Genomic DNA, 189,152 nt, shown 5'->3' with positions numbered 1-189,152 from the left:
TTTTAGAAAATGAAAACCATCAGGAAATTTGTTTTGGGCAAATGCAACCACATAGTGATGCAATGCATAAAGATTATCTGAAAGTCAAAGCGCGATTTAAAGAAACTGGTGAAATGATTTCTTCATCACATTTAAAATTTGACCTAGAATTTCGTAAACAACATCCCAATATCCTGTTAAATTGGATTGGTGGCGAATTTAGCGTAAGTAATTATATTTCACCGCTTGATCAGTACTTTAATCTTCAATTTATCAACCGCCGTACCGATGATGAAGAAGTACATGTCTATGATAAACAAGATAGACGTTACTATTTCATAGCTTGCGCATCAGGATGGCAATACTGCACAAGTGGTGCAGATGATATTTTGATGTATTACCAACCTGAAACGAAAAGAGTTTTATTCACTTTTGATTGGACTTAATACATTCATTATAAAAAAGGTCAGCTTAAATACTGACCTTTTCCCTTGTGATAACAACTACGCCACATCCTTCTGTAATCTTCTCTCATGCAAACTGACCAAATATTCATCCAATGCTTGAACTGCATTTTCATCAAATTTTAAATAAAGTTTTGTTCGGCGTTTTAAAATATCTAGACTGTTCATCGCCCATTCTTGATCGACTAAATAGTCCACTTCTTGCGCATACAAACCATGTCCAAAATCTTGACCCAATTCATGGATCGAAGTTGTATGACCTAAAAACTTCCAAACTCTCGTGCCAAAAGCATGCGCCCAGCGTTGCGTTGTTTCAGTATCAATCCCTTTAATTTTACTCTCAATTTCGACGATAAGACTTTCAACTGACTCTAAATTTTCAGCACCAGGTAATAATGCTTTTTCTGTCCAAGGCTTTCCAAGTTCTGGGAAAAACTTTTTAATCTGATCGAGTGCAGATTCAGCCAACTTTCGATAGGTCGTTAATTTTCCACCGAAAACTGACAAAATCGGTGCTTCATTTTCATGATCTTGAGAAACTGCCAAAGTATAATCACGGGTAATTGCTGCAGGATTATCCGATTCATCATCACATAAAGGACGTACACCTGAGAAAGTGCTAATAATATCCTCTTGCTTCAATTGCACTTTAAAATGATCATTTGACACATCCAATAAATAATCAATTTCATCTTGGCTAATTTCAACTTGATTTGGATCACCTGTGTATTCACGATCCGTCGTACCAATCATGGTATATTGATTTAAATAAGGAATTGCAAAAACAATACGCTGATCATCATTTTGCATAATAAAGGCTTTATCACCTTCATAAATTTTCGGCACGATGATATGACTACCTTGAATCAAGCGGATGCCATATTGTGATTTCAACTGCAAATCTTGCTTAATAAATTTAGCAACCCATGGCCCTGCGGCATTCACTAAAACCTTGGCTTGAATTTGATATTGACCATGTTCATTTTCAAGCTGAACAGTCCATACACCATTTTCACGCTGTGCAGAAATACAACGTGTTTGCGTTACGATTTGGGCACCTTGCTCACGTGCTTGCATCGCATTGAGAATAACCAGTCGAGAATCATCCACAGCACAGTCTGAATATTCAAAACCACGGGTAATTTCATCTTTTAATGGACTTGTTTCAGGTACAAATTGAACCAAATTCGAACCCGCAAGCTTCTCTCGTTTTCCCAAATGATCATAAAAGAACAGACCTGTTCGAATGAGCCATGCAGGTCGTAAATGTGGCTGATGTGGCATGATAAAACGCATTGGCCGTATGATATGTGGCGCTTTTGACAATAATACTTCACGCTCTGCTAAGGCTTCTCGAACCAAACGAAATTCTTTATGTTCTAAATAACGTAAACCACCATGAATTAACTTACTACTGGCAGAAGATGTATGACTGGCTAAATCATCTTTTTCACAAAGAAACACAGATAAACCACGTCCCACTGCATCATTTGCAATGCCTACACCATTAATTCCACCGCCAATTACAGCAATGTCATAACAATTTTGTTGTTCATTATTTTGTGTCATAAACATCACCATGTTCTATTATTCAGCCGAGAATGATCTAAAATATGAAAATATATTTTCGTTTATTTTCACTTTAGAAAAATAATAGAGTGTATTTTAGACAAAGTCTATTAAAAAGTGATCAATTTTACATTTTCAGAAAAGCATCCCTATCAGCATTAGTCATCCTTCTAACTTAAACAATAACTAACTTCAATTCCGACTCTTGGATTTGCTTTAAATATTGATCAGCTGGCTTTTGATCAGTATAAAGTCGATGTATTTCATTCAAATGACCTAAACGCATCATGGCATGACGACCAAATTTACTGGCATCTGCTGCCAAATATACGTGTCTTGCACCTTCCATAATTTCTTGAGAAACCGCAACTTCCTGAAAATCAAAATCTAAAAGTGTACCTTCCTCATCAATGCCACTAATTCCAATCAAGGCATAATCGACTTTAAACTGTTTAAAAAAATCAGAAGTCGCTTGCCCTATCACCCCACCATCTGGACGAACTTTTCCACTTGCAATCAATACTTCAAAATCATTTTTAACACTCAAAATTTTAGCAACATTCAAGTTGTTGGTAATCACCTTAAGACCATGATGATTCAATAATGCATGTGCAATTGCTTCTGTGGTCGTCCCGATATTGATAAAGATAGATGCATGATCTGGAATATCTTGAGCAATAGCTGTTGCAATTTTTTGTTTTGCTTCAGAATTATGGCTAACACGCATACTATATTCAGTATTTGCTACACTCGAATCAACAGCAGCGCCCCCATGATAACGGCGCAATAATCCCGCATCTGCCAATTGATTAATGTCACGGCGAACCGTTTGCGGAGTGACGGAAAAGGTCTGTGCAATTTCATCAATACTGATATAGCCTCGCTCTTTGACCAATTCTAGAATTTGTTGCTGTCGAATCACTAGACTCATCAATGTTGATCCTTATTGTTTTATTTTCGAAAATGAACATTTGTCCAATATTAATATCATGACTCATGATCATTCAACAAAATTAATTTGTGATACGCAATCAATCCAAGGAATAAATTTGTGTAATTTTCACACATTCAAACATTTTCAATCGTTCGTAAAATTGAATATCCACATTAGAAAATATCATTAAGTTTAAATTAAGCTATTGTTTTAAAAAAATTATTATATTTATCATAAAACTTGGCTTAATGTGATGAAAAACACACAACCCAATCTTACGACCAAAGTCTAATAAGTTCAGCACTTCGACAAGTGTATAACGGTCTCCGTAATTATTTGTATCTCCCCACAGCACTTGCTGAAATTCTCTCTGTTTGATTTTTCTGCTTAGATTTTCATCAAAAATGAAAATTAAATAGACCGTATTTGCATATTCTTTTGGAGAATTGTCTTGTCCAATTCATCTCCTCAGGCTGCGCCGTCGCAACTTGATAGAAAAACTCGTTTCAAATCTATCCTTGGTGGCTCTGCGGGTAACTTAGTCGAATGGTACGACTGGTATGTCTACGCGGCTTTCACGCTTTATTTTGCACCACAATTTTTCCCAGATGGTGATGACACTGTAAAACTCCTCCAAGCTGCTGCTGTGTTTGCTTTAGGTTTCTTAATGCGCCCGATTGGCGCATGGATCATGGGGATATACGCAGACCGTAAAGGTCGTAAATCAGGCTTAACCCTCTCTGTTTCACTCATGTGTGCAGGTTCGCTCATTATTGCCTGTGCGCCAACTTATGCAAGTGTTGGTATGCTTGCACCCGCATTGCTTTTATTTGCACGTTTATTGCAAGGTTTAAGTGTTGGCGGTGAGTATGGCGCAAGTGCGACTTACCTAACTGAAATGGCGGGTAAAAACCATCGTGGTTTCTTCTCTAGCTTCCAATATGTGACCTTGATTTCAGGTCAGTTACTTGCACTGTGTGTACTGATTATTTTGCAACGTACTTTAAGTGACGGTCAGCTTTCTGAATGGGGATGGCGTGTACCATTCTTCATCGGTGCATTATTAGCAGTAGTCGTGTTCTGGATTCGTCGCGGTTTGGTTGAAACTGAGTCTTCAAAACAAGCTCAAGAGCAAGTAAAGAATGGTGGTGAAAAATCAGGTGCTTTGGCTTTATTTACCAAATATCCTAAGCAAGCTTTCACAGTCATCATGCTGACTGCGGGTGGTACTTTAGCCTTCAATACATTTACCACTTATTTACAAAAATATTTGGTGAATACCTCTGGATTTGAGAAAACAACAGCGACTGAGATTACCACTGCTGCAATTTTCGTATTCATGTTATTGCAGCCAGCTGTTGGTGCGCTTTCTGATAAAATTGGTCGTAAACCAATCATGATTACCTTTGGTATTTTGGGCGTTCTTTTCACCATTCCAATTTTTAATGGACTTGGTTCAACGACTAGCCCGACTACGGCATTCATGTTATGTATGAGTGGGATGGTGATTGTGACTGGCTATACTGCAATTAATGCTGTAGTAAAAGCTGAATTATTCCCGCCACATATTCGTGCCTTAGGTGTCGCATTACCTTATGCAATCGCAAATACTTTATTTGGTGGGACCGCTGAACTTGTAGCATTAAGTTTTAAAAATGCAGGTCATGAAAATTACTTTTTCTACTACATCACCTTTATGATTGGTCTTTCACTGATTACTTATGTATTTATGAAAGACACGAAAAAGCATAGTTTAATCACTGATAATTAAGTGTGTTAAAACTCACTTAGAATGACTAAGTTTCGTATTTCACGTCTAGTATCAGCTAAAAAATATACAAAGTCGCAAACATAGACGAATTATCAACAGACCCTAGTCTCATTCATGAAAAGGCTTTTTCTACAGGTTTAGAAAAAGCCTTTTTTATTGAACAATTCAAGCATCGTTTAAAACTCAAAGCTGTGGCATACTAAAAAGTATTCAAAAAGCGAGGACTTTAAAAGATGAAAAAGATCACATTAGCAAGCTTTAGTTTAGTTGTTTTAGCACTTTCAGCATGTCAAACAACACCTCGCCAATATAACGGTGTAACAGGTTATCAAATAGAAAATCAAACAACCGATAGTGCAACGCTTGCGTATACTTTATCCGGTCGCGCCAATTCTGATTTAGATGTCAATAAGTTACAGCGCGCGTGTAAAAAAGTACTCGGTGAAACTAAAACTTATAAACTTAATGTACTGAGTGTAAACGAGATTATTAACCCTCAGGTTGCTGAGAGTAAAACTGGTGTGCAACTTGGACATAGCCGTACTTCATTTGGACTTTCAAATACTCAAACAGCGAATAGCAGTGAAAACTATGCGACTCGTCAAGCTTTAGATACTCGTCCAAGCACTTTGCATGTTGTACGTTATACTTGTTCTTAATTTTTGAATAAATCGTTGATCAGCCCAATAAATAAGACGCGATCATAGCGTCTTATAAAAACTCACATTTCTAAACTCTTTGGCTTCATCCAAATCTGGCCATGTCGTTGCACTGCGTTCATCTAATTTTTGATAATGTGGATGACTAAAGTTTTTCACACGACTATCTGCTACCCACACTTCTGGGGCAAATTTTAAAAATTCATCTAAGAAGAAACGATTGCATTGATCATAGAGCACATCGGCAGCAAGCAGGACATCAACCTGTTCTGCCTTATACAGATCATCCAGATATTCAAGTTCAACATCATTCAGCAAGGCATTTTCACGACATGCATCTAAGCTGACTTGATCTATATCACAACAAATGACACGCTTCGCACCCGCCATTTTCGCGGCAATTGCAACCACACCTGAACCTGCACCAAAGTCCAACACCACCTTATCTTTGACATGATGGGGTTCAGCCAACAACCATTGCGCCATAGCTAAACCAGAAGCCCAACAGAAAATCCAATACGGCGTATCATTCCAAATACGACGAATCACTTCATCATCTAGACGATCTGTTGAAAATACTGGTGGAATTAACCACAAGGAAATAGGCGTTTCTGGCAACTGTTGCGCCATCAGTTCGCAATGCGGAATAACATCATGCAAAGCATCAAGTAAATGTTGCGGGGCTTTTTGCAATTGGAATGTACAGCTCATATTTTCTGTTTATTTAATTGTGGAATATTCATAATCTCCCCCTCTTACGCAACAATGCTGTTAATCTTTAAAAGAGCGGGAACTCACGAGAACTCAAATATTTTTTTAATGAAAGCACCCTCCTTTGAAAAAGGAGGGTTGGGGAGATTCTATTAACCCAATTCTTTCTCAGCAGCTTCTACAGTCTGACGAATCAAAGTCGTAATCGTCATTGGACCTACACCACCTGGAACAGGTGTATATGCAGAAGCAATGTCTTCGATACCAACCAATTGAATATCACCCACACCACCGCCATCACGAGGATGGAAACCAGCATCTACAACTACTGCACCTTGTTTAATCCAATCTTTTTGGATGAGTTCAGCTTTACCTACTGCGCCAACAATGATGTCTGCTTGTTTGACAAAGCTTGCTAAATCTTGAGTACGGCTGTGGCAAATCGTCACTGTCGCATTCGCTTCAAGCAACATTGCCGCCATTGGTTTACCCAAAATCGCAGAACGACCAACAACAACAGCATGCTTACCTGCAATTTCAATGTTGTTTTCTTTAAGAATGGTCATGATACCCGCTGGAGTTGCTGAACCATAAGCAGCTTCGCCCATCGCCATACGACCAAAACCAAGACAAGTCACGCCATCTACGTCTTTAGCCAATGAAATCGCATCAAAACAAGCACGCTCATCAATTTGCGCAGGAACTGGATGCTGTAAAAGAATACCGTGAACATCAGGATTGGCATTTAATTTTTCAATTTCAGCCAATAACTGTTCAGTTGTCGTTTCAGTTGGTAATTCTACTTTTAAAGAATCCATCCCAACACGACGGCAAGCATTGCCTTTCATACGCACATAAGTCGCAGATGCACCATCATCACCGACCAAAATAGTCGCTAAAATTGGGGTACGACCTGTTTTTGCTTTTAAAGCTTCAACACGAGTCAACAAGTCTGCTTCAATTTGTTTCGCTAATGCGCGACCATCTAATACCAATGCCACGGCACATCTCCAAAGTAGATATGAATCAATTTTGCAAATAATACATGATTATTTAGACAATTTTCTTCTGTATGCCGAATTTATGTGCATCCGTATGAAAACTAGTATTGTTTTTTTTTCAAAGGTTGCTAATATACGCATCAACAAGACGCGGCGGGGTGGCAGAGTGGTCATGCAGCGGACTGCAACTCCGTGGACGCCGGTTCGATTCCGACCTCCGCCTCCATCTTGTTAAAATGCCCGAGTGGTGAAATCGGTAGACACAGGGGATTTAAAATCCCCCGCCCACAAAGCGTGCCAGTTCGAGTCTGGCCTCGGGCACCATTTTAATACTTCTTAAAGTGGTGCAATAAAGAATCCTGCTAAATGCAGGTTTTTTTATGCCTAAACTTTTATGCTTAAGCCTATAGAGCTTCCATATCGGTTTTTTATGTTAATATTACAACGATGTGACAACTCAAGTTAAAATTTAGATAAGCGAAGCCAATATGATTCAAAACAAGCAAGTTTCTCTCTATTTAAATCAACTTCAACAACAATATCCACAAGCCTTTAAGCGTAACTTTTTATTTTATAGCCAAATTAAAACCAAAGGCATCTTGGATGAAGCGAAGGAGTTTATTCCTTGGGTGCTTGCTGTCATGATTTTTTGCAGTATTTATTTTAGCTTAGGCAAATATATTGCGAGTCATTTTCATCAATTTAATGAATTTCAAGCCAATAGTATCTCAGCATTAAGCATCATGCTGTTTTTTATGATCATTGTGCCGTTAATTATCAATCAAATAAAACATAGTTCTACTCATCTTTATCATCAACTTAACAACACCCCATTCAAACTCGCTGTGCTCATTATTGTTCAAGCGCTCAATATTTATTTTTTTGAGAGTATACTTTTACAAGGTGTTTTATTTTTCTTCGCCATGAACTTTGGTTTTGTTCAGTTTTATAAAGAAAATTTATTTCGGGATAGCACCAAAGATACAGAATATTATCAATTACAACAGATTCGTCGGTCATGTTTCTGGGCGTATAAACAAGCCAAGAAAGCAAAATTTAAAATGTACTGGGTAAAAAAGGATTCTGATAAACACCAAGTCTTACAAAAACAATTGGCGACTTATTTAGAACTGCATTTACAACTTTTAAAGTATGAAAATGAAATGTCTAAGTCTTATAAATTTATCGACTTAGACGAATATATGGACAGCATTACATAATGCGCCACTATAAAATTTTTAATTTAATTTTCAAATACTTATCCTAATTTCCCTCAAGACACTTTCATTGGAGATTATTCTTAACATTGATGCTTTTATATTGATTGAGTTTTAATTATAGTTCATTAAATCTTAAGCTTATTCCGATCATCTTCTATATAAGACATCGTGATGTCAATTAAACAATCAATTAATTCCTCATAAGTAAAACCCGTATTTTTACTTGAGAAGAAATTCATAGTTAACGCAATACTCGATGTAATCAAAATATAAACCATCAATTTGAGATTTTTTATACGTAATACCTCTGGATGTTTTACTGCATATTCTATTGCCATAATATTCACCGTTTTTACAGCTTTAACTTGGCTTTCCTCAGTATTGTATTTACCGCATACACTCAACCAATAAAAATATAAATTCTCATTTTGTGCTAAAAACTCACCTATGCGAACAAAGATCATTCTGATCGCATCAGGAATGTCCAAATTAAATATTTCAGGCCCAATTCTGAATAATAAATCAGACATTTCCGAAATAAAATATTGATGCATTTCAATAAATAGAGCGTCTTTGTTTTTAAAATACTCATAAAAACTACCAGAACCTACTCCTGCAATTTCACAAACCTTCAGTACACTTACATCATCAATTCCAAATTTTTTTACCGATATAAATCCTGCACCAAGGATAGAATTATAGGTGTTCTTTGATCTATTTTGTTTTGGTTTTCTTATAGTTACCATCACCACAACTTCCTCTTATAATCCGTATTTTTTCCGTTTAAATTCATTGATAGATTGTAGTTATAGTTTTCATTTTTACAAATATAGCCGATAAAGGTCAAAACAATGAATATAATTTATAATCCTATAGAGAAAATGGTACGAAGGAATGTCATTCTTTCTCATCGAAAAGAAGAAAGATTTTCTTTTTATTATGAAGATAATACCGTTGTTTCCTCATTATTCGTTATTTTATCTGCAATGTTTCCACCTGGTGAAATGTTCTTTATCGAAAGTATACGTAATGTGCGTCATCAAATTTCCGATGAACAACTATGCAAAGATATTCAAACATTTATTGCACAAGAAGCGTTTCATAGTCGAGAACATCAGTCTTTAAACAAGCATTTATTAGATTCACAATTTTCCGAAGTTTTAGAGATTGAAGCTCAAACTAAACGTGTCCTCGATCAATTTAGAAAGTTAAATAAAATAGACCAGTTGGCTACGACAGTAGTCATGGAGCACTTTACTGCAACCCTTGCGCGATTATTATTAACAGATGGTTTAATTCAGCAAAAAACCACGCAAGCAAAGCGTGATCTTTGGGAGTGGCATGCACTAGAAGAGCTTGAGCATAAATCTGTGGCTTATGATGTTTTAACCGCAGTGGGTGGTAATACGCCACGGAATAGAAGTATTGCCCTATTACGGATTACGAAGCATCTTACCCCTGTTCTATTTGGACACTGGTATAAAATTTTAAAACGTAAAGATATTAAGTTCTCTTTACGCGATTTAAATGATTGTTTTTATCTAGGTTTTGGTGGTGTTAATCGACTAGGAATTTTGACTCAAGCAGCCTTAGGTATGTTTGAAGTAACACAATACGATTTTAATCCGCGTAATATGCAAACAGAACAACTTGAAGCTGAGTATCGTAAAAAATTATTTGGTGATAATGGCTCTTTAGCACAGCATTTAAAAACTTAGTCGCTAAAATAATGTATTCCTATCAAAGCGCAAAACAAAATAGCGTAAACGAAAAAGCCAAGATTTAAATTAAATCTTGGCTGTGTAATGATTGCTTGTGTTATAAATTATTGTGCTATAAAAATTGACTAAGCACTCTTTTGAACAGTACTTACATCCTGCAAAACATTATTCAATATCACTTGATGTTTACGATTAGCGTCGATGGTATAGGTTTTTTCTTTAATACTGTCCACAAAAATCCAATCAGCTTGAACCTGTTGTGCCGTAAAACCTACTTTCAAATAACCGCGTTGATTTAAATTGGTATAATTTAATTCATCAATCAAAGTTGTGAATGCAAACTCAAACTGCTGTAGCTGTGCCAAAGGAATATTAAGATACTTTTCCATCCCAGGTGAAGACACCGAACTGGTTGCCAACTCTACACCAACAAAATCCCCTGTTTGCGTATGCAAATTAGAAGCCCATGCATTATGAGTATCCCCTGCTAAAACGACCACTTTTTTGTTCAAGGTCTTAAGCGTGCCATACAAAATTTCACGCTCCGCATAATAACCATCCCACGCATCTAAATTATAAGGTGCTACCGTCATAATACGTGCTTTCTCAGTTGCAGTTAAAGTAGGATCACCCTTTTGCAATCGCACTTTTAATGTCACCAATTCAGTAATTTGCTGATTCATTTTTGTTAATGTTTCAGTCGTGACATTTCCACTGGTAATTGCAGCTAAAGACATGAGCAATTCAGCAGGAATCAACATTTTTGACATCAACACTTGCTGACCCAACACATTCCAAGTTGCAGTAGATTGCGCTAATTTCTTTTGCAACCATTCACGTTGTGTATACCCCATGAGTGTACGAGTGGTACTGGTCAAATCTGCTTGAAATTTTGCAATATCTAAGCCAGTCGCTGTCATATAGTTGGCGTATTCCAACTGTTGATCACGCGCTAAAATACGCGTATCAAGCATGGTGAGTTGAACCAATGTACCGTAGTCAAATTGACGATAAATATTTAAGTGATCAGTGGCTGAAACTGGACGAATCGGCATCCACTCAAAATAAGCCTGTAACGCTGCTAATTTTCGATCTAAGAAACTTCCTTCGGTTGCAGGCTGATGATTTTCAGCACCTTCTTTCCATGCATCATTTGCCAACTCATGGTCATCCCAAATCACGATGAATGGGTGGCGTGCGTGCGCTGCCTGTAAATCTAAATCGGTATGATATAAAGCATAGCGTTTACGATAATCGTCTAATTTAATAATTTCTTTATCATTATCAGTAGCTAACGTACGTCCTAATTTAGCTGCATCTTCTGTGGCATAACCATCTTTGCCATATTCATAAATATAGTCACCCAAATGAATGATTGCATCCACTTCTTGCTTTGCCATTTCTCTATAAACATAGAAATAGCCGGCTGGATAATTTGAACATGAACATACCGCAAATTGTACCGAACTGGTCGTTTCAGGCAAAGTTTTAGTCCGTCCAACTGTTGAAATCACTGAACCAAATTTAAAACGATAATAATAAGCTTGCCCAGATTTAAGCTTGTCGGCATCCACTTTGACTGTAAAATCTTGCGCTTTTGTCGTTTGAACTTTGCCAGTATTGATGATTTGGTTAAATTTGTCATCAGTCGCAATTTCCCAAACCACTTCTAAACGTAAAGATGTGTCTTGTGGTGTAATACGTGTCCATAGGATCACGCGATCTTTGAGTGGATCTCCACTGGCAACCCCATGTAAAAATTCCACTTTTGTTTCAGATGTAGAATCGTCATCACTACCACAAGCAGTGAGTGAAACAGGTAAAGATAAAGCACCGAAACTGGCTAATGATTTTTGAATTAATTCACGGCGCGATATTGAATTTGGCATGATCTAAGATTTCCCCAAGGTTTTTTCTCAATCAATGTAGTTGGGGAATATTTCGTTTTAATCTCAAAACCATGAAGAAAACATGACAAATTATGATAAGTTCTACTTAAATTGTTTTATTTTCAAACATAAACACATGAATTGATTGAAAAGAAAGCAAATCGCTTCAAATACGCTTGCCAAGTAAAAAACTGTCCTATATTATTGCGCACATGCCCGAGTGGTGAAATCGGTAGACACAGGGGATTTAAAATCCCCCGCCCACAAAGCGTGCCAGTTCGAGTCTGGCCTCGGGCACCATTTTAATACTTCTTAAAATGGTGCAATAAAGAATCCTGCAATATGCAGGTTTTTTTATGTCTGGAACTGATGTGTAATAAGAAGAATTAAAGTTTTCAATGATTCACAGCATATGCATTTTTGAACAATCTTTCAAATTAGCTCATTTTCTAGCAATTTCTCATTAAAATATTTAGAATAGAAGAACTAAATTATTATATAAATTTTCATAAACTTAATTAGAATGAACAACAATGACTGATTTAATATCCAATTCAAAAGTAAGCATTCCAAGATTTCCACGAATTTTTGCGTTTATCATTGACTGTATTGTCCTCGGTGTGACGGGCATGGTCGTTGGTAAATCTCTATACCCTTATCTTGAAAATTCACCTTTTATTTTTCAATGTATCGGCACATTGATTTGCTTATTTTATTTCGCTGCATTGAATAGTAGTATTGGTCAAGGCAAAACGATTGGGAAAATGATCTGCCGAATTAGAGTTTCTGATCTTACAGACAAATCAATTCAACCACTGCATTCATTATTTCGATCAAGCATTGTTATTATTCCACTTTGTTTTATCGGATATTTACAACAAAAATCGAGTAATCAACTGAGTATAACTCTGCTTGTAGCCCTCTTTCAAAGTATCGTATTCGCCTGTTTCTATCTAGCTATTTTCAATAGAAACAGTCAACAATCCTTACATGATGTATTCAGTAAAACTCAGATCTTAAGAAACTCACAATCAACTATTCCATATCACGCAGTATGGTCAGTTCACTATTACATCATGAGTGCACTGACCGTAATAATCTTTGCTGCCAACCTATGGACTTACCAACAAAATGCACCACTTTCAAATGACCTAAAAACTCAATTTTCAGGTGATATCACAAACATTCAAGTAGTCAACCAAAGTACTTCAATCGGTCAAGCAATATCAAATAATCAAATTCTTGTTTTAACTCTATCCACGCCAAAATATTTAAATCAACAAGAAACTGCTGAAACATTACTACAAGATATTCATGAACAACATCCAGATTTATTTTCCTCTTATAAAATCAACAAAGTAAATTTAAACTTTACTTATCAATTTGGTGCGACAAAGATTTCACGCTCAAAAACCTATGATCTTCGCTTCAACCAAAATCACCCTCAACTCGAATTTAATGGTGAAAATTCTGCAACTTCGTTTGGATTCTAATTTTTCAACAACCAACTCATTAAACAAAATCTACAGATAAAAAAAGACCATGCTTTTGGAAGCATGGTCTATAAAAATGGTGGCTATGACGGGACTTGAACCTGTGACCCCCGCATTATGAGTGCGGTGCTCTAACCAACTGAGCTACATAGCCTAAAACTGTGCGCGCATTATCTGCTGTAAACACGCATACGTCAAGCATTAATTATAATAAAATTCATTGAAGTGAGCCGATAAGCCGGGTTCTGTCGAGAACGATCATTCCTCTAGGCGCACAATCACTCATACGCTCAAGCGACCTACCCGGATCCAGCATGGGCCATGCCTATAGGATCCCTATTTGGTCTTGCTTCCGGTGGGGTTTACCATGCCATGAACTGTTACCAGCCATGCGGTGCGCTCTTACCGCACCCTTTCACCCTTACCTTCCATTTCTCCGAAGAGAAACGATAATGAAGGCGGTCTACTCTCTGCTGCACTTTCCGTCGGTTCACACCGCCCAGGCGTTACCTGGCACCTTGCCCTATGAAGCCCGGACTTTCCTCCCCTGCTTCAATCACGGAGATCTCCACAGCAGCGATCGTCTGGCTCACTTCGGGGCGTATCCTAACAAATTTTAGACTTAATTGCTTGCGCTTTTTTGAGCAATCAGTTTTTTATACTTTTCCATCAAGTCATCTTGGCTTTCGACATGATTTGGATCAAGCGGAATACAATCGACTGGACAGAACAAAGCACACTGCGGTTTGTCATGATGCCCAACACATTCTGTACATAGATTTGGATTGATTTCATAAATCAATTCACCCATGAAAATTGCTTCATTTGGACATACAGGTTCACACACATCACAATTGATGCATTCATCTGTGATAATTAAAGACACACTACCAACCTTGTTGATGTTTACGATTAAAAGCTTCTACGACACATTGTGGTACAAACTTAGTCACATCACCTTTTAATCGTGCAATTTCTCGAACCATGGTCGAAGAAATAAAAGAAAATTGTTCTGACGGCGTTAAAAATACCGTTTCGAAATGATGATCAAGCTGACGGTTCATATTGGCAAGCTGAAACTCATACTCGAAGTCTGAAACTGCGCGTAAACCACGCAATACAGCAGTCGCATTCTGCTCACGAGAGAAATTTACCAATAAACCATCAAAACCAACGAATTCAACATTAGGTAAATGTTTAAGTGATTCTTTGGCTAACTCAACACGTTCTTCCAAACTGAATACTGGGTTTTTATGATGTCCTATTGCAATTGCAACCACAACTTCATCGAACATACGTGAAGCGCGTGCAACTAAATCAACATGCCCATTGGTAATTGGATCGAAAGTCCCCGGATAAATGACACGAGTTTTAGACATCCATTTGTACTCAAGTTTGTTATGAAGAGCTATAGTTTAACAAAAACTCAATTATTAGCGAATAACCTCAAGCAATTTACAGGTAGGTTTTAATTGTGAAATGACTTCACCTTAAGCCAAGTTTGAGGCAAAATAAGGCTATTCTTGGAATATTTGTATTATGTCGAATAAGATTGTCGTTAAAAAAAATAATGGTGGTACGATTGCGCAAAATAAACGTGCGCGCCACGATTATTTTATTGAAGAAAAATTTGAAGCCGGACTTTCCTTACAAGGCTGGGAAGTAAAGTCATTACGTGCTGGACGTATGACCATTACTGAAAGCTATATTACGTTTAAGAATAATGAAGCTTTCCTGTTTGGTGCTCAAATTCAACCGCTCCTTTCAGCTTCTACTCATGTCGTACCTGAAGCAACTCGTACGCGTAAATTGTTATTGTCACGTCGCGAGCTTGAAAAGCTCATGGGTGCGGTTAATCAAAAAGGTTATACCTGTGTACCACTTGCGTGTTACTGGAAAGGTCATTTGGCAAAACTTGAAATTGCTTTAGTAAAAGGTAAGCAATTGCATGATAAACGTGCCACTGAAAAAGACCGTGATTGGCAACGTGATAAAGCACGAATTATGCATAAGTAATCCGCAATAAAAAACCTCCAAATTTGGAGGTTTTTTCAAAAAGGACATATTTGTCAATACTATGTCAAACGATTCAACATCAACCCAATGTACTCACCGAACCATATCGCAGTTTCCAAATCACCTGCTGGCGGAGTGACTTCTACTGGTGCATTATCAGACTGAGTCATTAAACCTAGAAAGCTCGACATACGATTTAGATCGTGAGTACTACGCCCAGTCGGCATCAACGGTAAACCTGTCCAAAGCATGCCATGTTGCATCGCGAACAAATTGATTTGTTGCAGAACAGCCAGTTTGTCGCCACTCAACCCACCACCATTGGTAAAACCTGCTGCAAGTTTGCCCTGCCATGCTCGCGCCAACCAACGCTTCGATGACTGCTCCATAAACAATTTCAATCCAGAGGTTAAATTGCCCATGTAGGTTGGACAACCGAAAACAATTGCATCTGCTCGATCTAAAGCATCCCAATCAATATGTTCAATATCCATTTCAGATACGTGCGCGCCTACTTTCATTGCACCTTGAGCAATACAGTTAGCAACTTTTGCCGTATGCCCATAAGGGCTGTGATAAACAATCGCGATAGATTTGGACAAAGACATATCAATTAAAAACAAACAGATTTAGTCAAGTTTAGCATTAATTCAGTTTTAAACAATTCTTGTAAAATTGATAAAATTCGATACAAGACAATTTAAAATGAATATAAGCATTTTAAATCACGCATTTGCATTTTTCATAAATACAAATGTTGCCATACGTCCTGTTTTGGCATGACGGCGGTAAGAGTAAAAATCTTGTTCTTGTAAATACGAGCACTGATCGCCGCCCATTACATTTTCTACACCATGCAATTTGAGAATAAAACGTGCGATCGCATATAAGTCTGCAAAATATTTACCTGACTTTTCCCCTGCTTTAAATGCAGTTTCAAGTTCAGGATATTTTTCACAAAAAGCTTGTTTCACTTCTGCACCAATTTCAAAACATGGTTGGCTGATGGCAGCGCCTAACCATGCCCAAGTCGGTATGCTCTTCATTTCGGTAATGGTATTTTCAACAATACCGCCAGCAAGACCGCGCCAACCTGCATGTAAATTGGCAATTTCTGCACCATCTGCATTTCCAAGCACGATTGGTAAACAATCCGCAGTCATCATCATCAAGGCATGACCTCGAGTTTGCGTGACCAAGCCATCGCCCTCTAATGCTTCAAAGGTCATTTCATCATTAATGGTATGACAAATGGTGCTATGAGTTTGCGTCATCCATGTGATTTTATTGACACCAAATTCAGCAAATTCATCCAATAAAATCATACGATGTTGTTGGACGCGTTTTGGATCATCATTGACATGCAACGCCAAATTAAAACCTTCAAGCTCAGGCTGTGCCGAGGGCAAAGCTTGATCATGTTGAATATGGGTTTGTCCCACGTACACACCATCAGGTAATCCTTGAACAAATTGCATGTCAATCTCCAGTCCCTTATTTCAAACTCATTTAAATGATTAATACGCTTTATTTTCAGAACGTAGTACTTCAACCAATGCGGTAAAATCTTCCGCCCACGGCGCTTCAAACATCATTTCTTCTTTAGTTCGTGGATGAATCAAACCTAATTTTGATGCATGTAATGCCTGACGTTTAAATGCTCTTAAAGTTGTTGTTAACTTTTCAGATGCACCTGCAGGAACTTTAACACGGCTCATATACACAGGATCACCCACTAGTGGATAACCGATATAAGTGAAATGGATACGAATCTGATGAGTACGACCCGTTTCAAGTTGAGCTTGAACACGGGTGAAATGCTGGAAGCGTTCTTTCACATTATAATGTGTCACTGCATCACGCCCACCAGGAAGAATCGCCATTTTGACACGATCGACTGGATGACGTTTAATCGGTTCATCAATTGTTCCGCCTGCAATGATATTGCCATAGCAAATCAGGTCATAAACACGATAGACCGATTTCTTTGCCAACTGCTTGCTTAATGAAAATTGTGCTTCAAGGTTTTTGGCTACCACCAATAGACCACTGGTATCTTTATCGATACGATGAACTAAGCCTGCACGTGTTAATTCCGCAGATTTAGGGAAATGGTAAAGTAATGCATTTACAAGCGTACCATTTGGATTTCCTGCACCCGGATGAACGACCATTCCAACAGGTTTATTAATCACGATAATGTCATCGTCTTCATAAACAATATTTAACGGAATATTTTCAGGCTGTGCAGAAGTTTGTGCTTCTAGCTCAACCTCTAAAGTAAGTAGCTCATTTCCTTCGCATTTATACTTAGGTTTAACAATGTTACCATTTACCAACAAATGACCTTCTTTCAACCATTGTTTGAGTTTTTCACGTGAAAATTCACTCCAAACGGTTGCTGCTACTTGGTCGATACGCAGTCCTAAATAGCTTTCATCCAGTTGAAATTGCAACGATAAACGTGTTGCAGTCGGCGCAGAATTATGATTATCTGCATCCTCAGAATCTTCAAGTAGATTGAAATCATTTTCTGAGAAATTAGAATTAGAAGAGTGTGCTGAAGTCATTTGCTCATTCGGACAAAAGTGGTTTAATAGCGCAATTGTAGCCTATTGCCCGTATAAACAGAGGAATTTTTATGTCGCTACCACGTTATAAAGTCACAATGCTTGCTTTAACTGTAGGCTTAGCAACTGCATTTGTAGGCTGTAGCAGCAATCCGAAGAAGGATGTTGTTGATACGGGTCCTAAATCAAATGAGCAGACTTATTTCAATAATGCGATGAAGTCCCTCGATAAAGGACAATATGGCGATGCTGCAAAAGCCTTAGAGGCAATGGATACTTATTTTCCAACAGGACAATATGCACAACAAGCTCAATTGGAATTGCTTTATACAAAATTTAAGCAAAAAGATTATGAAGGCACAATCGCACTTGCAGATCGCTTTATTCGCTTGAATCCTCAACATCCGAATTTAGACTATGCATATTATGTACGTGGTGTGGCAAATATGGAGCAAAACTATGACAGCTTGCTTCGTTATACTTCACTGAAACAAGCACATCGTGACTTAGGCTATTTAAAAGTTGCTTATCAAAACTTTGTTGATTTGATTCGTCGCTATCCATCAAGCCAATACTCAGTTGATGCAGCGCAACGTATGAAATTTATTGGTCAAGAGTTAGCTGAAAGCGAAATGAATGCGGCTCGTTTTAATATTCAACGTAAAGCGTATCTTGCTGCTGTTGAACGTTCACAATGGGTGGTTGAGCATTATCCGCAAACGCCTCAAGTACCTGAAGCTTTAGCAACCATGGCGTATGGTTACAACAAACTTGGGGATAAAGCGACAGCTCAACAATATGTCGAAGTTTTAAAACTGAATTATCCAAACTTGGTCAAATCCAATGGTGAAGTGAATCTACGTGCTGCCCGTAAAGAGGGAAGTTGGTGGAACCGAGCTACGCTGGGTATTTTAGGACGTGGTGATAAAGCCGAAGTTTCTAAAGAAGAAAGTGCTGAAACACCAAAAAATACCGAAGAAAAATCAAGTCTATTAAACAAAATGACTTTTGGTTTATTAGATCGTCCAAATCGTGAAGTATCGGCTGAACCTGCACGTGCAGATGAAAGCTTATATGATGGTCAACGTAAATAAGCTTCTTTAAGATATTTTAAGCGACATCATCAGACGGGTTTTTACCCGTCTTTTTTATGCTTAGATATTTTTAAATTTCAAACTAAGGTACACTTTGCCTTACTCGTAATACAGAATACTGTTTGGCTTTTCTATGGCAATTCCTCAGCACACTATTGATCAAATCTTAGATCGTACCGATATCGTCGATCTAATCGGTCAACGTGTGAAATTGAAAAAGACAGGTCGCACCTACTCAGGTTGCTGTCCTTTTCATCAGGAAAAATCTCCCTCTTTTCACGTTTATCGTGACAAACAGTATTATCACTGCTTTGGTTGCCAAGCGAACGGAAATGCGATTCGCTTCTTGATGGACATTGATAATCGTAATTTTATCGATGTCATGAAAGAGCTTTCGAGTCATGCAGGTGTAGAACTTCCCAAAGATAATTTTGATAATAAAAAAATTTCTTATAAGCGTGAAGCAGTTAAACCGCAACCTAAAGCGGAGCCTAAGTCTGTTGAGCAAAAGCCAAAAGACTTTGAACAAACTAAAGAGCAGATAAATAACCAATCTTTTGAAATTGACCCATTTGAAGCATTTAGCCAATATCCTGATCCAGAGGATTTTGATCCTACGCAATTTAATCAAGCCTTTGAGCAAATTCCACAAGATGGCAACCTGTATGATCTGCTTGAAAACATTACCCAATTTTATGAAAAACAACTACCAAGCAGTAAAGTTGCTCAGAACTATTTTAAACATCGTGGTTTAAGTGTTGACACCATCCAATATTGGCGTTTAGGTTATGCACCTGAAGATTGGCAACATTTAGAAAAAGCCTTTCCTCAAGATATTGAAGGTTTAAAGCTTTTAGGGCTAATTCGTACCAGTGATAGCGGTCGTGACTTTGACTTGCTCCGTGATCGAGTCATTTTTCCAATTCGAGACAGCAAAGGTCGTGTGGTTGGTTTTGGTGGTCGTGCGCTGAATGATGAAATCAAACCAAAATATATCAACTCGCCTGACTCCGAAGTGTTTCATAAAAACCAACTGCTTTATGGTTTATATGAGGGTCGTAAAGACCGTGCGCAAAATTGGCTCATGGTTGAAGGCTATATGGATGTCATTGCGCTACAGCAAAATGGCATTTCAGGTGCGACTGCAACTCTCGGTACAGCCAGTAATGCTGACCATCTCAATATTTTATTTAAGCAAAATAGCCAAATTACCATCGCATTTGATGGTGATGCCGCTGGTCAAAAAGCTGCAAGACGTACTTTAGAAATTGCTCTACCCTTACTCAATGATGGTCGTGAGCTGAAATTCTTTGTCTTACCCAAAGAACACGATCCTGACTCATTGATTCGTAAAGAAGGTTTAGAAACTTTCCATCGTATTTGGCAACAATCGCCTTTACTATCAGATTTTGTCTTTGCTTTATTGAGTCAAAACTATGATGTGACTACACCAGAAGGTAAAAGTCAGGTCATGGCTGAACTCAATCAACTGACTGAACTGTTACCGAAACAAGGTTCTTATCGTTATTTGCTTCGTCAATTCTTTAAAGAAAAACTCGGCTTTAACCGTAAATGGCAACCTCAAGTCAGTGTAGATGCCTCGCTGTCTTTTAATATTCGTACCAAAGATGAAGACTTTGCTGTTGCAATTTTAATGCAACATCCATTTCTCTATATTCACTTTGAAGTTTTACGCGCAATCATTCCAAATGATGAGTTATTGGCACAGATTTTAGCGGTATTTGATGCTGTTTTTGACGAGTTACCTGATGATCAAGACTTAGCAACTTATTATATTTTAGGCGCTTGTGGTGCATATCATTTGGAACTTGCTGAAATTATGCAACGTACCAATATTCAAGCTTTAACAGAAGCACCAGAACTGGCGGATAAATTGGCTTCGGAATACTCTCTCTCACTTCAAGAAAAGTATTTAAAACAAAAACTCAAAGCCCCAACGTCTTTGAGTGAATCACGTAATCTGCGTAAACAATTGAACGAATTGACCAAGAAAATTAGTTTAAAATTAGTACATAGCTAGCAAAGGATGTAAATTTAAAATGCCCCAACCGCTTATTTCAATTGATTTAGACGATGTTTTTCTAGAAGGCTGTGATTTTAAAATTGATATTTCACAACAGCAAGAACATTTAAAAATCACACTGGATGGTGGTTATCAGGGTTCAGAAAATATTGTCTATTTTGAGCTGAATTTTAAACATGTCGCATGTTTTTATTATGAAAATAATGAGATGTGGGCAGAAGCACTTGAGCAAAAATATGATTTATTAACTGTCATCGAAAATGGTTATCGTGGAGTTTTTAGATGCGATCAGAGTGATCTCGATAAAATGAAAGATTATGACCCACTCAACCGCCTTGATCTCACTCGTTTTTTAATCATCGGGCAACATTGCTTCTGTGAGTTTATTGCGCAGAAACAATTTGCAATTCACGAAACGTATTCAAGAGATGAGTAATACTTTTTATTTTGCCTTTGGCTTTCTTTCTTGCTCAAAAATATCCTGAATATTTTCTTTCATCCATTCAAAATGTGATGGATCTTCATGTTGAGCCGCTTCACGCAATAAAATAGACGTAGGATGTAAAAGCTTTTGCGTTAAACGATGCGCAAAATCCGCCATCACATGTTGCGTATCCTCACCTGCTTGAATCCGTTCCATCGCGCTTGCTAATTCAATCTGACACTGATCTTCACCATGCTCACGAAACAGTTGAATAGTACTACCAGCTTCTTTGACTTTCTGCTGCGTAATCATCTGCGTAACCAGCTGATTGACCATCACTTCTGCCTCAACAGCAGCTTGGCGACGTTGCGCAAGGTTTTCGTCAATCACTGTCTGCAAGTCATCTACACCGTATAGATACACCCCATCCAAACTTTCAACTTTTGGATCTATATCACGGGGAACAGCTAAATCGACCATGAGCATTTGCTTATAACGACGTTTTTTCAGCGCCGCCTTCACATCTGCAAATGCAATCACTTGGTGCAGACTCCCCGTACAGCTTGAAATGACATCGGCACGATATAAATTTTCAGCCAATTCATCAAAAGGAATAATTTCAACTTCAACACGATGTGCGATTTCTTGGGCTAATTTTTCAGCACGCTCACGACTACGGTTGCAAATCAGAATTTTTGCAACGCCCATTTCAGCTAAGTGTTTTGCCACTAGGCTATTCATTTCCCCTGCAGCGACCACCATAATCGTCAACTTTTCAGGCTTACTAAAGACTTGCAATGCCAACTGAGCTACAGCATAACCCATTGAAACAGCATGACTTCCTACAGCAGTCTCAGAACGTACACGTTTTGCTGCATAGAAAGCATATTCAAAAATTTGATTGAGGTTTTGTGAAACAATTTCAGCATCTTTGGCTAAAGATAATGCAGTTTTAACTTGACCGAGAATTTGAGGTTCACCGAGCATCAAAGAGTCTAAACCACTTGCAACGCGCATCAAATGAGAAACCGCATCAGTATTTTCATAACGATATACATGATTTGACAATTGCTTTACATCAATACCATTGGTTTGGGCGAGCCAACTCAATACCATATCGGCATTTTCAGCCATGGCATAGACTTCAGTACGGTTACATGTTGAAACCACGACCATATCATTTAAATTTGATTGGTGACTTTGCGTAACAAGTAGATCTTTTAATCGTTCTGGATTAAAAGCGATTTGTTCACGTAGCTCAACAGAAGCAGTTTGATGGTTGACACCCAATGCAAAGAAAGACATATCAGATCATCATTTCGCTAAATTTATGTTATTGTGCAATAACGGTGTCATAAAAAGCATACTTGGATTCGAAAAAATTGCGTCAAACAAACAGCCGTTTCAACGGCATGACAATTAAGCAATATTCTACCACATTCTTACTGGTTGGTAGCATGGCTTCTAGTGCTCATATTAGAGCATCTGGAGAATTTTATCATGCAAAATATAATACTGACGCATTAAAGCAAAGCATTATTGCTGAATTTTCGTTGGCTTATCACGATACAGCAACAGCACTGCACAACTATACTGTACTTGCGATTCGCAGTAACTCGACGACAATCAAACAACGTGCTTTAAACATTGCCATTGAGCAAAATGATTTACAAGCGGCTTTAGACATTGCAACGCATTGGGTTGTACAAGAACCTGATGACGTTCCTGCAAAATTTTATTTAGCACATATTGCCTTAAAATCTCATGAGTATGAGCTTGCTGCACAAACATTGGATAGTATTTTAAATATTGATTCCAATGCGGATTTAGAAAGAATCCTAGAAGGGATTGCACCAGACTCCGAAACCGATCGAATTGACTTACTCAATACGCTCAATGCCAGTAAAGAAAAGAATAATCCCTCGGTACTCATTTTGATTGCAGGCTTAGAAGCCCAAAATGACAATATTGAACAAGCTTTAGTGACCGTCAACAAAGCACTCAAAAAGCGTCCGAAAGTCGCTGGTTTTATTTTGATGAAAGCCAATTTACTGGAAGCTTTAGGTGACCAAGAAGCAACTGCGGACTGGTATGATCGTAGTAGCCGAAAGAATAAATTTAACTATGATATTCGACTTGCTGAAGTTAAATATCTGATTAAAATTCATCAATCTGAGCTAGCACTTGAAAAGTTAGAAAAGATGATAAAAACTTGGCCAGATGCAGAAGAAGCTTTATTTATTGCGGGTTTAACTGCGATTGATTTAAAAAAACTGGATCAAGCTGAACAATATTTAGTCGAACTTCGTTACTCATCACGCTACCAAAATGAAGCCTATTATTATTTAGCAGTCAATGCTGAACGTAAGCAAAATGATGAAACAGCCAAAGCTTATTATCGTTTGGTCGATGGAAACTTATATACAGTTTCTAGGCGTAACCTAATTTCAATTTATGATCGCCAAAACAAAATGAATGATGCTTTGCGTTTTCTCACTCAAGAACGTGTGAATTATCCGCAACATGCGAGTTTTTTATACCAAGCTCAGGCTGAAATTTTAAAGCGCATGGACAATAAAAAAGCCGCATTGCGTCTACTCAAAGAAGCAGTTAAAAATCTTCCCGATGATCCAGAACTACTTTACTCAGAAGTATTATTGCTTGATCCTTTTGAAGATCGTGATCAACTCGATAAAGCATTGAAACAGCTATTAAATATTGAACCAAACAATCCTGCTTACCTCAATGCCTACGCCTATACATTGGCTTTACAGAACAGACGCTTAGGTGAGGCACGAAGCTATGCAGAACATGCTTTGGAGTACGCACCAGACCAAGCTTCGATCTTAGATACGCTTGGTTATATTACCTTCTTACAAAATGACTTTGATGCAGCATCAAATATTCTGAGTAAAGCTTACAGCTTGAGTCACAGCGTCAATATTGGCGTGCGCTATGCAAAAGCACTGTATATGCAAGGTGCATTGCCAGAATTTAATGAAGTGTTACAACAACTCAAACAAAATCATCCAAATGATCCGCAATTAAATCAATTAGATTCATTAATATTACCGCCACAGATTAAAAAGAGTTAATTACGGGTATGCGTCATATTCAAAAGCTTATTTTCATCCTGACAGCGACAGCAACACTGAGTTTCGCAGGCTGCCAACAAGTTGTTAAACCTACTCAAACGACAACGACTGTTGAAGCACCAACAGAAAGCACACCATCACTTCAAAAACCAAGTAATCAATTTGATTTACAAGGTAAAATTGGAGTGAAAACCCCCAAACAATCGGGCAGCGCATTCTATACATGGTCTCAAGACCAAGAGAGTTTCAATATTCAACTGAACGGTATCCTCGGAATTGGAAAAACCATCATCGAAGGAAAATCTGGTGAGGTCACGCTAAATAGTGCCAAAACAGGTTTAATTAGCGCTGAAAATCCAGAAGAATTACTTGAAAAAGCCACAGGTTGGGTTGCACCCATTACTCATATTATCAATTGGGTACAGGCATTCCCTGCAACTGAAAATGCCCAAATTCAACGTGATACTTCACAACGGATTGCACAATTGGTTGAAGATGGTTGGGTGGTAGATTTCAGCTATAACGATAAGGCAACACTCCCCAATAAATTGATTTTGAAACAAACATTGGAAAATAATCAAGAAAATCGTATTACAATGGTGATTCAAAATCGTTAAGTATTGAATTCAATTTAGACAATGAAAGCTATGATTCGTGTACCCTCGCCTGCAAAACTTAATCTGTTTTTGCACATTACTGGTCGTCGTGACAATGGTTATCACGAGTTGCAAAGCATTTTCCAACTGATCGATTTGTATGATTGGTTGGAGTTTACGCAAACAGAAGATCATCAGTTTTCAATTGATGGATTGAATAGTGTCGATATTGAACAAAACTTAATCTATAAAGCCACACAAATTTTAAAACCTTTTGCCAAAGCAATAACGGGCTTAAAAATTAGAATCGAAAAAACCATTCCAATGGGTGCAGGTTTAGGCGGTGGCTCATCCAATGCTGCGACCACGTTGATCGTGGTCAATCAACTTTGGCAGTGTGGTTTAACAATTGATCAATTGGCAGAACTCGGTGTTCAATTAGGTGCAGATGTTCCAATCTTTGTGCATGGTCGAAATGCTTGGGCGGAAGGCATTGGCGAACACTTAACATTCATAGACTTAGATCAAAAACAATACATTGTGTTAAAACCTGACTGTTTTATCAGCACTCAGCTACTATTTTCACAAAAAACATTGACAAGAGATACGAAGCCTACTAAATTTTGCGCCTATCAGCTAAAGCCATCTGATTTTGGAAATAACTTTGAGCCTCTGGCAAGAAGCCTATATCCTGAAGTCGATGAAGCCATGCAGTATTTAGATCAGTTCGGTACAGCAAAGCTTACAGGTACAGGTGCTTGTGTTTTTGTTGAAATCACTGAACAAATGAATGTAGATGAAATTTTAAAACATTCACCGTGTAAAGCTTACATTGTGAACAGTTTAAATGAATCACCTTTAGTTCATTTTAAAGTGTAATGATAGGGGCGTCGCCAAGTGGTAAGGCACCGGGTTTTGATCTCGGCATCCGTTGGTTCGAATCCAGCCGCCCCTGCCATCATTTTCATCTGTAAGATGTTTGTTCATCTAAGTAATAGGGGCGTCGCCAAGTGGTAAGGCACCGGGTTTTGATCTCGGCATCCGTTGGTTCGAATCCAGCCGCCCCTGCCATTACTTATACATCGAACAACACATCGTTTTAGGGGCGTCGCCAAGTGGTAAGGCACCGGGTTTTGATCTCGGCATCCGTTGGTTCGAATCCAGCCGCCCCTGCCATCTATTTTCAAAAAAGACAGAACATGGTAATTTACATTTTCAGTCAATTTACCTTGACATAAACATGTAAAAATACTAAAATTCTGCCGCATTAGGGGCGTCGCCAAGTGGTAAGGCACCGGGTTTTGATCTCGGCATCCGTTGGTTCGAATCCAGCCGCCCCTGCCATCTATTTTTAAATCTGCCAACCGCCAAGGGTGCTTCATGCCCAATCTTGTCGTTTTTAGTGGAACTGCGCATCCACAATTCGCCCAAAAAGTCGTTAGCCATTTGCATATCCCTCTGGGTGCTGCCGCTGTAGGTAAATTTTCTGACGGTGAAATCACTGTTGAAATTACTGAAAACGTACGTGGTAAAGACGTATTTATCGTACAACCTACTTGTGCCCCTACCAATGATAACCTCATGGAAATCTTAGTAATGGCTGACGCTTTGCGTCGTGCAAGTGCTGGTCGTATTACTGCTGTGATTCCTTACTTCGGTTATGCACGTCAAGACCGTCGTCCTCGTTCAACTCGTGTTCCAATTACTGCTAAAGTTGTTGCAGATATGCTAACAACTGTAGGAATTGACCGTGTTGTGATGATCGACTTGCACGCTGACCAAATCCAAGGTTTCTTCGATATCCCTGTAGACAACATCTACGGTACTCCTGCATTACTTGCTGACTTACGTCAACAATCACATGACAACTTGATGGTGGTTTCACCTGACGTTGGTGGTGTAGTTCGTGCACGTGCTGTTGCTAAACAAATGGGTGATATTGACCTTGCAATCATTGATAAACGTCGTCAAAAAGCGAATGAATCACAAGTGATGCATTTGATTGGTGATGTGAAAGATCGTGATTGTGTCATCGTCGATGATATGGTTGATACAGCTGGTACATTGTGTAAAGCTGCTGATGCATTGAAAAAATTCGGTGCGCGTAAAGTTGTCGCTTATGCAACACACCCAGTACTTTCAGGTAAAGCACTAGAAAATTTAAGCAACTCTGTGATTGATGAATTGGTTGTTACTGACACCATTCCACTTTCAGATGAAGCATTAAAACTTGGTAAGATTCGCCAAGTTTCAGTAGCAAGTATGGTTGCTGAAACAATTCGTCGTATTAACAACGAAGAATCTATTAGCGCAATGTTCGATTCTTATCTATAATATAGCGCTGAATTTCAAAGCCCTGCCTTTTGGTGGGGTTTTCTATCACTAGACTGGTCGAAGGTCTAGTCAATTAAACTTAAATTAGGAATGTCTATCATGGCAAACTTCGTATTAAATGCAGTAGCACGTGAAGAAGCAGTTCAAGGGAAAGGTTCGAGCCGCCGCCTTCGTCTTCAAAACAAAGTACCAGCGATCATCTACGGTGGTGAAGCTGCTCCTGTTGCTGTAACTTTAGAACTTCGTGAGCTTGTTAAAGCTTTAGAAAGCAATGCTTTCTTTGAAGAAGTTGTTGAAATCAACATCGAAGGTAAAGTTGAAAGCGTTAAAATCCAAGCTTTACAACGTCACCCTTCTAAAAACACACCTATGCACGCTGACTTCAAACGCGCATAAGTGTTCAATGGTGTAAATGAGTGAGTAAACTTTCACTGATTGTTGGTTTGGGTAATCCAGGTTCTGAATATGCCCAAACCCGCCATAATGCAGGCTTCTGGTTCGTAGAACGCCTTGCAGAACAATATGGCATCCATTTAAAAACTGATTCTAAATACAAAGGAATTAGTGGTCGTGGTAATATCGAAGGTCAAGACGTTCGTCTTTTATTACCGACAACCTTTATGAACCTTTCTGGTCAAAGTGTTGTTCCTTTCGCAAAATTCTATCAAATTAAGCCTGAAGAAATTCTGATTGCTCATGATGAACTGGATATGGATCCTGGCGTCATTCGTTTAAAAACAGGCGGTGGTCATGGTGGTCACAACGGTCTACGCGACATTGTTCCACATATCGGCGCTAATTTTCATCGTTTACGCATTGGTATTGGTCATCCTGGTTCTAAAGAAAAAGTTTCTGGACATGTTTTGGGCAAAGCGCCAAGCAGTGAACAGACTTTGATGGATGATGCAATTCATCATGCTTTAGGGCGAACTAAATTATTGGTTAATGGTGAGATTCAACAAGCGATGAATCAAATCAATGCTTATAAACCATAATTTCCAATAATAATTTATATTCCTTGTTAAACAATTTTTCTTGCCATGATTCATTTTTAAGAGCAAAATGCGCTTTCAAATGTATCCCGCCTATTGAAAATTGTTGATTCATCACAAGATAACAATCGTAAGGGCTATTTCTGGAGACGCAAATCATGCTATCTCGTTTATTAAAAGCAAAAATCCACCGTTGTGTGGTTACACAAGCAGAACTCCATTATGAAGGTTCTTGTGCAATCGACGGTATCCTTTTAGATTTAGCAGGTATCCGCGAATACGAAGAAATTCACATGTGGAATGTGACCAATGGCAAGCGCTTCACAACTTATGCGATTCGTGGTGAAGAAGGTTCAGGCATCATTTCTGTCAATGGTGGCGCTGCACTTCAAGCGGATGTTGGTGATCTGATGATTATTGCAACATTTGGTGACTTTACCAATGCTGAAGCAGATGCACATAAACCACGTCTTGTGTATGCAAATCCAGACAATACTGTGAATCACACAGCGAACTGTATTCCTGTTCAAGTGGCTTAATTAGCACAGTACTCAAAGATTCTAAAAAAACCCGCTAATGCGGGTTTTTTTATTTAAATTCGCTCTAAAACTGATATCTCTCATGTTTACTGCATTTGAATTTCACGATCAATATTCTGTTTTTTCCAAATAATTTCTGGTTCAACCTCTTGATTTTGATTAGTGAACTTACATTTTAACTGTTTTCCCCGCACAATTTCTTGACACTCATAATTCAGCACATAAGTTTCATTTCGATCAGTAAAATTTGCCATTGTAAAAGTTAATTTACTGCCATTTCGTTTTACTTGTCCAACAGCAAAATCAGGATAATTCACGGCATTAATCAACAATTTATCTCTAAATTTTGAAATATAAAAAATATCTTTTGTATCCTCATCATACTCATGATCAAGTACTGTTTCCTCCCATAAACCATTAAGATCGGAGTCTGTCGCAGCAAGAACAGGATGAGCACTTGCCCCCACTCCAACTAAAAGCAATGTAAAAATAAAATATTTAATATTTTTTCTCATGTAGGCTCATTTTTATAAAAGAATCACAGTGCAATACTGCTTTGAATTACGGGGTTAAAAAATTTATATCATTTTTAAAATAATAGGGGCTCATTTAAAAAATTAAAACTCAACGCCACCATTTTTTGCGATCTTCACAGGCTAGATCTTTTAAATCTTCCCCACGCAATGAAGCAAGTAAAGGATTGCCCTTTTCATCGACTTTAAATTCAGCATATTGTGCAGCTTGATAGCACTCAGCCAATCCCTCGGCGAATAAAAAGCTATTCGATGCAGGATACAAAGCATTTAAACGATTATCTGGATTTTTTAGCACGATACGATGACTAAACTTGGGATACATGTCCAATAACCGTGGATCAAAGCCAGTTTTCACCACACGTCGCTGATCATCCAATACTACATAAGCCATCAACTTAGGCTTATTTTGAATCACAGTATCACTCGTGGGAATATCAATCTGACTATTTTGCACAGGAAGCCCAGCAAAACTTAAATCGTAATTGAGTACCATATAATCCCCTTGAATCAGAGAACGTGGATCTACAGGTGCAAGTCGAATAAAAATACTGTCACTGTGTCTTAAATGTTGCTCATTTTTCAGGATCAATCCGAGAAAAAATACCACACTCAACATGGCGAGAACGATAGGGATATTTTTTTTCATTGTGCTATCCCCGCTTTATTTTTAAAACGCATTAAACATAGACTCAGCAAGAGCAAGCTTGTACCCGAAATAAAAATACTTAGGCTTTTAACGAGGAATGTAAGGTCTAATGAATAATATAAACACCACAAAATGATGATGAATGCCAATAAAGCAAAAGCATAAGTCACTTTATCCTTTTTCATCAAAGCCCATGAAAATACAGCTAAAACAATGAATATTTCAAAATAACCATAATAAATAAGCACAGCGCCGAAAACTGCCAGAACGCCTTGCGCTAAAAGATTAAATTGATTGTGAATATGTAGAAATATAAAGCAGACACACCATACAATCGGCAGACCATACGTGAGTACAGGAATGGGATGAATATCAACGAATTCACTTTTCCCTAAAAAAGCATAAAAACCGACAACGAAAATGGTCATTGCCAAATTCGAAAGCATTAAACTTCTTTGATATTGTTGCGGTTGAATCTTTTGAATCCACAACAGCCCCATATAAAAAACATAAGTCAGCAGCGTCAGATAAGCAAAATTTTCAACATTTCCTACCCAGAAATGTACTGCGTTGTCCTGCCAGATCATGGCAACACCTAAAGCATAGAGTGCCAATAACTGAACAAAAACAAAGAACCAGTGAGTTCTGACCCAATATGCCAAGACTAAAGCAATAATTTGAATCAATAATAGTGGATAGACTTCTTCTATTAAATCATAAGTATGAAACAGGATCGCGACCAGCCCTGCAACAAATAAGCAGTAAGCCAGTTGTCTTAAAAAGAGATTTTGCTTTATTTTCAATATATAGGCAGCAAAAGCGACAAAAACAATGCCCATAATTAAGGAGAAATTATCCCAAAATGTCAGCATCAATGAAGACAGCACAATCCCAGAAATCCACGCACCAACAGCCAAAGGAATATTATTAAAACGGCTGTTTGGAATTAACTTAATCAGTAAAAAAGTGATCAATGCAAACCATGCGAAAATAATCACCGCAATGATCAACAAGCCCATAATTTCAGATTGTCTAAACAACGTATCGAGCCATTTCACAATGATTAAGGTGAATGTAATGCCTAAAGCAACAGCGGATAATACACTGCACAATTGATCATTTTTCTTATAAAAATAAACGAATGCGATACTGAGTAAGCTCAATGAGCAAATAAAGTAGACCCAGCCTTTATCCATATATAAGAACGTCAGCATGCTCCACACGGAAAGTACGGCAAAATACGTGATAAATAAATATTTTAATTTTGGATAATATCGAATACAGAATAAAAACTGTAATAAGGCATAGAAGTGAATGCACAGTAGAAAAACTGTAGGATATTCATCTCCCCAAAAGGTTTGTTTAAAAAACAAAAATAAAGCAATCTGACTGACAATACACAGCATCAAAAAGATGCCAATATTGGAACGATATAACCAAGGCAGCAGTAAGACTGACCAGATCAAGAACAACAAATAACTGTCTGCACCTGTTTGATAAATTTGTCCAATGACAGCCAAACTTAGCCCGATCATCAAGCCACAAATCGCATGTAAACACTGGATTAATGAATCATTTTTGACTAGAAAAACACTAGATAGCGCGCTCAATAGTAATAAAAGTTGCGGAGTCACCAACTGTATGAACTGCGGTAACATAAACCAATTTGCAGCAACCAGATATAAAATGCTAATTGCAATTAAACTAAAACCAAAAATTTGTAAATGCTGAACAAATTTTTGATCCTGCCATGAGAATACTTCCTGTTGAATCCTGATCAATACCTATACCTCACCTTTATTCTTGATTATTCAACATTTTTATACACTGCGCTTTAGCATAGATTGTTCTATCTATAGTACTGATCATTCTAAATAAAAATGCATTATTTTTAAAAAATGTGTCTATAATGATCCTACATCGCTTCAGGGCGGGGTGCAATTCCCCACCGGTGGTAATTTGAAATGATCATTCAACCTTGGTCTTTCAATAGCCCACGAGCCTATCACTGCTACAGTGATTCGCAGATTTGGTGAGATTCCAAAGCCGACGGTATAGTCCGGATGAAAGAAGACGACGTCACAGTAAAAATTCCAATGCTATGTATTGGAACATGTTTTGTAACGCCACTATTTCACATGTCCTGAAATGTTCAACCGTATTTAATTTTTACGAGAGCGTTTCAATGTCTAGTTTAATTCAACCAGAAATTTTCTTTTCCGCACTTTCCCCTGCAGAACAACGTATTCAACAAGCTTTAGAAGATATGCGCCAAGGCAAACCAGTCTTGGTCATGGACGATTTTGATCGTGAAAATGAAGCAGATTTGATCGTTGCAGCAGAAACCCTCAATGTCGAAACCATGGCACGTATGATCCGTGATGGTTCTGGGATTGTGTGTTTAACCTTGACTGACGAGCTTGCTGATCACCTTGCTTTACCTCCGATGGTTCAAGATAACTCAAGTCAATTTAAAACCGCATTTACCATCACCATTGAGGCAGCTGAAGGTGTAACCACTGGTGTTTCAGCCAAAGACCGTACTACAACGATTCATGCTGCAATCAAAGATGGCGCTGTTGCCAGTAATCTAAATCGTCCAGGACATGTGTTCCCTTTACGTGGTCGTAGTGGCGGTGTGCTCAACCGCCGTGGTCATACTGAAGGTTCGATTGATCTTGCTCGTTTAGCAGGTTTAAAACCCGCTGGTGTACTGTGTGAAGTCACCAATCCTGACGGGACAATGGCTTCAGGTATTCAAGTCCTTTCTTATGCGCAAACTCATAATTTGACTTTAATTACCATTGAAGAACTGGTTCAGTACCGTTTAACACATAATGTTTAAACCATAATTTTAAAATCAATGTTTTGAATCGCTACAAAGTAGTTTATATCCTGGAAGTTCCTTCTCCCTTTGGGAGAAGGTTAGGATGAGGGAAGTTTTTAGCCTTATAAAACCCTTTAATTCTTACTACCGAAAATAGCCAAACCATAACTCGGCCATTTTTGCGTAGATTTAAAATTATTTACAACATAAGCAACGATGACTAAAGCAATTGCACCAGTAAGCACGGGAAAGAGTAAAAACGACCATTCATAATGAATCGTTTGAGCTGTTAATAAAATCACCAATGGATTCGCCCCTGCAGGCGGATGTACACAGCGAAAATACATCATTAAAGCAATTGCCACACCGACTGAAAAGGCAATGCTTAAATCATGAACACCAAACCATTTCAAAAAGCATAAACCTACCAGTGCTGAGATGAAATGCCCAAAAATCACATTGCGTGGTTGTGCCAAAGGCGACTGAGAAACAGCATAGAGAATGACGCAACTTGCTCCAAACGGTGCCATAATCCATGGATTATGTGAGAGCTTACTCAGTACCAATAAAATAAATATACTAACTGCACCACCAACAAGAGCACGTATAATCTCCAAATTTCTGGGTCGTGGAGCTAATTTTTCTTTACCAAATAAGATCGACATGAGTAATTCCTACATCTGAATGAATAGATTGATTTATGCGAATTAGCGCGCTAAAATAAAAATAGTACAGGTCTGTACTATTTGCAATATTTTTTTAAATCCATTTATGTATTTCATTTATGTCAAAATCAGCCCATAAAATTTTAACCACCGCGGAAATGCTTTTTAACCAATATAGTTTTACTGGTGTTGGTGTCGATCTCATCCGCGATCAATCTGGTTGTTCGAAAACGACCATGTACACCTATTTTAAAAATAAGCAACAATTGATCAATGAAGTCTTAAAACAACGTGACCAAAATTTTAGAGAGAGTCTGACCGAATATGTCGGAACATCGCAGGATATTGAAGCCATCAAGAAAATTTTTGATTGGCATATAAATTGGTTTCAAACTGATGATTTTAAAGGCTGTTTATTTGTACGTGCGGTTGCTGAATCAAATACAGAAGATCTAGATATTAAAAATATATCTATTGAGCATAAGATATGGTTAAGAGGATTAATCCATCACTATGCAGATTCAATCAGCTCAAATCCAGCCATTGGTGAACTAATTTATCTTTTGATTGAAGGTCTTATGAGCCGTTTTTTAGTTGAAGGCTTTAACCCAGACATTGCATCGCAACAACGTGCATTTATTATTCGAAGCCTTGAGTGATATGAATAGGAATAACCCCTTATTCAACATCTTCCAAATGTAAAATACTTTGACGAATACCATCGGCACGTAACCAAGCAAAATCGTAACTTGCTTTTGCCAATGCCAGAACACGGCGTTCAAATTCATTCCACAATGGTTTAACTTGCTTAGGTTGAATGCCTAAACCACTTTCATCTGCTAAATTTTTATTCTTTTCACAAATTTTTAAAGCATGATACAACTTACGTCCTTTCGAGGCTGTGTCTAAAACACGAACACGTTTACCTTGAATAAAACCTTCGATATGTTTTAAATCTGCAAATGGTAATAATGGCACTAAGATTTGATCAAGCTGTGCATCCAAACGCTTCCAAACCGCTAGTCGCTGCTCCGCATTATAGGTATTCCATTGAATCACTTCATGGTTAAAACGACGACAACCACGACATACAGCATCACCAAATACCGTTGAACAACGACCAGCGCATGGTGTTAACGTAGGTATTCGACGTTCGTTGCTCAAAATAAACTCCTTAAATAAACAGATTTTACCATTTTCTATGGCATCGTAATGTGTGTATCACACTATATATTGTATGTATGATATTTTAAAGCACTATATTTAGTATAAAAATCCATAATTTTCACATGGAATAAAAAAACACTACACAATATATGGATTTCTCGCTTATTCAACTAAATCACGTTAAAATATGCGCCTTAAATTTTATCCTATATTTACACATTTGGAGTACTCCATGAACGCTACTGTAGAACAGCTTGCACCTGTAGAACAGCAAGCGACCTCTGGTTGGGTTGTTGCCGCACTTTATCAATTCAAAGAAGTTCAAGATTCTGCCGATCTTCAACAACGTCTTTTAGACTTGGTAAAAACCATCAACCTATGTGGTACTCTAATTGTTGCAGATGAAGGTATTAACGGAACAGTTGCAGGTGATCGTAAAGCGATTGATGTGATTCATCAATTCCTTTTAGACGAAGGCTTCACAGCGATGGAATATAAAGAATCGCACAGTGAAGAAAAACCGTTCCGTAAAATGAAGATTAAACATAAAAAAGAAATCGTCACTTTAGGTGTTGAAGTTAAACCACGTGACTTGGTTGGACACTATCTTGATCCTAAAGAATGGAATGAGTTAATCGCACGTGATGATGTAATCTTGATCGATACACGTAATGATTATGAATATAAAGCAGGTACGTTTAAGGGTGCAATTGATCCTAAAACTGAAACTTTCCGTGAATTTCCAGATTACGTGAAAAAAGAGTTAGAACAGCATAAAGATAAGAAAATTGCGATGTTCTGTACTGGTGGTATCCGTTGTGAAAAATCAACTTCATTACTTCTTCAAGAAGGTTTCAATGAGGTTTATCACTTGAAAGGCGGTATTTTAAAATACCTCGAAGAAACTCCTGCTGATGAAAGCATGTGGGAAGGTGAATGTTTCGTCTTTGATGGTCGTACTGCGGTGACTCATGGGATGGAAGAAGGCGAAAATACCAAATGTCACGCATGTGGCTGGCCTTTAGTTCCTGAAGAAGTGGCTTTACCAAGCTATGAGCATGGCGTGTCTTGTAAATACTGCATCGATAAAACTTCTGAAAAGCAAAAAGAAGGTTTCCGTATGCGTCAGTCACAAATTACAGCGGCTAAACGTAAGCGTCTATAATCTGGCTGAATACAAAATACTCATAAAAACCGTAGAATAAATCTGCGGTTTTTTTAACTCTACAAATTGCTACTATCTTTTTAAGTCTATAAAAAATAATATTTATTCTTTCAATTATATCGACACAGCAATGAGTGAATGGATTATTAACATCATGGAGCAATTAGGCTACCTCGGTATTGCCTTACTCATGTTTCTTGATAATGTTTTTCCGCCTATTCCCTCAGAAGTGATCATGCCCTCTGCTGGTTTTACCGCTGCACAAGGACAACTCAGTCTAATCGGTGTCATCGTTGCAGGTAGTCTTGGTTCTTTGATTGCAGCAGCTACACTGTATTGGATCGGGCGTAAAATATCTCATGATGCCTTGTTCCGTTGGGTTAATCAGTACGGAAAATATCTCTTTATAAAAACAGATGACGTTAAAAAAGCCCTAGATTGGTTTGAAAAATATGGGCACCGTGTGGTTTTCTTTGGACGGATGATTCCCGCCGTTCGATCGTTGATTAGTATTCCTGCGGGAATGAGCCATATGCCTTTTTGGAAATTCATGACTTATAGTACGCTTGGCACGGTGATTTGGACGACTTTTTTAGCAACCGTCGGGTATTACTTTGGGAACAATACTGCACTGATGCAGCAAATTTTTAGCAATGTTGGCTATGTGATTGTTGCAATCGTTACCTTATTTTTGATTTATCTTTGGTTTAAAAAAAGAAAAAATGGCTAAAGCATCATGAATACTCATTACCCAAAACCTAACATTTTGAAACTTATAAAAATTAAATCAGAGTTAATCATTAAAAAATAAATCAAGTATTGTTCTTGAAACAGCATAGCCCCACTTGCTTTACAAAGTTTAATTAATTTGCGTAGGCGATGCCTCCCTTTTGAAGGATGAGGAATATATTCCGTAAGAGGGACAAAAATCCTTTGTCGGGTAATGAGAAGCAAGGCTTCGCAAGTGACCTGAACCCGACCCAACGGCGACATCCATGTCGCCAAACGTGATAGCACCAACAATATTGAAATCACTAACAGCGCTCGTTATTGATATCGTTCATCCAGTTTGTATATTTACATGACTATTAAATCCAAGTGAATTAACTCAATTCCCTCAAACTTTGCAAAGGTGGAATATCAGATAAATAACTCAAACGATAACGCCCAATCAATGCACATAGCACCGCCATAACCAACGGTAAAATCAACCAAATTTCCCAATGCAATTGCACCACCATATCCATCCGATAACTCGCAATCGCACTAATCACTTCCGCAAAAATACATGACACAATCCCTGCCAATAATCCAATAAAACCGATTTCAAGCATCATCATATTTTTGAGTTGACGCTTCGAACTGCCCAAAGAACGTAATAACGCCACTTCACGTTTCCGTTCATCCATCAGTAAATTGATACATGCAATCAACACAAGAAAACCAGACAAACTCACTAATACAGCAAGCACCGTAATGATTTGTACGAGGACACTCACAAGACGTTTAATCTCATCAAAAATCAAAGACACATCAATAAATACAGTATTGGAAAATTGCTGAATCAAACTGACCATTTTGGTTTTTTCAGTCGCTGGCACGTAAAAACTACCGAGATAACTCCCTGCATTTTCATCCAAAGTCTTTGGGGTAAAAATAAAGAAAAAATTCGGACTAAAACTTTGCCATTCAACAGTACGTAAATTAACAACTTCAGCTTTTAATTGTCCCTCTGGCAAACTAAACGTCAGTTGATCACCAATTTTGATACCTAATTCATCCGCAAGTTTTGCTTCAACTGAAACTTGCCCAACTTTAGTTAGTTTAGCTTGACCCGATACAATCACATTATCTTGCGGATAGTGATCTGTTTGAGTCAAATTTAATTCACGGCGTAAAGAATTATTTTCCTTTAACAATTGCGCTGAAAAAGGCTGATCATTTTTCGCAATTAAGCGCCCTTTGATATTTGGATATAAAGGCGTACTTTTCCAATGTCGTTGCGCCAACTGTTGCTTAAAAGCTTCTAACTCAAATGGAGGTAAACCATAAATGAATTGATTCGGTGTTCCCTTAGGCAATTGCTGTTGCCAACGCTCCAGCAAATCAGTACGTAACACGGCTAAAACCGTAATCAAACTTAGACCCAATGCCAATGCAGTAATTTGCAATGCTGTTTGTGAAGGCGAGCGTACATAACTAGACAATTGATTGCGCAGGGATTTAAGCAATTTCAAAATCGACCAAACCAGTGCATAAAGCACTGCCGTGAGTACAATGACCGCACCCATGACCAATCCAGTCAGTACAATATTTTCAGTCAATACCAAACTAAAAATGATCAGACTTAATATGCCAAAAGACATCATCCACACCATTGAACGGGCAGATTTCTGTTGTTGACGAATCACACGAATTGGAGGCGTATTTAACAATTGCCACAAACTCGGCAGAATAAAACCGATCAAAACAATGGCACTGGTAAAAATGGCAATTGGTAAAGGGCCAAGCAACATTTCAAACATTGAGAATTGCAGTTCTAGATTCGGGATCATCTGTAACATCAGTTGCAAAAGCGCATAGCCCAATATCATGCCCAAACCACTACCGATCACAATCGCAATCACGCTCACGACAGCCAATAGTGCTAAATAGGTTTGCAGAATCTGAGATTTACTTGCCCCCATACAACGCATCAAAGCAATATGATCTTGGTTTTGTTGCACATAACGCTGACTGGTCAAGGCTATCGCTAAACCACACAGTAAAATCGTCAAAATATTGGCAAGTTGTAGAAAAGTATCTAAATTTTCTATCGGCTTAATTAAACGCGAATTGCCCTCATCGGCACTGCGTAGCTTTAAATTGCTTTGTTGATCGAAGCTTTGCTCTTCATTCGACATGGCTTGAACAGATTGATCTGTAGCTGAATCCTGATCAGATTTTTGGTCATTTGCTTTGGCATATTTTTGCTTTTCAGTTTCAATCTCTATCTTATAAATTTGCTGAAATTTTTCAATAGATTGAGGCTCTCCTGCCAAAAGCAGACGGTAATCAATACGACTTCCCACTTGAATTGCATTGGTTTTAGCCACATCCGCTTGCGAAATGATAACGGTTGGAGAAAATGCCGAAAATCCTAATTCTTGATTGGAATCATGTTCGATAATTCCAGTGACTTTGAATTGACCATCAGCCAGTTGTACATTATCACCGATATTTAATTTGAGTAATTCTTGCGCACGTCTGCTTAACCAAATTCCACCACTTTGCAATTTTTGCGTAGGCTGAATTTTTAAATCACCGCGCAGTGGAAATAATGTATCAATCGCTTTGACATTCACCATGACAAATTGATCATGCGTTGATGCCATTGAACCAAACATGGTGACATGGGACTGTTTGAGCTTTAATTCATTTGCAGATTGAATCCATTTTGAATCAATGGAATTGGTATCACTCAGAACTAAATCAGCAGCTTGCATCTTGGCAGCTTGCAAGGTCACAGCTTGCTGCACTTGGTCATTGCTAAATTTCAATGCAGTCGTAGCACTGATCGCTAAACACATGGCTACAATCAGTAAATAAATCCCTGAATTGGCAAAACTTTGCCTCAATAATGGTTTGAATAAATTGAACATTACACACCCTCTGGCTGAGTTTGATGTAAATGTTCAATGAGTTGCCCTTCTTTTAACTCATAATGGCGTTGGCATTGTGCTGCCAAAGCAGGATCATGTGTCACGAGTACAAGTGTTGTGCCCATTTCACGATTTAAGTCGAATAATAGCTGTTCAATTTCATGTGCGGTATGACTGTCTAAATTCCCTGTTGGTTCATCAGCAAAAATAATTTTTGGATCAGAAATCAATGCACGCGCAATCGCAACACGTTGCTGTTCACCCCCTGATAATACTTTTGGGGTCTGTTGACTTTGGCGCTCTAGACCTACTTTAGCGAGCAGAGCCAATGCTTTTTGTTCAGCAACAGCATAGTTAAAATCTTTTTGTAAGCGTAAAGGCAGCATGACATTTTCAAGTGCAGATAAATGTGTCAACAATTGAAAAGACTGAAATACAAAACCAATATGTTTTAACCGAACCAACGCTCTTTGCTCTTCATTTAAATGTTCAACAGACTCACCACATACCGTTAACTTCCCTGCACTGGCTTGATCCAAAGTCGCTAGGATGCCTAATAATGTTGATTTTCCTGAGCCTGAACGTCCTGTAATCGCAACCTGTTCCCCTGCCTGAATTTCTAAATTTAGATTTTCAAAAATTGTAAGTGTTTGATGTGGGAGTTCAATCTTTTGTGTCAGTTGCTGTGCAGAAATTATCACTTGTGGCATGATGGGAGAAACCGAATCATTCTGAACCTTAGACATCATAAAGTACCCTATATGCAAATCAAAAAATCGTTAAATTTTAAAATGATGAAAAAACTCCCTCATTGTTTATTCTTTAGCACGATCTGTCTATTGCCGATTAGTAGTTTTGCAAAAACCATCATGATCGTGGGCGATAGTTTAAGTGCAGGTTATGGCATCACACCACAACAGGGTTGGGTGAATTTATTACAATTACGACTCAATCAAGACTTTCCCAAACAACATAAAGTCGTGAATGCCAGTGTGAGTGGAGAAACCACCAGTGGTGCTTTGGCACGTTTACCTAAATTATTGCAGACCCATAAGCCGAATGTCGTTGTCATCGAACTGGGCGGAAATGATGGCTTACGTGGTCAGCCACCACAAATGATTCAAAAGAATTTGGCGCAATTGATCCAACAAAGTCAGAAAAGTAAGGCAACGGTAGTTTTACTGGGAATGAAGATTCCACCAAACTACGGCACAGCCTATAGCACGGCTTTTGAAAATAATTACAAGATTTTAAGTCAGCAATATAAAGTGAAAATGCATCCATTTTTTATGGAAGGCGTGGCAGGTCATAAAAACCTGATGCAAAAAGATTTAGTCCATCCCAATGCAACAGCACAGAAAATTTTACTGAATAATGCTTATCCTTTAATTAAAGGGGCGTTGTAAGATAATTATTCGCTAATTTTCATCATTCAAGGCTTCACATAATAAATTCAAATACTCTATCGTCCAAAAGTGTCAATTCTTTAAATCTAGCTGAATAACTGTCAAGAAACTATTACTGATAGGAATTTTAAAACCAGCGGTGCTATCGCGTCAGGCGACATGGATGTCGCCGTTGGGTCGGGGTTCAGAACACTTGCGAAGCCTTGCTTCTCATTACCCAACAAAGGATTTTTGTCACTTTTGATCCCTCAAAAGGGAGGCATCGCCTACACAAATGAATCTAAATTTAAAAAGGCAAGCGAGGCTGTGCCAATTTAAAATATATTTACTGTTTCAGAAATATTAACAACATAAAAAAAGACGCCTCAGCGCCTTTTTCATCCAACAAATTTCAGCAAGTAAAATTAAGCTGGAATATCACGTACAGAAGCATTACGGATCGCTTCTTTCAACTCTGCATAACCATGAATCGGTGGGAATTGAGGGAATTCACGAATCACATTTTCAGGTGCATCAAACAAGAAACCTTTGTCAGCTTCACCCAACATTGTTGTATCGTTATACGAATCACCTGCTGCAATCACGCGATAATTCAAACCATGAAGTGCTTTCACAGCTTCACGCTTTTGATCAGGCTGACGCAATTTATACGCAGTAATCATGCCATTTTCATCAGTTTCTAACTTGTGACAGAAAATGGTTGGCCAACCCAGTTGTTGCATCAAAGGATGAGCAAACTCATAGAAAGTGTCAGAAAGAATAATCAATTGGAAATGCGTACGTACCCATTCCACAAACTCTTTTGCACCTTCAAAAGGCCCCATGTCTGCAATCACAGCTTGAATATCGTTTAAACCTAAACCATGTTGTTTTAGGATATTTAAACGTTGAGTCATCAACACATCGTAGTCAGGAATATCACGAGTTGTTGCTTCTAATTCTTTGATCCCTGTTTTTTTAGCAAAATTGATCCAGATTTCTGGAACCAAAACACCCTCAAGATCAAGACATACGATTTCCATGGGTTCTCCCAAATGTTAGTTGTAAATTTTGGCGTATCATAGCATTAAAGTTTAAAAAAAATGCTGAAAGATTTTGATACTTCAGCAAATGAAAACTTATCAATGCAGATTTCGATTCTGCTTAAATCTTTTTAATTCATAAGTATTTTCATAAATCTGCTAAGAAGCATATTTTATTTACTTTAAAATAGCATGACATTCAAAAGCATTTATACATACAAAGTCGTATTGGCTTATTTTTCGCCAAAATGCTTAAATTTACAGATCTTTTGAGAACTAATTTTTTAAATACTTTTTAAGTGTTAACGACTTTTAAGTAAACCTAGCTTCAAGCTATAGCCAGAGGCAACAAATGACTGTTATTCCTACAATTGATCAAGTAGATGCACTTGCAGCAGAATATGCTGATAAATCCCCTTCTGAAATTTTAGAGCTAGCACTTTCTCAACAAGGTGAAATTGCGATTTCATTTTCTGGTGCAGAAGATGTGGTGCTAATCGATATGGCACACAATCTCGGTAAGCCCTTTCGAGTATTCAGTTTGGATACAGGGCGTTTGCATGCAGAAACTTATCAGTTTCTTGAAACTGTACGTAAACATTATGGTATTCAGATTGAGATTTGTTTTCCAGAACCCGATGCCGTACAAAAGTTAGTGAATGAAAAAGGCTTGTTTAGCTTTTATCAAGATGACCATAAAGAATGTTGTGGTATTCGTAAAGTTCAGCCCTTACGTAAAAAGTTAGCCACTTTAGATGGTTGGATTACGGGTCAACGTAAAGATCAAAGTCCAGGCACACGTACTGAAATTCCAGTGGTTCAAGCTGATGTTGGTTTTTCAGGTGAAGGCAAACAATTGATTAAATATAATCCTTTGGCAAATTGGTCAAGTGCGGATGTTTGGAACTATATTCGTATGATGGAAATTCCGTATAACCCACTGCATGAGAAAGGTTATATTTCTATTGGCTGTGAACCATGTACACGTCCTGTTTTACCTAACCAACATGAACGTGAAGGTCGCTGGTGGTGGGAAGAAGCAACGCACAAAGAATGTGGTTTACATGCAGGTAACCTAAAAAAATAACAGCCCAATAAAATAATTTTTTTGGTAAAAAAAAGTCACTCAATTTAGTGACTTTTTTTGTACTATTCATTCATCAAAATGCTTGGATTTTCTCTATAAAAAAGATCTATACTACAATCAGGTTTTATAATTCTAACAATCCAACACTCAGGAATGAGTTGTTGTAGTTTTTGCAGTGAGGCATCAAAAATTATGCGCCCATTACACCCGATCGATTTTATTTTCTTAAATTTAGAAAAACGCCAACAGCCAATGCACGTGGGGGGATTATTCTTATTCCAAATTCCAGACCATGCCCCATCTACATTTATTCAAGACCTAGTGGCTGATATTCGTAATTCAAAATCTATTCCTGTTCCACCTTTTAATAACCGCTTAAATGGTTTTTTTTGGGATGAAGATGAAGAGTTCGATATTGACCACCACTTCCGTCATATTGCCCTACCACACCCAGGGCGTATTCGTGAATTATTGGTCTATATTTCGCAAGAACACAGTGCTTTGATTGATCGTGCAAAACCACTTTGGACTTGTCATATCATCGAAGGGATTGAAGGCAATCGCTTTGCCATGTATTTCAAAATCCATCATGCCATGATTGATGGTGTTGCAGGTATGCGCTTACTCGAAAAGTCATTCTCTAAAGATTCAAATTCTAAGACCATCATTCCACCCTGGTGTGTAGAAGGTAAACGTGCCAAGCGTTTAAAAGAAACCAAATTAGGAAAAATCAAGAAAGTTTTTGAAGGTCTCAAAGGACAAGTTGAAGCGGCTCCGAAAGTGACTCAGGAATTGTGTCAGACCATTTTCAAAGAAATGGGCAAAAACCCTGACTATGTTTCAACTTTCCAAGCACCGAGCAGTCTGTTTAACCAACGTGTCAGTTCTTCACGCCGCTTTGCCGCTCAATCCTTTGAACTAGATCGTTTCAGAGATATTTCTAAAGCACTGGGTGTAACGATTAACGATGTTGTCTTGGCTGTTTGTTCTGGTGCACTCCGTGATTATCTGATTACTCAAAATGCCTTGCCAAAGAAACCACTCATCGCAATGGTTCCAGCATCCTTACGTGATGACGACTCAGACATGAGTAACCGTATCACCATGATTTTGGCAAATTTAGGAACTCATAAAGAGCAACCTCTAGAGCGTTTAGAGATCATTCAACGTAGCGTGCAAAACTCTAAAAATCGCTTTAAGCGCATGACCTCAAATCAAATTTTAAACTACAGTGCTTTTGTATATGGTGCTGCTGGAGTCAATATTGCATCGGGGCTATTACCAAAACACCAAGCTTTCAATGTCATCATTTCCAATGTACCAGGTCCTCGTGAACCTTTGTACTGGAATGGTGCGAAACTAGATGCACTCTACCCTGCATCTATTGTTTTGGATGGACAGGCACTGAACATCACCATGACCAGTTATTTGGATAAATTGGAGGTGGGATTAACGGGTTGCCGTAAATCATTGCCTAAATTGCAAAACTTATTGACGCATTTAGAAAATGAAATCCAAAAGTTTGAGCAGTTAATTCCTCAAAAAGCACAGGTATCTGAACAGACTCCAGTTGAAATTCCATTGAAAACCAACAATGTAATTGAAGAATCCATCCAAACGCAAAAGCCCTCATAAGGGCTTTTGTTTTTATTTTGCTAAATTTTAAATATAAATATTGAGCATATTATTTTATAGATTTTTATAATTTTTGATCTTTTGAAATAAAACATCCTACAAAAAAATAAGAGGCTTATTTTAGCCTCTTAATTTTTAACATTACGACATTTATTCAGTAGTTGATGACAAACATTCACCACCATATCTTTGGTGATTTTAATTTCTTGACCATTGTCATCCAACATTACACATGTATTTTTAGGTTGGTTTTCCAATACATGTTTGATACCACGAGTTATTAATTGTTCACTTACGCTCATTATTGACCTCACTTGCTAAGACTGTTAAAGGGAGAAAGTCTTTGGCTACCTTTAGTCTTAGTATTGTCAAATCAACGCTGAAAGTAAAATTTCAGATGTAACAACTGTTTAACGACATCCTGTTACAATTTTAGCTTAAAATGATATCGTATTGCTCTTGAGTATATAAATTTTCCACTTGGAATTTAATCACACGATGAATGAAATGCTCTAAATCCGCCACAGCTGGGGCTTCTGCCGTTAAAAGCCGATCTATCACAGATGGATGCGCAATAACAGTAAAGCCACTCTGAGATTCATAAGCACGGGTATATCTTAGTATTTCACGAAAGATTTCGTAACATACTGTCTCTGCTGTTTTGACATATCCACGTCCCTGACATGTTGGGCATGACTCACACAATAAATGTTCGAGTGATTCGCGAGTACGTTTACGAGTCATTTCAACCAAACCAAGCTCAGAGACTTGAGTAATCTTGGTTTTCGCATGATCACGTTCGAGATTTTTCTCAAACTGTTTCATCACTTCTTCACGATGTACAGCTTCCTGCATATCGATAAAGTCAATGATGATAATGCCCCCCAAATTACGTAGACGTAACTGACGAGCAATGACCTGTGTTGCTTCCATATTGGTTTTGAACACAGTATCTTCTAGGCTACGTCCGCCGACGTATGAACCCGTATTGACATCAATCGTGGTCATTGCTTCGGTTTGATCAATCATCAAATAACCACCAGACTTAAGCGCTACGCGAGTCTGCAATGCCTTTTGAATATCTTCTTCAACATTGTATAAGTCAAATAAAGGGCGTTCACCAGGATAATGTTGCAAACGGCTTTGCATGCTTGGGACAAATTCACATACAAACTCTTGTAGCTTGCCGTGTATTTCGCGTGAATCAACATAGATATTGGCGGTTTCTTCATTTGCCAAATCACGAATCACACGTTGTGGCAATGGAAGTTCTTCAAAGATTAAAGAAGGCACTGCAATAATTTTTTGTTTTTTCTGAATATATTCCCAAAGCTTGGCAAGGTACGCCATATCTTGAGCAATTGATGCTTCATCTATGCCGTCTGCCGCAGTACGGACAATCACTGAACCAGGTAGTTTATGCTCAGTTTGAATACGCTCAATCATGGAACGTAAACGATCACGTTCTTCTTCAGACTCAATGCGTTGTGATACACCGATATGATTGCCATACGGCATCAAAACAAGATAACGAGATGGAATTGAAAGATCTGTACTTAAGCGAGCACCTTTGGTTCCCAGCATATCTTTCATCACTTGCACAGTGAGAATTTGACCCGGTTGTAATAATTCAAATACATTCGGTGTAGGTTGGTGACGTGGCCAAACCATATCATTGATATGCAAAAATGCAGTACGAGACAAACCAATATCCACAAAAGCTGCTTGCATACCAGGAAGTACACGCACTACTTTGCCTTTGTAAATATTTCCGACTAACCCACGTTTAACAGTCCGTTCAACAAATAACTCATTGACCGTCCCATTTTGAATTAACGCCACACGACATTCCATAGGTGTGACATTAATCAATAACTCGTCAGACATAACTAAACTCAAAACATTATAAAAATTCTTTTCAGCAGTTAATTTAGTGCCTCAACTGCGTTGATCTAGACGATCAAGTAACTGTATTGTTTCATGTAATGGTAGCCCGACCACATTACTATAACTACCATTCATACGGGTCACAAATTTTGCTGCAATACCTTGTATTGCATACGCACCCGCTTTACCTATCGGTTCACCCGTTGCCCAATATTCTTCCATATCATTAGGACTGAGTATTTGAAACTCAACTTCGGTACGAACCACTGTACTCAATAACTGCTGAGCATTTGCAACGCAAACACCTGTGAGTACTTCATGCGTCTGACCTGACAATAATGCCCAAATTTCAAAAGCATGTTGTTTCGATTCAGGTTTACCAATAATCTGATCAGCAAAAACCAAGCTGGTATCTGCAGCGATCACTGTACCCTGTGGTTTTAATGTTAACACTGCTTGCGCTTTAGTTTCTGCTAAACGCTGAACATATTGTTCGATCTGCTCATTTTCAAGTACAGACTCGTCAATATCAGGGCTATGAACTGTAAATTCCAACCCAACTTGTTGTAACAGTTCTTTACGCCGAGGCGAACTCGAAGCAAGAATTAAATGCGCCATCTTTTTAATAAATAGTAAAGAATTGGCCAACAGAAAATACTAGAAACCAAAGGTTGCCAATGTCGTGCAAGCGAAAAATGTACACCGATCATCACTTGCGCCATAAAAGTAAATACTAAATGCGCCAGTATTGCGAACATACTAATAATCCATAGATTACTAAATGTCAGTACACGGCGCTCGCGAATGAAATATCGTGTTAAAAAAGCAATCAATACATAACTTAATGCATTCATACCCAATGGGGCATCAAGCAATAAATCCGTAAATAAGCCCATGGTAAACGCAAACCAAACCCCACACCACGTCGGTTGGCAGAGCACCCAAAATAGCATGATCATCAGCATATACAGTGGTCGCCAGCCCGCAAAAGCATAGGACATTGGGTAGACCACTAGAATAGAACAAATAATCACTGAAATCACAATCAGGAAAATTGGATCTTTGCGTTGCTTTTCTGAAGGTAATTTCTTAGCGATCAACATTTGGCTGCTCCATCGCTAGTGAATCAGAAAACAGTACAACGACATGATGACCACCTGCCAACTGTGCAGCAGGAACAACATCAATTTGAGCAAATTCACCCGTATTATGACGCATCACTTTTGAAACCGAACCGACTAAGTACCCTGCAGGGAAATGCTGTCCTAAACCAGAACTATACACCTTATCCCCTACTTTAATATTGGCACTGGTTGGAACATATTCCATTTTCAAATGCCCCAAATCACCTGTACCTGTCACAATCGCACGCATACCAGAGCTTTCTAAGCGTACAGATAAAGAATGTTCTTTATCTGATAATAACATCACACGACTACTGTGCGGATATACATTAATGACTTGCCCCATGATCCCTTTATCATCTAAAACAGTTTGACCCACTTTTAGCTGACTCGCTGCACCACGGTTGATGATAATGATATGACGTAAAGGATCGGCATCTGTCCCTATGACTTCAGCAATCTCCATACGTCCATCAATAATCAATGGCGTATCCAATAATCCACGAAGCCGGGTATTTTCAGCTGAGAGTTCTGAGAGTTTTTGCAGACGCACTTGCGCTTGAAGCAGTTCAGCTTGCATCGAGGTATTTTCACGACGCAATTGAGCTTCAGATTTGGTTTGTTGATTCAGCCATTCTTTCGACAATACAGGATAACTTGCTAAGGCATAAATCGGATTATATGCCGCATACAAGACATCTCTTGCGGGTTGAACCACTTGTGGCATGCGCCAGTTAAAAAACAGCACAACAAAACAAGTGATCACCGCAATGATGAACGAGCGAAAAGATGGCGGTTGTCTTGAAAAGAGATTCGGTTGCACCGCCTCGTCCTTAACTTAATCTACTAAAATCGTAATCTACTAAAGTTTAGCCTACAAAAAGCATATCATGATTTGGATTGTCAAAGAATTCTAAGACTTTACCGCCACCACGAGTCACACAAGTTAAAGGATCTTCAGCAACAACAACAGGTAAACCTGTTTCTTGTGCAAGTAATTTATCCAGATTACGGAGCAATGCACCACCACCTGTCAACACAATACCACGCTCTGCAATATCTGATGATAATTCAGGCGGAGTTTGTTCAAGTGCAGATTTCACAGCAGATACAATACTTTGTAATGGGTCTGCAATCGCTTGTGTGATTTCATCCGAAGTCACAGTAATCGCACGTGGAACACCTTCAGCAAGATTACGACCACGAACTTCGATTTCTAAAGTTGTGCCATCTGCAACTGCCATACCCACTTCTTTTTTAATGGTTTCAGCAGTGGTTTCACCGATCACGCAACCATGTGCTTTACGTACATAGTTAATGATTTGCTCATCAAATACATCACCACCGATACGTAAAGAATCTGCGTACACACAACCTTGTAGTGAGATAATCGCGATTTCAGTCGTACCACCGCCAACGTCCACAACCATCGAACCACAGGCTTGTTCTACAGGCATGCCCGCACCAATCGCAGCGGCCATAGGTTCTTCAATTAAGCGTACATCACGTGCGCCTGCATTGAATACTGCTTCACGAATCGCACGACGTTCGACCAATGTAGATTTACATGGAACACAAACAACCACACGCGGCGCAGGTGGAAATAAACGTTTTTCATGCACTTTACCAATAAATTGATTTAACATGGTTTCAGTGACTTCAAAATCTGCAATTACGCCATCTTTCATCGGACGAATTGCTGAAATGTTTGCAGGTGTACGACCAAGCATTTGCTTAGCATCTAATCCTACAGCTGCAACAATTTTCTGCGAACCACTGTGACGAATCGCCACAACTGTCGGTTCGTTTAATATAATGCCCCTTCCTGGTGCATAAATTAGTGTGTTTGCAGTACCTAAATCAATGGCTAGATCTGGCGAAAACAAGCCAATTAGTCGTTTTAGAATCACGGGTCGTTCTCAGTTTAAACTTTAGTATGGACGCAAGATGGCAACTTTAACTAAATGTGATGATTTGAACAAGTCAATCGCTTATTATAACGCACGATATTTTGAATTTTTTTAAAACTGATTAGGTGAGACATCATGTCAAGTTCAGATGCTCAGCATTCTGCAGAATTAAATGCACAAACTGTATCGCAAATCGCCAATCTTGCTCGATTGTCGCTTAATGATACGCAATCTGCTGAATATGCTCAAAGTTTAAATAAAATCTTAGGGATGATGGAGAGCTTAAAAGCGATCAATACTGATGGTGTTGAGCCGCTGAAGAGCCCTTTTGACAACCCTCAACCTCTTCGCCCTGATGTGGTGACTGAAGAGAACCATCGTGAAGAATATCAAGCCGTTGCCCCTGCTATTCAGGACGGTTTGTACCTCGTTCCACGTGTGATTGAATAATATTTGATCAGTTAAACTTATTTTTAAAAATTAATCGTAAAGAATTGTACTCATGACTGATTTACACCGTTTATCGATTCGTGAAATGGCAGAAGGCTTAAAAAGCGCTCAGTTTTCATCACGCGAATTGACTCAACATTATTTAGATCGTATTGCTAAAATTGATGATCGTGTCAATTCATACATTACGGTAACTGCTGAGCAAGCATTAGCACAAGCTGATGCTGCTGATGCTGTACTTAAAACTGGTAATGCGACTGCATTGACTGGTGTACCGATTGCCCATAAAGATATTTTCTGTACCCACGGTATCAAAACCACTGCGGGTTCAAAAATGCTGAATAACTTTGTCTCTCCTTACGATGCAACTGTCGTTGCGAAAGGTAAAACAGCTGGACTTGTGACACTCGGTAAAGTGAACATGGACGAATTTGCCATGGGATCAACTTCTGAAAACCCGTTTTTTGGTGCGACTAAAAACCCGTGGAATTTAGAACATGTACCTGGGGGTTCTTCAGGTGGTTCTGCTGCCGTTGTCGCTGCTGACCTTGCACCTTTTGCAACAGGAACTGATACAGGCGGTTCAATTCGTCAACCTGCATCATTCTGTGGTCTAACAGGTCTTAAACCGACGTATGGTCGTGTTTCACGTTTCGGTATGATTGCCTACGCATCATCTATGGACCAAGGTGGTCCAATGGCACGTTCTGCAGAAGACTGTGCTTATTTGATGAATGTCATGGCGGGTCATGATGAAAAAGATTCAACGTCGATCAATAAAGAAGTTGATGACTACGTTGCAAACTTGAATGGCACTGCGGTTAAAGGCTTACGTATTGGTATTCCTAAACAATACTTCAATGTTCAAGGTTTAGATGCTAACGTTAAAGCACGTGTTGAAGAATCTTTGAAAAAATTGGAAGACATGGGCGCGACCTTGGTTGAGATTGATCTCAGCATGAGCGAAGCTTATGTACCGACTTATTATTTGATTGCCCCTGCTGAAGCTTCTTCAAACTTATCTCGCTTTGATGGCGTTCGCTACGGTTACCGTTGTGAAAACCCAACTGACATTTTAGATCTTTATAAGCGTTCACGTTCTGAAGGTTTTGGTGCAGAAGTTCAGCGTCGTATCTTGATTGGTACATACGCGCTTTCTGCGGGTTATTACGATGCTTATTATGTAAAAGCTCAAAAAGTACGTCGTTTAATCCAACAGGACTTCTTAAAAGCCTTTGAAAATGTCGATGTGATTGCTGCACCATCTGCACCAACTACAGCTTATAAAATCGGTGCGAATCTTAGCCCAACCGAAATGTATTTAGGTGACATTTACACGCTTGCTGTGAACTTGGCAGGTCTGCCTGCAATCAATGCCCCTGTTGGTTTTGATGCAAACAGCTTACCTGTAGGTTTACAGTTAATTGGTAATTATTGGTCAGAATCTCAATTGTTGTCGATTGTGCATCAATATCAACAAAATACAGATTGGCATACCAAACGTGCGGCAATTGCGGAGGAGAATGCATAATGGCTCAAGCTCAAAAAGCAGTAAAACCTAAGTCAAACTTGATTGACGGATGGGAAGTCGTTATTGGTATTGAAATCCATACGCAACTTGCGACCAATTCTAAAATTTTCTCAGGCTCTTCAACGACTTTTGGTCAAGATCCAAATACACAAGCCAGCCTTGTTGATTTGGCGATGCCAGGTGTACTTCCTGTTTTAAACAAGGATGTGGTTGATCTTGCGATTCGTTTTGGTTTGGGGATTGATGCCTATATCGACCAAGCTTCAGTATTTGCTCGTAAAAACTATTTTTACCCAGACTCTCCGAAAGGCTACCAAATCAGCCAAATGGACAATCCAATCGTTGGGCTAGGTCATATCGACATTCAGCTTGAAGATGGTACTGTGAAGCGTATAGGCGTGACACGTGCGCATTTGGAAGAGGATGCAGGTAAATCGATTCACGATCAGTTTGAAGGTATGTCAGGCATCGACTTAAACCGCGCAGGTACGCCTTTGCTTGAAATCGTATCTGAACCTGATATGCGTTCTGTTGAAGAAGCTTTGGCTTATATCAAAGCGATTCACACTTTGGTGCGTTGGTTGGGTATTTCTGACGGTAACATGGCGGAAGGTTCGTTCCGTTGTGACTGTAACGTATCTTTACGTCAACCAGGTGATGAGTTTGGTACGCGTTGTGAATTGAAAAATATCAACTCTTTCCGTTTCATCGAACAAGCGATCAATGTTGAAATTCAACGTCAAATGGAAATCTTGGAAGATGGCGGTAAAATCGACCAAGAAACTCGTTTGTTTGATACTGTGAAGATGGAAACGCGTTCTATGCGTTCGAAAGAAGAAGCGAACGATTACCGCTACTTCCCTGATCCTGACTTGCTTCCTGTGATAATTCCTGATGCTCAAATTGAGGAAGCGAAAGCTAATCTTCCTGAGTTGCCTAAAGCACGTCGTGCGCGTTTTATCGCGGACTTTGCTGTGACTGAGTATGATGCGCATGTTCTTACGCTTTCTCGTGAAATGGCAGACTTCTATGAAGCTGTCGTGACTGCTGCTGGCGGTGCTGCTCAAGGTAAGGTTTCTGCAAACTGGGTCATGGGTGAATTCTCTGGTGCTTTAAACAAAGCAAGCTTAGAGCTTCACGACTCTCCTGTATCTGCGGAAAAACTTGGCGGTATGATTGCGCGTATTGTGGACAATACAATTAACGGTAAGATTGCAAAACAAGTGTTCGGCTTTATGTGGGATGAAGGCAAATCAGCGGACGAAATTATTGCGGAAAAGGGCTTGAAACAAGAAACTGATACAGGTGCGATTGAAGCGATTATTAAAGAAGTGCTTGCTGCCAACGAGAAGATGGTTGAAGAGTATAAGTCTGGTAAAGACAAAGCCTTCAATGGTCTTGTTGGTCAAGTGATGAAAGCTGCAAAAGGTAAAGCCAACCCTGCACAAGTCAATGAATTGATGAAGAAATTGATTGGTTGATCTATTCGCTAATTGGTTGATTTTATGATATAAAAACCTCACTTTATGTGGGGTTTTTATTATGGCTTACTTTAATTTACTGCAATGCTATTCAAAAGACGAAGTTGATAATTTAGAAAATAATTTTATTTCAATAACCTATGACTCAAGTCGTTTTGTTGAACACACAGATGAACAAATTCGGTTAAAATTTAAAGAATTAAAAGAAGAGTCTTTTTTAATTTTACGCAATTTCCCCTGTATTATTTGTTTCGAAAACTTTAAAGACTATATTGCAATAGCTGAATTACAAGATGTTAAATTAAATACAAATAAAAAGACCATTACAGCAACTTTAAAATTAATTTCAGAAAAAGAATCCTTACCTAGCTACAATCCAAAAACTAAATTTGATTTTCTTCTAGAACTTGAAACGTTAGAAAAAGCATTAAATTTTGATGGTCGGGAGAAAACACGAACTCATTGGGCTATTAAAAACGCTGATTTATTTCACAACTTAGCCCTCCTCAATATCTTTGATAATTTAGATACAATTGAGGAAAACTTTCCAAATCACAATATTGACCTACTCAATCCACCTCAAATTATAGGTCAGTTAAATGCAAAAATTAGCACTGGTTTTAGTGTAAAAGCTAGCCTTACTACAACCCCTCCATACATATCAAATGTACCTAATTTCATAAATAAAATTATAGAAATCAATAAAAAAAATGATAATAAAAATGAAAATCATGAAGTTTTTTATAGAGGGCATGGAAAATTTTCTTATGAGTTATTACCCACTTTATTACGGGAAGATCCAAATGGAAAAGGTAAAATTTATTTAGAGGGTGAACACCTTCTATTTCGTGAATTATTAACTACTGAACCTCTTTCATTTAACAATGATATAAGTGGATTTGATATTTTAACACGTATGCAACACTATGGAATGCCAACTAGAATGCTTGATATATCAAGCAATCCATTAACTGCATTATATTTTGCTTGTGAAAATTTAAAACATGACGAAGATGGTGAAGTTATTTTAATTTCTACCAAAAAAACTGATATATGTTTTTACGACTCAGATAAAATATCTTGCTTAACCAATTTAGCGAAACTTAATGCAACTCAAAAAGATCAATTATCTCAATATATAATTAAAAGCCAAAAAACCGATCCTAAAAAAAACATACTCGATGAAAAAGATATGACTGAAAAATGTTATGAACAATATTTACATTTCATCTTAAATGAAAAGCCATATTTTAAACCTCGAATTGAAATTAAAGACCTAAAAAATATCTTTTGTGTCAAAGGCAGGTTAAACCAAGAAAGGATTATTGCACAATCAGGTTCTTTTTTAATCTTTGGACTGGATGCTGAAGCAATAACCAGCAGTAGCAACCCTAATTTTATTATACATAAAATTAGGGTTAAGAAAGATCATAAAAAAGCTATATTAGATGAGCTTGATTTATTAAACATCAATCAAAGAACGGTTTATCCTAGTATGGAAAATTCAGCTAAATACATAAAAAATAAATTAGAAAACTTTACAATCTAGCCATATAAAAGTCTTTCTTTAAATTATCCTATCTCAAAGTGGTAGGATAATTTTAACCCCTTACAAACTAAAACTTATTTTTAGAAAATTTCCACTCCGAAATATTATTCATTACAATATATTTAAGTCATTACACTCTACGCTCTGGCTCAAACTGATGAATAAAAACCGTATACGTATCAGCTGGGTGAACGACCTTTGCATGATGCAAAGCATGGGCAATATTCCCACGATGATAAGTTCCATGATTAATGATATGAAACAGAATTTCTTCAATAGAAAGACGCCCCATTTTTTGATCAATAAACTGAAAATGAATAATGTCAGAAAGTTGCTCGACTTGAATATGCTGAACAAAGTTTGCGAACCACACATCAGATGCCTCAATTCGTTGCTGTAATACTTCAAAAGCAGGCAAAACATCTGTATTGGTTTGAGCATGCAATGTTTTTTGATGTTCTAAACGAGATCGGAACAACTCTTCAACAATGGTCATATGATTCAACTGTTGCCGAGCAAAATTATAATTATCTAAATATTTTTCTTGATCAATCTGAGCAATCGCCTGAAATAAACGCTGATCTGACCATTGCTTATATAAAAACAGCTTATGAAAATCCATTTAATTGACCTAAAACATTTTCTGAAATGAATTACTCTCTTTATAAACGCATAACCATCAAACTAAAACGGCTATATTGTGAAAAATAACGAAGGACAGATAAAAACAGTAGTTTTCCAAAAAGTGCTACTCGTCTTTTAACACCACAAAAAATATTCAAAATAATTTTCAACCCTTAACACACCAACCAAGAAAACATCAAAAGTCAAAAACAATAATTAAAATAAATTCAACAACTTATAAAATATAAAAACAAAATTATTGCATCAAATTGGTGCAATAAATCTAAAACAGTGCAACGCTTTGCTTTATATCGAGTCTTGATAAAAATTTGAATTGTTTAATCATTTTTTCCCACATTCGAACTACTGCGATATACAAAATGCTTCGCTATACTGAACCAAATTGTGACAACTAGCACCAAAAAGAATCCTATGCAAAATGTAGACTTACTCTTCCTCCTCCTCGGCGCAGTACTTGTACTTGCCATGCACGCAGGCTTTGCTTTTTTAGAACTGGGAACAGTTCGCCATAAAAACCAAGTCAATGCACTAAGTAAAATTATCACTGATTTTTCGATCTCAGCGATCGCTTACTTCTTTATCGGCTACTATATTTCTTACGGTCAGCATTTCTTCCATGCAGGAACAACACTTTCAGCCGAACATGGCTATAACCTTATGCGCTGTTTCTTCTTACTGACCTTTGCCGCGGCAATTCCCGCAATCATCTCAGGTGGAATCGCAGAACGTGCCAAGATGCGTTCACAAGCCATTGCAACACTCTTTATTGTGGCATTGGTCTACCCTTTCTTTGAAGGAATCGTATGGAATGGCAATCTTGGTCTACAAAAGTGGTTAGCAAATACTTTTGGCGCAAGTTTCCATGATTTTGCAGGTTCAGTCGTGGTACATGCAATGGGCGGATGGATTGCACTGGCTGCGGTGATATTACTCGGTGCGCGTCATGGTCGTTACAAAAAAGATGGTCGCGTCAGTGCGCATCCACCATCATCTATTCCCTTTCTTGCACTGGGTTCATGGATTCTAATTGTCGGTTGGTTCGGCTTTAACGTAATGAGCGCACAGCGTTTAGATGCTATCTCTGGTCTTGTGGCGATTAACTCACTCATGGCTATGGTCGGTGGAACACTCTCAGCGAATTTCTTTGGAAAAGAAGATCCAGGTTTCTTACATAATGGTCCACTTGCAGGCTTAGTCGCAATCTGCGCAGGTTCAGATATTGTGCATCCAATCGGTGCATTGGTGATCGGTGTCTTTGCTGGCTTTATCTTTGTTAAATTGTTCACCTATACCCAAAACAAACTCAAAATTGATGATGTATTAGGGGTATGGCCACTCCACGGCGTATGTGGTGCTTTTGGTGGAGTCGCTGTAGGGCTCTTTGGTCAGCAATGGCTTGGTGGGCTTGGTGGTGTCTCAATGATGTCACAATTGATCGGAACACTACTTGCAATCATCATTGCACTCGCAGGTGGATTTGCAGTCTATGGCATCCTTAAAGTGACTATGGGTATCCGTTTGAGTCAAGAAGAAGAATTTCGTGGTGCAGATTTATCTATTCATAAAATTTCGGCTAATTCGGAAGATGCGATTTTCTAATCTCTATGTGGGTAAATTAATTTAGCGGTCAAATTGACCGCTTTTTTATTTGCTCTAAATCGCTTTGACTCAAAAACCACACAGCAATGATCCACATTTAAATCAATAAAAAAACAATCATTTATAACATTTAAAACACACACTTTTACCTATCAAATTCAAGTAAATATATTGCTCAATCTCAACCAGTCTACAAAAATTAAGAGCAATTTAAGTTTAATTTTGTCCAATAACATCAAATAAAATATAGAAAGAGTGATTCACCTGATGTTATATACCGATTCAAATAAATTCTTCTTTAGAAATAGTTTATTGTTGGCGGTATTATTTTTAGTGCTATGGTTTGTATTTCCTGTGGGTGGTGCAATTGATCTGCACTTCATTCAACCGTGGATTGATACAAATGGTAAATTCCCATTAAAAAATAATTGGTTCCTCGTCGAAATTAACCACAAACTCGTTAAACACATCATTATCGGATTCTATGTCATTGTCCTTTTGGCATGGCTTGCATCATTTAAAAATCTAAAATTAAAAGCTTATCAATGGCAATTGGGCTATTTGTTTTGGATCAGTATTGTATCTACGGCTGTCGTTGGAATTCTTAAATCACATTCAGCCCATGCCTGCCCGTGGTCAATGACTGAACCGACTGCCTTAAGCTATGTCTGGAACTTTTCTGCAACAAACGGACACTGCTTTCCAGGCGGTCATGCCAGTTCAGGCTTTTCATTAATCACCGGATTTTTTGTCTTTAGAGCATCAAAACCAAAGATCGCGTATGTATTCTTATTTTTAGGCTTAAGCCTCGGTTTTTTAATGGGTTGGGGACAAATGATGCGAGGCGCACATTTTCTGAGTCATAATTTATGGACAGGTTGGGTGGTCTTTGCTTTTAACTTGGTGATGTATAAAATTTTCTATAAAAAGCTTAGTTAAATGTGACATGTAAATAAAACATGTAACGATCAAACCGTCGTTTTCAAAAGATGAGTAAACACATTGTTTTTAAATTAAATTCAGTAGGTCACATCAAAAACAAGATAAATCATAAAATCAAAAAAAGATGATGAACATCATAGATATTCATCATCTTATCTCAGCTCGATTAAATATTTTCACAAAATAGCGTTTGTTAAATTTTAGTAAGACTTAAACTTTACTAATAGTTAAACTTTTGAGTCTAATACCGTTACGAATACAATCTTCAATTTAATCTGCTTTTACATTGGGTTGAATCGGTATCTTAACCAAAACACTCAAACCACCCAATTCTTCACTTCGTGAAAGTGTTAAATCTCCACCGAGATGTTGAATCGCTTTATCTACAATCGATAAACCTAAACCACTACCCACTTCCAAATGGTGATGGACACGATAGAATCGCTTTAGAACTTTATCGTACATTTCAGGATCTATACCAGAACCGCTATCCTCGATCAGAACATAAGCAAAATCATGTATATCCGCAAAAACTGAAACATTGATCATGCCAGCGACTGGTGTATATTTGATCGCATTATCAATCAGATTAAAAATAATCGAATGAATGCTATGTTCGACACTTTTCAAAATCACAGGTTCATTTCGAACAAAACCTAAGTCGATATCCTTTTCCATCGCCAAATTCATCAATTGCTCTACACAACTGAGTGCGACATCATTCAGTTTAAACTGAGTGACTTGGACTTCATGGCTCAAAGATGCATCTTGTTTTGCCAATGCTAATAACTGGGTCACCAAATGTTGCATTCGCGCCAAACCCTTGCTGAGATTTTGTAAATTCCCCTCTTCTGGAAATTGGCTCATTAAGATTTTGGTTTGCAAATTCAATGCAGTGAGCGGTGTACGTAACTCATGGGCAGCATCTGCGACAAACTGCCGTTGCTCTTGTTGCGCAACAGAAATTCGCTCAAATAGATGATTCATTTCATGAATGGTTGGTATGAGTTCTGCGGGGTAATGACCATTTTGAATTGCAACCAAAGAGTTGGAATCACGTTTTGCCAATTCGGATTTAAAATCCTCTAACGGCTTCATACTACGACGAATAATGTAAACCAAACCCAAGAGTGCAAATGGAATAATCAACAAATAGGGAAGAAACATACTGCCAGCAAGTTCAAGTGCTAAATGCTCCCTCACCTTCTCTTGCTGACTGATTTGGATCTGATAATTTGGTGTCGGTAAAATATACGTAATCCACGTCCCATGCACGGTATCTTGACTATAAAAACCTGCTTTTTGTTTAGGTTCTATAATCACATGATGTTGTGTCATTTTGCCTGGATTCTGATCAGCATAAGCCCAAACATCGATAAACAAATCTTCTTCATGATAACGTTTATGTACATCAAAATCACTTTGGATGGGACGTGGATTCAACTCTACACGTTCAGCCAAATACACCATTTGGGCATCAAGAATTTCGTTAATTTCCTCTAATGATATTTTATAAGCGGAGAAAATCAATACACAGCCCAATAAAACACTAAAAATAGAGGTATAACGAATTAAACGCTTTCTTAAGGAAAATGTTGTTTCCATATCATTCAACTTTCTGCGGTTGCCCCAAACGATAACCTAACCCACGAATGGTACGAATAATGTCTTTGCCCAGTTTTGAACGAATGTGATGTACATAAACTTCGATGGTGTTGCTATTGATTTCACTGTCAAACGCATACAACTTATCTTCTAGATTAGACTTAGAAAATATTTTATTGGGATGGGTCATAAGCGGAGTCAGGATCGCCCATTCGCGATTGGATAGATCCACAGGCTCACCACGCAATGTGGCAATATGTTGTTCGACATCTAGAACAACTTCACCATTTTTCAATAAGTTAGAGCTTTGCCCTTGCACTTCTTTTGCAACATCGCCAGTACGACGTAATAGTGCATGAATACGTGCAACAAGTTCATCAAACTCATAAGGTTTAATCAGATAGTCATCTGCACCTTGATTCAACCCGTCAACACGATTTTGCAACTGATCGCGTGCTGAAATAATCAGAACGGGTAAAGCTGAACGTTGACGGATTTGCTTTAACACTTGCATACCATCCATCATTGGTAAACCCAGATCAAGTAAAACCAAATCAAATTGTTTATCTGAAAGTAGCTTTAAACCATCTAAACCATTATTCACCCATTCAACATCAAAGCCTTGATACTTCAACAATGTTTGAGACGATTCTGCAATCATAAAATCATCTTCAATCATCAAAATTTTGGTCATTGCATGTATCCTTTATTAACTTTTCACTGCACATTGATGCAACATGTTGTAGCTCTGATCAATAACATGTGTCTGAATATTTAACAAACTCAAAAGACTTGGGAATAAGTTATCTTGACTTAATTTTGTGCTTTTTTGTTCATTTAAACAATCCACTTGTTTTTGTGCTGTACTTTTCCAAGCATCTGAAAACCACATTATCATCGGCACATGCGTTTGTTGGCTAGGTGCAATCGCATACGGTGCACCATGTAAATACATGCCATGCTCACCTGTAGATTCTCCATGATCGGATAAATACCAAAAACCAGTACGATAATTTGTATTTGCTTTTAATACATCCACAATTTGATTCAAAATATAGTCTGTATATGCAATTGTATTGTCATAACTATTGATCAGTTCAGCAGAAGAACACCCTTGAATCGCATTGGTATCACACGTTGGTTTAAATTTCTGAAATTCGCTCGGTATACGTTTGTAATAAGCAGGTCCATGACTTCCCATTTGATGCAATACAACTAAGTGTGGCTGAGTATCGTCTTTAGGCAATTGTTTTAAATAAAGATTCAAACTATCCACAAGAATACCATCTAAACATTCACCATCTGCACACCATTTTTGCTTTAAAGTTTCAGGGATTTGAAATTGTTCAACACGATTACAAGTGCCTTTACAACCTGAATTATTATCAATCCAAGTGACTTTATAACCTGCGCGTTGTGCAATATCGAGTAAACCTTCGCGGTGGCTCGCCAACTGTTCATCATAGTTAACTCGAGGCATACCAGAGAACATACAGGGTACAGAAACAGCTGTCGCCGTTCCGCATGAACTGACTTGAGTGAAATTCATGAGTCCTTGTTGTTTGGACAATAACGGATTGGTATTTTTCGCATAACCATTTAATGAAAAGCTTTCTGCACGCGCTGTTTCACCAACCACTAAAACCATCAGTTTTGGCATTTTATTGGCTGTAATATCTTCAACCAAATGTGCATCTTCACCATAACGAATTAAAGGTAAATCTTTTTTAGGTGCTTTTTTATGAAAATACGAAATCGTAGATGCCACTGCATTTTGCGGTGAAATCATCCCTTTTAGGTCACGATTTTCACGGAAGATCGCTGCGTAATCGACATAGAAAACAAACAGTAAGCTGCCAATAATAGCGAGTGAAGCAACAATATTTAAACCTTTAAAGATAAGTACCTTAGCTAGGCTTTGTGGTTTAATTCTGACCCATAAAATCAAGACTATTGGTAAAACAACGAATGCTAATGTCCAAGTTAATAATTGTAAGGACATCAAATCAGATGCTTCTGAAGGATCAGTTTGGACAATGTTTTGAATTTGATCAGGTGAAATTACCACACCTAAAGAGCTGACAAAGTAAGCACTAAAACCACCAATAAACACCAAAAGGATTGCAAAAAATTTCGCCGTCCATTTCCAATCCAAGATTTGCAATAATAAATTATATAACGCGACGACGACGACGACCGTAGCGACTAAAAATAATTGTACTTTCACGCCTTGATATGGCGTGAGCATTTTAATCTTATTAAAAAAGGCAAAATTGAGGCAAAAACCCAACCATACGGCGATGATAAGGTTAAAAGTCGCAAGTGAAATAGACACTTCGCGTTGTTTTATTCGTTGTATGAAATTAGACATTACTCTATCAACAGCTCACTTCAATTGTTTTAAGTTATAAAATGAAGCTTAAATTGAACTTAAAAGCACTCCCCCAAGCATATTGAATCATTAACCCACATATAAATGATTTTAAATTCTCAAAATTTGAGAAACAAAAAAAACATGTAGAGTTTATATAAATAAATTATATTATTTTATAGCCTGTAGATTATTCACCTTTATTAATTCATTTACTTCAAGTCATTTAAGTTTATTTTTTGAATTGTATTTCATTACATTCAATCTTCGCATCTTAATATTTTTTAGATAAAAAACAACCATATTTTAAAATCAAGTAGCTGAAAATAATATATTTTACTAAATGATATAAATAACTATATAAAATTAGAATATAAAATTAATTATATTTAAAGTAAAAATATCAATATAATTAAAAATTAACCACAAAATATAGAGTTCAATTTTCCATTATGATAAAAATCAATAAATAGTTAACTTAATTTATAATTAAATCTAATTTTGAATTTAACCCTAAATAAATAATAGTTTTTAAAATTAGTTTTCATCACTACTCATTCTTGCCCAACGAAATATTGGAATTAAACAGATCACACCCACCATTAAAATCAAACTTAAAAAAACAGAATATCCTAAATAGTCGCCAATGATTCCACTCATGGTATACAAAACCCCACTGATGGTCGCCATCACAGATACTTGAAAAGTAAAATCAGTGCCTGCACTTTCAGTTCGACTGTATTGCATCACCAAAGTTAAAATTGCAACCAACAGCATCGCAGCAAACATATCTTCTAATGCATTCACCACATAGATTACCCACGGGGCGACCTGAACTGAATTTTGCAATAAGAATGCCAAACCAACAAAACCAGCTAAACTCATTAATTTAAGAATAGAGAAAATGATCAAAGCATGACGTCTTGTAATGTTCTTCAACATCCAGCCTGCTAAACCTGCACCAACCAGTGCTGCAAACGCACCGATCATGGTGATATAAATCCCGATTTGGGAAAGTGTTAATCCTAGATCGACCAACAAAGGCTTTGTAATCGGGCCTGTTAATCCATCTGCAATTTTGATGGTACAAAGCACCCAAAACCAAGCGCTTAGTTGTTTATTTTCAAAAAAATAACTGAGATATTTTCTAAGTTTTACCAAGAAATTCTGTTTGGTCTGAATACTTGTCTGTTCAGCATTTGTCGTTGAATTTGGAGAATGCTGTGGTTCTTTATAAAATAGAATCGGAAGCGTATTTAGGGTCACAATAAATGCGAGAATCAAAAATGTACTCTGCCATGTGAGCCAATCCATTACCCACAGAATAGCGCCACCTCCGACGATGAAGCCCAATCGTGAACCAATCACTTGGAACATATTTCCAATATGTTGCTGATCACCTTTCAGAATCTTAACCGCCAAACCATCTGTCGCAATATCTTGCGTCGCACCCACGCTATTCATACACAGTAAAGCGATAAAGAATCCGAATAAATAAGTGGGTTGATTTAAAGATTGAATTGGTAAAAAAGAAAGAACGATTAAAATGACAATGGTTAAAACCTGTGTTGGAATAATCCAACTTCGGTAATGCCCTTTTTGCGAGTGTCCATACTTGTCTACCCAAGGTGACCAAAGCACTTTGAGTGCCCACGGTGCCATGAGTAGTCCAAAACCACCGATATGAGTCAATGAAACGCCTTGCGTACGGAGGATCACAGGCAAAGCATGAGTCATAAAGCCGACAGGTAAACCTTGTGCCCAATACAGTGAAAATAACAATAAATAGCTTTGTGGCATGGATTAATCTCTAATTCTTTTTATACTGATCAATTTCATAAGTTCACTCACCCATTCAAAGTGTATTGCATTCATCGGTGATTTTTGTAATATTTGCCATAGTTCAAGCTTTACCACACCAATGCTTACTATTATGCAAAAAATAAAGTAAGTAAATACGCCAATTTAAATACAGTCACAACAAACCCATAAGAATACGATGTCAGAGAATTTTCCAAATATACCAGATCAAGTCCCACAACGTGGCACAACATCGAGCCGTAACTTATTTAAAAAGCTTTATCTCGCTCAAGGCTGGGGCTTTGTTGGTGAATTTCCCAATTTACCTAAAGCTGTGGTTTTCATCGCACCACATACCTCAAATTTTGATGGCTTATATGCTTTTCTTGCAATGCTTGGTATTGGTGTCAAAGTCACTATTTTCGGTAAAGACAGTTTATTTAAAACACCACTCAAAGGTCTGTTTGAATGGATTGGTGTGATTCCCGTAGAGCGTGACTCACCGCATGGGCTGACTCAGCAGATTGTGGATGTAATTCATCAGCAAGAAAAAATCTGGATTGCAATTGCACCTGAAGGTACGCGCAATCGTGCAGAAAAAATCAAAAGTGGTTTTTACCACATTGCTATGGGTGCCAATATCCCGATTGCAATCTTTTCTTTTGATTATGAAAAGAAATTGATTCATTGCTTAGGGACGTTACAGCCGACTGGTGACTATGACAAAGATTTAGCAGAAATTTTAAATCGTTTTAATGGAAAATTTTCACCAAAGCATCCGAAACTACTCTCGATTCCTTTACAAAAACTATTGAAAAATAGCTAGAAAATAAAGCAACAATCTGTTCAGATGACAGCATATTTTTTAGACTAAAGTAATACGATATGCGTTTTAAACAACTTGGCTTTATAGGCTTAATGGGTCTTGCCCTCGTTGGCTGTGATAAAACAACAAAAACTCCTCCTCAAACCACAGCGATCAAGGCACGAGAACCTGTGATTGCAATTGCACTCGGTGGTGGTGGAGCAAAAGGTTTTGCGCATATCGGCGTACTTAAAGTTCTAGAATCTCATGGCATAAAGCCTAAAATCGTCACTGGAACAAGTGCGGGAAGCTTCGTAGGTAGTATCTATGCCAGTGGTAAAACACCATACCAAATGCAACAAATCGCGCAACAACTCAAAGAGTCTGATCTACGTGATTTAACCTTGAATAGCCAAGGCATTGTACTCGGGCAAAAATTGCAAGATTATGTCAATCGTAATATTGCCAATAAGCCGATTGAACAATTCCCGATTCGATTCGCTGCTGTCGCAACACGTTTGGACAATGGTAAAAAAGCTGAATTTATCAAAGGCAATGCAGGTCAAGCTGTGCGAGCTTCATGCAGTATTCCCAATGTATTCGTTCCTGCAACCATTGGTGGAACAAAATATGTCGATGGCGGTTTAGTCAGTCCGATTCCTGTACAAACTGCACGAGATATGGGCGCGGATATCGTGATTGCAGTTGATATTTCAGCACGTCCATCAGGTAGCCAACCGATGAATATGTGGGGCTTACTTGACCAAACGATTAATATCATGGGACAACAAAGTATCAATAATGAATTGGCTCAGGCGAATATTGTGATTCAACCCAGAGTTGGACACTTAGGGACTTTAGATTTGAAATCGAGCAATCAAGCCATTTTAGAGGGTGAGAAATCTGCTCAAGCGAAAATTACGGCGATTCAAGCAGCAATCACTAACTTTAAAAAATCTCCTGCAGCATTAAAACCTGCACCAAAAGCGAGAATATAAGCGCATTTCAATCGAACAAATAAAAGCAGTGAATAAACTAGAATAATCACGTTTTTATATGCAGCATTGAATTCATCTGCTACATTGATATAGATGATACGTGATCTATATCAATGATAATCACTAGAGTAGATGTATGAACTTTATTTTTGAACCGTGGCATTGGTTTGTACTTGGCATATTGCTGATCTTATCCGAACTCATTTTGCCCGCATTTGCTGCGTTGTGGTTTGGTATCGCTGCAATTGTAGTCAGTATTTTGTATTGGCTCTTCCCAAGTATGAGTTTCACCTTTCAAATCGTATGTTGGATCGTATTATCCATCATCTGTACTGTGGTTTGGTTTAAATTTGTCAAACCCTTATCTATAGATAAAACCAAAGCTGGGCTATCGAGAGAAGCCACCATTGGTCAAATTGGTATGGTCATTCAAACGGGTCTGCACCATGAACAAATTCTCGTTCGTTTTCCGATGCCTGTTTTAGGTTCTGATGAATGGAACTGCCGCTCTCTTTCACCTGTGCAAGTTGGTGATCGTGTCCGCGTTACAGATATTTTGGGTAATGATTTAGTGGTACAACCACATTCTTCATCTTCATAATGAAAAATAAAGAGGAAAATTAAATGGGTTTTGGTTCTATAGTTGCTTTATTCATATTTGCCTTCGTCGCTGTGACGATTTTCAAAGGCGTTCGTATCGTTCCGCAAGGTTATAAATGGATCGTACAACGTTTAGGTAAATATCACACCACACTTAATCCGGGTCTAAACTTTGTTATCCCTTATGTAGACGAAGTTGCGTACAAAGTTACCACCAAAGATATTGTTTTAGATATTCCTTCACAAGAAGTAATTTCTAGAGATAACGCGGTAATGGTGATGAATGCCGTTGCTTATATCAATCTGACTACCCCTGAAAAAGCAGTCTATGGTATTGAAAATTATACATGGGCGATTCAAAATCTTGTACAAACCTCACTCCGTTCGATTGTCGGTGAAATGGATTTGGATGATGCACTTTCATCACGTGATCACATCAAAGCCAAGCTTAAAGCGGCAATTTCAGATGATATTTCAGACTGGGGCATTACCTTAAAAACTGTTGAAATTCAGGATATTCAGCCATCGCACACCATGCAATCAGCGATGGAAGCGCAAGCAGCAGCTGAACGTCAACGTCGTGCGACAGTGACCAAAGCTGATGGTGAAAAACAAGCTGCGATTCTTGAAGCGGATGGTCGTCTAGAAGCTTCACGTCGTGATGCTGAGGCTCAAGTTGTTTTAGCTGAATCATCTCAAAAAGCCATTGAAATGATCACTTCTGCTGTCGGTGATAAAGAAGTTCCTGTTGCCTACTTACTAGGTGAGCAATATGTCAAAGCGATGCAAGACATGGCGAAATCGAATAACTCGAAGACCGTCGTCCTGCCTGCTGACATTATGAATACCATTCGTGGTGTGATGGGTAGAAATAACTAATTTCTCGATTGCAATAAAAATAGGCAACTTGATGTTGCCTATTTTTTTACCTTGAAAATGATCACTTAAGTTTTAACGTTTAAGAATTAATCAGTAATTTTTTGTAATTTATGGTTAAATTTCACGTTATTTAAAAATTTTCCTTAGATCTACATCTTTCCACGAATATGGATATCGTATGAGCTCCCTCAACCCCACCTTAATCACCTTTCTATTTTATATAGTTGCCATGGTCATCATTGGCTTAATTGCCTATCGTGCAACAACCAGTTTTGATGACTATATTTTAGGTGGACGTCGTTTAGGGAGTTTTGTGACTGCCCTTTCAGCAGGTGCTTCTGACATGAGCGGTTGGCTACTCATGGGCTTACCAGGTGCAATTTATCTGTCAGGTTTATCTGAAATGTGGATTGCGATTGGTTTGATCATTGGTGCATGGCTCAACTGGTTATTGGTTGCAGGTCGTTTACGTATTCATACCGAAATCCAAAACAATGCGCTTACCTTACCCGATTATTTTTCCAATCGTTTCAATGATCATAAAAAGATTCTAAGAATTGTTTCCGCTGTCGTGATTCTTATTTTCTTCGCGATTTACTGCGCTTCAGGTATGGTCGCAGGTGCACGTTTATTCGAAAGTATGTTTGGACTGTCATATAGCACTGCACTTTGGATCAGTGCGATTGCAACCATCAGCTATGTATTTATTGGTGGCTTCTTAGCGGTGAGTTGGACAGATACCATTCAAGCAGGGTTGATGATTTTTGCACTTTTATTAACACCTATCGTCACCATTTTAAGCTTAGGTGATATGAGTGTTGTCAATGCCGCTTTGGATGCAGCTCGTCCTCAAGCCTATAGCTTATTTAATGACTTAAGCACCGTTGCAATTCTATCCTTGCTTGCATGGGGCTTAGGCTATTTTGGTCAACCTCACATCCTTGTCCGTTTCATGGCAGCTGATTCCGTGAAATCTATTCCCAATGCACGTCGCATCGGTATGACATGGATGACATTGTGCTTAGGTGGTGCGGTTGCAGCAGGTTTCTTTGGTATCGCTTATTTCCAAGTCCATCCTGAGTTAGCAGCAACGGTGAATGCAAACCCTGAAACTGTCTTTATGGAACTAACTAAAATTCTGTTTAATCCGTGGATTGCAGGTATCGTCTTAGCTGCGATTCTTGCGGCCGTGATGAGTACGTTAAGTTGTCAATTATTGGTCTGTTCAAGTACCTTAACTGAAGATTTTTATAAAGCTTTTATCCGTAAAACAGCTTCTCAGAAAGAATTGGTTTGGGTCGGTCGTTTGATGGTTTTGCTGGTCGCAATCCTCGCAATTGTCCTTGCGAGTAATCCAGAATCTAAAGTGCTCGGGCTTGTCGCTTATGCATGGGCAGGTTTTGGTGCGGCATTTGGACCATTGATTATTCTGTCACTGTTTTGGAAGCGTATGACACTTTCAGGGGCTCTTGCAGGTATGATTATCGGTGCATTAGTGGTGATTCTTTGGAAAAATATTCCTATTTTTGCTGCAACTGGTGTCTATGAAATTATCCCAGGATTTATTTGCTCATTCATTGCCATTATTCTATTCAGCTTAATCAGTAAAACACCAACAGCGGATATGCTTGAACGTTTTGATAAAGCAGATCAAATTTATAAAGAATCGGTCTAATCTGATTTAATAAATAAAGAAAATAACAAAGGGGCGAAATGCCCCTTTGTTATTACAATATTTAAGACTGAATAAGAAATAGAATTTAACTCTTACGTGACAACAAAAACTGAGAAATTTGATTCAGCTCCTTCGCATTATCACCAAAATATTCTAAAGCCTGAAATGCTTGGTCATGCAATTGCTGTGCATAAGCTTTAGCATTTTCTAAACCCATCAATGCTGGATAAGTTGATTTATCCACTTGTTCATCTTTACCCGCTGTTTTACCCAATGATTCAGTATCTGAAATCACATCAAGAATATCATCTTGGACTTGGAAAGCTAAACCAATCGCTTGCCCATATTGACGCAATTGTGGAATCGCTTGATCTGTTCCTGAGAAAATCGTCACAGCTGACATCATGATAGAGGCTTGAATCAAAGCACCTGTTTTATTACGGTGAATATTTTCCAAATGCGCTTGGTCTACATGCTTTCCTTCTGCTTGTAAATCTAAGACTTGACCACAGACCATTTTCGAGCTTGAAGTGGCTAAAATCTGCATTTGTTTAAGCACAATCGCTTGATCCACTGATGTTCCATTATCAAACAAACGACTGCCTAAAACTTCAAAAGCCATCGACTGGAGAATGTCACCTGCCAAAAGCGCAGTATCTTCACCGAAAGCCACATGGCATGTTGGTTGCCCACGACGTAATAAATCGTTATCCATACAAGGCAAATCATCATGCGCAAGTGAATAACAATGAATAAACTCGATTGCAACTGCGGCACGGCGTACTGCTGCAAAATTTGGATTATTCTCTTTCAAATGAGATGTCGCATAACACAGTGCTGGACGTACACGCTTTCCGCCTAACATCACAGTATGATGCACAGCAGATTTTAAAGGTTCAGGCAGTGAAAATGCATCTAAAGTAGTTTGTAGATCTTGCTGAATTTGCTGTTGCGCTCGTTTTAAAATTTCTGCATTTACATTTGGAATTGAAGTCACATCAGCCTCGACTTGTACACATTGCTAAAACTTAAAATAAATAAGTTTGAGTGGAATTGGTAGATGGAATGAGTGCGCTCATTCTACTATGAGTCGCTATAATTCTCATCCTTTAATTCCAACAATGGCAACTACACTAATAGCAAAAAAATACAGTTAACTTTTCAATAAAAATAAAGAATTTGCACCATTTTTCTTTGCTTGTTGAATGGCTATTTCTATTTTTTCAAGCACATCGACTCCGTGATCATCGCTTGCTTGAGAAAAATGAAAAATCCCAACGGATGCCGTCAGATACTGGTTATTTTTATCAAACAAAATTTTTGCATCTGTAATCGCAAATTTTAAACGTTCCCCCAATGTCATCACCGCCCAATCCGTTAAATGCTCAATGACAACAATAAAGCTAGCAGAATTCAATCGGAATAGTTGAGCCTCAGTTTGACGAATGACTTCATTTAACACAGCGCCTAATTGTACTAAGGCTTCATCTCCTACTGTATAACTATTGATTTGATTGAATAATTTAAAATTATCTAAATCAATTTTTAAAAATGAAACATCCGTTTTTGCAGGATTCTGCCACAATTTATTTAGATAATGATCAAATGCGAGCGCATTTTGCAGACCTGTTAATAAGTCTAAATATAAGTGATCATGTAATTTTTTATTGTTTTGTAATAGCACATTTTCACGTCGTTTTAAGCGTGTTACATCGGAACACACAACGACAATCATCTCAATTGCATTATCAGCATTTCGAATCGCTTTAAAATAAGCAAGATAGAAACGACCTTTTACATAAAACTCTTGTTCTAAATAATTTTGATTTTGATGAAAATAATCTAAAGCTTCTTGAAAACGCGCATAAACAACTGTAGAAAATGTACTTAATAATTTATCTATCAAATACAATGCATCACTTTCATAAATATCTGCAAATTTTTGATTTGCACCTAAGCAACGCGAAGTATCATCAAAAATAGCAATGGGTAAAGGAATCTGAGAAATAAACGAGACTAAATGTAATTTATCTATGCTCTCTAAATATTCAAAAACTTTTATTTGTTCAAGATTATCTTTTAAATTTATCGACTCATGTTCCATATAACACCTCAAAGCCAACAAAAATAACTTCACCCATTCAGTTTGAATGATTCATTTCAACCAGAGATTTCACATTATTTAAATTTCATCTTCAAAAGTATCACCATCGGATACTTTCAAATCATGATAAATGATCTACTGATTGACTAATATTGTGTCACACATCAATCAAAATAAAAATATTTTGCCGACAAAATCACACCCCATAAGTTATATTCAACTTATGGGGGCAAACAAAGTCTGTTTTCTAAATTTCAAATGCTATTTGTGTATAAATAACACTTAGAAGCTATCTGCGGGTACGCGTACCCAGCCTTCCATCAGTACACGTGCACTACGGCTCATAATGGCTTTTTTAACTACCCATTGACCATTTTCACTTAAAGCTTGCGCTCCGACACGTAAGGTTCCCGATGGATGACCAAAACGTACTGCTTCCCTTTCTCCACCACCTGCAGCTAAATTCACAAGTGTATTTGGAATCGCTGCAGCGGTACCGATTGCTACGGCTGCTGTTCCCATCATCGCATGGTGTAGTTTACCCATAGACAATGCACGTACCAATAAATCCGCATCGGTTTCAGTCACTTGCTTACCGCTTGATGATATATATGCTTTTGGTTTCGATACAAATGCAACTTTTGGTGTGTGTTGACGATTCGCAGCTTCACTGATGTCTTTAATTAAACCCATTTTCACAGCACCATAAGCTCGAATTTTCTCAAAACGTGCTAAAGCTGCTGCATCACCATTAATCGCTTCTTGAAGTTCCGTTCCTTGATAACCAATATCTTCTGCATTTAAGAAGATAGTCGGAATACCTGCATTAATCAAAGTAGCTTGAAAAGTTCCAATTTCAGGAACTTCTAAGGTATCTACAAGGTTTCCTGTAGGGAACATTGCACCACCCTCTTCGCCATCATCGGCAGGATCTAAAAATTCAATTTGCACTTCAGCTGCAGGAAAGGTCACACCATCCAGTTCAAAATCACCCGTTTCTTGGACTTCACCATTGGTCACTGGTACATGTGCAATAATGGTTTTTTGAATATTGGCTTGCCAAATGCGTACTGTGCAAATGCCATTTTCAGGAATACGTTCCGCTGCAACTAAACCATTGCTAATTGCAAATGAACCCACTGCCGCAGTCAAGTTGCCACAGTTTCCACTCCAATCCACAAATGCTTTATCAATCGACACTTGTCCAAATAAATAATCAACATCATGTTCAGCTTGTGAGCTTTTTGCCAAAATCACTGTCTTACTGGTGCTCGATGTCGCTGCACCCATACCATCAATTTGCTTTCCATAAGGGTCTGGACTACCAATCACTCGAAGCAACAACTGATCACGTGCCTGCCCCGCAACTTGTGCACGTTCAGGCAAATCATCTAATTTAAAGAAAACACCCTTGCTGGTTCCACCACGCATATAGGTTGCAGGGATTTTGATTTGTGGTGCAAAGCTCATTTATCGTATTCCTTTCAATTCTCTTTGTTGTATCAAATAATGAATTACCATTCAGTTTTATATTAACCTGTTTTTACTAAAAAACACGGATTGATTGACTTAAGTATTAAATAAATATTCAACATAGCCTAGATTTCACCCTCTCTTAAACAGATACACTCTAGTTCAATAAAATTTATTTGCTTGATAACACAATGAAATATTACAAATATAGTTTTTTGACTTATTAGTTTCCTTACATAAATCAATCATGTACTAGGCTAAAAGTAACCAATCCATTACAATCATTGCATTCATATTAATTAGAGTCGAATACATTGAGCAACGAGTCTACACAATTACAACGTGGACTTAAGAATCGTCATATCCAATTGATTGCCATGGGTGGAGCAATTGGTACAGGGTTATTTTTAGGTTCCGCACATGTAATCGAATCGGCAGGTCCATCGATTATTTTGGGTTATGCTATCGGTGGTTTAATTGCATTTTTAATTATGCGTCAACTCGGTGAAATGATCGTTCAAGAGCCTGTAGCAGGTTCATTTAGTCATTTTGCCAACAAATATTGGGGGAAATTCCCAGGCTTTTTGGCGGGTTGGAATTATTGGATCCTGTATGTCTTGGTTGCAATGACTGAGTTAACAGCCGTAGGTAAATATATCAATTACTGGTGGCCAGATATCCCAAGCTGGGTTTCGGTACTGTTTTTCTTTGTGATCATCACGCTGATCAACTTGGGGAATGTAAAATTTTACGGTGAATCTGAGTTTTGGCTCTCAATTATCAAAGTGACTGCTGTTGTTTCCATGATCATTTTTGGTCTCTATTTATTGGCAACAGCTGGTGCAGACTCGACCGCTTCATTTAGCAACCTTTGGACACATGGTGGTTTCTTCCCACATGGTTTTGATGGTTTGTTCTATATGTTGGCTTTCCTCATGTTCGCTTTTGGTGGTATTGAGTTGATTGGTATGGCGGCTGCAGAAGCAGATGATCCACAAAAATCAATTCCAAAGGCAATTAACCAAGTTGTTTTCCGTATCCTTCTTTTCTATATCGGTTCATTGACAATTTTATTATCACTGGTGCCTTGGAATGAGTTACAACTCGGTGGTCTTGATAAAAGCCCATTCGTAATGATCTTTAGCCAATTAGGGATTGGTTGGGCTGCGCATTTGCTTAACTTCATCATTTTAACTGCTGCTCTTTCGGTATATAACAGCGGGATGTATGCCAATAGCCGTATGCTTTATGGTTTAGCACAACAAAAAAACGCACCGAAAATATTTACCAAAACCAATAAGCAAGGTGTTCCTATTCCTGCTGTTTTATTCTCAGCATTATTGATTTTTGGTTGTGTATTGTTGAATTATTTTGCACCAGAAGATGCATTAAGTAATTTAATCTATATCGTTGTTGGCGCATTGGTTTTAAACTGGGCAATGATCAGTTTAACTCATCTTCAATTCATCAAAGCAATGAAAGCTGAAGGTAAGATATCTTCATTCCCTGCATTGTGGTCACCATTGAGTAACTACCTTGTACTCGCATTTATTGCTGTTGTGCTTTATATCATGTGGACACAAGGATTAAGTGGCGCAGTCATTATGATCCCAATATGGATTGTATTGATGTTTATTCTGTTCAAAGTTTTGTACAGAAAAGCATAAAATCTTTGTTTTTAAAAGTTATTACTTCGGTAATAACTTTTACTTTCACTAGTATTATTGTAAATTATATTTCCTTTGCGCCCTTAGCTTAACTGGATAGAGCAGTTGCCTCCTAAGCGACCGACGTGGGTTCGAGTCCCGCAGAGCGCACCATTGAATGATGAATTGCTTTATTATTTATCTCAAACTAACTTTCACTTAAACCTACTGTCCACATTTTCAGCATTTAAAAAAATATCTTTTTAAAATATCTGTCTCTTTCACTTTATTTATTTAAATAATTTTCACAATAATCTCATTTTACGATATTTCCATAAATCACAAGGTTAAAAATTAACTTCCAAGTTCAATTTTTTTTCGTTAATTCTAGGGCTAGAGTATTTACTCTTAATTTTTATATGTTATTTTGTAAAAAGAAGTAACTTTGAGTTATTCACTATAAGGTTCAAAATTATTTCACCACCGAAGCTTAAGTTATTAAAAAGATTCATTTTATCGTATTTAGGGAAAAATTAAAATGAAATTAAAAAGTCTATCAATTGCGATAATTGTAGCAACTTTACCAACAACTGGTGTTTTTGCCGCAGCACTCGATCGTTCAGGTCAATCCATTTCAGCATTTTTACAACCAGGTAACTATTTTGAAGCAGGCATCTCTGTTTTAGACCCAACTGTTGAAGGTAAAGAAGCGGGCGAATCACCAAAGCCACATCGTAACATTGGTGATATGGGTGATGACTACTACTTCCCTTCTGCTGCAATCAAACTTCAGCCAACCGATAAATTTTCTTTCGGTTTAATCTATGACCAACCCTTTGGTGCCGATGCAGCTTATTCAGGTCAAAATGCCTTTGTTTCATCACCAACTGATACTGTATTACCCAAAGAAAAACTAGATGCATTAGCAGCTGCTGGCAAAGCAAAGGTTGAGGCATACATGAAATCACCTGAAGCAGCTACAGCTATTGGTGCTTTAATGGGTAAAGGTATGACTCAAGCAGCAGCCACTCAAGCTGTTCTTACTGAAGCAAGCAAACCACTTGTCGCTTTAGCAGCTGGATTAAAAGAAACAAATGACAGCCTTGGGCAAGGAAGTACAAAAGTCGAAGTAGATACGCAAAACTTATCTATGATTTTTGGTTTCCAACCTATTCCTAATCTTAATTTATTTGCTGGTGGTGTTTACCAAACTATTAAAGGTAATGTAAGTCTTCGTGGTTCAGCATATAGCATATATAATGGTTATGATGCAAAAATTAAAGAAACTGGCGATGTAGGTTGGTTAGCGGGTGTAGCTTATCAAATTCCAGAAATTGCGCTAAAAGCTTCTGTAACTTATCGTTCTGAAATTGACCATAAAGTAGATGCGACAGAAACCCTTACTGTAGAAAATGCATTAGCTAACAACCCAGCAGTATTATTAGGTCTAGGGGTTACACCAGATCAAATTAAAGCAATGAATACTCCAGGTACTACAGAAATCACAACCCCGCAATCTGTAAACCTAGATTTCCAAACAGGGATCATGGCAAATACAGTTGCATTTGCTAACTTACGTTGGGTGAATTGGAAAAACTTCTCAATTCGTCCTTATAAATTCGGTAAATACTCTGAGGCTTTAGGTCCACTTTTAGGGACGCCGGAGAATCCAAGCAATGCGCGTCCAAAGGGTTTTAACCTTGTTGAATATTCAGAAGATCAAATTTCTGCAACAGTCGGTGTAGGTCGTAAACTGAATGATCAATGGGCTGGTAACGTTTCTGTAGGTTGGGACTCTGGTGCAGGTAACCCTGTTTCAACATTAGGTCCAACAGAAGGTTATTGGAACTTAGGCTTAGGTGTTCAATATAGCCCTACACCACAAACCTTTATTGCTGGTGGTGTTAAATACTTCTGGTTAGGCGATGCTAAAGCACAAACTGGCGCTCAAGCAGGTCAAGACTCTCGATATGTAGCAGAATTTACTGACAACAACGCAATCGCTTACGGTTTAAAAATCGGTTATAAATTCTAAGAATTTAACTGCATAAAAAATCCCACGATCATGTGGGATTTTTTACGGCTAAACTTAAGATATTTTGATTAAAACACTTAAAGCACTACACTAAATTCAGTTAAAAACTAAATGCAATTAAAAATCATAAAAATCTACTTCACCTGTTTCAAGTGAATATTGAGCACCGACCACTTTCAATTTGCCCTGAGCGATCAAGTTTTCTAAAACTGCTGACCCATGACGTAACTGGTTGACTGATGCAAATACATTTGATTTCACTGCATGCATCGATAATTTATCTAGGTCGTCTTTCAACTCAGTTTGCATCAAGATTTCAACTGATGGACGCACGCGGTTAACAATAGACATTAGGTTGGCAGATGGAGGTGTCGTAGGATTCTTCAAAGCTTCAATCGTTGAATGAATCGCACCACAATGACTATGACCTAAAACAACAACCAAAGGACAACCAAAACTATCTGCTGCAAATTCCACACTACCCACTTGCGATGGCGCAACAATATTTCCCGCCACCCGGATCACAAATAAATCACCAAAGCCTTGGTCGAATACCATCTCAGCAGGAACACGAGAATCCGAACAACCTAAAATGATGGCAAAAGGCTCCTGACTCCCAACCATCTCCGTTCGCTGTTGGTGTGTCAAAAATTTATTATGATTTGTTTCACCATGGGCAAAGCGTTCATTACCCTGTTTTAGACGTTCTAAAGCTTCTTGAGCAGTTAGCATTTGTGTTTTATTCCATTGTGTGGAGATTAAGTCATTTTAATGCTGTCAAAAGTGAAAGTCACTGACTAAAAATAAACTCTGTTACAATTTTTGTGATGTAGCATGATCTTATAATTATTTTAAAAATATGTAGGCAAAATTCACAATTAGAGTCATTTCATTTAATAAAATCACAGAATATGCTGCAAATTAGCTTTATTCTAAATTTTTGTTTTGGCAAAAAACTTACAAATAGTCCATTTTCAGCGAATGCTGAAAAAAATATCATCATGAATAATATTATTACTTTATATAATGCCAAGTCATTTGTTAGGAACCCTATGCATGTCTGAACTGCCCAATAAGAAAATTCTGCATTTTTTAAATAGCTTATTGTTAAGTCTGAGCACTCTAGGTGTAGTTACTTTGAGTCATCAAGCTAATGCTGCAAGTAATGTCGCTGAAAATATCGACTATTTAAAGGTTGTACAAGAGGAAAGATCTTGGGCAGGATTAAGTTCTAAAACGCTCCGTGTCGGTGATGTCGTTTGGTCTTATAGTGAAGGCGGTCCTAAAAATAAACCCACCATTTTATTGATTCATGGTTTAGCCAGTAGTCGTGATACTTGGAACAGTGTCGCTAAATCACTGACGCCTTATTATCATGTTGTAATTCCAGATCTACCTTCAGCAGGTTCAACCCAAGTTCCTGCAAATTTTGACCTCTCTGTTCCCAATGTGACAGAACAACTCAGACGTTTTATTGAAGCTGCACATATTCAAGATAATTTAAATATCGCAGGTCACTCTTTGGGCGGAACGATTGCCATGTTTTATGCATCGCAATATCCTTTTGATACCAAAAGCTTATTTTTAATGAGTACCGGTGGTATTTTTAAATCGACCAATACCAATTACCTCAGAAATCCGATTTACCTTAAACAGCTTTTAATTACGCAAAAAGGTGACTTAGACTTTGTCATGAAAAAAGTCATGTTTAATCAGCCTTTTACAGCCAGTATTATTAAAAATGAACAAGAGAAATTGTTTATTGCAAAGTCAGCAGATACAGCGAAAATCATTAATCAAATTGATGCACTAAACCGTCTGTATACGCCGATGACATTTACCACGATGCTCAAGAATATTGACGCACCCACGATGATCTTATGGGGTGCGCAAGATCAGATTGTCAATGTTGATGTAGCCAATGAACTAAAATCCGTTTTAAAACGACCTGAAAATCCGATTATTTTACAACGCGTCGGACACATGCCTTTGCTTGAAGCACCGGAGCGTGTTGCTGAAAATTATCTAAGTTTTTTAAATAAAGTTCAGCCGTTGCAAAATCCATTCTCTGATCAAAAACACGAACAATTTGAGTCTAAAAAATGAAACATCCCCTCGTTGAACAATTAATCGATGCTCAACTCTCATTTTTAGATCAAGAGTTTACTCAGTCAGGAACCATTAAAGCTGAATTTAATGAGTTTTATCTTTGGTTTAGAAAGCAACCGCTTAAACAACTCTGGTCGTTTGATCAAATTAATGCTCTTTTACAAAAACAAGTATTAGATACAGCTGCAAGCAGTTTTTTGATTGAGCAAATTACCGATCATATCCGTTTTGCTTTAATCCACCCAGTTAATGATAACACCTTGATTGAAGATATTATTCCAGTCGCAACCATAGATAAAATTGCACAATATGTAGCAAGTAAATCGAGTCATCGCCAAGCGTTAATTAAACGTATTGTGAATAACCCATCATTTTCAAGCATGCTGACTCAGCTGATTCATCACTCGATCCAAGATTATATTGATAATTCTGTGATGAATAAAAAAGTACCAGGTGTTGGTCGTTTTATGAAAATGGGAAAATCGGTCTTAGAGTCTGTCACTGATACCAATTTAGATGATACGGTTAAACATTATCTTCAAAAAAATATTATTAAAATTAGCCAATTGAGTGAGCAAGTCATCAACCATCAGTTTGATGACAATAAGCTTTATCATTTCCAAGCCAATTTATGGCATAAGATTAAGAAGATACCAATTGGCGTTTTACGTAATTATGTTGAAGTAAATGATCTTCCAAATACGGTGGGTATGGGGCATGAGATTTGGGATCATATCCGTCAAACTGATTATTTAAAAAAACAAGTTCACGACGGAATCCTCACTTGGTATGTCCGTAATGAAGAACGCCCTTTTGACTTGATTTTGAATGATATTAATATCGACGAAGCCTTGATTCAAAATGAATTACAAGCTTTGCTTGAACCTGTGATTCAAAGCATGATTTCTTCTGAGCATTTAAAATCACGTGCTCGAATCTATTTGGAAAAGTTCTATTATTCTGATGAAACGTTAAAGATTTTGAATATTGAATCTGTCATTTAACTGCAAATACTCTATGACGTACAGTAAAAAGCCTCCGTAAACGGAGGCTTTTTTTCCATGACTGATTAGAATCGGATGTTCATGCCCACTGTATAGCGTCGTCCATCAAGAACCACATCATATTCACTATTGGTGATTTCTTTATTGGCAATATTATAAATACCAGCACTTAAACTTAATTTTTGTGTTGCTTTAAAAACGACACCTGCATCAAAAGTACCATAAGCAGGAGTACCTGCCTCCATCGTTGTACGACTTAAATAATCACTGGTTTTACCGCGATAGTTATAGTCTATCCAAGTGTTCCAGTCATCTGACACATCATAGTTCAATCCAACATTTAGCATATGTTTTGGCATTTTATTTAAAGGCTGTCCTTTAAATTCACCACTTTTTTGCTCAGATTTAGTATAGGTATAGTTGGTATTTGCCTGTAAATTATCAAGTAAATCATAATTTAAAGAGAACTCGACACCTTTCATTTCTGCATCAGAAACGTTTTTCATTTGACTCACAAAGCGATAAGGTTGCCCATTTGCAGAACACTTCCACTCTGACACAGGAGAACTATTTGTCGTCCCTGGCGTATCACATAAACGATCTTCAACAATTTTGTCTTTAAAATCAGATTTAAAGACCATTAAACTTGTCGATAAACCAATTTCAGGCGCGATGTAATTAAAGCCAAATTCATAACTGGTACTTTTTTCTGGTGACAAATCAGGGTTACCAATAATTACAGCACTCCCTTTTCCTGTACGACTTCCAAAACCTTCTGATATTTGACTAATCGTCGGTTGTTTATACCCTGTACTTACACCACCTTTTAAAGTGAAAGCATCAGTTATGTGATAAACACCATAAATTCTTGGTGTAATTTCGCCACCAAAATATTCATCTTTATTATATCGAGCGCCAATTGTTAAAGCGAAATCGTCAGTAAGACTCCACTGATCTTCGACAAATAATGCAAATAACCAGCGATCAAGCGAGGTTACACCCGTAACACTTGCTAGGCCATTGGTTGTATCTTTAATTTTTTCCTGCTGATATTGACCACCAGTGATCAAAGCATGATTGCCTATATTGAAAGACGCTTGGGTATTAAATAATTTTAATTCTTCCTGTTTTTGATCTGCGACTGCGCCACTATATACTTTTTTTGTCGTTTCATCTTGATAGTAACTATCAATTGAAAACAGATCATAGTTGCCTTTATGGCTTAGGGTCCAAACATCTTTTTCATTTTCATTGGTTGAAGCCTGACTCGCTACCCCCACACTTTTACCTAAAGTTGTCGTATATTCTTGTCGTGTAAAATCATATCTTAAACCAATATCATTCTGTTCATCGACACTCCAAAGCAAGCCTGTTCCAATTTTTCTAATTTTCTTTTCAGATTCACTCGATGCTGATTTTTGACCTTCGCCGCCAATATAGTCACTTTCATCAGTACCTTGAAAGTTACCATCTAAGCTTAATGATAACTTGTCTTTAATTAATGGGCCTGTGGCGTATAAGCTGACACCATAACTATCATTGGCATAATCATTATTTGACTTGGTATATTCTGGAGAGATACTGCCTTGCCACGACGTAGATGATGCTTTTTTAGTAATGATATTAATTACACCGCCCATGGCATCAGAGCCATGTAATGATGACATTGGTCCACGAACAACTTCAATTCGCTCTATCATATCGATAGGTGGTAAATAGGCACCGATTTTCCCACCATCTGTACCATTCCCATTCACGACTCTTCCTGCACTGATCGGACGTCCATCAATGAGATATTTGGTATAATTTGCCCCCATACCACGAATGGTAATTTCTTTATTGTTTCCTCCACCTTGTACTGAAACACCTGGAATATTTTTAACCGCGTCGATCACATCTGTATAAGATTTCTTTTGTAGCTCTTCCGCTGTAATGACTGAAATTGATGCAGGAGCATCAGCCACATCTTGTTCCGAACCAGATGCTGTCACAACAATCGTTTGTAACTTTACTGATTCCTGAGCTTGTGAATCAGTTTCATTAGAAATTTTTTGTGAATCTGCTGCATGCGCAGCCCCCATCATGATGCCAACAATAGAGAGAGATAACACAGATTGGATGATACGATTAGACATATAAGTATTCCAAAGAGGCTAATTTATGGATAAACCATGTAGATTTCGCCCCACAGCTTAACAAAATAGAACACTATTACAATTAATATTGATAATTATTCTTATTATTAATACCTATTTGACTAAAACTCAATCAAAAATAAAGACTATTTAAGATTCATTTAAGAAACTTAAATATTCAAATATTTTCCATTAATTTATTACTGAAATAAAAAAACCTCCAAAAGGAGGTTTTTAAACAATCATATTCAAACAATGTAGATCATTATTTGAAATAAGCACCATCCGCTTGGCTATGGTCAGTTTGATCGACCACGCGTCCAAGTTCAGGAATATGTTCTTTCAGTGTCGTTTCTACACCTTGCTTTAAAGTTACGTCAATTGCAGAACAACCTTGGCAGCCACCGCCAAATTTCAACACTGCAGTTAAACCATGCTCTTCATCTTCAAGCACTTCAACCAACGCACAGTTACCACCATGCCCTGCTAAACCTGGATTAATTTCTGCTTGAAGTACATAAGTAATACGCTCTTCAATAGACGCATCTGGCCCTACACGTGGCACTTTCGAATTTGGCGCGCGGAAAGTCAACTGACCGCCAAAACGATCTTTGTTGTAATCAATCACAGCATCTTTGAGATACGGAATAGATGGTGTATCAATAAATGCAGGAAAATCTGGATAATCTTGTCTGTAATCTGTTGGCGCAATTTCTTCAGGCGCACTATACGCCATGCAGCATTCAGCGCGTGGAGTTCCCGCATTTTCAACAAATACACGAACGCCGATTCCAGGAGTATTTTGTTTCTCCAATAGATCTTTTAAATACTCCTGTGCATTTGGAGTAATCAATAAATTTGGAATTTCTTCTGCAACTGCAGCATTGGTGTTCTCAGTCGACATAACTCTATCCTCAAGCTGAAGTCGGTATTTTAACTGAAGATGAGGCTGAATGAATAAAAATCAACTAAAATTGTCGGAATTAAATTTAAAAACATTCTTATTTTATTCTTTTGTCTGTTTTCATTGTATTTTTTTAATGAATTTAAGTATTTCAATAGCTTTTCAAAATATTAGCTTTGTTCAGCATAAATTTTTCTCAAGAATTATTCTGCTTTAAAAAGCATTTTTTAATATTTTTAGCTCATTTCTTCTTTCGCTAAGCTTCATTATAAATTTATATAAAACGTCATCATTGCCATGCAAAAACTAAAACTTGTAAGTTCAATTTCAATCGCTTTATTTACCTTCTATCTGGCGGGTTGTAATGATGATCACGATTCCAATCAAGCTATATCCCAAAAACCAAAGCCCAATGTTTTATTCATCATGGCAGATGACTTAGGCTATTCTGATCTCGGAGCATTTGGTGGTGAAATTCATACGCCTAATTTAGATGCCTTAACCCAAGAAGGGCGAATTCTGACCGACTACCATACAGCACCGACATGCTCTCCTACTCGTTCACAATTGATTTCTGGTACAGACCATCATCAAGCCGGAATCGGTACAATGGCGGAACTCACGCCAGCACATCTAAAAGGTCAGCCAGGCTATGAGGGCTATTTAAATAATCGCTCATTGTCCATTGCTGAGGTATTGCGTGACAATGGTTACCGTACTTACATTAGTGGTAAATGGCATTTGGGTTTAACACCTGAAACCAATGCGCATGCCAAAGGTTTCGATCATTCATTTACGCTATTACAAGGCTTAGATCTTCATTTCAAACAAAACCCAAGCCAATACAACCGCGCAGGACTAGCAACTTATACTGAAGATGGTCAAAAAATTGCTGTTTCAGATTTGCCAGATGATTTCTTCTCAACTGATTATTATACAGATAAGTTGATTCAATATTTAGACAGTGGGAAACGCTCTGGAAAACCATTCTTTGCGTATGCCGCCTATACAGCACCACATTGGCCAATCCAAGCGCCGCAAAAATACAGTGATCGCTACAAAGGTCAATATGATGTTGGGTATGAGCAGATCCGTAATGCACGTATTGCGAAACAGAAACAACTGGGTATCCTTCCTACAAACTTCCAAGCGGCTGCCCCATTAGCAACCGCTCAAATTCCTAAATATCCAAAATGGAACGAACTCAGCTCTGAACAAAAAGCTTTAGAGGCGCGTAAAATGGAAGTCTACGCAGGTATGGTTGAAAATCTTGATGATAATATTGGTCGTTTGATTCAATATTTGAAAGCCAATGGGCAGTATGAAAATACCCTGATTTTCTTTGTTTCTGACAATGGTGCAGAAGGCTTTGTTCGTGGCACTTATGGTACAGAAACAGGCTTTGATACTTCATTAGCAGCTGTAGGCACTGCAAACTCATATCACTATATTGGGCCACGTTGGGCTGAGGTCAGTGCTGCACCTTTTCATTTATGGAAAGATACCGCAGGTGAAGGTGCAACCACAGCACCCGCTATTGTCAAACTTCCAAATCAAAAGAAAGCTGAAAATATCTATCATGGCTTCGCAAGTGTATTAGACGTATTTCCAACTGTACTTGAATATGCCAATGTTTCCGTACCGAAAGATCAATACAAAGGTCGTCAAATCAACAATCCATCAGGTATTTCATGGAAATCAACTTTAGAAAACAAAACAGCAAGTATTCGCCCTGCTGACTTTGCTTTTGCTGACGAGTTGCATGGCAGTAAATATGCTAAACAAGGCGATTGGAAAATTGCTTATCAAGCAAATGGCAATCTTGGTACTGGAAAATGGGAGCTTTACAATCTCAAAGATGATCGTGGTGAACGAAATAATCTTGCAGATAGTCGTCCAGAACAAGTATCTAAACTCGTTGAAGTATATAACAAATACACTCAACAAAATGGTGTATTGGAATTTAAACAATGATCGTAAAGTACATCATTGCAATCAGTGTCAGCTTGCTCCTTGCAGGCTGTCATGTTTCATCAAATACCGAGCATGAACAACACCAGTCAAAGGCACAATTAATTTTAGGTGATCCACAAAAATGTGGAAAATATTCAGGCTTACCTCATCATTGGGGAAAAGATAAGCATGCGGGTATGGTTTGGATTCCCGAAGGAAGTTTTGAACTCGGCTCAAATATTGCCTATCCTGATGAGGTCAATTTTGGTGAAAAAAAGCGTAAAATTTCTGGATTTTGGATCGATCAAACCGAAGTTACAGTTGCTCAATTTGCAAGTTTTGTAAATGCAACACATTACATTACAGATGCTGAAAAGCAACGACAAGCTGCTGTATTTAGTCCAGATCCAAAGCATCCTCAGCAATGGTGGCAACTCAAATCTGGTTTTACTTGGAAAACACCCTATGGTGAACAAGGTGTTCAACCGAATCCTGCAGAACCCGTACGCTATGTTACCCAAAATGATGCTGAACATTATGCGCTATGGCTTAAGAGAGATTTACCCTCAGAAGAACAATGGGAATATGCTGCAAAAGCGAAATCTACCCATGACACACCCTTGCATCATGAACCACAAAATCAGCAACACCAACCCATTGCAAATTATTGGCAAGGTGAATTTCCTTTTCAAAATTTACAGCAAGATCAATTTGACGGTGTCGCACCTGTTGGTTGCTTTCCTGCGAATGCATTCCAACTCTATGATATGATTGGAAATGTATGGGAATGGACAACATCACCCTATACAGGCGCCCATGATCAACACATGGGAGATTATCGCCATCTACGTCAACAACAAATCCATGCACAAAACTATGTAATTAAAGGTGGTTCTTTTTTATGTGCCAATAATTACTGTGCAAGATTTAGAACCAGTAGTCGTCATCCACAAGAGCTAGATCTTGCCACAACCCATGTTGGTTTTAGAACTATTCTTAAACCATAAACTCACAATAAAATTATTTTTTAAATGCTCATTCATTTACACAAAAGTACTTTTGAAATGGCTCAATAGGTCTTAAATTTTAAGTGAAAATCAAATTTTCCGTAGAGGATCTAAAAATGAAAAAAATGATTTTATTACTATGTTCCAGTCTGATGCTATCTTTAAGTGCATGTGCTGTACATACACGTGAGGGTAGCATCGTTGTAGATCCCAATGGGGTTTATAATGATCACAGACATGGCGATGGTCGTTTTTGTCCACCGGGTCAAGCTAAAAAAGGGAACTGCTAATCTAGAATAGTAAATTTTAAACAACCAATTCCTCATACTTAAAACCTTCTATAAAGAAGGTTTTTTCTTTATAAAATCATCAATATTTCCTTTGATATAACAAATTTATTTCCACATAGACTGTACGACTAATTACTCAGAAAATTGTTAGGAAATGCCACCCTTTAGCTAAACTCTGCATGGATAATGTATACATCTGTATATTAATGATGAAATAAAACGAGAGATTTTGCATGTCCAGTTCAAATGATGGTTTACAATTTCCAATTGATCCTGAAACTCATAAAGTAAGTAGTTCTCAAGTGGGTAAGGAAATTATTGCTGAAGCACTTTCATTGGTCGATCACCAAAATTCACAACACGCTTTGCAAGAAAAGAACTGGCGTAAACATTATCCAATTTATTTTAAGGCATTGGTCGAAAATGGTATCCGCTCAAGTAATAATTCGATCACCATTGCCAAACAAGGTTTACATAAAGCACAGCACAGTTTTGACTTTTTTAGAGATGGGCAACGCTATTCTCTAAAAGATGTCATGACAGTTCCTGTCACAACTCAAATTCAGACGGTTGCGCTGAAAGGTTGTTCTGAAGCAAAACCTGAATGGTTTGTTCCCTATCATGGAAAAAAATTACACGGTCAAGCTTTACTGGATCAAATTCAAACTTGGTTAGATGCAGGAATTATTGAAGAAAGCCATGCCAATGCTTTACGAGAAGCTGTTGCTCATCCTGAATGGTTTGATCTGTCTGACCGCACGATGGTGTTATTTGGTGCTGCCTCTGAAGCAGGGCCGCTCACATGGTTATCTCAATGGAAAGCCAATATTATTGCGATTGATCTTCCTAATGAGCGTGTATGGGGAAAAATCCTAAATACTATACAAAAAGGTAATGCCACGCTTTATGCACCTAGCCTAGAAAAAATTGACGACACCCAAAATTTAGAAGAATTAAAAACCAAACTTGGTGCAAACTTACTGACTCAAATCCCTGAGATTACCCAATGGTTAAGTGAAAATCCGCATAAATTAGACTTGGCTTCGATTGCTTACTTGGATGGTGAAAAACATGTCCGTGTCTCTATGGCAATGGACAGCATCATGAGCTATGTCAGTGAGCAGAAGCCTGATTCTTCACTGATGTACATGTGTACACCAACCGATGTTTATGCTGTGCCTCAAGAAGTCATTCAAGGTTCAACCGATAAGTTTTCACAACGCTCTAAACTTGAAATTATTTTAAGTAAAGGCATTTCTGCCCTATCGATGAAGCAGTTTTTTAAAGACAATGATCAAAACTTAATTGCTTCTGATAATGGAAAATCTTATGGGATCGCGGATTGTTTGGTCGTTGAGCAAGGTCCAAACTATGCTTTGGCAAAACGTATTCAACAATGGCGTGCAACTTTAGCCCGTCATCAAGGTCAACGTGTCAGCATCAATATTGCACCATCAACAACCACGCATTCGGTGACGAAGAATCCTTTACTTAAAGCAGCTTTTAACGGCGCAAGTTTGTTTGATGTTGAAGCTTTTAGCCCTGAAACCACCAATTCAATCATGGCAGCACTGTGGATTCATGATCTCAGAAATCCAAAATCTGTAGCGAATCCTGAAACTCAAATGGAACATCCATTAGAGTTAATGATGGAGGGCGCAAATCATGGTGGTTTATGGCGTGTAGCTTATCTGGCACGTACTGCACTGCCCTTTGCAGCCATTTATGGCTTTGCCACAGATAAGTTACCTTTGAAAAAAGTACTTGGTAAATTGAAGAAATAAAAAATTAGTTTTTCAATAAAAATGCCCTTTGAATTTTTTCACTGGGCATTTTTATGTTTAAGATAATGGATTTTGAATTATTAACTGAAGTTATTGCAAATCAGCGGTACTATCGCGTTAGGCGACATGGATGTCGCTGTTGGGTCGGGGGTCAGGACGAACCCCTGACTCAACAAAGGATTTTTGTCCATTTTGATCCTTCAAAAGGGAGGCATCGCCGACACAAATGAATCTAAGTTTAAAAAGGCAGATGAGGCTGTGCCAGCTCAAGAATATTGTTATATCATAAGTATTTTGAGCATTCTAAGCTTTAGGCATAGCTTTAATGCGTAACATCAATCATTAACACGGTATAAAATATTTTACTGCAATCAATTGATTATTCTTAAAATAAAATAGATAAGCATCATCCATATCTTTAGTATTTATACTTAGCATTACATCATATTTCAATTTAGCAGCATTCTCACTTGCAGCACCTATCGTATCAGTTGAGTTCTTACTTTCATCAAGGCTATAACCTGTTTTAAAAAGTTGCTTTACTTGGCTCAAAGTCGTAGCTGATGTGACTGTTTTCCCCATCACTTGTACTTGATCTTTTGCTGTTAAACCAAATACCCCCATCACCACCATTTGATCGTTTGCAATGCGTAAATCATAATGGTCTATCGTCGTACTTTTCTCAGCTTGATCATCAGGAAAAAAGCCACCGCATTCAACTTCATCCACCACATAGCTCATACGATCAAGCTCGCCGAAAAAAGGACTACTATTAGAATACATCTGCTTCCCGAGTTGAATAATCGTTTTCTTATTTGGATCTTCTATTTCTTCTAAAGATTTATTTTTATAAATGTACTGCACTTTTTCTTCTGAATATGGGATAACGCCTTTAATAATATTATTTTCAATGCGATTAAACTCAATTCGATCTAAGTGGTCTTGCATGCCTGCTGCAAAAATTGAAGCTAATCGATAACTGCCATCTTTATTCTGTAAAAATACAGCATATTCATAGGCAGGAACTTGTGCATCACACTCCCAAACTTTTGCATAACCGTATAAAAAGTCAGCTTTTCCATCACGGTTAAGATCGCCAATAATTAAACTATCGTCATCGACATCAGATACGATCTTACATGTCCCACCTAGTAATTCTTTATTCGATTTTTTGATTGCCTCTAACATCAATGCTTTATTGTCTTTCTTCTGTGCTACGTTGTGTTGCGTTACATCTTGTTTCTGTCCACTTTCATTCGCACTCACCTTTTGATCATTTTTTTGACATGCCACAAGCAACAAACTGCCACATAACGAAAGACTCAAAAACATTTTTTTATATTTCATGATTATTCAATTTAAAAAATTTTCACAAGAATAGCCATCTCATTTTCAAAACTCAATACAGTTTGCCAATTAGCCATACGCTTTTCTGCGCTATACAACTTAAACGATACAGTCACATATTAAAGATTGACTGTTTTCTAACGATCGTTTAAAAACTTAAATAGCATCAAAAACATTTAAACCCAAAATGAATGTGAGAACAAAAAATGTCAGATACACAAGGAAAAGTCAGTCGTGAAATTCGTGGTCATATTTTCCTCATTGGCTTAGACCGTGCGAATAAACGCAATGCATTTGATAGTCACATGATTCACGATCTATCAATAGCATTAACAGAATACGAAAACAATCCTGAACTACGCTGCGCTGTTGTATTTGCCCATGGCGATCATTTTACCGCTGGCTTAGACTTGGTTGAGTTACAACCTAAACTGGCGGACGGCGTTTTCAATTTCTCAGATGATATTGTCAATCCTTGGGGAACGGTTGGACGCCAAAGAACCAAACCGCTTGTCACCGCAGTACAAGGTTATTGCTATACCGCAGGAATTGAGTTGATGTTGAATTCCGACATCGTAGTTGCCAATGAAAATACCCAATTTACTCAAATCGAAGTACAACGTGGCATTTTACCTTTCGGCGGTGCAACCGTTCGTTTTGTGCAAGCAGCAGGCTGGGCAAAAGCCATGAAATATGTACTGACTGGCGACTTATTCTATGCACAAACTGCCTATGAAATGAATCTGGTAACTGAAGTTGTTGAAGGTAACAATCAATTAATTCGTGCACTTGAATTGGCTGAACGTATCGCTCAGGCAGCACCGCTTGCTGTTCAAGCTGCGCTGAAATCTGCACATCAAGCCTTTTTACAAAGCCCTGAAGCAGCATTTGCCAATTTACAAGGTTTGCTCACGCCATTACTTGCCTCACAAGACGCACAAGAAGGTGTTATGGCAATGCTTGAACGCAGAGCACCACAGTTCAAAGGCAAATAATTGATTATTTTAAATTCATAAATAGTCAGCGATGTAGATCTATAGAGAAACGATGATGCAAAATGTAAAACACCAAACCGGAACAGACGCTTCAAGTAAAACAGACTTTGCTAATGAAAATAGCTTCAATGCACAGTCCGTTACTTTTAAAGCTTTAGATGGATATGAACTGAATGGAACACTCTATTCTCCAACACATCCAAGTACAGCTAAAATCGTCCTTGCAAGTGCAACAGGTGTGCCACAAGCGTTTTATCGTCGTTTCTCTGAATATGCGACACAACTGGGTTATGAAGTCTTAACATTTGATTATCGTGGAATCGGAAAATCTGCTCCGCGACATTTAAAAGGCTTTCAAATGTCTTATCTGGATTGGGGAAAGCTTGATTTAGCAGGTGCAATTGATTACTTCTATGATGAATATGCACCACTATTTTTAGTTGGACATTCCTACGGTGGGCAGGCTTTAGGTTTAACCCCAAACCATCAAAAAGTCACAGCGATGTATTGTTTTGGTACTGGTGCAGGTTGGCACGGTTATATGCCTTTTAAAGAAAAAATCAAAGTCCAAGCCATTTGGAATATCGTCTTTCCGCCAATGGTTGCTGTCACTGGCTATTTACCATGGAGCAAACTCAATATGGGAGCTGATCTCCCTAAAGGGGTTTATCAGCAGTGGCGAAAATGGTGTAAAAACCCAACCTATTTCTTTGCAGATCCTGAACAACATGAATTACATGAGCAATATGCACAAGTCAAAACACCAATTTATGCAGTTGCAGCCTTGGATGATGATTGGGCGCTTCCAAGTTCTCGTTATGCATTTATGCAACATTATAAAAATGCCCCAATGCACTTTATCAACATCTCAGCAGATGAGTTTGGCTTAAAACAAATTGGTCATATGGGCTATTTCCGTAAAGATTCTGAACAAATTTGGGATAAAATGCTCAATACATTCACCACCTTAATCGCTGATTAACATTTTGAATGTTTAATCCATTCGGCTTGCCATAAGGACATCTATGCGCCCACAAAAACTCTCCTCAGAACAAATGCTCAACATCTGCGCGTTGCAATTTAAAGCGCACGGATATGCAGGAACGAGCATGGAGATGTTGGCAAAAGCTTGTGGGTTGAGTAAAGCATCTTTCTATTATTATGCACCAAACAAAGAAGCCTTATTACTCAAAGTCTTAGAACATACACATCAATATTTAAATCAACAGTTGTTCACACTGAATGACTTCAATGAAGTTGATCCAATCACACAATTTGAAAATATGCATCGCAAAGCAATACAGTTTTTTAGCTATGAAATTAAAGGCTGTTTGGTAGGCATCATCTCACTCGAAGCCAGCTCAATTTCGGAACAGATTCTTCAAAAAATTCGAGATATTTTCCAAGATTGGCAAAACACTTTTTATCAACTTTTTAAACAAAATCTTGATGAGAATACGGCGCAAAATCTAGCAAAAATCAGTGTTGCGGATTATGAAGGTGCTATTTTAATGTATCGTTTAAACAATGACTTATTTTATTTAGATCAAATTAAATCTAGAATTTTACAAACTCTTGATCAATAAAAGTGCTCATCATTATAATTCACTTCGGAAATAATCAATGAAATTCAATCTTTTAATATTTAGCCTTTGCTTCATACCTACTATTAGTTTTGCCCAATGCAATCAACAAGATCAAATGTCGCTTTATAAATGTATGGAACAAAAACTTAAAACTGATAAAGCTAAAATGAACAAACTTTACCAACAAGTCTATAATCAATATGATGAAAAAAATAAAGCATTATTAGAAAAATCACAAAAAGCTTGGCTCAATTATCGTATAGCCCAGTGTGATGAACTTATGAGTAGTTTGACTTATGGTGCATTAGGATTAGCTTCTGGCTTTGCCCATCTAGACTGTCAAATCAATTCAACTGAGTTTCGATTAAAAGAATTGAAATCGCTTATCGAAAATTAAGTCATTTAAAATCAGACCATTTCTTTTAAGTCACACCTTTTAAGCCTTATCTTTTAAATCACGTCTTTAAACTCAGCTTTATGCTCTATGCCCTCACGATCGACATGGGCATAGAAAATACCGTAACGTCCCACATAATATTCAAGTGATTGATCATGATAATGCCAAAACACTGACCATTCGCCAAAATCAAAAGCACTTGCTTGGCTCTCAGTATTCATCGGCATTTTACACATCAAATCTTGCTGAATTTTATTCGCTTGCTGAAAATCCCTGACTTGTAAAGCCTGCTCAAAAAATAACCGAGCCACTGCATCAAATAATCGTTGATCTTCATCAGTGACTGCAATTTTAACTACAGGACTTTGATCATGAACAACATCTAATTTCTGCTCAGGCTCAACGAGCTCAACAACAGTTTTTTGACGTTCCTCGTCAATCATTTGCTTAATTATTTTTGTCTTTTCTGGCAATTCATCATCATATTGAGCATGTTGAACAATTTGAGATAAATCTTGTCGTTGTTGATCAAATGCTGCATTGATTTTATGTTTTGCGACCATACGCCATAGGACATACAATACGCCTATCACGAGAATAAAAATAATAATTTTCAACATAATATGATCTCAAACTTTTCAATTGCAATGCAATCTATGTACGGCTTTGCGGTTTTGTAATTTGAATATTTTTAATAATTTACGCTCTAAATTGTATAACTATCTAAATTCGAGTATTTGGCTTAAACGTAACATTTTTTTTCATTGTCAATTTATTAACTTTACAATCGAAATATAGTTGGATGTACTATACTTTGCATATAGAACACCCATTGGATGGTGATTGAATTATTGCAAAGACTTTAACTGAGCCAATTGCTGTTGATCTTGCAACTGTTTTTCAAAGTCAGCTTTGCCTTTTTCCACATAACTTTGTAAGCCTGTAGGGTCAATAAAAGCCCGTTTATCGCCTGCTTGCAACTTTTCCAATTTCTGCTTCATATTAAAACGATCAGCCTTATTGGCAAGGAAAATATCTGCATGAATCGCTTCTAAAGTTTTAAACGTTTGCTGCATATCTGACACAATATCTGGATAATTTTTATTGTTTAATAGGTAATAGCCACTTGTAAATAAGCTATCTGCATAAATCACTTTATAATTTTTAAAATGATATTTTACATCAGTGGTCCAAGACGTCGCTCCTGGCAAATGTCCAGGTGTTGCATGCGCAGTAAAAGTTTGGCGACCAAGTTTAAGCTGTTCACCATCTTTAATAATAATGTCCGCTTTTACCACTGGAAATAATAATTGATTTCCCAAAGCAAAATCCGAAGTTGCACCATTGGCAAGCATTTCAGCATTGGCAGCACTCGCGATTAATTTTGCCCCACTCCATTGTTTTAATTGCGCAAAACCACCCGCTTGGTCTAAACGTGCATGACTATTCAGCAAATACTTAACATCTGTAATTTTAAAACCTAACTTTTCTATATTGGCTTTAATTTGTGGTGCAGATTGAGCAATGCCACTGTCAATTAGAACCAAACCATCACCTGTGTCAAACAACACGGAAGATAAATTTTCAGTACCGACATAGTAGATATGATTGAAAATCTTGAATGGCTCAATAGGTGTATTCCACGACTCGAACAAACTCAAAGGTGGTGCTTCAGTTAATGCTTGTTGAGCATTTAATGGAGTTGCATGCGCGAGTTGAAAGCTCATCGCCATGAGTGAAAATGCTATTGATTTGATCAGATGCATTGAAGCGGTCCATGCCAATAAAACCGCTATACTTTATCAAATTACGACACTTTTCAATTTTTTTATTGCTTAAAAAACAACAAACTCATTGCAAAATTGTAAAAGTTATTTTCAAAACATGAAATTTCAAATAAAAGCTTAGTTCAACACTTTATTGGCAAGTGCATTGCTGGCTTTAATTGCAAATTCATCAACATAGCGGCTATAAAAATTTGCCACAATCAATGTCGCACCAATCGCACTCAACCCTGAAAGAATCGCTGAGGCAGAATAACTCCATCCCATATTAAAGAATAAATTAAATAGAGGGATACACACCAAATACAGCATTAATAAATGCAGTAAATAAATGGAGAATGATAATTTCCCGAGCCAAACCAGTATCGGATGATCTAAGCATTTGGATAATAATGGGCTCATCAGCACACTATAAACGATCAGGGTTCCTGCCAAGAAGTTGCAATAATCATAAGTGTGCTCTCCCCAAAAGGCATACAACCACTGATAAGATGCACTGGTATTATGCGCACCTGCAAAATATAAACCGAGCAATAACATAGGGATAGCAACATAACTCGTTAAGGTTTTGGCATAAAGATAAATATAGATCCCGATAATAAAGCTCGAAATCCCGAAACTAAATCCCTGACCTCTCCAATAATAAGCAAGACAAGGAATAATCACCGAGCCTAGCCAAAACGCGATTTTTTTATAGTGGAGTAGATACAATAGAAAAAATAATGCAAATGATCCCATTAACTCAATCGTCATGGTCCATAGCACCCAATTGACATCACTTTCTGAAAATAGAAAAGCGCCTATTGTTCCCTCATAGAGGACTTGCTTTAAACTAAAACCTTGCACAGTAAACGCTTGAAGCCACATTCCAACATGATGACTATTAATATGGACAAATTTAAAGACCAGCCAAATGATTAAACACGAAGTTAACGCAGGAATCATAAGACGAGGATAACGCTTTACCATCATCATTTTGATTTTTTTATGGAATTGCTCAGGCTTATTTAATGTCGCATAACTAAGTACATAACCACTCAATACAAAAAATACAAAAACGGCGGCATCACCTGAATAAATAAATGCAAATGGTGAATGATGCGTTGCATTTACCCATGCCAAATCAGTCACTTCATTTGGATCAAAATGATGTAAGTATGGAAAAAAACTCATCGCGAGATGAGAAAAAACGACAGCTAAGCAAGCCAAACCTCGAATGCTCTCTGCCGAATTTATTTTTGCGGACATGAAGGATTCCCTTTGTACATCGTAGTCCCAACAGGTGGGACTTTGATCGACCAATACTTAGTCGATATAAGTGATACGACCATCCGCATCATGGTGGACAGTTGAAATTTTCTGCTGACGTGAATGAACTAAAGCCTCAACATTTAAGTTGAAATGGTCGGCATAATCTTGTGTAGATTTAGGTTCCATTTCCTTTTTAGTTTTCGCAGGAACAAAGTTACTCCATAACCATAAAGAAACCGCACAGGCAATTAATGCAATTAAACCATTTTCTAAAGCCTTGGCAAAAGCTTCGAAAAAATAATGGATCAACTGTGGTTTTTCCAAAGAAAGATAACCCACCAAAATCACGATTGGACGCCAAAGCAATAACCAAAATGCCCACAACATTGCTGTCATTGTCGTAGAGAAATAACGACGATGCCACGGCAACTGCTTACGCAAATCAATAATCAAAGATTCTGCTTTCATATTTTTGCCTTTGGTCTGATTTTGCTCAGACATATTCAAATCATCAGCCATCTTGGCGCATACCACGGTCAGGACTCACCCAACGCGCCCGTTTACTGCTTCCCAACTTAAGCACTTTGGGAAATGCCACAATACTTGCTGTGACGGTAATCAACCAAAATACGAAAGGATACCAAATCATCCAATAGTAGTTTTTCACTAAAGTCGATTCATAGCGACTGTCCATCCATTTACTGATTGCAAATTGCAATAGACAAGTCGTTCCCAATAATATTCCCGTTCCCATTGGTAACAACGGTGAGCTGATTGCAGGCGTTCCAAGCAAAGGTAAAACTAAATGCAAAATCCAGAAAATCACCATGATTAACATTAAATATGACCAAACCAAGGTCAGGATCAATTCAATGATAAGGGGCCAAAGAAAGTTCAGTTTTGGCTTTAGCAATACATCTATATTCTTTAATAGTACCTGTGCCCCACCCATTGCCCAACGCAGACGCTGTTTCCACAAACCATTAAAAGTTTCAGGCATTAAAATCCACACCAAAGCATTCGGCTCAAAGCGTACTTCCCACCCTGCTCGGTGTAATTTCCATGTCACATCAATGTCTTCGGTCAACATATTCGGTGACCAATAGCCCACCTCATGCACCGCGCTTTTACGGAATGCAGTGATCACACCAGATACAGTAAATAAACGCCCAAAGGTACTTTGTGCACGTTTAATCATGCCCACAATCGAAGAGAACTCACCGACTTGAATTCGACCAAGTAGTGTTGATCGGGTACGAATACGTGGATTTCCTGTGACTGCCGCAACTGTTGGGTGGTCGATAAAATGTCGAATCATCCATTGTGCTGCATGCGGATCAAGCAAAGCATCTCCATCAATCCCAATTAAATATTCAGCATCTGTCAACAAACTACCTGCTTGCAAAGCCATTGCTTTACCTTGGTTCTCCGCCAAATGAACGACACGAAGTTTGTCATATTGCAACGCCAATTCATTTAAAATTTCTTTGGTATTGTCAGAGCTGCCGTCATTAATCGCAATGACCTCAAAGTTTGGATAATCTAATTTTAATGCATGACTAATGGTTTCATGTGCATTGTCCTGTTCATTAAAACAAGGCACGAGTACCGCAACCAAAGGATATTCTTTCAATGGCGCTGGCTGTTTATAAGGCGGTTCTTTACGCTCTTTCCAATGAAAAATAACCGCACCGATCATCCACAAAAACGACATGAACAATGGATAATAAAAAATAAAATTTAATATCGACTGCCACAGATGCTGAATTGCATTCATAACAACACCCTAAGGAACCATACGTTGTGGTTTAGAATCGAATACTTTACGCATTTCAGCCGTGTTAGGATGCTCCTCGATTGGATCATCTGGATAATAGCCCACATGCATTACGCCTTGCTGATACAACGAAGCAATCGTTTGCGTCATTTCAGAAGTCGGAATTTTTTGGTTATTGCGCCAATTCACCGCTTGTAATTCAAAAATGGTCTTTTTAATCCCATTCGGCTGTTGCTTCACACGTTTAACTAAATCTTTATAAAACTTGTCTGCATCAGGCGCTTGTTCCATATATGGCATTGCCATGATTGCAGTAAAGTCATATTTTTGAATAGATTGTTCTAAAGACTGTGCATACCAATTTTCAGAATACGCGGACAAGGCAACTTGAGCATATAAATTACGTGCAGTGAGTAAGAATGGTTGGTAATAACGTGCTTTTTGTGCCAAATCCATAGCAAAGTTATCAATGGTTTTGGTTTTAAAATCCGTCCATTTTTGAAGTTTCGCATCATCATTACGAATTTCTTCTAAATCTGCGGGTAAACCAATTTTTTCATAAGCTTTGATCGCATCAGGACTTGCATCTTCATAATCAGACAATGTTGCGTCGTCATGGAATAAGATTCCATCAAATGTTGTCGACTTTGCCAAATCTTCGTATAGGCCTTCAATCACTTTACGCGCTTCTGGTGAATATGGGCTTAAACGATGATAACCCATATTCAAATGGTCACTATTTTTTGCTTGTTGCGTCACTACTAAATCTTTAGATGCAGGATTTGACGCAGGTAATTCCCATGCCAATAATGGCATCCATGCATATAAACGCCCCACTTGTGTACGTGACTGAATTTGCCAAGCCACGCGGTTAAATAAGTCAGCACGCATTGGCAAATAACGATTCGGGAAATACACCATATCGGCTGAACCATTGGCATCTGGATCAGCAAAAGCTTGTAAAAATACTGTTGTGACATGCATATCACGGATACGATCTAACAAACGCCCTAAGTTTTTCTCTTGCTGTGCTTCATCAGGATCATAGATATAGTCCAAATCGACATGCATAATTTTTTGCGAACGATTATTGTCAGTAAAACCCATTTGACGGCTCTGAATTTCTTGCGCCAACGAGTCTGTTGTCATTCCGCCTTCAACCAAGATACGGTTCATATGACCTAAAGATTTTTCAATATGGTCTGGACCATCATCTAGGCTAATGGTCATCGGCATGCCTGCTTTTTTTGCCAAAGCGACAGCTTCCATATTGTAGCGACCATAAGGCCAAACCATCACACGTGGCGCTTTTAAACCATGTGCAGACAAGACTTTATTGTTCTTTTTCAAATCGTTAAAAATACGATCTGCGTAATCCTTGTCATCTTCATAAGTCTTAGTTTTAGGATTATATTCACGTGTCACTGCGGCAGGTTCAGAGTTCCCTTGCGGATTGCCTGTTACACCACGATGTAAATTATAACTATGGCTACCAATCTCAACGATGCCACTCTTCTGCATGGTTTTTAACTCATCCCACGACAGCAGTTTTTTTCGATCCAGTTTGTCATCACCAAACTGCACCATGGCATTGGCTTTTGGTTCAAGCCACGAACCAACTACAGCGAGTACCACTGGAATTTTACGTTGTTTTAAAATTGGATAAGCATATTTATAAAAAGACTGATAACCATCATCTACAGTCAATAAAACTGGTTTAGTCGGTAACTTAGATTTACCTTCATTGGCTTTGATAATTTGATCAACATTGACAAAGTTATAGCCATTCTTTTGCAACCAATCTAAATGCAATTCGAATTGCTTCGGTGTCACTGCATACGCTGGCATCACTGCATCTTTCTTTTCAGTAATTTCATGATAGCCAATAATTGTCAGCGTATTTAAATCAATCTTTGGAAGTTCTTGTACTACTGTACTATCAGTAGTAACTGGATCTACTTCTGCCATCGCACTATTATAAAAAGGAGAAAATAATAGTGTTATGCACATCATCGCTGAAGGAGAAAAGTAACGGCTTAACATATATTTAAATACTCAATCATCATTGTTCTAAATCTGAATACGCCCGTAGCACCTCAATGATTGAGGTACTAAAATCCTTTTTTGGACGAAAATAATCAGAGCTTTTACAACGATGATTTAAAAGAATAAAACTGAAACGAATCTTAAAAAAACAATTCTGAGTAGAATTATTTATTTGTACTATTTAAACACTTTTAAAACAAAAATATTGTAGATGATTGTTACATGCTGATTATTTAATGGTCTTAGAATCATTACAGTGTGCTTTTTATCACATTATTATCAAAAATAGTAAAAGTTAAACAGTAGTGCAATTTTACACTTATAACACTGCTTTATGAACAAACAATGGAGTCAACTCAGATCAACTTTTACGATCATGCGAGACTTAACTTTTCAATCTGCGTGAATAAAGAAGATTATAAAAATAGAGATCAAACTGACCTCTATCTTTTCATTACTATATCTTGCAATACACTTTGGAATAGCTATCAATCACGTGTTTTAACGTCAAATAATTCAATCTCAAAAATCAGATTTGAATGCGCAGGAATAATTTTACCCATTTTACGCTCACCATAAGCAAGGTGTGATGGCACGATTAATTTACGTTTTCCACCAACTTTCATTCCCATGATGCCTTGATCCCAACCCTTAATCACACGACCAGTACCAATCACGGTTTCAAAATAGTTTCCACGGTCTATAGAAGAATCAAACTTCGTTCCATCTTCCAACCAACCAGTGTAATGCGTGGTAATCAAAGCACCTTTTACCGCCTCTTTACCTTCACCTACTTTTAAATCAATAATTTCTAATTCAGCTGTCATGTCTTTGCTCCGCGTGATATGTTGGTTCAACACCTTGATATAAGACTTCTTACATAAGTCATAAAATATTCAGATTTAGATTCAAAACATATTCAAAAATATATCGAGAGTTTCCTTCTCTTGCACCATATATGGCTCAGGGATGAGGAGATAACCTCCGCAAGAGGATGAGGGGCCTCTAATATAAAACCACCTACCTCTTATGAAACGCTGTTTCTCAGCCTAAAAAGATAAGGGAACATTCAATATTAATCTGAATGATTCTGAAAATTATTTTTGCAAGATGCTTATTTGTTTAATTTTACGAAAATTACTGTAACTGCGTCCACTCAATCACGGCTTGAGCATTGTCACCGATCAATGTCCACTCACCATCCATCACATTGAGCTGTAATTGCATCGTACGTTCACACAAATCCTGAATTGCCAATGTTGTTGCTTCAGACAGTTGCCATACCTGAACGTTTTTCAATGTTTTGAGTTTAGAACTACGCTTATACCATTCTGCAACTGCTGATCCATAAGCAATCACTGCCACTTCGCTACAACGTGCTGCGGCTTTTTTCACTTTATCTTCATCAGGCAAACCGACTTCAATCCATTTCACCAATTGCCCAGTTAAGTCTTTTTCCCACAATGCAGGTTCATCAGTTTCAAACAAATCTTTGGTAAATTCCAAACGCTCATCACCAAAACGTGCAAAAGCTAGAACACGAACCATTAAACGCTCAATGGTTTCAGATGGATGCAATGCCATGGTCAATTGAAAATCGCCATACTGATGCACATCCATATTGGCAATATTCAAATCTGCCTTATAAATCGTTGCTTTAAGTGCCATGAAAATTCCAAAAAATAAGTTCTCAAATATGGCGCACAGTCTATAAGATTTTAAACAGGATTACTGATTTATTTCAGCTTGATCAATCCGACAATTCAACAAAGCAGTTTCAAAACTCTCCCAATCTCTATGATCTGAGCCCGTTGTATTTTGAATAATGATTTCAATGCGATTATCTAAACTTTCTTCACCTGACTTATAGTTCAAGTCTTCTGGATTGAAATTGAATGTCATCCAACCTTGATTGGTATTAAAAATCCCTTTTATTCGTAACCAATCTTTTTGCTCACATAACACATCGAGTAAATCGTAAAAATCAAACGTCCATCGTTTGGAAAATTTCCAACCTGCAACCGTATAACCATTTGAAGTTTCAACATAGTGATATGGCAATTGCTTAATCACTGGAAATTCTGCATCCGCAGAAAGCTGTTTTTGCACTTGAATCAAAGGTACAACTTTTCTTTGAATACCTTGATGAGGCACATCGAGCTGTGAAATTTCAATATTGCCCTGTTCTGCCAATAACCATGTTTGAATAGACGTTAGATAATCTGCTTTAAAATGATGAAGCTTCTGTTGATCTGCATCTTTCATTGAATCTGCATGGGAAACCACCACAATTTGCCCAGCTTTGAGCTGGTCTTGAAATAAATCTTGCTGAATAAATGCCTCATCATGTAGACGACTACCATCCACAACTGTCACTAATGCGCGCATATCAATTTGCGACTGCCAATGCGGTTCGGTTAACTGTTCTAAAAGCTGTGCGGGATGTCCTAAACCCGTCGGTTCAATAAATAAGCGATCAGGTTGTTTCTCTTGAATTAAGCGTGATAACGCAATTTGCATTGGCAACTGCCCTGCACAACACAAACAACCGCCCAATAGCTCTTTGACTTCATAGCCCGAATCTTGCGGTAATAATTGTTGATCGACCCCAATTTGCCCAAATTCATTCATCAAAATTGCCCAAATTTCCCCTTCAGGCTTCTGTTGAAGTAGATGTTGTAATAAGGTGGTCTTTCCTGCACCTAAAAAGCCAGAAATGATATGGGTCTTTACTGTTTTTTGCGCAAGAATCTTCAAAGTATCAACTCAACGTTATGAAATATGACGGGTTATAAGAAATTAGAACACGGTCTATTATGATTCAAAATCTGTGTGAAAGTTACGATTTAAAATCTATTTTTTAGATAAAAATATCTAAAAAAATTCAAAACTCCAATACTACATTCATAAACCATCCACATTCAATGTTGAGTCTAAGTAAAAAATGAGATTAATTTTTAACCAAATTTTCATATTTTCATACACTTTAAGCGCTTCATAAAAGCGATTTATTCACAAAATTATTACATAAGATAAGGCTTTGTTTTAAACACGTAACTCGTACTGTTTCGCTTTGTTGTAAAGGTTGATCAATTTTTATTCTGCACTTAGCATGGTTTTACTCCTTGTGAACTGCAACGCATTTAACACTCGATGCTCTCACAAGACTTTTACGCTTAAGACGATTAAATCGTCATTTAATGAACAAAGGATGCCACAATGAATTTAGTTAAAACACTTTTAGCAACTACCCTTGCTTTAACAGCTTTCTCAACATTTGCTGCAAAAGAAAAAGCAGCACCAGCAGCTGAAGAACAAGTTGTTGTTTCTACTCAAGAACAACCAACTGCTTCTGAAGAAACTCAAGCTGCGGGTCAACCATCTGCTCAACCTGCAACTGAAAGTGCTGCTGAAGCACCTGCTACTTCAGCACCACAAGCTGGTCAATAATTAATTTTTATTGATAAACAAATCTCTCCAGAGATCACATCAGATTATTTGAAAAGATAATCTGGATAAAAAGACTAAATCATGCTGCGATTTAGTCTTTTTATTTTGCATATACTATCTAAAATCAACTTTTCAATTTTTATCCAAGCTGTCTATCTTCCAAAGCCATTTAGATACAAAAGCAATCACAGTGAAATGTTTTAAATATAAGTATAATTTTCAATGAAGAACGATAAGATAAATTCCTTTTCATTGATAGTTTAAAAGAATCATTGAATTAAAAATGAATATGCTTAATTTCAAAATAAACCAAATAAAAACAAAACATTATTCAATACTCCATTTTTTAAGCACTCAAATTCACAACGAGTTATCCACTATGGCATAGCTAGGCTTAGCCCCTCATTTCAGTCATTAATATGAATATGTTGTGATTTGAATGGAATAATCGCTGTGAGTTCAAAGATTGATTACACCACGCAAGTGGCTATTTTAGGTGCGGGTCCTGTAGGTCTGACAATTGCCAATTACTTAAGCAAACAAGGCGTATACGTGACTGTGGTCGAGCAACTGGACAGTTTAATTGATTACCCGCGTGCGATTGGGATTGATGATGAATCTCTGCGTACCATTCAGTCACTGGGTCTGGTGGACAAAGTCCTGCCACATACCACGCCAAATCATGCAATGCGTTTTCTAACCCCGAAAGGTCGTTGCTTTGCCGATATTCAGCCATTAACCCGTGAATTTGGTTTTTCACGTCGTAATGCCTTTATTCAACCGCAAGTGGATAATGTGTTATTACAGGGTTTAAAACAGTATGAAAATACGCAGGTTTTATTCTCACGTCATTTAGACGAGTTCACTCAGGACGCCAATGGCGTCACGCTGAATATTAAAAATAAAGATGGCAATCAAGAAGTCATCCATGCACAGTACTTAATTGCCTGTGATGGAGGGAACTCAATTGTCCGTCGTACTTTAAATATTGGTTTCGATGGTAAAACAGCACCGAACCAGTGGATCGTGATTGACATTGAAAATGACCCATTAGCAACTCCGCACATTTACTTGTGCTGTGACCCTGTTCGTCCTTATGTGTCAGCTGCCTTACCTCATGGTATCCGTCGTTTTGAATTTATGGTGATGCCTGGCGAAACCCAGGAAGAACTGAGCAAACCTGAAAATATTGCCAAACTTCTATCTAAAGTTTTACCAACCACAGATGGTATCGAAGTGATCCGTCAGCGTGTCTATACCCACAATGCACGTATTGCAGATAAGTTCCGTGTAGATCGTATTTTACTTGCAGGTGATGCTGCGCACATCATGCCAGTATGGCAAGGTCAGGGCTATAACAGCGGTATGCGTGATGCCTTTAACCTAGCATGGAAAGTGGCTTTAGTCGTTCAGGGTAAAGCAACACCTGATCTGCTGGATTCTTACCAGGTTGAACGTAAAGACCATGCCAAAGCCATGATTGATCTTTCTGTCATGGCAGGTCATGTACTTGCACCACCGAAAAAATGGCAAGGTTTTGTCCGTGATGGAATTGCTTATGCATTGAATTACATCAAACCAATCAAACAGTATTTACTGGAAATGCGTTTTAAACCGATGCCGAAATACAATGATGGTGCTTTGATTCAAGATCATCGTAAAGATTCTCCAGTCGGTAAAATGTTCATCCAACCACAAGTTCAACTTGAAAATGGTCAAACAATTTTACTCGATGAAGTGATTGGGAATGACTTTGCTGTAATCGCTTGGGGTGTAGATCCGAAATGGGGCATCAATGATACCAATATGAAAGTATGGCAATCTTTGGGTGTGAAGTTTATTCAGGTGCTTCCTGCTGTGCAGCTGGGCAATGAAAAACGTAAAATCCATGATGGTGTAATCACGATTGGTGATACAGGTACAGAAATCCGCTCATGGTTTGGTAAAACTGATCAAGCAATGGTGATTTTACGTCCTGACCGTTTCGTGGCTGCACTTGCCATCCCACAAACCATGAATACTGTCAGCCAGCAACTGTTCAGTAAATTGCATGCGAAGTAAGCTGTAAATACTGCTCAATTTTTTAAAATCACCGTGTTTAAAACATGGTGATTTTAAATACCAATAATTCATGTACCTATATCTGTTTTTTATTTTTCACATAAATTTTATACCAATATTTTTCATTCAAACATATTTCTGTCAATAAAAAAGCTGTATTGAAGAATAAATTTACGCATAATACCCACATTCAAATTAAATCATTTATTCTTATGAAAAAAATTATTTTACTTGCATGTATTACAGCACTCACTGCGTGCTCAAAACCGACATCTGAACAAAATAATACATCAACATCCTCCGATCAGATCATTGCCTTACAGCCTTCAAAAAATACACTGGACAGTACCCGCTTTACCCGCAGTGAGGAAGCTGGTCCTTTGTGTCCAGAAAACTCATTACAATGTTATACCTATGCACAAGAACAGATTCGCGCTAAATATCCTGATTTAATCCAAAAAATTGGCGATGGCATCAGCATTAAACTTTTTAATGGGACAATTAAAAAATATATGCCAAGCAGAGGTAAAGAAGACCATCCAGAATACTGTGAAGTATGTTCCTATACAGTTATCAATGAATATCCTGCTATTGATTCCTTGCTCTTACATACACAATATTATGAAGGAGCAGGTTATACCTTGCTGAATTTAAAAACGGGAACAGAAACTCATCTGTCAGGCATACCTACATTCAGTCCTGACTATAAATATATGCTCAGTATTAACAGTGATCTGGAAGCAGGCTATACGGACAATGAACTGAATATTTATCAAATTGATGAAAAAAATGACACTAATCTCATTTTTGAAGCCACAAAAACCATCCCTCAATTTCAAGCAGAAAATAATGTCGGCTTTTCTGCTGCAACATGGCTGGAAAACACGAAATTTATTGTCCAGTCAGACTATCTTTCAGATAGTGAAAACTATTCCAGTGAATATCCACATAAATTTTATCAATTCAGTCTGATGAAAAGCGATGCAACACCACACTGGTCTGTCGAAGCACTATCAGAAGAAACCTATAACAAACTTAAAGATCAACAACATTGATCAACTCTATTTTCAGGCTTTAAACCGGCGGCTATCAACAGCCGCCGTTGTCTGTTCCAACCTTTCCATTGAAGGTCTAAACCGCCTGAAACCACTGTACATCCTTCACTGAATCACGTTGCTGAATCAGCTTTAAGAAGGGTTTAAATTCATCCAGATACGGCACAATTTTAAAAGAAATCGCAAAAACCAGCCAATACGCCAGAAACAGATCCGCTGCAGAAATTTTATCTCCCAACAGATATGGATTTGCTTTACTCAGTCCTGCCTTTATAAAATCATAAACCAATTGTTCTGAACCAAAACTTAGACTGCCCTTTTTTTCAGCAGCCAATTCAGGTGAAACATTTAAACTTTTAAAATCCATCATCTCAGTCATCGGTCCATGACAGAAGAATAACCATTTCAAATATTCACCACGTTTCGGATCATTCAATGCAGGTGCAAAACCTTTCTCAATAAACTTATCTGCTAAATAGGCAAAAATTGCAGGTGTTTCTGAAATGACTGAATCACCATCCACCAAAAAAGGGACTTTACCCATCGGATTTAAAGCCAAATATTCAGGCTGGCGCAGATCTTTATATTCCACCTGAATGATTTCGACCTGATTTTCAATGTCTAATTCTTTAAGTAAAGGTAGCAGTGTATTTCCGCGGGAGTGCGCATTGGTATAAAGTTTCATTATTCTGACCCGATTGATGCTGTTTTTATGGAATAAGAATAGCGCAAATCAGATGTTTTTATGTACAGGAATAATGAAACAAAATGATGAAAATATCATCAGCATACCGTGATGTATCCTGATGATGAGTCAACTAAGAAAACACAAATTTAGTGAATCGTAATCTCATAATTAAAATTTTCAGCAAAGCCCAAAGATTCACGATATTCAATCGGATGCCCTTGAATGTCTTTAGCAATACGGCACACTTGTACTAAAGCTTCTGACAATTGATTGGCTAAGTACGGATCTTGAAGATTCTTTTTAAAAGAAAGTTGTTCCACCGCTGAAGAAACAAATTGCCCACATTTTTCATAATAAAATGGATAAAGCAGATTCGCGAAATCTTTTAATGCAACCTCTTTGAGCGCTGAAAACAACTGCGCTGACAGCCAAATTTTCTCACTTAAAACCACCACATTTTCATTCAAACGCACACGTTCGATATAAATCAATGGATCGTTTTCACTCAGTTGTAATTTTTGATTGATTGCGGGAACTGCCTCAATAATTTCCAGTTTTTTAATTTCACCGATTGGCTGTACATCTTCACCGAATTGATTACGCATCCGAAAAAAACGCATCAGAGATGTTGCAAAGTTAGGCTGTCTTAAAAATGTTCCTCGCCCTTGCGATTTCACCAACAAACCATCTTCAACTAATCCTTCAACGGCTTTACGTACTGTTCCGACAGACACGCTATACATGTTGGCTAATTCTTGTTCAGATGGAATAGGTTCATCAATCATCCATTTAGACTGAACTAAAAGCTTTTGAATTTGCCAACGTACTTGCTCGTAACGAGGCAATTTAAAATTTTTAAATGCATTTTCATCAAGCATTTGCATAACTATTACAAAATGAGGATTTGACAATCATAACACAACATACTTTAATACAAACATCTAAACATATATATGTTTGTATGTTTATGAGTCATATACTGTCAAGGAGAGATGACAAATGACGATGCTTATTCTTGCTGCTTTAGCCATATCCATTGGCTTAGGTTACGTGACGAAAATCAATATCGGATTTTTTACGATCATTTTTGCCTATTTGATTGGTTGTTTTGGTATGGGACTCAAACCATCTGAAATCATCGAACTTTGGCCAGTAAAAATTTTCTTTATTATTTTTTCTGTGACCTTGTTTTATAACTTTGCCCTTGCCAATGGTGCACTAGAAAAGCTTGCCAGTCATCTCCTGTATAAATGTCGGAAATTCCCACAGTTATTGCCTTTGGCAGTGTTTTTTGCCTCAACCATCATCGCGGCTTTAGGTGCAGGTTTCTATACCGTCTTAGCCTTTATGGCACCGATCACCCTATTGTTATGCCGTAAAACCAATATGAGCATGATTATTGGCGGTATGGCGGTCAATTACGGTGCGCTTGCAGGTGCAAACTTTATGACCTCGCAAAGTGGCATTATTTTCCGTAGTTTGATGGAAAATGTCGGCATTGATAGCGCAACCAGTTTCAGCTATGCCACAGGTATTTTTGTAGTGACACTGGTTATTCCGATTGTTGTATTGGGCATCTACACTTTATGGAATCGAAATAGTAATTCGATTCATATTGAAGATACACCACCTGAAGCATTTGACGAAAAACAGAAAAAGTCTATCGCCCTAATTATTGGCATGATGGCGATTGTTTTGATCTTCCCGATTTTAAATTTATTGATGCCAGATCAACAGACCATTGCCTTCTTAAACTCAAAAATTGATATCGGTTTTATTGCCATCATCTTTGCCCTGATCAGCCTTTTCATGAAACTTGCCGATGAGAAAAAAGTCATGGCATTGGTTCCTTGGAACACTTTAATCATGATCTGTGGTGTCGGCATGCTCATTGCATTGGGTGTAAAGCTCGGCGTCATTACGCAACTGTCTGATTGGTTAGCCAATAACGTGCCGATTTGGTTGATCCCGATTCTGATTTGCTTGATCAGTGCCATCATGTCTGTTTTCTCAAGCACTTTAGGTGTGGTTACACCGACGCTTTTCCCGATTGTACCTGCGATTGCACTTGCTTCGGGCTTAAACCCTTTGGTCCTTTTCCTTTGCATCGTTGTTGGTGCGCAAGCTTCCGCCATCTCCCCGTTTTCGTCTGGCGGAAGCCTAATTTTAGGATCAGCACCCGCGGATGTTGATAAAAACCAACTCTTTAATCAACTGTTATTTAGAGCTGTTCCTATTGGTTTAATCGCAGCTTTGATTGCAGTACTGATACTTAAATTTGTAATGTGAGATAAAAATGTTTGCTGTTGATACGCATGCCCATGTATTTTCAAAAAATGATCCTTGTATCGCCACTGCACGCTATACACCAGATTATGATGCTTCTGTAGGCGAATATATTGCGCATCTGGATCAACATCATTTAACACATGGCGTTTTAGTTCAACCCAGTTTTTTAGGTACAGATAACCGTGCAATGCTGAATGCTATTGCGCAATATCCTGAACGTCTCAAAGGCATTGCAATGGTCGAGCCAGACCTTTGCATTGATGAATTGGTCAAACTCAATCAGCAAGGTATCGTAGGGATTCGTTTAAACCTATTTGGTAAAGAACTACCAGATTTTTCTACCTCTGCATGGCAGAGCTTGCTTAATCATTTATCTTTTATGAATTGGCAAATTGAGTTACATGCACCGCCTGCATATCTGGTACAGATTTTACCTGTGCTGAGTCCGTATAAACTCAATGTGGTGATTGACCATTTTGGACGTATTGACCCAGTCAAAGGTATTGCAGATCCTGATTATCAAAAACTTCTAAGCATGTTAGAACCTGATCAACACTGGATTAAAGTTTCTGGGTTTTATCGTCTTGGTGATTTCTCTAAAAGTATCTCAATTGCAACCCAAGCCTTTCAATTACTCAAAGAAAAAGGCTTTATGCATAAGTTAATTTGGGGCAGTGATTGGCCACATACGCAGCATGAATCTAAAGTATCTTATGAAACTGCTATAAAAGCATTTAAGACAATCGTTCCTGACCTGAAAGAACAGCAACAGATTCTGGGTGAAAATGCACAAAAGCTATTCTTATTTTAAGACCATAAAACAGTTCTTAAAATTTGAGTACGGAAATAGGGTCGGAATAATTTAAGTTATTCCGACTTTTTTTATCATCTAGCATTTTGATTGACTCAAAACATTTCCATATAAAACTGTTCTTTTAAAATTTTTAAAATCAAAGCAATTGCTTCATTTTTCTGATCTTTACGATAGCTCGCATACAATCCAATCATCGGTAAAGGCTCAATGGTATTTTTCACCACGATCTTATCGCCCAGTAAAGGAATCACATAAGCGGGAACCAGACTCCAACCTACACCCATACCCACCAAATTGACATTTAACAAAATATTGGTCGATTTCTGTACCACATTGACATTTAACTTCGACTGTTTAAAGAAATCTTGAATAATTTTATGCAATTGAGGTGAAGCATCTTCATCACTGATCACAAAATCTTGATGATTAAATTCTTTAATACTCACTGTACGCTGATCTGCAAAAGAAGATGTTTTCGGGATAATTAAAGCCAAAGGTTCTTGGAAAATTTGCACATTCTCAAAATCACCTGACTCATCAGGATAACGAGTAAATGCAATATCAATTTCACCCTTACGCAAAGCACTAAACTGCGCTGAATCCGTCAAACTATGAAAATCAATTTTAATCTCAGGAAAATGCGCCCGAATATTCGGCATGATGTATGGAAATACTTTCATTTCTGCGACAGGAACAAAGCCAATTTTTAACTGATCTTTATTGATATTGGCGATTTGACGTGCATCATAAATGGCTTTTTCAGCATGTTCTAAACTCAACAATGCCTCTTTTAAAAATGCTTTCCCCTCTTCGGTCAACTCAACTTTACGGTTGGTACGAATCAAAAGTTGCACACCAACTTCATGTTCCAAATCTTTAATTTGCTGACTGAGCGATGGTTGTACCGTACACATTCGATGTGCCGCTTTAGTAAAATTTAACTCTTCAGCAACAGCAACAAAATATCTTAAATGACGTAATTCCATAATGCAGTCCTCACTGTACTGAAGTTAACTGTGGTGCAACTTTGGCTTTATAAATGAATAAAGTGACCACGATGATTACAGCGCAAAATAAATAAGTAAAAGAATAGCCCAACTCAGCAATCAATAAGCCCATAAGAACAGAACCGATCGCCATACCAAAGTCGAATAATGTAAAAAAGCTTGCGATGGCATGCCCCATCCGCGCTTTAGGTACGGATTGAATCGCAACAGTTTGAAAGCATGGAAATAATGAACCATAGCCAATCCCGATAAAAATCGCAGACAGCCATAGAATCCATGGATTGGACATAAAACTTACAATCACTAAACCAATAGCAAAGCAAATAAAGGATGGATAAATCACTGAACTCGCACCCTTACGGTCAAATAATTTTCCAACCCATGGTCTGACAATAATCATTGAAACAGCAAAGATGATGAAAAATAGACTGACATAAGGCAAAAGATGCTTCGACTCTGCATAAGCGGTGATAAAACTCATAATACTGGAATAACTAAAAGCAGTGAGCAAAGCAACAAATCCAATGGGAAGTACTTTAAATTCAATGACATCATGAATTGAAAATTTGTTTTTTTGTTCATGCTCAATATTTTGAGATACATTTTTACTTTGTATTGGAATCAATAGGCAGAAGATAAATCCAATACAAATAATCGCAGTAAGAACTTGAAAAAGTATTTTAAAATCTGAATATTGTAAAACAGATAAGGCAATAAATGGACCAAATACTACCGCCAAATTGGTTGACATCACATAGTAGCCCATGCCCTCACCTTTACGCTGTTCAGGAATAAATTCATTGGCAACAGGCACGGCAACTGTGGTTAGTACACTAAACCAAATACCATGAATGAAGCGTACCAATAACAAAATCCATAAGCTGTCGGCAAATAAATAAGTAAATGCAAACAACATAAATAAAAATTCAGAACCACGAAATGAGAGCTTATGTCCTATTTTTTCAATAATTAAGCCTGAAAATGGACGAATCGCAATGGATGAAATCAAGAATAAGGTTAATGCCAAACCCGCTTCTTTAACCGAACCGCCTAAAGACTTCATGATATAAATCGGCAGAATCGTTAAAAATGCAAAATAATAGGTAAATAAAAACAAATTATTTAAAACACAAAGAATAAATGAACGATTCCATAAACGATCTGGGTTTTGATTTAAATGGGGTGTAGTTGTATTTGACATCTATACCACCTCATCTACGCAACGCGCAGGCGCTAAGATTAAGGTGACAAGCTGATGAATATATTCAGCATTTGGAACTTGATTAAAGAAAATAATTTGATAATGAATGGGTGCATATAAAGTATCGAGCATCAATTCATAAGGATAATCTGCTTTAATTTCTTGTCGTTGTACTGCTAATTCAATCAGTTTTCGAGTCTGTTCACGGCGCGGTAATAAATATTGTTTAAAAAACTCACCTGCTGCTTCACGATGTTCAGCCATCACCACCAATAAAGCACGCCCCACTTGATGATTTAAAGCTTTGGATAACTTCAGTAATTGCTGTTCTAAATTATGCTCAAGACTTTGTGAAAAATCCATTTCAAATACAGCGGCTGTCTGTGCTTTAAAAGTATCAAATACCAGATCAGACTTATGTTTCCACCAACGATAAATCGTTGATTTTCCAACACCTGCTCGTGTCGCAATATCTTCTATGGTCAAGCTACTATATTCATGTTGTTCAAGCGCTTCTACAACAGCATTGAGAATACACTGCTGTCGTCGTGAAGTTTTTTCTATTTCAATCATCCATGCACCAAACGATACGATACGTTTCGTTTTATTCTAAAAAATCTCTAGCCTTTTTATAAATATTTGTTTTATTGATCATAATACTTAAAAACGATCATTGAGACGCGAAGACAGCATTTCTGGATTTATACACAATGTACAAATATTCACATTGAAGACTTATATAATAAATGCTCTACTGAACACGTTCTTTGAACTTCTTTTTATAAATAAAACATCTATTAAAAATCTAAGGAATCAAGATGCTTAAAAAACTCATAGGTCTCAGCTTACTCAGCATACTTTTGGTGGCATGTGGCAAACCCTTACCAACAGATAAACATAGTTATTCAGGGACTTGGCAAAGTGAAGATGGTCGCGTGAATTTAATCATCACGCCAGAAGGTCGCGTGGAATATAGTAATAAACAACCCAATTCAAGCTCATCTGTATCCGCACCGATTACTGAATTTAAAGGCAACAACTTTAGTGCAGGAATTGGACCACTTGCAACTGAGTTTAAAGTTGAACAAGCTCCTCAGCAGACTGCTGAAGGAACATGGACGATGACTGTCGATGGACACGTGCTCAATAAAGTTCAATAAATCCATCTAAAAAATAAAAGATCTCCACTCCACAATGGATAATGCCACTCAATTAAGGTTTTTTGGATCCACCCCATCCCTCCTTTTTCAAAGGAGGGATGAGTAGCCTAGCTACGCAAGATTACAAAAAATCATTTTAGTTACAGGAAGTTCCCCTCTTTTTCAAAGAGGGGTTAGGGGAGATTTTAGGAATCTATCCAATAATTTTTCTTAACTGATCAGCATTATTGACATCGGAGGTCTTTTATTTTCAACTACGAGAATGAATTAACTATGCGATGTCTTTTTATAAATACTGCATGATGGATGATGATTTTCTTGTAAACGTGCCACTTTACGGTGTTCTGCCGCTTCATAACGACAACGTTTCCAATCATTATCCAGATTCAAAGGCGGTACTTGTTGTGGTTTACCATTTTCATCAACAGCAACCATCGTGAAATAACAACTATTGGTATGACGCACTGTACGTTTACGAATATTTTGCGCTTCTACACGAATCCCAATTTCCATAGAAGTACGACCAACATGGTTGACACTTGCAAGGAAACTCACCATTTCACCGACATGAATTGGCTCTTTAAAATTCACTTTATCTACTGAAAGTGTGACGACATAACTACCAGAATAGCGACTCGCACATGCATAAGCGACTTGGTCAAGAAGCTTGAGGATGGTTCCACCATGTACATTACCTGAAAAGTTTGCCATATCTGGTGTCATGAGTACGGACATGGTTAATTCTGTTTGGTCATCTGTAGCTGGGATCATTTGATCTAATGGAGACATCGTATGCTAGACTCTATTTTAGGCAGGAGATATATGCCTATTATTATATATCTTTTGAATTAAAAAACATGCTTAATTCGGCAATTGCTCATTATCTCAATTTATGATTGTAAACATGATCATTTATTTGAAATATATTCTAGTGTTTTATTGACTATTCTCTACTTTTTGAAGCATTTCAGCTGCAATATTGTCATATAGAAGCACTTGTTGATCAGACAAATGATATTGGATTTCATAGGAATGATCATGATTTACTTTAGAAATTTCAAAAACCACTTCAGGCTGAATTGCAATTTTAACTTTGTCACCAACAATAAATTTATTCATCTTTTATCTCATTATGCGATTGTAATGATCAACTTCTTTAATCATTTTATCGCACTTAATAGGGTAAAATTATAATAAATTTAAACTCATTGGTAAATTTAAAAATTTGAAAAAACAGAATTTATCCACATAATTAAAATTTATACTTCAAAAAAAATCTAATCAATAATTACGCTCAACCTAAGAAAATTAAAAGTAAGAACGTTAATTTTGAACTTGCAAATGCTCCTGATTTTGTTCAGTTTTTAACTTAGTCGCAATTACAACATCTAAATCATGCATCCGCTGATTTGCGGCATCAATACCTGCTTGCATGGTATCTAGACGTCCTTTGACATCAAAAATATGTGCTTTTTCACGTAAATCAGGTTGAATCACAATATCCGCATTTTTAAGTTCTTCAGCAGCTAAACGATTCTGCATGATATTGATATTTTGGTTAAACAAGCCCCAGACATTGGTTGTTTCTGTATTAACTGGTTGCGCCAATATATCTACCGCAATCACAATATCTGCACCCAGTTGTTTAGCAATATCCACAGGAACTGGACTCACCAAACCACCATCCACATATTCCTTTCCTTGAATTTTAGTTGGGATAAACATACTTGGAATTGAAACTGAAGCACGTACAGCTTGCCCTGTATTGCCATAGTTAAAAATAGTTTTTTCACCATTTTTAAGCTCTGTTGCAACCACATACATTGGGATTTTCATTTTCTCTAAAGGGGTTTGATTGATCTGTTTGTTGACATAATCTTCAACTTTTTGACCATCAAAAAATCCCTTCATCCCAATTTTAAAATCACGTACATCGCCTACTTTCATATCTAATGCAATTTGACGTAACTGCTCCGCAGATTTACCACTTGCATAAATTGAACCGACAATACTCCCCGCACTGGTTCCAACAATAAAGTCTGGTTTAACACCATGTTGTTCCAATACTTCAATTACGCCAATATGAGCATAACCACGTGCACCGCCACTGCCCAAAACTAGGGCAATGACAGGTTTTTTCTTTGATATTTGTTTAAATTGATAAAAACTTTTATCTAACTTTGAAGTTGCTTCTAAAACAGCTTGCGATTGCGGTACTTTTGCCTGTTCATTTTTAACAGGTGTAACACTGCATGCCGTTAAAGACAAAGCACAAAAAACAGAAATTAAAGTTTTATTTAACAATAACATATATTCTCGTATTGAAATAACAATCAAAGCTCTCTTTATGTAAACATAATTTATGAAAATTTGCTGTTGTATTTATTTAAACTGTCATCTTTTTCACATAAATTAAGAGACGTTATGGTCAAAAAATAATGATTTGTGTATGCCTAGATTATTTGAAATATTTTGGATTTTTTTAAAATTAGGCTGTACTAGCTTTGGTGGTCCTGCTGCACATTTGGTATTTTTTAAGCATACTTTTGTTGAGCAAAAAAACTGGTTGAGTGAACAACAATATGCACAGCTACTTGCCCTGACTCAATTACTACCAGGCCCCAGCAGTAGCCAAATGGGGATGGCGATTGGTTTCTTAAAACAAAGCTATAGTGGTGCAATTGTTGCATGGCTGGGTTTTACGCTTCCCTCTGTCTTATTAATGGCTTGCTGTGCTTTGATCGTACAGCAACAACCACACATTTTCGATTCTGCATTGTTTTCCACACTCCAATCGATACTTTTAGCCATCATTATTTTTGCTTTTTGGCAAATGTTTAAAAGTTACTGCAAAACTAAATTTCAATTTACATTAATGTGTTTGAGTACTGTTATTTTAATACTGATTACTAATACATGGATTCAGTTTGCACTCATTTTTACAACGGGTATCTTTTCATTATTCATCACACACCATCAAAAAAACCATCAGAAAGTTCATCCCCAAATTGAGCAAAAACAGAATGCTTCACTATTTGAATTTTCTTACTCAAACAGCTATATCTGGTTAATCATTTTTCTCATACTATTTTTTGCCTTATGGCTCGGGCAATTATTCACAAGTTCTATACTTTTACAATCAAGCTTTGATTTTTATAAAACGGGTTCATTGGTCTTTGGTGGGGGACATGTGGTACTACCAATGTTACAGCAAGACTTTGTGAATACAGGATTAATTAACCATAAAAATTTTGAATTGGGTTATATGCTTGCACAGTTTATGCCTGGACCATTATTCACTTTTGCAAGCTATCTAGGTGCATTTTTACCATTCACAGATTCAACAATACTCAATATCGGCATTGCAACGATCGCTATTTTTATTCCCTCATTTTTCTTTATTTTTTTAGCTTTACCCTATTGGTCTAAATTACTTGAAAATATCTATATTCAAAATATGGTGAGTTTAATTAATGCTGTTGTCGTGGGCTTTATTTTGTCAATCATCATTCCTATGGCAGAAAAATCACTACTTAGCGTTCAGAATATATTTTTCACTTGCCTGATGTTGCTTAGCTTAAAACTTAAAATATCAATATTTATTAGTGTTCCAGTCATTCTTCTCATCCACTATGTGTGGATCAATATGGCATAAAAAAAGCCAGTGAATGCACTGGCTTGATTAACTTCTTCGACTTAAGCGATGAATTTTAAAATCAATTGAATCACTGTGGCATTAATCAAATCAACGAAGAATGCACCACATAATGGAACGATCAAAAATGCTTTATGTGAAGGTCCATACATGTTAGTAATGGCTTGCATATTGGCAACCGCTGTCGGTGTTGCACCCATACCAAATCCACAATGCCCTGCTGCCAATACTGCTGCATCATAGTTTTTACCCATAACACGGAATGTCACAAAGGCAGCGTATAAAGCCATTGTCAATGTCTGTGCGGTAAGAATAACTACAAGAGGCCCTGCAAGATCAGCTAATTGCCAAAGTTTTAACGATAGAAGCGCCATTGCTAAATAAAGTGACAATGCGGCATTACCAAATACATCAATCGCACGATCAAACATTTTAATGCGAAGTACACTTTCGAGTATGTTACGGAGAATTACCCCACCACCAAGAGCCCACACAAATGTCGGTAACTCAAACCATTGCCCTTTACTATAACCTGTCATAAAGTCTGCAAAAGCCAAACATGCCGCGAATAAACCCAATGTGGTAATCGCATTATCAGCCGTAATTAAACGAACTTGATGTGGGTATTCAAATGGTACGTATTCACCGAGCTCTGTTACCGCTTCTTGATTGGTTTCATTGATTTGATGTTGCGTTTTAGGGCTCGATAATTGATAGCGGTTAATCAGTAATTTCGCGAGTGGCCCACCGATAATCCCACCAATGATCAAACCAAAGGTCGCACTTGCCATACCGAGTGCTAAAGCACCTTGAATCCCGTGCTGAGTCTCTAGAATTTCGCCCCAAGCCCCTGCTGTACCATGTCCACCTGTGAGGGTGATAGAACCTGCGATTAAGCCAACTAATGGATCTAGCCCCAATACTGTTGCCAAGCCCATACCCACAAAGTTTTGCACCATGATGAATGACGCAACACAGATCAAGAAGATCACAAGCCCCAAACCACCTTCTTTCAGTTTGGCAAAGTTGGCACTTAAACCAATCGAAGCGAAGAAAACCAACATGAAACTGGTTTGTAACTCGCTACTTGTAGTGATGCTATATCCCCACAAATTATGTACCAATAACGAAACAATCGCCGCAACAAGACCACCCGCGACCGGTTCAGGGATATTATACTTACGTAGAAAGTCGATTTTATTGACAAGGAAGCGCCCCAATAACAATACAATGACTGCTGCAATCAACGTATAGAAGGCATTAAAAGAAAATTCCATAGTAATTATCCATTCTTTGGTTGTATTTTTTGCTGTAAAGTAATCCTGTTTTATCCTACTAAACTTTGCAGTCACACATGATTAACGGTTACTGAATCACCCGACAGACACAACAAAAAATAAAAAAAAGGTCGACTTTCAATATTGAAAATCAAAGATTTTTAGAAATGAGTTTAGAAATAGACAGAGTTACAATGTTGTAAAAACTTAGACAAAAAAATGGTCATCCTGTTACTCCTATCCTTGATAAAAGATCATTTCATCAAACAATGAGAAATACAGTTTTGAAAAACGGATTGCTTTTTAAAACTGGCCAAGCATGTGATCTATCATCCCGATAGCATCAGTATGCAAAAAAGAGCGTCAATTATGCATTTTTTTTATCAAATGTCTAAACTTTTACGCATTTTATAATATTGCGCTTTATTTTTATGGATGCTTTAGAAAATAAAAAACCGAGGAATCAATCCTCGGTTTTCTTTAGGGTAAATATATTTCTAAATTAGAAATTATATTTCGCCATCAAACCTACACGGTTGTCTTTGAATGAGTTACCCGCAAATGTATCACGCTTACCATTCACATATTCAACACCAAGATCAATTGGTTTAGCTGGTGAATAAATCACGTTTAACCAAGCTTGTTGAACTTTTTCATTTGCACCAGTATTCGCTTTTGCAAAGTCAGTATCATCATCAGCAAATAATGCACCATATGCTAAAGTTGAACGTAAGTTAGGTAATATTTTATATGTACCACCCACTTGAACTGCAGTGAATTTATTTTGTTCAATATCACCATCAACTACAGAAAAAGCATTGTTACTCGCATATAAATAGTTACTATTGCCCACTACGTATGAAGCATCAGCAAATAATTTTAGTTCATCAGAAACTTTGAAATCGCCGCCTGCTGCAACCCCCCAACCAGTTTTATTATCTTCAGCTACATCAGATTTATAATTTTCAACTAAAACACGTCCAGAAGCATTACCTTTACCATCTGCAAAAGATTGTGTCACTTTTGCTGTTAATACTGGAAGACTGTATTTAATTGATGTACCAGCACTATTGCCTTCTTCAGCTGCAACCAACAGCTTTGTTGTTGGTGCAAGTGCATAAGAATAACGAACTTGAGGAATACGAGTTGTACCTCCGCCAGCGTTCGTTGCAAAATCAATCATTTCTGGTGCATGGCTAGCAAGGAAGTTAGATGTTGTTTGACCGAATAACCAGTTGTTATAAGTCAAATATGCATGACGGATACGAAGGTTTTCATTTGCACCGTTACCCGCGAAATCAACTTCAACTTTACCACCGACTTTTGCATCGCCTGCTGGAGTATTAAAGTCTAAACCGATACGCGTTGTTTTTGCAGTTGCACGTAACTTATCTTTTACTTCGCCTGTAGTAGAAGCAATTTTGTTGAAGTCATCATCAGCACCTTCAATGATATAGTTTGCATCACCACGGACAAAACCGTAAATGTTAATGTCTGCACCAGATTTTGATTTTAAGCCAGCTGAAGATGCAGCAGGAGCTGTGTCAACTTTAGACTCTACAAGGCGAACTTGTTGTTGCTGTTGTTGAAGAAGTGCTTTGAGCTCTTGAACTTCGTTACGAAGTTGTTGAATTTCTGAATTGTCAGCTGCTTGTGCAGTATTTACCATTAGCGCAGTTACTGTCAGGGCTAAGCTCTTAATGATAAATGACTTACGTTGTGTAAATAGACCCATGAAATATTCCTCGTCTTTTAAAAAGTTGTGCATCCGTACAATTTTGACTTTTTAACCCCAATACTTTGCTAAAAAATCGTTTTTTGTTTTTGCAGTAAATTCATACTACATTGAAAAAACATTGCACTTTTATGCTTGCTATAAATTATGTAAAGCATTGAAACTAAGTTCAAACCCAAAAGTAACAATTTGTGTATAATTCTTACACAGTTGTAATCTAGCTTAACTTAACATCATTATTAAAATCAGTTTTACCGAATAAGAATCAAATATCAATTCTTTTTTTAGATTAGTATTTCTATAATCATTATATAATCTAGGGTTTAGGGAATTCAGTTGAAAATGAATATTGCTACTCTAAGACTATCGTATATAGTTATTTCGATAAAAAAACGCATCAATAAAGGACTTTTATGAATTTAGAACATGTTCAAGCAGTAGATCAGGCAATTACAGGACGTCATTCAGTACGTGCATTTTTGGATAAAGCTGTCGATACACAGACGATAAAAGATATTTTAAATGTTGCTTGTCGCGCGCCATCAGGTACAAATACACAGCCTTGGAAAGTTTATGTAGTCACTGATAGAAAACGCCAAGAGATGATTGATCGTGTCTGTGCAGCGCAGATCGAATTGTTTACCCAACCTGAACTTGCAGAAAAATATACAGAAACTTTTCCTTATTATCCTGAAACTTGGATTTCACCTTTTATTGACCGTCGTCGTGAAAATGGTTGGGGGCTTTATGGGCTACTTGGCATTCAAAAAGGTGAAAAAGAAAAAATGGCAACGCAACAATTGCGGAACTATCAATTGTTTGATGCGCCTGTCGCGCTGTATTTCACAGTCAATAAAGCCATGGGCATTGGTTCTAAAATGGACATTTCCATGATGATTCAAAACGTCATGGTTGCTGCCAAAGCACGTGGTTTAGATACTTGCCCTCAAGCCGCATGGAATCACTTCCACGATATTGTTTTAGATGTATTAAATGCACCAGATGATGAAGAGTTGGTATGTGCTGTTGTTTTAGGTTATGCAGATCCAAATCATATTGTGAATACATTTATCACACCACGTGAGCCTGCTGAAAACTTCACTGTTTTTTTAGATTAAATCTGAAAAACTTGATATGAAGCAGATTTGGTAGATGCTAGGTCTGCTTGAATAAGCTGAAAATGCATCAACATTTAATAAAAAATTAGACTGATAAAATATGAATAAGAATATACTGATTTTCCTTGGATTTTTCACATTGAGCGCTCATGCGCAAATAAATTCACCTTTCTTACAACTTCAAGCTGAAGTACAAAAAGCTATAGCAGATCCGACGGACATTATTTCTCAAGGAAGCGATAAGCTCAACAATAATGAACATTTGCAGATGTGGATAAAAAAAGCTCCTGAAGATGATTTAAGCCCTTCTATTAAAGCCTTCATCATCTATGGTTATACACAGAAAGATCAGAACCTTGAAATCACCAATTATATGAAAGGGTACTCATACCTCGACTGCCAAAACAAAAAAACAGCGATGCGATCAGGGCTTGTTCTCGCAAAAAACGGCGAAGGAAAAGTAGATTATGAGAACTCAACCTTAGTCTGGAAAAGTAAAAATCTGACAGGACAGGCAGGAAAAGACTTTCTTAATTTTTATAACCAACTATGCCCTTCGGCATCATCAAATTCGCAAACAAACAATTAAATCGAGATGACTTGATCATCATGTAATCTTTTGTAAATTCATCTTGAATAATATATTGTCTTTATGACACCATATATTTATAGGCAGTTAGCCACCATAGAGAGATATGAAAATGTCTATTCAAATCAAAGATGCAAATAACAATATCATTCCTGTGCAATGCATGCAGTTTGCAGGCGGTGAGCGCCATGTACAAGTCGATGCAGAAATTTTAAAAACACTGACAGACTGCATTCATGTTCAAGCCAAAATCAGCAACAGTCAGGATTTGATGGATTATCTTTTGCTTGAAAATGTATTACTCAATCAGGGTTTAAGCATTGATTTGGAAATTCCCTACTTCCCTTATGCACGTCAGGATCGCATCTGTGCAACAGGACAGGCTTTTTCCTTAGACATCATGACCAAATTACTGAATCTCAATGCTGAACAGTTTCCACAGCAACGCCGTTCAATCACGGTTTGGGATGCACACAGTGTAGTGACTGAAAAACTATTGCATGAAAACACCCATTTTCTAAATATCGAAAATGTGCAATCGAGCGATATTATTTTACAAAGCAAGGCATTAACCGAAATTTTAAAAGCTGAAAATACCGTGTTGATCTGTCCTGATGCAGGTGCAAAAAATCGTACCCAACACATTGCAAATGTCATCAATGGTTTAAGACAGCGTGAAATTGAGATTATTTATTGCGATAAAAAACGTAATCCTGAAACAGGGAAAATCATGAACTCACATGTCAATGCTACGGATTTAACAGGCAAAGTTGCGGTAATTACCGATGATATTTGTGATGGTGGTGCAACCTTTAAAGGCATTGCAGAAGAATTGAAAAAACTGAATTGCGAACATGTGGTGCTCTATGTCACGCACGGCATTTTCAGTAAAGGCTTTCAGGTTTTTGATGGATTGGTCGATCAGATTTTTACTACGAATAGCATCAAGCAAACTGAACATGAAAAGCTGACTGTTATTAACTTTTCAACAAAATAAAACAACGAATAATATTGGAGATATAAAATGAGCTTAAAAATTAATCCATTAAATGCTATCGACTTTTATAAAGCAGACCACAGACGCCAATACCCTGTCGGGACTGAATATGTTTATGCCAATTTCACGCCACGTTCATCACGTTTAGCCAATATGTTGCCTGATTTTGATGACAAAATCGTGTTCTTCGGGCTGCAAGGTTTTATCAAACATTTTTTAATAGAAACATGGAATGAAGGCTTTTTCCAACAGGATAAAAACAAAGTCGTATCTAACTATAAGCGCCGTATGGACAATGCTTTGGGCGAAGGTGCGATTCCTGTCGATCACATCGAGGCTTTATATGACTTAGGCTATTTACCAATTAAAATTAAAGCCTTAGCTGAAGGCAGTCGAGTCAATATGAAAGTGCCTGTATTGACCATTGTAAATACGTTGCCTGAGTTCTTTTGGCTCACCAATTATTTAGAAACAGTGCTGAGTGCAGAACTTTGGAAAAGTTGTACCACTGCAACAATTGCTTTTGAATACAAACGCTTATTGACTGAATATGCAATCAAAACAGGTGCACCGCTCGATTTTGTTCCTGTGCAAGGACATGATTTTAGTAGTCGTGGCATGAGTGGTATTTATGATGCAACGCAAAATGGCGTGGGTCACTTAACCAGTTTCATCGGTACAGATGCAGTATCGGCGATTGATTATGCGGAAGAATATTACAATGCTGAGGGCATCGTGGGCGTATCCGTACCTGCAACTGAACACAGTGTGATGTGTATGGGCAGTGAAGACAATGAAATTGATACCTTCCGCCGACTCATCACGGAACTTTATCCATCAGGTGTGGTCAGTATCGTGTCGGATACGTGGGATTTTTGGCGTGTGATTACAGAGTTTACAGTTGAACTCAAAGCTGAAATCCTTGCTCGCCAACCGAATGCTTTGGGTTTAGCAAAATTAGTGTTCCGTCCTGATTCGGGAGATCCTGTAAAAATCATTTGTGGCGATCCTGAGGCTGAAATTGGTAGCCCTGCGTTTAAAGGTGCTGTGGAATGTTTATGGGAAATCTTTGGCGGTACAACTACAGACAAAGGCTATAAAGTTTTAAATGAACGTGTTGGTTTGATTTATGGTGATTCGATCACTTTAGACCGAGCTTTACGGATTTTAAAAGGCTTGGAAGCCAAAGGCTTTGCCTCAAATAATTTGGTCTTTGGGATTGGGAGTTATACCTATAACTATCTGACTCGTGACACTTTTGGTTTTGCAGTTAAAGCGACATGGGGGCAAGTGAATGGCGTTGCTCGTGAATTGTTTAAAGACCCTGCAACAGATTCGGGTATTAAAAAATCTGCCAAAGGTTTGCTCCGTGTTGAAAAATCTGAAAAAGGTTTTGAATTGTTTGATCAACAAACTGCTGAGCAAGAGCAACAAGGCGAGCTAAAAACGGTGTTTGAAAATGGTCAGTTGCTTTGTGAATGTAATTTGGAGGAGATTAGGGAAACATTAAATTCAAATTTATAACCCAACAATATTGCATTCAGCTTTGCTACAAAAGCTGAATGCATCAATCAATCTTACTCAAAGACACCTGCAAAATAATATGTTCCATTGATTGTATTTGAGCCAATTTTCACATCATTAAATGTAAAATTTTGCTTTGAATTATCTACCGTTAAACCGGTACATGCTGTATTTCGATCTCCACAATGATAAGTCGTTTCACCTTGAGTTAAAGTCGCACTTAAATGACCTTTAAATTCCTGAATAATAGTAAGATTACCTTGTTCTTTAAAACCTAGTTCATAAAGTTTCTGATCATTTCGCGTATATGCTTGAACATTTGAATTTATCAAAGATAGTTTATTCATATTATTCAAAATTAAATTTGATTGATCAAATGGTACAAATGCATTTGAGCTTAAAATTTTCATCTGATCATTTGAATTTTTGAGTTCCAAACTATTTAAGTTTAGTTGCAATCCCTGAGTTGAGGTAGACCATATTTCATTTGGTAAATCAGTAATTCGATATGTATCAGTATCCGTCGAAATAACGATAGCAATATCATTTTCTGAAGTTGTATTATAAGTTTTAATAATAGTCAGAAATATTGATTTATCGCCATTTTTTAATATTAGACTCCGCTCTGTCCGTAGAACTTGATTTTCATAAGTTGAGTCAACCTCCTCATAACGTTGAATTTGGTATTCATCTTTATCAAATATGATTTTTCCTTGTATTGGTATTGCAGGAAACCGATTACTTTGAAAAATTGGCCAATTGCTTTCTGAATAGTAATTCAGTTTTCCAGATACTGTTACATTTTTTAATCCTGATAAATCTGTAATTTGATGAGATGAATCTCCCATATAAAATTGATTTGGTGCATCCACTAAAGTGACTTGAATTTTCTTTTTTTGATTTAGGTCTGTAATCGAGTATGTGCTATTTGATGAACAATTAAAATTAGGAAAACAAATAACTAATTTAGCTTGATTGATACCTGCCTTAGTATATGCCATTGTAAGTTTTACTTTGTTGTCTTTATTAAATTCTACATTCGTAAATGCAGGATATACTTCACCAATAGCATTAAAAGAGCCTAAAGAAATAGGTTGATTACCTGTGGCTACGATTGTGTACTCTAATTTTGATTCATCAAATTTCATTGTTTCAGAGATACCATTACCCTTAACAATCAGATAACTAGAGTCATTATCAACTTTAGACGAATCAGAATGATCACTACCACCACACCCAGCTAACACAAACATACTAAGTAGAGAAGAAACAGCTATTTTTTTCATAATTAATCCTTAATAAAACTCTTTTATTTTTAACTAGTTCTTAAATTATTTTATAACAGTTTTTTTACTTGGCGAAAATGCTATAGCCTGCAATAATCCACTTACCCTTTCTTTTTTATAAATAAAGCGAGCCTGACTGTGACTTTTTCTTCAGAACAAGATTTTTTAAATCAATACAATAAGAAAGACTTTGAAGCTCCTTTATTTACAGTCGATATGGCGATTTTTTCTGTTAATGCAGGTCAATTACAAGTTTTACTGATCAAGCGTTCCAATTTTCCACAAAAAGACAAATGGGCGCTACCGGGAGGTTTTGTCGATTTATCCAAAGATACAGATTTAATGGCTTCGGCACATCGTAAATTGGTTGAAAAAACAGGGTTGAAGTCACCACATTTGGAGCAAGTGTGTACGGTGGGCAATGCAACACGTGACCCTCGTGGTTGGGCGGTGACTTCTTTGTATTTTGCGCTGATTGATTTTAAAGAGTTTCAACGCATCGCTACTGAGCAAACTGAACAAAATAAGACTGAGTACAGCGAATGGATGACGATTGCTGATGCGAAAAAACTCGATTTAGCTTTTGACCACTTACAACTTTTAGATATGGCAGTGGAACGTTTAAGTTCTAAGGCACGTTATACCGCTTTGCCTGTCAGTTTGATGCCTGAATTGTTTACGTTGACTGAGCTACAACAAATTTATGAAATTATTTTAGGGCAAAGTTTAGAAAAGAAATCTTTTAGGCGCCGTATGATTGAAGCGGGTGCGGTTGAAGAAACGGATCAATCGAAAATTGCAGGGAAACGTCCTGCTCAATTGTATAAATATGCTTTGGATAGTTTTGATTTTCACTTTCCGAGAATTTTGGAGTATCCGAGGAATTCACTTGATAAATCTTGAAATTATAAAACTTTAATAAGTAGTTCTGGAGTGAAGCTCATTGAGCTTTCTCGTATTTATTGGTTTCCCTCAACAACAACATAAGTACCCATAGACATTTTTTCTTTAAGACATTGAACAATTTTTGCTAAAAAGTTCATAACCTCAATGTCTGTAACATTTAATGTCTGTAACATTTAATGTCTGAATTTTAGAAATGATAAGTAAAATATTCTCTTGATCGAAATAATTATCAAAACACGTATCAAAATACTGTTCCATCTCTCCTGAGTAAGGATTTAAAACAGGATACACTGATCTAAAAATAGAAATTACATAGGAAAAATCATCGCTTGGTATGAAATACATCCTATTTCGATCATTATCAATTGACTCAAAATCATCACCTGCTGCCCAAATAAAAAAACCAATCTTGCTTACAGCTTCAGGATTTTCGTCAATTGTTAACTTTATTGGCATCGTATTAAGCACATCATTTTTATAATTTCAGTATTTATACATTGAAACCAACAAAATTGCTTTATCTTTAAATAAAGATCAAACAGGAATAATAACAATGACTGCCCTCACCTACTTCGAAATCCAATCCTCAACTCCTGAGCGAGAAGTAAAATTTTACAGTGAAGTTTTTGGTTGGACATTTACTAAAGTCGAAGGCTTACCGATCCAATATTATCAGATCGAAACTACGAATATTCATGGCGGTTTACTCGAACGCCCTGCACAAACGCCTCCAACACATTGTGGAACCAATGCATTTACCTGTTCATTTGAAGTCGCCGATTTTGATCAAACTGCTGAGAAAATCTTAGCTTTAGGTGGACAAATCGCAATGGAAAAATTCGCCATTCCCAATAAATGCTGGCAAGGTTATTTTTTAGATACAGATAACAATACCTTTGGATTGGTACAAGTCGATCCAAGTGCAGGATAAAACAACAATCTTTAAAAACTTAGGCGACTAAACATGTCGCCTATAAAAATTCATCCATCCTGAATATTCGAAAACATGCTAAATTACACAGGGCATTTCAAAGACTTGAGTTCACATGACTGTACGCTTTTTTCATACTTCAGATTGGCATTTGGGACAATTTTTCTATAACCATTCCCGTCAATATGAACATGAACAATTCCTCGCGTGGTTACTAGAACAAATCAAAGAAAAACAGCCACATGCTTTACTCATTGCAGGTGATATTTTCGATGTGATCAACCCTGCATCCTCGGCACAAAAACAGCTTTACCAATTCCTTGCAGATGCCCACGATCTTGCACCGCACATGCAAACCCTCATGATTGCAGGTAATCATGACTCAGGTTATCGCATCGAGCAGGTTGAGCCTTTACTTGAAAAATACCATGCTAAAACAGTCGGTGTGATTCATAAAAATCATGAAGGTTCAATTGATTTAGACCGTTTGCTGATCCCAATCCATGATGAAAATAAAAATACAGTTGCATGGTGTTTAGCTCTCCCCTTTTTACGCCCTGCGGAAATTACTGGGCTGAATGAACACACAACGAATAGCCAAAATGCAATTGCCTATGTACATCAGCAACTGATTTCAGCAGCCAAACAACGTAAAACCGATGATCAAGCTTTAATTTTGATGTCACATGCTCACATGCAAGGCGGTGAAACATCTGACTCAGAACGCCCGATTATTATTGGTAATGAAGAAGCACTTTCGACAGCACTTTTTGATGATGTGATTGACTATGTTGCACTTGGGCATTTGCACAAACCACAGAAAGTCGGTCAGGAACATATCCGTTATAGCGGTTCACCGATTCCATTGTCATTTAGTGAAATAAACTATAAACATCAGATTGTTGAAGTCGTGATTGACCCATCAAAAAATGATGAATCACGTTTTCACTATGAAGCAATTGCCATTCCACGCAGTATCAAACTACATAAAATCAAAGGCGAACTGAATGAAGTGTTTACGCAGTTAAAAGCATTAGCAAGTGGTGAAATTGACGATATTGATCAGCGTGAATATGTCGATATTGAGTACCACACACACGTTCCTCCACAGCCTAATTTAAGACAACAGTTTGAAGATGCTTTGCCACCGAATCGCTACCGTCTGGTGCGTATTTCCCGACAGTATTTAAGCACAGAAAAAAATGGCGATGATGCAGTTCAAGTCAGTTTAGAGCCACCAACACCTGAAAAACTGTTTCAACAGATCTGGGAAAAAAATGGTTATGCCAATGATGATGCTGTACTGAAAGACTTTTTAAGCCTCGTTCATGAAGCCGAAAAATCACTTGAAGATGAACACAAAGCATAAGGAGTTGCCATGAAAATTTTATCCATTCGACTTAAAAATCTGGCATCTCTTTCAGGTGAACATTTTATTGATTTTGAATCTGAACCTTTGGCTTCGGTAGGTTTAGTGGCGATTGTGGGGAAAACAGGTGCAGGAAAATCCACGATTTTAGATGCGATGTGTCTTGCCCTGTTTAATAAAATTCCACGTTTAAAGGACAGTGATGGCAAACTCACTGATGTTGATGGATCAGAATTATTGACCAATTCACCACTGACTGTTTTACGACGTGGTACGGCGCATGGTTTTGCTGAACTCACCTTTGTGGCACAGGATCAGAAACATTATCTAGCACGTTGGGAACTGAAACGTTCACGTGAAAAATCCGATGGAAAACTGCAAAGTGTACAGCGTTATTTAAAATGCCTGACTGATAGTGTGGTAGTTGCCGACAAAGCCAAAGCTGTCGATGCAAGTATTCATCAAATCACGCAACTCACTTTTGAACAGTTCACGCGTGCCGTACTTTTGGCACAGTCTGAAGTGACCGCATTCTTAAAAGCCCGTGACAATGAACGTGGTGAATTACTTGAATATTTAACCAATTCTTCAATCTTTGCCAAGATCGGTCAATTGGCTTTTGAGCGTACCAAAGCCGTTGCAGTCAAACGAAAAGAACTTGAAAATTTGCTTGGACATATCGAAATCCTTTCAGATGAGCAGGTCACTGAATTGTCCAATCAATTTCAAATGGTTAATGCTGAATATCAAAAACTGGATGCTGAAAAAACGAATTTAGAAAAACAAAAACAATGGTTTGAACGCAAACAAAAGTTTGACCAAGAGATTATTTTAAAACAGCAAGCTGTTGATAAATATCTTCAAGAACAACAGAACCTAGCACCTGAACATGAGCGTTTAACACGCTTGGAAATATTCTCTGAAATTCGTCCCAATGTATTTCAGCAACAACAACTGCTCAAAGCTGAACAAGAGCTCGTACCGCAAATTCAGCAACAGCAAAGTATCTTTAATGAATTATCGGCTCAGTTTGAAGCTCAAAAAAGCCAATATCTAAACGCTGAAACTGCACTGGCTGAGATTCAAAACTTTGAAAATCTAAACTTAGATAAGATTAATGCGGTACGTGACTGTAATACCGAACGTGATCGTATCGTGATTGAGTTTAAGCAAATTCAGGCAAAGCTTGCTGAATTGGAACAGACTCAACAACCTTTTGCACAACAAAAACAGCAGCTTGAACAACAGATTCAGCAGATTCAACAACAGCAAAATCATGTGAATGAGCAACTGTTATCTACCCAACAGTTTGTAAGTTTAGATAAAGGCTTATCCGCTCATCTACAGCAGTTAGTCCAATTTATTCAGCAATATCAGAATATTGAAAATCAACTCGGCAATTCAGTACAAGCCGAGCAACGGCTCAATGTACAAAAAAATGAATTAGAACAAGCCATTGCACAGTTTGGAAATATTGCACAACTTGAACAACAGGTTGAGCAAGGACGACTGCAACGTGATTTAAAGATTAATCAACGTAATCAACTGGATGTGATTCAGCAAAAACTTAATCAATACTTTGATTTACAAAGTGAATCTCTGCAAATTAAGGAAAAGTTCAACCATACCACGGCGCAGTTACAGCAAACCGAAAAAAGCACCTTAATTGCGGAACAAGACTATCAATCTGCAAAAGATGCACGCTTAAAATTGCAGGAAATTCTGCAACAGCAACGCTTACTGCATACTGAAAATATTGAACATTTACGTGCAGAACTGAGCGATGGCGAACCGTGTCTGGTCTGTGGCAGTACCTCACATCCTTATAAAGTGGATGATTCTGCGGTGTCCAAAGCCTTGTTTGAGCTACATCAACAGCAAGAACAACAAGCAACTATTAAGGAGCAAGAAGCTTTAAAAGCTTGGCAACAATCACAGCAACATTCAACTAAACTCTCAGCTGAACATGAACAGTTAAAAACTGCGATTCAAAATAATTCAGAAAAAAATACGCTGATTGCCAATGCTTTAAATGAACAAGTTAAAGTGTTCAATATTCCATTGGATTTGAGTTTATCATCTGCTGAAATTACGCAAAAATTCCAACAACTTATTCAGCAAAATCAGCTCGATTTACAGCATCTTGAAACACAGTCTAGTCAGTCAATTGAAAATATTAAACAGCAACGACAATTGATGCAGAATATCCAACAGGCTGAACATTTACTGCAAAATGCATATAACCTACAACAACAAATTTCATACCTTGTGGCGTGTTTATCTGATGCTGAAAAAGAACAATGGCAACAACAAACCACAGTACAAGCACAGCATCTACATGCTCAACTTAAAAACCGCTTGCAACAGATTGAGCAATTTGAACAGTTAAAACAACAGCTTGATCAAGCATCACAAGAGCTTCACTCGACACAATTAAATCTTGAAAATACGTCGAAGCAAATTGCTGAAACGACGGATAACTTCAATATGATCAAGGTTAAAGGGCAACAAAATACAGAAAAAGCCAATCAACTGATCTTAAACATGACAGGTTTAAGTGATATTAAACCGAATGAATGGTTGGCTGAACACGATACTAAACGTCAAAACTCGCAGGTACATTATCAGCAACTGAAACAGCAGTTTGATCAATCACGTAGCCAATACGATCAGCAAAAAAGTCGTGTAGAACAGTTACAGGCTCAGCAGCAACAAAGCCAGAACAGCCTGAATCAAGTAAATCGTGATATTCAAAACTGGTTGAGTGTTCATGCTGATTTTCAAGTGAATGATCTGGCTGAACTGACACAGATCACACCTGCACAGGAACAGCAGATTCGCCAAAACTTGCAAAACACCGAACGCTTACTGTATGAAGCAAGTTCTGTACTTAAAACAATTCAGGCGCAACTTGCGGAGCATGCATTACAACAACCCGAAATTGATTTTGCACAATTACAGCAATTAATTGCAGAGAATATTGAAACACTGAAAGCGCAATCTGAGATTCGTGATCAGATCAAAATTGATCTGGCAAAACATGAAAGTAATGTGCAAAAACAGAAACAATTTGCCGATCAGATTCAAGAAGTGCAACAAGAAGAACATCGCTGGAGCAAAATTTCAGGTTTAATGGGCGATTCGACTGGTAAAAAATTCCGTGATTATGCTCAACAGTTTAACCTCGATATTTTACTTGAACATGCCAATCAACAACTGGCGATGTTATCGCAACGCTATACCTTAAAGCGTCTGGATAACTCATTAAGCCTCGCCATTATTGACCATGACATGGATGGTGAAACCCGTTCTGTGGCTTCGCTCTCAGGTGGTGAATCTTTCCTGACTGCCCTTGCCTTGTCGCTTGCGATTGCCAATATGGCTTCAGGTTCAATGAAAATAGAATCTCTGTTTATAGATGAAGGCTTTGGCACACTCGATGCTTCATCATTACACATGGTCATGAATGCTCTCGATCAATTGCAAAACCAAGGACGTAAAGTGGTGCTCATTTCCCATATTCAGGACATGCATGAACGGATTCCTGTACAGATTCAGGTACGTCCATTGGGTGCAGGTGCGAGTACGATTGAGGTGGTGAGTTAATTATAACTGACCACTTTGTTTTTAAATTTTATCATATTCAACTTGGACAGCTTCACAGCTTGCTTTTTGTTCTTGTTCAAAATTTTGAATTTTTGTTAATAGTGCATCATAACTACTTTGTTCTTTAAGTAGCTCTTGATTAAATTCATCCTTATGTTTTTCATTATTCTTAAGCATCTGAATTAATTTATGATTAATCACACAGCGCCAATATAAATAGGTATCTGAACTTTCAGCATCACCACTCGCTAGTGAAATCCTTTCTGTGAGAATGAGGTCTAATCCGTACTGAAAATTTCCCCTAAAATCTTGATATGTCTGTTGTTCTGAAATGTCCACATGATCAAGATCTGAAGCATCCACCTGAACAAAAACGCTAAATATTCCAGCTAACATCAATATAGATTTAAAAGTTTTCATTATCCTCCCTCTTCATAAAATGAAAGAAGCACTCAAAATAAGTGCTTCTCAAATTACCTCAATCAACGATCTGCTGGAAAAGCATTTGGTGGTGGTGCATATTTATTAACAGGCTTTGCTTCTTCTTCAGGAGATTCAAGTTCGTAAATCGCAGTACCAATCACACCTGCATTTTGGATTGAACCATTGTCCGAATTTGCTGCATAAGACTCTTCTGGCTTGCTGAATGTAAATGATGCAACCGCACGTTCACTTTTACGGAAACCTTCGATCTTCAACGAATCATGAGCATGTAGAATATAACCTGCATTGCTACGAGATGCTTCACTACCATTAATCACATCAACACCATCGACACTGGCAACCACTTCAAAGGTTTTGCCCGTATTATTTTCATATTGAAGTTGATAGCTACGCCCTTCTCGACCTTCTAGGTAATAACTTTGTCCAACACGATAGATAGGTAACTTATTACCCTGATCATCAATCACGGAGAATTCAATTTTCCCAGCAGCTAAAGAAATTGAATTGACTGATTTTCCTTGGTAATTTTTATCTGCATATTGCACGATACTTTCAGCGATTGGGTCACTCGACTTACGCTTTAAATCCACCTCAGTCACATGAGAGTCAATTTCATCGCCCCATTTCGTTCCAAGCTTTTCATCACTTGCAACATCATTATTGGCAGCTTCGATAGCAGCATCTGCACTAGTCGTTTGAGTATTACTATTTGCAGAACTTTCTTCCGTTTTTTTAGAACAAGCAGCAAGAAAAATACAGAACAAAAGGCATAACAGAATATTTATTTTTTTCATTATGTTACCTATTTTAAAGTTGTAAATAAGCTTCCAATCGTTTTAATGCTTTTATTTATCACATTATATGATCAGAAATTTTGGGTAACTTAGACTATTATCACAACCATCATATCAAGATGATTTTAGATTCACGATCATCAAATGGTTATAATTTTGTAATATTATAACATCTCAATAAAATTTATAATGAGGCATCTTTCGCCTCATTTTTAGATAGATCACCTAATCTGCTGGAAATGCATTCGGTGCAGGCGCATATCCATCATTTGTTTTTTTGGGTGGGTAATACTTAGGAGCTTTAAGTTCATAAACCACGGTACCAATTACACCTGTATTTTGAATTGAACCACTCGCGGAATTTGCGGCATAGGAGTTCTGAGGTTTACTGAACGTAAATGATGCAACGGATGAATGACTTTTTCGAAAACCTTCAATTGCAAATGAGCTATAAGGGCGTAGAACATAACCACTCTTTGAACGAGATGCACGGCTACCATCGAGTACATCTAAACCATCAACACTCGCCACAATTTCAAAAGTCTGATTACTGGTATTTGAATAGCGAAGTTGATAGCTTTGCCCATCATTTGCTGATAAATAATAATTTTGACCATCACGATATAACGGTAAAATTCGCCCACGATCATCAACAACTGAAAAGCTAATTTTCCCAGAAGCTAAAGAAATGCTATTGATACCACGACCTGAAAACTGCTTACTGGCATAGCGAATTTGAGTTTCATCAATGGGGCTACTACTTAAACGCTTCAAATCAACTTGTGTTACATACGAACTTAGGTCATCACCCCACTTTGTTCCTAAGCGTTCATCTGAACGCACATTATTTTGCGTAGATGCAGCTCTAGCATTGGCTTTAGCTTTTGCATGAGTGGATGATGGAGCAGGTTTTGCAGAAGTTTCTGCTTGTGGTGCAGGTGCATATTCTGCTTCAGAAGCAGTCTCTGAGGTGGTAATTTTTGTTGTACTACACGCGCTGATTAAGCAGGTCAAAAATAGCCACAGTAAAATTTTCGATTTATACATGTTTCGTTCCCTTTTTTAGAATTATATTGAAATCAGTATAAATAAATTGATTGTTTTGATACGTTGAAAATTGTTAAACCGCTTTCGCTTTAAAAATTCACTTCAACATACACTCTCTAAAATGGCTTATTTGTCAAAGACCTATTCCAATCATTTAAAATAAGCCTTTGAAAATGCAAATAACGCTTTCTACTCTTGCATCGGGCGCAAAGTTAATATCTGCTCACTACGTCCAAAAGGTCCTTGTGTATCATGCAAAATCGAACTAGATAAACCAATCCCATCCGCACCATATTGCTGAACTGCTTCAATGCCCAACCATTTACCTTGTGGCATGCGATACAAATGAATTTGTAAATCTAAATTTGGAAAACCCCAATCAAATGGACGATTTTGTCTAGGCACAATCCCATTCGCCATATCTGACATACAGACCAATTGTACAAACGGTGAGGTTGATTGCCCCTCAACCATATCGACATCAGTACTTAACCACACCAATCCTTTGCCATTTCTTTGCTGATTTGAGCGTGCTTCTACAGTCTTGGTATATTGACCACGCCACTGATGAATCCCATCGAATACAGGCATATTTTCAGGGCTTTCAACAGCTAAGTCTTCAAGCCCTGCAATTGAAGAGGTATCGGAAGTCATCATACGCCAAGTATGCGCAACAACTAAGGTTTTACCTTGCCCTTTCATCGTCGATTCAATCAATTCAATGGTTTTACCTGCACGAATGGTTTTAGTCGTGATTTCAATTTCACCCAATGCAATCAAACCATAAATATCGAGGCTAATTCGCCCGATGCGCATATGCTGACGTGGTGCATATTGTTCTAGTTCTGCACAAATAATTCCTGTTGCAGGTGCCATATGTTGTTCATTGGGATTCCATGCACCTTGGGCATTCATGGTTGACACATAATGAGCAGTCACCACACCTTGAGCATCGATTTGACGATCAATCAATTGATAATATGCAGACATAAACTTCCCTGAAATTTTTAAATACTTGCGCGTTAAACTAATCTTTTGGAGTTATTTTTGTACTGAACTTTAGTGGCAAAGTCTAATAATTAAGGCAAATATGACCTCATGGGTTCTCAAGTTTGCAATTGCTGTTATTAGGGATGATATAAAAATGGGATGTTTGACCTGCTAAATGCGTAGACCTCTTACGTAAGTCATGAAATGTTCGAATATTAAACCCAGAAGTGTATCGAGAATTCCTTCTCTTGCGCCATATATGGCTCAGGGATGAGGAGGTAACTCCGCAAGAGGATGAGGGGGACTGCTAATTAGGACTACTAATTAGAAATGCTCAAATGCTATCCACAATCACTTTCATAATAAGCCTCCTCTAAAAGGAGGCAAAACATCATGACAATAAAGCCCTAAACTGACTTTGACCTACACCGACTTTGAATAGTCTCTCGAACCAAATAATGCTGTTCCCACTCGAACCATGGTTGAACCCGCAGCAATCGCCTCGCTCATATCGCCAGACATTCCCATACTCAACGTATCCCAATCTTCAGGATGTGCATGTTGTGGTTTAACATTTTCAAATAAAGCTTTTGCATCTAAAAAAGCTTGTGGATTGTTTGGCGCAGGAATCACCATCAAACCACGTAATTTTAAATGTGGTAGTCGGCTGATTTGAGCGACTAAATCTGCGACCTCTTCAGGTTGGCAACCATCCTTGGTGTCTTGAGCATCAATATTGACTTGTAAACATATATTTAATGGTACTTGTGTCGCTTCTCGTTGGTTGGATAAACGCTCAGCAATAATCAAACGATCCACCCCATGTACCCATGCAAATTTTTCAGCTAAATGTTTGGTCTTATTGCGTTGCACATGCCCGATAAAATGCCACTCAATCTCTAAATCACTTAAAGCTTCAATTTTATCCAAAGCTTCTTGCAAATAATTTTCCCCAAATGCGCGCTGTCCTGTTGCATACATTGCTTTTAACATTTCACTGGGGTGCGTTTTTGAAACTGCCAATAATTGCACCTGACTCACATCTCGATTTGCTGTCAAACAGGCTTGCTGAATTTGTTCTAACACATGATTTCGAGCTTGATTTAGATCATTCATTGATAGGATTCTCATTTCCAAAAAAATTCAGCTTCCAAGCGATGAAATTGTTGGTTATGCTGAGTGAAAAGCACTATTATTCTACAAAATAATTAAGTGAATAGCTTTAAATTCGGGGACATTATGGATATTACAGAATTATTGGCATTTTCTGTCAAAAACGGGGCATCAGACTTACACCTTTCAGCTGGTATGCCACCGATGATTCGTGTGGATGGTGAAGTTCGCCGTATCAATTTACCAGCTTTAGAACATAAAGATGTTCACCGCCTTGTTTATGACATCATGAATGATAAACAGCGTCGTGATTTTGAAGAACAATTAGAAACTGACTTTTCATTTGAAGTCCCTGGTGTTGCCCGTTTCCGTGTCAACGCATTTAACCAAAATCGTGGTGCAGGTGCTGTATTCCGTACCATTCCGTCTAAAGTTTTAACAATGGAAGATTTAGGGCTAGGACAAATCTTTAAAGATCTCTGTGAATTACCACGTGGCTTAATCCTTGTCACTGGTCCAACGGGTTCTGGTAAGTCAACAACCTTAGCAGCAATGGTTGATTTCATTAATGACAATCGTTATGACCACATCCTCACAGTCGAAGATCCTATTGAATTTGTGCATCAATCGAAGAAATGTTTGATCAACCAGCGTGAAGTACATCGTGATACCCATGGCTTTAATGAAGCACTGCGTTCGGCGCTTCGTGAAGACCCAGACATCATCCTCGTCGGGGAAATGCGTGACCTTGAAACGATTCGTTTGGCACTCACAGCTGCGGAAACAGGTCACTTGGTATTTGGTACGCTACACACCACGTCTGCGGCAAAAACCATTGACCGTGTGATCGACGTATTCCCTGCTGAAGAAAAAGACATGGTTCGTGCCATGTTATCTGAATCCTTACAAGCTGTTATTTCTCAATGTCTACTGAAAAAAACAGGTGGTGGACGAGTTGCCGCGCATGAAATCATGATCGGTATTCCTGCAATCCGTAACTTAATCCGTGAAAACAAAGTTGCTCAAATGTACTCTGCGATTCAAACGGGTGCAAACTATGGTATGACGACATTGGATCAAAGTTTAAAAACACTGGTATCTAAAGGTGTAATTAGCCCTCAAGTTGCACGAAATTCTGCAAAACAACCAGAATCATTCTTATAAAAATGGATAATTAGGAATTAAAGATGGACTTTAATGACTTGCTCAATATGATGATTGAGCAAAAAGCATCCGATTTATTTATTACGGCTGATGTTGAACCATCAATGAAAATTAATGGTCAAATCGTACCTGTCGTAAAAACCAAGTTGAATGGCGAAATCATCATGCAATTGCTCAACTCAATTATGAGTGAGAAGCAACGTAAAGAATTTGCCGAAACACGCGAGTGTAACTTCGCAATTACCAATAAAGACAAGACAGCACGTTTTCGTGTCAGTGCATTTCAGCAACGTGATCTGCCAGGCATGGTTTTACGTCGTATTGAAACCAAAATTCCAACGATGGAAGAATTAAAACTTCCACCAATCCTAAAAGATTTAGCCATGACCAAACGTGGCATTATTATCTTTGTAGGTGCGACGGGTACAGGTAAATCAACCTCTCTAGCATCCATTATTGGTTACCGTAATCACAATTCCAAAGGTCATATCATTACCATTGAAGACCCAATTGAATTTGTGCATGAACATGCGGGTTGTATTATCACCCAACGTGAAGTCGGTATTGATACCGATTCATTTGAAATTGCATTGAAAAATACCTTACGGCAAGCCCCTGATGTGATTTTGATTGGTGAGATTCGCTCTCGTGAAACCATGGATTACGCGATTGCCTTTGCGGAAACAGGTCACTTGGTTTTTGCGACACTACATGCCAACAACGCCAACCAAGCCATTGATCGTATTATTCACTTCTTTGAATCTGACCGTCATAGCCAATTGTTCATGGACTTGTCGCTGAATTTAAAAGCGATGATCGCGCAACAATTGATTCCAACACCAGATGGTAACTCTCGTCGTGCTGCGATTGAAATTCTAATCAACTCCCCTTTAATTTCTGATTTGATCCGTAAAGGTGACATTCACGAAATTAAAGATTTGATGAAACGCTCACGTGAGTTAGGGATGCAAACCTTTGACCAAGCCTTGTTTGACTTATATAAAGCAGGGCAAATCACCTATAAAGATGCACTGAAACATGCAGATTCACCAAATGATTTACGTCTACAAATCAAACTGGATGAAGAAGGTGGTACGCAACTGCTCAATGCAAATACTAAATTAACTTTCGACGGTCAATAGATTTCACAATTGCCAAATACGTCATAAAAAAGGGAGCTGAATTCATTCAGCTCCCTTTTTTAATTTGTTGTATTTATGTGATTTTTAGCGCTTACGATACGCTTCCTGACATTCAGGTGCATCACAATAACCGTATAGATTCAACGAATGTCCAGTCAATTTGAAACCGTGCTTATCTGCAACTTCATGCTGTTCATGTTCGATAATATCATTAGTAAATTCAACAACTTTATTACAGTTTTGACAAACAATATGATCATGATGATCTTCTTGCATAATTTCAAAAACAGAGTGATTGTTTTCAAAATGATGACGCTGAATAATACCCGCAGCTTCGAATTGTGTTAACACACGATATACGGTAGCCAAACCGACATCTTCACCTTGCTCAAGTAATGTTTTATAAATGTCTTCCGCGCTCAAGTGGTGTTGTCTTGAATTTTCTAATAATTCCAAAATCTTGATTCGTGGTAGGGTAACTTTAAGTCCAGCTTTTCGTAAATCTTGATTTGAAATAGGCATATAAAAAGGTCTCTCAACAAATTTTAAGTTGGAATATGCAACAGAGTTGAGATGCAGTATGATCTATCCGTGGATCAATTGCATCATAATTAATTTGGGATAGTGTAGCAAAATGCAAAAAATCATGCTGACGTTATTCGTCGCTTCTTTACTTGGTGGCTGTTCAGTATTTGGAGTATACAAAGTCGATATTCCTCAAGGAACACCCTTAACCCAAGCTCAAGCTTCAAAAATTCAAGTCGGTATGAACTACCAACAAGTCCGTTTCTTGCTTGGCAGCCCAACAGTCACAGATCCAATGAATCCAGGACGATGGGACTACATTTACAACTATATCCCAGGAACTTATGCAAAAAAAGCCAAGATTCCCGCAGCACATGGTCAACATCTCAAGGTTTACTTCGATGAAGCAGGTGTAGTCACCCAAATCGAAGGCCTAGAAACCATTCCAGAGTCTCAACCAGGCTTACCAGCTTCTAAAGAAGCGATATTGAATGCGCCCCCACTATAGACACTTTGCTATAAAAAGAAACCCCTCATTGAGGGGTTTTTTATATGCATTCAATTGTTTAAAGCGATTATTGAAATAATTGCTTATTTGAATAGCAATTGTTGGTAACGATTGCCACGACAATAACGCCCTACAGGATTCGCTTTGGCGCGATTACGGCGAATATCTTTAGGATTAATCGTTAAAGCTCTATATATTTCAACACGATCCCCTGCGGCTAGCAGTTGTTGTTGATCTTTACATTTCACACCAAAAATACCAAAACTAAAATTTTCAGGTAATTCTACCTGCGCAGCCAAACCACTTTGAGCAATCGCATCAGCAATCGTCATACCGTCACAAAATTGTAACTCAATGTGAAATTGCTGCGTTTCAGCAGCATATGCGACCCAAACTTTCGACACACACCCACCTTTAATTTTTAAATCAATTGACCAATATAGGCAACGATTGCCAAGATAATTGCCAAAGGAATAACAATACGTACCGCAATACGCCAAATATTATAGAACGCTTCTGAGCTAAAATTCATGGCTTTACGCAAATGACTGATCTTCATGATCCAACCCACAAAGATTGCATAGATCAGACAAATCACTAAGCCCCATAACATGAGCAATGGATTAAAGATCGTCGAAATATTTGGAATTGCCCAAACCAACAACGCTGCTAGTAATACGACAAATTGAATCACAATCGAAGTTTGACGCTGTGCCAATTGTTCTTTTGCCAGTTGCAACAACAATGCAGCAGAAACAATGGCTGTAAATAATAAGGTATAAGCTGGAATTTGCGCTGAAACTGCAAAGAAACCAAATGCAATCACAGCTAAAATTTGCGCGACCCAAATCGGTAAAGCTGTTTTCGATGCTTCATTATGTTGTTGTGTATTCAACAAACTGGTTTGCCAATACAGACCTAAACCTAAACCAGTCGCTACAAGCGCTAAAATACTCGCTTTACCCCATTCACTGAACTCAACAGGTGTCACGTGCCATGCTTGTAAATTCGTTCCAAAGACATTGGCAACAACTAACGACAACACAACACCGACCGCTGTCAAAGCAATTAAGATTTGACGAGGAACAAATGAAAGTGCGAATGCCACAACAGCAACGCCGACAAATGCGATATTCGTCGCGACAGGTAACTGTGCGAACTGTACAGCACTTTGACTAATATTAGATAAGATTCCACCCGCAAGGAACGGAATGAATACGACAGCCAACCACCCTACAATACGCCATGATTGAGATGCATCTGCATCACGCGTTAAACTCGACAACGCATTCAGCGCGGTTGTTTTCGAACGCTTTGCCAATGCTACTTCTAAATAAGTAATCGGCAATGCCAAGATCAGCATTGACACTAACCACAATATCCAAAAATCAATTTGTCGATCAAGCTGAATACCCAAACTTGGTGCCAAGCCTGCAATAATCATAAATGAGAGACAAAATGCCATGAGCGGCGATAACCATCGTGACATAGAATAATCCTGCATGAGGTGTTTCGTAAAAAGTTCTGCTATTTTGCCTTTCTCGTTGCTGAAAATCAAAACATAAAAGAACATCGCAAAAGAAAAAAGCAAATCACCCCTCGATGATTTGCTGCGCTAGATTTTTTATAATCTATCCACTTTCTTTTTATACCCTCTGAATTTTTTTAGTTAGAGAGTTGGTCACTTCCATAATTCATTCAAATATTGCCGTTATATTACCAGCATTGATTCGATATTATGAGAAGAATCTTGCAAACCAATTCTTACCTTTTTTCTTCTCGTTTTCTTTAATAATGCCCATCATATTCAATTTCACAGCGCCGACATAATCTGCATCATCGTGTTGAATATGGTTAATTAACCATTTTGAAAGCACTTCATGTAATTCTTTTTCAATCGAATTACCTTGCTCAAAACTCGTACGATAGCTTTCAATACGTTTAATAAATAAATCATGCACACGTTTATGTGGAACACGATATTTATAACCCGCTTCTTCTTGCAAACTTTCCTCAAAAGTAAAATGCGATTGAGTATAGTCAATAATATTATCAAGAATTTGCTTAATACGCGCACGATCCGTTGCAATACCAATTTCATCAATTTCATTGATGTAATCCAAAATCCTTTTATGCTGATCGTCAATCACATCGATACCAGTATTATATTCTGGAATCCATTTCATCTTCATACGACCACCTTAAAAAAAATAATGTCTTCATATTTCGAAGCCATCATAGCGACTATTAATTCAAATAAAAATGAACTGTATTACTCGGAATTAATAAAAAAGTCTGCATTAAAGTTTAAACCATTGTTTATATGTGTTAATTATTTTAATTCAAAGTAAAAGAGTAAGATATTATTTAACCAATTTGAATCGTGATCATAATCACAATCGCTCAAAATTGTTTTAAGTTTTAAATATATAGTTTAATTTAATTAAATCCCAAATGGTTTTTATTAATATTTAATTATGAATGAAAATATTTTCAATGACCCATCCTTTTAAATATTTAAAAGACATGTATATGAATAATTCAATTTACCATTTAAAAATGAGGAGCTGTATTTATTTTCTGTCTCTATACATTTAAAAAGAAGTAATGACTTTCAATATCACTACTCCTTTTATATTAATGCTTAAAATTAATACTGATCCGCTTTAGTTTTTCGCACCAAACTCGGATCTGCTGCTTCACGAATCAGTCGTTCCACTCGTGTTGTTGCAGTTTTCACCATCTGACCTTCTTTAAATAAAATCATTTCACCTGGCTGATACGCTGTCCATACTTCATTTTCAGTCAGTGGCTCAGTGGTAATCACAGCAACACGGTCTTCTTTGGTGGTAAATTGACTAAAATCAATATCGACATCAATATCGACTAAACGCGCGTAAGTGAATGGGTACTCACGAACAATCCAATGCAGCTTCGTCGTTGCATAAGTGAAAAGTGCTTGCCCATTGGAAAGACAAAAGTTGAATGTCCCATGCTCTGCGATCTTCGGAGAAATTTCTTCAAGTAAAGAAAATATATCATTCAAACTTGGCTCAAAATATCCAAAACGAAGTACCAACTGTTCAAGCAAATAACAAAATGCTAATTCACTATCCGTACTACCTACTGGCGTAAAACGCCCTGATAAATGCGGATTAAAATGATGTAAATCACCATTGTGGGCAAAAATCCATTGTCTACCCCACAACTCTCGCATGAAAGGATGTGAGTTTTCTAAAGTAATTTTACCTTGCGTTGCTTTGCGAATATGGGCAATCACATTGCGTGATTTAATCGGGTAATTACGTACTAATTCAGCAATAGGAGACTCAACAGCCGATTGATTATCGACAAATAATCGACATGCTTTATCTTCAAAAAAAGCAATTCCGAAACCATCAGAATGATCAGATGTTATTCCTGCGCGTTGCGAAAAACCTTTAAAAGAAAAGGTAATATCCGTCGGTGCAGCACAGTTCATTCCAAGTAATTGACACATAATTGATTCATTCATACAGCATTTTAGTTATATGAATATTGTGCATGAGTCGTCACAAGCTTGCAAATCTCAATCACTGATATTTACTGCAAATGAAGTCATATTCGACCAATGATTTGTTTATGGATGAATGATGCTTAATGCGTAGCTGATTATCATCAATGAGTATCAAAAAATAATTAGTGATTGTAGATTTCAAATCAGAGGTACTATCGCGATAGGCGACACAGATGTCGCCGTTGGGCGGGGGTATAGGATATACCCCTCGCCCAACAAAGGATTTTTGTTACTTTTCATCCTTGAAAAGTAAGTATCGCCTACACAAATTGAACTAAACTTTGCAAGGCAGATGGGGCTGTGCTAGCTCAAGAATTTTGTTGTGATAGTCAACGTGTTGAGCACTCTCAGTTTTTAAACATTCTTTAAATACGTAACATCAGTTATTAATTGAATTGAGAATGCATTTCTATTTTTTATAAGAAAAGCATTCTCGTTTACTTTGTAATACAGATCAAAACACTTAGCGATTAACCATTTTATTTAACACAAAATTTTTCGCTACTTCATTAACATCTAAAAATACAAAATAATCTAGACAGTTAAATGATTCATCATGAAAGGCTTGCTTAGATAGACGTGCATTCATTTTTAAATAAACATCAAACAATTTCGGGATGCGTTCATCTTGCGGAAAACTATATTCAGGATGCGTTGGTTCAAAAGCAGGTTTTGCTTTTACATCAATTGATTGTTGCGCAGACATTTTTTTTAGATGTTGGTGGGTATAGTAAGCACGTGCTTTATTGTCTTCTAAACGAATACTGACACAGCCCATTAAATGTTTGGCTTTCATTTTCCACAGAACTGTAGGTACTAAATGTAACCATAACATCGATAATGCACGTCCATTACGATAACGTGGATGCACACAAGTACGACCAATTTCTACGATATTACTAAGATTTGAAAATTGAGAAACATCAAACTCTTGTGCACTATAGCTTTGTGCCAACTCATGACCTTGTACCAACTTTAATCGTGTATACGCCACGATTTCATTGCTCCATTTGTCACGCAGTACTGCATGCTCACAATCAAGATCATACAAATCTTGATCTAAACCATTTTCAAATGTAATGCCAAATTGATCTGCGAATTGAACTGCACGGAATTTTTGTACTTCTTTGAGCGTTTTAAGGTCTTCGACCCATTCAAATTTATATTGTGATTGTGCTTTTTTAGGTTTTGGAAGTGGTAAAGGAATACTAAAATTTTGACGAACTTGATTTAATTTTGCGAACATATTTTCTGCTCCTTGTGCTTTTATTAACACTAGGCAATCCACATGACAAAGATGTGACGAAATAATGAACGTTTTAAAACAGCTTATAAATGGTCATTCAAGTTTGAAAGAAACTTTTTATTTTTAGCTAAGATAAAAATAAAAAACTCTCCCCCATTTAGGAAAGAGTTTAAATATAGAGTAGAGTCAGAGCGCAGGAAATAAATAATTAATGTGCTTTGGCACGATTGGTAATCAACGTCCCTACACCATGATCGGTGAAGATTTCCAATAAAGTTGCATGTGGCACACGACCATCAACAATATGCGCACTCACCACACCACCTTTTACAGCATCTAGCGCACAACCGACTTTTGGAATCATACCACCATAGATCACACCTGTTTCGATCAAGCGATCAACTTCTTGCGTGCTTAGACCTGTAAGCAGATTTTTATTCTCATCCAACACGCCCGTGATATTGGTTAATAGAATGAGTTTTTCAGCACCCAAGGCTTCAGCAACTTTACCTGCGACGAGATCAGCATTGATATTATAGGTTTGACCATCTTCATCTACACCCAAAGGTGCAATCACGGGAATAAAATCACTTTGGGTGAACATTTCTAAAACGTCAGTTTTAACACCCACGACTTCACCAACCAAACCTAAATCAATTTGAGTCACTGAACCGTCATCTTGTGTCTTTTCCATCAGTAATTTTTTAGCGCGGAGCAAATTACCATCTTTACCAGTAAGACCAATCGCACGACCACCGTGCTTATTGATCAGATTGACAATCGATTTATTCACACTACCGCCCAAGACCATTTCAACCACTTCCATGGTTTCAGGGTCGGTTACACGCATTCCATCAATACGGTCAGATTCACGACCTAATTGTTTTAATAATGAATCGACTTGTGGGCCACCACCATGCACCACGATAGGGTTTAAACCTACAGTTTTGAGTAACACGATATCGCGCGCAAATGAACTTTCCAAAGCTGGATCAGTCATTGCATTGCCACCGTATTTCACCACCAGCGTTTTACCTGAAAAACGTTGAATGTACGGCAAAGCTTCAGTCAATATTTGTGCTTTGTCGATGCCAGTATGCTGATGTGACATTCGCCTCTCCTTAATAAACTGTAGGAATTAGACTGAAGATATTGAAAATAAAACAGTCAATGTGCTCGTAGAATATCTTGAGCGATCATAGGATAACGATCACTGAGCATAGACGCAAATGTCTGACGAATTTCATCTAAACGATTTGGACAATCTGCATCAAAACGTACTGTGAAATATTCACCAGTATTCGATGCTCGAATAATCCCAAAACCATGTTCAAAATCGAGGCGTATCCCATCTATTTTACTTAATTCAGCACCGAAACTTTGGCTTAAAGTTTCAATTTCATTGAGTACAGTTTTAGGGTCGGTATGATGAGTACTGATGTAAGTATCTTCAGTATAAAAACGATCTGGGTAATCGTTTAAAATTTCTGATAATGTCGCATAAGGAAACCCACACATATATTCCATGACACGTAGCGCAGCATATAAGCCATCGTCATAGCCCATACCACGACCATCATTAAAGACATAATGCCCTGCATATTCTCCACCAAAGACCGCTAGACCTTTAGATTGCGACATATATTTGCGTAGAAAACTACTTCCTGTGCGGATCATTTTGGCTTTTCCACCCAAATGCTCAACCGCTTGACGTACCATTGAAGAACACTTCACATCAAATACAATTTCATGTTGTGGATGATCTTTCAAACAAATCTGCGCAAACAGTGCCAATAAACGATCTGCTGAAATAATGTGGGCATTTTCATCCAACAATACCACACGATCACCATCACCATCTAAAGCAATGCCAATATCCGCTTGGTGATTGAGAACATTTTGACGCAGTAATTCTAAATGTGTAGCTTGTGATGGGTCTGGCGCATGATCAGGAAAATTACCATCTGCATTACAACGAATAGCGACAACTTCACAACCCAATTTCTTTAAGATCAAATTGGCACAAAAACCTGCAGAGCCATTTAAGCCATCAATTACGACTTTTAAAGGTCGAGTTAAATGAATATCTTTTAAAATAGCATGTTGATATGAAAGACAATATTCAGATTTGATTTGATGCGAGATTTTAAAATTACTTTCTAAATCTGAATGTTTTTCGCCTTGTAAATACGCAGAAGTCAGTATGCCAATTTTTTGAATCATTTCAGGTGATGGCGGTTCAGACTGAATAATCCATTTTATGCCATTATCTGTTTTCGGATTATGACTTGCAGTCACCATAATACCGTTCCCTTGCGTGCTACGTGCAGCAAAGTACAGTTGTGGGGTAGAACAACATCCAATTTCAGTAACCTGAATATTATTATTTTCAAAAACTTGTTTTATTAATTGTGCAAATATTGGGCTGCTTAAACGTGCATCATAACCTAAGCTAACCTCAGTTTGACCTTTTTCAATAAATTGACTCGCCAAAGCATTTGCAATTCCCTGAATGAGCTCAGGCTGCATCATTTCAACTTTTCCGCGAATATCATAGGCACGGAAAATTTGGAATGGAAAATTATACATTTTATTCATAAGCAAAACTTCTATTCGCTTAACCCTTTATGTTGATTCAATTTCTAAACTTTTGGAATAAAAAGTTAAATCATTTATGTGAAAGCTATATCTTTGGGTCAGAGGCAATCATATATATTAACGCATAATAATATATTCAAAGTGCATATTTTGTTTATATTTATTTTGTTAAAAACTAGAAAATCATCAATAAAGCCCACATTTTGCAGGCTTTATGATCAAGTAATTTTTTTAATTTTTACCCGTATGACCAAAACCACCTGCACCGCGCTCAGTTGCTTCAAACTCATTCACAATATCAAATTGCGCTTGAATTACAGGAACAAGAACGTATTGAGCCAAACGCTCACCTGGCTCTAAAGTAAATGTTGTTTGACTACGATTCCATACAGAAACCATCAGTTCGCCTTGATAATCTGAATCAATCAAACCCACTAAGTTACCTAAAACAATGCCGTGTTTATGACCTAAGCCTGAACGAGGCAAGATTAAACCTGCAAAATTCGGATCTTCGATATAAATTGCCATCCCTGTTTTGACCAAAACAGTTTGACCTGGCTCAATTTGAATCGCCTCTTCAACACAAGCACGTAAGTCCAAACCTGCTGAACCCGTTGTTGCATAAGTTGGCATTGGCCATTCTTGACCTAAACGTGTATCAAGTACTTTTACCTGAACTTTCATTTTGAAATCCTATTGAAATTAAACGTGGAAATTTTAAATAAAGCACCCTTAATCTTTTGCTTCAAAGACCAAGAGTGAATATAAACCTGAGATCATTCGCAATTATTTTTTCAATAATGCTTTTAAATTTTGCAGATATTGCTGTGCTTGCTGCTTAGGATCGACATTTTCCGCTAGCTTTTTCTTACGCCCTAGCCAATCCAACTCATCTTGTGGCAACTCATCTAAGAAACGACTTGGCGTCATTTGCTTCATCTGACCACCATTTTTACGTTGCTCTGCCAATGTCAGCGTTAAGCCTTGTTGCGCACGGGTAATCCCCACATACATCAAACGACGTTCTTCCTCGATCGTTTCAGCTGCAATCGAGTTTTTATGTGGAAGTAATTCTTCTTCTAAGCCCATGATGTAAACGAATGGAAATTCCAAACCTTTTGAAGCATGTAGCGTGAGTAAATTGACTTTATCTGTGTCTTCTTCTTCCTGCTGTTGCTCAAGCATATCGAGTAACACCATTTTACGAATCACACTTTCAATATTTTTTTCATCCACATCTTCCGCACGGTTAATCAAACTCTGGATGCTGCTATACAACATTTCCACGTTATCGAGTTTGGTTTTTTCCTGTGCTGGAGTGGCAGCCGTTTCTTTTAAATAATCAATATAGCCCGCTTCCATCATCATCTGACGAATTTTCGGTACAGGCTCATCATCATCTAACAATTCACGTGTGAAGTTGTTAATAAAATCGGCAAACTCTGCCAATTGCGTGGTTGCTTTCTTTGGCATCACCATTGTTAAACGTTGATCATTCGCCGCAGCCAATAGTGAAAGATGATTTTCTTGAGCGAATAATCCTAGCTTTTCAAGCGTCACAGGGCCAATCGCACGTTTTGGTGTATTGATAATGCGTAAGAATGCACTGTCATCTTCAGGATTAATGATGACACGCAAATAACTCATGATGTCCTTAATTTCAGCACGTCCAAAGAACGATTGACCACCTGAAAGTTTATAAGGAATCTGCATTTGACGAAGCTGTGTTTCTAGAACACGTGCTTGGAAGTTACCACGATACAATACGGCGTAATCTTTCCAATTTTTCCCATTCATGAGTTTATGGGTCAATAAATCTTTGACTACACGCTCAGACTCATCATCATCATTACGGCAAGTAATAATTCGAATGACTTCACCGTGACCTTTATCACTCCACAATTTTTTGTCAAAAATATGCGGATTGTTATCAATCACATGGTTGGCAGCTTTTAAAATACGACTGGTTGAACGATAGTTTTGTTCAAGTTTGATAACTTTTAAATTGCGGAAATCATCTTTTAGCAACGCCATATTTTCAGGCTTTGCACCACGCCATGCATAAATGGATTGGTCATCATCACCTACCGCAGTGAATTGTCCCATCACGCCTACCAGTAATTTTACTAAAATATACTGTGCGGTGTTAGTATCTTGATATTCATCGACCAATAAATAACGAACACGATTTTGCCAACGATCACGAACCTCTGCATTATCCTGCAAAAGGCGCGTTGGCATAACAATCAAATCATCAAAATCCACTGCATTATAAGCACGTAAATTACGCTCATAGAGTTGATACAAATGCGCAAATTGTACATCTTCAGTGGTTTCACAAGTCGTATGTGCTTGCTCAGGAAGAATTAGATCGTTTTTCCAATCTGAAATTTTCTTCATAGCTTTGGCGATCAAATCTTTACTTTCAGCACCCGACAAATTGTCACGATGCATCAAATCCATCAAAATGCGTTTACAGTCGTCTGCATCCAAAATAGAGAAATTGGCTTTTAATGGCGTATTTTTAAGCTCTATACGTAATAAATTTAGACCGAAAGTATGGAAAGTCGAAACCGAAAGCCCCTTACCCTCTTCTTTACCTAGCAATTTACCCACACGTTCTTTCATTTCACGTGCCGCTTTATTGGTAAATGTCATCGCCGTAATACGATGTGCCGGAATGCCACACTGCTGAACTAAGTATGCAATTTTTCTTGTAATTACTGAGGTTTTACCTGAACCTGCCCCCGCAAGTACTAACAAGGGTCCTTGAGTATATTTCATGGCTTCAAGTTGCTTGTCATTCAGTTGACTTGCTTTCGACATTGTTCATCCTCTAAAAACTTCGCGCTTGATTATAGTCATCTAACGAGGACTTGCAAAATGCTTGATGTGAATTTTAAGACACCGAACTACATGTATTGAGTTGTCAGCTCACCATTTTCATAAATTGGAGAGCGTCTTCTTAATGATTAAATTTAAAATTTATTAATAACTTATCTTCAAATACAGTGAATGCATTTTTATTTTAAATTCGATTAGCTGTAATTCTACGCTCGAAATATGACTCACAGAATAAAAAAAGGAACCATAAAAAGTCTATGATTCCTTTTTCAACAACACCATCAAGAAATTAATAAGTTTTTACTAACTTCTTCATGTAATGCGAATTAGCTCGCAGCATAGATGCTGATTTCTACACGACGGTTTTGTTCACGACCAGCAGCAGTTGAGTTATCTGCGATTGGGTTTTGTGAACCATAGCCTTGAGTGTCGATACGGCTAGAAACACCTTGACCTTTCAAGTAGCTTGCTACAGACGCAGCACGGTTTTGTGACAATGGAATGTTAATTGCATCGTTACCTGTGTTATCTGTATAACCAGTAACAAGAATTACACTCTTGTTGTCTTCTTTCAAAGTTTGAACAACTTTGTTTAAAGTACCGTAGAAGTTAGGCTTAATATTTGATTTATTTGTATCAAACGTAATACTACCCGGCATAATTAAAGACACTGAACCATCTGGATTACGGTTAACGTCTACACCAGTACCTTGCATTTGTTGACGAAGTTTCTTCTCTTTATTATCTAAATAAGCACCTGCGCCAGCACCAACTAAAGCACCAATCGCTGCTGCACGGTTGTTTTGCGCAGAAGTATTTGCATTACCACGAGACAAACCATAGCCTGCTGCCGCACCGATCAAACCACCTAAAGCAGCTTTATCGTATTCCATACCGCCGATATTATTACCAGTTGTTTGACAGCCAGAAAGTACGAGAGCCCCTGCTGTTAAAGTTGTAATTACTAGTGCACGCATGACATGCCTCCAAGTTGTGTTTTTTGTTGAAGTAATTTTGGTATAAAAAACAAAGTCTCACTATATGTATTTTGTTAAAAAGCGCTTTTTTTTTAACATTTTGTAATATTTTGATCTCATTTTACAAACTGAACGCCATAATTTATACATAGTGATGAATTGTGTCTTTTTAAATTCAGTCACAACGACTATATTGCATAATTGAACTTATCTTCTCAATCCAAGATTAGGACTGTTCTATGTCATCTCAACAGCAGAAGCAACCTATTTTAAAAAAAATTACGAAAGGTTTAACCGTTGGTACTGTGATTACGGGTAGCACTTTCTTTCATGGACCGCCTGTTTTGGCTTTAGGCTTCACGAAATTTTTTAAAAAATCCAAAAAAGTCGATGAAACCAATATTAACATTACAAATAGTTGGTTAAGTGTCAATAACTGGTTGATTGATCATGTACTTCCTGAAACGAAATGGGACATTTCTGTCGATGAAAACCTCGACTTAAATATGCAAGGTCGTTATCTGATGACCTGTAATCATCAAAGTTGGGTGGATACCACAGTGAATCAATACTTTGGTCTAACCCGTATGCCACTCACTCGTTTCTTTACTAAATGGGAGCTCATTTTCATTCCATTCGTGGGACAAGCCTTTAAGATTTTAGGCTTTCCAATGATGAAGCGTCACACGAAAGAACAAATTGCGAAAAACCCTGAACTGAAACATCGTGATATGGAAGAAGCTCGCAATGCTTGTGAACAGTTATTAAGTCAACCTTTTACCTTGCTGAATTATCTTGAAGGGACACGTTTTACACCAGAAAAACATGCGCAGCAAAAATCACCTTATACCAATCTACTCAAACCTAAAGCAGGCGGATTAGCCTTAGCACTCAATATTTTAGGTGATAAAATCGATGCATTGGTCGATATGACGATTGTTTATCCTGATGGTGCGCCAGGATATGGTGAGTTTTGGCTAGGTGAAGTTCCTCGTATTGCCGTCAATATGCGTAGAATCAATATTCCTGATTGGGTACTTGGCGGTAACTATGAAGATGATGCAGAATACCGTGAACGTTTTCAAATTTGGGTCGATGAACTTTGGACTGAAAAAGACCAACTCATTTCCCAAATGAAACAAAAATACAAAAATTAAATTCATTTCGATGAAAAATTAAAAATAACTCAGAAATAACAAAGGATTGGTATGACAGAACAAGCCACAGATCAAGACAACATAGAAGCACCAAAAGTAGAGAAAACGGTTGGTTGGTGGATCGCTTTTGGTTATGACATCTTTATGATGTTTATCATCGTGTTTAACTTGTTCTGTTTGAGTGCCAATGCATTTCTAATGAGTGAATTTGGAAATTGGTTTTTTAACGAAATCCAACTTCCACAAGTCTTACATTATTACAAAACTGATCTATATCCTTGGGTTGTCAAAACTGAAAGTTGGTTTATTACCTTTTTAATTGCAGAGCTCGGTATTCGTTGGTTCATTGCGATTATCAATAAACATCATGCACGTTGGTTCTTCTTTCCTTTTATTCATTGGTATGAAATTTTAGCCATCAATCCATACTTACGTTTTTTACGTTTAATCCGTGTCGGCATTATTGCCTATCGTTTCCATGAACTCGGTTATAAAGTAGTTCCAGATAGTATTATGAAACGTGTATTGTTCTATTACCGTGTGGTGATGGAGGAAATTTCAGATCGTGTTGTCATCACAGTGATTGATAGTATCAAACATGAATTAAACACCAGTTCGACGCATAAAAAGATTATCCATAATCTGGTAGATCATCACCGAGAGCAATTTGCACAAACATTAGCAGAAATTTTGCAAGAGGCTTTAGCCACTGAATTAAAAGCACAAAACACAGCAATCACCAATGGTGTTGGACAAATTGTCCGCCAAGCTATTGAAGACACGCCACAATTGACCCAACTGTTACGCCTCATTCCAATTGCAGGTAGCATGATTGAAAATCAAATTCAAAATATCGGGCAACAATTGGGTGAAAATATTACTCAAGGTCTCATTGATCCATTCACCCAAGGAAATGTACAAAGCCCAAATTCAACCTATCAATTGATCTCAACTAAATTAAGTCAGTTAAATATTGATAATCAAAAGCTTGAAGAACTGGTTGAATCTGTAGTCTATGAAAGTTTAGAATCAGTTAGGCAACAAGTGAAAGTAAAACAGTGGCAAATTGAATTAGAAAAAAATGATCAAGCGAAAGAATAAGCAATTCATTGAAAATATTTGTATCTTTACTAGAGAAATCATTCAATATGCTCTAGCATTTGCTCAATTTCACCATTTGACTTTTAGATAGAAGAATTTAGGTCACAAGCCTATTAAGGAATCACTATGGCTGATATACGGATTACTGGCAGAATGGTTAATTTTACCCGATTAACCTTTGATACAAATGATCATGATGCCATCCGCCAGCAATTAAATTCAATGATGAACGAAACCTCTTATCAAGGGGCTTTAGTTATTATTGACACGACTGTTGAACAAGAGCTTATTGCGCTTATTCAATTGTTAATCAGCTTAGATTTACAGCCTATGGCTGTGATTGATGGCTTATTGGGTGACCAAGCACGTGCAATTCAATTTCCAGTATTAGCAGCAGACAGACCATTACAACGGATTAAAGCGACAAAAGAACAAGTGGTTGAAACGCCTGTAAAAGAACCAACAGCATCAACAACGCAAGTGAATCATGTCAATGCTGAACCCGCTAAAAAAGTCAGTCACATCACCTCTTACCATGATGAAATTTTAAGAACAGGTCAATGCCTTGTACAAGACCATGGTGACATTATTCTCAATGCTGGGATTAATAGTGGCTCAGAAGTGATTGCTTCAGGAAATATACATATCTACGGAAGTGTTCGTGGTAGAGTCATTGCAGGTGCAGGTGGTAACACAACTGCAAGAATTTTTTGTCACTCACTAGAAGCCGAATTGGTTTCGATTGCAGGGACATATTGTGTCGCAGATGACATCCCGCCAGATGTAATTAAAAAATCTGTACATATTCACTTAAATGATCAGCAAGAGCTTGTATTTGAAGCTTTGCAATTTTAAGGTATAAATTAAACACCATATAAAACTCGTTTAAACGGGTGGATGACCATAATAGGAGTGGATTCGGTGGCCAAAATTGTTGTCGTTACATCAGGCAAAGGCGGTGTAGGTAAAACTACAACGAGCGCATCTTTTGCAACAGGACTTGCCCTTCGTGGTCATAAAACTGTTGTGATTGATTTTGACGTAGGTTTACGTAACTTAGACTTGATCATGGGTTGTGAACGTCGTGTTGTATATGACTTCGTAAACGTTTTAAATAATGAAGCACGTTTACAACAAGCATTGATTCGCGATAAAGATATCGAAAATTTATATATTCTTCCTGCATCACAAACACGCGATAAAGATGCTTTGACCGATGAAGGTGTAGCTCGTGTTATCGATGAACTATCACAAGAGTTTGATTACATTATTTGTGACTCACCTGCGGGTATTGAACGTGGTGCGATTCTTGCCATGTATCATGCAGATGAAGCAATCATCGTGACGAATCCAGAAATCTCTTCTGTACGAGATTCAGATCGTATTATCGGTATGTTGGACAGCAAAACCAAGAAAGTTGAAAACAACGAAGGTCGTGTACGTAAGCATTTATGTATCACTCGTTTCAACCCTGAACGTGCTGATAAACAAGAAATGTTAACGATTGATGATATTTCTAAAGATATTTTACGTGTACCAACTTTAGGTGTAATTCCTGAATGCCCAAGCGTATTGCAAGCATCGAACGAAGGTAAGCCTGTTATTCTTTATCAAGATGCAAGCGCAGGTCAGGCTTATGATGACCTTGTTGCACGTTTCCTAGGTGAGGAGCGTCCTTATCGTCATATTACAGTGAAACCTAAGGGTTGGTTAGCACGTCTATTTGGAGCGTAGAAATGGCAGGATTTTGGAGTAAACTTTTTAGCAATGATGACAAACCATCTAGCGCCCAAACTGCTAAAGATCGCTTAAAAGTTATCGTTGCTTCTGAAAATGGCTTGGGTAAACGCCTGAGCCAAGATAAGATTGATCAAATGAAGAAAGAAATCATGCAAGTGGTCAATCGTTATGTACGTGGTGTGGATGAGCAGCATATTCAAATGCAAGTTCGTTCAGAAGCTAACATTGAAATGTTGGAAATGAATATCAATTTACCTGAAGAACGTTAATTTCATTATTGATTAGTCAAGTGAATTGATTCAGGGCAAAATATGAGACTGGGATAGCAAAGCGCTGCTTTGCCCAGTCGCAAGACGAGAAGTTGTGCTTCGAGTGGACTGGATTAGCAAACTTAAAGCAACACTTTAAGGATTTGCCCAGTCGCAAGACGAGAAGCTGTGCTTCGAGTGGGCAGATCGAGCTAAAAAGGTTTTTTCTGCCCATATTTTTGCCCTTTTTCATAGACGAATTTCATAGAAACATTGCTGTTTTCATTCTAATACGATCTGAAAATGCTTTTATAATATTGAGATAAGTCAAACAATTAATTATTTTGAGGAGATGCTGTTATGGCACTTTCACAGCCAGCAACGTTCAATGAAGAATGGTCAGACGAGCGTGTATTTGCCTATTTGGATCAATTACCGCCTGAAGGTGTGAATGGTGATTTCCATGTGCTTTATCATGCATTTAAACACATGCGTCCTTTCGACTATGCGCGCTTATTGACTAAATTCATTGCAGATGGACGCGATGTCAATGCGACTAATCCAGAAGGTCAACGCATTCATGACGTGATTGCACAGTATCCTCGTCAAAAAGAAGGTTTCTTAGAAGTATTGGCTAAATTTGCTTAATATTTTTAGTGAATAAATAAAGGGAAGCTAAATGAACTTCCCTTTTTTATGCTCATCATTTTGCGCTGATCTATAAACTTCACTCTAGATACCTTTGATCATTTAAATACGAATCATCTAGACCCAAACTAAATATTTGAATTTACAGTTATCGACATAATTTTCTAACGAAATAACCATAATGGCATCAATACAAGTCAAAAGCCTTAATCTAGCCCATTTCAATACGCCAATACCAACTTTCAACATATTCTGTGTTTAATAGAATTAACCCATCAAAAAAGTACAGACCATAAAAAACCCAGCTTTCGCTGGGTTTTCTTCGAATCAATTCAGAGCTTAGTGAGCAGCGAATTGGTTCATTGTGTTTTTAGCATCGTCGTGCGCTTTAAGAGCGTTGTCACCAGAGAAGATTTCTTTGTGATCATCACCGATGTCAGAACCAGCCATTGCTTGGTGTTTAACACAAGCGATCGTACCGCGGATCTCTTTACGTTGAACGCCAGCAACATAAGCAAGCATACCTTGGTCGCCGAAGTAACCTTGAGCAAGCTCATGCGTAGAAAGAGCAGCTGTGTGGTAAGTTGGAAGTGTGATCAAGTGATGGAACACACCCGCTTCACGAGAAGCATCAGCTTGGAATGTACGAACTTTTTCATCAGCATCAGCAGCTAATTCAGTTGCATCGTACTCAGCGCTCATTAATTTAGCACGGTCGTAAGCAGAAACGTCTTTACCTTCAGCAACCCAACGGTCGTATGCTTGCTGACGGAAGTTTAAAGTCCAGTTGAATGATGGAGAGTTGTTATAAACAAGTTTCGCATTTGGAACTGTTTCTTTAACACGGTTCACCATGTGAGCGATTTCTTCAACGTTTGGAGTCGCAGTTTCGATCCAAAGAAGGTCAGCACCGTTTTGTAAGCTAGACACACAGTCAAGTACAACGCGGTCAATTTGAGTGCCTTCACGGAACTGATACAAGCCAGAAGCTAAACGCTTAGGACGGTGTAATTTACCGTTACGTTTGATTAGGATTTCGTCTTCTTGAGCATCAGCGATGTCGATTTCAACTGTGTCTAAGTAGCTGATGTATTGAGAAGCGATGTCGCCTGGCTCTTTAACCACTGGGATTTTTTGAGTCAAGTCAGCGCCTTCAGAGTCAGTACGCGCAACGATGATACCGTCATCAAGACCCATTTCTAAGAATGCATAACGTAATGCATGGATTTTAGCGATGAAGTCTTCATGTGGAACTGTTACTTTACCAGCTTGGTGACCACATTGTTTAGCATCAGATACTTGGTTTTCGATTTGAAGTGCACAAGCACCAGCTTCGATCATTTTACGAGCAAGTAAGTAAGTCGCTTCTTCGTTACCGAAACCAGCGTCGATGTCAGCAATAATTGGCACAACGTGAGTTTGGAAACCGTCGATTTGAGCAGTGATTTCAGCGGCTTTAGCAGTATCACCAGCTTCGTTTGCTTTTTTAAGCGCACGGAACAAATCGTTTAATTCTTTCGCATCAGCTTGACGAAGGAAAGTATAGATTTCTTCGATTAATGCTGGAACTGAAGTTTTTTCGTGCATAGATTGGTCAGGAAGTGGACCAAATTCTGAACGAAGCGCAGCAACCATCCAACCAGAAAGGTAGATATAACGACGTTCAGTTGTACCGAAGTATTTTTTGTTCGCAATCATTTTTTGTTGTGCGATGAAACCGTGCCAGCAACCTAATGATTGAGTGTATTTGCTAGAGTCAGCATCATAAGCAGCCATATCACGACGCATAATCGCAGCTGTATATTTAGCAATGTCTAAACCAGTTTTGAAACGGTTTTGCATTTGCATACGCGCAGCATCTTCTGGGCTAATGTCGCGCCAAGTGCTTCCGAATTTTGCTTTTAATTCACGGATTGCATCAATCGCTGTTAAGTATGTAGACATGATATGTTCCTGTAATAATATTAGGATTTCATCAATTGAAGTGCTGAACCTGCTCGGTATTCAATTGTTCAGATTTAGAACACTTCGTTGTTATGGACTTAGCTTAGATTGACTCCTAGAATTAATCCAATATTTTGAGTTAATTCTCAGTATTTATTTAAAAAATATGTAGATCAAAGTCTTATTATAATTATGTTTCAAAATTTTAAATAATTATTTTTAAATAACTTTTTCAAAAAATAATTCCTTAGTATTTGTATAGATATAATACAATTTGGTTATTTTTACTTTATTAGACTTAAGTCTGAACAATCAACAAAAAACTTGATTTCACATTTTATCGAGTAAAATATTCGTAAAACACCCCTATCCTCCTTGTTCATTAATTTACCTAAACCTTGTGTTTATTATTCATTTCCAAACTAAGCGCTTAGGCTATACTGTATAATGAATGCTTTGATAAAATTTATAAACTGCTGTGATTTACTCTATGCTTAGATACTTACTGACATCAATTTAATAAATGATAATACTCATCCGATAAGCTAGATGTTTTTTCTTCTACTTTTTACACAAAGCCATTTCCTTATGGCATAATCCAAAATGATTTTTAAATTTTATTTTCGGTATTTTTTTTATGAATCTTGAGCGGGTCGATCTCAACCTCTTAATTTACCTTGACGTTCTTTTACGTGAAAAAAATGTCACCCGTGCCGCAGAACAATTGGGTGTCACCCAACCTGCCATGAGTAATATTTTACGTCGTCTGCGTAATTTATTTAATGATCCCTTATTGATTCGTTCTTCTGAAGGTATGACACCAACAGAACGTGCTTTAGAATTACAACCCCGTATTCGTGATGCACTTTCTGATTTGTCGATGATTTTGGAACCTCGTACCGAGTTCCGCCCTTATACCTCAAATCGTGTCTTCCGCATCATGACGTCAGACTATGCCGAAGCGACTCTTGTTCCTCGCTTAGTTAAAGCCTTACGTTCAGAAGCGCCCAATGTAGTTCTCGACTTTTTAACACCAAGTGATGTGTCATATCGTGATATGGAACAAGGTAAGGTTGATTTGGCGATCAACCGTTTCAATGAGATTCCACAAAGTTTCCATCAAGTCCTTGTTTGGCGTGATAGCTTTTCATGTCTTTTAAATGGTAAACACCCTGCTGCAAATAATTTAAATCTCAAAAGCTATTTAGATGCACAACATATTTGGGTATCTAAAACGGGTATGGGCGTGGGCTTTGGTGTAAATCCTGAAAAACAAGCAGGTTTAGGCTGGATTGATCAGGCCTTAGAACGTATTGGGCAAAAACGTAAAATTTCAGTATTTACCCGTCATTATCAAATGCCTGCATTATTGGCTTCAAATGTTGACTTGGTTGCAACCTTACCGACTCGCATTGCTCGCCTACAAGCAAAAAGCCAAAACTTATTGATTAAAGACCCTCCATTTTATATTCCTGAATTTGAATTAAAAATGGCATGGTGTCCGTTGTTACACCATCACCCAGCTCATCGTTGGTTACGCCAACTCATTCTCTATGTTGCTCGCCAAATGATTGAAGAAGAAAATCGTGAATTCATGCAAAATAATTCGCATTTTTCTCAATATTAATAGAATTTTACTTAAATTCTTATCATTTCAAGCTTATACTCAATTCAAATCGGTAGTGTTTTACACACTACCTCCCTTTATTTGTGTTAATTTATGACATATTAACAACATCTCATAATAATGATGATCCATAGGTGGATTCGTGAGCCTCTTCCAGAATATCCTCATCATCGCGGTACTTATTGTAGGAGCAGGTTTTTTATCTTTGACTGAAATCGCACTTGCAGGTGCGCGTAAAGTCAAACTCAAGATCCTTGCCGAATCAGGTGATGAACGCGCACAGAAAGTCCTCGACTTACAGCAAAATTCAGCTGATTTCTTTGCTGCGTCGCAGATTGGCTTAAATGCTGTTGCCATCCTAGGCGGTATTTTAGGTGAAGGTGCTTTTCGTCCTTATTTCTTTGAATTTGTTTCACGTTTCTACGCTGGTCCTTGGGCTGAAACCATCAGCTTTGCGCTTTCATTTACCTTAGTCACTTCATTATTTATTCTGTTTGCAGATCTGATGCCAAAACGTATGGCAATGATTGCACCTGAAAAAATTGCTGTTTCAGTCATTAACCCGATTCAGATTTTTATTGTGGTCTGTAAGCCATTGGCTTGGTTTATCAATGCAGTTGCCAACTTGCTTTTCCGTCTGTTCAAAGTGAATACGACACGTGAAGATAATATTACTTTTGACGATATTTCTGCGGTGATGGATGCAGGTGCGCAAGCAGGTGTATTGCAAAAGCAAGAGCACCATTTTATTGAGAATGTATTCGAACTCGAAGAACGTAATGTACCTTCAAGTATGACCACACGTGAAAATGTGGTGTATTTTACACTTAAAGAATCAGAAGATAGTATTCGTCAAAAACTGGCTGAATATCCTTATTCAAAGTTTTTAGTTTGCAATGAAAATATTGATCAAGTGATTGGCTATGTCGATGCCAAAGATATACTGGTTCGTATTTTAAATAATCAGAAAATCAATCAGCTCAATGAATCAACGATTCGTAATGTCTTAACCATTCCTGATACTTTAACACTCTCTGAACTTCTCGATCGTTTCCGCTCAAGTAAAGAAAAATTTGCTGTGGTGATCAATGAATATGCTTTAGTGGTTGGTGTGATCACCCTATCTGACATCATGATTACCGTGATGGGCGATTGGGTCACACCGATGGAAGAAGAACAACAAATCATTAAACGTGATAATAACTCTTGGCTAATCGAAGGTAGCACACCGATTGAAGACATGATGCATGCGCTAGCTATTGATGAAATGCCAGATGCAGATAATTATGAAACTCTAGCAGGTTTCATGATGTATAAACTCAGAAAAATTCCACGCCCTGCGGATACCGTGATCTTTGGTGGTTATAAATTTGAAGTTGTCGATGTCGATCATTTTAAAATTGACCAACTTTTAGTGACACGTCTATTAGAACCTAGTGAAGCAGAAACACCTGAAGAAGAAGCTAAATAATCATTTCTTTAATGGCTAAAATTTTAGACATAGGCTTAGTGACCTACAAGCATAGGTGACTAAGCTTATCTGTTTTAATCACACGATTTGTCCATTTCCTTTATAAACCATGTAAAGAATATGACCCATAGCACAGATTGTTTATCATTTTTAAAAATATGAAAATTATCATGATTCAACTCAAATCAAGCTACTAAAAATAAATATCTTAAAAATCAAAATATTAAGAATAATCACCTTTTTAGTGCAAAAATTATTAAGTTCCATAACCTACTGTTTTTTATATTTTATAATTTTCAAAAATAGTGATGAAATCATCATTTTCAATCATATATTTTAATTTAATCAAATAACTATTAGCATTCACCTACACAAAAAAAGGCTTTTCAATAATGCCTATCTTCAAGGATTGAACTATGCTCACCGTATTAGGTTTGGGCATGATTTTGTGCTTTATGTACTTAATTATGTCACGAAAAATGACTGCTCTCGCAGCTTTAACATTGATTCCAATTGTCTTTGCACTCATCACTTATGGTTTGAGTTTTTATATCGACAGCATAGGTCACTTCGAACTCAAAGAACTCGGTGAAATGATGTTAGATGGTGTGAAAAAGCTCGCACCTACAGGTGTAATGCTACTTTTTGCAATCCTCTACTTCGCCATTATGATTGATACTGGACTGTTTGATCCTTCAGTTAAATTCATTCTTAAATTGGTCAAAGGTGATCCACTCAAAGTAGTCATCGGTACAATTACACTTACCATTATTGTGTCATTGGATGGTGATGGCTCAACCACGTATATGATCTGTGTTGCAGCTATGCTTCCGCTCTACAAGCGTTTAGGTATGAGCCCATTGATCATGGCATGCTTAATGATGCTTGCCAGTGGTATCATGAATTTAACCCCTTGGGGCGGTCCAACGGCGCGTGCAGCAAGTGCACTGCATGTAGAAGCAAGTGATGTATTTGTACCCATGGTGCTTCCAATGATTATTGCGATTATTTGGTTGTATTTTGTCGGCTATATGTATGGTCGTTCTGAGCGTAAGCGTTTAGGCATTATCGAATTGGATGTCAGTCATGGTGACAATATTCAAATTTCGACCAACCCAGAAGCCAATCGTGCACATTTAAGATGGTTCAATGCTTTGCTTACAGTCGTGTTGATGGTCTGCTTGGTCAAAAGCGTGTTACCGCTACCAATCCTGTTTATGATTGCACTGTGTATTGCACTGGTGGTGAATTATAAAGATGTTGATATGCAAAAATCACTGGTTGCACACCATGCAGGAAGTGCTTTAAATGTCGTTGGGATTATCTTTGCAGCTGGTATTTTTACAGGAATTCTCTCAGGCACGGGTATGGTGGATGCTATGTCTAAGGAGTTGGTGGCGATTATTCCTGAAAGCATGGGACCATTTCTTGCCCCAATTACCGCTGTGATTAGTATGCCTTTGACCTTCTTTATGTCCAATGATGCTTTCTATTACGGCGTGCTTCCTATTCTTTCTGAAGCTGCTGGACACTACGGTATTACCCCTGTAGAAATGGCGCGTGCTTCGATCGTGGGACAACCTGTACACTTACTTTCACCATTGGTTCCGTCTACTTATTTACTCTGTGGCTTGGCTGGAATTGAGCTAGGACAACATCAGAAATTCACCATTAAATGGGCAATTTTGACATGTTTGGTCATGGGTGCTGCGGCATTGGTACTTGGTGTGTTCCCACTCTATTCAACTTTGCAATGAGTTGAAACTAGAAATATTCTCCCAATACAGATATTCCTAGCCCTCAAAAAATAAAAGCACGATATTCGTGCTTTTATTTTTGACTAATTTTTAGAATCAATAGCCAGTAATCAGCATATCCAATACAGCTTGATAGTGAATATTAATATCATCTTCTAAAATTTTATACGCGCTATCGAACTGTACCATTGGCCAGCCTTCTTTCCAGAAAGGGAAAATATTATGTAGGTCATGCGTCACAATGGCATCTTCACGAATAATCGCTTGAGCCACTTGAGATAAAACTTGCGCCGTTTCAGCACCATCAATTTTTAAATAATCAATGCCATGCGCTTTTAGAATGCGGATACGGTCTTTTTTATAACGAATTTTTTTCGCTTGTGCTTCATTTAAATTTAAAGCTAAAACAACTGCTTCTACAAATTTTTCTTCAAAACTTTGATTTAAAGCCACTAAAGCCTGTTTATGTGCTTCCTGACGTCCTGCTTTCCCACCATCACGAATGATTTTATTTGATTCGACATTGAGTTCATCAGATTTCATTGATTGAAGAATGTCTAAAATTTCAATATCACTTAATGATGCAGAAGAATCTGTCATGGGAATCCTAAAAACAAAATAAATTAAGTGCCTATTTTCGCATAAATTGAAAATTAAAACAGAGATAATGTTAATCTCAATATAGAAAGGCTACTACTTAGCTGATCATCCATCAATGTTAATCAAATAATAATTCAGGATCTCATCGTGTTATGTCAATTTCAGCTTTAATCGCATGTACCAGTTTTTATTCAGCTTTATACCTTTTTTACTTTTATTTTGCCAAGCAACAACAACCTCTTTTGCTTATTTTAGCTGTAGCGCTACTTGTCTTTGCCTATATCATTACGCCATCGGCAGAAAAGAAAGAACGCCGTCATTTCAATAACACATTGAACTATGAAAATTGGTTTACCTTACCACTCTATACATGGTGGCGATTATTTAGTTTACCCATACGTTTTTTACTGTCTAAACTATTTGATTAGTGTATAAATTATTCTATCCATATATAAATGATTTGATCAATCAATAAAAAATGAGGTCATATGAAAGCGATTGCCTACAAAAAACCTTTAGCTATCTCAGAATCAAATGTGTTTTCTGAAATTGAAATCAACCAACCTATTGCCAGTGGTCATGACTTACTCATCCAAGTTAAAGCCATTTCAGTAAATCCTGTTGATGTTAAAATGCGGCAACGCACTGCACCTGAAAATGACACTTGGAAAATTTTAGGACATGATGCAGTTGGAACCGTCATCGCCATTGGAGATCAAGTTGAAGACTTTAAAGTCGGTGATGAGGTTTTCTATGCAGGATCAAACCAAAGACAAGGTTCTTATGCAGAGTATCAATTGGTCGATGAACGTATTGTTGGATTTAAACCTAAATCATTAAGCGATGCTGAAGCAGCTGCGCTCCCCCTCACCTCTTTAACCGCCTATGAAATGCTCTTTGATCGCTTAAAAGTTCAAGAAACCAAAGCAGATAAACCGGTCATTTTAGTGATCGGTGCTGCTGGTGGCGTGGGTTCAATTACAGTTCAACTATTAAAAGCGTTAACTGAATTTACCGTGATCGCGACTGCTTCTCGCCCTGAATCTAAAACTTGGCTTAAAGAAATTGGTGCAGATTTTGTCATTGATCATCAGCAATCAATTGAATCACAAATCAAAGCTTTAGATATTGGCTCACCGCACTATGTATTCTCTATCAATGGTACAGGAGCTTATACACAAGCTATTGCCAATGTGATTGCACCACAAGGACACTTTGGCTTGATTGATGATCCTGAAAATTTTGTGATTAATCCATTTAAAGTGAAGTCAATTTCAATTCATTGGGAATCAATGTTTACACGTTCAACTTTTCAAACCAAAGACACCGCTCGACAAGGCGATATTTTAAATAAAGTGTCAAAATTACTCGATGACAAACGAGTAAAAACGACTTTAGGGCAAAACCTCGGCAAAATTAATGTAGAAAATATTACTGAAGCCCATCGATTGATTGAATCAGGGAAAAGCATTGGTAAGATTGTATTAGAAGGCTTTTAGTTTAAGGACTTCGAAATGATCAATCTTTATCTGCTGGTCAATAAAAGCCTTAGTCAAAGCCTCTAAATTTTAACGCATGGTGTAATGTCAACTTCGTATAATGACACTACACCCTGTTTTTAATAAATATTTTATTAAACCAGAGATAGTGACGTCGCATACTGAATCACATCTGGATGACCAAAGAATCCAGGCAAACCACCTGTGTGTAGGAAAATGGTTTTCTGCCCTTTTTGAATCGTCCCATCACGTACGGCTGCAACCAAACCTGCAAATGCACGTCCTGTATAGATTGGATCTAAAACAATCCCTTCATATTGTGCAATTAAACGTAATGCCTCTTTTACAGGCTCAGTTAAAGCACTATATCCATCACCAACTTGATCCAGTCGCACACGTATTGTGTCTGAATAATCTGAGGATTGCATATCAGCTAATAAATTACGCACTCGATTTTCAGGATCTGTAACTGCTCCAGTATGTACACCATAAACCAAATCAGCGCCTAACTCATGGACTAAACCCGCCATTGTTCCACCTGAGCCCAATGCAACCACGACATGGTCAATATGTTCAGCTTGTTGCTTTAACTCTTTGGCACAATCAACATACCCCTGTGCAGCATATGCATTCGATCCACCAAAAGGAATGAAAGAAGCTGTAATACCTTGCTGTTGTAAGTCCTGAATCCGTTGTTGAGCAGCTTGTTCTAATTGTCCATCATCAGCATCACCTAACCAATGTAATTTGGCACCAAATAGTCCATCTAAAACAATATTGCCTGTTGGATGCTCAGGTGCTTGCCCTGCTAAAACCAATTCAACATTTAATCCTAGTTTTGCTCCTGCAGCAGCTGTTAAGCGAGCATGATTACTTTGTGCAGCCCCCACAGTCACCAAAGTTGTCGCACCTTGTTCAACTGCTTTTGCACACGAGTATTCAAGTTTTCTGATTTTATTTCCGCCACCACCTAAGCTAGATAAATCATCACGTTTAATCCATAGATCTTCGGCATTCAAACCCAAAGCAACTGCTAAACGAGGTAAATTTTCTAGTGGTGTATTCCATGTACCTAATGCAATTTTATTCATCAAAAATATCTCATGACCATTTATGTAATGGAATGTTGAATATTGCGATTGCAATGACTACAACTCGACATTGAATCACAATATTCAAATCTTTTTATGTTAAATCACTTCAACCACAACTTTACCGATATGTTCACCCGTATCTAAACATGCATGTGCATCTTGAATCTGATCAAACTTAAACGTTTTATAAATCATCGGTAAACATTCACCTTTAGCCCACAGTGGCACAACATGTTCCATTAAGCCTTGGGCAATTTCAGCTTTTTCAGCCGTATTTCGCGCACGCATAGTCGAACCCGTAATGGTCAAACGCTTCATCATAATCTGACCTAGCTTCACCTCTTTGGCTTTTGCACCACCAAGGAAAGCAATATAAACCAAACGACCATCACGACGTAATAAGTTCAAGTTTTGATCTAAATATGGTGCTCCTACCATATCTAGGACAATATCAACACCTGTATTGTCCGTCTTTTCATTGATCACTTGCTCAAAATCTTGAGTTTTATAATTAATCGCAGTGGTTAAATGACCTATCGCTGCAACTTTCTCATCTGAACCGACCGTGGCAAATGACTTTAATCCTAATGATTGACACAACATTAAAGTCGTTGTTCCAATTCCACTTGCACCACCATGCACAAGCACCGTTTCACCTGCTTTGGCATGTGCCATTTGGAACACATTTGCCCATACCGTGAAGAATGTTTCAGGAATCGCAGCCGCCTGAATATATGAAACACCGGTTGGTACGCGAATTGTCTGTGACTCAGGCACTACACAATATTCTGCATAGCCACCGCCATTGGTTAAACCACAAACCTTGTCACCCACTTTAAATAAAGTCACATCCACACCCACAGCAACAACTTCACCCGCAACTTCTAACCCAGGAACAGGGGTCACGCCTTTTGGCATTGGATATAAGCCTTGACGCTGTAAAATATCAGGACGGTTGATACCAAAAGCATGCACTTTAACTAAGACCTCATCAGACTTCGGCTGCGGAATCTCAACTGATTCATACGCCAATTTATCCACGCCACCTGGTTCTGTGATAATCACGTGTTGCATTGTTATTGCCATTGCTTCCTTCCTTTTTAATCCACTACTTTTCATGCTTTTCTATTTGAACATAAAGTTCAGCGTGAATGAATCTTTATCTATTTTTGGTTCAAACTATATTGGAATAAGCTCTTTAAAAAATACACTATCCCGTAATTTTTTGATAAATGCTTTACAGAAGCAAAGCAAACCGAGTACTACAATTCAATATATTGACAATATTGACAAAAATAAATGTCATAAAAGCTAATTTTCGGATTACATTGTTAAACTTATCTGATATTTTAAAATGACTAGGGTTAAATCTGACGGTTTTTCATACTAAATGTACTTTATTTTAAAGTTCATCTATTCAAACAACTGCACAGAATTTTAAACAGTACACAGTAATAAAAAACGATCACAATCTTAGTAAAACAAGTAAAAACAAAAACTTAATACTCAATTATCAAGGGATAGATAAATATGAGAATCAATAAAATTGCTTTAGCTGTTATGACCACCTGTATGCCTATCACAGCACTCTATGCTGCTGCAATGGATCGCTCTGGACAATCGATTGCACCATTTCTACAGCCCAATAATTACTTTGAAGCTGGAATTTCCATATTAGATCCAACCGTTGAAGGAAAAGAAGCTGATGTTTCGGCGACACGTCGAGATATTGAAGATATGGGCAATGACTATTATTTTCCCAGTGCTGCAATAAAACTCCAGCTTACAGACAATATTTCTTTTGGTTTGCTTTATGATCAGCCTTTTGGTGCGGATGTCGCCTACTCAGGCAATAATATTTTTGTGACAGACAGTAGTACCACAATTTTAGATCAAAAGTTATTGACTGGATTGATTGATCAAAAATTTGCAAGTTTAACGGCTGAACAAAAAGTCGGATTGGCAATACAAGGCGTTAAAGGTGCCGATTATTTAAAAACCCCTGCTGGACAAGCAGAGTTTGCCCAAACACTACAAGCGTATAATAACAATGCGACAGCAAAAGCCCAGATTGATACAGGTGTAAAAGCTGGGATTACCCAACAAGTGGATGCAACTAAAGCTTACCTTGGAAAAGGACAAACTTCGGCAAAAGTCGATACTGAAAACCTGAGCATGATTTTTGGCTACCAACCCATCAAAAATATTAATATTTATGCAGGTGGCGTCTACCAAACCATTGACGGTAGTTTACACTTAAGAGGTCAAGCGACCAGTGTTTATAATGGTTATGATGCAACTTTTAAAAAAGACAGTGGTGTCGGCTGGCTCGCTGGTTTTGCCTATCAAATTCCTGAAATTGCTCTAAAAGCTTCTGTTACCTACCGTTCAGAGATCGACCATAAAGTCACGACCCATGAAAATGTTTCCAGTCTGCCCGCTTTGGTGGGATTAGGACAAATTTCTCAAGCAACTGCGGATAGTATTGCAGGGACACAGAAAAAAACAGATATTACTACGCCACAATCGGTCAATATTGATTTACAAAGTGGCATCATGAAGGACACGGTTGCATTTGCCAATATCCGTTGGGTAAATTGGAAAAACTTCGCCATCCAACCTTATCAGTTTGGGGCAATTTCAAAAATTGTGGGACAACTGCCTTCCGTAGCTCAACCGAATGGTTTTAATTTATTGAAATATTCAGATGATCAATGGAATGCAACTGTCGGTGTTGGACGCAAATTAACAGATCAATGGGCGGGTAATGTATCTGTCGGATGGGACTCTGGTGCAGGCAACCCGATCACAGCACTTGGACCGACGGAAGGATATTGGAATGTCGGGCTCGGTGTGCAATTTAGCCCTACACCACAAACCTTTATTTCAGGTGGTGTAAAATACTTCTGGTTAGGTGATGCGCAAGGACAAATCGCTTCTCAATCAGGCAAGAAAACCTATGTTGCTGATTTCACAGATAATACTGCGATTGCCTATGGTTTAAAAATTGGATATCGTTTCTAAATTACTATCGGTTTAGCATGTAAGTTTCCTAAACTTACATGCATCTTTACTCATGAATGAACCACTATTCAAAATAATATTTCTAGCAATAAATTCCCGATCACTCTATTAAAACAATCAACAAAATATCTTAGCACTAGCGTCGCCTACTGTATCTGCCCTTTCACACGCCTGTTTAATATGCTATAACTTTTAAAATCATTTACTTATAATTATTTCCACCAATCCAAATATTCAAAATGAATCAGACTAGGATGTAAAAATGGGCATATATGATCGACTGTCAATGAAGTGGCAAAATATCATTTCCATTGCTTTTCTAACCTTACTCAGCACACTGGCAATTATTGGTTGGGCTTACTTTCTGCACTTTCCTTGGGCATGGTTATTTCACATCATTCTGATCATTGAGCTTTTCATGCTTTTTGCCGTCAATTATTCAGAATACCAAGCCAGTTCAGTCAATGGCGCAGGTGGATGGAGTACATTTGGCTATATTTTTTTCCAAGGCGCTTTTGTCATTGCGATTACCGTATTACGTTTCATCATCTGGATTGCTGAACGCTTTGGACTTGTTTAGTTAAAACCATACAGCGTGAAGCATTCCTAACACAAAAACCAATCACTCATCCAATAAATTCCTTATCTCTACTTTTCAAATTATTGAATTTTCAATTCATCACTCACCTCCTTCTATTCTATTGATTTAGTAATTTTTATTTTTTTTGACCAAATCATGTTCAGAATTTTTCTTGCTTTTTAATTTTACCCTGATAATATTAGCTCATCATTTAGTTTTACCCTGATAAAACTATTTTATGTGAGAATGAAAAATGAACAGTGAAACACTTTATACCGCCTTTCATGGCAATACCCGAATCATCACAGACACCTTGTTTAAAGTTGCTTTGACGATAAAAGAAATTGACAATCATCAATCCAACATTTTGATTTTTAACGATCAAACTGGTCAGCAAATTGATCTGGACTTGTCTGGCTCGGAGCAAGATTTAAAGCAACGCTATGCTGAAATTGCAGAAGTTAAAAAGGTAGGACGTCCAAAGTTAGGGGTCATTTCCCGTGAAATTACGTTGCAACAAAAACATTGGAATTGGTTGGATCAACAAAATGCGAGTGCATCAGCAGTGATTCGCAAATTGATTGATCAAGAGCTGAATAATCCTGCATCTGAAAGCAACATCATGTTGGCGAAACAAGCCGTAGATCGCTTTATGTCTGCGATGATAGGCAATATGCCAAACTATGAAGAAGCCACTCGCGCTCTATATCAAGGCAATAAAACCGTCTTTCTTGAGCTGATTCAAGATTATCCAGCGGACTTAAAAGCCTATTTAGAGCAACAATCCGCCCATGCATTTTAAAGCCTGCGAAAACATCCAAATATTTTTGGATGTTTTCCCCTGATTTATAATAATTTTTAATTCAAATACTTATACAAATAAATCTTTTAAAACCATCCATTTCAATTTTAAAGATGAAATAAAATGCTTGCTTTACTCATTAATATTTTTATAATTAGGTAGATCGGTATACCTATTTTCTTGTTATGAAATCACATCAAGCTAAAGATAAAATTTTGGATGCAGCTAAAACTTTATTCTACAAAGATGGCATTAATGCGACAGGCATCAATACCATCACGGATAAAGCAGGCGTTGCCAAAATGTCGCTATATAACAACTTTCCGTCCAAAGCTGATTTGGTTGAAGCCTATATCGAGTCACGCAATATCGAATGGCAAGCCTTATATGCAATCCGACTTGCAACCGCACATACACCTTTAGATAAAATTTTAGCGGTGTTTGATGCTTATCGTGATCATGCTGAATCTGCGGTAGACAATGGTTTCCGTGGTTGTGGCATGCTCAATGCAGCGGCGGAATTTCCTGCGCACAGCCCTGAACGTGATGCGGTGAAATTACTCAAAGAAGGTATCGAGCAATTATTAACTGAACATTTAAGTGAATTATTTTCTGATCCTAAACAAATTCAATATATCGCCACCATGTTGTCTTTTCTGCTTGAGGGTTCAATCGCCCGTGCAGGTCTGGAATGTTCAAGTGACAAGCTGATTATAGTTCGGAAAATGGCGGAAGATTTGATTCAGACTCAACTTCAACTTACTACGAAATAATATAAGCACAGTCAATCTAAATAACTAAAGATGAGAAAAATAAACAGGATATCTCTATGAATGCCAAACAATCAGGTTTAATCAGTATCGGTGCTTTTGTCCTGTTATGGGGAAGCGCCGCCATTTTTACCAAATGGGGACTGCATCATGGGGCTGTAATCCCCTTTCTGTTCTTTCGTTTTCTCATTGCGACTGTATTGATTTCTTTGTTTTGCATCATCAGCAAACAGGCTTTTTTGCCACAAAATACGCCTTATAAATATGTGATTTTGACAGGTTGTTTTCTCATTACGGGTTATACCCTGTTTTATTTTTTATCGCTTGAGTTTGGGATTTCACCTGGATTACTTTCGACTATTTTAGCTTTACAGCCCATTTTGACCTTTTTTATCACCGAAAAAAGTTTTTCTAAAATCAAACTGCTTGGACTGATTCTGAGTTTTATTGGGATTATCTTTTTAGTTTATAACAATCTGTTTGTGAATAAATTATCGCTATGGGCAACGGTTTCCTCAATTATTTGTTTAGCATGTATAACGACTGGTGTGATTTTACAACGTAAAATTTCTGAAAAACCGTGGCAAGTTTTACCTCTGCAATATGTGATTTCTCTGATTTTTATTGCCTTAATTATTCCATTTCAATCCTTTGACTTTGAAATGAATCTGGATTTCTGGATTCCAGTTTTATATCAAGGGATTATTATTTCCGTGGTCGCTCAACTGATTTTTTACAAGCTGTTGCAGTCAGGTAATCTGGTCAATACCACAAGTCTGTTTTATCTCGTACCGCTTGTGACCTTGATTTTAGACTTTATAATTTTTAGAACGCAACTGTTTGCCTTTGACTATGTTGGAATAGTGGCGATTTTGAGTGGGGTATATTTGGTTTATCGTAATAAAGCCATTCCCAAAAGTTAATGTTTCGAATTAACTTATAAAATTAAATTTTCGCAGTAGATATCACTGGCGGTATTCTGTTGACTCTGTAAATTGTGTAGTTTAAGCAGTACTACTCTTCTACTTTACTCAGTAAATCTCCCTATTACGATACCTATTTTTTAAAACTTATCATTCCGAGTGGGCAAAGTTTAAGGTAGATTCTATAATATTAAGATAATTGTATAAGTTTTATATAAATATCTAACTGATTTATAATGCATTGTTAATTATTATTAAATCTATAGTATAATTTCAATGAGCTAGTAACTTAACTTTACAACCTAAAATATCAATGATCTCTATAGAACAAAATTTAAAACAAATTGAAGAATGGCTTTTAATTCATGCGCCAAAAATTGTTCATGAATCTTTAAATCCACCTGCCACTTTAATCCAATTAGAGCAACTGGAAAAAACCATTCAGAAGCCTCTACCAGAAGATTTCAAAGCATTATTTCTTTGGCATGACGGTTTAAAAGCTAAGTCACAAAATAGTGGAAATTTATTTTATGGTCTTGATTTCTTTGACCTCGAATTTATAGAAAAAAATTATCTTGAAGTTAAAAACTCTCAAGATGATCTGCTTATTAAAATGGGAAATGTTGATCCAGGGATTAATCCAATAAATCACAGAAATCCATTATGGATAAAATTTGGATACGATTGGTCTCGTTGTAGTATAGCACTTGATCTCAACCCTATTGCCCCCGAAAAATATGGGCAAATTGTTTTCATTGATTACGATTATGATACTGTTCTTTTAGTTGCTCGCTCTACTGAAGAATTAGTTCAAACTTTTTTAAACGACCTTCATGCAAATCGTTATTATTTAAATGAAGAAGCCTTGGAAGATGGAAATCATTTTATTGATTGCCTTCCAGAAATTGATCTGATTAATTGGAAATCAAAAAAGAATCAAAGATGGAAGAGAATGTTTAATACCTAATCATAAAAAAACCCGCTTTCGCGGGTTTATTCAAATCAATCCAATCTATTACAGACGAACCAATCCCACAATTTTTTCTGCCAGTTCTTCAACAGTGTCCTGAGCAAAACTCACATCAGCACCTTGCGCAACATCACTGATGATCACCACACCCGTCTGACGAAGCAATGCAACTTGCTCTGCAGATAAACCTGCTTTGGCAATCGCAACAATACCTTGTTGAATCAAAACACTTTCAAGTGATTGTGCATTCTCAAGTGCTTTCGTAGAAACAGCGACTACCGCAGGCTTTTGACCTAAACGTGCAGCACGTGCTTCAGCAGTTACAGGCTCATCATGTGCAGTCCATTCCACCGCAGCTTCAACCATACCCGCACCAACTGTTACGTTGCTTAAACGGTCGATGAAGATGAACGAACCTGTATAACGACTATCTTGGTAACGGTCAAATACCACTGGCGCATCAAACTCAATCTCAACATCTGCAATAGCATTCAGATCAAGTTGTTCAACCTGGATTTTTTCCAAAGTATTCACGTTGGTACGATAGTTAATTTTTTCAACTTTCGCAGGAATGGTTTGTGTACCAATTTTGACATTGTACAACTTACCAATCACAAGCGGTTGATCCGCCATCCATACTACAGAGGCACGTACAGAACGAGACAAAGACGGTTGCTCGCCTGCTTTCACAAGGACATTACCACGAGAAACGTCAATTTCATCATTCAGTGTCAATGTCACCGCTTGACCTGCAATCGCATGTTCAAGATTGCCATCAAAAGTCACGATTTCTTTCACAGTAGACTTTTTGCCTGATGGTAAAGCGACAAGCTCATCGCCAACTTTTACTTCACCTAGTGCAATCGTGCCACAGAAACCACGGAAGTCGAGGTTTGGACGGTTGACATACTGCACAGGGAAACGGAATTCATGCGCACTGGTATCACGTGTGATTTCAACTGTTTCCAGGGTATTCATCAGGGTTTTACCTGTATACCACGGCGTATTTGGTGATGGATTCACCACGTTATCACCATTCAATGCCGAAATAGGCGTGAAGATGATATTGGCAGGTTTACGATCACCGAGCTGATTTACGAATGCATTATATTCTTCTTGAATTTCATTGAAACGAGCTTCTGAAAATTCAACCAAGTCCATTTTATTGATCGCAACCACAATATTACGAATACCCAACAGGCTCGCAATAAATGAGTGACGACGTGTTTGGGTTTGTACGCCATATCGAGCATCAATCAGGATAATCGCAAGATCAGCCGTAGACGCACCTGTTGCCATGTTACGTGTGTACTGCTCATGCCCTGGGGTATCTGCAATGATGAACTTACGTTTTTCAGTTGAGAAATAACGATAAGCCACATCAATGGTAATCCCCTGCTCACGTTCCGCTTGCAGACCATCAACAAGTAAAGCCAAGTCAGGCGCATCACCTGTGGTACCGACTTTTTTCGAGTCACGAGTCACCGCTTGTAATTGATCTTCATAAATCAATTTTGAATCGTAAAGTAAACGACCAATCAAAGTCGATTTACCATCATCCACGTTACCGCAAGTGAGAAAACGCAATAAGTCTTTATTTTCGTGCTGTTTTAAATAGGCCAAGATATCTTGGCTAATCAATTCTGATTGATGAGACATTGCTCAAAACTCCACATATTCTTTAGAAATCGGTTTCTGTTCAATCTTCAATCCCTCTAAATCTCCCTTTGTTAAGGGAGACTTGCTCCTTTCTATGAGAGTCCCCCCTCTTTCACAAAGAGGGGGTTAGGGGGAGATTCATATAGAAATACTTAGAAATAACCTTCTTGCTTTTTCTTTTCCATCGAGCCTGCTTCATCATGGTCAATCATACGACCTTGACGTTCAGAACTCGTCGCCAAAAGCATTTCCTGGATAATTTCAGGCAATGTCGTTGCAGTTGACTCAACCGCACCTGTCAATGGATAACAACCTAAAGTACGGAAACGTACCGATTTCATTTGTGGAACTTCGCCTTCTTTTAAACGCATACGTTCATCATCCACCATGATCAGCGTACCACTGCGTTCAACCACAGGACGTTCCGCAGCTAAGTATAGAGGCACCAAAGGAATACTTTCTTGGTAGATATATTGCCAGATGTCCAACTCAGTCCAGTTCGACAATGGGAACACACGGATACTTTCACCTTTGTTCACTTTACCATTGTAAAGATTCCAAAGTTCAGGACGCTGGTTTTTTGGATCCCAACGATGTTTATTGTCACGGAACGAGTAAACACGCTCTTTGGCACGTGATTTTTCTTCATCACGGCGTGCACCACCAAATGCCGCATCAAACTGATATTTATCCAAAGCCTGTTTTAAGCCTTGGGTTTTCATGATATCCGTATATTTAGAGCTACCATAATCAAATGGATTGACGTTGGCGTCTTTACCTTCTTTATTTTGATGTACGATCAGATCGAAACCATGTTCTTTCGCCATGTTGTCACGGAACGTGATCATGTCCTTGAACTTCCAGCCTGTGTCGACATGCAACAGTGGGAAAGGAAGTTTTGCAGGATAGAATGCTTTTAAAGCAAGATGCAGCATGACAGCTGAGTCTTTCCCGATTGAGTAAAGCATCACTGGATTTTCAAATTCAGCAGCAACTTCACGGATAATATGAATACTCTCAGCTTCAAGCTGTTTAAGATGAGTAAGTCTTTCCTCAGATATAGGCATTTTGACAGCACCAGCTCACAAAAAACGTGTACTTATTACACATATTAAAATTTATATTCATTATAGTGATTTACACAGCCACCCTTTTGCTTGTTTTTTTATATTGATATATAAAAAGATCATAAGCAACTCACAGAGCAAACTATGTCCACACAAATTATACCTTTAGATGAGATTCGTTTTGAACAATGGCTTCCACTTTGGCAAGAGTATTTAAACTTTTATAAAACACAATTAAGTAATGAACAAATAAGTTTATCTTGGAAGCGAATCACAAATTCTGAACAAGCAGATATGTTTGGTTTTGCGATTCAAATGAATAATGAGGTTGTAGGTTTTGTCCATTTAATTTCCCACATGAGTATGTGGACAGACAAGCCTTGTTGTTACTTGCAAGATTTATATGTGAATGAAACACATCGAAATCAAGGCTTGGCTCGAAAGCTGATAGAGCATAGCTACCAAGTATGCTCTGGAAAATATGACCGTGTTTATTGGCTAACCCATGAAAGTAATCTCACAGCGCAATATCTATATGATCGCATTGCAACAAAAACAGGATTTATTCAATACAAAAAAGCGCTATAGGCTAGGCCGAAGCGGCTTCAAATGATGAGTATAAAAAATTCACACAAAAAAAAAGGCTTATCAAACAATGATAAGCCTATAAAACTCTTAAAATATGGGTAAAACAACATCCCCATACTTCGAGGGTAGGAATAACTTCTTTAAATAAGGTCAATTAAAGAAGTCAGTTCATATTAGAATTTTTCAAAAACACTGTATATACCTAGAATTGGGTATATTTTCGCATAATTAGATTAATTAATAACCAAATACAGCTTTATCTAAAGGAATTTCAATTCCAACTGAAGCTCCAGCATCATTTCCATGCACATCCGAGTCACTTACCCAACCATTAATTTTTAATGGAATCGTAGGTTTTATATAATGTGTCCAAGTTAAATCTAAAGCTTTAATTTTATCATTTTCAGGAAACGCAAAGTTAATTTGATTATCTCCAAACTTAGCTGAAGATTGGTTTACTTTGGTATAAATAGCACGACCTGATAAACGATTCATCACATCAAATCGAATATCGCCACCAACAGAAACCATTTCACCATCACCTCCCATCGCATGACCGAGTGGGAAACCATGTTGGTAATAACCATCCGTGTAAATATGATGATTATATGAAATTCCGCTCACATTGCCATTGGTCGTTGTATCTGCCCATTCAGCATAGAATTGGACTGGCATGTTTTTAAAGCTCGTTGAATAATCAACACCTGCTAAATACATTTTTTTAGCGGGTAGCAATCCTGCTTCGTCTTCACCTACATACTGAGCGTAAAAACTAGCGGGTACATTCAACAAAGATTGTAAATTTAGGCGGGCATCAAAACCAGCAAGCTGATTCGAAGCATTTCCTTCGCCTGTACATGTGATATCTGCGCATTCGTTATCTTTACCCACGAAAGCATTCCAGTAAGCTTTAGCACTTCCTGGTTGTCCTTGACCATCGATTTGGAAAGTACGTGAAGCACCTAACTCCAAATATGGTAGTGGTTGTGCTGTTAAACGTAAACCAATCAGATTGGCATCAGGAACAGCTTTGTAATCATCCAAACGCCCAGCAAAAGCTTGATATTGCCAAGGACCAATCCAAGACAACCATTTAGATTCAAAGGCTTTTTGTTCTGCACGTTGAGCAGTAAAACCATAAACTGGGCGACTAGCATCACCACGAATCAAGCTACCATCATGTCCAGGCCCCCAATATGTTGGAATTTGACCTGCGATTAGCCATTGGTTCCAAAGCTTGCCGGCAATATATGAACCTTCAACATTGACATCATGCCCATTATCAATCTGTGGATCTTTTTCACCATTTACACGTAGTTTTGCATCCCAATTTGCACCACCGCCATTCACTTCCAGTGAACCAACATATTGTGCTTTTTGGTTATCACCAAAGGCTTGTGGAATATTTTTAAGATCAGTTTCTGCAAATAAACCTAACTTCGCAGTTTGATTATCTGCTTTAAGTGCATTTTGAATAGAATCGATGACTTTCTGTTGGGTATTGTTTGTAATTTTGGCTTGAGATAAGGCACGTTGAATTTCATCACCACTCATCGGCCAAGTCGATGTACTAATTTGAATCACACCTTGCTGATTTAACCAGTTCAAATCTGTACGAATATCTTCATTGTTTAATACAATACCTTGTGCAAAAACAGGTAATGACATTCCAAATAATACAGCAGCATACAGTGATTTTCTTAAATACATGCTCTTTTTCTCAAGTTCAATTTACTGCCACACCTTAGTTATTTTTAATTTATATTTCAATGATAAAATTGTGCTGGTTCTATTAAGACAATAAGTAAGCAACAAAAAAAGGATGTATAAAATACATCCTTTTATCATATAACCATTCAGATTATACAAGATCTTGTTAAAGTTAGAACACTTTCAATAACAACCAGAATAACGCACCAGATAAACAAATCGTTGCAGGTAATGTAAAGATCCACGCAGAAAGAATCGTTTTCACTGTCGCGAAATTCAGACCTGTTTTATTGGCAACCATAGTACCTGCAACCGCAGAGTTTAAAACATGCGTTGTTGATACTGGTAAACCAAAACCATCTGCTGCTGCAATTGTCGTCATTGCAACCAACTCAGCAGACATCCCTTGACCATAAGTCATGTGATGCTTACCAATACGCTCACCCACTGTCACAACAATACGCTTCCAACCCACCATTGTTCCTAAACCTAGTGCCAATGCAACTGCGACTTTCACCCAGTTTGGAATATATTGTAGGAACGAATCTAAGTTGCTTCGGTACTCTTTTACCACTTTCTTTTGTTCTGTAGACATTGCAGGAAGTTGTTCCGCTTTATCTAAACGTTTAAAAGCAGTCGTGCTCAAGTACATATCATTACGTAACGATGATACCTCAGCTTCAGGAATATCTTTTAAATCACCATACTTGGCAACACGTTCACCCAAATGATCCGTCAAACTTGCCAAAGCAGGAACAACTTCTGGGTTGATCTCTTTGGTTTGAATAAATTTGGTAATCGTCACACGTGCTTTTTCATCTGGAATATCTGCATGTTGCGCATAAATCGCTGTCGCAGTTTGTGTAGACAATTGTGAGAAAGACTGTAAATGTTGTTGATCTAAGTTTTTATTCAAAGAATAAGCCAATGGCACTAAACCGATCAAAATCAACATGATCAAGCCCATACCCTTTTGCCCATCATTTGAACCATGCGCAAAACTCACACCTGTACAGGTGAAAATCAAAATGGCACGAATCAAAGGTGGAGGGGGCTTATTCCCTTCTGGTGGTTGGAATAATTCAACTTGTTTCTTAAAGATTTTTTTAACCAATAAGAATACAACTGCTGCAAATGCAAAACCAATCAATGGAGAAAACAGTAGAGCTTTACCGACTTTCAGCACTTGATCCATGTCTACACCACTTGCACCACTTGATGAATGCAAAATGTAGTTCATGATCCCCACACCCAGAATCGAACCAATCAAAGTATGTGAACTCGATGCTGGAATACCGAGGAACCACGTTCCTAAGTTCCAAAGAATGGCAGCGATTAACATCGCAAAAACCATGGCAAACCCTGCACCAGAACCGACATTCATGATCAATTCAACAGGAAGCAGTGCAATAATGCCGTATGCAACAGCACCACTGGCAACCATTACCCCTAAGAAATTACAAAAACCAGCCCACATCACTGCAACAGGTGCAGGTAGCGCATTGGTATAAATTACGGTTGCTACAGCATTGGCTGTGTCATGGAAACCATTGACAAACTCAAAACCCAAAGCAATGAATAAAGCTGTCGCTAAAAGAATGACAGAATATAAACTTAAAGCAGGAACATGTGCTAAATCTGCACTAAGTTGCACACCAATATAAATCAGGGTTGCAATAATGATCGTCAAAAACACCGGCATAAAAAATTTCGGTGTAGGAACATGCACATTCGTCGATTTGACAGCCTTTTGAGCTTGTGCAGAATCTGAGACGGGAGGTAAATTCGAATTCATGCAGAAATATAGCGAATATTAGAATGCGCTTATTGTTCAATTAAATTGTGACAATTATATGACAAATGACTGCCATATGAAGTGAAATTTTGAATTATTTCACGCCATGATTCCGCAACAATTGCGAAGTAGTTAGTATTTTTATTAATTATTATCATGTACTTATATAAATTTTATAAGAAATAAGTTTGCAAATCATTACAATTCTGTCTGAAATAATATTTGTAATATTTCTGTCAAATATGACAAGTATTTAATTTCACCTTTCAAGTTTGCATCATGTTTATGACAAAACGATGAAAAAACAGACATAAATTTTAACTTATTCAAACTTTAGACATGATCAAGGCAAGATACAATCTGTCATTTTGATGTTACTGCATAACTTACAATTACTTAAGTATGAGGTTATTTAAGTAGGCTTTCCAATAAATGACGTTTACCAAACTTTTGTAAATTAAGCCCTAACAACTGTCCCTCATAGAATGAGTCTTCCATGATCAATGACTTATAGTCCTTCAACTGATGTGCCAAGCGATTTACTAAATCTTCTGGACAATGTTGTATCAATTGTTTGAATACTTGATAGGATTCTTCTATTTTGCCAAGTTTGTATGCATTCTGACACCACTCATACAAAGACCAAAACTGATAAATATTTTTTTGTAAAAATAAGCGATTACCTTCTGGAAGCTTCAATTCACTTGCTTGTTTAGCAAAACAATATGCAAGTTGTATATGATGATTCCAGCTATGTCGTCTTGCAGAGTGATACCAACACTCAGCTCTGCTTGGATCATGAATGATACCCATTTGCCAATAGTATAGTGCTTCTTTATAATTTTCTTGGCGTTCGTAAAGTAAGCCTAACTGCTCATAACTACAATAAATTTCATCAAGCCATCCGTCTTTTAATTCTACTCTTTTTTTATACCACTCAATTGCTTTATCTGCTAAACCTGCATCCCGATAAGATTGCGCGCAATAAAAAGCATAACGCGGTAACAAGTCTTGCTCCTTCCCATGTAAATAAGCATCTTCCAAAATTTTGGCATCTTTAAGATATTTATCAGCATCTAAACTGCGACTGCCTTTACGCCCAGAAATAACAACATAATCTCCACGTATTTCACCAACATCTTGTTCACCGTCATGCTCTAAATATTCATGCAAAACACCACGCCAAAAATATTTCCCATCATTTTTTATAATTAATTTTCTTAAATATTTTATTGTCCGTTCTGCATTTGATAATTGAAAATAGTAAGCATCAAGATCTAGTTTGGGTAAGATGAATTCCCCTTCAACTGAATCATCTGCATCAAAAATTAAAATATAATCACTTTTACCAGTACATGCTTTTAGTGCAACATTACGGTTATAACTGAAATTTTGCCAATCCTCTTGGATAATTTCACCTTGTATTCCTTTATTTTTAAAAAAATTCTGTATGATCTCAATGGTATGATCTGTCGAACCTGTATCAGAAATAACCCAATAGTCTAATTTAAAGTTTTGACAGATATTTCCCAATGTTTGTTCAATAATATGACTTTCATTTTTCACGATCATATTCAAGCATAGTGTCATATTATTTCCCTTTGATTTTATTTACTTATTTCTATAATAAAGAAGCCTCGCAATGCAAGGCTTCTTTGATTTTTTACAATGATAAACTGGTATTAGAAATTCACTTTCCAACCAATATTTCCAATAAAATCACTATAACTATGGCTACCTTGCTGATATGACAAGTTAAACCATGCATAACTATTCTTCGTAGTTTGTCCTTCTACGCCTAATTTAAACTCACCTAAATTAGAATCTCCAGCAACACCATAATAAGCGTTATCTAATTTGACGAGCTGATCTTCAGTATTGTGAATCCAGTTGAATGCAACATAAGGGCGATAATTTGCACTTGTAGCTATACTAGTTGGTACAACCATAAATGCTTTTGCACCCAAACGCATCTGGATATTGTCATGACCTTGATCTATCACAGTACCTGTAGTTTGTTCTTTAAACTTATCGAGTTGGACACCCTGATAAACAAACTGACCTTGTGGTTGAATCCAATAACTTACTTTTTCTCCTTGTCCAAGTTTGTAACTTGAACCTGCTTCAATAGAAGCAATAATTCCAGAAGAATCATATTTTTCTGTCGTAAAATCTTGCCCTGAGACTTCGTTATTGAATTTATTCCACATCGCCCATGCATCTACATAAGCGCCAGTACGATCCATAGGGTTTTTGAACCAAGTACCGTACAAACCAAAGCCATAACCATCTAATTCAGAAGATGATTTATAATGGGTAATTAATGATTTTGAATCACTTCCTGCATTTCCATATGCAGCCATAAGACCGACATTATATTCCCCCTTTTCACCGAAGTTCGCTAAGCCAATACCAGCCTGTAGAACATAATGGTGACCATCTGTATTAATTTGACCAGATTTGTCTTCAAATTCGTTGTACCCACCCACTGCTCGTAACCACAATTGCCCTACATCCTCTTTGTTCATATTGCTATATTCACTTGCACCTAAACGATCTTCTAAACGATGTACAAATAAGTTATTCGCAATATTCGCATTAAATATATAACTTCCAACTTCTGGACGAATGACAGGTTGATTTGGCCCATTTCCACCTGTAGAACCCGTAGCACCTGTATCGCCCGTTGCTCCTGTAGCACCCGTGTCGCCTGTTGCCCCAGTAGATCCTGTTGCACCTGTGTCGCCCGTTGCTCCTGTAGAACCCGTAGCACCCGTGTCACCTGTTGCTCCTGTAGATCCCGTAGCGCCAGTGTCACCTGTTGCTCCAGTAGATCCCGTAGCACCCGTGTCGCCCGTTGCTCCTGTAGAACCCGTAGCACCCGTGTCACCCGTTGCTCCAGTAGATCCTGTAGCACCCGTGTCACCCGTTGCTCCTGTAGAACCCGTAGCGCCAGTGTCACCTGTTGCTCCAGTATCTCCTGTTTCACCTTTCATATTGAAGCTTTCAAGATACCAGTCACCATCGGCATGTTGATTGAGTAAATATTCATAGCCACCTTTAACAACACGGCGTTGTAAAAGGAATTGCCCATTTGATGTACCATCAATGTCATACATCAAAATAGATTCTTTTCCAGTTGGATCTGCAACATTTAAATTATTGACCCAAACCCAATCGAAGCCTTTATTAATCACATTACCTGTAATTTTAACGTTATCTGTATAAGAAGGCCCTTGCCCTTGACCTGTTAAGAATGAGTCCATTAACCAAGTATTATTACCCGTAGTGTAATCACCTGTAATCGTTAACTTTTCACCAGCAATCCCATTTGCCATGTCAATTTGTGAGTTTTTAGCAACGATATTTCCTTGTAAGTTAAAATTCGATGCAGTTCCAGCTGTACGGTAAGCTTGGTCATAGCCGACTAAGCGTGAATCGATTAAATTTAAATTACTAAAACTTGCAGTCGTTTTTCCTGCACTGTTTGCCAACTGCCATGTCGCATCTGTTAAATTTATATTCGATGTAGATGGTGTGCCCTTTTGCACTAAGCCCTGCATATAACCATCTGCAAAATTCATCGTAACCTTAGAGGCATTAGAAGCTGTTGTACCTGCAACATTGAGAATATAGCCATCGTTTGCTGCGGTTAAGTTACTGTCATCACCACGCACACTCAGTTGATAATCTTTCTGTCCAGTTGCAACAGTAACTAAATTTCCCGTTGTTTTCGTTGTACTGACCACTAAATCATTAAATAAAGTTTTGGTCGTGACATTTGCGCCTGTCGCAGTATCAGCACTACCGCTAATACGAATACCATCAGTTGCACTTTTAATGATAGTACTACTCGTATCTGCATCTGCATCCAACAATGCACCTTGCCAGATGATGTCGACAGCACCTGAGCTATTTGTTGAAGCAGTCGTATCTAAGACCATTTTACCTGTTGAATAAAGTTTACCTGAGCCTGTACCTGTTGCTCTTGTTTTTCCAAGTAAAATTGCATTTGCACGGCTCCCTGCCCCACTAATTGTAATATTACTATCTTTTAAATGAACCTGAGAATCCCCGCCGGAAATATAAATCCCTGCTGCATCAGCAAAAGAAGCCCCAGTATTTTGAATATTAATATTGAGTAAATTATTAACATTGATAAAACCTGAAGCGCCATTTCCGGAATTATTAGCCGCACCTTGAATCGCACGTAATCCTGCAAGTAAATTATTATTATTAGCACTGTTCATATTGATATTTAAATTATCAAAATTCGTTCTCGAATACTGTCCATTTGTCGCTACCCCCTCTCCTGCACTCACAGAAGAACCAGCAACCACACCATAATGTTCAATAGGACGCAAAAAACTTAAACCTCCTGCCAAATTATTCATGGTTAAGTTAAATGTACCAATATCAATTTGCGAGCCTTGAGATACGCCAACACCTGCTTGAGGCATTCCAGGATTTTGACTCATTGTTAAGTTAATCGTTTTCCCTCGAGCATCAATATATGATTTTACAGTCGCTTCGCTATATGCAGAAAGCCCTGTTCCTTGGTTTATACTTGTTGTCAAATCATTAGTAATTGTAAGTGTTCTATCAATACCACGAGCACTGTAAACACTCATTAGTACGCCGTATTGTCCTAGTTCTAATGCTGGACCAATACTACTTAACTCACAACCTAAATTATTTTCCGTATTACTAACACCAATTCCCCCTTTGGCATTCACAGTACACTCTGCTGCAAATGTGATCGTTGCACCACTCGAAGCTAAGAAAACCGCAATGACTCTAGGAATTCCCCCAACGGTTTTCTGAGTTTTTGTTTTTCCGCGCTTACCTAGCTCTGAACAAACTACCCACGCATTTTGGCTTGTATTCCAAATCAGTTTAAAGACCTTATTCATGTGAAATTCCCCTAACATTAATTATGTGATTTAATTATCATATTTACATTTTAAATATAAAAAACAACACATAATAATATCAAGAGAGAGCATTAAAACATAAAATAAAAACAAAATGATTAATAAAACATATAGTTATTATTTTTTAATTAATTTGTTTATTTTGTGTAATTTTTAATCAAAAATTAAACTAATTTAAAATCTGTTTAACATACTTTAACAATCGTATCCAAAAATAAAGACTTGTACCTTGATACCTAACATTCTGCTACTATATTGCACGTTTAAAAAAGCCAGCTGAGAGTTTTGAATGTCGACACTTGCCACCTTAAAAGCGCTTCTCGCCCAACGCATCCTGATTATTGATGGTGCGATGGGTACCATGATTCAACGCCATAAATTAGAAGAAGCCGACTATCGTGGTGAACGTTTTGCCGACTGGGCATCTGACCTTAAAGGCAACAATGACCTTCTGGTGCTGACTCAGCCACACATTATCCAAGGCATTCATGAAGCCTACCTAGATGCTGGTGCAGATATCATTGAAACCAACTCTTTCAATGGTACAAAAGTTTCAATGTCAGATTATCACATGGAAGAATATGTCCATGAAATCAACTTTGAAGCAGCACGTATCGCCAAAGCGGCCTGTGAAAAATACTCAACACCTGATAAACCACGTTTTGTTGCTGGTGTGCTTGGTCCTACATCACGCACCTGTTCGATTTCTCCAAATGTAAATGACCCTGCGTTCCGTAATATTACTTTTGATGAGTTAAAAGAAAACTATATTGAAGCTGCACATGCCCTGATTGAAGGTGGTGCGGACATTCTCCTGATCGAAACTGTATTCGATACGTTGAACTGTAAAGCGGCAATTTTTGCTGTTAAAGAAGTGTTTAATCAGCTTGGTTATGAATTGCCATTGATGATTTCAGGCACGATTACCGATGCTTCTGGTCGTACCCTCACAGGTCAAACTGCGGAAGCATTCTGGAACTCAGTCCGTCACGGTGATTTATTGTCGATTGGTTTTAACTGTGCGCTTGGTGCAGATGCTATGCGTCCACACGTAAAAACCATTTCCGATGTTGCGGATACCTTTGTTTCAGCGCATCCAAACGCAGGCTTACCGAATGCTTTCGGTGGTTATGATGAAACTCCTGAAGAAACAGCAGCATTCTTAAAAGAATTTGCAGAAAGCGGTCTGATCAATATTACGGGTGGTTGCTGTGGTACCACACCTGATCACATCCGTGCTATTTACAATGCAGTCAAAGACATCAAACCTCGCCAAGTGCCTGAAACCAAGCCTGCATGTCGTCTAAGTGGTTTAGAACCGTTTAACATTACCGCTGATTCATTATTTGTGAATGTCGGTGAACGTACTAACGTCACAGGTTCGAAGAAATTCTTACGCTTAATCCGTGAAGAAAACTTTGCTGAAGCTTTAGATGTGGCATTGCAACAAGTGGTTGCAGGCGCACAGGTGATTGACATTAACATGGATGAAGGGATGCTCGATTCGCAAGGTGCGATGGTACATTTCCTTAATCTGGTTGCGTCTGAACCTGAAATTTCTAAAGTGCCAATCATGATTGACTCATCAAAATGGGAAATCATTGAAGCTGGTTTGAAATGCGTTCAGGGTAAACCTGTAGTGAACTCGATTTCCCTTAAAGAAGGTTATGACGAGTTTGTACAAAAAGCACGTTTATGTCGCCAATACGGTGCGGCGATTATCGTCATGGCATTTGATGAAACAGGTCAGGCAGATACCGCAGCACGTAAGCGTGAAATCTGTAAGCGTTCTTATGATGTGTTGGTGAATGATGTTGGCTTCCCTGCTGAAGATATTATTTTCGATCCAAACGTGTTTGCTGTTGCAACAGGGATTGAAGAACACAACAACTATGCGGTTGATTTTATTGAAGCAACAGGCTGGATTAAACAAAACCTGCCACATGCAATGATTTCAGGCGGTGTGTCAAACGTATCTTTCTCATTCCGTGGTAATGAGCCTGTCCGTGAAGCGATTCACTCTGTATTCCTTTATCATGCCATCAAACAAGGCATGACCATGGGGATCGTAAATGCGGGTCAGATGGCGATTTACGATGATATTGACCCTGAGTTAAAAGCTGCGGTTGAAGATGTGATTCTGAATCAAAATCAGGGTGAAAGCCAACATGATGCAACTGAAAAGCTTTTGGAAGTTGCTGAAAAATATCGTGGTCAAGGTGCAGCGCAAAAACAGGTCGAAAATCTGGAATGGCGTGAGCTTCCTGTCGAAAAACGTCTTGAACATGCTTTGGTTAAAGGTATTACCACTTTTATTGATGAAGACACTGAAGAAGCCCGTTTAAAATCAGCTCGTCCGCTTGATGTGATCGAAGGTCCATTGATGGACGGTATGAACGTGGTTGGTGACCTGTTCGGTTCAGGCAAAATGTTCCTCCCACAAGTCGTGAAATCTGCCCGTGTGATGAAGCAAGCTGTGGCTTGGCTGAACCCATTTATTGAAGCTGAAAAATCTGGCGGTCAGTCTAAAGGTAAAGTCCTGATGGCAACCGTAAAAGGCGATGTACACGATATTGGTAAAAATATCGTGGGCGTGGTTTTAGGCTGTAATGGTTATGACATCATTGACCTTGGTGTGATGGTGCCTGCTGAGAAAATTTTACAGACTGCGATTGATGAAAATGTCGATATTATCGGCTTGTCAGGTTTGATTACGCCATCTTTGGATGAGATGGTCTTTGTTGCCAAAGAAATGCAGCGTAAAGGTTTCCATGTGCCATTATTAATTGGTGGTGCGACAACTTCTAAAGCGCATACCGCTGTAAAAATTGACCCACAATATTCAAATGATGCGGTGATCTATGTAGCCGATGCATCACGTGCTGTGGGTGTGGCAACGACTTTACTTTCTAAAGAAATGAAGCCGAAGTTTGTTGAAGAAACTCGTGCGGAATATGAAAAAGTCCGTGAACGTATTGCCAACAAACAGCCAAAAGCTGCCAAACTGACGTATGCAGAATCGATTGAAAATGGTTTGAAAATTGACTTTGCAGCCAATAAACCTGTGAAGCCAAACTTCATTGGTACGCAAACCATTACCAATTATCCACTTGAAACATTGGTGGAATATTTTGACTGGACGCCATTCTTTATTTCCTGGAGTCTGGCAGGCAAATTCCCGAAAATTCTGACGGATGAAGTCGTTGGTGAAGCTGCAACTGATTTATACAATCAAGCGCAGGAAATGTTGAAAGACATTATTGAAAATAAACGCTTTGATGCTCGTGCTGTGTTTGGCATCTACCCTGCCAACCGTTCTGCGGCGGATTCTGTTGAAGTTTATACGGAAGATGGTCAATCGGTGACACATACATTCCATCATATCCGTCAGCAGTCTGACAAAGTCACAGGCAAACCAAACTTGTCTTTGGCTGACTTTGTGGCAACTAAAGATCAAGCGGAAGACTGGTTAGGTGGTTTCACCGTGTCGATCTTTGGTGCGGAGGAAATGGCGCATGAATACAAAGCCAAAGGCGATGATTATTCTGCGATTCTTGCACAATCTTTAGGTGACCGTTTTGCTGAGGCGTTTGCGGAACATTTGCATGAGCGTATCCGTAAAGAGTTCTGGGGTAATCAAGCTTCTGAAAGTTTAAGCAATGAAGAATTGATCAAAGAGAAGTATGTCGGGATTCGTCCTGCGCCTGGTTACCCTGCGTGTCCTGAGCATTCTGAAAAAGCGTCTTTGTTTGACTGGTTAGGTTCTACCGATAAGATTGGTACTCAACTCACTACAAGTTTTGCAATGTGGCCACCGTCATCTGTCAGTGGTTTCTATTATGCAAATCCGCAGTCTGAATACTTTAACGTGGGGAAAATTGCTCAGGATCAGCTTGAGGATTATGCGAAGCGTAAGGGTTGGACAATGGATGAGGCGAAACGTTGGTTAGCGCCTAATTTGGATGATTCGGTTCAGTAATTCTTTAAATCTCCCCTAACCCCTCTTTGAAAAAGAGGGGAACTGCGCGTATCCAATGAATTACGTGACAGCTCCTCCCTAAACAAAATTTAAAGCATCACTGTAAATTAAATGCAAGAAAGGGAGGTTGGGAGAGATTAAATATTACTTATGCTGCATCATCTTTAGCACGAGCAACATATAACTTAGAAGTCAAAACTGAATATAAATGATCATCTAATAAAACTCTTAAAAATTCATTTTTTGATACTTTCGTATTTAGCTCAATTTTTGTCTCATCGGCAGAAATTTTTATTTTTTTACTCAAAATACTATGCCCTTTAATGAAGTCAATAATCTGTGCATTGCTAATACCTGCTTTAATAACAGGTGAATCATTAATAACTTTTGTTAACTTTCTTGAGAATGCTAAATCTTCGATCATATCTTTTAAAGGCTCAATAGAATCTAGAAGTCCTAAACTCGCTATCGCCGCTATGCCCTTTTCGGCTTCTGCTTTGATTAATCCTTTAAAACTTGCTGATTTTTCTAAAAAGCTTAGATCGACTACATATAAAGTATCTTGATAAATTAATAATTGAAATCCTGTCGTCAATCTTAAGAAACTTTGATCAATTCTCTCAAATCTTTCTTCTGCTTTTTTCAAACCAAAATATAATGAGCCTCTACCAAACAAATGAATTAGTGGAAAAGACTTATAAATCATATAGGTTTCGGTTTCATTGCCTATCTCTATAATTAGTCCTCTCATTTTAGAAAGGTCATCTGAATCAAAATTAAATTTGGAAAAACTATCATCCAGTTTTAAATCCTTTAAAAAATTTAGATTTATTGGCAATTCTAAATCATATTCATAAATTGCTTCTCTACGATCATCACACGATGATAACTTAATCAAAGATAAATCAGTTTTACTAATCAATAAATCTTGTGTACTTTTTAAATATAAATCACGTATTGCAGGTTGATCAGTTGAAGCGATATCCAGTTTCTTGATATTAAAAACATCACCATCCTGTAAAACCCCATACACACAAGCAACAGAATCATCTGGATTGTCTACAAACTTTTTCAAGTTTTCTTTTAAATCATCAATTAACATTTTTAATCTGCCTTTTGTACGTAAAATATACGATCATCTAGTTTTATATATTTAACACGTGTTTCCGCAATAAGCTGTGCACGTGTTATCAAAATTATATTTTCTCTAGTCCCTATACTAGGTTTAAACTCACCATCAGCCTTATATATATGAAAACCCAATAAAGCTAAAGAAGGGTTTGCATAAAACAAATCTGTTTTTATATAAATAATTCCCATAATTATTAGTAATAGCAAAAGTACAATAATCTGTCTTTCCTTACTAAAATCAAAGCTAATTAGCGGAATGACATAAGTCGCTAAAAATG

The 189,152-nt window shown here is 37.7% G+C and carries 170 protein-coding genes, 9 tRNA genes, 1 other RNA gene, 1 pseudogene and 1 riboswitch (1 of these 182 only partly in view); of the genes and pseudogenes, 92 read left to right on the top strand and 89 right to left on the bottom strand.

Annotated features, from left to right (window positions below):
• Nucleotides 1–425: pseudogene (locus EXE09_RS18725) on the top strand (hypothetical protein); the annotation flags it as partial.
• Nucleotides 426–482: 57 nt separating this feature from the next.
• Here EXE09_RS18725 and glpD read toward each other — a convergent pair.
• A complete protein-coding gene (glpD, locus tag EXE09_RS05210; protein WP_130116561.1) occupies nt 483–2,012 on the bottom strand; it encodes a glycerol-3-phosphate dehydrogenase in 1,530 nt (509 codons plus the stop codon).
• Nucleotides 2,013–2,187: 175 nt separating this feature from the next.
• The gene (locus EXE09_RS05205) at nt 2,188–2,943 is read right to left on the bottom strand and encodes a DeoR/GlpR family DNA-binding transcription regulator (RefSeq protein ID WP_068975454.1); all 756 of its coding nucleotides are present in this window, start codon (nt 2,941–2,943) and stop codon (nt 2,188–2,190) included.
• A 454-nt stretch (nt 2,944–3,397) separates the two neighbouring features.
• On the opposite strand from EXE09_RS05205, the gene EXE09_RS05200 reads away from it, so the two are divergent.
• Nucleotides 3,398–4,717, top strand: a complete 1,320-nt coding sequence (locus tag EXE09_RS05200; protein ID WP_130116560.1) for an MFS transporter — start codon at nt 3,398–3,400, stop codon at nt 4,715–4,717.
• Nucleotides 4,718–4,950: 233 nt separating this feature from the next.
• Entirely contained in the window at nt 4,951–5,376 is a 426-nt protein-coding gene (locus EXE09_RS05195) for a hypothetical protein (protein WP_087553244.1), read from the top strand.
• Nucleotides 5,377–5,418: 42 nt separating this feature from the next.
• On the opposite strand, the gene EXE09_RS05190 is transcribed toward EXE09_RS05195, so the two are convergent.
• On the bottom strand, nt 5,419–6,087 hold the full coding sequence (locus tag EXE09_RS05190; RefSeq protein ID WP_130116559.1) for a class I SAM-dependent methyltransferase: 669 nt from the start codon (nt 6,085–6,087) through the stop codon (nt 5,419–5,421).
• 152 nt (nt 6,088–6,239) lie between these two features.
• The gene (gene folD / locus EXE09_RS05185; protein WP_087553242.1) at nt 6,240–7,088 is read right to left on the bottom strand and encodes a bifunctional methylenetetrahydrofolate dehydrogenase/methenyltetrahydrofolate cyclohydrolase FolD; all 849 of its coding nucleotides are present in this window, start codon (nt 7,086–7,088) and stop codon (nt 6,240–6,242) included.
• 152 nt (nt 7,089–7,240) lie between these two features.
• On the opposite strand from folD, the gene EXE09_RS05180 reads away from it, so the two are divergent.
• The 3 genes from EXE09_RS05180 to EXE09_RS05170 all read left to right on the top strand — a co-directional run bounded on the left by EXE09_RS05180 (nt 7,241) and on the right by EXE09_RS05170 (nt 8,308).
• Nucleotides 7,241–7,314: transfer RNA gene (locus tag EXE09_RS05180), tRNA-Cys, on the top strand.
• Between the two features lie 12 nt (nt 7,315–7,326).
• Nucleotides 7,327–7,412, top strand: a tRNA-Leu gene (locus EXE09_RS05175).
• Between the two features lie 164 nt (nt 7,413–7,576).
• Nucleotides 7,577–8,308 carry a hypothetical protein gene (locus EXE09_RS05170; protein WP_130116558.1) on the top strand — a complete coding sequence of 244 codons (732 nt, stop codon included), beginning with the start codon at nt 7,577–7,579 and terminating at the stop codon, nt 8,306–8,308.
• Nucleotides 8,309–8,433: 125 nt separating this feature from the next.
• On the opposite strand, the gene EXE09_RS05165 is transcribed toward EXE09_RS05170, so the two are convergent.
• The gene (locus EXE09_RS05165; RefSeq protein WP_130112997.1) at nt 8,434–9,054 is read right to left on the bottom strand and encodes a TetR/AcrR family transcriptional regulator; all 621 of its coding nucleotides are present in this window, start codon (nt 9,052–9,054) and stop codon (nt 8,434–8,436) included.
• Between the two features lie 105 nt (nt 9,055–9,159).
• On the opposite strand from EXE09_RS05165, the gene EXE09_RS05160 reads away from it, so the two are divergent.
• The gene (locus EXE09_RS05160; protein ID WP_130116557.1) at nt 9,160–10,026 is read left to right on the top strand and encodes a metal-dependent hydrolase; all 867 of its coding nucleotides are present in this window, start codon (nt 9,160–9,162) and stop codon (nt 10,024–10,026) included.
• A 128-nt stretch (nt 10,027–10,154) separates the two neighbouring features.
• On the opposite strand, the gene EXE09_RS05155 is transcribed toward EXE09_RS05160, so the two are convergent.
• Nucleotides 10,155–11,918, bottom strand: a complete 1,764-nt coding sequence (locus EXE09_RS05155) for an alkaline phosphatase D family protein (protein WP_130116556.1) — start codon at nt 11,916–11,918, stop codon at nt 10,155–10,157.
• Between the two features lie 214 nt (nt 11,919–12,132).
• On the opposite strand from EXE09_RS05155, the gene EXE09_RS05150 reads away from it, so the two are divergent.
• Nucleotides 12,133–12,218: transfer RNA gene (locus EXE09_RS05150), tRNA-Leu, on the top strand.
• A 233-nt stretch (nt 12,219–12,451) separates the two neighbouring features.
• Entirely contained in the window at nt 12,452–13,411 is a 960-nt protein-coding gene (locus EXE09_RS05145; RefSeq protein WP_130116555.1) for an RDD family protein, read from the top strand.
• Nucleotides 13,412–13,488: 77 nt separating this feature from the next.
• Here EXE09_RS05145 and EXE09_RS05140 read toward each other — a convergent pair.
• The 4 genes from EXE09_RS05140 to coaD all read right to left on the bottom strand — a co-directional run bounded on the left by EXE09_RS05140 (nt 13,489) and on the right by coaD (nt 14,790).
• Nucleotides 13,489–13,565: transfer RNA gene (locus EXE09_RS05140), tRNA-Met, on the bottom strand.
• Between the two features lie 64 nt (nt 13,566–13,629).
• Nucleotides 13,630–14,007, bottom strand: an RNA gene (gene rnpB / locus EXE09_RS05135) — RNase P RNA component class A.
• 26 nt (nt 14,008–14,033) lie between these two features.
• Nucleotides 14,034–14,297, bottom strand: a complete 264-nt coding sequence (locus EXE09_RS05130; RefSeq protein WP_068975527.1) for a YfhL family 4Fe-4S dicluster ferredoxin — start codon at nt 14,295–14,297, stop codon at nt 14,034–14,036.
• A gap of 1 nt (nt 14,298) precedes the next feature.
• Nucleotides 14,299–14,790 (bottom strand): pantetheine-phosphate adenylyltransferase, encoded by a 492-nt coding sequence (coaD, locus tag EXE09_RS05125; protein WP_068975528.1) that lies wholly within the window; start codon nt 14,788–14,790, stop codon nt 14,299–14,301.
• A gap of 160 nt (nt 14,791–14,950) precedes the next feature.
• Here coaD and smpB point away from each other — a divergent pair, with 160 nt between their 5' ends.
• A complete protein-coding gene (smpB, locus tag EXE09_RS05120) occupies nt 14,951–15,427 on the top strand; it encodes an SsrA-binding protein SmpB (protein WP_068975529.1) in 477 nt (158 codons plus the stop codon).
• Between the two features lie 59 nt (nt 15,428–15,486).
• On the opposite strand, the gene EXE09_RS05115 is transcribed toward smpB, so the two are convergent.
• The 3 genes from EXE09_RS05115 to rluD form a co-directional block, all read right to left on the bottom strand.
• Nucleotides 15,487–16,035, bottom strand: coding sequence for a flavodoxin family protein (locus EXE09_RS05115; RefSeq protein ID WP_130116554.1), 549 nt, complete (start codon nt 16,033–16,035; stop codon nt 15,487–15,489).
• Between the two features lie 117 nt (nt 16,036–16,152).
• A complete protein-coding gene (pgeF, locus tag EXE09_RS05110) occupies nt 16,153–16,905 on the bottom strand; it encodes a peptidoglycan editing factor PgeF (protein WP_130116553.1) in 753 nt (250 codons plus the stop codon).
• A 39-nt stretch (nt 16,906–16,944) separates the two neighbouring features.
• Nucleotides 16,945–17,997: a 23S rRNA pseudouridine(1911/1915/1917) synthase RluD gene (gene rluD, locus EXE09_RS05105; protein ID WP_068973411.1), complete on the bottom strand. Its 1,053-nt coding sequence runs from the start codon at nt 17,995–17,997 to the stop codon at nt 16,945–16,947.
• Between the two features lie 71 nt (nt 17,998–18,068).
• On the opposite strand from rluD, the gene EXE09_RS05100 reads away from it, so the two are divergent.
• The 3 genes from EXE09_RS05100 to EXE09_RS05090 all read left to right on the top strand — a co-directional run bounded on the left by EXE09_RS05100 (nt 18,069) and on the right by EXE09_RS05090 (nt 21,571).
• Nucleotides 18,069–19,091 carry an outer membrane protein assembly factor BamD gene (locus EXE09_RS05100; protein ID WP_130112951.1) on the top strand — a complete coding sequence of 341 codons (1,023 nt, stop codon included), beginning with the start codon at nt 18,069–18,071 and terminating at the stop codon, nt 19,089–19,091.
• 133 nt (nt 19,092–19,224) lie between these two features.
• Nucleotides 19,225–21,132: a DNA primase gene (locus tag EXE09_RS05095; protein WP_130116552.1), complete on the top strand. Its 1,908-nt coding sequence runs from the start codon at nt 19,225–19,227 to the stop codon at nt 21,130–21,132.
• A 19-nt stretch (nt 21,133–21,151) separates the two neighbouring features.
• Nucleotides 21,152–21,571, top strand: coding sequence for a hypothetical protein (locus EXE09_RS05090; protein WP_130116551.1), 420 nt, complete (start codon nt 21,152–21,154; stop codon nt 21,569–21,571).
• Nucleotides 21,572–21,577: 6 nt separating this feature from the next.
• Here the strand turns inward: EXE09_RS05090 and hemA are convergent, their stop codons facing one another.
• A complete protein-coding gene (gene hemA / locus EXE09_RS05085) occupies nt 21,578–22,864 on the bottom strand; it encodes a glutamyl-tRNA reductase (RefSeq protein ID WP_130116550.1) in 1,287 nt (428 codons plus the stop codon).
• Between the two features lie 77 nt (nt 22,865–22,941).
• On the opposite strand from hemA, the gene EXE09_RS05080 reads away from it, so the two are divergent.
• The 11 genes from EXE09_RS05080 to panD all read left to right on the top strand — a co-directional run bounded on the left by EXE09_RS05080 (nt 22,942) and on the right by panD (nt 29,115).
• Nucleotides 22,942–24,654, top strand: coding sequence for a tetratricopeptide repeat protein (locus tag EXE09_RS05080; protein ID WP_213073881.1), 1,713 nt, complete (start codon nt 22,942–22,944; stop codon nt 24,652–24,654).
• Between the two features lie 8 nt (nt 24,655–24,662).
• Entirely contained in the window at nt 24,663–25,271 is a 609-nt protein-coding gene (lolB, locus tag EXE09_RS05075) for a lipoprotein insertase outer membrane protein LolB (protein ID WP_130116549.1), read from the top strand.
• A 30-nt stretch (nt 25,272–25,301) separates the two neighbouring features.
• On the top strand, nt 25,302–26,129 hold the full coding sequence (ispE, locus tag EXE09_RS05070) for a 4-(cytidine 5'-diphospho)-2-C-methyl-D-erythritol kinase (RefSeq protein WP_130112947.1): 828 nt from the start codon (nt 25,302–25,304) through the stop codon (nt 26,127–26,129).
• A 4-nt stretch (nt 26,130–26,133) separates the two neighbouring features.
• Nucleotides 26,134–26,208, top strand: a tRNA-Gln gene (locus EXE09_RS05065).
• 38 nt (nt 26,209–26,246) lie between these two features.
• Nucleotides 26,247–26,321, top strand: a tRNA-Gln gene (locus tag EXE09_RS05060).
• A gap of 30 nt (nt 26,322–26,351) precedes the next feature.
• Nucleotides 26,352–26,426: transfer RNA gene (locus EXE09_RS05055), tRNA-Gln, on the top strand.
• A 93-nt stretch (nt 26,427–26,519) separates the two neighbouring features.
• Nucleotides 26,520–26,594, top strand: a tRNA-Gln gene (locus tag EXE09_RS05050).
• 36 nt (nt 26,595–26,630) lie between these two features.
• The gene (locus tag EXE09_RS05045; RefSeq protein WP_068973417.1) at nt 26,631–27,584 is read left to right on the top strand and encodes a ribose-phosphate pyrophosphokinase; all 954 of its coding nucleotides are present in this window, start codon (nt 26,631–26,633) and stop codon (nt 27,582–27,584) included.
• Between the two features lie 99 nt (nt 27,585–27,683).
• Complete coding sequence (gene rplY, locus EXE09_RS05040; RefSeq protein ID WP_068973418.1) at nt 27,684–27,980, top strand: 50S ribosomal protein L25; 297 nt, start codon at nt 27,684–27,686, stop codon at nt 27,978–27,980.
• A 20-nt stretch (nt 27,981–28,000) separates the two neighbouring features.
• Nucleotides 28,001–28,579, top strand: a complete 579-nt coding sequence (pth, locus tag EXE09_RS05035; RefSeq protein WP_068973419.1) for an aminoacyl-tRNA hydrolase — start codon at nt 28,001–28,003, stop codon at nt 28,577–28,579.
• A 155-nt stretch (nt 28,580–28,734) separates the two neighbouring features.
• Nucleotides 28,735–29,115, top strand: coding sequence for an aspartate 1-decarboxylase (panD, locus tag EXE09_RS05030; RefSeq protein ID WP_004722504.1), 381 nt, complete (start codon nt 28,735–28,737; stop codon nt 29,113–29,115).
• 86 nt (nt 29,116–29,201) lie between these two features.
• Here panD and EXE09_RS05025 read toward each other — a convergent pair whose 3' ends face one another.
• The 3 genes from EXE09_RS05025 to EXE09_RS05015 form a co-directional block, all read right to left on the bottom strand.
• Nucleotides 29,202–29,630: a hypothetical protein gene (locus tag EXE09_RS05025; protein ID WP_087553228.1), complete on the bottom strand. Its 429-nt coding sequence runs from the start codon at nt 29,628–29,630 to the stop codon at nt 29,202–29,204.
• A 109-nt stretch (nt 29,631–29,739) separates the two neighbouring features.
• Entirely contained in the window at nt 29,740–30,297 is a 558-nt protein-coding gene (locus EXE09_RS05020) for a GDYXXLXY domain-containing protein (protein WP_130116548.1), read from the bottom strand.
• Nucleotides 30,294–32,078, bottom strand: coding sequence for a DUF2157 domain-containing protein (locus EXE09_RS05015; protein WP_130116547.1), 1,785 nt, complete (start codon nt 32,076–32,078; stop codon nt 30,294–30,296). The genes EXE09_RS05020 and EXE09_RS05015 overlap by 4 nt, the downstream gene beginning before the upstream one ends.
• A 137-nt stretch (nt 32,079–32,215) precedes the next feature.
• A riboswitch (FMN riboswitch) is annotated at nt 32,216–32,376 on the top strand.
• 106 nt (nt 32,377–32,482) lie between these two features.
• Between EXE09_RS05015 and ribB the strand changes: the two genes are divergently transcribed.
• Entirely contained in the window at nt 32,483–33,142 is a 660-nt protein-coding gene (gene ribB / locus EXE09_RS05010; protein ID WP_130116546.1) for a 3,4-dihydroxy-2-butanone-4-phosphate synthase, read from the top strand.
• Nucleotides 33,143–33,258: 116 nt separating this feature from the next.
• Here ribB and EXE09_RS05005 read toward each other — a convergent pair whose 3' ends face one another.
• A complete protein-coding gene (locus tag EXE09_RS05005; RefSeq protein WP_130116545.1) occupies nt 33,259–33,789 on the bottom strand; it encodes an HPP family protein in 531 nt (176 codons plus the stop codon).
• Nucleotides 33,790–33,908: 119 nt separating this feature from the next.
• On the opposite strand from EXE09_RS05005, the gene EXE09_RS05000 reads away from it, so the two are divergent.
• Entirely contained in the window at nt 33,909–34,448 is a 540-nt protein-coding gene (locus EXE09_RS05000) for a TetR/AcrR family transcriptional regulator (protein WP_130116544.1), read from the top strand.
• A gap of 19 nt (nt 34,449–34,467) precedes the next feature.
• Here EXE09_RS05000 and EXE09_RS04995 read toward each other — a convergent pair whose 3' ends face one another.
• The gene (locus tag EXE09_RS04995) at nt 34,468–34,953 is read right to left on the bottom strand and encodes a DUF1289 domain-containing protein (RefSeq protein WP_130116543.1); all 486 of its coding nucleotides are present in this window, start codon (nt 34,951–34,953) and stop codon (nt 34,468–34,470) included.
• Nucleotides 34,954–35,188: 235 nt separating this feature from the next.
• On the opposite strand from EXE09_RS04995, the gene EXE09_RS04990 reads away from it, so the two are divergent.
• Both EXE09_RS04990 and EXE09_RS04985 read left to right on the top strand, forming a co-directional pair.
• The gene (locus EXE09_RS04990) at nt 35,189–36,121 is read left to right on the top strand and encodes a rhodanese-related sulfurtransferase (protein WP_130116542.1); all 933 of its coding nucleotides are present in this window, start codon (nt 35,189–35,191) and stop codon (nt 36,119–36,121) included.
• 154 nt (nt 36,122–36,275) lie between these two features.
• The gene (locus EXE09_RS04985; RefSeq protein WP_130116567.1) at nt 36,276–36,851 is read left to right on the top strand and encodes a DedA family protein; all 576 of its coding nucleotides are present in this window, start codon (nt 36,276–36,278) and stop codon (nt 36,849–36,851) included.
• Between the two features lie 373 nt (nt 36,852–37,224).
• Here the strand turns inward: EXE09_RS04985 and EXE09_RS04980 are convergent, their stop codons facing one another.
• Both EXE09_RS04980 and EXE09_RS04975 read right to left on the bottom strand, forming a co-directional pair.
• A complete protein-coding gene (locus tag EXE09_RS04980) occupies nt 37,225–39,762 on the bottom strand; it encodes an ABC transporter permease (protein ID WP_130116541.1) in 2,538 nt (845 codons plus the stop codon).
• A complete protein-coding gene (locus tag EXE09_RS04975) occupies nt 39,762–40,508 on the bottom strand; it encodes an ABC transporter ATP-binding protein (protein ID WP_130116540.1) in 747 nt (248 codons plus the stop codon). The genes EXE09_RS04980 and EXE09_RS04975 overlap by 1 nt, the downstream gene beginning before the upstream one ends.
• A gap of 45 nt (nt 40,509–40,553) precedes the next feature.
• Between EXE09_RS04975 and EXE09_RS04970 the strand changes: the two genes are divergently transcribed.
• A complete protein-coding gene (locus EXE09_RS04970; protein ID WP_171478613.1) occupies nt 40,554–41,168 on the top strand; it encodes a GDSL-type esterase/lipase family protein in 615 nt (204 codons plus the stop codon).
• A gap of 404 nt (nt 41,169–41,572) precedes the next feature.
• Here EXE09_RS04970 and thrH read toward each other — a convergent pair whose 3' ends face one another.
• Nucleotides 41,573–42,190 (bottom strand): bifunctional phosphoserine phosphatase/homoserine phosphotransferase ThrH, encoded by a 618-nt coding sequence (thrH, locus tag EXE09_RS04965; protein WP_130116538.1) that lies wholly within the window; start codon nt 42,188–42,190, stop codon nt 41,573–41,575.
• Nucleotides 42,191–42,542: 352 nt separating this feature from the next.
• Between thrH and EXE09_RS04960 the strand changes: the two genes are divergently transcribed.
• Nucleotides 42,543–43,277, top strand: coding sequence for a phosphoadenylyl-sulfate reductase (locus EXE09_RS04960; RefSeq protein ID WP_130116537.1), 735 nt, complete (start codon nt 42,543–42,545; stop codon nt 43,275–43,277).
• Nucleotides 43,278–43,469: 192 nt separating this feature from the next.
• Nucleotides 43,470–44,912 (top strand): WS/DGAT/MGAT family O-acyltransferase, encoded by a 1,443-nt coding sequence (locus EXE09_RS04955; protein WP_130116536.1) that lies wholly within the window; start codon nt 43,470–43,472, stop codon nt 44,910–44,912.
• Between the two features lie 128 nt (nt 44,913–45,040).
• Here the strand turns inward: EXE09_RS04955 and EXE09_RS18720 are convergent, their stop codons facing one another.
• From EXE09_RS18720 to EXE09_RS04930, 6 genes are all read right to left on the bottom strand, one after another.
• Nucleotides 45,041–45,214 carry a PA1571 family protein gene (locus EXE09_RS18720; RefSeq protein WP_162994905.1) on the bottom strand — a complete coding sequence of 58 codons (174 nt, stop codon included), beginning with the start codon at nt 45,212–45,214 and terminating at the stop codon, nt 45,041–45,043.
• Nucleotides 45,215–45,344: 130 nt separating this feature from the next.
• Entirely contained in the window at nt 45,345–46,799 is a 1,455-nt protein-coding gene (rng, locus tag EXE09_RS04950) for a ribonuclease G (RefSeq protein WP_068973434.1), read from the bottom strand.
• 51 nt (nt 46,800–46,850) lie between these two features.
• The gene (locus EXE09_RS04945) at nt 46,851–47,417 is read right to left on the bottom strand and encodes a Maf family nucleotide pyrophosphatase (protein WP_087553214.1); all 567 of its coding nucleotides are present in this window, start codon (nt 47,415–47,417) and stop codon (nt 46,851–46,853) included.
• Complete coding sequence (gene mreD, locus EXE09_RS04940; protein WP_068973436.1) at nt 47,405–47,902, bottom strand: rod shape-determining protein MreD; 498 nt, start codon at nt 47,900–47,902, stop codon at nt 47,405–47,407. Before mreD ends, EXE09_RS04945 begins: the two co-directional genes overlap by 13 nt.
• Nucleotides 47,889–48,746, bottom strand: a complete 858-nt coding sequence (gene mreC, locus EXE09_RS04935; protein WP_068973437.1) for a rod shape-determining protein MreC — start codon at nt 48,744–48,746, stop codon at nt 47,889–47,891. The genes mreD and mreC overlap by 14 nt, the downstream gene beginning before the upstream one ends.
• Before the next feature lie 46 nt (nt 48,747–48,792).
• The gene (locus EXE09_RS04930; protein WP_068973438.1) at nt 48,793–49,833 is read right to left on the bottom strand and encodes a rod shape-determining protein; all 1,041 of its coding nucleotides are present in this window, start codon (nt 49,831–49,833) and stop codon (nt 48,793–48,795) included.
• 135 nt (nt 49,834–49,968) lie between these two features.
• Here EXE09_RS04930 and gatC point away from each other — a divergent pair, with 135 nt between their 5' ends.
• The 4 genes from gatC to EXE09_RS04910 all read left to right on the top strand — a co-directional run bounded on the left by gatC (nt 49,969) and on the right by EXE09_RS04910 (nt 54,844).
• Nucleotides 49,969–50,283 carry an Asp-tRNA(Asn)/Glu-tRNA(Gln) amidotransferase subunit GatC gene (gene gatC / locus EXE09_RS04925; protein WP_087553212.1) on the top strand — a complete coding sequence of 105 codons (315 nt, stop codon included), beginning with the start codon at nt 49,969–49,971 and terminating at the stop codon, nt 50,281–50,283.
• A 52-nt stretch (nt 50,284–50,335) separates the two neighbouring features.
• Nucleotides 50,336–51,814 (top strand): Asp-tRNA(Asn)/Glu-tRNA(Gln) amidotransferase subunit GatA, encoded by a 1,479-nt coding sequence (gatA, locus tag EXE09_RS04920; protein WP_130116535.1) that lies wholly within the window; start codon nt 50,336–50,338, stop codon nt 51,812–51,814.
• A complete protein-coding gene (gatB, locus tag EXE09_RS04915) occupies nt 51,814–53,295 on the top strand; it encodes an Asp-tRNA(Asn)/Glu-tRNA(Gln) amidotransferase subunit GatB (RefSeq protein WP_130116534.1) in 1,482 nt (493 codons plus the stop codon). The genes gatA and gatB overlap by 1 nt, the downstream gene beginning before the upstream one ends.
• A 61-nt stretch (nt 53,296–53,356) precedes the next feature.
• The gene (locus EXE09_RS04910) at nt 53,357–54,844 is read left to right on the top strand and encodes an FRG domain-containing protein (protein ID WP_130116533.1); all 1,488 of its coding nucleotides are present in this window, start codon (nt 53,357–53,359) and stop codon (nt 54,842–54,844) included.
• Between the two features lie 130 nt (nt 54,845–54,974).
• Here the strand turns inward: EXE09_RS04910 and EXE09_RS04905 are convergent, their stop codons facing one another.
• Nucleotides 54,975–55,466, bottom strand: a complete 492-nt coding sequence (locus EXE09_RS04905; protein WP_130116532.1) for a DinB family protein — start codon at nt 55,464–55,466, stop codon at nt 54,975–54,977.
• 434 nt (nt 55,467–55,900) lie between these two features.
• Here EXE09_RS04905 and EXE09_RS04900 point away from each other — a divergent pair, with 434 nt between their 5' ends.
• Nucleotides 55,901–57,088: an ammonium transporter gene (locus EXE09_RS04900; protein WP_130116531.1), complete on the top strand. Its 1,188-nt coding sequence runs from the start codon at nt 55,901–55,903 to the stop codon at nt 57,086–57,088.
• A gap of 267 nt (nt 57,089–57,355) precedes the next feature.
• Entirely contained in the window at nt 57,356–58,027 is a 672-nt protein-coding gene (locus EXE09_RS04895) for a phosphatase PAP2 family protein (protein ID WP_130116530.1), read from the top strand.
• A 273-nt stretch (nt 58,028–58,300) separates the two neighbouring features.
• Here EXE09_RS04895 and EXE09_RS04890 read toward each other — a convergent pair whose 3' ends face one another.
• The 4 genes from EXE09_RS04890 to EXE09_RS04875 form a co-directional block, all read right to left on the bottom strand.
• The gene (locus EXE09_RS04890) at nt 58,301–59,635 is read right to left on the bottom strand and encodes an ATP-binding protein (protein ID WP_130116529.1); all 1,335 of its coding nucleotides are present in this window, start codon (nt 59,633–59,635) and stop codon (nt 58,301–58,303) included.
• Between the two features lies 1 nt (nt 59,636).
• Nucleotides 59,637–60,329 carry a response regulator transcription factor gene (locus tag EXE09_RS04885; protein ID WP_130116528.1) on the bottom strand — a complete coding sequence of 231 codons (693 nt, stop codon included), beginning with the start codon at nt 60,327–60,329 and terminating at the stop codon, nt 59,637–59,639.
• 15 nt (nt 60,330–60,344) lie between these two features.
• Nucleotides 60,345–62,006, bottom strand: a complete 1,662-nt coding sequence (locus tag EXE09_RS04880; protein WP_130116527.1) for a phosphoethanolamine transferase — start codon at nt 62,004–62,006, stop codon at nt 60,345–60,347.
• Nucleotides 62,007–62,543: 537 nt separating this feature from the next.
• Entirely contained in the window at nt 62,544–63,806 is a 1,263-nt protein-coding gene (locus EXE09_RS04875; protein ID WP_130116526.1) for an MFS transporter, read from the bottom strand.
• A gap of 199 nt (nt 63,807–64,005) precedes the next feature.
• Here EXE09_RS04875 and EXE09_RS04870 point away from each other — a divergent pair, with 199 nt between their 5' ends.
• The 5 genes from EXE09_RS04870 to putP all read left to right on the top strand — a co-directional run bounded on the left by EXE09_RS04870 (nt 64,006) and on the right by putP (nt 68,763).
• Entirely contained in the window at nt 64,006–64,632 is a 627-nt protein-coding gene (locus EXE09_RS04870) for a lysophospholipid acyltransferase family protein (protein ID WP_130116525.1), read from the top strand.
• Nucleotides 64,633–64,691: 59 nt separating this feature from the next.
• On the top strand, nt 64,692–65,609 hold the full coding sequence (locus tag EXE09_RS04865) for a patatin-like phospholipase family protein (RefSeq protein WP_130116524.1): 918 nt from the start codon (nt 64,692–64,694) through the stop codon (nt 65,607–65,609).
• Nucleotides 65,610–65,745: 136 nt separating this feature from the next.
• Entirely contained in the window at nt 65,746–66,210 is a 465-nt protein-coding gene (locus EXE09_RS04860) for an NfeD family protein (protein ID WP_068973452.1), read from the top strand.
• Between the two features lie 23 nt (nt 66,211–66,233).
• The gene (locus EXE09_RS04855; protein WP_068973453.1) at nt 66,234–67,088 is read left to right on the top strand and encodes an SPFH domain-containing protein; all 855 of its coding nucleotides are present in this window, start codon (nt 66,234–66,236) and stop codon (nt 67,086–67,088) included.
• Between the two features lie 178 nt (nt 67,089–67,266).
• A complete protein-coding gene (putP, locus tag EXE09_RS04850) occupies nt 67,267–68,763 on the top strand; it encodes a sodium/proline symporter PutP (protein ID WP_130116523.1) in 1,497 nt (498 codons plus the stop codon).
• 85 nt (nt 68,764–68,848) lie between these two features.
• Here putP and EXE09_RS04845 read toward each other — a convergent pair whose 3' ends face one another.
• From EXE09_RS04845 to prpF, 3 genes are all read right to left on the bottom strand, one after another.
• On the bottom strand, nt 68,849–69,760 hold the full coding sequence (locus EXE09_RS04845; RefSeq protein ID WP_130116522.1) for a polyprenyl synthetase family protein: 912 nt from the start codon (nt 69,758–69,760) through the stop codon (nt 68,849–68,851).
• Between the two features lie 156 nt (nt 69,761–69,916).
• Nucleotides 69,917–70,867, bottom strand: coding sequence for a GGDEF domain-containing protein (locus tag EXE09_RS04840; protein WP_130116521.1), 951 nt, complete (start codon nt 70,865–70,867; stop codon nt 69,917–69,919).
• A 282-nt stretch (nt 70,868–71,149) separates the two neighbouring features.
• Nucleotides 71,150–72,337 carry a 2-methylaconitate cis-trans isomerase PrpF gene (prpF, locus tag EXE09_RS04835; protein ID WP_130116520.1) on the bottom strand — a complete coding sequence of 396 codons (1,188 nt, stop codon included), beginning with the start codon at nt 72,335–72,337 and terminating at the stop codon, nt 71,150–71,152.
• Between the two features lie 317 nt (nt 72,338–72,654).
• Here prpF and EXE09_RS04830 point away from each other — a divergent pair, with 317 nt between their 5' ends.
• From EXE09_RS04830 to EXE09_RS04820, 3 genes are all read left to right on the top strand, one after another.
• Nucleotides 72,655–74,007: an amino acid permease gene (locus tag EXE09_RS04830; protein ID WP_068973458.1), complete on the top strand. Its 1,353-nt coding sequence runs from the start codon at nt 72,655–72,657 to the stop codon at nt 74,005–74,007.
• A gap of 77 nt (nt 74,008–74,084) precedes the next feature.
• Nucleotides 74,085–74,160, top strand: a tRNA-Arg gene (locus EXE09_RS04825).
• Nucleotides 74,161–74,524: 364 nt separating this feature from the next.
• The gene (locus EXE09_RS04820) at nt 74,525–76,021 is read left to right on the top strand and encodes an outer membrane protein transport protein (RefSeq protein ID WP_130116519.1); all 1,497 of its coding nucleotides are present in this window, start codon (nt 74,525–74,527) and stop codon (nt 76,019–76,021) included.
• Nucleotides 76,022–76,138: 117 nt separating this feature from the next.
• Here EXE09_RS04820 and EXE09_RS04815 read toward each other — a convergent pair whose 3' ends face one another.
• On the bottom strand, nt 76,139–76,753 hold the full coding sequence (locus tag EXE09_RS04815; protein WP_068973460.1) for a carbonic anhydrase: 615 nt from the start codon (nt 76,751–76,753) through the stop codon (nt 76,139–76,141).
• Between the two features lie 324 nt (nt 76,754–77,077).
• Here EXE09_RS04815 and EXE09_RS04810 point away from each other — a divergent pair, with 324 nt between their 5' ends.
• Both EXE09_RS04810 and EXE09_RS04805 read left to right on the top strand, forming a co-directional pair.
• Entirely contained in the window at nt 77,078–78,127 is a 1,050-nt protein-coding gene (locus EXE09_RS04810) for an alpha/beta fold hydrolase (protein ID WP_130116518.1), read from the top strand.
• On the top strand, nt 78,124–79,134 hold the full coding sequence (locus EXE09_RS04805; RefSeq protein WP_130116517.1) for a hypothetical protein: 1,011 nt from the start codon (nt 78,124–78,126) through the stop codon (nt 79,132–79,134). The genes EXE09_RS04810 and EXE09_RS04805 overlap by 4 nt, the downstream gene beginning before the upstream one ends.
• 65 nt (nt 79,135–79,199) lie before the next feature.
• On the opposite strand, the gene EXE09_RS04800 is transcribed toward EXE09_RS04805, so the two are convergent.
• Both EXE09_RS04800 and nfuA read right to left on the bottom strand, forming a co-directional pair.
• The gene (locus tag EXE09_RS04800; protein ID WP_228257163.1) at nt 79,200–81,269 is read right to left on the bottom strand and encodes a TonB-dependent receptor domain-containing protein; all 2,070 of its coding nucleotides are present in this window, start codon (nt 81,267–81,269) and stop codon (nt 79,200–79,202) included.
• A 265-nt stretch (nt 81,270–81,534) separates the two neighbouring features.
• The gene (gene nfuA, locus EXE09_RS04795) at nt 81,535–82,173 is read right to left on the bottom strand and encodes a Fe-S biogenesis protein NfuA (RefSeq protein ID WP_068973464.1); all 639 of its coding nucleotides are present in this window, start codon (nt 82,171–82,173) and stop codon (nt 81,535–81,537) included.
• A 297-nt stretch (nt 82,174–82,470) separates the two neighbouring features.
• On the opposite strand from nfuA, the gene EXE09_RS04790 reads away from it, so the two are divergent.
• From EXE09_RS04790 to EXE09_RS04780, 4 genes are all read left to right on the top strand, one after another.
• Nucleotides 82,471–84,147, top strand: coding sequence for an arylsulfatase (locus EXE09_RS04790; protein WP_130116516.1), 1,677 nt, complete (start codon nt 82,471–82,473; stop codon nt 84,145–84,147).
• Nucleotides 84,144–85,133, top strand: coding sequence for an SUMF1/EgtB/PvdO family nonheme iron enzyme (locus EXE09_RS04785; RefSeq protein ID WP_130116515.1), 990 nt, complete (start codon nt 84,144–84,146; stop codon nt 85,131–85,133). The genes EXE09_RS04790 and EXE09_RS04785 overlap by 4 nt, the downstream gene beginning before the upstream one ends.
• Nucleotides 85,134–85,249: 116 nt before the next feature.
• On the top strand, nt 85,250–85,423 hold the full coding sequence (locus EXE09_RS18715) for a hypothetical protein (RefSeq protein WP_165382036.1): 174 nt from the start codon (nt 85,250–85,252) through the stop codon (nt 85,421–85,423).
• A 233-nt stretch (nt 85,424–85,656) separates the two neighbouring features.
• Nucleotides 85,657–87,207, top strand: coding sequence for a hypothetical protein (locus tag EXE09_RS04780; RefSeq protein WP_130116514.1), 1,551 nt, complete (start codon nt 85,657–85,659; stop codon nt 87,205–87,207).
• Nucleotides 87,208–87,549: 342 nt separating this feature from the next.
• Here EXE09_RS04780 and EXE09_RS04775 read toward each other — a convergent pair whose 3' ends face one another.
• Nucleotides 87,550–88,554, bottom strand: a complete 1,005-nt coding sequence (locus EXE09_RS04775; RefSeq protein WP_130116513.1) for a hypothetical protein — start codon at nt 88,552–88,554, stop codon at nt 87,550–87,552.
• 206 nt (nt 88,555–88,760) lie between these two features.
• Between EXE09_RS04775 and EXE09_RS04770 the strand changes: the two genes are divergently transcribed.
• The 4 genes from EXE09_RS04770 to EXE09_RS04755 are packed head-to-tail and all read left to right on the top strand — an operon-like array spanning nt 88,761 to nt 91,532.
• Complete coding sequence (locus tag EXE09_RS04770) at nt 88,761–89,549, top strand: crotonase/enoyl-CoA hydratase family protein (RefSeq protein ID WP_130116512.1); 789 nt, start codon at nt 88,761–88,763, stop codon at nt 89,547–89,549.
• Nucleotides 89,550–89,604: 55 nt separating this feature from the next.
• Complete coding sequence (locus EXE09_RS04765; RefSeq protein ID WP_130116565.1) at nt 89,605–90,531, top strand: alpha/beta fold hydrolase; 927 nt, start codon at nt 89,605–89,607, stop codon at nt 90,529–90,531.
• A 43-nt stretch (nt 90,532–90,574) separates the two neighbouring features.
• A complete protein-coding gene (locus EXE09_RS04760) occupies nt 90,575–91,135 on the top strand; it encodes a TetR/AcrR family transcriptional regulator (protein WP_130116511.1) in 561 nt (186 codons plus the stop codon).
• A gap of 37 nt (nt 91,136–91,172) precedes the next feature.
• Nucleotides 91,173–91,532: a lysozyme inhibitor LprI family protein gene (locus EXE09_RS04755; protein WP_130116510.1), complete on the top strand. Its 360-nt coding sequence runs from the start codon at nt 91,173–91,175 to the stop codon at nt 91,530–91,532.
• A 53-nt stretch (nt 91,533–91,585) separates the two neighbouring features.
• Here EXE09_RS04755 and EXE09_RS04750 read toward each other — a convergent pair whose 3' ends face one another.
• The 9 genes from EXE09_RS04750 to EXE09_RS04710 all read right to left on the bottom strand — a co-directional run bounded on the left by EXE09_RS04750 (nt 91,586) and on the right by EXE09_RS04710 (nt 101,147).
• Nucleotides 91,586–92,152, bottom strand: coding sequence for a hypothetical protein (locus tag EXE09_RS04750; RefSeq protein WP_130116509.1), 567 nt, complete (start codon nt 92,150–92,152; stop codon nt 91,586–91,588).
• Nucleotides 92,153–92,380: 228 nt separating this feature from the next.
• Nucleotides 92,381–93,298 carry an HARLDQ motif MBL-fold protein gene (locus EXE09_RS04745; protein WP_130116508.1) on the bottom strand — a complete coding sequence of 306 codons (918 nt, stop codon included), beginning with the start codon at nt 93,296–93,298 and terminating at the stop codon, nt 92,381–92,383.
• A 138-nt stretch (nt 93,299–93,436) separates the two neighbouring features.
• The gene (locus EXE09_RS04740) at nt 93,437–94,564 is read right to left on the bottom strand and encodes an acyltransferase family protein (protein ID WP_130116507.1); all 1,128 of its coding nucleotides are present in this window, start codon (nt 94,562–94,564) and stop codon (nt 93,437–93,439) included.
• 57 nt (nt 94,565–94,621) lie between these two features.
• Nucleotides 94,622–95,035, bottom strand: a complete 414-nt coding sequence (gene pgaD, locus EXE09_RS04735) for a poly-beta-1,6-N-acetyl-D-glucosamine biosynthesis protein PgaD (protein ID WP_068975855.1) — start codon at nt 95,033–95,035, stop codon at nt 94,622–94,624.
• Between the two features lie 43 nt (nt 95,036–95,078).
• Nucleotides 95,079–96,344: a poly-beta-1,6-N-acetyl-D-glucosamine synthase gene (pgaC, locus tag EXE09_RS04730; RefSeq protein ID WP_130116506.1), complete on the bottom strand. Its 1,266-nt coding sequence runs from the start codon at nt 96,342–96,344 to the stop codon at nt 95,079–95,081.
• Nucleotides 96,345–96,353: 9 nt separating this feature from the next.
• Nucleotides 96,354–98,387, bottom strand: coding sequence for a poly-beta-1,6-N-acetyl-D-glucosamine N-deacetylase PgaB (gene pgaB / locus EXE09_RS04725; protein ID WP_130116505.1), 2,034 nt, complete (start codon nt 98,385–98,387; stop codon nt 96,354–96,356).
• 491 nt (nt 98,388–98,878) lie between these two features.
• Complete coding sequence (locus EXE09_RS04720; protein WP_068975765.1) at nt 98,879–99,217, bottom strand: FKBP-type peptidyl-prolyl cis-trans isomerase; 339 nt, start codon at nt 99,215–99,217, stop codon at nt 98,879–98,881.
• Nucleotides 99,218–99,527: 310 nt separating this feature from the next.
• Nucleotides 99,528–100,058: a YaeQ family protein gene (locus EXE09_RS04715; RefSeq protein WP_130116504.1), complete on the bottom strand. Its 531-nt coding sequence runs from the start codon at nt 100,056–100,058 to the stop codon at nt 99,528–99,530.
• Between the two features lie 60 nt (nt 100,059–100,118).
• Complete coding sequence (locus tag EXE09_RS04710) at nt 100,119–101,147, bottom strand: CobW family GTP-binding protein (RefSeq protein WP_130116503.1); 1,029 nt, start codon at nt 101,145–101,147, stop codon at nt 100,119–100,121.
• 462 nt (nt 101,148–101,609) lie between these two features.
• On the opposite strand from EXE09_RS04710, the gene EXE09_RS04705 reads away from it, so the two are divergent.
• The 3 genes from EXE09_RS04705 (at nt 101,610) to EXE09_RS04695 (ending at nt 104,956) form a co-directional block, all read left to right on the top strand.
• Nucleotides 101,610–101,840 carry a hypothetical protein gene (locus EXE09_RS04705; protein WP_087552884.1) on the top strand — a complete coding sequence of 77 codons (231 nt, stop codon included), beginning with the start codon at nt 101,610–101,612 and terminating at the stop codon, nt 101,838–101,840.
• Between the two features lie 453 nt (nt 101,841–102,293).
• On the top strand, nt 102,294–103,901 hold the full coding sequence (locus tag EXE09_RS04700; RefSeq protein ID WP_130116502.1) for a bifunctional 3-(3-hydroxy-phenyl)propionate/3-hydroxycinnamic acid hydroxylase: 1,608 nt from the start codon (nt 102,294–102,296) through the stop codon (nt 103,899–103,901).
• A 212-nt stretch (nt 103,902–104,113) separates the two neighbouring features.
• Entirely contained in the window at nt 104,114–104,956 is an 843-nt protein-coding gene (locus tag EXE09_RS04695) for a hypothetical protein (RefSeq protein ID WP_130116501.1), read from the top strand.
• A gap of 76 nt (nt 104,957–105,032) precedes the next feature.
• Here the strand turns inward: EXE09_RS04695 and EXE09_RS04690 are convergent, their stop codons facing one another.
• Nucleotides 105,033–105,641 (bottom strand): glutathione S-transferase family protein, encoded by a 609-nt coding sequence (locus tag EXE09_RS04690; protein ID WP_130116500.1) that lies wholly within the window; start codon nt 105,639–105,641, stop codon nt 105,033–105,035.
• Nucleotides 105,642–105,790: 149 nt separating this feature from the next.
• Nucleotides 105,791–106,522, bottom strand: a complete 732-nt coding sequence (locus EXE09_RS04685) for a GntR family transcriptional regulator (RefSeq protein WP_130116564.1) — start codon at nt 106,520–106,522, stop codon at nt 105,791–105,793.
• 121 nt (nt 106,523–106,643) lie between these two features.
• Between EXE09_RS04685 and EXE09_RS04680 the strand changes: the two genes are divergently transcribed.
• Together EXE09_RS04680 and EXE09_RS04675 are read left to right on the top strand one after the other, a co-directional pair.
• A complete protein-coding gene (locus EXE09_RS04680) occupies nt 106,644–107,933 on the top strand; it encodes an SLC13 family permease (RefSeq protein WP_068975771.1) in 1,290 nt (429 codons plus the stop codon).
• A gap of 7 nt (nt 107,934–107,940) precedes the next feature.
• Entirely contained in the window at nt 107,941–108,744 is an 804-nt protein-coding gene (locus EXE09_RS04675; RefSeq protein WP_130116499.1) for an amidohydrolase family protein, read from the top strand.
• A gap of 95 nt (nt 108,745–108,839) precedes the next feature.
• Here EXE09_RS04675 and EXE09_RS04670 read toward each other — a convergent pair whose 3' ends face one another.
• Genes EXE09_RS04670 through EXE09_RS04660 form a run of 3 tightly spaced genes read right to left on the bottom strand, consistent with a single transcriptional unit; the run spans nt 108,840 to nt 111,528 of the window.
• Nucleotides 108,840–109,733 carry a LysR substrate-binding domain-containing protein gene (locus EXE09_RS04670; protein WP_130116498.1) on the bottom strand — a complete coding sequence of 298 codons (894 nt, stop codon included), beginning with the start codon at nt 109,731–109,733 and terminating at the stop codon, nt 108,840–108,842.
• A gap of 10 nt (nt 109,734–109,743) precedes the next feature.
• Nucleotides 109,744–110,955, bottom strand: a complete 1,212-nt coding sequence (locus EXE09_RS04665; protein WP_130116497.1) for an MFS transporter — start codon at nt 110,953–110,955, stop codon at nt 109,744–109,746.
• Nucleotides 110,956–111,528, bottom strand: coding sequence for a TetR/AcrR family transcriptional regulator (locus tag EXE09_RS04660; protein ID WP_130116496.1), 573 nt, complete (start codon nt 111,526–111,528; stop codon nt 110,956–110,958).
• 245 nt (nt 111,529–111,773) lie between these two features.
• Between EXE09_RS04660 and EXE09_RS04655 the strand changes: the two genes are divergently transcribed.
• Nucleotides 111,774–112,115 carry a hypothetical protein gene (locus EXE09_RS04655; protein WP_130116495.1) on the top strand — a complete coding sequence of 114 codons (342 nt, stop codon included), beginning with the start codon at nt 111,774–111,776 and terminating at the stop codon, nt 112,113–112,115.
• Between the two features lie 267 nt (nt 112,116–112,382).
• Here the strand turns inward: EXE09_RS04655 and EXE09_RS04650 are convergent, their stop codons facing one another.
• The 3 genes from EXE09_RS04650 to EXE09_RS04640 all read right to left on the bottom strand — a co-directional run bounded on the left by EXE09_RS04650 (nt 112,383) and on the right by EXE09_RS04640 (nt 114,425).
• Nucleotides 112,383–112,904 (bottom strand): acyl-CoA thioesterase, encoded by a 522-nt coding sequence (locus EXE09_RS04650; RefSeq protein ID WP_068975777.1) that lies wholly within the window; start codon nt 112,902–112,904, stop codon nt 112,383–112,385.
• A 147-nt stretch (nt 112,905–113,051) separates the two neighbouring features.
• Nucleotides 113,052–113,234, bottom strand: a complete 183-nt coding sequence (locus tag EXE09_RS04645; protein ID WP_130116494.1) for a hypothetical protein — start codon at nt 113,232–113,234, stop codon at nt 113,052–113,054.
• A gap of 204 nt (nt 113,235–113,438) precedes the next feature.
• A complete protein-coding gene (locus tag EXE09_RS04640; RefSeq protein WP_130116493.1) occupies nt 113,439–114,425 on the bottom strand; it encodes a patatin-like phospholipase family protein in 987 nt (328 codons plus the stop codon).
• A gap of 139 nt (nt 114,426–114,564) precedes the next feature.
• Here EXE09_RS04640 and chrA point away from each other — a divergent pair, with 139 nt between their 5' ends.
• A complete protein-coding gene (gene chrA / locus EXE09_RS04635) occupies nt 114,565–115,770 on the top strand; it encodes a chromate efflux transporter (RefSeq protein WP_130116492.1) in 1,206 nt (401 codons plus the stop codon).
• 41 nt (nt 115,771–115,811) lie between these two features.
• On the opposite strand, the gene gltS is transcribed toward chrA, so the two are convergent.
• Together gltS and EXE09_RS04625 are read right to left on the bottom strand one after the other, a co-directional pair.
• On the bottom strand, nt 115,812–117,047 hold the full coding sequence (gene gltS / locus EXE09_RS04630; protein WP_130116491.1) for a sodium/glutamate symporter: 1,236 nt from the start codon (nt 117,045–117,047) through the stop codon (nt 115,812–115,814).
• A gap of 502 nt (nt 117,048–117,549) precedes the next feature.
• Nucleotides 117,550–118,782 (bottom strand): DcaP family trimeric outer membrane transporter, encoded by a 1,233-nt coding sequence (locus tag EXE09_RS04625; RefSeq protein WP_130116490.1) that lies wholly within the window; start codon nt 118,780–118,782, stop codon nt 117,550–117,552.
• Nucleotides 118,783–119,195: 413 nt separating this feature from the next.
• On the opposite strand from EXE09_RS04625, the gene EXE09_RS04620 reads away from it, so the two are divergent.
• The 4 genes from EXE09_RS04620 to EXE09_RS04605 all read left to right on the top strand — a co-directional run bounded on the left by EXE09_RS04620 (nt 119,196) and on the right by EXE09_RS04605 (nt 123,010).
• Nucleotides 119,196–119,900 carry a nitroreductase gene (locus EXE09_RS04620; RefSeq protein ID WP_087552874.1) on the top strand — a complete coding sequence of 235 codons (705 nt, stop codon included), beginning with the start codon at nt 119,196–119,198 and terminating at the stop codon, nt 119,898–119,900.
• A 100-nt stretch (nt 119,901–120,000) separates the two neighbouring features.
• Nucleotides 120,001–120,489, top strand: a complete 489-nt coding sequence (locus EXE09_RS04615) for a hypothetical protein (RefSeq protein WP_130116489.1) — start codon at nt 120,001–120,003, stop codon at nt 120,487–120,489.
• 112 nt (nt 120,490–120,601) lie between these two features.
• Nucleotides 120,602–121,486 carry a phosphoribosyltransferase family protein gene (locus tag EXE09_RS04610; protein WP_130116488.1) on the top strand — a complete coding sequence of 295 codons (885 nt, stop codon included), beginning with the start codon at nt 120,602–120,604 and terminating at the stop codon, nt 121,484–121,486.
• A gap of 27 nt (nt 121,487–121,513) precedes the next feature.
• Complete coding sequence (locus tag EXE09_RS04605; protein WP_130116487.1) at nt 121,514–123,010, top strand: nicotinate phosphoribosyltransferase; 1,497 nt, start codon at nt 121,514–121,516, stop codon at nt 123,008–123,010.
• 53 nt (nt 123,011–123,063) lie between these two features.
• Here EXE09_RS04605 and EXE09_RS04600 read toward each other — a convergent pair whose 3' ends face one another.
• On the bottom strand, nt 123,064–124,296 hold the full coding sequence (locus EXE09_RS04600; protein WP_130116486.1) for a hypothetical protein: 1,233 nt from the start codon (nt 124,294–124,296) through the stop codon (nt 123,064–123,066).
• A gap of 138 nt (nt 124,297–124,434) precedes the next feature.
• Here EXE09_RS04600 and EXE09_RS04595 point away from each other — a divergent pair, with 138 nt between their 5' ends.
• Nucleotides 124,435–125,199, top strand: a complete 765-nt coding sequence (locus EXE09_RS04595) for an NUDIX hydrolase (protein ID WP_068975788.1) — start codon at nt 124,435–124,437, stop codon at nt 125,197–125,199.
• Nucleotides 125,200–125,343: 144 nt separating this feature from the next.
• Here the strand turns inward: EXE09_RS04595 and EXE09_RS04590 are convergent, their stop codons facing one another.
• Complete coding sequence (locus EXE09_RS04590; RefSeq protein ID WP_130116485.1) at nt 125,344–125,658, bottom strand: hypothetical protein; 315 nt, start codon at nt 125,656–125,658, stop codon at nt 125,344–125,346.
• 97 nt (nt 125,659–125,755) lie between these two features.
• Between EXE09_RS04590 and EXE09_RS04585 the strand changes: the two genes are divergently transcribed.
• The 3 genes from EXE09_RS04585 (at nt 125,756) to EXE09_RS04575 (ending at nt 131,108) form a co-directional block, all read left to right on the top strand.
• Nucleotides 125,756–126,133, top strand: a complete 378-nt coding sequence (locus EXE09_RS04585) for a VOC family protein (RefSeq protein ID WP_130116484.1) — start codon at nt 125,756–125,758, stop codon at nt 126,131–126,133.
• 115 nt (nt 126,134–126,248) lie between these two features.
• A complete protein-coding gene (locus EXE09_RS04580; protein ID WP_130116483.1) occupies nt 126,249–127,502 on the top strand; it encodes an exonuclease SbcCD subunit D in 1,254 nt (417 codons plus the stop codon).
• 9 nt (nt 127,503–127,511) lie between these two features.
• Complete coding sequence (locus EXE09_RS04575; protein ID WP_130116482.1) at nt 127,512–131,108, top strand: AAA family ATPase; 3,597 nt, start codon at nt 127,512–127,514, stop codon at nt 131,106–131,108.
• A 21-nt stretch (nt 131,109–131,129) separates the two neighbouring features.
• On the opposite strand, the gene EXE09_RS04570 is transcribed toward EXE09_RS04575, so the two are convergent.
• The 5 genes from EXE09_RS04570 to EXE09_RS04550 all read right to left on the bottom strand — a co-directional run bounded on the left by EXE09_RS04570 (nt 131,130) and on the right by EXE09_RS04550 (nt 135,499).
• The gene (locus tag EXE09_RS04570) at nt 131,130–131,528 is read right to left on the bottom strand and encodes a hypothetical protein (protein WP_130116481.1); all 399 of its coding nucleotides are present in this window, start codon (nt 131,526–131,528) and stop codon (nt 131,130–131,132) included.
• A 62-nt stretch (nt 131,529–131,590) separates the two neighbouring features.
• Nucleotides 131,591–132,346 (bottom strand): hypothetical protein, encoded by a 756-nt coding sequence (locus tag EXE09_RS04565; protein WP_130116480.1) that lies wholly within the window; start codon nt 132,344–132,346, stop codon nt 131,591–131,593.
• Nucleotides 132,347–132,571: 225 nt separating this feature from the next.
• On the bottom strand, nt 132,572–133,393 hold the full coding sequence (locus EXE09_RS04560; protein ID WP_130116479.1) for a hypothetical protein: 822 nt from the start codon (nt 133,391–133,393) through the stop codon (nt 132,572–132,574).
• A 189-nt stretch (nt 133,394–133,582) separates the two neighbouring features.
• On the bottom strand, nt 133,583–134,383 hold the full coding sequence (locus EXE09_RS04555; protein ID WP_068975796.1) for a thioesterase family protein: 801 nt from the start codon (nt 134,381–134,383) through the stop codon (nt 133,583–133,585).
• 423 nt (nt 134,384–134,806) lie between these two features.
• On the bottom strand, nt 134,807–135,499 hold the full coding sequence (locus EXE09_RS04550; RefSeq protein WP_130116478.1) for a YggS family pyridoxal phosphate-dependent enzyme: 693 nt from the start codon (nt 135,497–135,499) through the stop codon (nt 134,807–134,809).
• Nucleotides 135,500–135,622: 123 nt separating this feature from the next.
• Between EXE09_RS04550 and EXE09_RS04545 the strand changes: the two genes are divergently transcribed.
• Nucleotides 135,623–136,660, top strand: a complete 1,038-nt coding sequence (locus EXE09_RS04545; protein WP_068975798.1) for a type IV pilus twitching motility protein PilT — start codon at nt 135,623–135,625, stop codon at nt 136,658–136,660.
• Between the two features lie 23 nt (nt 136,661–136,683).
• Complete coding sequence (locus EXE09_RS04540; protein ID WP_130116477.1) at nt 136,684–137,802, top strand: PilT/PilU family type 4a pilus ATPase; 1,119 nt, start codon at nt 136,684–136,686, stop codon at nt 137,800–137,802.
• A gap of 84 nt (nt 137,803–137,886) precedes the next feature.
• On the opposite strand, the gene fur is transcribed toward EXE09_RS04540, so the two are convergent.
• Entirely contained in the window at nt 137,887–138,324 is a 438-nt protein-coding gene (gene fur / locus EXE09_RS04535; protein ID WP_068975800.1) for a ferric iron uptake transcriptional regulator, read from the bottom strand.
• A gap of 112 nt (nt 138,325–138,436) precedes the next feature.
• Here fur and EXE09_RS04530 point away from each other — a divergent pair, with 112 nt between their 5' ends.
• Nucleotides 138,437–138,835, top strand: a complete 399-nt coding sequence (locus EXE09_RS04530; protein ID WP_087552860.1) for an outer membrane protein assembly factor BamE — start codon at nt 138,437–138,439, stop codon at nt 138,833–138,835.
• A gap of 83 nt (nt 138,836–138,918) precedes the next feature.
• Here the strand turns inward: EXE09_RS04530 and EXE09_RS04525 are convergent, their stop codons facing one another.
• From EXE09_RS04525 to EXE09_RS04480, 10 genes are all read right to left on the bottom strand, one after another.
• On the bottom strand, nt 138,919–139,239 hold the full coding sequence (locus EXE09_RS04525) for an RnfH family protein (protein ID WP_068975802.1): 321 nt from the start codon (nt 139,237–139,239) through the stop codon (nt 138,919–138,921).
• Between the two features lie 17 nt (nt 139,240–139,256).
• On the bottom strand, nt 139,257–140,339 hold the full coding sequence (locus tag EXE09_RS04520) for a hypothetical protein (RefSeq protein WP_213073880.1): 1,083 nt from the start codon (nt 140,337–140,339) through the stop codon (nt 139,257–139,259).
• Nucleotides 140,340–140,571: 232 nt separating this feature from the next.
• On the bottom strand, nt 140,572–141,027 hold the full coding sequence (locus EXE09_RS04515; RefSeq protein WP_068975804.1) for a bacteriohemerythrin: 456 nt from the start codon (nt 141,025–141,027) through the stop codon (nt 140,572–140,574).
• A 458-nt stretch (nt 141,028–141,485) separates the two neighbouring features.
• On the bottom strand, nt 141,486–142,334 hold the full coding sequence (locus tag EXE09_RS04510; RefSeq protein WP_087552858.1) for a class II glutamine amidotransferase: 849 nt from the start codon (nt 142,332–142,334) through the stop codon (nt 141,486–141,488).
• Between the two features lie 520 nt (nt 142,335–142,854).
• Complete coding sequence (locus tag EXE09_RS04505) at nt 142,855–143,637, bottom strand: GNAT family N-acetyltransferase (RefSeq protein WP_087552857.1); 783 nt, start codon at nt 143,635–143,637, stop codon at nt 142,855–142,857.
• 208 nt (nt 143,638–143,845) lie between these two features.
• Nucleotides 143,846–144,748, bottom strand: a complete 903-nt coding sequence (gene argB, locus EXE09_RS04500) for an acetylglutamate kinase (protein ID WP_068975807.1) — start codon at nt 144,746–144,748, stop codon at nt 143,846–143,848.
• 56 nt (nt 144,749–144,804) lie between these two features.
• Nucleotides 144,805–146,235 carry a phosphomannomutase/phosphoglucomutase gene (locus tag EXE09_RS04495; protein ID WP_130116475.1) on the bottom strand — a complete coding sequence of 477 codons (1,431 nt, stop codon included), beginning with the start codon at nt 146,233–146,235 and terminating at the stop codon, nt 144,805–144,807.
• A 231-nt stretch (nt 146,236–146,466) separates the two neighbouring features.
• Nucleotides 146,467–146,919 (bottom strand): dUTP diphosphatase, encoded by a 453-nt coding sequence (gene dut / locus EXE09_RS04490; RefSeq protein WP_087552855.1) that lies wholly within the window; start codon nt 146,917–146,919, stop codon nt 146,467–146,469.
• Between the two features lie 102 nt (nt 146,920–147,021).
• The gene (locus EXE09_RS04485) at nt 147,022–149,061 is read right to left on the bottom strand and encodes a UvrD-helicase domain-containing protein (RefSeq protein ID WP_068975810.1); all 2,040 of its coding nucleotides are present in this window, start codon (nt 149,059–149,061) and stop codon (nt 147,022–147,024) included.
• Nucleotides 149,062–149,405: 344 nt separating this feature from the next.
• Complete coding sequence (locus EXE09_RS04480) at nt 149,406–150,056, bottom strand: OmpA family protein (RefSeq protein WP_068975811.1); 651 nt, start codon at nt 150,054–150,056, stop codon at nt 149,406–149,408.
• A 239-nt stretch (nt 150,057–150,295) separates the two neighbouring features.
• Here EXE09_RS04480 and EXE09_RS04475 point away from each other — a divergent pair, with 239 nt between their 5' ends.
• The 6 genes from EXE09_RS04475 to EXE09_RS04450 all read left to right on the top strand — a co-directional run bounded on the left by EXE09_RS04475 (nt 150,296) and on the right by EXE09_RS04450 (nt 154,950).
• Nucleotides 150,296–151,213 (top strand): acyltransferase, encoded by a 918-nt coding sequence (locus EXE09_RS04475; protein ID WP_087552853.1) that lies wholly within the window; start codon nt 150,296–150,298, stop codon nt 151,211–151,213.
• Nucleotides 151,214–151,264: 51 nt separating this feature from the next.
• A complete protein-coding gene (locus EXE09_RS04470) occupies nt 151,265–152,314 on the top strand; it encodes a hypothetical protein (RefSeq protein ID WP_068975813.1) in 1,050 nt (349 codons plus the stop codon).
• Nucleotides 152,315–152,440: 126 nt separating this feature from the next.
• Complete coding sequence (gene minC / locus EXE09_RS04465; RefSeq protein WP_130116474.1) at nt 152,441–153,169, top strand: septum site-determining protein MinC; 729 nt, start codon at nt 152,441–152,443, stop codon at nt 153,167–153,169.
• Between the two features lie 66 nt (nt 153,170–153,235).
• A complete protein-coding gene (gene minD, locus EXE09_RS04460) occupies nt 153,236–154,048 on the top strand; it encodes a septum site-determining protein MinD (protein WP_068975815.1) in 813 nt (270 codons plus the stop codon).
• A gap of 2 nt (nt 154,049–154,050) precedes the next feature.
• A complete protein-coding gene (gene minE / locus EXE09_RS04455; protein WP_004722763.1) occupies nt 154,051–154,323 on the top strand; it encodes a cell division topological specificity factor MinE in 273 nt (90 codons plus the stop codon).
• A 339-nt stretch (nt 154,324–154,662) separates the two neighbouring features.
• Nucleotides 154,663–154,950, top strand: coding sequence for a PA4642 family protein (locus tag EXE09_RS04450; protein WP_068975816.1), 288 nt, complete (start codon nt 154,663–154,665; stop codon nt 154,948–154,950).
• A gap of 339 nt (nt 154,951–155,289) precedes the next feature.
• Here the strand turns inward: EXE09_RS04450 and EXE09_RS04445 are convergent, their stop codons facing one another.
• The gene (locus tag EXE09_RS04445) at nt 155,290–156,894 is read right to left on the bottom strand and encodes an isocitrate lyase (protein ID WP_068975817.1); all 1,605 of its coding nucleotides are present in this window, start codon (nt 156,892–156,894) and stop codon (nt 155,290–155,292) included.
• A gap of 637 nt (nt 156,895–157,531) precedes the next feature.
• Here EXE09_RS04445 and EXE09_RS04440 point away from each other — a divergent pair.
• From EXE09_RS04440 to EXE09_RS04430, 3 genes are all read left to right on the top strand, one after another.
• Complete coding sequence (locus EXE09_RS04440; RefSeq protein WP_068975818.1) at nt 157,532–158,521, top strand: LysR family transcriptional regulator; 990 nt, start codon at nt 157,532–157,534, stop codon at nt 158,519–158,521.
• 142 nt (nt 158,522–158,663) lie between these two features.
• Complete coding sequence (locus tag EXE09_RS04435; protein WP_068975819.1) at nt 158,664–159,992, top strand: hemolysin family protein; 1,329 nt, start codon at nt 158,664–158,666, stop codon at nt 159,990–159,992.
• 416 nt (nt 159,993–160,408) lie between these two features.
• Nucleotides 160,409–161,749, top strand: a complete 1,341-nt coding sequence (locus EXE09_RS04430; protein ID WP_068975820.1) for a CitMHS family transporter — start codon at nt 160,409–160,411, stop codon at nt 161,747–161,749.
• Between the two features lie 96 nt (nt 161,750–161,845).
• On the opposite strand, the gene EXE09_RS04425 is transcribed toward EXE09_RS04430, so the two are convergent.
• Nucleotides 161,846–162,349, bottom strand: a complete 504-nt coding sequence (locus tag EXE09_RS04425) for a hypothetical protein (protein ID WP_068975821.1) — start codon at nt 162,347–162,349, stop codon at nt 161,846–161,848.
• Nucleotides 162,350–162,501: 152 nt separating this feature from the next.
• On the opposite strand from EXE09_RS04425, the gene EXE09_RS04420 reads away from it, so the two are divergent.
• Both EXE09_RS04420 and EXE09_RS04415 read left to right on the top strand, forming a co-directional pair.
• Nucleotides 162,502–162,777, top strand: a complete 276-nt coding sequence (locus tag EXE09_RS04420) for a hypothetical protein (protein WP_068975822.1) — start codon at nt 162,502–162,504, stop codon at nt 162,775–162,777.
• A gap of 60 nt (nt 162,778–162,837) precedes the next feature.
• Nucleotides 162,838–163,848, top strand: coding sequence for a zinc-binding alcohol dehydrogenase family protein (locus EXE09_RS04415; protein WP_068975823.1), 1,011 nt, complete (start codon nt 162,838–162,840; stop codon nt 163,846–163,848).
• Between the two features lie 134 nt (nt 163,849–163,982).
• Here EXE09_RS04415 and EXE09_RS04410 read toward each other — a convergent pair whose 3' ends face one another.
• A complete protein-coding gene (locus tag EXE09_RS04410; RefSeq protein ID WP_130116473.1) occupies nt 163,983–164,939 on the bottom strand; it encodes a D-cysteine desulfhydrase family protein in 957 nt (318 codons plus the stop codon).
• A 99-nt stretch (nt 164,940–165,038) separates the two neighbouring features.
• Complete coding sequence (locus EXE09_RS04405) at nt 165,039–166,028, bottom strand: NAD(P)H-quinone oxidoreductase (RefSeq protein WP_130116472.1); 990 nt, start codon at nt 166,026–166,028, stop codon at nt 165,039–165,041.
• Between the two features lie 444 nt (nt 166,029–166,472).
• On the opposite strand from EXE09_RS04405, the gene EXE09_RS04400 reads away from it, so the two are divergent.
• From EXE09_RS04400 to EXE09_RS04375, 6 genes are all read left to right on the top strand, one after another.
• Nucleotides 166,473–167,966 carry a long-chain fatty acid transporter gene (locus EXE09_RS04400; RefSeq protein ID WP_087552846.1) on the top strand — a complete coding sequence of 498 codons (1,494 nt, stop codon included), beginning with the start codon at nt 166,473–166,475 and terminating at the stop codon, nt 167,964–167,966.
• 262 nt (nt 167,967–168,228) lie between these two features.
• Entirely contained in the window at nt 168,229–168,546 is a 318-nt protein-coding gene (locus EXE09_RS04395; protein WP_068975827.1) for a hypothetical protein, read from the top strand.
• 253 nt (nt 168,547–168,799) lie between these two features.
• Nucleotides 168,800–169,348, top strand: a complete 549-nt coding sequence (locus tag EXE09_RS04390; RefSeq protein WP_130116471.1) for a DUF2239 family protein — start codon at nt 168,800–168,802, stop codon at nt 169,346–169,348.
• A gap of 185 nt (nt 169,349–169,533) precedes the next feature.
• Nucleotides 169,534–170,121 (top strand): TetR/AcrR family transcriptional regulator, encoded by a 588-nt coding sequence (locus EXE09_RS04385; protein WP_130116470.1) that lies wholly within the window; start codon nt 169,534–169,536, stop codon nt 170,119–170,121.
• Nucleotides 170,122–170,177: 56 nt separating this feature from the next.
• On the top strand, nt 170,178–171,041 hold the full coding sequence (locus tag EXE09_RS04380; protein WP_130116469.1) for a DMT family transporter: 864 nt from the start codon (nt 170,178–170,180) through the stop codon (nt 171,039–171,041).
• A 313-nt stretch (nt 171,042–171,354) separates the two neighbouring features.
• A complete protein-coding gene (locus EXE09_RS04375; protein ID WP_130116468.1) occupies nt 171,355–172,008 on the top strand; it encodes an SMI1/KNR4 family protein in 654 nt (217 codons plus the stop codon).
• Nucleotides 172,009–172,056: 48 nt separating this feature from the next.
• Here EXE09_RS04375 and cysN read toward each other — a convergent pair whose 3' ends face one another.
• Nucleotides 172,057–173,670: a sulfate adenylyltransferase subunit CysN gene (cysN, locus tag EXE09_RS04370; protein WP_130116467.1), complete on the bottom strand. Its 1,614-nt coding sequence runs from the start codon at nt 173,668–173,670 to the stop codon at nt 172,057–172,059.
• 152 nt (nt 173,671–173,822) lie between these two features.
• The gene (cysD, locus tag EXE09_RS04365; protein ID WP_171405033.1) at nt 173,823–174,731 is read right to left on the bottom strand and encodes a sulfate adenylyltransferase subunit CysD; all 909 of its coding nucleotides are present in this window, start codon (nt 174,729–174,731) and stop codon (nt 173,823–173,825) included.
• A gap of 150 nt (nt 174,732–174,881) precedes the next feature.
• Here cysD and EXE09_RS04360 point away from each other — a divergent pair, with 150 nt between their 5' ends.
• Nucleotides 174,882–175,325, top strand: coding sequence for a GNAT family N-acetyltransferase (locus tag EXE09_RS04360; protein ID WP_130116466.1), 444 nt, complete (start codon nt 174,882–174,884; stop codon nt 175,323–175,325).
• A gap of 237 nt (nt 175,326–175,562) precedes the next feature.
• Here EXE09_RS04360 and EXE09_RS04355 read toward each other — a convergent pair whose 3' ends face one another.
• The 4 genes from EXE09_RS04355 to EXE09_RS04340 all read right to left on the bottom strand — a co-directional run bounded on the left by EXE09_RS04355 (nt 175,563) and on the right by EXE09_RS04340 (nt 183,743).
• Nucleotides 175,563–177,035: a capsule assembly Wzi family protein gene (locus EXE09_RS04355; protein ID WP_130116465.1), complete on the bottom strand. Its 1,473-nt coding sequence runs from the start codon at nt 177,033–177,035 to the stop codon at nt 175,563–175,565.
• Between the two features lie 172 nt (nt 177,036–177,207).
• Nucleotides 177,208–178,830 carry an inorganic phosphate transporter gene (locus EXE09_RS04350; RefSeq protein WP_068975836.1) on the bottom strand — a complete coding sequence of 541 codons (1,623 nt, stop codon included), beginning with the start codon at nt 178,828–178,830 and terminating at the stop codon, nt 177,208–177,210.
• Nucleotides 178,831–179,238: 408 nt separating this feature from the next.
• Nucleotides 179,239–180,420 (bottom strand): glycosyltransferase, encoded by a 1,182-nt coding sequence (locus EXE09_RS04345; protein ID WP_130116464.1) that lies wholly within the window; start codon nt 180,418–180,420, stop codon nt 179,239–179,241.
• Between the two features lie 92 nt (nt 180,421–180,512).
• Entirely contained in the window at nt 180,513–183,743 is a 3,231-nt protein-coding gene (locus tag EXE09_RS04340) for an autotransporter outer membrane beta-barrel domain-containing protein (protein ID WP_165382035.1), read from the bottom strand.
• Between the two features lie 310 nt (nt 183,744–184,053).
• Here EXE09_RS04340 and metH point away from each other — a divergent pair, with 310 nt between their 5' ends.
• Nucleotides 184,054–187,743 carry a methionine synthase gene (gene metH / locus EXE09_RS04335; protein ID WP_130116463.1) on the top strand — a complete coding sequence of 1,230 codons (3,690 nt, stop codon included), beginning with the start codon at nt 184,054–184,056 and terminating at the stop codon, nt 187,741–187,743.
• Between the two features lie 148 nt (nt 187,744–187,891).
• Here metH and kwaB read toward each other — a convergent pair whose 3' ends face one another.
• Together kwaB and kwaA are read right to left on the bottom strand one after the other, a co-directional pair.
• Nucleotides 187,892–188,845, bottom strand: coding sequence for an anti-phage protein KwaB (kwaB, locus tag EXE09_RS04330; RefSeq protein ID WP_130116462.1), 954 nt, complete (start codon nt 188,843–188,845; stop codon nt 187,892–187,894).
• Nucleotides 188,846–188,847: 2 nt separating this feature from the next.
• Nucleotides 188,848–189,152: the 3' portion of an anti-phage protein KwaA gene (kwaA, locus tag EXE09_RS04325; protein WP_130116461.1), read on the bottom strand. It continues 271 nt past the right edge of the window; 305 of the gene's 576 nt are visible here — the last part of the coding sequence; its start codon lies off the right edge, out of view; it ends in the stop codon at nt 188,848–188,850.

It is taken from the genome of Acinetobacter sp. WCHAc060025, from assembly GCF_004209355.1.
Taxonomy (GTDB): Bacteria; Pseudomonadota; Gammaproteobacteria; order Pseudomonadales; family Moraxellaceae; genus Acinetobacter; species Acinetobacter wuhouensis.
Note: the sequence above shows the minus strand (reverse complement) of the source record. Positions and strands in the feature narration are given on the sequence as shown.

Excerpts from the sequence above, each read along its gene's own strand:
- glpD (WP_130116561.1), bottom strand. The coding sequence starts at position 2,012 with ATGACACAAAATAATGAACAACAAAATTGTTATGACATTGCTGTAATT.
- EXE09_RS05205 (WP_068975454.1), bottom strand. The coding sequence starts at position 2,943 with ATGAGTCTAGTGATTCGACAGCAACAAATTCTAGAATTGGTCAAAGAG.
- EXE09_RS05195 (WP_087553244.1), top strand. The coding sequence starts at position 4,951 with ATGAAAAAGATCACATTAGCAAGCTTTAGTTTAGTTGTTTTAGCACTT.
- EXE09_RS05190 (WP_130116559.1), bottom strand. The coding sequence starts at position 6,087 with ATGAGCTGTACATTCCAATTGCAAAAAGCCCCGCAACATTTACTTGAT.
- EXE09_RS05170 (WP_130116558.1), top strand. The coding sequence starts at position 7,577 with ATGATTCAAAACAAGCAAGTTTCTCTCTATTTAAATCAACTTCAACAA.
- EXE09_RS05165 (WP_130112997.1), bottom strand. The coding sequence starts at position 9,054 with ATGGTAACTATAAGAAAACCAAAACAAAATAGATCAAAGAACACCTAT.
- EXE09_RS05160 (WP_130116557.1), top strand. The coding sequence starts at position 9,160 with ATGAATATAATTTATAATCCTATAGAGAAAATGGTACGAAGGAATGTC.
- EXE09_RS05155 (WP_130116556.1), bottom strand. The coding sequence starts at position 11,918 with ATGCCAAATTCAATATCGCGCCGTGAATTAATTCAAAAATCATTAGCC.
- EXE09_RS05145 (WP_130116555.1), top strand. The coding sequence starts at position 12,452 with ATGACTGATTTAATATCCAATTCAAAAGTAAGCATTCCAAGATTTCCA.
- coaD (WP_068975528.1), bottom strand. The coding sequence starts at position 14,790 with ATGTCTAAAACTCGTGTCATTTATCCGGGGACTTTCGATCCAATTACC.
- smpB (WP_068975529.1), top strand. The coding sequence starts at position 14,951 with ATGTCGAATAAGATTGTCGTTAAAAAAAATAATGGTGGTACGATTGCG.
- EXE09_RS05115 (WP_130116554.1), bottom strand. The coding sequence starts at position 16,035 with ATGTCTTTGTCCAAATCTATCGCGATTGTTTATCACAGCCCTTATGGG.
- pgeF (WP_130116553.1), bottom strand. The coding sequence starts at position 16,905 with ATGCAATTTGTTCAAGGATTACCTGATGGTGTGTACGTGGGACAAACC.
- rluD (WP_068973411.1), bottom strand. The coding sequence starts at position 17,997 with ATGACTTCAGCACACTCTTCTAATTCTAATTTCTCAGAAAATGATTTC.
- EXE09_RS05100 (WP_130112951.1), top strand. The coding sequence starts at position 18,069 with ATGTCGCTACCACGTTATAAAGTCACAATGCTTGCTTTAACTGTAGGC.
- EXE09_RS05095 (WP_130116552.1), top strand. The coding sequence starts at position 19,225 with ATGGCAATTCCTCAGCACACTATTGATCAAATCTTAGATCGTACCGAT.
- EXE09_RS05090 (WP_130116551.1), top strand. The coding sequence starts at position 21,152 with ATGCCCCAACCGCTTATTTCAATTGATTTAGACGATGTTTTTCTAGAA.
- hemA (WP_130116550.1), bottom strand. The coding sequence starts at position 22,864 with ATGTCTTTCTTTGCATTGGGTGTCAACCATCAAACTGCTTCTGTTGAG.
- lolB (WP_130116549.1), top strand. The coding sequence starts at position 24,663 with ATGCGTCATATTCAAAAGCTTATTTTCATCCTGACAGCGACAGCAACA.
- ispE (WP_130112947.1), top strand. The coding sequence starts at position 25,302 with ATGATTCGTGTACCCTCGCCTGCAAAACTTAATCTGTTTTTGCACATT.
- EXE09_RS05045 (WP_068973417.1), top strand. The coding sequence starts at position 26,631 with ATGCCCAATCTTGTCGTTTTTAGTGGAACTGCGCATCCACAATTCGCC.
- rplY (WP_068973418.1), top strand. The coding sequence starts at position 27,684 with ATGGCAAACTTCGTATTAAATGCAGTAGCACGTGAAGAAGCAGTTCAA.
- panD (WP_004722504.1), top strand. The coding sequence starts at position 28,735 with ATGCTATCTCGTTTATTAAAAGCAAAAATCCACCGTTGTGTGGTTACA.
- EXE09_RS05025 (WP_087553228.1), bottom strand. The coding sequence starts at position 29,630 with ATGAGAAAAAATATTAAATATTTTATTTTTACATTGCTTTTAGTTGGA.
- EXE09_RS05020 (WP_130116548.1), bottom strand. The coding sequence starts at position 30,297 with ATGAAAAAAAATATCCCTATCGTTCTCGCCATGTTGAGTGTGGTATTT.
- ribB (WP_130116546.1), top strand. The coding sequence starts at position 32,483 with ATGTCTAGTTTAATTCAACCAGAAATTTTCTTTTCCGCACTTTCCCCT.
- EXE09_RS05005 (WP_130116545.1), bottom strand. The coding sequence starts at position 33,789 with ATGTCGATCTTATTTGGTAAAGAAAAATTAGCTCCACGACCCAGAAAT.
- EXE09_RS05000 (WP_130116544.1), top strand. The coding sequence starts at position 33,909 with ATGTCAAAATCAGCCCATAAAATTTTAACCACCGCGGAAATGCTTTTT.
- EXE09_RS04990 (WP_130116542.1), top strand. The coding sequence starts at position 35,189 with ATGAACGCTACTGTAGAACAGCTTGCACCTGTAGAACAGCAAGCGACC.
- EXE09_RS04985 (WP_130116567.1), top strand. The coding sequence starts at position 36,276 with ATGGAGCAATTAGGCTACCTCGGTATTGCCTTACTCATGTTTCTTGAT.
- EXE09_RS04980 (WP_130116541.1), bottom strand. The coding sequence starts at position 39,762 with ATGTTCAATTTATTCAAACCATTATTGAGGCAAAGTTTTGCCAATTCA.
- EXE09_RS04975 (WP_130116540.1), bottom strand. The coding sequence starts at position 40,508 with ATGTCTAAGGTTCAGAATGATTCGGTTTCTCCCATCATGCCACAAGTG.
- EXE09_RS04970 (WP_171478613.1), top strand. The coding sequence starts at position 40,554 with ATGATGAAAAAACTCCCTCATTGTTTATTCTTTAGCACGATCTGTCTA.
- thrH (WP_130116538.1), bottom strand. The coding sequence starts at position 42,190 with ATGGAAATCGTATGTCTTGATCTTGAGGGTGTTTTGGTTCCAGAAATC.
- EXE09_RS04960 (WP_130116537.1), top strand. The coding sequence starts at position 42,543 with ATGACTGTTATTCCTACAATTGATCAAGTAGATGCACTTGCAGCAGAA.
- EXE09_RS04955 (WP_130116536.1), top strand. The coding sequence starts at position 43,470 with ATGCGCCCATTACACCCGATCGATTTTATTTTCTTAAATTTAGAAAAA.
- EXE09_RS18720 (WP_162994905.1), bottom strand. The coding sequence starts at position 45,214 with ATGAGCGTAAGTGAACAATTAATAACTCGTGGTATCAAACATGTATTG.
- rng (WP_068973434.1), bottom strand. The coding sequence starts at position 46,799 with ATGTCTGACGAGTTATTGATTAATGTCACACCTATGGAATGTCGTGTG.
- EXE09_RS04945 (WP_087553214.1), bottom strand. The coding sequence starts at position 47,417 with ATGGCGCATTTAATTCTTGCTTCGAGTTCGCCTCGGCGTAAAGAACTG.
- mreD (WP_068973436.1), bottom strand. The coding sequence starts at position 47,902 with ATGTTGATCGCTAAGAAATTACCTTCAGAAAAGCAACGCAAAGATCCA.
- gatC (WP_087553212.1), top strand. The coding sequence starts at position 49,969 with ATGTCAAGTTCAGATGCTCAGCATTCTGCAGAATTAAATGCACAAACT.
- gatA (WP_130116535.1), top strand. The coding sequence starts at position 50,336 with ATGACTGATTTACACCGTTTATCGATTCGTGAAATGGCAGAAGGCTTA.
- gatB (WP_130116534.1), top strand. The coding sequence starts at position 51,814 with ATGGCTCAAGCTCAAAAAGCAGTAAAACCTAAGTCAAACTTGATTGAC.
- EXE09_RS04910 (WP_130116533.1), top strand. The coding sequence starts at position 53,357 with ATGGCTTACTTTAATTTACTGCAATGCTATTCAAAAGACGAAGTTGAT.
- EXE09_RS04905 (WP_130116532.1), bottom strand. The coding sequence starts at position 55,466 with ATGGATTTTCATAAGCTGTTTTTATATAAGCAATGGTCAGATCAGCGT.
- EXE09_RS04900 (WP_130116531.1), top strand. The coding sequence starts at position 55,901 with ATGCAAAATGTAGACTTACTCTTCCTCCTCCTCGGCGCAGTACTTGTA.
- EXE09_RS04895 (WP_130116530.1), top strand. The coding sequence starts at position 57,356 with ATGTTATATACCGATTCAAATAAATTCTTCTTTAGAAATAGTTTATTG.
- EXE09_RS04890 (WP_130116529.1), bottom strand. The coding sequence starts at position 59,635 with ATGGAAACAACATTTTCCTTAAGAAAGCGTTTAATTCGTTATACCTCT.
- EXE09_RS04885 (WP_130116528.1), bottom strand. The coding sequence starts at position 60,329 with ATGACCAAAATTTTGATGATTGAAGATGATTTTATGATTGCAGAATCG.
- EXE09_RS04880 (WP_130116527.1), bottom strand. The coding sequence starts at position 62,006 with ATGTCTAATTTCATACAACGAATAAAACAACGCGAAGTGTCTATTTCA.
- EXE09_RS04875 (WP_130116526.1), bottom strand. The coding sequence starts at position 63,806 with ATGCCACAAAGCTATTTATTGTTATTTTCACTGTATTGGGCACAAGGT.
- EXE09_RS04870 (WP_130116525.1), top strand. The coding sequence starts at position 64,006 with ATGTCAGAGAATTTTCCAAATATACCAGATCAAGTCCCACAACGTGGC.
- EXE09_RS04865 (WP_130116524.1), top strand. The coding sequence starts at position 64,692 with ATGCGTTTTAAACAACTTGGCTTTATAGGCTTAATGGGTCTTGCCCTC.
- EXE09_RS04860 (WP_068973452.1), top strand. The coding sequence starts at position 65,746 with ATGAACTTTATTTTTGAACCGTGGCATTGGTTTGTACTTGGCATATTG.
- EXE09_RS04855 (WP_068973453.1), top strand. The coding sequence starts at position 66,234 with ATGGGTTTTGGTTCTATAGTTGCTTTATTCATATTTGCCTTCGTCGCT.
- putP (WP_130116523.1), top strand. The coding sequence starts at position 67,267 with ATGAGCTCCCTCAACCCCACCTTAATCACCTTTCTATTTTATATAGTT.
- EXE09_RS04840 (WP_130116521.1), bottom strand. The coding sequence starts at position 70,867 with ATGGAACATGAGTCGATAAATTTAAAAGATAATCTTGAACAAATAAAA.
- prpF (WP_130116520.1), bottom strand. The coding sequence starts at position 72,337 with ATGAGCTTTGCACCACAAATCAAAATCCCTGCAACCTATATGCGTGGT.
- EXE09_RS04820 (WP_130116519.1), top strand. The coding sequence starts at position 74,525 with ATGAAATTAAAAAGTCTATCAATTGCGATAATTGTAGCAACTTTACCA.
- EXE09_RS04815 (WP_068973460.1), bottom strand. The coding sequence starts at position 76,753 with ATGCTAACTGCTCAAGAAGCTTTAGAACGTCTAAAACAGGGTAATGAA.
- EXE09_RS04810 (WP_130116518.1), top strand. The coding sequence starts at position 77,078 with ATGTCTGAACTGCCCAATAAGAAAATTCTGCATTTTTTAAATAGCTTA.
- EXE09_RS04805 (WP_130116517.1), top strand. The coding sequence starts at position 78,124 with ATGAAACATCCCCTCGTTGAACAATTAATCGATGCTCAACTCTCATTT.
- EXE09_RS04800 (WP_228257163.1), bottom strand. The coding sequence starts at position 81,269 with ATGTCTAATCGTATCATCCAATCTGTGTTATCTCTCTCTATTGTTGGC.
- nfuA (WP_068973464.1), bottom strand. The coding sequence starts at position 82,173 with ATGTCGACTGAGAACACCAATGCTGCAGTTGCAGAAGAAATTCCAAAT.
- EXE09_RS04790 (WP_130116516.1), top strand. The coding sequence starts at position 82,471 with ATGCAAAAACTAAAACTTGTAAGTTCAATTTCAATCGCTTTATTTACC.
- EXE09_RS04785 (WP_130116515.1), top strand. The coding sequence starts at position 84,144 with ATGATCGTAAAGTACATCATTGCAATCAGTGTCAGCTTGCTCCTTGCA.
- EXE09_RS18715 (WP_165382036.1), top strand. The coding sequence starts at position 85,250 with ATGAAAAAAATGATTTTATTACTATGTTCCAGTCTGATGCTATCTTTA.
- EXE09_RS04780 (WP_130116514.1), top strand. The coding sequence starts at position 85,657 with ATGTCCAGTTCAAATGATGGTTTACAATTTCCAATTGATCCTGAAACT.
- EXE09_RS04775 (WP_130116513.1), bottom strand. The coding sequence starts at position 88,554 with ATGAAATATAAAAAAATGTTTTTGAGTCTTTCGTTATGTGGCAGTTTG.
- EXE09_RS04770 (WP_130116512.1), top strand. The coding sequence starts at position 88,761 with ATGTCAGATACACAAGGAAAAGTCAGTCGTGAAATTCGTGGTCATATT.
- EXE09_RS04765 (WP_130116565.1), top strand. The coding sequence starts at position 89,605 with ATGCAAAATGTAAAACACCAAACCGGAACAGACGCTTCAAGTAAAACA.
- EXE09_RS04760 (WP_130116511.1), top strand. The coding sequence starts at position 90,575 with ATGCGCCCACAAAAACTCTCCTCAGAACAAATGCTCAACATCTGCGCG.
- EXE09_RS04755 (WP_130116510.1), top strand. The coding sequence starts at position 91,173 with ATGAAATTCAATCTTTTAATATTTAGCCTTTGCTTCATACCTACTATT.
- EXE09_RS04750 (WP_130116509.1), bottom strand. The coding sequence starts at position 92,152 with ATGTTGAAAATTATTATTTTTATTCTCGTGATAGGCGTATTGTATGTC.
- EXE09_RS04745 (WP_130116508.1), bottom strand. The coding sequence starts at position 93,298 with ATGCATCTGATCAAATCAATAGCATTTTCACTCATGGCGATGAGCTTT.
- EXE09_RS04740 (WP_130116507.1), bottom strand. The coding sequence starts at position 94,564 with ATGTCCGCAAAAATAAATTCGGCAGAGAGCATTCGAGGTTTGGCTTGC.
- pgaD (WP_068975855.1), bottom strand. The coding sequence starts at position 95,035 with ATGAAAGCAGAATCTTTGATTATTGATTTGCGTAAGCAGTTGCCGTGG.
- pgaC (WP_130116506.1), bottom strand. The coding sequence starts at position 96,344 with ATGAATGCAATTCAGCATCTGTGGCAGTCGATATTAAATTTTATTTTT.
- pgaB (WP_130116505.1), bottom strand. The coding sequence starts at position 98,387 with ATGTTAAGCCGTTACTTTTCTCCTTCAGCGATGATGTGCATAACACTA.
- EXE09_RS04720 (WP_068975765.1), bottom strand. The coding sequence starts at position 99,217 with ATGACAGCTGAATTAGAAATTATTGATTTAAAAGTAGGTGAAGGTAAA.
- EXE09_RS04715 (WP_130116504.1), bottom strand. The coding sequence starts at position 100,058 with ATGGCACTTAAAGCAACGATTTATAAGGCAGATTTGAATATTGCCAAT.
- EXE09_RS04705 (WP_087552884.1), top strand. The coding sequence starts at position 101,610 with ATGAATTTAGTTAAAACACTTTTAGCAACTACCCTTGCTTTAACAGCT.
- EXE09_RS04695 (WP_130116501.1), top strand. The coding sequence starts at position 104,114 with ATGAAAAAAATTATTTTACTTGCATGTATTACAGCACTCACTGCGTGC.
- EXE09_RS04690 (WP_130116500.1), bottom strand. The coding sequence starts at position 105,641 with ATGAAACTTTATACCAATGCGCACTCCCGCGGAAATACACTGCTACCT.
- EXE09_RS04685 (WP_130116564.1), bottom strand. The coding sequence starts at position 106,522 with ATGCTTGATGAAAATGCATTTAAAAATTTTAAATTGCCTCGTTACGAG.
- EXE09_RS04680 (WP_068975771.1), top strand. The coding sequence starts at position 106,644 with ATGACGATGCTTATTCTTGCTGCTTTAGCCATATCCATTGGCTTAGGT.
- EXE09_RS04675 (WP_130116499.1), top strand. The coding sequence starts at position 107,941 with ATGTTTGCTGTTGATACGCATGCCCATGTATTTTCAAAAAATGATCCT.
- EXE09_RS04670 (WP_130116498.1), bottom strand. The coding sequence starts at position 109,733 with ATGGAATTACGTCATTTAAGATATTTTGTTGCTGTTGCTGAAGAGTTA.
- EXE09_RS04665 (WP_130116497.1), bottom strand. The coding sequence starts at position 110,955 with ATGTCAAATACAACTACACCCCATTTAAATCAAAACCCAGATCGTTTA.
- EXE09_RS04660 (WP_130116496.1), bottom strand. The coding sequence starts at position 111,528 with ATGATTGAAATAGAAAAAACTTCACGACGACAGCAGTGTATTCTCAAT.
- EXE09_RS04655 (WP_130116495.1), top strand. The coding sequence starts at position 111,774 with ATGCTTAAAAAACTCATAGGTCTCAGCTTACTCAGCATACTTTTGGTG.
- EXE09_RS04650 (WP_068975777.1), bottom strand. The coding sequence starts at position 112,904 with ATGTCTCCATTAGATCAAATGATCCCAGCTACAGATGACCAAACAGAA.
- EXE09_RS04645 (WP_130116494.1), bottom strand. The coding sequence starts at position 113,234 with ATGAATAAATTTATTGTTGGTGACAAAGTTAAAATTGCAATTCAGCCT.
- EXE09_RS04640 (WP_130116493.1), bottom strand. The coding sequence starts at position 114,425 with ATGTTATTGTTAAATAAAACTTTAATTTCTGTTTTTTGTGCTTTGTCT.
- chrA (WP_130116492.1), top strand. The coding sequence starts at position 114,565 with ATGCCTAGATTATTTGAAATATTTTGGATTTTTTTAAAATTAGGCTGT.
- gltS (WP_130116491.1), bottom strand. The coding sequence starts at position 117,047 with ATGGAATTTTCTTTTAATGCCTTCTATACGTTGATTGCAGCAGTCATT.
- EXE09_RS04625 (WP_130116490.1), bottom strand. The coding sequence starts at position 118,782 with ATGGGTCTATTTACACAACGTAAGTCATTTATCATTAAGAGCTTAGCC.
- EXE09_RS04620 (WP_087552874.1), top strand. The coding sequence starts at position 119,196 with ATGAATTTAGAACATGTTCAAGCAGTAGATCAGGCAATTACAGGACGT.
- EXE09_RS04615 (WP_130116489.1), top strand. The coding sequence starts at position 120,001 with ATGAATAAGAATATACTGATTTTCCTTGGATTTTTCACATTGAGCGCT.
- EXE09_RS04610 (WP_130116488.1), top strand. The coding sequence starts at position 120,602 with ATGTCTATTCAAATCAAAGATGCAAATAACAATATCATTCCTGTGCAA.
- EXE09_RS04605 (WP_130116487.1), top strand. The coding sequence starts at position 121,514 with ATGAGCTTAAAAATTAATCCATTAAATGCTATCGACTTTTATAAAGCA.
- EXE09_RS04600 (WP_130116486.1), bottom strand. The coding sequence starts at position 124,296 with ATGAAAAAAATAGCTGTTTCTTCTCTACTTAGTATGTTTGTGTTAGCT.
- EXE09_RS04590 (WP_130116485.1), bottom strand. The coding sequence starts at position 125,658 with ATGCCAATAAAGTTAACAATTGACGAAAATCCTGAAGCTGTAAGCAAG.
- EXE09_RS04585 (WP_130116484.1), top strand. The coding sequence starts at position 125,756 with ATGACTGCCCTCACCTACTTCGAAATCCAATCCTCAACTCCTGAGCGA.
- EXE09_RS04580 (WP_130116483.1), top strand. The coding sequence starts at position 126,249 with ATGACTGTACGCTTTTTTCATACTTCAGATTGGCATTTGGGACAATTT.
- EXE09_RS04575 (WP_130116482.1), top strand. The coding sequence starts at position 127,512 with ATGAAAATTTTATCCATTCGACTTAAAAATCTGGCATCTCTTTCAGGT.
- EXE09_RS04570 (WP_130116481.1), bottom strand. The coding sequence starts at position 131,528 with ATGAAAACTTTTAAATCTATATTGATGTTAGCTGGAATATTTAGCGTT.
- EXE09_RS04565 (WP_130116480.1), bottom strand. The coding sequence starts at position 132,346 with ATGAAAAAAATAAATATTCTGTTATGCCTTTTGTTCTGTATTTTTCTT.
- EXE09_RS04560 (WP_130116479.1), bottom strand. The coding sequence starts at position 133,393 with ATGTATAAATCGAAAATTTTACTGTGGCTATTTTTGACCTGCTTAATC.
- EXE09_RS04555 (WP_068975796.1), bottom strand. The coding sequence starts at position 134,383 with ATGTCTGCATATTATCAATTGATTGATCGTCAAATCGATGCTCAAGGT.
- EXE09_RS04550 (WP_130116478.1), bottom strand. The coding sequence starts at position 135,499 with ATGAATGATCTAAATCAAGCTCGAAATCATGTGTTAGAACAAATTCAG.
- EXE09_RS04545 (WP_068975798.1), top strand. The coding sequence starts at position 135,623 with ATGGATATTACAGAATTATTGGCATTTTCTGTCAAAAACGGGGCATCA.
- EXE09_RS04540 (WP_130116477.1), top strand. The coding sequence starts at position 136,684 with ATGGACTTTAATGACTTGCTCAATATGATGATTGAGCAAAAAGCATCC.
- fur (WP_068975800.1), bottom strand. The coding sequence starts at position 138,324 with ATGCCTATTTCAAATCAAGATTTACGAAAAGCTGGACTTAAAGTTACC.
- EXE09_RS04530 (WP_087552860.1), top strand. The coding sequence starts at position 138,437 with ATGCAAAAAATCATGCTGACGTTATTCGTCGCTTCTTTACTTGGTGGC.
- EXE09_RS04520 (WP_213073880.1), bottom strand. The coding sequence starts at position 140,339 with ATGCAGGATTATTCTATGTCACGATGGTTATCGCCGCTCATGGCATTT.
- EXE09_RS04515 (WP_068975804.1), bottom strand. The coding sequence starts at position 141,027 with ATGAAGATGAAATGGATTCCAGAATATAATACTGGTATCGATGTGATT.
- EXE09_RS04510 (WP_087552858.1), bottom strand. The coding sequence starts at position 142,334 with ATGTGTCAATTACTTGGAATGAACTGTGCTGCACCGACGGATATTACC.
- EXE09_RS04505 (WP_087552857.1), bottom strand. The coding sequence starts at position 143,637 with ATGTTCGCAAAATTAAATCAAGTTCGTCAAAATTTTAGTATTCCTTTA.
- argB (WP_068975807.1), bottom strand. The coding sequence starts at position 144,748 with ATGTCACATCAGCATACTGGCATCGACAAAGCACAAATATTGACTGAA.
- EXE09_RS04495 (WP_130116475.1), bottom strand. The coding sequence starts at position 146,235 with ATGAATAAAATGTATAATTTTCCATTCCAAATTTTCCGTGCCTATGAT.
- dut (WP_087552855.1), bottom strand. The coding sequence starts at position 146,919 with ATGAAAGTTCAGGTAAAAGTACTTGATACACGTTTAGGTCAAGAATGG.
- EXE09_RS04485 (WP_068975810.1), bottom strand. The coding sequence starts at position 149,061 with ATGTCGAAAGCAAGTCAACTGAATGACAAGCAACTTGAAGCCATGAAA.
- EXE09_RS04480 (WP_068975811.1), bottom strand. The coding sequence starts at position 150,056 with ATGCGTGCACTAGTAATTACAACTTTAACAGCAGGGGCTCTCGTACTT.
- EXE09_RS04475 (WP_087552853.1), top strand. The coding sequence starts at position 150,296 with ATGTCATCTCAACAGCAGAAGCAACCTATTTTAAAAAAAATTACGAAA.
- EXE09_RS04470 (WP_068975813.1), top strand. The coding sequence starts at position 151,265 with ATGACAGAACAAGCCACAGATCAAGACAACATAGAAGCACCAAAAGTA.
- minC (WP_130116474.1), top strand. The coding sequence starts at position 152,441 with ATGGCTGATATACGGATTACTGGCAGAATGGTTAATTTTACCCGATTA.
- minE (WP_004722763.1), top strand. The coding sequence starts at position 154,051 with ATGGCAGGATTTTGGAGTAAACTTTTTAGCAATGATGACAAACCATCT.
- EXE09_RS04450 (WP_068975816.1), top strand. The coding sequence starts at position 154,663 with ATGGCACTTTCACAGCCAGCAACGTTCAATGAAGAATGGTCAGACGAG.
- EXE09_RS04445 (WP_068975817.1), bottom strand. The coding sequence starts at position 156,894 with ATGTCTACATACTTAACAGCGATTGATGCAATCCGTGAATTAAAAGCA.
- EXE09_RS04440 (WP_068975818.1), top strand. The coding sequence starts at position 157,532 with ATGAATCTTGAGCGGGTCGATCTCAACCTCTTAATTTACCTTGACGTT.
- EXE09_RS04430 (WP_068975820.1), top strand. The coding sequence starts at position 160,409 with ATGCTCACCGTATTAGGTTTGGGCATGATTTTGTGCTTTATGTACTTA.
- EXE09_RS04425 (WP_068975821.1), bottom strand. The coding sequence starts at position 162,349 with ATGACAGATTCTTCTGCATCATTAAGTGATATTGAAATTTTAGACATT.
- EXE09_RS04420 (WP_068975822.1), top strand. The coding sequence starts at position 162,502 with ATGTCAATTTCAGCTTTAATCGCATGTACCAGTTTTTATTCAGCTTTA.
- EXE09_RS04415 (WP_068975823.1), top strand. The coding sequence starts at position 162,838 with ATGAAAGCGATTGCCTACAAAAAACCTTTAGCTATCTCAGAATCAAAT.
- EXE09_RS04410 (WP_130116473.1), bottom strand. The coding sequence starts at position 164,939 with ATGAATAAAATTGCATTAGGTACATGGAATACACCACTAGAAAATTTA.
- EXE09_RS04405 (WP_130116472.1), bottom strand. The coding sequence starts at position 166,028 with ATGGCAATAACAATGCAACACGTGATTATCACAGAACCAGGTGGCGTG.
- EXE09_RS04400 (WP_087552846.1), top strand. The coding sequence starts at position 166,473 with ATGAGAATCAATAAAATTGCTTTAGCTGTTATGACCACCTGTATGCCT.
- EXE09_RS04395 (WP_068975827.1), top strand. The coding sequence starts at position 168,229 with ATGGGCATATATGATCGACTGTCAATGAAGTGGCAAAATATCATTTCC.
- EXE09_RS04390 (WP_130116471.1), top strand. The coding sequence starts at position 168,800 with ATGAACAGTGAAACACTTTATACCGCCTTTCATGGCAATACCCGAATC.
- EXE09_RS04385 (WP_130116470.1), top strand. The coding sequence starts at position 169,534 with ATGAAATCACATCAAGCTAAAGATAAAATTTTGGATGCAGCTAAAACT.
- EXE09_RS04380 (WP_130116469.1), top strand. The coding sequence starts at position 170,178 with ATGAATGCCAAACAATCAGGTTTAATCAGTATCGGTGCTTTTGTCCTG.
- EXE09_RS04375 (WP_130116468.1), top strand. The coding sequence starts at position 171,355 with ATGATCTCTATAGAACAAAATTTAAAACAAATTGAAGAATGGCTTTTA.
- cysN (WP_130116467.1), bottom strand. The coding sequence starts at position 173,670 with ATGTCTCATCAATCAGAATTGATTAGCCAAGATATCTTGGCCTATTTA.
- EXE09_RS04360 (WP_130116466.1), top strand. The coding sequence starts at position 174,882 with ATGTCCACACAAATTATACCTTTAGATGAGATTCGTTTTGAACAATGG.
- EXE09_RS04355 (WP_130116465.1), bottom strand. The coding sequence starts at position 177,035 with ATGTATTTAAGAAAATCACTGTATGCTGCTGTATTATTTGGAATGTCA.
- EXE09_RS04350 (WP_068975836.1), bottom strand. The coding sequence starts at position 178,830 with ATGAATTCGAATTTACCTCCCGTCTCAGATTCTGCACAAGCTCAAAAG.
- EXE09_RS04345 (WP_130116464.1), bottom strand. The coding sequence starts at position 180,420 with ATGACACTATGCTTGAATATGATCGTGAAAAATGAAAGTCATATTATT.
- EXE09_RS04340 (WP_165382035.1), bottom strand. The coding sequence starts at position 183,743 with ATGAATAAGGTCTTTAAACTGATTTGGAATACAAGCCAAAATGCGTGG.
- metH (WP_130116463.1), top strand. The coding sequence starts at position 184,054 with ATGTCGACACTTGCCACCTTAAAAGCGCTTCTCGCCCAACGCATCCTG.
- kwaB (WP_130116462.1), bottom strand. The coding sequence starts at position 188,845 with ATGTTAATTGATGATTTAAAAGAAAACTTGAAAAAGTTTGTAGACAAT.